179 protein-coding genes, 5 pseudogenes and 2 riboswitches (1 of these 186 running past the window's edge) are annotated in these 230686 nt (G+C 72.3%); of the genes and pseudogenes, 84 read left to right on the top strand and 100 right to left on the bottom strand.

The features are described 5' to 3' along the window. Positions 1 to 27: 27 nt before the first annotated feature. The gene (locus RIU97_RS34685) at positions 28 to 297 is read right to left on the bottom strand and encodes a DUF4190 domain-containing protein (RefSeq protein ID WP_404961453.1); all 270 of its coding nucleotides are present in this window, start codon (positions 295 to 297) and stop codon (positions 28 to 30) included. Positions 298 to 305: 8 nt separating this feature from the next. Next, complete coding sequence (locus tag RIU97_RS34680; protein ID WP_404961452.1) at positions 306 to 497, bottom strand: hypothetical protein; 192 nt, start codon at positions 495 to 497, stop codon at positions 306 to 308. A 98-nt stretch (positions 498 to 595) separates the two neighbouring features. Between RIU97_RS34680 and RIU97_RS34675 the strand changes: the two genes are divergently transcribed. Next, positions 596 to 1219 carry a TetR family transcriptional regulator gene (locus RIU97_RS34675; protein WP_404961451.1) on the top strand — a complete coding sequence of 208 codons (624 nt, stop codon included), beginning with the start codon at positions 596 to 598 and terminating at the stop codon, positions 1217 to 1219. A gap of 24 nt (positions 1220 to 1243) precedes the next feature. On the opposite strand, the gene RIU97_RS34670 is transcribed toward RIU97_RS34675, so the two are convergent. The 4 genes from RIU97_RS34670 to RIU97_RS34655 all read right to left on the bottom strand — a co-directional run bounded on the left by RIU97_RS34670 (position 1244) and on the right by RIU97_RS34655 (position 4541). Beyond that, positions 1244 to 1435 carry a hypothetical protein gene (locus tag RIU97_RS34670; RefSeq protein ID WP_404963047.1) on the bottom strand — a complete coding sequence of 64 codons (192 nt, stop codon included), beginning with the start codon at positions 1433 to 1435 and terminating at the stop codon, positions 1244 to 1246. A 420-nt stretch (positions 1436 to 1855) separates the two neighbouring features. Beyond that, entirely contained in the window at positions 1856 to 2509 is a 654-nt protein-coding gene (locus tag RIU97_RS34665; protein WP_404961450.1) for a DinB family protein, read from the bottom strand. Positions 2510 to 2619: 110 nt separating this feature from the next. After that, complete coding sequence (locus RIU97_RS34660; RefSeq protein WP_404961449.1) at positions 2620 to 3612, bottom strand: 3-oxoacyl-ACP synthase III family protein; 993 nt, start codon at positions 3610 to 3612, stop codon at positions 2620 to 2622. After that, on the bottom strand, positions 3609 to 4541 hold the full coding sequence (locus RIU97_RS34655) for an SDR family oxidoreductase (protein WP_404961448.1): 933 nt from the start codon (positions 4539 to 4541) through the stop codon (positions 3609 to 3611). The genes RIU97_RS34660 and RIU97_RS34655 overlap by 4 nt, the downstream gene beginning before the upstream one ends. A gap of 529 nt (positions 4542 to 5070) precedes the next feature. On the opposite strand from RIU97_RS34655, the gene chvE reads away from it, so the two are divergent. From chvE to RIU97_RS34625, 6 genes are all read left to right on the top strand, one after another. Further along, positions 5071 to 6168: a multiple monosaccharide ABC transporter substrate-binding protein gene (gene chvE, locus RIU97_RS34650; RefSeq protein ID WP_404961447.1), complete on the top strand. Its 1098-nt coding sequence runs from the start codon at positions 5071 to 5073 to the stop codon at positions 6166 to 6168. Between the two features lie 96 nt (positions 6169 to 6264). Then, positions 6265 to 7812: a multiple monosaccharide ABC transporter ATP-binding protein gene (mmsA, locus tag RIU97_RS34645; RefSeq protein WP_404963046.1), complete on the top strand. Its 1548-nt coding sequence runs from the start codon at positions 6265 to 6267 to the stop codon at positions 7810 to 7812. Between the two features lie 3 nt (positions 7813 to 7815). Then, positions 7816 to 9066 (top strand): multiple monosaccharide ABC transporter permease, encoded by a 1251-nt coding sequence (mmsB, locus tag RIU97_RS34640; protein ID WP_404961446.1) that lies wholly within the window; start codon positions 7816 to 7818, stop codon positions 9064 to 9066. Between the two features lie 343 nt (positions 9067 to 9409). Further along, positions 9410 to 10924 (top strand): cellulase family glycosylhydrolase, encoded by a 1515-nt coding sequence (locus tag RIU97_RS34635; protein WP_404961445.1) that lies wholly within the window; start codon positions 9410 to 9412, stop codon positions 10922 to 10924. Beyond that, entirely contained in the window at positions 10921 to 12666 is a 1746-nt protein-coding gene (locus RIU97_RS34630; protein ID WP_404961444.1) for a glycoside hydrolase family 6 protein, read from the top strand. Before RIU97_RS34635 ends, RIU97_RS34630 begins: the two co-directional genes overlap by 4 nt. 156 nt (positions 12667 to 12822) lie before the next feature. Continuing rightward, entirely contained in the window at positions 12823 to 14940 is a 2118-nt protein-coding gene (locus RIU97_RS34625) for a SpoIIE family protein phosphatase (RefSeq protein WP_404961443.1), read from the top strand. 189 nt (positions 14941 to 15129) lie between these two features. Here the strand turns inward: RIU97_RS34625 and RIU97_RS34620 are convergent, their stop codons facing one another. From RIU97_RS34620 to RIU97_RS34580, 9 genes are all read right to left on the bottom strand, one after another. Beyond that, on the bottom strand, positions 15130 to 16662 hold the full coding sequence (locus RIU97_RS34620; RefSeq protein WP_404961442.1) for a family 43 glycosylhydrolase: 1533 nt from the start codon (positions 16660 to 16662) through the stop codon (positions 15130 to 15132). A gap of 42 nt (positions 16663 to 16704) precedes the next feature. Continuing rightward, positions 16705 to 18210, bottom strand: coding sequence for an L-arabinose isomerase (araA, locus tag RIU97_RS34615; RefSeq protein WP_404961441.1), 1506 nt, complete (start codon positions 18208 to 18210; stop codon positions 16705 to 16707). 11 nt (positions 18211 to 18221) lie between these two features. Continuing rightward, complete coding sequence (locus tag RIU97_RS34610; RefSeq protein WP_404961440.1) at positions 18222 to 18890, bottom strand: L-ribulose-5-phosphate 4-epimerase; 669 nt, start codon at positions 18888 to 18890, stop codon at positions 18222 to 18224. Positions 18891 to 18896: 6 nt separating this feature from the next. Next, positions 18897 to 20615 (bottom strand): ribulokinase, encoded by a 1719-nt coding sequence (locus RIU97_RS34605; protein ID WP_404961439.1) that lies wholly within the window; start codon positions 20613 to 20615, stop codon positions 18897 to 18899. A gap of 222 nt (positions 20616 to 20837) precedes the next feature. Continuing rightward, entirely contained in the window at positions 20838 to 21869 is a 1032-nt protein-coding gene (locus RIU97_RS34600) for a LacI family DNA-binding transcriptional regulator (protein WP_404961438.1), read from the bottom strand. A gap of 496 nt (positions 21870 to 22365) precedes the next feature. Further along, complete coding sequence (locus RIU97_RS34595) at positions 22366 to 24423, bottom strand: pectinesterase family protein (RefSeq protein WP_404961437.1); 2058 nt, start codon at positions 24421 to 24423, stop codon at positions 22366 to 22368. 448 nt (positions 24424 to 24871) lie between these two features. Then, positions 24872 to 25057, bottom strand: coding sequence for a hypothetical protein (locus RIU97_RS34590; protein ID WP_404961436.1), 186 nt, complete (start codon positions 25055 to 25057; stop codon positions 24872 to 24874). 525 nt (positions 25058 to 25582) lie between these two features. Further along, positions 25583 to 26842 (bottom strand): DUF6923 family protein, encoded by a 1260-nt coding sequence (locus RIU97_RS34585; RefSeq protein WP_404961435.1) that lies wholly within the window; start codon positions 26840 to 26842, stop codon positions 25583 to 25585. Positions 26843 to 27078: 236 nt separating this feature from the next. Next, positions 27079 to 27384 carry a Scr1 family TA system antitoxin-like transcriptional regulator gene (locus RIU97_RS34580; RefSeq protein ID WP_404961434.1) on the bottom strand — a complete coding sequence of 102 codons (306 nt, stop codon included), beginning with the start codon at positions 27382 to 27384 and terminating at the stop codon, positions 27079 to 27081. Between RIU97_RS34580 and RIU97_RS34575 the strand changes: the two genes are divergently transcribed. Then, positions 27324 to 27665 carry a restriction endonuclease gene (locus tag RIU97_RS34575; protein ID WP_404961433.1) on the top strand — a complete coding sequence of 114 codons (342 nt, stop codon included), beginning with the start codon at positions 27324 to 27326 and terminating at the stop codon, positions 27663 to 27665. The two genes, RIU97_RS34580 and RIU97_RS34575, sit on opposite strands and share 61 nt — an antisense overlap. Before the next feature lie 564 nt (positions 27666 to 28229). On the opposite strand, the gene RIU97_RS34570 is transcribed toward RIU97_RS34575, so the two are convergent. The 4 genes from RIU97_RS34570 to RIU97_RS34555 are packed head-to-tail and all read right to left on the bottom strand — an operon-like array spanning position 28230 to position 30824. Next, on the bottom strand, positions 28230 to 28661 hold the full coding sequence (locus RIU97_RS34570; RefSeq protein WP_404961432.1) for a response regulator transcription factor: 432 nt from the start codon (positions 28659 to 28661) through the stop codon (positions 28230 to 28232). Continuing rightward, positions 28658 to 29800, bottom strand: a complete 1143-nt coding sequence (locus RIU97_RS34565; RefSeq protein WP_404961431.1) for a PAS domain S-box protein — start codon at positions 29798 to 29800, stop codon at positions 28658 to 28660. Before RIU97_RS34565 ends, RIU97_RS34570 begins: the two co-directional genes overlap by 4 nt. Beyond that, complete coding sequence (locus RIU97_RS34560; RefSeq protein ID WP_404961430.1) at positions 29797 to 30480, bottom strand: response regulator transcription factor; 684 nt, start codon at positions 30478 to 30480, stop codon at positions 29797 to 29799. The genes RIU97_RS34565 and RIU97_RS34560 overlap by 4 nt, the downstream gene beginning before the upstream one ends. Further along, on the bottom strand, positions 30480 to 30824 hold the full coding sequence (locus RIU97_RS34555; RefSeq protein WP_404961429.1) for an STAS domain-containing protein: 345 nt from the start codon (positions 30822 to 30824) through the stop codon (positions 30480 to 30482). The genes RIU97_RS34560 and RIU97_RS34555 overlap by 1 nt, the downstream gene beginning before the upstream one ends. A gap of 289 nt (positions 30825 to 31113) precedes the next feature. Between RIU97_RS34555 and RIU97_RS34550 the strand changes: the two genes are divergently transcribed. Continuing rightward, on the top strand, positions 31114 to 31521 hold the full coding sequence (locus tag RIU97_RS34550; protein ID WP_404961428.1) for an ATP-binding protein: 408 nt from the start codon (positions 31114 to 31116) through the stop codon (positions 31519 to 31521). A gap of 131 nt (positions 31522 to 31652) precedes the next feature. Here RIU97_RS34550 and RIU97_RS34545 read toward each other — a convergent pair whose 3' ends face one another. After that, positions 31653 to 32048, bottom strand: a complete 396-nt coding sequence (locus RIU97_RS34545) for a VOC family protein (RefSeq protein WP_404961427.1) — start codon at positions 32046 to 32048, stop codon at positions 31653 to 31655. Positions 32049 to 32153: 105 nt separating this feature from the next. Between RIU97_RS34545 and RIU97_RS34540 the strand changes: the two genes are divergently transcribed. After that, positions 32154 to 33188, top strand: a complete 1035-nt coding sequence (locus tag RIU97_RS34540) for an Lrp/AsnC family transcriptional regulator (RefSeq protein WP_404961426.1) — start codon at positions 32154 to 32156, stop codon at positions 33186 to 33188. Between the two features lie 630 nt (positions 33189 to 33818). Continuing rightward, positions 33819 to 34505: an N-acetylmuramoyl-L-alanine amidase gene (locus tag RIU97_RS34535; protein ID WP_404961425.1), complete on the top strand. Its 687-nt coding sequence runs from the start codon at positions 33819 to 33821 to the stop codon at positions 34503 to 34505. 282 nt (positions 34506 to 34787) lie between these two features. Here the strand turns inward: RIU97_RS34535 and RIU97_RS34530 are convergent, their stop codons facing one another. The 3 genes from RIU97_RS34530 to RIU97_RS34520 form a co-directional block, all read right to left on the bottom strand. Beyond that, a complete protein-coding gene (locus RIU97_RS34530) occupies positions 34788 to 35450 on the bottom strand; it encodes a deoxynucleoside kinase (protein ID WP_404961424.1) in 663 nt (220 codons plus the stop codon). A gap of 359 nt (positions 35451 to 35809) precedes the next feature. Then, positions 35810 to 37426, bottom strand: a complete 1617-nt coding sequence (locus RIU97_RS34525) for an alpha/beta fold hydrolase (protein WP_404961423.1) — start codon at positions 37424 to 37426, stop codon at positions 35810 to 35812. Between the two features lie 12 nt (positions 37427 to 37438). After that, positions 37439 to 38995 (bottom strand): alpha/beta fold hydrolase, encoded by a 1557-nt coding sequence (locus RIU97_RS34520; RefSeq protein ID WP_404961422.1) that lies wholly within the window; start codon positions 38993 to 38995, stop codon positions 37439 to 37441. A gap of 309 nt (positions 38996 to 39304) precedes the next feature. Between RIU97_RS34520 and RIU97_RS34515 the strand changes: the two genes are divergently transcribed. Continuing rightward, positions 39305 to 40264 (top strand): polyphosphate kinase 2 family protein, encoded by a 960-nt coding sequence (locus RIU97_RS34515; protein WP_404961421.1) that lies wholly within the window; start codon positions 39305 to 39307, stop codon positions 40262 to 40264. A 74-nt stretch (positions 40265 to 40338) separates the two neighbouring features. On the opposite strand, the gene RIU97_RS34510 is transcribed toward RIU97_RS34515, so the two are convergent. Further along, the gene (locus RIU97_RS34510; protein WP_404961420.1) at positions 40339 to 41715 is read right to left on the bottom strand and encodes a diacylglycerol/lipid kinase family protein; all 1377 of its coding nucleotides are present in this window, start codon (positions 41713 to 41715) and stop codon (positions 40339 to 40341) included. 109 nt (positions 41716 to 41824) lie between these two features. Next, positions 41825 to 43123 carry a cation:proton antiporter gene (locus RIU97_RS34505; RefSeq protein ID WP_404961419.1) on the bottom strand — a complete coding sequence of 433 codons (1299 nt, stop codon included), beginning with the start codon at positions 43121 to 43123 and terminating at the stop codon, positions 41825 to 41827. A gap of 119 nt (positions 43124 to 43242) precedes the next feature. Here RIU97_RS34505 and RIU97_RS34500 point away from each other — a divergent pair. Both RIU97_RS34500 and RIU97_RS34495 read left to right on the top strand, forming a co-directional pair. Next, a pseudogene (locus RIU97_RS34500) lies at positions 43243 to 43837 on the top strand (alpha/beta-hydrolase N-terminal domain-containing protein); the annotation flags it as partial. Then, positions 43835 to 44521 (top strand): alpha/beta-hydrolase family protein, encoded by a 687-nt coding sequence (locus RIU97_RS34495; protein ID WP_404963045.1) that lies wholly within the window; start codon positions 43835 to 43837, stop codon positions 44519 to 44521. The pseudogene RIU97_RS34500 and the gene RIU97_RS34495, both read left to right, overlap by 3 nt. Before the next feature lie 51 nt (positions 44522 to 44572). On the opposite strand, the gene RIU97_RS34490 is transcribed toward RIU97_RS34495, so the two are convergent. The 4 genes from RIU97_RS34490 to RIU97_RS34475 form a co-directional block, all read right to left on the bottom strand. Then, positions 44573 to 48799 carry a caspase family protein gene (locus tag RIU97_RS34490; protein WP_404961418.1) on the bottom strand — a complete coding sequence of 1409 codons (4227 nt, stop codon included), beginning with the start codon at positions 48797 to 48799 and terminating at the stop codon, positions 44573 to 44575. Further along, positions 48796 to 49749, bottom strand: a complete 954-nt coding sequence (locus RIU97_RS34485) for an antibiotic ABC transporter ATP-binding protein (RefSeq protein WP_404961417.1) — start codon at positions 49747 to 49749, stop codon at positions 48796 to 48798. The genes RIU97_RS34490 and RIU97_RS34485 overlap by 4 nt, the downstream gene beginning before the upstream one ends. A gap of 91 nt (positions 49750 to 49840) precedes the next feature. After that, positions 49841 to 50602, bottom strand: coding sequence for a maleylpyruvate isomerase family mycothiol-dependent enzyme (locus RIU97_RS34480; RefSeq protein ID WP_404961416.1), 762 nt, complete (start codon positions 50600 to 50602; stop codon positions 49841 to 49843). Between the two features lie 109 nt (positions 50603 to 50711). Beyond that, positions 50712 to 51608 (bottom strand): LysR substrate-binding domain-containing protein, encoded by an 897-nt coding sequence (locus tag RIU97_RS34475; protein WP_404961415.1) that lies wholly within the window; start codon positions 51606 to 51608, stop codon positions 50712 to 50714. A gap of 79 nt (positions 51609 to 51687) precedes the next feature. On the opposite strand from RIU97_RS34475, the gene RIU97_RS34470 reads away from it, so the two are divergent. Beyond that, a complete protein-coding gene (locus RIU97_RS34470; RefSeq protein WP_404961414.1) occupies positions 51688 to 52425 on the top strand; it encodes an SCO6745 family protein in 738 nt (245 codons plus the stop codon). 85 nt (positions 52426 to 52510) lie between these two features. Here RIU97_RS34470 and RIU97_RS34465 read toward each other — a convergent pair whose 3' ends face one another. The 5 genes from RIU97_RS34465 to RIU97_RS34445 all read right to left on the bottom strand — a co-directional run bounded on the left by RIU97_RS34465 (position 52511) and on the right by RIU97_RS34445 (position 60122). After that, positions 52511 to 55456 (bottom strand): NHLP bacteriocin export ABC transporter permease/ATPase subunit, encoded by a 2946-nt coding sequence (locus RIU97_RS34465; protein ID WP_404963044.1) that lies wholly within the window; start codon positions 55454 to 55456, stop codon positions 52511 to 52513. 52 nt (positions 55457 to 55508) lie between these two features. Further along, a complete protein-coding gene (locus tag RIU97_RS34460) occupies positions 55509 to 57830 on the bottom strand; it encodes an NHLP family bacteriocin export ABC transporter peptidase/permease/ATPase subunit (RefSeq protein ID WP_404961413.1) in 2322 nt (773 codons plus the stop codon). After that, the gene (locus RIU97_RS34455) at positions 57827 to 58633 is read right to left on the bottom strand and encodes a hypothetical protein (protein ID WP_404961412.1); all 807 of its coding nucleotides are present in this window, start codon (positions 58631 to 58633) and stop codon (positions 57827 to 57829) included. The genes RIU97_RS34460 and RIU97_RS34455 overlap by 4 nt, the downstream gene beginning before the upstream one ends. A gap of 98 nt (positions 58634 to 58731) precedes the next feature. Next, positions 58732 to 58971 carry a hypothetical protein gene (locus RIU97_RS34450; RefSeq protein ID WP_383570534.1) on the bottom strand — a complete coding sequence of 80 codons (240 nt, stop codon included), beginning with the start codon at positions 58969 to 58971 and terminating at the stop codon, positions 58732 to 58734. A 404-nt stretch (positions 58972 to 59375) separates the two neighbouring features. After that, the gene (locus tag RIU97_RS34445; RefSeq protein WP_404961411.1) at positions 59376 to 60122 is read right to left on the bottom strand and encodes an SAM-dependent methyltransferase; all 747 of its coding nucleotides are present in this window, start codon (positions 60120 to 60122) and stop codon (positions 59376 to 59378) included. 121 nt (positions 60123 to 60243) lie between these two features. Here RIU97_RS34445 and RIU97_RS34440 point away from each other — a divergent pair, with 121 nt between their 5' ends. The 3 genes from RIU97_RS34440 to RIU97_RS34430 all read left to right on the top strand — a co-directional run bounded on the left by RIU97_RS34440 (position 60244) and on the right by RIU97_RS34430 (position 64795). Beyond that, complete coding sequence (locus tag RIU97_RS34440) at positions 60244 to 61590, top strand: M20/M25/M40 family metallo-hydrolase (RefSeq protein ID WP_404961410.1); 1347 nt, start codon at positions 60244 to 60246, stop codon at positions 61588 to 61590. Between the two features lie 13 nt (positions 61591 to 61603). Beyond that, on the top strand, positions 61604 to 63184 hold the full coding sequence (locus RIU97_RS34435; RefSeq protein WP_404961409.1) for a carboxylesterase/lipase family protein: 1581 nt from the start codon (positions 61604 to 61606) through the stop codon (positions 63182 to 63184). A 111-nt stretch (positions 63185 to 63295) separates the two neighbouring features. Further along, positions 63296 to 64795 (top strand): carboxylesterase/lipase family protein, encoded by a 1500-nt coding sequence (locus tag RIU97_RS34430; protein ID WP_404961408.1) that lies wholly within the window; start codon positions 63296 to 63298, stop codon positions 64793 to 64795. Positions 64796 to 64844: 49 nt separating this feature from the next. On the opposite strand, the gene RIU97_RS34425 is transcribed toward RIU97_RS34430, so the two are convergent. Together RIU97_RS34425 and RIU97_RS34420 are read right to left on the bottom strand one after the other, a co-directional pair. Then, positions 64845 to 66914, bottom strand: coding sequence for a SpoIIE family protein phosphatase (locus RIU97_RS34425; protein WP_404961407.1), 2070 nt, complete (start codon positions 66912 to 66914; stop codon positions 64845 to 64847). A 115-nt stretch (positions 66915 to 67029) separates the two neighbouring features. Then, positions 67030 to 67863, bottom strand: coding sequence for an ABC transporter ATP-binding protein (locus RIU97_RS34420; RefSeq protein WP_404961406.1), 834 nt, complete (start codon positions 67861 to 67863; stop codon positions 67030 to 67032). A 297-nt stretch (positions 67864 to 68160) separates the two neighbouring features. On the opposite strand from RIU97_RS34420, the pseudogene RIU97_RS34415 reads away from it, so the two are divergent. From RIU97_RS34415 to RIU97_RS34400, 4 genes and pseudogenes are all read left to right on the top strand, one after another. After that, positions 68161 to 68604: pseudogene (locus tag RIU97_RS34415) on the top strand (agmatine deiminase family protein); the annotation flags it as partial. Positions 68605 to 68881: 277 nt separating this feature from the next. After that, positions 68882 to 69108: riboswitch (cobalamin riboswitch) on the top strand. A gap of 375 nt (positions 69109 to 69483) precedes the next feature. Continuing rightward, positions 69484 to 70473 (top strand): ABC transporter substrate-binding protein, encoded by a 990-nt coding sequence (locus RIU97_RS34410; protein WP_404961405.1) that lies wholly within the window; start codon positions 69484 to 69486, stop codon positions 70471 to 70473. A 116-nt stretch (positions 70474 to 70589) separates the two neighbouring features. After that, positions 70590 to 71591, top strand: a complete 1002-nt coding sequence (locus tag RIU97_RS34405) for a FecCD family ABC transporter permease (protein WP_404961404.1) — start codon at positions 70590 to 70592, stop codon at positions 71589 to 71591. Beyond that, positions 71561 to 72436 carry an ABC transporter ATP-binding protein gene (locus tag RIU97_RS34400; RefSeq protein ID WP_404963043.1) on the top strand — a complete coding sequence of 292 codons (876 nt, stop codon included), beginning with the start codon at positions 71561 to 71563 and terminating at the stop codon, positions 72434 to 72436. Before RIU97_RS34405 ends, RIU97_RS34400 begins: the two co-directional genes overlap by 31 nt. Before the next feature lie 12 nt (positions 72437 to 72448). Here the strand turns inward: RIU97_RS34400 and tsaD are convergent, their stop codons facing one another. Further along, complete coding sequence (tsaD, locus tag RIU97_RS34395) at positions 72449 to 73507, bottom strand: tRNA (adenosine(37)-N6)-threonylcarbamoyltransferase complex transferase subunit TsaD (protein WP_404963042.1); 1059 nt, start codon at positions 73505 to 73507, stop codon at positions 72449 to 72451. Between the two features lie 204 nt (positions 73508 to 73711). Between tsaD and RIU97_RS34390 the strand changes: the two genes are divergently transcribed. The 6 genes from RIU97_RS34390 to RIU97_RS34365 all read left to right on the top strand — a co-directional run bounded on the left by RIU97_RS34390 (position 73712) and on the right by RIU97_RS34365 (position 79267). Continuing rightward, positions 73712 to 73951, top strand: a complete 240-nt coding sequence (locus RIU97_RS34390; RefSeq protein WP_404961403.1) for a hypothetical protein — start codon at positions 73712 to 73714, stop codon at positions 73949 to 73951. A 53-nt stretch (positions 73952 to 74004) separates the two neighbouring features. Beyond that, positions 74005 to 76320, top strand: coding sequence for a heavy metal translocating P-type ATPase (locus RIU97_RS34385; protein ID WP_404963041.1), 2316 nt, complete (start codon positions 74005 to 74007; stop codon positions 76318 to 76320). Continuing rightward, entirely contained in the window at positions 76317 to 76841 is a 525-nt protein-coding gene (locus RIU97_RS34380; RefSeq protein WP_404961402.1) for a copper chaperone PCu(A)C, read from the top strand. Before RIU97_RS34385 ends, RIU97_RS34380 begins: the two co-directional genes overlap by 4 nt. Positions 76842 to 76983: 142 nt before the next feature. Then, the gene (locus RIU97_RS34375) at positions 76984 to 77619 is read left to right on the top strand and encodes a metal ABC transporter ATP-binding protein (RefSeq protein WP_404961401.1); all 636 of its coding nucleotides are present in this window, start codon (positions 76984 to 76986) and stop codon (positions 77617 to 77619) included. After that, positions 77616 to 78482, top strand: coding sequence for a metal ABC transporter permease (locus RIU97_RS34370; protein WP_361770708.1), 867 nt, complete (start codon positions 77616 to 77618; stop codon positions 78480 to 78482). Before RIU97_RS34375 ends, RIU97_RS34370 begins: the two co-directional genes overlap by 4 nt. Continuing rightward, positions 78440 to 79267: a metal ABC transporter solute-binding protein, Zn/Mn family gene (locus RIU97_RS34365; protein WP_404961400.1), complete on the top strand. Its 828-nt coding sequence runs from the start codon at positions 78440 to 78442 to the stop codon at positions 79265 to 79267. The genes RIU97_RS34370 and RIU97_RS34365 overlap by 43 nt, the downstream gene beginning before the upstream one ends. A 111-nt stretch (positions 79268 to 79378) precedes the next feature. Here RIU97_RS34365 and RIU97_RS34360 read toward each other — a convergent pair whose 3' ends face one another. Both RIU97_RS34360 and RIU97_RS34355 read right to left on the bottom strand, forming a co-directional pair. Further along, positions 79379 to 81127: a class I adenylate-forming enzyme family protein gene (locus tag RIU97_RS34360; protein WP_404961399.1), complete on the bottom strand. Its 1749-nt coding sequence runs from the start codon at positions 81125 to 81127 to the stop codon at positions 79379 to 79381. After that, complete coding sequence (locus RIU97_RS34355) at positions 81124 to 82911, bottom strand: CoA transferase (RefSeq protein WP_404961398.1); 1788 nt, start codon at positions 82909 to 82911, stop codon at positions 81124 to 81126. Before RIU97_RS34355 ends, RIU97_RS34360 begins: the two co-directional genes overlap by 4 nt. 128 nt (positions 82912 to 83039) lie before the next feature. Between RIU97_RS34355 and RIU97_RS34350 the strand changes: the two genes are divergently transcribed. Continuing rightward, positions 83040 to 84251 carry an acyl-CoA dehydrogenase family protein gene (locus RIU97_RS34350; RefSeq protein ID WP_404961396.1) on the top strand — a complete coding sequence of 404 codons (1212 nt, stop codon included), beginning with the start codon at positions 83040 to 83042 and terminating at the stop codon, positions 84249 to 84251. Here RIU97_RS34350 and RIU97_RS34345 read toward each other — a convergent pair. Both RIU97_RS34345 and RIU97_RS34340 read right to left on the bottom strand, forming a co-directional pair. After that, positions 84238 to 85278 carry a sugar ABC transporter permease gene (locus tag RIU97_RS34345; protein ID WP_404961395.1) on the bottom strand — a complete coding sequence of 347 codons (1041 nt, stop codon included), beginning with the start codon at positions 85276 to 85278 and terminating at the stop codon, positions 84238 to 84240. The genes RIU97_RS34350 and RIU97_RS34345 overlap by 14 nt on opposite strands. A gap of 59 nt (positions 85279 to 85337) precedes the next feature. Then, positions 85338 to 86456 (bottom strand): MFS transporter, encoded by a 1119-nt coding sequence (locus tag RIU97_RS34340; protein WP_404963040.1) that lies wholly within the window; start codon positions 86454 to 86456, stop codon positions 85338 to 85340. 330 nt (positions 86457 to 86786) lie between these two features. Here RIU97_RS34340 and RIU97_RS34335 point away from each other — a divergent pair, with 330 nt between their 5' ends. The 3 genes from RIU97_RS34335 (at position 86787) to RIU97_RS34325 (ending at position 89684) form a co-directional block, all read left to right on the top strand. Next, positions 86787 to 87542 (top strand): hypothetical protein, encoded by a 756-nt coding sequence (locus tag RIU97_RS34335; RefSeq protein ID WP_404961394.1) that lies wholly within the window; start codon positions 86787 to 86789, stop codon positions 87540 to 87542. A 150-nt stretch (positions 87543 to 87692) separates the two neighbouring features. Beyond that, complete coding sequence (locus RIU97_RS34330; protein ID WP_404961393.1) at positions 87693 to 88424, top strand: sigma-70 family RNA polymerase sigma factor; 732 nt, start codon at positions 87693 to 87695, stop codon at positions 88422 to 88424. Between the two features lie 114 nt (positions 88425 to 88538). Continuing rightward, positions 88539 to 89684: a PI-PLC domain-containing protein gene (locus RIU97_RS34325; protein ID WP_404961392.1), complete on the top strand. Its 1146-nt coding sequence runs from the start codon at positions 88539 to 88541 to the stop codon at positions 89682 to 89684. 80 nt (positions 89685 to 89764) lie between these two features. Here RIU97_RS34325 and RIU97_RS34320 read toward each other — a convergent pair whose 3' ends face one another. Then, entirely contained in the window at positions 89765 to 90964 is a 1200-nt protein-coding gene (locus RIU97_RS34320; RefSeq protein ID WP_404961391.1) for a S8 family peptidase, read from the bottom strand. Between the two features lie 288 nt (positions 90965 to 91252). Between RIU97_RS34320 and RIU97_RS34315 the strand changes: the two genes are divergently transcribed. Together RIU97_RS34315 and RIU97_RS34310 are read left to right on the top strand one after the other, a co-directional pair. Beyond that, a complete protein-coding gene (locus RIU97_RS34315) occupies positions 91253 to 91462 on the top strand; it encodes a hypothetical protein (protein WP_404961390.1) in 210 nt (69 codons plus the stop codon). Positions 91463 to 91681: 219 nt separating this feature from the next. Next, a complete protein-coding gene (locus tag RIU97_RS34310) occupies positions 91682 to 92053 on the top strand; it encodes a hypothetical protein (RefSeq protein WP_404961389.1) in 372 nt (123 codons plus the stop codon). Positions 92054 to 92078: 25 nt separating this feature from the next. Here the strand turns inward: RIU97_RS34310 and RIU97_RS34305 are convergent, their stop codons facing one another. Continuing rightward, on the bottom strand, positions 92079 to 93596 hold the full coding sequence (locus RIU97_RS34305; protein WP_404961388.1) for an FAD-dependent monooxygenase: 1518 nt from the start codon (positions 93594 to 93596) through the stop codon (positions 92079 to 92081). 27 nt (positions 93597 to 93623) lie between these two features. On the opposite strand from RIU97_RS34305, the gene RIU97_RS34300 reads away from it, so the two are divergent. The 3 genes from RIU97_RS34300 to RIU97_RS34290 all read left to right on the top strand — a co-directional run bounded on the left by RIU97_RS34300 (position 93624) and on the right by RIU97_RS34290 (position 98108). Further along, positions 93624 to 94274, top strand: a complete 651-nt coding sequence (locus tag RIU97_RS34300) for a TetR/AcrR family transcriptional regulator C-terminal domain-containing protein (protein WP_404961387.1) — start codon at positions 93624 to 93626, stop codon at positions 94272 to 94274. Positions 94275 to 94449: 175 nt separating this feature from the next. Beyond that, positions 94450 to 96537 carry a DUF4139 domain-containing protein gene (locus RIU97_RS34295; RefSeq protein WP_404961386.1) on the top strand — a complete coding sequence of 696 codons (2088 nt, stop codon included), beginning with the start codon at positions 94450 to 94452 and terminating at the stop codon, positions 96535 to 96537. 8 nt (positions 96538 to 96545) lie between these two features. Next, positions 96546 to 98108 (top strand): DUF4139 domain-containing protein, encoded by a 1563-nt coding sequence (locus tag RIU97_RS34290; protein ID WP_404961385.1) that lies wholly within the window; start codon positions 96546 to 96548, stop codon positions 98106 to 98108. Positions 98109 to 98190: 82 nt separating this feature from the next. On the opposite strand, the gene RIU97_RS34285 is transcribed toward RIU97_RS34290, so the two are convergent. Further along, on the bottom strand, positions 98191 to 98619 hold the full coding sequence (locus tag RIU97_RS34285) for a Fur family transcriptional regulator (protein ID WP_404961384.1): 429 nt from the start codon (positions 98617 to 98619) through the stop codon (positions 98191 to 98193). 189 nt (positions 98620 to 98808) lie between these two features. On the opposite strand from RIU97_RS34285, the gene katG reads away from it, so the two are divergent. After that, positions 98809 to 100998 (top strand): catalase/peroxidase HPI, encoded by a 2190-nt coding sequence (gene katG / locus RIU97_RS34280; protein ID WP_404961383.1) that lies wholly within the window; start codon positions 98809 to 98811, stop codon positions 100996 to 100998. Positions 100999 to 101088: 90 nt separating this feature from the next. Further along, complete coding sequence (locus RIU97_RS34275; RefSeq protein WP_404961382.1) at positions 101089 to 101445, top strand: VOC family protein; 357 nt, start codon at positions 101089 to 101091, stop codon at positions 101443 to 101445. Between the two features lie 25 nt (positions 101446 to 101470). Here RIU97_RS34275 and RIU97_RS34270 read toward each other — a convergent pair whose 3' ends face one another. Beyond that, entirely contained in the window at positions 101471 to 103408 is a 1938-nt protein-coding gene (locus RIU97_RS34270) for a hypothetical protein (protein WP_404961381.1), read from the bottom strand. 301 nt (positions 103409 to 103709) lie between these two features. Beyond that, entirely contained in the window at positions 103710 to 105710 is a 2001-nt protein-coding gene (gene recQ / locus RIU97_RS34265) for a DNA helicase RecQ (RefSeq protein ID WP_404961380.1), read from the bottom strand. A 241-nt stretch (positions 105711 to 105951) separates the two neighbouring features. On the opposite strand from recQ, the gene RIU97_RS34260 reads away from it, so the two are divergent. The 11 genes from RIU97_RS34260 (at position 105952) to RIU97_RS34210 (ending at position 124562) form a co-directional block, all read left to right on the top strand. Continuing rightward, positions 105952 to 106137, top strand: coding sequence for a hypothetical protein (locus tag RIU97_RS34260; RefSeq protein WP_404961379.1), 186 nt, complete (start codon positions 105952 to 105954; stop codon positions 106135 to 106137). Further along, positions 106134 to 106223, top strand: coding sequence for a K(+)-transporting ATPase subunit F (kdpF, locus tag RIU97_RS34255; RefSeq protein WP_037807443.1), 90 nt, complete (start codon positions 106134 to 106136; stop codon positions 106221 to 106223). Before RIU97_RS34260 ends, kdpF begins: the two co-directional genes overlap by 4 nt. Positions 106224 to 106230: 7 nt before the next feature. Beyond that, on the top strand, positions 106231 to 107895 hold the full coding sequence (gene kdpA / locus RIU97_RS34250; protein WP_404961378.1) for a potassium-transporting ATPase subunit KdpA: 1665 nt from the start codon (positions 106231 to 106233) through the stop codon (positions 107893 to 107895). Next, complete coding sequence (gene kdpB, locus RIU97_RS34245; RefSeq protein ID WP_404961377.1) at positions 107892 to 109997, top strand: potassium-transporting ATPase subunit KdpB; 2106 nt, start codon at positions 107892 to 107894, stop codon at positions 109995 to 109997. Before kdpA ends, kdpB begins: the two co-directional genes overlap by 4 nt. 6 nt (positions 109998 to 110003) lie before the next feature. Beyond that, the gene (locus RIU97_RS34240; RefSeq protein ID WP_404961376.1) at positions 110004 to 110720 is read left to right on the top strand and encodes a potassium-transporting ATPase subunit C; all 717 of its coding nucleotides are present in this window, start codon (positions 110004 to 110006) and stop codon (positions 110718 to 110720) included. A gap of 127 nt (positions 110721 to 110847) precedes the next feature. Continuing rightward, positions 110848 to 113400, top strand: coding sequence for an ATP-binding protein (locus RIU97_RS34235; protein ID WP_404961375.1), 2553 nt, complete (start codon positions 110848 to 110850; stop codon positions 113398 to 113400). A 449-nt stretch (positions 113401 to 113849) separates the two neighbouring features. Continuing rightward, complete coding sequence (locus RIU97_RS34230; RefSeq protein ID WP_404961374.1) at positions 113850 to 113993, top strand: hypothetical protein; 144 nt, start codon at positions 113850 to 113852, stop codon at positions 113991 to 113993. Positions 113994 to 114167: 174 nt separating this feature from the next. Beyond that, positions 114168 to 116429 carry an MMPL family transporter gene (locus RIU97_RS34225; RefSeq protein WP_404961373.1) on the top strand — a complete coding sequence of 754 codons (2262 nt, stop codon included), beginning with the start codon at positions 114168 to 114170 and terminating at the stop codon, positions 116427 to 116429. 118 nt (positions 116430 to 116547) lie between these two features. Further along, on the top strand, positions 116548 to 121296 hold the full coding sequence (locus RIU97_RS34220) for an aminotransferase class I/II-fold pyridoxal phosphate-dependent enzyme (RefSeq protein WP_404961372.1): 4749 nt from the start codon (positions 116548 to 116550) through the stop codon (positions 121294 to 121296). A gap of 10 nt (positions 121297 to 121306) precedes the next feature. After that, complete coding sequence (locus tag RIU97_RS34215; RefSeq protein WP_404961371.1) at positions 121307 to 121981, top strand: 4'-phosphopantetheinyl transferase family protein; 675 nt, start codon at positions 121307 to 121309, stop codon at positions 121979 to 121981. 130 nt (positions 121982 to 122111) lie between these two features. Beyond that, positions 122112 to 124562 (top strand): SpoIIE family protein phosphatase, encoded by a 2451-nt coding sequence (locus RIU97_RS34210; protein ID WP_404961370.1) that lies wholly within the window; start codon positions 122112 to 122114, stop codon positions 124560 to 124562. A 3-nt stretch (positions 124563 to 124565) separates the two neighbouring features. Here RIU97_RS34210 and RIU97_RS34205 read toward each other — a convergent pair whose 3' ends face one another. From RIU97_RS34205 to RIU97_RS34190, 4 genes are all read right to left on the bottom strand, one after another. Then, complete coding sequence (locus tag RIU97_RS34205) at positions 124566 to 125558, bottom strand: serine/threonine-protein kinase (RefSeq protein WP_404961369.1); 993 nt, start codon at positions 125556 to 125558, stop codon at positions 124566 to 124568. A 296-nt stretch (positions 125559 to 125854) separates the two neighbouring features. Continuing rightward, a complete protein-coding gene (locus tag RIU97_RS34200) occupies positions 125855 to 126463 on the bottom strand; it encodes a hypothetical protein (protein ID WP_404961368.1) in 609 nt (202 codons plus the stop codon). A gap of 215 nt (positions 126464 to 126678) precedes the next feature. After that, on the bottom strand, positions 126679 to 127155 hold the full coding sequence (locus RIU97_RS34195; RefSeq protein WP_404961367.1) for a hypothetical protein: 477 nt from the start codon (positions 127153 to 127155) through the stop codon (positions 126679 to 126681). A 111-nt stretch (positions 127156 to 127266) separates the two neighbouring features. Next, positions 127267 to 127872, bottom strand: coding sequence for a hypothetical protein (locus RIU97_RS34190; protein ID WP_404961366.1), 606 nt, complete (start codon positions 127870 to 127872; stop codon positions 127267 to 127269). Between the two features lie 334 nt (positions 127873 to 128206). Here RIU97_RS34190 and RIU97_RS34185 point away from each other — a divergent pair, with 334 nt between their 5' ends. Further along, complete coding sequence (locus RIU97_RS34185) at positions 128207 to 129175, top strand: zinc-binding dehydrogenase (protein ID WP_404961365.1); 969 nt, start codon at positions 128207 to 128209, stop codon at positions 129173 to 129175. A 410-nt stretch (positions 129176 to 129585) separates the two neighbouring features. On the opposite strand, the gene dacB is transcribed toward RIU97_RS34185, so the two are convergent. After that, a complete protein-coding gene (gene dacB / locus RIU97_RS34180) occupies positions 129586 to 131229 on the bottom strand; it encodes a D-alanyl-D-alanine carboxypeptidase/D-alanyl-D-alanine-endopeptidase (protein ID WP_404961364.1) in 1644 nt (547 codons plus the stop codon). A 192-nt stretch (positions 131230 to 131421) separates the two neighbouring features. Here dacB and RIU97_RS34175 point away from each other — a divergent pair, with 192 nt between their 5' ends. The 4 genes from RIU97_RS34175 to RIU97_RS34160 all read left to right on the top strand — a co-directional run bounded on the left by RIU97_RS34175 (position 131422) and on the right by RIU97_RS34160 (position 134682). Continuing rightward, complete coding sequence (locus RIU97_RS34175; RefSeq protein ID WP_404961363.1) at positions 131422 to 132147, top strand: TetR/AcrR family transcriptional regulator; 726 nt, start codon at positions 131422 to 131424, stop codon at positions 132145 to 132147. Between the two features lie 40 nt (positions 132148 to 132187). Beyond that, positions 132188 to 133348 (top strand): MAB_1171c family putative transporter, encoded by a 1161-nt coding sequence (locus RIU97_RS34170; RefSeq protein WP_404961362.1) that lies wholly within the window; start codon positions 132188 to 132190, stop codon positions 133346 to 133348. 306 nt (positions 133349 to 133654) lie between these two features. Next, a complete protein-coding gene (locus RIU97_RS34165) occupies positions 133655 to 134107 on the top strand; it encodes a helix-turn-helix domain-containing protein (protein WP_361758655.1) in 453 nt (150 codons plus the stop codon). After that, positions 134104 to 134682: a toxin gene (locus tag RIU97_RS34160; RefSeq protein WP_404961361.1), complete on the top strand. Its 579-nt coding sequence runs from the start codon at positions 134104 to 134106 to the stop codon at positions 134680 to 134682. Before RIU97_RS34165 ends, RIU97_RS34160 begins: the two co-directional genes overlap by 4 nt. A 10-nt stretch (positions 134683 to 134692) precedes the next feature. Here the strand turns inward: RIU97_RS34160 and RIU97_RS34155 are convergent, their stop codons facing one another. Both RIU97_RS34155 and RIU97_RS34150 read right to left on the bottom strand, forming a co-directional pair. Continuing rightward, positions 134693 to 138016, bottom strand: coding sequence for an aminotransferase class I/II-fold pyridoxal phosphate-dependent enzyme (locus RIU97_RS34155; RefSeq protein WP_404963039.1), 3324 nt, complete (start codon positions 138014 to 138016; stop codon positions 134693 to 134695). A 71-nt stretch (positions 138017 to 138087) separates the two neighbouring features. Beyond that, a complete protein-coding gene (locus RIU97_RS34150; RefSeq protein ID WP_404961360.1) occupies positions 138088 to 139029 on the bottom strand; it encodes an NAD-dependent epimerase/dehydratase family protein in 942 nt (313 codons plus the stop codon). A 191-nt stretch (positions 139030 to 139220) separates the two neighbouring features. On the opposite strand from RIU97_RS34150, the gene RIU97_RS34145 reads away from it, so the two are divergent. After that, positions 139221 to 141758 carry a CHAT domain-containing protein gene (locus tag RIU97_RS34145; RefSeq protein WP_404961359.1) on the top strand — a complete coding sequence of 846 codons (2538 nt, stop codon included), beginning with the start codon at positions 139221 to 139223 and terminating at the stop codon, positions 141756 to 141758. Positions 141759 to 141779: 21 nt separating this feature from the next. Then, entirely contained in the window at positions 141780 to 142103 is a 324-nt protein-coding gene (locus RIU97_RS34140) for a hypothetical protein (protein WP_404961358.1), read from the top strand. A gap of 66 nt (positions 142104 to 142169) precedes the next feature. On the opposite strand, the gene RIU97_RS34135 is transcribed toward RIU97_RS34140, so the two are convergent. Beyond that, positions 142170 to 148022 (bottom strand): TIR domain-containing protein, encoded by a 5853-nt coding sequence (locus RIU97_RS34135; RefSeq protein WP_404963038.1) that lies wholly within the window; start codon positions 148020 to 148022, stop codon positions 142170 to 142172. A 100-nt stretch (positions 148023 to 148122) separates the two neighbouring features. On the opposite strand from RIU97_RS34135, the gene RIU97_RS34130 reads away from it, so the two are divergent. Further along, positions 148123 to 149310, top strand: coding sequence for an SLC13 family permease (locus RIU97_RS34130; protein WP_404961357.1), 1188 nt, complete (start codon positions 148123 to 148125; stop codon positions 149308 to 149310). Between the two features lie 75 nt (positions 149311 to 149385). Here RIU97_RS34130 and RIU97_RS34125 read toward each other — a convergent pair whose 3' ends face one another. The 3 genes from RIU97_RS34125 to RIU97_RS34115 are packed head-to-tail and all read right to left on the bottom strand — an operon-like array spanning position 149386 to position 151786. Then, positions 149386 to 150219, bottom strand: coding sequence for an inositol monophosphatase family protein (locus RIU97_RS34125; RefSeq protein ID WP_404961356.1), 834 nt, complete (start codon positions 150217 to 150219; stop codon positions 149386 to 149388). Then, positions 150200 to 150823 carry a hypothetical protein gene (locus tag RIU97_RS34120; RefSeq protein WP_404961355.1) on the bottom strand — a complete coding sequence of 208 codons (624 nt, stop codon included), beginning with the start codon at positions 150821 to 150823 and terminating at the stop codon, positions 150200 to 150202. Before RIU97_RS34120 ends, RIU97_RS34125 begins: the two co-directional genes overlap by 20 nt. A gap of 18 nt (positions 150824 to 150841) precedes the next feature. Further along, positions 150842 to 151786 carry a hypothetical protein gene (locus RIU97_RS34115; protein ID WP_404961354.1) on the bottom strand — a complete coding sequence of 315 codons (945 nt, stop codon included), beginning with the start codon at positions 151784 to 151786 and terminating at the stop codon, positions 150842 to 150844. Positions 151787 to 151917: 131 nt separating this feature from the next. Here RIU97_RS34115 and RIU97_RS34110 point away from each other — a divergent pair, with 131 nt between their 5' ends. Next, positions 151918 to 153726: a serine/threonine-protein kinase gene (locus RIU97_RS34110; protein ID WP_404961353.1), complete on the top strand. Its 1809-nt coding sequence runs from the start codon at positions 151918 to 151920 to the stop codon at positions 153724 to 153726. Between the two features lie 12 nt (positions 153727 to 153738). On the opposite strand, the gene RIU97_RS34105 is transcribed toward RIU97_RS34110, so the two are convergent. The 6 genes from RIU97_RS34105 to RIU97_RS34080 all read right to left on the bottom strand — a co-directional run bounded on the left by RIU97_RS34105 (position 153739) and on the right by RIU97_RS34080 (position 159586). After that, positions 153739 to 154956, bottom strand: a complete 1218-nt coding sequence (locus tag RIU97_RS34105) for a glycosyltransferase (RefSeq protein ID WP_404961352.1) — start codon at positions 154954 to 154956, stop codon at positions 153739 to 153741. Between the two features lie 146 nt (positions 154957 to 155102). Continuing rightward, positions 155103 to 155555, bottom strand: a complete 453-nt coding sequence (locus RIU97_RS34100) for a hypothetical protein (RefSeq protein ID WP_404961351.1) — start codon at positions 155553 to 155555, stop codon at positions 155103 to 155105. Between the two features lie 96 nt (positions 155556 to 155651). Beyond that, on the bottom strand, positions 155652 to 156620 hold the full coding sequence (locus RIU97_RS34095; RefSeq protein WP_404961350.1) for an LLM class flavin-dependent oxidoreductase: 969 nt from the start codon (positions 156618 to 156620) through the stop codon (positions 155652 to 155654). A gap of 13 nt (positions 156621 to 156633) precedes the next feature. After that, on the bottom strand, positions 156634 to 157152 hold the full coding sequence (locus RIU97_RS34090) for a hypothetical protein (RefSeq protein ID WP_404961349.1): 519 nt from the start codon (positions 157150 to 157152) through the stop codon (positions 156634 to 156636). 82 nt (positions 157153 to 157234) lie between these two features. Next, a complete protein-coding gene (locus RIU97_RS34085) occupies positions 157235 to 158089 on the bottom strand; it encodes an alpha/beta hydrolase (RefSeq protein ID WP_404961348.1) in 855 nt (284 codons plus the stop codon). A 72-nt stretch (positions 158090 to 158161) separates the two neighbouring features. Then, complete coding sequence (locus RIU97_RS34080; protein WP_404961347.1) at positions 158162 to 159586, bottom strand: MFS transporter; 1425 nt, start codon at positions 159584 to 159586, stop codon at positions 158162 to 158164. A gap of 166 nt (positions 159587 to 159752) precedes the next feature. On the opposite strand from RIU97_RS34080, the gene RIU97_RS34075 reads away from it, so the two are divergent. Then, positions 159753 to 160670, top strand: a complete 918-nt coding sequence (locus RIU97_RS34075) for a helix-turn-helix domain-containing protein (protein ID WP_404961346.1) — start codon at positions 159753 to 159755, stop codon at positions 160668 to 160670. 9 nt (positions 160671 to 160679) lie between these two features. On the opposite strand, the gene RIU97_RS34070 is transcribed toward RIU97_RS34075, so the two are convergent. The 11 genes from RIU97_RS34070 to RIU97_RS34020 all read right to left on the bottom strand — a co-directional run bounded on the left by RIU97_RS34070 (position 160680) and on the right by RIU97_RS34020 (position 173658). Next, positions 160680 to 161900 carry an acyltransferase family protein gene (locus RIU97_RS34070; protein WP_404961345.1) on the bottom strand — a complete coding sequence of 407 codons (1221 nt, stop codon included), beginning with the start codon at positions 161898 to 161900 and terminating at the stop codon, positions 160680 to 160682. Between the two features lie 122 nt (positions 161901 to 162022). Continuing rightward, positions 162023 to 163270 carry an FG-GAP repeat domain-containing protein gene (locus RIU97_RS34065; RefSeq protein ID WP_404961344.1) on the bottom strand — a complete coding sequence of 416 codons (1248 nt, stop codon included), beginning with the start codon at positions 163268 to 163270 and terminating at the stop codon, positions 162023 to 162025. Continuing rightward, positions 163270 to 164034: a hypothetical protein gene (locus tag RIU97_RS34060; protein WP_319727995.1), complete on the bottom strand. Its 765-nt coding sequence runs from the start codon at positions 164032 to 164034 to the stop codon at positions 163270 to 163272. The genes RIU97_RS34065 and RIU97_RS34060 overlap by 1 nt, the downstream gene beginning before the upstream one ends. Before the next feature lie 16 nt (positions 164035 to 164050). After that, on the bottom strand, positions 164051 to 165247 hold the full coding sequence (wecB, locus tag RIU97_RS34055) for a non-hydrolyzing UDP-N-acetylglucosamine 2-epimerase (protein ID WP_404961343.1): 1197 nt from the start codon (positions 165245 to 165247) through the stop codon (positions 164051 to 164053). A 287-nt stretch (positions 165248 to 165534) separates the two neighbouring features. Next, complete coding sequence (locus tag RIU97_RS34050; protein ID WP_404961342.1) at positions 165535 to 167220, bottom strand: FAD-dependent oxidoreductase; 1686 nt, start codon at positions 167218 to 167220, stop codon at positions 165535 to 165537. A 79-nt stretch (positions 167221 to 167299) separates the two neighbouring features. Continuing rightward, positions 167300 to 168499 (bottom strand): MFS transporter, encoded by a 1200-nt coding sequence (locus RIU97_RS34045; protein ID WP_404961341.1) that lies wholly within the window; start codon positions 168497 to 168499, stop codon positions 167300 to 167302. A gap of 8 nt (positions 168500 to 168507) precedes the next feature. Then, positions 168508 to 169293, bottom strand: coding sequence for an SDR family NAD(P)-dependent oxidoreductase (locus RIU97_RS34040; protein ID WP_404961340.1), 786 nt, complete (start codon positions 169291 to 169293; stop codon positions 168508 to 168510). A 112-nt stretch (positions 169294 to 169405) separates the two neighbouring features. Next, on the bottom strand, positions 169406 to 170839 hold the full coding sequence (locus RIU97_RS34035) for an MFS transporter (protein ID WP_404961339.1): 1434 nt from the start codon (positions 170837 to 170839) through the stop codon (positions 169406 to 169408). A gap of 63 nt (positions 170840 to 170902) precedes the next feature. Further along, positions 170903 to 171877 carry a ParB N-terminal domain-containing protein gene (locus tag RIU97_RS34030; RefSeq protein WP_404961338.1) on the bottom strand — a complete coding sequence of 325 codons (975 nt, stop codon included), beginning with the start codon at positions 171875 to 171877 and terminating at the stop codon, positions 170903 to 170905. A 194-nt stretch (positions 171878 to 172071) separates the two neighbouring features. Next, on the bottom strand, positions 172072 to 172977 hold the full coding sequence (galU, locus tag RIU97_RS34025) for a UTP--glucose-1-phosphate uridylyltransferase GalU (protein ID WP_404961337.1): 906 nt from the start codon (positions 172975 to 172977) through the stop codon (positions 172072 to 172074). A 57-nt stretch (positions 172978 to 173034) separates the two neighbouring features. Continuing rightward, positions 173035 to 173658, bottom strand: coding sequence for a TetR family transcriptional regulator (locus RIU97_RS34020; protein ID WP_404961336.1), 624 nt, complete (start codon positions 173656 to 173658; stop codon positions 173035 to 173037). A gap of 311 nt (positions 173659 to 173969) precedes the next feature. Between RIU97_RS34020 and RIU97_RS34015 the strand changes: the two genes are divergently transcribed. Then, positions 173970 to 175193, top strand: a complete 1224-nt coding sequence (locus RIU97_RS34015) for an IS701 family transposase (RefSeq protein WP_404961335.1) — start codon at positions 173970 to 173972, stop codon at positions 175191 to 175193. Between the two features lie 106 nt (positions 175194 to 175299). Here the strand turns inward: RIU97_RS34015 and RIU97_RS34010 are convergent, their stop codons facing one another. The 3 genes from RIU97_RS34010 to RIU97_RS34000 all read right to left on the bottom strand — a co-directional run bounded on the left by RIU97_RS34010 (position 175300) and on the right by RIU97_RS34000 (position 178401). Then, positions 175300 to 176667 (bottom strand): phosphomannomutase/phosphoglucomutase, encoded by a 1368-nt coding sequence (locus RIU97_RS34010; protein ID WP_404961334.1) that lies wholly within the window; start codon positions 176665 to 176667, stop codon positions 175300 to 175302. A gap of 106 nt (positions 176668 to 176773) precedes the next feature. Beyond that, complete coding sequence (locus tag RIU97_RS34005) at positions 176774 to 177727, bottom strand: NAD-dependent epimerase/dehydratase family protein (RefSeq protein ID WP_404961333.1); 954 nt, start codon at positions 177725 to 177727, stop codon at positions 176774 to 176776. Then, complete coding sequence (locus tag RIU97_RS34000; protein WP_404961332.1) at positions 177724 to 178401, bottom strand: ScbR family autoregulator-binding transcription factor; 678 nt, start codon at positions 178399 to 178401, stop codon at positions 177724 to 177726. Before RIU97_RS34000 ends, RIU97_RS34005 begins: the two co-directional genes overlap by 4 nt. 102 nt (positions 178402 to 178503) lie before the next feature. Here RIU97_RS34000 and RIU97_RS33995 point away from each other — a divergent pair, with 102 nt between their 5' ends. Further along, positions 178504 to 179463 (top strand): ScbA/BarX family gamma-butyrolactone biosynthesis protein, encoded by a 960-nt coding sequence (locus tag RIU97_RS33995; RefSeq protein ID WP_404961331.1) that lies wholly within the window; start codon positions 178504 to 178506, stop codon positions 179461 to 179463. Positions 179464 to 179541: 78 nt separating this feature from the next. On the opposite strand, the gene RIU97_RS33990 is transcribed toward RIU97_RS33995, so the two are convergent. Next, entirely contained in the window at positions 179542 to 179898 is a 357-nt protein-coding gene (locus RIU97_RS33990; RefSeq protein ID WP_404961330.1) for a zinc ribbon domain-containing protein YjdM, read from the bottom strand. Positions 179899 to 180233: 335 nt separating this feature from the next. On the opposite strand from RIU97_RS33990, the pseudogene RIU97_RS33985 reads away from it, so the two are divergent. Continuing rightward, positions 180234 to 180700, top strand: a pseudogene (locus tag RIU97_RS33985) (AMP-binding enzyme); the annotation flags it as partial. A 138-nt stretch (positions 180701 to 180838) separates the two neighbouring features. Continuing rightward, a complete protein-coding gene (locus tag RIU97_RS33980) occupies positions 180839 to 182041 on the top strand; it encodes a serine hydrolase domain-containing protein (RefSeq protein WP_404961329.1) in 1203 nt (400 codons plus the stop codon). 25 nt (positions 182042 to 182066) lie between these two features. Here the strand turns inward: RIU97_RS33980 and RIU97_RS33975 are convergent, their stop codons facing one another. Further along, positions 182067 to 182351: a hypothetical protein gene (locus tag RIU97_RS33975; RefSeq protein ID WP_404961328.1), complete on the bottom strand. Its 285-nt coding sequence runs from the start codon at positions 182349 to 182351 to the stop codon at positions 182067 to 182069. A 199-nt stretch (positions 182352 to 182550) separates the two neighbouring features. Here RIU97_RS33975 and RIU97_RS33970 point away from each other — a divergent pair, with 199 nt between their 5' ends. Beyond that, on the top strand, positions 182551 to 182763 hold the full coding sequence (locus tag RIU97_RS33970) for a hypothetical protein (RefSeq protein WP_327417707.1): 213 nt from the start codon (positions 182551 to 182553) through the stop codon (positions 182761 to 182763). 6 nt (positions 182764 to 182769) lie between these two features. Here the strand turns inward: RIU97_RS33970 and RIU97_RS33965 are convergent, their stop codons facing one another. Beyond that, positions 182770 to 187575: a hypothetical protein gene (locus tag RIU97_RS33965; RefSeq protein WP_404961327.1), complete on the bottom strand. Its 4806-nt coding sequence runs from the start codon at positions 187573 to 187575 to the stop codon at positions 182770 to 182772. A gap of 254 nt (positions 187576 to 187829) precedes the next feature. Here RIU97_RS33965 and RIU97_RS33960 point away from each other — a divergent pair, with 254 nt between their 5' ends. Both RIU97_RS33960 and RIU97_RS33955 read left to right on the top strand, forming a co-directional pair. Beyond that, positions 187830 to 189896, top strand: coding sequence for a discoidin domain-containing protein (locus RIU97_RS33960; RefSeq protein ID WP_404961326.1), 2067 nt, complete (start codon positions 187830 to 187832; stop codon positions 189894 to 189896). Positions 189897 to 190074: 178 nt separating this feature from the next. After that, positions 190075 to 190749 (top strand): TetR/AcrR family transcriptional regulator, encoded by a 675-nt coding sequence (locus tag RIU97_RS33955; RefSeq protein ID WP_404961325.1) that lies wholly within the window; start codon positions 190075 to 190077, stop codon positions 190747 to 190749. Positions 190750 to 190767: 18 nt separating this feature from the next. Here RIU97_RS33955 and metE read toward each other — a convergent pair whose 3' ends face one another. Both metE and RIU97_RS33945 read right to left on the bottom strand, forming a co-directional pair. Then, a complete protein-coding gene (gene metE / locus RIU97_RS33950) occupies positions 190768 to 193092 on the bottom strand; it encodes a 5-methyltetrahydropteroyltriglutamate--homocysteine S-methyltransferase (RefSeq protein WP_404961324.1) in 2325 nt (774 codons plus the stop codon). 172 nt (positions 193093 to 193264) lie between these two features. Continuing rightward, positions 193265 to 193491, bottom strand: a riboswitch (cobalamin riboswitch). A 113-nt stretch (positions 193492 to 193604) separates the two neighbouring features. Further along, complete coding sequence (locus RIU97_RS33945; protein WP_404961323.1) at positions 193605 to 195269, bottom strand: FAD-dependent oxidoreductase; 1665 nt, start codon at positions 195267 to 195269, stop codon at positions 193605 to 193607. Positions 195270 to 195416: 147 nt separating this feature from the next. On the opposite strand from RIU97_RS33945, the gene RIU97_RS33940 reads away from it, so the two are divergent. Beyond that, positions 195417 to 196607 carry a SchA/CurD-like domain-containing protein gene (locus tag RIU97_RS33940; protein WP_404961322.1) on the top strand — a complete coding sequence of 397 codons (1191 nt, stop codon included), beginning with the start codon at positions 195417 to 195419 and terminating at the stop codon, positions 196605 to 196607. 13 nt (positions 196608 to 196620) lie between these two features. Then, complete coding sequence (locus tag RIU97_RS33935; RefSeq protein WP_361765685.1) at positions 196621 to 196878, top strand: acyl carrier protein; 258 nt, start codon at positions 196621 to 196623, stop codon at positions 196876 to 196878. A 102-nt stretch (positions 196879 to 196980) separates the two neighbouring features. Here the strand turns inward: RIU97_RS33935 and RIU97_RS33930 are convergent, their stop codons facing one another. After that, entirely contained in the window at positions 196981 to 198045 is a 1065-nt protein-coding gene (locus RIU97_RS33930) for a methyltransferase (RefSeq protein WP_404961321.1), read from the bottom strand. Positions 198046 to 198079: 34 nt separating this feature from the next. After that, positions 198080 to 199237, bottom strand: coding sequence for a nitrous oxide reductase family maturation protein NosD (locus tag RIU97_RS33925; protein ID WP_404961320.1), 1158 nt, complete (start codon positions 199235 to 199237; stop codon positions 198080 to 198082). A gap of 324 nt (positions 199238 to 199561) precedes the next feature. On the opposite strand from RIU97_RS33925, the gene RIU97_RS33920 reads away from it, so the two are divergent. Together RIU97_RS33920 and RIU97_RS33915 are read left to right on the top strand one after the other, a co-directional pair. Further along, positions 199562 to 199924 (top strand): hypothetical protein, encoded by a 363-nt coding sequence (locus RIU97_RS33920; RefSeq protein WP_404961319.1) that lies wholly within the window; start codon positions 199562 to 199564, stop codon positions 199922 to 199924. Between the two features lie 147 nt (positions 199925 to 200071). After that, the gene (locus RIU97_RS33915) at positions 200072 to 203869 is read left to right on the top strand and encodes a helix-turn-helix domain-containing protein (RefSeq protein ID WP_404961318.1); all 3798 of its coding nucleotides are present in this window, start codon (positions 200072 to 200074) and stop codon (positions 203867 to 203869) included. 537 nt (positions 203870 to 204406) lie between these two features. On the opposite strand, the gene RIU97_RS33910 is transcribed toward RIU97_RS33915, so the two are convergent. From RIU97_RS33910 to RIU97_RS33890, 5 genes and pseudogenes are all read right to left on the bottom strand, one after another. Then, entirely contained in the window at positions 204407 to 204673 is a 267-nt protein-coding gene (locus tag RIU97_RS33910) for a hypothetical protein (protein ID WP_404961317.1), read from the bottom strand. An 822-nt stretch (positions 204674 to 205495) separates the two neighbouring features. Next, positions 205496 to 207061, bottom strand: coding sequence for a hypothetical protein (locus RIU97_RS33905; protein WP_404961316.1), 1566 nt, complete (start codon positions 207059 to 207061; stop codon positions 205496 to 205498). Between the two features lie 136 nt (positions 207062 to 207197). Continuing rightward, positions 207198 to 207392, bottom strand: a complete 195-nt coding sequence (locus RIU97_RS33900) for a hypothetical protein (RefSeq protein WP_314251510.1) — start codon at positions 207390 to 207392, stop codon at positions 207198 to 207200. A 98-nt stretch (positions 207393 to 207490) separates the two neighbouring features. Next, a pseudogene (locus RIU97_RS33895) lies at positions 207491 to 208149 on the bottom strand (ABC transporter ATP-binding protein). Beyond that, positions 208142 to 208498 (bottom strand): annotated as a pseudogene (locus RIU97_RS33890) (oligopeptide/dipeptide ABC transporter ATP-binding protein); the annotation flags it as partial. The pseudogenes RIU97_RS33890 and RIU97_RS33895, both read right to left, overlap by 8 nt. A gap of 406 nt (positions 208499 to 208904) precedes the next feature. Between RIU97_RS33890 and RIU97_RS33885 the strand changes: the two are divergent. Together RIU97_RS33885 and RIU97_RS33880 are read left to right on the top strand one after the other, a co-directional pair. Then, complete coding sequence (locus RIU97_RS33885) at positions 208905 to 209882, top strand: fibronectin type III domain-containing protein (protein ID WP_404961315.1); 978 nt, start codon at positions 208905 to 208907, stop codon at positions 209880 to 209882. Positions 209883 to 209945: 63 nt separating this feature from the next. After that, a complete protein-coding gene (locus RIU97_RS33880; protein WP_404961313.1) occupies positions 209946 to 212039 on the top strand; it encodes an ATP-binding protein in 2094 nt (697 codons plus the stop codon). Positions 212040 to 212197: 158 nt separating this feature from the next. On the opposite strand, the gene RIU97_RS33875 is transcribed toward RIU97_RS33880, so the two are convergent. Beyond that, the gene (locus tag RIU97_RS33875; protein ID WP_319730935.1) at positions 212198 to 212383 is read right to left on the bottom strand and encodes a DUF5999 family protein; all 186 of its coding nucleotides are present in this window, start codon (positions 212381 to 212383) and stop codon (positions 212198 to 212200) included. A gap of 156 nt (positions 212384 to 212539) precedes the next feature. On the opposite strand from RIU97_RS33875, the gene RIU97_RS33870 reads away from it, so the two are divergent. Beyond that, positions 212540 to 212977 carry an SRPBCC family protein gene (locus RIU97_RS33870; RefSeq protein ID WP_404961312.1) on the top strand — a complete coding sequence of 146 codons (438 nt, stop codon included), beginning with the start codon at positions 212540 to 212542 and terminating at the stop codon, positions 212975 to 212977. Between the two features lie 63 nt (positions 212978 to 213040). After that, on the top strand, positions 213041 to 213850 hold the full coding sequence (locus RIU97_RS33865; RefSeq protein WP_404961311.1) for a hypothetical protein: 810 nt from the start codon (positions 213041 to 213043) through the stop codon (positions 213848 to 213850). A 64-nt stretch (positions 213851 to 213914) separates the two neighbouring features. Here RIU97_RS33865 and RIU97_RS33860 read toward each other — a convergent pair whose 3' ends face one another. After that, entirely contained in the window at positions 213915 to 215144 is a 1230-nt protein-coding gene (locus RIU97_RS33860) for an acyl-CoA dehydrogenase family protein (protein ID WP_030711563.1), read from the bottom strand. A gap of 215 nt (positions 215145 to 215359) precedes the next feature. Here RIU97_RS33860 and RIU97_RS33855 point away from each other — a divergent pair, with 215 nt between their 5' ends. After that, the gene (locus RIU97_RS33855; protein ID WP_388836749.1) at positions 215360 to 216004 is read left to right on the top strand and encodes a TetR family transcriptional regulator; all 645 of its coding nucleotides are present in this window, start codon (positions 215360 to 215362) and stop codon (positions 216002 to 216004) included. 128 nt (positions 216005 to 216132) lie between these two features. On the opposite strand, the gene def is transcribed toward RIU97_RS33855, so the two are convergent. Then, positions 216133 to 216687, bottom strand: coding sequence for a peptide deformylase (gene def / locus RIU97_RS33850; protein ID WP_404961310.1), 555 nt, complete (start codon positions 216685 to 216687; stop codon positions 216133 to 216135). Positions 216688 to 216810: 123 nt separating this feature from the next. Here def and RIU97_RS33845 point away from each other — a divergent pair, with 123 nt between their 5' ends. From RIU97_RS33845 to RIU97_RS33820, 6 genes are all read left to right on the top strand, one after another. Further along, positions 216811 to 218049 carry a MurT ligase domain-containing protein gene (locus tag RIU97_RS33845; RefSeq protein ID WP_404961309.1) on the top strand — a complete coding sequence of 413 codons (1239 nt, stop codon included), beginning with the start codon at positions 216811 to 216813 and terminating at the stop codon, positions 218047 to 218049. Positions 218050 to 218077: 28 nt separating this feature from the next. Continuing rightward, the gene (locus RIU97_RS33840) at positions 218078 to 218806 is read left to right on the top strand and encodes a type 1 glutamine amidotransferase (RefSeq protein ID WP_404961308.1); all 729 of its coding nucleotides are present in this window, start codon (positions 218078 to 218080) and stop codon (positions 218804 to 218806) included. Between the two features lie 215 nt (positions 218807 to 219021). Further along, the gene (locus RIU97_RS33835; protein WP_404961307.1) at positions 219022 to 220047 is read left to right on the top strand and encodes a 6-phosphofructokinase; all 1026 of its coding nucleotides are present in this window, start codon (positions 219022 to 219024) and stop codon (positions 220045 to 220047) included. Between the two features lie 89 nt (positions 220048 to 220136). Then, positions 220137 to 221093 carry a cytochrome c oxidase assembly protein gene (locus RIU97_RS33830; protein ID WP_404961306.1) on the top strand — a complete coding sequence of 319 codons (957 nt, stop codon included), beginning with the start codon at positions 220137 to 220139 and terminating at the stop codon, positions 221091 to 221093. Between the two features lie 32 nt (positions 221094 to 221125). Next, the gene (locus RIU97_RS33825; protein WP_030711544.1) at positions 221126 to 221284 is read left to right on the top strand and encodes a hypothetical protein; all 159 of its coding nucleotides are present in this window, start codon (positions 221126 to 221128) and stop codon (positions 221282 to 221284) included. A gap of 84 nt (positions 221285 to 221368) precedes the next feature. Then, positions 221369 to 222094 carry a lysophospholipid acyltransferase family protein gene (locus tag RIU97_RS33820; RefSeq protein ID WP_404961305.1) on the top strand — a complete coding sequence of 242 codons (726 nt, stop codon included), beginning with the start codon at positions 221369 to 221371 and terminating at the stop codon, positions 222092 to 222094. Between the two features lie 26 nt (positions 222095 to 222120). On the opposite strand, the gene RIU97_RS33815 is transcribed toward RIU97_RS33820, so the two are convergent. From RIU97_RS33815 to RIU97_RS33785, 7 genes are all read right to left on the bottom strand, one after another. Continuing rightward, entirely contained in the window at positions 222121 to 223782 is a 1662-nt protein-coding gene (locus tag RIU97_RS33815) for an alpha/beta hydrolase (RefSeq protein WP_404961304.1), read from the bottom strand. 181 nt (positions 223783 to 223963) lie between these two features. Beyond that, on the bottom strand, positions 223964 to 224725 hold the full coding sequence (locus RIU97_RS33810; RefSeq protein WP_404963037.1) for an urease accessory protein UreD: 762 nt from the start codon (positions 224723 to 224725) through the stop codon (positions 223964 to 223966). Positions 224726 to 224775: 50 nt separating this feature from the next. Next, positions 224776 to 225471, bottom strand: a complete 696-nt coding sequence (ureG, locus tag RIU97_RS33805; protein ID WP_404961303.1) for an urease accessory protein UreG — start codon at positions 225469 to 225471, stop codon at positions 224776 to 224778. 22 nt (positions 225472 to 225493) lie between these two features. After that, positions 225494 to 226168, bottom strand: coding sequence for an urease accessory protein UreF (locus RIU97_RS33800; protein ID WP_404961301.1), 675 nt, complete (start codon positions 226166 to 226168; stop codon positions 225494 to 225496). Positions 226169 to 226199: 31 nt separating this feature from the next. Next, the gene (locus tag RIU97_RS33795; RefSeq protein WP_404961300.1) at positions 226200 to 227921 is read right to left on the bottom strand and encodes an urease subunit alpha; all 1722 of its coding nucleotides are present in this window, start codon (positions 227919 to 227921) and stop codon (positions 226200 to 226202) included. Then, positions 227914 to 228225 (bottom strand): urease subunit beta, encoded by a 312-nt coding sequence (locus RIU97_RS33790; RefSeq protein ID WP_266578461.1) that lies wholly within the window; start codon positions 228223 to 228225, stop codon positions 227914 to 227916. Before RIU97_RS33790 ends, RIU97_RS33795 begins: the two co-directional genes overlap by 8 nt. 14 nt (positions 228226 to 228239) lie before the next feature. Next, complete coding sequence (locus tag RIU97_RS33785) at positions 228240 to 228542, bottom strand: urease subunit gamma (RefSeq protein WP_327417676.1); 303 nt, start codon at positions 228540 to 228542, stop codon at positions 228240 to 228242. Positions 228543 to 228858: 316 nt separating this feature from the next. On the opposite strand from RIU97_RS33785, the gene RIU97_RS33780 reads away from it, so the two are divergent. Beyond that, the gene (locus tag RIU97_RS33780) at positions 228859 to 229251 is read left to right on the top strand and encodes a VOC family protein (RefSeq protein ID WP_404961299.1); all 393 of its coding nucleotides are present in this window, start codon (positions 228859 to 228861) and stop codon (positions 229249 to 229251) included. A 5-nt stretch (positions 229252 to 229256) separates the two neighbouring features. Here RIU97_RS33780 and RIU97_RS33775 read toward each other — a convergent pair whose 3' ends face one another. Continuing rightward, positions 229257 to 229712: an ATP-binding protein gene (locus RIU97_RS33775; RefSeq protein ID WP_404961298.1), complete on the bottom strand. Its 456-nt coding sequence runs from the start codon at positions 229710 to 229712 to the stop codon at positions 229257 to 229259. 198 nt (positions 229713 to 229910) lie between these two features. Between RIU97_RS33775 and RIU97_RS33770 the strand changes: the two genes are divergently transcribed. After that, positions 229911 to 230686: the 5' portion of a helix-turn-helix domain-containing protein gene (locus RIU97_RS33770; protein WP_404961297.1), read on the top strand. It continues 109 nt past the right edge of the window; only the first 776 of its 885 coding nucleotides appear in the window; it begins with the start codon at positions 229911 to 229913; its stop codon lies off the right edge, out of view.

Here is a 230686-nt window from a genome sequence, read left to right as displayed (position 1 = left end):
CCTCAGGCCGCCTCCGGGCCGGGAGGCTCAGGTCAGGCTCCACGACCAGGTGCCGTCGGCGATGACGAGGCAGACGAGGAGCACCACGTCGGCCAGGCCCAGGCCGATGGCCAGGCGGGCCCGGCCGGGCCTGGTCGTGTGCCGCAGCAGTGCGAGGGCGCCGAGGACGACGGCGGTCGGGCCGAGGATCAGGTTCATCACGAGCAGCCCCACCAGGCCGAGGACGAAGCCGGTGACGGCCATCGCGTCGGCGTCACGGGTACGGGCCGGGATCCGGGCCGCGGTACGGGAATCCACCCGTGGGCTCATCGGACACCTCCGCGGTCGTGGTCGAGCCGCCCGGTCCGGCGGTGGCCGGAGAGGCGCTCGCGTACGGCGAAGAGGGCGAGCCAGAGGGCGATGGCGAGACCGGCGACCACGCTGACGGGCGCGGGTACATGGGCCACGACGCCGAGGACGACGCCGAGCACCAGCAACGCGCCTACGAGGAAGAGCATGAGACGTCCTCCGTTCAGGTAACAGTTGTTCACTGACTACCCAGTCCAGTTTGCATCATGCTGGCGGCGGACAACTGTGACGCGGTTGACTTCGCGTCATGAGTGCAGAGACCGGCCTTCGTGAGACCCAGCGCCGCCGCACCCGACGCGCCCTCCTCGATGCGGCCCTGTCGGAGTTGGCGGAGCGCAGCCTCGGCAGCCTCGGCCTCCGGGAAGTGACCCGGGGCGCCGGAGTCGCCCCCACCGCCTTCTACCGGCACTTCCGGGGCATGGACGAGCTGGGGACCGTACTGGTCGAGGAGGCACTGGCCAGCCTGCACGAGACGGTGCGGGAGATCCTCGCCGCGACCGGCGACGCCGACCGACGCGGCGACGCCGCGGTGCGGCTCATCGCCGAACTGGTGCGCGACCGACCCGCGCACGTCCGTTTCCTGGTCCGCGAACGCCACGGCGGGGTACCGGCGGTGCGCGAGGCCATCGCCGCGCAACTCGACGTCTTCGCCGACGAGGTAGGCGTCGCGCTCGGGTCCGATCGCGTGAGCGCGGGCTGGGAGACCGCCGACGTGACGATGCTGTCGCGGCTGCTGGTGGATCACATGTTCATGACGGCCTCGGCGTTCCTGACCGCATCCCTCCGGGGCGAGGACTGGTCGGCCGCCACCGGAACGGCCCTCGCCCAGCTGCGCCTGATCCATCTCGGGCGCGTGCACTGGGCACGGTGACCGGGCGAGGTGATCGGGGCGGGGCTACGCGGCGTTTCGCATCGTGTCCGCGTCGGGGGCCACGACGAGGAAGGCGTCCCTGTCCAGGTCCATCACGACGGTCGCCCGCTGGCCCCGCTCCCGGCACCGGGCCGCGTACTCCTCGGCGGGCCAACTCCCGTACGGATCACCGGCGGGAAAGGAATCCAGAACCTTCGTACCGCGCACCGCCACCACCTCCTGAGCGACGAACCGTCCCCTCGCCGTGTGCCCCGGGTTCCGGGCCCCAAGCCCCCTGGGGCCGAGCGCCGCGACGGCGGCGACCGTCCGGTCCCAGAACGGGCCGGTCTCCAGGGTCGTCGCCACGCACGCGTTGACCGGGCGGTCGGCGGCCCCGGAGTCGAGGGCCGGCTCCTCACGCACCTCGTTGACGACCAGGGCCAGGAGTACAGCCTGGTCGCGGTCACCGGCGCGGTCGAACCGGCAGAAGTCCGACCAGGACCAGGACATGCTGCTGCACATCGCGGTCGGCTGCGGCGGGAACACCGCCACCTACACCCCCGCCCAGTAGGCCGGCGCCCCGGGCCGCTGCCGTAATCCCTGGCAGCTGCCGGGACACATCCGATGCAACACCCTTGCAATGACGCGTCGTTCGAGTCAGCTGCGGCTGTGCGGCGAGCCGTGCCAGCGCCAGTTGGTCCGGCGGGGGCGATCGGGCGTCTCGATGCGTCCGGTGGCCCACAGCAAGGTCGACCACGGGGTGTCGATGACGGGCACGTCGGGGAACAAGCGCGCGAGGGCCCGCTCGCTCAGGTCCTGCGGGGGTTCCCAACTACGGTCCAGGCCCTGCGTGATGTCGTGGGTGTGGACCAATGTCTCGACGACGCCCATGGCTGCGAAGCCCTCCGGGTCGGAGGCTCCGAAGACGTGTGGGGCCAAGGTGGTTGCGGCCGCGGTGTCCACGACGGTTGCGAGCAGTCCGCCGCAAGCCTCCACGACGGTCAGGAGTCCCTCTGGCCCTGCCTCAGGGTCTCCGAAGATGACGTTGGCCGGGCCATCGGGTCGATCGCGGGAAACGCGCAGCGGGACGCGCGACACGCCCATGGGCTCCGCGAGCCCGAACCGCAGCGCGTAGGTGAGCAGGTCATCCGCGAGGTGCTCAAGGGTCTCCCAGCGCGTCCACTCCAGGCCTCCGGCCCTGTCGTGCCATTGGGCAGCGGGAATGCCTTCGAGGGCGTCGAGGCAATGGGCGACGGCCCGCCGTACGTGTTTCCCCGACACCGACGTGTGCGGTTCTCTGGACTGTGACATGCGAGGAGCCTACAAAGGCGGGCCGACGCGGGCTGCGGTGAACTCCACCTCGGTGCCATGCGGGGCCGTGCCGTGCCGGGGCGTGGCGTCGTGTGGCGTGGCGCGGCGTGTCACCAGCGCAGCAGCATTACCGCGCCGCTGGCTCCACTTGCGAGGCCGAACAGTGCGACGGTGTCGCCGGGGGCCAGGCGGCGGTCGTGGACCGCTTGGGCGAGCTGGAGGGGCAGGGTAGCGGCAGCGGCGTTACCCGTGTGGGGGAAGGTCGGGATGATCTGCGCGGGGTCGATGTCCATGCGGGCGCGGAAGGCGTCCACGAAGGGCTGGGACGGCTGGTGGACGCAGACGAGGTCGAGTTCGCGGACATCGACGTCCTGTTCCTTGAGCCACTGGGCTGCCTGGGCGTCCAAGCCGGCAAAGGACGCCAGGAGTGCGTCGGAGTCGACGTGGAGGCCCTGGGGGCGGTCGGGGGCGTGATGGGGGTCGTAGAGGGTGGCCGCGGGCCAGCTCGCGGAGTTGGCCAGGAACACCGAGCCGGTGATGCCCGGGACAGGTGAGGCCTCCACCAGGAGGGCTGCACCCACATCGGCGCCGGTCAGGGAGGTGAGTCCGGTGCGCAGCTGGGTGCGGGTCAGCTTCCAGCGGGAGAGGCGGGTGAGGGTTTCCCCGCAGGTGATCAGGACACGTCGGTGCTGGCCGGCGCGGATCAGGGCGTCGGCGACCTGGAGGGCGTTGATCACTCCGTTGCAGGCGTTGCCGATGTCGAAGGCGGGACAGGACAGGCCTGTCTTCGCCGCGACGACGTGGGCGTTGGCGGGTTCGCGGACATCGGCGCTGACGGCCGCGAAGAGGAGCAGGTCGATGTCGGCGGGGCGCAGGCGCGCGGTGTTCAGGAGCCTGGTGGCGGCGCGGGCGGCGAGGTCGGACGGCAGGTCCGCGGAGTCGGCGAGAGTGCGCTCGCGCAGGCCGAAGGCGCGCTGCAGCAGGCCGGGAGGGAGTGTGAGTCCGGGGTTGTGGTGGCGGAGGCGCTGTTCGATTTCGGTGGCGCTCTGGCGTCCGGCGGGCATGTGGACTGCGGCGTGGGTGATGCGGCTGTAGGTGTTCACGCCCTCTCCTTCGGACGGGCGGAGGGCCCGCGCGGGTTCTCGCCGGGACGGGGCGCCGGTGGCGAGGCGGCCGCGGGGGTGCGGGGCAGGCCGGTGACGGCGTGCTTGAGACGGTCGGTCAACGCCAGCGGCAGCAGGGTGTGGAGCGGGACCAGGAGACGGGCGTCGCGCCCGACGACGTAACGCGGGCGTGGCCGGCGGGCCGTCAGGCATGCCTCGACGGTGCGCGCCACCGGCTCGGGTCCCGGCACGCGGCGGTCCACGGACGCGAACAGGCGCGTGGTGGTCTCGTATCCGGGGCCGTCGGGGTTGCGTACGGTGTCCAGGTCGGTCAGGGCACGGCCGAGCATGGGGGTGGCGAACGCGCCGGGTTCCACCAGGCAGACGCGGACACCGAGGTGGGCTGCCTCCACGCGCAGGCAGTGGGTGAGGGCCGACAGAGCGTGCTTGCCCGCGCTGTACCAGGCGCCCATCGGCCACGGGACGCGGCCCAGGCCCGAGGAGATGTTGACGATCCGGCCGCCACCGCGGGCAGCCATGCCCGGCAGAACCATCCGGCACAGGCGGGCCGGACCCAGCAGGTTCACCTCCAGCAGATACCGGGCCTGCTCGTCCTCGACGTCGGCCAGCGCACCCGCCTGCGGGATACCCGCGTTGTTCACCAGCGCCCACGGCCCGCCACCGGTCATCTCCGCGGCCTCGCCCAGCGCCGTGCGGCAGGACTGCGCGCAGGCGACGTCCAACTGCACCGTGCGCAGAGCCAGGCCACGCTCGGCGGCGTCCGCCTCCAGTTCCTTGGCCTTGCCCTGGTCGCGTGCTCCGGCGATCACATCCCAGCCCGCGCCCGCGAGACGAAAGACGATCACCCGGCCGATCCCGCCCGTCGCCCCCGTCACCAGCACACTACGCCCACCCGACGGCACGGCCACGCCCCACACCCTTCCCAGCCCGACCCACGCGCCGCAGCCGTCCGGCCACGTCTCTTACAGGACCAACGACACCTCCCCATCGAGGATGCGGCCCCCGAGCGCCGGGGCACACGGCGGGCGCGAGGGTGCTCCTGGACGCCGGCTCGCCTCGACCGGTGAAGGCCGGCCGGGGCGACGGTCCGCTCGACGCCGTAGGGCCACCAGGTGCCGCCGGCAAGGGTGCGGCCGGGTCCGGTCTCCGGGGCTTCGACGGCTTCGGCCATGAGGGCTTCGGGGTGGGGTGTTGCAGCCGCGGACCGGGTTGTCTCAGGTGTTCCAAGGCTCCCGGCGGGTGCGCAAAGGTGATCTCAGAGGCCTTGACGGCGCGGTTGTGAGCGTTAACACTCTTGTCTCGCCAGGCCAGAGCAGTGCGGCAGGGCAGTGCACCCCAGCGGCCGGCACCAGCCCACGCCGCCGACGGGGAACCGCCCGGGCCACGCCGGGCCGGGCCCCTCGTCACGCCGGGTCAAGGCGTATCACTGGAGGAAACGTGCGGAGAATCTCGACAGGCTTCGTTGTGGCGGCCCTCGGCCTGACCTTGGCGGCCTGCGGCCAGAGTGCGAACGGCGTCGGGGACGATGCGGCCGCGGGCGACACCAAGGGGGGCCTGGTCGGGATCGCCATGCCCACCAAGTCCTCCGAGCGGTGGATCAACGACGGCGCCAACATGGTCAAGCAGTTCCAGGCCAAGGGCTACAAGACGGATCTCCAGTTCGGCGACAATGTCGTCGAGAACCAGGTCGCCCAGGTCGAGAACATGATCACCAAGGGTGCGAAGCTCCTGGTGATCGCTCCGATCGACGGCTCCTCGCTCAGTGACGTGCTCCAGAGGGCCGCCGACGCGAAGATCCGGGTCATCTCCTACGACCGCCTGATCCGCGGCACCGGGGACGTCGACTACTACGCCACCTTCGACAACTACAAGGTCGGCGTCCTGCAGGCCACGTACATCGTCGACCGGCTCGGTCTCCAGGACGGCAAGGGCCCCTTCAACATCGAGCTCTTCGCCGGATCACCGGACGACAACAACGCCACCTTCTTCTACCAGGGCGCCATGAGCGTCCTGCAGCCCCACATCGATGCCAAGAGGCTCGTGGTCAGGAGCGGCCAGACCGAGTTCACCCAGGCAGCCACCCTGCGCTGGGACGGCGGCGTGGCCCAGTCCCGGATGGACAACCTGCTCAGCAAGGCCTACTCGTCCGCCACCGTCGACGCGGTGCTCTCGCCCTACGACGGCATCTCGATCGGCGTCGTGTCGTCCCTCAAGGGAGTCGGCTACGGCGGGGCGGGCAAGCCGCTGCCCATCGTCACCGGCCAGGACGCCGAGCTCGCCTCCGTGAAGTCCATCATCGCCGGCGAACAGACCCAGACCGTGTACAAGGACACCCGCGAACTCGCCAAGGTGGCCGTGCAGATGGGTGACGCCCTGCTCAGCGGCCAGAAGCCCGAGGTCAACGACACCAAGCAGTACGACAACGGAGTGAAGGTCGTGCCCTCCTACCTGCTGCAGCCCGTCAGCGTCGACAAGGAGAACTACCGGAAGCTGCTCGTCGACTCCGGGCAGTACACCGCCGACCAGCTGAAGTAGCCGCCACCGGGCCCACCCACCGGGGCCGAAGAGCCGGTGATGCGGCGCCGCCCCGACCGGCCCGCCGCATCACCCCAGTCGAACGGACTCACCACCATGGCCGGACCCGTCCTCGAGATGCGTTCGATCAGCAAGTCCTTCCCCGGCGTCAAGGCGCTGTCGGACGTCAGTCTGACCGTCGCCGCCGGCGAGGTCCACGCCATCTGCGGCGAGAACGGGGCAGGCAAGTCCACCCTGATGAAGGTGCTCAGCGGTGTGTACCCGCACGGTTCCTACGAGGGCGAGATCCGGTTCCAGGGCGAACCGTGCGCCTTCGGCGACATCCGGGCCAGCGAGCGCCGGGGCATTGTGATCATCCATCAGGAACTGGCGCTGATCCCCTACTTGTCCATCGCCGAGAACATCTTCCTCGGCAACGAGCACGCCTCGCGCGGCTTCATCAGCTGGCACCGGACGCTCACCCGGGCCCGGTCCCTGCTGGAACGGGTAGGCCTGCCGGACAACCCGCAGACCCGCGTCGCGGACATCGGCGTGGGCAAGCAGCAGCTGGTCGAGATCGCCAAGGCCCTCGCGAAGGAGGTCAAGCTGCTGATCCTGGACGAGCCGACGGCCGCGCTCAACGACGAGGACAGCCGCAAACTGCTCGACCTCATCCTCGAGCTCAAGGCCCAGGGCATCGCCTGCATCATCATCTCGCACAAGCTCAACGAGATCGCCCGCGTCGCCGACGCCGTCACCATCCTGCGCGACGGCCGGACCATCGAGACCGTGCAGGTCGCCGCCGAGGGCATCTCCGAGGACCGCATCATCCGCGGGATGGTCGGCCGAGACCTGGAGCACCGCTACCCCGAGCGCACCCCGGACATCGGGGAGGTCGCGCTGACGGTCGAGGACTGGACCGTCCTGCACCCGATCGACGTGCACCGCAAGGTGGTCGACGGAGCCTCGATCACGGTCCGCCGCGGCGAGATCGTCGGCATGGCGGGCCTGATGGGCGCAGGTCGGACCGAGCTCGCGATGAGCGTCTTCGGCCGCTCCTACGGCCGCCGCACCAGCGGCCGGGTCCTGCTCGACGGCAAGGAGATCCGTACGCGCACGGTCCCCGAGGCGATCGCCCACGGCCTCGCCTACGTCACCGAGGACCGCAAGCACCTCGGGCTCAACCTCGCGGAGGACATCCGCCGCAACATCTCGCTGAGCGCGCTCGACAAGGTCTCCCGCCGGGGCTGGGTGAACCAGCACGAGGAGACCCGCGTCGCGGAGAGGTACCGCAGGACCATGAACATCAAGGCGCCCTCGGTGTTCGCGGAGACCGGCAAGCTCAGCGGCGGGAACCAGCAGAAGGTCGTCCTCAGCAAGTGGATCTTCTCCGAGCCCGAGGTGCTCATCCTCGACGAGCCCACCCGGGGCATCGACATCGGTGCGAAGGCCGAGATCTACGCGGTGATCGCCGAGCTCGCGGCCCAGGGCAAGGCCGTCCTGGTGATCTCCTCCGAACTGCCCGAGCTGCTCGGCCTGTGCGACCGCATCTACACCATGGCCGAGGGGCGCATCACCGGCGAGACCACTCGAGCGGACGCGACCCAGGAATCCCTCATGCGCCTCATGACCGTGGGCGCCGCAACCCAGAACGAGCAGGTGTGAGGCATGACCCAGATCCAGAGCCCCGCAATCGATGCCGGGGGGACCAGCCCCGGCGGGGACAAGGGCACCAGCACGCCTGAAGGTCCACGCGCCCTCCTCGTGGGCCTCCTTCGCGGCAACATCCGGCAGTACGGCATGCTGGTCGCCCTGGCGCTGATCATCGTGCTGTTCCAGATCTGGACCGACGGAACACTGCTCAAACCGCTCAACGTCACCAATCTGATCCAGCAGAACGGTTACATCCTGATCCTGGCCATCGGCATGATGATCGTCATCATCGCCGGCCACATCGATCTGTCGGTGGGGTCCCTGGCGGCCTTCGTCGGAGCCGCGGCCGCGGTGATGATGGTGCACCACGACATCCCCTGGCCCCTGGCCGCCGCAGCCGCGCTCCTCATCGGGGCCGCGGCCGGAGCATGGCAGGGCTTCTGGATCGCCTACGTGGGCATCCCGTCGTTCATCGTGACGCTTGCGGGGATGCTGCTCTTCCGGGGCGGGACGCAGATCCTGCTCCAGGGCCAGTCGGTGGCCCCCTTCCCCCAGGGTTTCCGTAAGATCAGCAGTGGCTTCCTGCCGGAGGCCGGCCCGCACACGAACTACCACAACCTCACCCTGCTGCTCGGCCTCGGCGTGCTCGCGCTGGCCGTCGTACAGGAGGTGCGAGGCCGCCGCCAGGCCGCCTCCTACGGGCTGCGGCTGCTGCCGATCGGCTTCTTCCTCGTCAAACTGGCGGCGATCACCACCGCGGTGACGGTCTTCACCCTGCTGCTCGCGAGCTACCACGGCTTCCCGATCGTCCTGCTCATCCTCGGTGTACTCCTGGTCGCCTTCGGCTACGTGATGCGCAATTCCATCCTGGGCCGTCACACGTACGCCATCGGCGGCAACGAGCCCGCCGCCAGGCTGTCCGGCGTCAAGAGCAAGCGGATCGTCTTCCTCGCCTTCGTCAACATGGGCGTCCTGGCGGCGCTGGCCGGGCTGGTCTTCGCGGCCCGCCTCAACGCGGGTACGCCACAGGCGGGCATCAACTTCGAGCTGGAGGCCATCGCGGCGGCCTTCATCGGCGGCGCTTCGGCGTCCGGCGGTGTCGGCACCGTACTCGGCGCGATCATCGGCGGTCTCGTGCTGGGCGTGCTGAACAACGGGATGTCGCTCGTGGGCATCGGCACCGACTACCAGCAGGTCATCAAGGGCCTCGTGCTGTTGGCGGCAGTCGGTTTCGACGTGTGGAACAAGCGCAAGGCCGGCTCCTGAGGGTCGCCGCGCGACGACGGTTCGCCCCGGCCCTCGGCCGGGGCGAACCGTCTGCCTTCCTGTGTCAGGGCACGGGAGCTGCCCCCTCCTGGGGGGGGTGGAGGGTCCGTGCGGCGAAAGTACGGGATGAAGCACCAGTGGGAGCGCTCCCACCATGCTCCCGGGGGGAGTATGCGGTCAAGATGCACGACCCGGCGAAGAAAGCAGGGCAGCGCCGGCAACGAAGCCGTGCACGACTCTGTTCGCCGGCCGGGCCGCACGCTATGGTCCAGCCTTACCAGTGGGAGCGATTCCGACAGTTGACGCTGCGTCACGCATGCGTCTGAGCTGCAAGGAGTCGCTCATGCGACACCCTCCGCACCTGCCCGCGTTACTCGTGGGCGCGGCCCTCGCCATGGTGAGCGCCTCGCCCCTCCCCCATCTCCCGGCGGCCGCGGCCGCGCCCGTCTGCGTCGTCGAGTACGCCGTCACCCACACCTGGGACCAGGGCTTCCAGGGCGCGGTCACCCTCACCAACAAGGGGGCTCCGCTGTCCGGGTGGAGGCTCACTTTCGACTTTCCCGGCACCCAGAGCGTCAGCCAGGGATGGAACGCGAAGTGGTCCCAGAGCTCGCGTACCGCGACGGCGGTCAACGAGACGTGGAACGGCGGACTCGGCACCGGATCGAGCGTCACACTCGGCTTCCTGGCCTCTTGGAAGTCGGACAACGCGTCCCCCACGGCCTTCGCTCTCAACGGGAACACCTGCGCCACCGCGCCCGGCGGCCCGACCGAGCCGCCGACACCGACACCGACACCGACACCGACACCGACACCGGTGGAGGATCCACCCGCAGTGCATGTGAGCGATAACAAGCTGGTCGATGCCTCCGGTGAAACCCGCCGCCTGATGGGAGTCAACCGCTCCGGCGGCGAGTTCATGTGCGTCCAGGGCCACGGGATCTTCGACGGTCCCGTGGACGACCACGCCATCGCCGCCATCGCCGACTGGAACGTGAACACGGTCCGCATCCCCCTCAACGAGGAGTGCTGGCTCGGCCTGGACAACATCAGACCCGAGTACGCCGGACCCCGGTACCGAGACGCGGTGACCGCCCTGGTGCGGCGCATCGAGGACCACGGCATGACCCCGGTCGTCGAACTGCACTGGTCCTGGGGCCAGTACACCGGCAACTCCGCGGGCTGCGCGGACATCCACGCCACCTGCCAGAAGCCCATGCCGGACGCCCGCTACGCGCCGGCCTTCTGGACCTCGGTCGCGAACACCTTCAAGGGCGACCCCGCCGTCGTCCTCGACCTGTTCAACGAGCCCTATCCGGACCGCACCGGCTCCACCCCCTCCCAGGCCTGGGCCTGCTGGCGGGACGGCGGCAGCTGTCCCGGCATCGGCTACGAAGTGGCGGGCATGCAGGACCTCGTCGACGCGGTCCGGTCCACCGGCGCGCGGAACCTGATCCTGGCGGCCGGAGTCGCTTACGCCAACGACCTCAGCCAATGGCGGGCGCACCGGCCGCACGACCCGGCCGGCAATCTCGCCGCCGCCTGGCACGTCTACAACTTCAACGCCTGTGCCGACGAAGCCTGCTGGGACTCCACGCTCGGTCCGCTCGCGGCCGAACTGCCGATCGTGGCCGGCGAGATCGGCGAGAACACCTGCTCGCACGCCTTCATCGACCGGGTGATGCGGTGGTTCGACGGCCGCGGACTGTCCTATCTCGGCTGGACCTGGAACACGTGGGACTGCTCCTCCGGCCCCGCACTGATCAACTCCTACGAGGGCGCCCCCACGGCCTTCGGCATCGGGCTCCGCGACCACCTGCGCGCCCTCCCCGCACGCGATGGAAAGGACACACGATGACCTCCACGACTTCACTCCGTCCCCGTACCGCCTTACTGGCGGCCGCGGCCCTCGTCGCCGCGGCCACCGGTACCGCGACCGCCGTGTCCACCGGCGGCGCGGGAACGGCCGCCGCCGGCTGCAGGGTCGAGTACACCGTCCCGAACCAGTGGGGTTCCGGATTCACCGGCGCGGTCACCGTCACGAACACCGGCCCGGCCGTCCAGAGCTGGCAGCTGGAGTGGACCTTCTCCGGAAACCAGCAGGTCACCCAGGGCTGGAACGCCGGCCTGACGCAGAGCGGCGCCGGCGTCACCGCCCGGAACGTCGCCTACAACGGATCGCTCGGCACCGGCGCCTCCGCCTCGTTCGGATTCAACGCCTCGTTCAGCGGGGCCAACGCCCTCCCGGCCGCCTTCAAGCTGAACGGCGTCACCTGCGGCACCGGCCCCGGCCCCACGGACCCGCCCGGCCCGACCGACCCGCCCGGGCCCACCGACCCTCCCGGGACCCGCGTCGACAACCCGTACCAGGGTGCGTCGGTCTACGTGAACCCCGAGTGGTCCGCGAAGGCCGCCGCCGAGCCCGGCGGGAGCAGGATCTCCGGCCAACCGACCGGTGTGTGGCTGGACCGGATCGCCGCCATCGCCGGCACTTCGAGCAGCATGGGACTGCGCGCGCACCTCGACGAGGCCCTGCGGCAGAAGGGGGCGGGCGAGCTGGTCGTCCAGCTCGTCATCTACAACCTCCCCGGCCGCGACTGCGCGGCCCTCGCCTCCAACGGCGAGCTGAAGGCGGACGAGATCGACGCGTACAAGGCGCGGTACATCGACCCGATCGCAGCGATCCTGGGCGACCCCAAGTACGCCGTCCTGCGCATCGTCACCACGGTCGAGATCGACTCCCTGCCCAATCTCGTCACCAACACCGGCGGCCGGCCGACCGCCACCCCGCAGTGCGACACCATGAAGGCCAACGGCAACTACGTGAAGGGCGTCGGGTACGCCCTGAAGAAGCTCGGAGCCGTCCCCAGCGTCTACAACTACGTCGACGCGGGGCACCACGGGTGGATCGGCTGGGACGACAACTTCGGTGCCTCGGCCGACCTGTTCAAGCAGGCCGCCACGGCCGAGGGCAGCACCCTCGCCTCCGTGCACGGATTCATCACCAACACCGCCAACTACAGCGCCCTGAAGGAGGAGCACTTCTCGGTGGGCGACTCGGTCGCCGGCAAGTCCGTCCGCGAGTCGAAGTGGGTGGACTGGAACCGCTACGTGGACGAACTCTCCTTCGCGCAGGCCTTCCGCGCCAAGCTCGTCTCCATCGGGTTCGACCCGGGGATCGGCATGCTCATCGACACCTCCCGCAACGGCTGGGGCGGCGCCGCCAGGCCCAGCGGCCCCGGCTCCCCGGCCGGCGCGGACACGTACGTCGACGGAGGCCGCTTCGACCGCCGCATCCACATCGGCAACTGGTGCAACCAGTCCGGGGCCGGGCTCGGCGAGCGTCCGGCGGCGCATCCCGCTCCAGGGATCGACGCGTACGTGTGGATGAAGCCGCCCGGCGAGTCCGACGGCTCCAGCAGCCAGATCCCCAACGACGAGGGCAAGGGATTCGACCGGATGTGCGACCCGACGTACGGGGGCAACCCCCGGAACGGGTTCAACCCGTCGGGAGCCCTGCCGGGCGCACCCCTGTCGGGCAGGTGGTTCTCCGCCCAGTTCCAGGAACTGATGCGCAACGCCTACCCGCCGCTGCGCTAGCCGGCGCCGCAGGCCGGTGACGCGCGGCCGTCGGCCGCCCCCCGGGGGGCGTCGGCGGCCGCGCCCGCACGCCGTCCGCCACCGGCGCGCGCCCGCCGGGCGCGAGGTGTTCAATGAGATCAGGAGCGCCCTCGATCCTGCCGGAGTGAGACACGCGTGAGCGACAACGGCCCGGGAGAACCCGTCGCAGCAGCGGACTTCCCCACGGCGGTCCTGGTACTTGACGCCGCCGGCAAGGCCTTGACGGGCACACGTGCGGCGGCGACGCTCCTGGGCGCTCCCGAGACCATCGGTGGCCCCGGCGCCGGGAAGCTGGATGTGGGACTGCTCTTTGAAGATCCCGGCCTGTGGGCCCGCCTGGTCGCCGGAGCCGTCGGAGGTGCCAGGCGCAGCGCCCGGGCCCGACTGCTTCGGCCGGACGGCGGACGGCTGGAGGCCGACGTCGACGTCATCACCCTGCTGGAGGGCTCGTCGGCGCGGTTCCTGCTGCGCCTGCGCCCCGCCGACCCGGACCACCCCGTACCGGTCGCCGCCGCCGGTGACGTCCGTCGGGCGCCACCCGTACCGCCGGCGGACCAGCGCGCCGCCGAGCGGCTGGCGCTGCTCAACGCGGCCGCCGCGGAGATCGGCAGCTCCCTCGACATGGTGCGTGACGCCGAGCAGCTGGCCGGGGTGCTCGTCCCCGCGTTCGCCGACCTCGCGGCCGTCGACCTCACCGAACCCGTGCTGCTCGGCGAAGAGCCGGGAGAGCTGGTCACCGGGGCGCCGATGCGGCGCGTCGCCGTACGAGCCGCCGACGGGCGGTGGCCGCCCGAGAGCCACTCCGTGGGCGAGACCATCCGTCTCCGGAACATCGAGAGCATCCACCTGCGTGGGGGCTCGGCGGTCTTCCTTCCCGACCTGACCGAGCTCCGCGCGGTGCTCTCGGGCGAGGAGGAACGCGCACGGCTGATGCTTCCGCCTCAGGCCGCCTCCCTCATGCTGATCCCGTTGCAGGCGCGCGGGGCGGTCCTCGGCGCCCTGGTCCTGTGGCGCACCGCGGAGCGCCACCCGTTCGACCAGGAGGACGCGGTCCTCGCCGAGGAGATCGGCTCCAGGGCCTCGCTCAGCATGGACAACGCGCGCCGCTATACCCGTGAGCGCCGTACCGCGCAGGCCCTGCAGCGCAGCCTCCTGCCCAGGCCGGTCATGGACGTCACCGGTGCGGAGACCTCGGGGGTCCATGTCCCCACCGCCACGCCCCAGGCCATCGGGGGCAGCTGGTTCGACGTCATCCAACTCCCCTCGACACGGCTTGCGTTCGTCATGGGCGCGGTGGCCGGGCACGGCCTCGACGCCACGGCCGCGATGGGGCGTCTGCGGTCGGCCGTGCAGACCCTGGCCGATCTCGACCTCAGTCCGGACGAACTGCTGGCTCATCTCGACGACCTCGTGGTGCGCTTCATCGAGGACGACGACCGCCAGGATCCGGACGCGGACGCGCCGAGCGCGCTGACCGGCGCCACCTGTCTCTACGCCACCTACGACCCGGTGTCCCGCACCTGCGTGCTGGCGGGTGCCGGCCACCCGGCGCCCGTACTGGCCGCCCGGGGACGGACCGGGAGCGGCACGGTGTCGTACCGCCCGGGTCCGGTCCTGGGCACCGGCGGGCAGCCGTTCGAACCGACGGAGTTGTGCCTGGAGGCCGGCGATGTACTGGCCTTCTACGGCGGAGTGCTCGCCGAGGGCGGCGAACGCTCGGAGCGGCAGCTGGAGGCGGTCCGGGCGGGTGTGCGGGACGGCGCCGACAGCGGGCTGCCGGTCACCGAGATCGGGCAGCGGATCCTGGGCGCCCTGTTGCACGAGCCGCCGGACGACGACCGGGCACTGCTCGTGGTGCGGGTCAGGGAGGTGTCCGCCGATGCCACCGCCGTGTGGGAGCTGCCCGCCGACCCCTCCCTGGTCGGGCGGGCCCGGGAGTTCGTCTCGGACCGGCTGACCGCTTGGGGACTGGAGGAGCTGGTCTTCACCACGGAGCTGATCGTCAGCGAGCTGGTCACGAACTCCATCCGGTACGCGGGCGGTCCGGTCGGTCTGCGGCTGATCAAGGACCGTGTGCTGATCTGCGAGGTCTCCGACCCGAGCCAGACGCAGCCGCATCTGCGCCGGGCCCAGCTCACCGACGAGGGTGGCCGCGGCCTGTTCCTCGTCGCACAGCTCACCCACCGCTGGGGCAGCCGGTACACGGCGGCGGGCAAGACCATCTGGACGGAACAGCTCCTGGCGGACGGTTGAGGAGCCGCGCCCGCCGCCCGCCGCTCGGCCAGCGGGTTGGTGTAGGCGGCCGGATCCTGCGGGCCCGCCAGGGCGTGGGCGGGGAGCGGCAGTACGACGAAGGGCAGCAGGGCCGCCACGGCCGTGAGGACATGGGCATGCAGGAGGGTTCCGGTCATCTCTTCCCTCTTCCGTGCGGAGGGGACGTGGTCAGCCGGTCCGGAGCTGCCACTCCTGGCAGGGGTTGGCGAGCCAGGTCCATTGGCGGACTCCCGTGCCGTCGCGGGTGCCGCAGTCGGCGACGTCGGCGGCCTTCCCGCTGTGTGCGTTCTCCAGCCGCAGCAGGCCGCCCGCGCCGGCGATGAGCCGGAAGCGCTGGCAGGCGTTGTCCAGCCAGGTCCACTGGCGCAGCTCCGCGCCATCGTCTTCGGAGCAGCCCGCCACGTCGAGCACCTTGCCGCCGGCCACGTTGACCAGCCGGCTGGTGTCGTCCCCCTGGTCCTCGAAGCGCCATTTCTGAGCCGTGCTGCCGTTGCACGACCACAGCCTGACGTCCGCCCCGTCGGCGGAGGACCCGTTCGCGAGGTCCAGGCATTTGCCGCTGTGGGGGTTCACCAGCGTGTACGCGGTGGGCGTGGCCGCCGTCTCGCCCGCCGGGGCGGGCAGTGGGGTGCCGACAGCCACCGGAGTGCCGAAGTCGGGTGTCCCGTCCGGGCGCCAGGTGAACTTCTGGGCCCGGGTCGTGCGCCTGTTGTCGCAGCCGCCGGCGGTGGTGTCGTTGGCGTGGTAGACGAGCCAGTTCTCCGTGCCGTCCGGGGAGGTGAAGAACCCGTTGTGGCCCGGTCCGTACACCCCTGCCGCGTCGCTGCGCTGGAACACCGGGGAGGGCGACTTGGTCCATGACGCGGCGCTGAGCGGGTCGGCGCCGGTGAGCTCCAGCCGGCCCAGTTCGTAGTCCGGCGTGTTGCAGCTGGAGGCGGAGTAGGTGAGGAAGGTCCGGCCTTCGTGGTACAGCGGCTCGGGGCTTTCGTTGACCGATCCGCCTTGGCTCTCCCAGCTCAGCGTGGGGCTGGAGATGACCCTGAACGGACCGCTGAGGGTGTAGGGGTTGCTGAGCGGTGCGATCACCAGGCTCTGCCGGCTGCCGTTGATGAAGCCGCTGCCGAGCAGGTACAGCCTCTCTCCGACCCGCAACAGGCTCGCGTCGATCAGCCATCCGCCGGGCACGAGGTTGGATCCGGTCAGGATGTTCTTGTAGGTGTACGGGCCCATCGGATCGCTGCCGGCGCTCTGCAGCACGTGAGTGCGCTGCGAGTCGCAGCAGGCGGCCCCTGCCTGCCCGGCGGAGTAGTAGAGGTACCAGCGCCCGTCGGCGAAGTGCATCTCGGGCGCCCAGATGTTGGTGCTGCGCGAGGGGGTGTCGTCGGGCCACACCCGTACGCTCGGAGCGGTGGAAAGGCCTTCCCGAGTCGGTGACTTGCGCATCGTGATCTCGCCGGTGAAGGTTGAGGCGACCAGGTGGTAGTTGCCCTCGTGGTACTGCAGCCAGGGGTCGGCGCCCTTCTGGGCCTTCACCGGGTTGGTGTACGTACGGCTCGCTGCGGCTTCGGCAGGGCCGCCGGTGACGGCCGTGGTCGGGAGCAGCGCCAGCAGGACGACCGACAGGGCGATCCAGAGCGGCGGACGGGGACGTCGGACTGCGGTACGGCGTAACGCGGTGCGGCGCGAGCGGAAGTGGATCACGAGTGTCCCTTCTGAACGGCGGGGGCGCGCTGATGGCGGAGGTCAGAAACTCTGTGCCAGGCGGTGGTAGGCCTGGTTCCAGCGGATCTCCTGCGTGAACCGGCGGATGCCGGTGTCCGCGTCGATGACCAGCAACTCCGTGCCGAGCATGTCGGCGAGGTCACCGAGTTCCTCCGTGCCCACGGCGCTCGACAGCACGGTGTGGTGCGGTGCTCCGGCGATCAGCCAGGCTTCGGTCGAGGTCCGCAGGTCCGGTCGGGGCTGCCACACGGCCCGGGCCACGGGCAGGTTCGGCAGGGGCTCGGCGGGCTCGACCACGTCGATCTCGTTGGCGACCAGGCGGAAGCGATCGCCCATGTCGGCGAGCCCGACGACCACCGCCGGACCGGTGTCCGCGTCGAAGACCAGGCGTACGGGATCCTCCCGGCGGCCGATCCCCAGCGGGTGGATCTCGCAGGAGGGAACCGCGGCCGCGATCGACGGGCAGACCTCCAGCATGTGCGCGCCGAGGATCAGTTCCCTGCCGGGTTCCAGGTGGTAGGTGTAGTCCTCCATGAAGGAGACCCCGCCCGGCAGCCCCTCCGACATCACCTTGAGCGTGCGCAGCAGGACCGAGGTCTTCCAGTCGCCCTCGCCGCCGAAGCCGTACCCGTCGGCCATCAGTCGTTGCACGGCCAGCCCCGGCAGCTGCCGCAGGCCCCCGAGGTCCTCGAAGTTGGTGGTGAAGGCACGGAAGCCGCCCGCGGTGAGGAATGCCCGCATGCCGAGCTCGATGCGCGCGGCGTAACGCAGCGAGGCGTGGCGGTCCCCGCCGGCCCGCAGCTCCGGCGCCACCCGGTAGGTGGCCTCGTACTCCTTGGTGAGTTCGGTGACATCGGCCTCCGGGGTGCCGTCGACGACCTCGACGAGGTCGTTGACCCCGTACGTGTTGACGGAGACGCCGAAGCGCAGTTGCGCCTCCACCTTGTCGCCTTCGGTGACGGCGACGTCCCGCATGTTGTCGCCGAAGCGGGCCAGCCTGAGGCCGCGCAGTTCGGAGCGCCCCGCAGCCGCCCGGGTCCACGAGGCGATGCGGGCGACCACGGACGGGTCGCTCACGTGTCCCGCGACCGTCTTGCGGGTGATGCCGATGCGGGACTGGATGTAGCCGAACTCCCTGTCTCCGTGCGCCGCTTGGTTGAGGTTCATGAAGTCCATGTCTATGGACGACCAGGGCAGGGCGACGTTGGCCTGGGTGTGGAGGTGGAGAAGGGGCTTGCGCAGCGCGTCCAGGCCGGCGATCCACATCTTGGCCGGGGAGAACGTGTGCATCCAGGTGATGAGCCCGGTGCAGGCGTCGTCGGAGTTCGCCGCCAGGCAGATGCGGCGGATCGCGTCGGCGTCGGTGAGGACGGGCTTCCAGACGACCCGGACGGGGACGCCCGGTTCGTCCTGGAGGGTCTCGGCTATTCGCTGGGACTGCCGGGCCACCTGGCGCAGGGTCTCGTCCCCGTAGAGGGACTGGCTGCCGGTCAGGAACCACACTTCGCGGTCTTCGAGTGTCGCCACGGGAAAGCTCCTCACCGGCCGGCCTGCTGGCCGTACACGTTCTGGTAGCGGTGGTTCAGTGCGTCGATGTCGCTCTGCGCGAGGGGCAGCGGATCCCCCAGCTGGCGCGAGATGTGGACCGTGCGGGCGACGTCCTCGCACATCACGGCCGCCTTGACCGCCGCTTTGGCGTCCTTGCCGACGGTGAAGACGCCGTGGCTCTTCATCAGGACGGCGGGCGAGCGGTGTCCGCGCAGCGTCTCGACGATCCCCCGGCCGATGGAGTCGTCCCCGATCAGCGCGAAGGGGCCGACGGGGATCTCGGCTCCGAACTCGTCGGCCATGGCGGTCAGCACGCAGGGGACGGCCTCGCCGCGCGCCGCCCAGGCGCAGGCGTAGGTGGAATGGGTGTGCACCACCCCTGCGACCTGCGGCATGTGGCGGTAGACGTAGGCGTGCGCGGCGGTGTCCGAGGAGGGGGCGTAGTCGCCTTCGACCACTTTCCCGTCCAGGTCGCAGACGATCATGCGCTCGGGGGTCAGGTCCTCGTAGGGGACTCCGCTGGGTTTGATCACCATGAGGTCCTCACCCGGTACCCGGGCGGAGACGTTGCCGGCCGTCCAGACGACGAGGCCGTAGCGGACCAGTTCCTGGTGCAGGTCGCTGACCTCGCGGCGCAACTGCTCGATCGGTGACGTCATGAGCGGTCAGGGCCTCTCGGTCGGGGCGGTCGGGGCGGTCGAGGCCGTGAGGGCCGCGTTGCGCAGGGCGCGCAGCCGGTGCAGCTGCTTGTCGGGGCCGGTGCCGAAGTGGTCGTGCAGGGCGCGGTACTCCGCGTACAGCGCGTCGTAGGCATCGGCCCGGGCGGGGTCCGGCAGGTAGGCGGCCCGCTGCACACGGCCCATGGCCGCCGCGGCGGCGCGTACGTCGGGGTGTGCGCCGGCGGCGACGGCCGCGTGGATGGCGGCGCCGAGGGCCGGGCCCTGGGCGGAGGCCGCGAGGGACACCGGGCGGCGGAGCACGTCGGCGCAGATCTGCATCAGCAGGGCGTTCTTCTTCAGGCCGCCGGTGACGATGAACTCGTGTACCGGTACCCCACCCCGCTCCAGGGCGTCGACGATGGTGCGGGTGCCGAAGGCGGTGGCCTCCAGCAGGGCGCGGTAGACCTCCTCGGGCCGCGTCGACAGGGTGAGCCCCACGATGACACCGGAGAGGTGGTGGTCCACCAGGGTGGAGCGGTTGCCGTTCATCCAGTCGAGTGCGACCAGGCCGTGCCCGCCTACGGGCTGGTCGGCGCACTTGCGGGTCAGCAGCTGGTGCAGGTCCTCGCCGCAGGCCTCGGCCTCCGCCTGGTAGCCGGCCGGGACGCCCTGGGCGAGCCACCAGGCGAAGATGTCGCCGACGGCGCTCTGTCCCGCCTCGTAGCCGTACGCGCCGTCGACGATCCCGCCGTCCACGACCCCGCAGATGCCGGGCACGTCGGCGAGCGCGGCGCCGTTCACCACGTGGCAGGTGGAGGTGCCCATGACGGCGAGCAGCCGGCCGTTCTCGACGGCCTGGGCCGCGGCGGCAGCGACGTGGGCGTCCACGTTGCCGACGGCGACCGCGATGCCCTCGGGGAGGCCCGTCCACGCGGCGGCTTGCGCGGTGAGCGAGCCGGCCCGGGAACCCAGCGGGGAGAGCGGATGCTCCAGGCGGGTACGGGCGAACTCCCCGAAGTCCGGGTGCAGGGCGGCGAGGTAGTCCTCGCTCGGGTACCTGCCGTCCTGGTGGATGCCCTTGTAGCCGGCGGTGCAGGTGTTGCGCGTCTCGGTGCCCGTGAGCTGCCAGACGATCCAGTCGGCCGCCTCGATCCAGCGCTCGGTCGCCGCGTACGTCTGCGGGTCCTCCTCGAGCACCTGCAGCGCTTTCGCGAACTGCCATTCGGCAGAGATCCTGCCGCCGTACCGGGCGATCCACTTCTCGGCACGCAGATGGGCGAGGTCGTTGATCCGGTCGGCCTGGCCCTGGGCGGCGTGGTGCTTCCAGAGCTTGGGCCAGGCGTGCGGGCGGTGGCCCAGCCCGGTCTCGGAGAGCGGCTGCCCGTCGCGCCGTACCGGCAGGACCGTGCAGGCGGTGAAATCGGTCGCGATGCCGATGACGAGACCCGGGTCCACGCCTGCCGAGGCGACGGCGTCCGGGACGGCGGTGCGCAGCACCTCGCGCCAGTCGTCCGGATGCTGGAGTGCCCAGTCGGGCGGCAAGGCGGCCCCGGTGGTGGGCAGTTCACGGTCGATGACGCCGTGGCGGTACGTGTGGACGGCGGAGCCGAGCTCCTCACCGTCGTGTACGCGGACCAACACCGCGCGGCCGGACAGCGAGCCGAAGTCGACACCGACGACGTAGCGCACGGCGTCCGGGGCGGCTGGGGGACGAGACGGGGTCACGTTCACATCCTTCGTACGGAGCCCAGCGCCCCGGGGCGACACCCGGGCGGCGGGGACGGCGGCGCACGGGCCGCCCTAGGGTCAAATTGTTAGCGCTCACAATGAGCTGCACAAGAGTCTCCGCATACAGCGTTACCCAATCTTGACCTCAGGACCACGGGGGCAGCCGCCACCCCTGCGACCCCTCTGACCTGCGTGGATGCCCGCGGCCCTCCGCCGAAACTACCGGGGTGCGCGGCCCGTGCTGCGGCGCAGCACGATCTCCGTGGGTACCAGGACGTGCCTGCTCGCGGACTCCCGCGCTCCACCGCGCTCCCCACCGCCCACGCCAGTCGTGCGGTCGTTTCCGGTCAACTCATCGACCAGCAGTTCCAGCGCCCGTCGGCCCAGCTCGCCGAAGTCCTGTCGGACCGTCGTCAGCGGCGGAGCGAAGTAGGCGGCTTCGGAGATGTCGTCGAAACCGGCCACGCTGATGTCTCCGGGGATCGTCCGGCCCGCTTCGTGCAGCGCGCGCAGCAGGCCCAGTGCCAGCTGATCGTTCGCGCAGAAGACCGCGGAGGCGCTGCGGTCCTCGGCGATCCGAAGGCCGGCCTCGTATCCGGCGCGGGCACTCCAGTCCCCGGCATGGGCCTCGGGCACCGGGGCGCCGACCTCCTGGAGCGCCCTGCGCCATCCGGCCTGCCGGGCCGTGGTCTCCAGCCAGCCCGGCGGGCCGGCGATGTGGTGGACCGTGGCGTGCCCGAGGTCGAGCAGGTGTCGGGTGACGGCATGGGCGCCCGCCTCGTTGTCGACCGAGACCGTGGGCACGCGCGACCCGCTGCCCGACCCGACCGCCACCACGGGCACCGCCGTGGACAGCTGAGCGATGGCGCGCGCCGCCGGGATCTGCGGCGCGATCACCACGATGCCTTCGACGCCCTGGTCCCTGAGCCGGTCCACGGCCTCCTGCACCGCGCGCGAGTCCAGGGACCGGATGCTCGCCACGCTCACGAAGTAGCCGGCACTGCGCGCGGCCTGCTCGATGCCGTCCAGCATGGAGGCCGGCCCGTACAGCGCACTGCCGAAACTCACCACGCCGAGCGTCTGGGACCGGCGGGTGACCAGGGTCCTGGCCGCCACGTTGGGGCGGTAGTCCAGCTCGCGGATGGCGGCGAGCACCCGCTCACGTGTGCCGGGGCGGACGTGGGGTGCGCCGTTGAGTACCCGCGACACCGTCTGGTGCGACACTCCGGCGACGCGCGCGACATCAGCCATCACAGGCTGGCGTGGTTCAGGTTGTTCCGTACTTGCCGTTCCCACTGATAGCCCTCTCGTCGGCGAAGCCCCCGGCGGCCGGCCCGGGCTCCGGTGCGCAGACCGAATCGCGGTGGTGCCTGCACAGGGGCGCCACGAAGGCGAGTGTAATTGTTCACGATCACAAGCCCTCACGCGATCCAGCGGGACGACGACCCGTTTCCGTGCCCCCCTGTCGTGCGGATGCCGCAGCACCGCGGCCGCCGGGCGATGCATGAGGCCAGGCCGCGCAGGGCGCCGCCTGGCTCCGCGGCAGCGACGACGCCCACCTGTGGGGCGGCACCGGCAGCGTCGGCGTCATCACCGGCGACCCCGACCACCTACGGGCGCGTCTACGTCGGCACCAACGGACGCGGATTCCCGTACGGCGACCCGTCCTGACCCCGGCGCCCGAGCGGGGCCGCACCTCGGCGGCGTCGCACCGGCGGCCCTCGAAGCGTCGCTTCGGAGACGGAGTTCAGGAGCCGGGGGTCCAGTCGCCGAGCCAGTCGCCGACCTCCTGGCCGGAGGCCTGGTCGTCGCGCAGTTGCGGGCGGTTGCCGCTCGGCGTGCCGGCGCCCGGGCCGGTGTTCCCGTACTCCGCGAAGCGGTCGCTCTTCCAGGAGAAGCCACCCATATCGGACCACGGGGCGGCGCCTATGCCGCTGCCGAGCGTGGAGTCGCGCACGGTGGTCTGCGGGTCGAGGGACGCGTCGCCGCCCGCGTGCCACGGCCGGCCGAGGGCGAAACTCCCTGGAGCCACGTCGCCGTTGAACGCGCTGTTGGTGATCAGGAAGCCCTTGCGGCCGGCGGGGGTGCTGGGCGCGGTGACGCAGCCTCCCGAGGTTCCGTCCCAGCGCTTCTTGAGGGTGATCACCGAGCGGTCGATCGCGGCGGTGGCACTGCCGAAGATGAAGTCGACGGTACCGACGACGTAGGAGTTCGTCATGTAGACCCGTCCGGGCTTCGCACGCGTGGCGCTGTCCAGGAGCAGGGTGTCCTGGTCGCCGGTGATGATCACACTGTCGAGGAGGATCTTGTCCGCGGCGGTGCGCAGCGCGACCGCCTGGGCGCTCACGTGGGGGTTGGCCTTCTCGTCGAAGTCGTTGGAGACGGTGAGGTTTCGGGCCTGGAAGTCATCGGCCTCGACCGCGACGGTTGCGCTGCCGGCGGTGCCGTAGGTGCCCGAGCCGCCCGGTTTGGGGGTTCCGGAGGCGTTGCCGTGGACGATGACCGTGTCCTTGCGGCTACCGCCGGTGCCCTGCAGGGTGACGTGTGGCTTGTTCGACGGGATCCTGACCGTTTCCCGGTAGGTGCCGGGCTTGACGGTGATGACGACGCGTGAGGCGTTGTCCGCCGGGACGGCGTCGACGGCGGCTTGGACGGTCTCGTACCGGCCGGAGCCGTCCTTGGCCACGGTGAGGGTGGTCGTGGCGGGAGCCTGGGAGGTCGCCGTGCCGATGGCGGGGCGGGGGCCGGCGCCGGACTTCACCTTCGAGGGGACCTCGGCGGTCGGATCGAGGGTGTAGCCGTAGTACGTCTTCGGGTCGAAGGCCGTGCCACCGCTTTCATTGCGGCCGGTGGTGTTGACGAAGACGTTGCCGCGCTGCACGAGGGCGGCGGTGGTGTCCTTGGTGACCGGGTTGTTCATCCCTTCGAAGTAGCTGTTCTCCAGCACCATCTTCGTTCCTCCCCGCGCGTAGTTGCCGTAGGAGGAGGTGATGGACGAGTCCGGGTCGTCCTGCATGAAGTTGTTGTAGAGGTGCGCGTGCGCCACGTTGTCGGTGGACGGATTGCGCTGCTTGGTCTCGTGGAACCAGTTGTGGTGGATCGTGATGTCGGCGGTGACGTGATCGGTCCAGCCGATGCCGAAGGCCTTGTTGTCGTTCTTCAGCTGGTTCCAGGACACCGTGAGGTACGTGGTGTCCTTGCGGCTGTCGATCAGTCCGTCGGCCATGTTCCGCAGGTTGTTGTGGTCGATCCACACGTGGTGGGCGCCGTCCATTTGGATGGCGTCCCAGTCGTGGTCCTTGTCGTTCCACGTGCCGGCGTACGCGTCACGGATCGTCAGGTTCCTGATGATCACGTTGTGTACGCCCTGTCCCAGGAAGAACCCCCCGCCGACGATGTGACCCGAGGTGCCCGCGCCCACGATGGTCTTGTTGGAGGCGACCTTGATCTCCTTGCCCTTGGGGGTCATGGTGATCGTCCCCGCCACGACGATGACGTACGGCTTCGAGGCGGTCGCGTACTTCTCCAGGTCGGCAAGGTTCTTCACGGTGACGACCGCACCGTCCCGGCCGCCGTAGGTGCCGGTCTGCCCGAGCGCGTTGACCGAGGCGAAGCCGTCCGCGGCCTCCCGGGCCCACGCCCGGGCTGCGGTGGCCGCCCCGGCCTCCGGCCGGGCGTCCTCACCGAACGCCCCGAAGGCCCCGCCGTAGGACACGCCCACTGCGGTGGCCGTCGCCAACGGAATGCCCACGGTCAGACCGATTCTGCGCCTGCGGTGCCGCGCCTTGTGCTGAGTGGTTCGCATGACTCACTGTCCTGTAGTGGAGGGTGTGCGTACACCAGCCAGTTGCCACCGCGGGCGAAAAGGTTGCCGCGCTTCCGGGGCCCGGAGCGAGGCCCGGAGCGAGGCCGGCGCCGGCTGCGGATGGCATGACGGGTTCCCCCACTCGCCTGGAGGTCTCGGCCCTTCTGCCGGTCCTTTCGCTCCCTGCCTTGGCCGCTCACGTTTACCTCTCCAGGGTCGGCACCCATCTGCATGCCCACCACGGTGGGGGCGGCGGAACAGATCGCGGCAGGCCGCCTCAGCGAGCCCGCGGTACGCGCAATCGGCTCCACATCACGTCGGCGGCGGTGCGGCACGAGCGGAAGGGTCCAGCGCAGGGCATCCGAAGGCGAAGGTTTTGCCCGGGAATTCCGGAGCATCACACAGCCCTACGCGGTCGGCGTCAGTCAACGCCGGGTGGCATTCGTTTTCAACGGGCAGGGTTGTCGCAGGGTCGGGATGCGTCGGCATGGGCCGCCGGTGTGGACGAGGCCTCGGCAGGGGCTTCCACGGGAGCCTCGGCCGGTGGCAGGAGGTGGTCCTCCCACCAGGACAGGCCCATCACGACGGCGAGCAGGACGAAGGGGAGCGCGGCCGGAACGATCAGCGCGTACATGCGAACCGCCAGTTGTCGGATACGTGCGACGCGGCAGGCAGCGGAAACGGTGCCCGCATGGGGCACATCGAGGCTGCGCCGGATCGCGTAGCGACGGCGACTGCGGGACGGCCACGCTCGTGACGAGGCAGGCTCGGGCATCGATGAGCAAGGTGCCCCCGAGGGAGCGCGATGACTTCTCTGCGCTGATGCGAGGTACGGATGATGCATCGAACGATCACGATCCATGAAGCGCCGCAGACCCTGACGGATGCGGCTTCGCCGGCGGTTGACGCGCTGACCGCCGAGGTCCTCGAGTCGCGTGCCGAGGTTGAGCAGTTGAGCCGTTGAGCCGTTGAGCCGTTGAGCCGTTGAGCCGTTGAGCCGTTGAGCAGGGTGCTGGAGAGCCGTGCGGTGATCGATCAGGCGCGGGGCATGGTGATGGCCCCGGCGCCGTGTTCCGGTGTCGGCTCCACGATCGTCCGCGCTCACCGGCACGCCGCCGGGGCACGCCAGAAGGGGCCCCGGCCGGCGAGCCGAAACGGCCTAGTCGCTGTCCCCCGGCCTGACGTGGGTGGACGCGGTGGCCGTGTTGTTCTCCTCGCGCGGGTCCGCGTCGTCGCCGTACACCGTGGCGGTGTTCTTCAGGGTGGTGGGCTCCAGAACGTTGCCCGCGGTTCCGGTCACCTCGATCTCCACGTGGCGGCCCTTCTGCAGCGGGCCACCCGTGCAGGAGAGGAGGCCGTCGGTGATCTCGCACCCTTCGGTCGGCGTGGCGGGCGAGAGGATCTTCGCCGGAAGGTCGTCGGTCAGCGACCAGCCGGAGGAGCCGCCCTTCCCCTCGTTCTTCACGGTGATGCGGTAGGTCACTTGGGCCCCCGCCTCTACGCTCTTGGGTCCGTGCTTGCGCACCGCCAGGTCGGCGGACGAGTCGAGGAAGCAGGAGGTGGCGTCGAGGTTCGTCGCCGGCGTCGTGGTCTGCGTCGACAGCACGGTGAACCGCGGGTTGGATCCGGTCGCATTCCACACGTGGACGCGGATGAGCTGCCCGGAATTGCGGAAGAATCCGAGATCACCATTGCCGTACGTGAAGACGCCGCCGAAGTCCTCACCCCCCGGAAGAACACCCGGGAAGAAGTCCACGCTCTCATTGGCGATGTCGATCCGCGTGATGGCGCCCGCGTCGGTCGAGCCCCACAGGAATCCGTCACGGAACGCGATGTCGAAGACGTCGAGTGCCGGGTCGGCCAGCTCCGGGACGTTGATGACACGCGTGACCGAGCGGGAGTTGACGTCGATCTGATAGATCTCCCCCGTGTCGTCGGCCAGGACGTAGTAGTTGCCCTGCCTGTCGAACGTTCCCGAGATGTAGAGCGCGGACGGCAGACCGGCAATGACACCGAGGTTGGTGAAGTCTCCGTTGCGGTCGAAGCGGACCAGTTCGTTGTCCGGGCCGCCGAACGTGGTCCCGTAGAGGAAGCGATCGCGCGGGTTCACTCCGATGGCGTTGTAGAGGAACGGCGTCGGGTCGCCCAGCGGCGTGAACTGGACCGTCCCGGGCCCTCGGTCGGCGGTGTAGAGCTGGTTCTCCGGGTTTCCGAACGAGACGTAGACCTTCCCGTTACACGCAACGGAATTCCCAGCGGGGCCCGGCTGGGCGACAGCTGCCGCACGGGCAGGGACGGCACCGGCCGGTGACGCCGGCAGGCTGGAAGCGAGCCCTGCGACGATACCCACGGCGCCCAGCGCGGAAAGCGCGCGCAGCCGCCGCGTTCCCTGGTTCGGCCTGTTTGTTCCTCGGATCACGAACATGCACCTTTCACGGCTCAAGGCGGACAGGGCCCTATGGCGAGAGCCCCTCAGTGTGTGCCGGATGTGACGGACAAAGATCAGCACAAGGGATGCCGGGTCGGATACCACGGCTCGGGCTCCGGAATGGAGTTCGCTCCAATGCACCAGGACAATGCCCGTGTTATTTCTGTAAGATCATCAGAAACTTCGCCCCGTAGTGCCGTTGGATAACGCCTACGGCTACGGCACCATCAGTGCGGCCGGCCGCCTCCGGGGTGGACCAGGAGGCGAGCGCGGGCCGGGATGATCCCCAGGGACAGCCCCGGCAGGTCCGTCGCATCGAGGGATCGGCGAAGCTGGTCTCGCATCACTTCCGTCCCGCCGAGATTGATGCACAGCGCCTGTTCGCCCAGCAGGATGTGACAGGTCCGGCCTTCCTGAGCCGGAGCCCGCCTGTCTGCCTGGGTTGGACGCCGGCGCCCCGGACCACACGGCGGTGGACGCCGACGGCTTCGAGCACACGGTCGCCGCGCTGTGCGCTCGGGATGGCTGCCCACAGGTGGAAGTGGTGGGCGGAACGGGGGCGTTGGGAGCCGATGTGATCGCCACGATGGCGGACGGAGTGCGCGTGGTCATCCAGTGCAAGCCTGCGACATCGTCTGCGTCGACGGCGACGGCCCGGCCGCGAAGACGCCGTGTCCGGCGTGGGCCAGCCGAAGGGCTGCGGCCTGGCCGAGGCCTTCCGTCCCCCGCTTCCGCACCACCGAATGAGCTTCTCGACGCCGTTGAGGCCCTTACGCAAAGGGCGGCGCCCGTACCTGCCGATGCGTCCCCGTGACTGGACCCCGCGGCGCACTCCGTGCTCCCGTTGCAGCGATGCGGCCGGGGGCCGCCTGCCCTGCGTGGCGGGCCCCCCGGTTTGGAGCGTGAGTCCCGGGGCACACGCGCATTGTCACGATGGGCCACACCGGGAGGGCTTATGTCCGGACTATTCGCAAAGATCAAGCAGTTCAGCCGCAGCCCGCAGGGTCAGCGGACGATTGCTTCGGCGCGGCGTGCAGCTTCCGACCCGCGCAAGCGGGAACAGGCCCGAGGACTACTCAGGCGCCTTCGAGGCAGGCACTGACCTCAGCCCCCGAACACCAGCGCCCGCCACGACGTCTTCGACGACCCGCGCACATGACACTGCGCGCCCACGTGAACGCCCCGCCTCGCACCCCGTGGCGGGGCGTTTCTCATCAGCACGAACCGGCCCGCCCCGCGGCCGCCGTCACCGCCGTCGCGCGGCAACCGCGAACGCCCCGGCCAAAGCCGCGGCCAACCCGTTACGGTCGCATCGAGCGTGGTCAGTGCCGGATGCACCAACTCCGAAGGCGTGCCTGACAGCCGGCTTGCGCAGTTGTCATGCGCTGCCCCCTTCGGCGGCGCAGCGAGTGGCCTCAAGGGCTTCGGCTCCCAGGGCCCGGACCTCGTCCAACAGCCGGGCGTTGCTGATGCCCTTGACGAGGTACCCCGCGACGCCGACCGCAGCCATCTCGGTGCGCGGCCCCTGGTAACCGTAGGCGGAGAACGCCAGGATGCGTACGCCGGGGACGGCGCGGAGGATCTGCTCGGCGGTGTACGGGCCGCCGCCGGGGAAGCGCACGTCGAGCACCACGACGTGCGGCCTTTGGGCGGTGGCGAGTCGGATCGCCTCGTCGGCTTGGGCCGCGCTGCCGACCAGGGTGAGGTCGGGCTGGGCCCCGACGACCTGTGCCAGCGCCGCGCGCAGCACGGCGTTGTCGTCGCAGATCAGCACCCGCAGGGGGCCCCTGGGCGTGGCGGGCGGGGTCACGACGGCCCCTGGGTGGCGGTCAGGGAGTCGAAGCTCCTGCCGGGCGCACCGGGCAGCGGTTCGTCCAGCTCGCCGGTCGGCAGGTCGGGCACCCAGAACTCCACGGTCGTGCCGGTACCGGGCTCGGTACGCAGCGTCCACCAGCCGCCGGCGGTCTCGGCCCGCTCCCGCATCTCCATCAGCCCGAAGTGCTCTTGCAACCTGGGTGCGACCGCCGCGTTGCCGATGCCGTCGTCGGCCACTCGGACCTGCAGGCCCTGGTTCTCGGTGGTGACGCTGACCCGTACGGTGCGCGCTCGGGCATGTTTGCGCACGTTCAGCAGTGCCTCCTGCACGATGCGGAAGATGGTGATCGCGGTCTCGGGAGCCGGCTCCTTCTCCAGGTTGTGTTCCAGGGACGGCTCAAGACCCCAGCTCCCGGCCACCACGTCGTTGAGGTGCTGGGACAGCGACTCGACCAGGCCGTGCCGGTCGATGCCGGGCGGCTGGAGCCGGAAGGTGAGGTTGCGCAGGCGGTCCACCGCCTCGCGCACCGTCTCGTCGAGCAGCGAGAGTTCATGCGCGTAGGGCTCGCCAACCTGGTCGGCGAGGAGCTGTATCCGCATGCCGACGGCGACCATGGCCTGGATGGAGTCGTCGTGCACGTCCCAGGCGATGCGACGGCGTTCCAACTCCTGTGCCTGTACCAGGTGGGTGAAGAGGCGACGGCGTTCGGTGAGCGCCTGCTCGGCGGCGCGGCGTTCGGTCATGTCCCGCGTGACCTTGCCGAAGCCGCGCAGTTCGCCGGTCTCGTCGAAGAGGGGGGTGATCACCACGTTGGCCCAGAAGCGGGAGCCGTCCTTGCGGATGCGCCAGCCCTCGTCCTCCAGTCGGCCGTCGACGATGGCCGTTTCAAGCTCCGTGTGGGGCTTGCGGGCAGCGATGTCCTCGGGCGGGTAGAAGACCGAGAAGTGTTGGCCAATGATGTCCGCGGCACGGAAGCCCTTGATCCGCTCCGCGCCGGCGTTCCAGCTGGACACGTGGCCTTCGGGGTCGAGCATGAAGATGCCGTAGTCGAGGACGCTCGTGACCAGCAGGGTGAACGCCGTCTCGGTCGGTGCGAGGCCGCCACGTTGTCCGGCGCGGTTGTCACCGGTCATCGGAGAAGGCCCTCACGACGGGCCACGGCAACCGCCTCCAGTTGGGAGCGGGCACCGAGCTTCTCCAGGACCCGCTGGATGTGGTTCCTGGTCGTGTTGATGGCGACTCCGAGCCGCTGACTGATGTCGGCTGCGCCCAGGCCGTCGCCGAGCAGGCAGAGGGTCTCGCGCTCGCGCGGGGTGAGGGTCGTGCCCAAACCGACGGTTTTGCCGGCCAGCCGGTCCAGCGCTCCGCTGAGCAGTCCCTTGCTGAAGGCCACTTCACCCGCCGCCACCAGGCGTACTCCGTCCTGGAGCTCGCCCAGGTTGCCGACCTTGAGGATGAGCCCCGAGCCACCGGCCTCGGCGACGTGGGCGGCCACCGCCGGTGTCCCTTCGCCGGTCAGCACGAGTACCCGGGTGCCGGGTGCGGCGGCCTTGAGCGCAGTGATGGCGGCGATGCCGTCGCCGTCGGGCAGTCGCCGGTCCAGCACCACCACGGCGGGGCGAAGCCGGGACGCGTCGGCCAGCGCGTCCTTCACGCACAGGCTACGGCCGACCACCTCCAGGTCGTCGGTGCGGTCCAGGGCGATCCGGATCGCCTCGGCCACCATGTCGTGGTCCTCGACGAGCAGGATGGTGATGCGCCCCCCGGCGGTGCGCGGCACGGTATCCGGTGTGTTCTGCGGTGTCGAAGGCATCACAGGGTCCTCGGTGGTAGACGCGGCACGCCTCCGGCGAACAGCTCTTCGACGCCGGTGAGTGCGAACAGTCGGGCCACCTGCGTGCGGGCGCCCTCCACGCGCAGCTCGGTGCCGATCCTATCCGCTGTGGCCTTGACCTCCACCAGCACGTTGAGCCCCGCGCAGTCGCAGAAGCGCAGGCCCCACAGGTCGAGCACGACACGGTCGGGCCGCCGCGCGAAGCAGTCGGCGACGGCGGCGAGCAACTGCGCGGTACCGTCCAGGTCCAACGCGCCGACGAGCCGCAGACCGGCCACGTTGACGTCGAGTGCAGTGCTGACCTGGAACACCGGGCCGGTCACGTTGCGTCTTCTCTCATGCGGCAGCCCCCAGCCTGGGTAATGGGCACCAGCCAAGAGTAGTGAATCTGCACTAGAAAAGAACCCGTTCTCCTGACGGGTCACCACCTCAAGGGCGGATCGGCGCGAAAGCGCACGACGGCAGGAGACGCGAACCCGTGAACATTTCAATCAGGCTGGGTACCCTGCTGTGTGGGGAAGCGCCGAGGGACAGGGCCCCGACAGCGCTACGGGCTCCCAGGCAGCGGTCGGGCGCCCGAACGGCGAGGCACTCAGTGGAAGGGGCGTGGGGATGGAGCTCCCGTCGGCCGTTCCGCACGGCGCCCGTCATGCGGAGGTGCGCATGGACTTCGGCGGCGGGCCCGGCTGCATCGCCGAAGCACGGGAAGCCGCCGTCGCCTTTCTTCGCCACCACTCCCGGCCCGCCCGCCGCACCTTTCACGATGACGTCCTGCTGGTCGTCTCCGAACTGGTGAGCAACGCCGTCCGCCACGCTCCGGGGCCCTTCGTCCTGGAACTCGGTCTGGTTCCTGGCGGGATCGAGATCACCGTGCGGGACACGAGCTCACGCCCCCCGCACTCCCGGCCTCCCGACCGGACCGGCGGACGCGGGTGGAGCATCGTCCGGACCCTCGCACACCGGGTGCGCGTCGTCCCCTGCCACAACGGCAAGACCGTCCACGCGGAGTTGCTCTGGTAGTCCCCGGCCCTGTGATGGATCGGAATGCCGACGAGAGACAGGGTGGCGGTCACACCTGGGGCTGAGCGCTGTAGGTGGACTGTCCGGCAGGGGTCGCACCAGGGGGTGCGGCGCGGCCCCTGCGGGGGTGGTCAGGCGCCGTTGCCGTTGCCGGTCAGGGCCTCGGCCGACCGGCGGACGGTGTCCGGGTCGATCCGCTGGATCTGCACGACGACCCCGTCAGGGTCGGTGACCCGGATGCTGCGGCCGAAGTTCTCCTCGACGAGCTCGTACGGGTAGCCGCGCCGTTGGAGCCGCTGCGCGACCTGCTCCAGCGGCTCGTCCGTTGCGAAGCCCAGTTCGGTGGTGCCGGGCGGCCGCCCCTGCGAGACGGTGCTGGCATGGACGCCGAGGGCGCCCGCGGGTGCTGTCAGCCGGACCCAGACGGCCGCACCGGGCTCCTGCCGGACAGTGAGCCCCAGCCCTGCGTAGAACTCCCGGGACGCCTCGACGTCGGCCACGTACCTGATGGGAAGGACGGTCAACATGGTCTGCCTCTCTCGTTCGGTCACCATCAGCCTCCCGTCCAGCTGCTCCCGGGCGCCTTGTACAGTCGCCGAAATGGACACGATCAGACGTTCGGAGGCGACGTCATGACGCAACCCGTCATGCTCGACGCGCTGGATCGGCGTCTGATCCATGCGCTCCAGGTCGACGGGCGCGCCTCGTTCAGCAGGATCGCCACCGTGCTCGGGGTCCCGGAACGCACCGTCGCACGCCGCTACCACCGGCTGCGGTCAGCCCTGGTGGTCCGTGTGGTCGGGCTCGTCGACAGCCGGCGGATCGGCATGCTCGACTGGTTCGTCCGCATCGACTGCACGCCTGACGCCGCGGACGCGCTCACCACCGCCCTCGCCGTGCGGGACGACACCTCGTGGATCGCCCCGCTCGCCGGCGGAACACGGCTGACGTGCATGGTCCGCACGCCGGCCTCGAGTACCGACGGCGAGCGCCCGTTCTTCGACCATCTGCTCCGAACCCCGGGGATACGGGATGTGGAGGCGGCCTGCGTGCTGCGTCAGGTCGCCGGCGTCGGCGGCTGGGCAGGCCGGACGAGCGCGCTGGACGGGGCCGAGCAGGCTGCCCTCCTCTGCCCCGCGCTGGAGCCGCCGGGCGACCCGGAAGCGCCCGGCTGGGGCGAGGCGGAGGCACGGCTCGCGGGCGAACTGGCCCGGGACGGCCGGGCGGACGTGGTACGACTGACCGCCGTCACCGGTTGGTCGGCCTCGACCGTGCGCCGTCGCATCGCCGGCCTGCGGGCCGCAGGGGTGCTCCACTTCGAGGTGAACGTGGACCCGTCCTCCTTCGGCTTCCCTGTGGAGGCGCTGCTGTGGCTGGAGGTGGCGCCGGCCGCACTGGGCGAGGTGGCGCAGGCGCTGTCTCGACACGACGCGGTCGCCTTCGCCGCCGTCACGACGGGCCGGGCAGCGGTCGTCGCCATGGTGCTGTGCCGCGACACCGGCGCCCTGTACGACTACCTGGCCGGCCAGTTGGCTTCGCTGCCCGGCATCGGCCGGACGGAGACCGCCCTCATCCAGCGCCGCGCCAAACGTGCGGGACCACTCCTCGTGCCGGCGATGGCGGAACGGCTGGAGCGGCGCGCTCCGGGACGGCAGCAAAGGCGCTGATTCGACCCCGACTGGCTGCCTGGGGCAACCGAGTCGGGGACGCACCCGACGCGGCAGGACCGACCAGCTGATCACGGCGCTCTGAGAACACCCGCACGACGTCGGTGTCCGTCCCCTTCGGCCGCAGGCCCGGCTCGCCCGGCGCAGCAGCGCATGCGGGCCGACATGAACGACGGTGAGCAGCGCGATGGGCGCGATGGGCGCCATGACCGCCTTGGCCGCCTTCGCCGGCAGCCCGTTGCGCGGGTAATCGAGCGGCAGGACGGCGGGGTTGGCGGAGGCCTGGCGCCGTCGTACCTCCCTGCGCGACCCGCAGACCGCGCACCCGGCTGTCACCACGTCCCGGCGTCCCGGCGTCCCCGCTCCCCCGCGTCGAGCACCCCGGCCCATCCGGCCGTCACGAAACGGTCATGATCCGGTCTCATTCCGACATCAAAGGTCGGCAAGTATTCCGGCGGAGAACGTCAGCCCAGCAAAGGATCTACCGATGCTCCGTTCCCGGCGGGCCAGGGTCAGGGCCAGGACCAGGGAGCCGTACCGGCCTGTCGGGCCGTGCCGACCGGCGTTCGCGTCCGGGCCGCCTCGCGGCGGGACCTCCGATCCCTGCCCCGTACCTACGGAGCCGCGCACGTGACCCACCGCAAACCGAAGCCACGGCTGGTGTCGCGCCGCACCGCCATGGCCTGCACCGGCGGCGGACTCATCGCCACCGCTCTCGGCGCAGTCGCCGGCTTCAGCGGGGGCCCCGGGCCCGGCCGAACGGAAACGCAGGACGAGAGGGGGGCAGGGCCACCCGCCGAGACGACTCCCGAACGGGGGCAGGCGTGGATGCCGGAAGTCACCCACAAGCCGCTGGCGGTGAACTTCACTCCGGGTGGGATCAGGGAGATGCGGGGGTTGGTCATGCATGTGCAGGAGGGCGAGAACTCGCTCCACGATCGCTTCAGCGACCCGGCGGTGGAGTGTTCCTCGCACTTCTGGGTCTCGCAGTCCGGCGAGATCGAACAGTACGTCTCCGCCCACGACCGGGCCTGGGCGCAGGCCGCCGGCAACCCGTCGTGGCTCTCGGTGGAGACCTCGGGATTCGCACGTCGGCCGCTCACCGCGCAGCAGGTGCACTCCGTCGCCCGGATCTACGCCTGGGGCATGGCACAGCACGAGTGGCCACTCGAGCCCGCCTCCACACCGCTGGGTCGGGGGTTCGGCATCCACAGCATGGGAGGCCGGGACTGGGGCGGCCACGCATGCCCGGGCCTCCTCCGGTCTGCCCAGACGGGGGAGATACTCAGCGCGGTCCGCGAGATGTACCCCCTGTAGGTGTCGGGGTGTTGGCGGTGGGCCCGAGGGACCCTTCGAGGCCCCGCCTGCGCACAGTGGAAGGCGGGAGCCGATGCGAGGACTCGCGGGCGCGCCTGCCGGCCTCCCGGCGGGCACCGACTGGCCGTCGCTTCCCAGGACCGGTTCCGGCCCCGGTGCGCATGACGGCGGTCGTTCCCACTCACCGCTTACGACGCATCCCGCCTGGTGGACGGGGCGAACCGGCTGCGCCGGCCGCCCTGGACCGCTTCACCAGAATGCGCGCACCGGCGTGGAACAGCTTCAGGCCCGGAGCCTGGTCGCCGCCAGGGCGTCCTTGACCTCCCGCACCACGCGGGTGGCGTCCTCGGCGTTGTTCACCACATCCGTGTGGCTCATGTCGATGACAAGGACCTCGCTGGCCGAGTAGTGCTTGTGCACCCAGTCGTCGTAGCCGGACCACAGCGTCCGGTAGTACTCGACGAGGCTCTCGTCCTGTTCGAAACCGCGGCCCCGCAGCCCGATACGGTGCAGCACCGTCTCGAAGTCCGCCTTGAGATAGACCATGAGATCGGGTGCCTTGCGGTACGGCAGGCCGTCGATCTCGCGCATCATCTCGTTGAGCAGTCCCTCGTACACCCGCATCTCGAGGGAGCTGATCCGGCCCAGGTCGTGGTTGACCTTGGCGAAGTACCAGTCCTCGTAGATGGACCGGTCGAGGACGTTGTCGCCCTGCTTGTACGCCTCCTTGATCGAGGCGAACCGCGTCTGCAGGAAGTAGAGCTGGAGCAGGAAGGGGTAGCGGTTCGCCTGGATCTCCTCGGGGCTCGCCGTGTAGAAGAGCGGAAGGATCGGATTGTCTTCCACGCTCTCGTAGAAGACTTCGCTGCCGAGCTCCTTGGCGAGCATTTCGGCCACGCTCGTCTTACCGATCCCGATCATGCCTCCGACGCAGATCACTGCCATTCCTCACTTCTCCCTGGGGGTCTTCTGTTCGCGGGCGGGCGAGCCGGGCACCCCACACCACTGAGACGCGTGTCGGCGGTCACTCGATTCCCCAAGATCTACATGATCAGCGTCATATGGTCTCCGTCCGGACCAAGGCCCGCGACGGAGAACACCATCCTCGACCGGCCGGACCGGCCGTTCTGCAGGTGCCGCGTACAGCAACGCGCCACCGCCCTGCGACCGCCTTGAAGCATAAATGACGCTCCACCCCACGCCGGCCAGAGCCCCGGCGACCGGGAAGGCGGCCTGTGAAACGGGACTGGTCACCCCGGCCACATGGGGGGGCACCGCGGACGCCCGGGGCGACCGAGGCGGTCTCAGGGCGCGATCTCGAACTCAGGTGCCTCGAGGCTCTTCAGGCATTCCGTCTTCGGCGCGGCCGGGTCGTCGAAGAACGAGACGGTGATCTCCTGGGCGCACTTCGAGGTGGCGAACACCACGTGCGGCTCGTACGGGACCGTGACGACCTTGGCGTTGCTCAGCGTACTGGCGACGTACGGCCCGTTGTCCGCCCCGGTCTGGGAGTCGAACCCGCCCGACAGGGCGAGGGTCGGGATGTCCCCGCGCGTGACGTCCCGGATCGAGCTCGCCGCCGCGGGGACGTTCCAGACGTCGCAGTCCGGACGGAGGAAGGTGAGCTGCGGGGCCTGGGCCTGTACCGGACGGGGGAACGACGGGAAGGCTTCCTGTCCGCCGCGGAGCGCCTGCTCCTGGGTCTCGTACGGCGTCCACTCGCTGCAGAAGACGCCGTAGGCGAGTCCGTGCGCAATCCGTCCGATGGCCTGGGGGCTGAGCTTGCCGCCCGCCCACTGCTGGGCGATCCGCTGCGGCTTGCCGTTGGCCAGCTCGTCGAGGGCGGCGGGTACCTGGGGCGCCACGTGGGTGGCGGAGGTCATCCAGTTCACCAGGGCTCCGCCGTCCAGTACGACCTTCACCGGCTTGTCGCTGCCGGGGAGCGTGACGGTGGTGGTGACCGGCTTGGCTTCGAGTTCGCGGACGAGCCGCTCGAAGGTGGCCGACAGGTTCGGATAGCGCTTGTTGCACGCCGGCTGCTCCGCGCAGGCCTTGAACAGGCCGTCGAAGCCCTGCCGGGCGCTGCTCCAGGTCGCGGCCGACCCGGACTTGGACGGCGGCAGTATGCCGTCGATGCCCACCGAGCGGAGCCCCTCGGGGTGCAGGCGCATGGAGGCCAGCGCCAGGTGGGTGCCGTAGGAGATCCCGAACAGGTTCCACTGCTTGACGCCCAGCGCGGTGCGCAGGTCCTCGTAGTCGGCGGCGCTCTCGGTGTCGTTGTAGGCGCTGAGGTCGATCCCGCGGCCCGCCAGCTGGTCGCGGCAGGCCTTCGTGGCCTCAACGTGCAGGCGTTCGGTGGACGGGGCGTCGTAGACGAGGCCGACCGAGCGTGCGTTGAACTCGTCGATGTTGGGGCAGAGGAGCGTCGGGTCGGCCGAGTACGTACCGCGCTGGGACATGAAGATCACGTCACGGTCGCGGTTCAGGCCGCCGTCGATCGCCATCTTCGCCTCCCCCACGGCGTCGTCGCCGGGTCCGCCCGCGAGCCACACGATGGGGTCGGGTTTCGGCTTGTCGGTCGCGGCCGGCACGATCGCGACACCGAGTTCGATCGTCCGACCGCTCGGTTCCGCGCGGTTCTCGGGCACGGTGAGCGTTCCGCAGCGGGCCTCGTCGAGGGCCTCGATCGGTTCCGGCGTCTTCGGGCACGGGCCCGGTTCGAAGCGGGCGTCGCCCACCGTCCGTGCGGTCGTGCCGATCGGCGCTCCGGGGGTGGGAGTGGGGGTGGTGTCGGTGCGGGATTGCCCCTGAGCGGGCGCTGCGAGCAGCCCGGTGACGAGGAGACCGGTCGCCATGGTGGCCGCCGTGGCTCGGAGGCGTCGTACGGTGCGGCGGCGACGGGGCGCTTCGTGGCGTGTCATCTGGCCTCCCGGTCATCTCGGGATGATCGTGAACGGTTCGGGCTCGAGGTCGTTCACGCAAGCGGTGTCCGGGGCGGTCGGGCGGGCGAAGAACGAGGCCAGCACGCGCTGCGCGCAGGGCGACTGCGGGACCACCCAGTGGCCGATTCCCGGGACCTGTACGGCGGTCGAGCGGGACAGGTCGCGGGCCACGCCCTTCGCCCAACTCGCCCCGGTCTTCACGTCGAACGTGCCGGAGACGACGAGCGCCGGTACCGAACTGACCGTGGCCATCCGCTGGACGGACGCGCGGTCCGGGACGTTCCAGATCCGGCACACCGGGTACTGGAAGGGGAGTTGCGGCACCTGGGCCAGGACCGTGTCCGGCCAGCCGGGGAAGGCCTTGCGACCCGCCTTCAGCACGTCGGGCTCCGTGTACCCCGGCGCCCACTCGCTGCACGCCACCGAGTTCGTCAGGCCGTGCGCGAACTCGCCGACCTTCTGGACCGAACCGCCCGCGCGGGCCCGCGCGAAGCGCTCCGGGTTGCCGCGGCTGAGTTCGTCGAGCGCCGCCGGGATGTCCTTGGGCCGGGGGGTGAAGGCGACGATCAGGTTCAGCAGCGCGCCCCCGTCGAGGACGACCTTGACCGGCTTTCCTCCACCCGGCGGCGGGACGTTCAGCGTCAGGGGATGGGCCTCCAGCTTGCGCACCTGCTCCGTCAACAGCTGGGGGAGGTCCGGGTACCGGTCCTTGCAGGCGGGCTGCGCCGCGCACCCCTCGAAGATGTTGCTGACCCCCTCGGCCGTGCTGCCCCATGTCCACAGCAGGGTCACGACCTGGGGAGGTGTGACCGAGTCGATCGCCACCGCGCGGATTCCCTCGGGGTGCAGGCGCAGGTAGGTGAGGGCGAGATTGCTGCCGTAGGAGTACCCGTAGACGTTCCACCTGGGGATGCCCAGCGCCTTGCGCAGGTCCGCGAAGTCGGCGGCGTTCTCCGTGGTGTTGTAGGCGCTCAGGTCGATGCCGTCGGCCGTCAGACGGTCCCGGCACTCCTTCACCGCCTTCAGCATGAGCTGTTCCGCCTGCTGTGAGTCATAGCCCAGGCCCACGGCCCGCTCGTTGAAGCGGTCGACCTCCGGGCAGGCGAGGTTCGGCTGGTCGTAGAGGTTGCCGCGCTGGGCCATGACGATCAGCTCGCGGTCCTTGTTCAGGCCGGAGTCGACGAGGAAGGGGATGTCGTCGAACGTGTCGGCACCGGGACCGCCCGCCATGAACACCACGGGGTCCTGTGCCGGCTTCGCCGGGTTGACGGCCGCGATGACCGCCACGGCCAGCTTGATGGTCCGGCCGCCGGGGCGGGAGCGGTTCTCGGGGACCTCGAGGAAGCCGCACCGTGCGCTGCTGAGCGCTTCGATCGGCTCGGGCGGCTTCGGACAGGGACCGGGCACGAACCGGGACGGGGCTGCGGGACCGGCCCGGCCGGCGGACTGGGCGGGTGGTGACGCGGCGCTGCTCGCTGTGGGGCCGAACGCTGTCAGGCAGACCAGAGCGGCCGCGGTGGTCGCCGCGCGGATGCTGTGCTTGGGCATGTGGTCTCGTTCCTGTGCCGACATCGGCGGCTGCCCCGCCGGGCCGGGCCGCAGGTTGGGACGGAACACTCGCTCTCGACGCTACTGGGTGGACCGTACGCGCGCACGCGGAGCCATCGGCAGTCCGTGGCCCGGGCCACCGGGTGGCGCCGGGCAGGCCGGCGGGTACCCCGTGGCGGCCGTCACGGGGTACCCGGGCCTCGCAGAGCGGTCCCGACCGGGCCGGCAGACAATGAGCATGGCGGGCGGGGCCGTCCTGGGCCCGAGGCGCACCGGGCCCACCCCGGAGCAGCGAGGGACTGACTGGTGATGTCGGACGAGAGAGCCGAACGCATCGCGGATTTCATCGGGCCGCTACGGGTGGAACCGGGGTCCGAGGTTCGTCTGGACCGGGACTTCGATCCCCGCTACAGGGCCGGTCTGAAGAAGCGGGAGGGGGTCGAGCTGCTGCGGACCGGGGTGTCCTTGCTGGCCGAGTACCAGGAGCGGCTGGCCGCCCAGGACACGTACGGCGTCCTGCTCTGTCTCCAGGCGCTCGACGCCGGAGGCAAGGACGGGACGATCCGCCACGTCATGAGCGGCGTCAATCCCCAGGGGGTACGGGTCAGCAGCTTCAAGGTGCCCTCCACCGAGGAACTCGACCACGACTACCTGTGGCGGTACGCCCAGCGGCTGCCCGCGCGCGGCGAGATCGCCATCTTCAACCGCTCGCACTACGAGGAGGTCCTCGTCGTGCGGGTCCACCCCGACAACCTCGTCCGGCAGAGGCTGCCGCAGACCGCGTGCGGGCCGGACCTGTGGGACCGGCGCTACCGGGAGATCAACCGCTGGGAGCACTACCTCACGGACAACGGGTTCAAAGTGGTGAAGATCTTCCTCAACCTGTCCAAGGAGGAGCAGCGCGCCCGCTTCCTGAAGCGGATCGACCGGCCGGACAAGAACTGGAAGTTCTCCGCGGCCGACGTCCGGGAGCGGCGCCGGTGGGACGACTACCAGCACGCGTTCTCCGCGATGCTGTCGGCCACGAGTACGAAGTGGGCGCCGTGGTATGTCGTGCCGGCCGACCGGAAGTGGTTCGCCCGGATCTGCGCGGCGGCGGTCCTCGCGCACACGCTGATGGACATCGATCCTCAGTACCCCGATGTGGGGAAGGAGGCGCGCAGGGCCCTGCTCGTCACCAAACGGGAGCTGGAGCGGGAGGCGCCCGCCGGTGCCCCGGCAGATCCGTACTCCGCCTCCCGGCGGCCGGGTAAGAAGAAGCGCGGCTAGCTCTAGCCGCGGGTCCTCCGCCCGCCGACGAGCGGTGATCGCCCTCCGGGTGGGAGGGACCCGGCAGCCGTGGGTCAGGCGCTCTCGTGTCCTGCCGCGACCCGCCCCATCGTCAGCGCCAGACGTCGCACCCGGCGCCAGTCCATCGGCGGGGCGACGTGCGGTACGCCGGGCCGGTGCCGGGGGACGCGCACGCGCAGCGCGCCGGGGGCGAGACGGCAGCGCACCGGCGTGGGCAGCTGCAGGGCCTCGCCGTCGACACCGACCGGGATGACGGGAGCGTCGGCTTCGACGACGACCTCCCGGGCGGTGGCCTCGGTCAGCCCGCGGCCCTGCCCGCCCCGCAACAGGAGCTCCGTCGCTTCGGCGGCGTTGCCGACCCCGACGCACAGCACCCCCAGCCGGCCGGAATCCAGACGCCCCCGGCGTCCCAGTCCGGCCGGGTCGCCCCTCTCGTAGGGGTTGTTGCTCACGAGTACGGCCTGGGGGCCGTCCTTGGTCAGCGAACCGGCACGGACGCTCAGTCGCGCGCCGCTGTGGTGGGTCAGTAGATCCGGCAGCATCTCCAGGATGGTGCGGGCCTTGTCGTCGCGATAGGCGGGACTCTGCACGACTTCCGCGTACACGCCGAACGAGGCGTTGTTGATGAAGACGCGCCCTCCGCTCGGGCCCGCGGGCTCTCCCGCGGGCTCTCCCGCAGGCCCTCCCGCGGGCTCTCCGGCATGGAGGTAGCCGAGGTCGATGCGCAGTTCGACGCCGTCGGTCAGTGCCTCCAGGCATGTGGAGGGATCCTGCCGGTCCAGGCCCAGGTCCATGGCGAAGTGGTTGCGGGTGCCCGCGCTGATCACCATGAAGGGAAGGTCGTGCTCTGCGGCGATACCGGCGACCAGGGCCTGCGTGCCGTCGCCGCCAGCGACGCCGAGCAGGTCGGCGCCGCCCCGGACGGCGCTCCGCGCCAGCTCGGCCACGTCCTGATGCCGGGCCGGGTCCAGAACGACGACCTCGGCGCCCAGGTCCCTGGCGCGCTCCGCGAGGTGGAACTTCTCGACCTTTCCGCCGCCCGAGAGCGGATTCATGATCAGGAACGGCCGCTCGGCCCGGCCGGCGGAGCGCTCCGCCATGCCGGGCGGGGTGTCTTCGACCAGCGCGGCCCTGCCAGCGGAAACGGCCAGCGCCCACAGGCCGAGCGAGACCAGCACGACCCACAGCAGCCCGGCGGCCGCGTACAGAATCAGGACGCCGAGCGGCGCGGCGACCACCAGCAGCACGGCCAGCACCCTGATCCAGCCGGTGTGGGTCAGCATCCACCACCCACCGGCCGCCGTGAGCACCAGGCCCGCCCACCCCACGCCCATGAGCACGAGGCTGCCGAGCCCGGCGAAGACCACCAGCACCAGAACCGCCGCTACGCCGGCCGCCAAGGCCAGACGCGCGGCCCAGCGCCTGCTCATGGGGCAACCTCCCACCGCTCCACCGGCTGCCGGCCTGGAATCCCGATGCCTGCGTACCCGGTGGGCCGACTAGTCGTGGACATGGACGTCCGCGGGCCTCCACTTCAGGCTAGGGGCGGTCACCACCCCGCGCAGCATGGCCACCGGGTACGGGGGTGCCCTCGCGCAGATCACGGTGGGCGGCCGCGGCCTTCTCGTACCAGCGGCCGTACCGCTCGGCGAGGGGTACGGCGGAGACGCCGTGCAGGAGGACGCTGAGGCCGACGGTGATCGCGACCACCCTGCCGACGAGTTCCACCCCCGGAACGTGTTCCTCCACGACGAGCAGCGCCAGCACCACGGACGCGAGACCGCGGGGCCCGAACCAGCCGATGTACGCCACCGTGCGGGGGCGCAGTCCGCTCCCGGCCAGTGCGAGGACCACCGGCAGCATCCTGACGACGGTGAGGCTCAGCACCGCGTACAGACAGATCCGCCAGCTCAGGTGCTCCAGTGTGGGGCCGAGCAGCACCGCCCCGAAGACGAGGAGGCTGATCGCCGCCAGGAGTCCTCCGAGGGTCTCGGTGAACTCGGCCGTGCGGTCGGCGTCCCCCTGCTCGTCGTCGGCCGGGAAGCGGCGCAGGGCGAACCCGCAGGCGAAGCCGGCCACCCAGGCGGCGATGAACCCGCTGCCGGCCGTCACGACGGCGAGCTCGTACGCCGCTGCCGCGACGGCCAGCGGATAGAGCTGCCACCAGTCCTGCGCGACCCACCCCCGGGCCCGGGACCACTGCAGCAGCCGGCCTCCCAGCCACCCGATCAGCAGGCCGATGGCGGTGCTCAGCGCCAGGGCGCGCCAGAAGACTCCCGCAACGCCCTCCTGCGCGTAGTGCGTGCCGGGAATGGCCGCGAGGAAGAGGATGAAGAAGGGCAGCACCATGCCGTCGTTCAAGCCGCTCTCGACGTTCAGTCCGTCACGTACGAGCGCCGGTACCCGCGGGTGGGACATCGCGGTCTTCCCGAGGGCGGCGTCGGTCGGGGCGAGGATGGCACCGACCAGCGCGAGCTCCCACATCGTCAGCCCCGGCAGCAGGGGCCACGCGAGGAGCCAGCCCGCGCCGATGCTCAGGGGCAGTCCGATGCCCAGCAGACGACCGGGCAGAAAACCGCCGGCCCGGAGGTCCCGGCTGCGCACCGACAGGGCGTCGGTGAACAGCACGAGCGTCAGTGTGGCTTCGAGGAGCGCCACGATCGGCGCGGCGTCCTGCTCCAGGTTGACGATGTCCAACACGGCCGGCCCGAGGAGAACGCCGGCGCCGACGAACACGATCGCCGACGACAAGGGCGTAGAGGACAGCCGCCGCGAGCCCAGCGCGTAGGCGGCCGTGACGGCCGCCACCGCCGCAACGGTCCAGGTGCCACTGCTCACATGCCGGCCCTCCAGATCCACCTGCCGCACCACGCGTGGCCTCGTTCCTACAGGTCGACGGAGCGTGACGGACCGACGTCGGCAAGGACACGCCGCGTGATGCCACACGGGGAACCCGGATGGGAACCGGATGGCACGACCAGCCGGACCTTGGGACGATTGCCCCGGAGGAGAGCCATGAGCCACGCCCCGCCGGTTTCACCGTCGGAAGGGCCGGCACCGCGCACGGCGGACGGCAAGGACTGATCTGCGGCATCACCGCGGCCATCGGGTACGGGCTCGGCGTGATCGCGGCGTACGTGTGGCGCGCCTTCGCCGGCCGGGACGCGCGGAGCGCCTCGCGCAGGTCGTGGCTCGTGCTGCTCGTCAGCGCGATCGTGCTGTTCGGCCTCTCGTTCGGGCTCGGCCAGTACTGGCAGCACGAGATCCGCGTACGCATGGGGGTCACCGACTACAACGTCGTCACCGCCGTGGCCCGCCCCTTAGTCGCCGCTCTCGTCTTCTGGCTCCTGCTGCTGGCCGGGCGGGGGCTCCGGCGCCTTTACCGCTCGGCCGCCGACCTGCTCGGGCCCTGGATCGGGCCGCGAGCGGCACGGGTGGTCGGCTGGTGGCGGTCTGGCGTGGTCCGCGTTCTCCGGTGTCCTGCTGGGCGGCTTCGTGAACGCGGCCAACGAGGCGTTCTCCGTGCGCGACACGGAGACACCGGAAGGCGTGGACCAGCCCACCTCGACGTTGCGCTCGGGCGGGCCGGGCTCTCTCGTGCCGTGGGACTCCGCGTGGTGGAGCCCCGGGCTGGCCTTCTCCGAACCCGATGGGATCGGCGAGGCGCCCGGTTCGGACGTGCTCGAAGGGATGGTCTGGATGCCCCTCGTGCCCTTCTGGCAGGTCACCGCCGACCTCCCGTTCTCCACGGGCGTTCCGGACGGCCACGGCCACACGTACAAGGCCGCGTACGTCGACGGCTGGAACGCCGTCGAGATCGTTCTCAATCTCCTCGCGAAGGAGCAGACGCACCGGCCCAGCAGCGCCCAGGCGGTCGCCCAAGCGCTGGCGTTGGTGGAGTACAGCCCGGCCGCGGCCGTCGGCGGGAGTCCGGCAGAGGCGTCGGACCGGCTCGTGTCCCCGTACGTCAACGCCGACTTCGTTCAGCAGATCCGCGCGGTCGAGCGCCGGGGCATCGAGCTCGACCGCGAACGGGGCCCCTGGGACCAGTCGGTGGTCGACGCGCGCACGGAACTCGCCGAGCTCACCGGAAAGTCCGGTGACGCGCGCGGAGCAGCAGCCCTGTACGACCGCCTCGCTCAGGACTGCCGGCACTACTTCGGCCCCCATGACGTGCGTGTGCTCGACGCCTTCGAGGGTGTCGCGCGGTGGATCGGCAGGCCGGGCGGCCCGTAGGGCCGCAGGATCCGGCTGCCGGCCCTGGCGTACGGGCTGACGCGGCGTACTTCAGCGCTCCAGGACGATCACCTCGTACCCGGCGCCGACGACGAGCTCGCCGCCGGGGGCGAAAGCCACGGCGCGCGGATCGACCGGCAGGTGGAACCGGTGCAGGAGCGTGCCCTTGCCCAGGTCCCAGATTCGTACGGTGTAGTAGTCGGCGGTAACGGCCACCGGCAGCCCGTCCAGCAGGCCGACCTCCACATCGGACACCCAGCCGTGACCGAGCCGGTGACGCAGCTGCCGGCTCCGCAGATCCCACACTTGGGCCCCGTTGCGGGCGGTGGCCACCAGGACCACGGGGGTGCGTCCGTCGGTGCCGCAGACCATGGCGTTGACCTGGTCTGTAAGGCCCTCCAGGTCGCCCACCCAGGTCCGGCCGGTGACGTCCCAGAGCCCCGTCTGCCGCTGGGTGCCCCGGAACAGGTGATGCCCCGCGATCACGGCCAGGGGCCTTCCGTCCACGAGAGTCCAGGCCAAGCCGGTCGGGGTGCCGGCGGCGGCCCCGAAGGTTGCGCCGATCTGCAGGGTTTTCAAGTTCCAGATGCCCGTCCGGGCCCCGTCGGGTCCCACCTGCCCGACCAGGGCGACCGGACCACCGTCGACTTGTCCGCAAACCAGAGCTGACTCGTAACCCACCTCGGTTCGTCCAGTCTCTGACCCGTCCGCGAGGTTCCACATCCGAACGGTGTCGTCGTGTCCGCGGGTCACGGCGACCGGTGTGCCGTCAACCGTTGCGCAGGCCACGCTTTCCACCCAATGGGCGTGCCCTTCGAGGCGGTGCAGCTCCCTTCCGGAGGACAGGTCCCATACGCGTGCCGTGTGGTCGTGGCTCGCCGACACCGCGATGGCAGCGCCGTCCGCAACGGTGCACGCGACCGCCATCACCCGGCTGGAATGGCCGTTGGGCGCGACCTCCTCGACTTGCTCCTCCAGGGTCCACAGGCGGACGGATCCGCCGCTGCCGGAGCTGGCGGCCACCGGCCGGCCCTCCACGCTCGTGATCACGATGGAATGGACCCAGTCCGTATGGCCGTTCAGCCGGGCGAGCAACTGGCCGCCCCCGCCCGGTCCTTCCCGCAGCTCCATCGAGCCGTCCCCGTAGCCCACCACCATGACCGTGCGGCCGTCGAGTTCCGTGAAGGCGACGGCCGTGATCCAACCGTGCCCGACGCGGCAGGAGGAGACGACGGTGTCGGTGGCCGGGTCGCGGAACTGAAGCTTGCCCTCGCGGTAGCCGAGGGACACGAGCTCGCGGCCTTCCAGAGCAAGGCTCGCCACCGCCCGGCAGTCCTTGGAGTCGTGGAAGAGATCCCGCTCCCCGGTCTCCAGGTTCCACCGCCGCAGCGAACCGGAAGGCGAGCCGACCAGAGCGGTGGCGGCCCCTCGCGTCTCCAGACAGAGGACCGAAAGGACATGGTCGCTGTGCCCGGCCCGCCCCAGAAGGGTCGCGCGGACCTTGCCGGACATCAGTTCCCGGGTCCAGGCCGACCCGTTCGGGGCACAGCCGACGATCAGCACCTCGCCGTGGACGCGGGTGCAGGCCAGGCCCGCCACGACGGGGTCCGTGGCCAGTTCGTCGGCGCTGCGGTCGGCCTCGGCCTCGGCCTCGGTCCGCACCACGAACCGACGGAGTTCGGTGCTGCGTGCGAGGTCCCAGACGCGCAGGGTTCCGTCGTCGGATGCGGTGACGACCAGCGTGACACCGTCCACCTCGATGGAGTCCATCGCCGTCACCCGCCCGGTATGCCCGTCCAGGGTGGCGACGCAGCTCTGCTGCGCCGGATCCCAGACCTGCACCGGCCCCTCGTACCGCGCGCTGAGCACCACCGGCATGCCCTGTAGCTCCGCCGCGACCAGCGGATGGGCGGACCAGGAGCTCAGCTCGCCCCGGAACAGGCTGCTCGTCTGGGACCCGGTCGCCCACCGCGGTGTCCACTCCAGGCGCCGCCCCAGCCTGCTCCGGTGCTCCTCCAGCCGGTACCGGGCCGCGTCCACCGCCATCACCTGGGCCCGTTCGTCGACGCCCTGCCCGCGGTAGCGGTGGGCCGAGGTCCGGTACATCGTGCGGACGCGCTGCGCGTCAGCGCCCCGTACGCCGTCCATCGCGGCCAGCAGCCCGTCCGGATCCGCGTGCACCAGGAACCACGGGTCCCGCAGCAGGCGTTCGAGGTCTCCCGAAGCCGCCGCGTGGCCCGCCAGGTGGGCGTGGACGTACGGGTGCGCGCGCTCCCACTCCGGGCCGTCGCCGTCGGCCCGCGGCGGCACCGAGGCGATCAGCTCGGCCGTCATCCGGCGCTGGTCCTCGCGGCTGCGCCGCGGATCGCGCAGGTGCTCGGCCAGCGCCTCGTGGTACAGCCGGAACACCGACCGGTCCTCGCCGGCCGGCACCTCCACCACGTACGCCCCCGCCTGCCGCCACAGCCAGTCCACGTCGTCGTTGGTGCACTTCTCGCCCGACAGGGCCGCCGCCAGCGGGGCCCACAGCGAATCCCACGGCAGGCCGGAGCCCTCCGCGTACGCCAGCGGCCGCAGCAGCCGCCGTACCCGGTCCTCGTTCTCCCCGTACCGGGCGAGGTAGGCGTCGAAGGCCTGCCCGACCTCCGAGGGCAGCTCCTCCTCCCAGCCCGGCCGGGAGGGGTCGGGGTTCAAGTCCCCGTGCAGCAGGGCCCGTACGGTCATCCGGGCGACCAGGAAGGAGCGGCCCGCCCGCCGGGCCACCGCGGCGGCGACGGCCTCACGGTCCGCCTCCGTCAGCCCGCCGGGCATCCCGGCCAGCGTGCGCCGCGCGTACAGCTCGATGTCGTCGCGGCCGGTGTACGCGTCGGTGTCCAGGTCGACGACCTCGACGGCCCGGCCCAGTTCGGGGATCATCGTCCGCCGGGTGCCGACCAGCAGCCGCAGGTTGTGCAGGACGGACATCGGCCGGAGCAACTCACGGGCGATGCGCTGCGGTTCCCGCCCGCCGACGCCCGTGCCCGCCTCCTCCAGTGCGTCGATCAGCACGGTCCGCAGGGGGCCCTCGTACTCGGCGAGCCGGGCCAGCAGCTGCGGCGGGCTGTCCGCCTCCACGTCCAGCGCCGCCGCCAGCCGGGCGGTGAGCCGTTCCAGGGTGGTGCCGTGCGCGTGGACGGAGAGCGTCACCGAACCGGGCGGCGGCAGCAGGTGCGCGGAGGCCTCCGGGTGGTCCGGGCGAGCCAGCGCGAGCAGCCGGCCCAGGACGGCCGACTTGCCGGAGCCGGGGTCCCCGGTCACGACCCGGGCCCTGGCGTCGTGGACGGGATCGCGCAGCCAGCCCGCCAGCGTGGCCAGGGCCTGCCGGCGCCCGGTGAACCAGTCGCCCGGCTCGCTCGCGTACTCCACACCTCGGCCCCGCGGGCCGAAGTGCGCGGTCCACTCCCGCTGCGACTCCACGTCCATCGCCTCGTCGGGCAGGCCGGGCCGGTACTTCGGATTGGGCAGGAACGGCGGGACCGCGTAGCCGGACACCGCGTGATAGCTGGCGCACTGATCCGGCCGGTGCTCCCGGAAATGGCCGTTGACCTGGTCGGTCACCGTGGGGATGTCCAGGTACGGCTGCCGCATCCCGGCCGTGCCCGCGCGCACTGCGGCCTCCAGGGCGGTGACGAAGGCGTGGTCGTACGCGAGCTCGCGGGAGCGGGCCGAGGCCACCAGCCACAGTCCGTCGGACCCCGCGGGCCGGTAGTCCACCAGCTGGCCGGTGACGTTCGCGATCTCGGCCGCGCCCAGTTCGGCGTAACAGGTGTCGAGCAGCAGCAGGACGTGCCCGACCGGGGTGTCGGCCAGCAGGTCCGCGAGCTCGCGGGAGGCGAGGGTGGTGCTCATCCGGTCGTGCCGGCTGTTGCGGCAGGTCAGCCGGTGGGAACGGTCGTCGCGCAGGCCGTGCCCCGCGTAGTACACGACGAGCACGTCCTCCTTGCAGCGCTCGTCCGCCTTGAGCCAGTCCTCCAGACCGGCGCGCACCTGCTGGGCGTCGGGTGCGCCGGCGAGCTGCGGGAGGATCTCCGCGTACCCGAGGGAGGAGAAGAGGGCCTTGACCCGGCTCAGGTCCTCGGACACGCCGGGCAGGTCTTCGAGGTGCGGGTCGGCGGTGAACGTGCCGGTGCCGAAGGCGAAGACGTACCGGTTGAGGCCGTCGGGGGCCGGGCCGTTCGGTGCGTCCGGTCCGTCCGGTCCGTCCGTTGCGGGGGCGCCCGTGTGCGGGCCGTGTGTCACCGGGCCAGCCCGGCGGCGATCGCCGTTCCGGTCTCCACCGCCGTCAGGTAGGCGCGCATGCTGTGCATCTCGGAGCCGTTGTCCACGGGCAGGTCCCGGACCTCCGGCCCGAACCGGGGGGCGAGTTCGCGGACGAGGGCGACCGCGTCACCGCGGTCGGCCAGGTTGGTCCACTCCTTGACGGGGGCCGGCCAGACCCCCGTGCCGTCCTGCCGCGGTGCGGGCTGCAGGCGGTCGTAGACCAGCCCGGCCAGGCCCAGCGGGGAGCCGAGGGTGACCAGGTTCAGCGGCGGCCGGTCGGGTCGGAGGGCGCACAGCGCCTCGTACGCGACCACCGAGCCCAGCGAGTGGCCCACGACCACCCGGGTCTCGGGGGTGATCAGCTCCGCGGCCCGGGCCCGTACGGCGGCACGCAGTTCGGGCTCGGTGAAGTAGCGGCGCACCTGCTTGAGGTCCGAGATGAGCAGCCGGTCGGAGACGGCCCCGAAGAAGCGGGTGCGGGTGAGGGCGTGCAGGGCGCGGCGGACCCGGTCCACGGCGAGGGGGCGGGAGGCGAGCCGGCCGACGGCGCCACGGGGGGCGGGGCCGGGGCCCGTGCTGTGCGGACCGGCCGCGCCGGGACCCGTACGGTCCGGGCCGGCGTTGTCCGGTCCGGGGATACGGGGGTCCAGCCGGGCGGCCTCCCGCCACCAGGCCTCCAGCAGCTCGGTCTCGAAGCCCGGTTCCACGTCCTCGGCCCGGTAGTACGGCTCGCCGCGGGTGCCGGGCTGCCGGTAGAGGTCCCCGTATCCCGCGCAGGCGATGTCGCCGTCCGCGAGCCGTCCGAGCGTGGGATCGCGGCGCAGCGCCAGTCCGACGCCGCCGCGCAGCGCGGGTTCCACCTCCGCCAACAGGGTCTCGGCGGTGTCGAGTTGCCGCCCCACCCCGTGCACCACGACGACCCGGCTCATGCTCCCCCTCATGCCCGTCCTGCACTTCTGTCGCGAGCATAGTCGGGGGCGGGCCCCCGGGGCGGGTCCTTCCCTTCCGCCGGCCTCGTGGTCAGAAGGCCGAGTGGGCGAACCAGTGGGCGAGCAGGTCCGGGTCGCCGAGCAGCCTGAAGGCGTCGCTCCGGTGGTCCAGCCGGCCGTAGAGGAGCAACAGGAGGTCGGAGGCGGTGCCTTGGACCGTGCCGTCCGCCGCGCAGGGCCCGGCCTGGTCGGCCACCAGGGCGAAGCCGTCGGTGCGCAAGGCGACCAGCCAGTCGCCGTCGCCGTCCGTGCAGCTGAAGCGAACGGTCCGGTCAGGGGCGCGCAGTTGGGCGGTCAGCGGCGCGAAGGAGGAGGCGAACGGCAGGTTGGTGAGGAACTCGTCGATGCCGTCGACGGCCAGTGCGCGGTCGACGTGCGGCGCGAGCCCGAGGGCCAGTTGGGCGTCGACCCGGTGGACGAGGGTCTCGAAGAGCATGCGCCGGACCCAGAACCGGGCGTGCTGGTCGACCCCCCAGGCCCACATCGGTGCGTCCAGGTCGGTGGCGGCGAACACCTCTGCGGCCTCCCCCGCGCTCGCGGCCAGCCAGTCCGGGAGGGCGTCGGGGCGCTCCGGCAGGCGCAGGTCGACCTCACGGCTGGTCGGCGGCTGCTGGATGCGCCGTCGGAGCAGCTCGGTGAACCAGCGGTGCACGCTGCCGACGTGCCGCGTGAGGTCCTCGAGCGTCCAGCCGGGGCAGGTCGGCACCGGGGTGGAGAGGTCGGCCGCCCTGACCGTGGCGACGAATCCGGCGGTCTCGGCCGCGACGGCCGCTCCGTGCTGGGCGGGGTTCATGTCTGTGCCCTTCCTCTGATGGTGCTGCCGCGGGCGGCAAGGATGCTTAAGGAAGTAGATGATTCATGTCTTCAAGTAATATGACGGTAATTCGCAACCGTTGACGATGTCAACTTTCGCTCCGCGCGGCTGCGCGCAGCGCCCCGATGACGGCGGTGTGCGTCGGATTCGCGGTCTCCGTGTGACGCGTCGCGGCGAACAGGAGGCGCCGGATCGGGCGGTCCCCGATCGGTGCCGTGCGGATTCCCGGCGTGGCCGGGTCGATGGCCGTCCGGGGGACGAGCGCGGTGGCGAGGCCTGCCCGCGCCAGGGCGAGCTGGGCGGCGATGTCGGCGGTGACGTAGCGCGCCGTGGGCGTGAAGCCGGCTTGGTGGCAGGCCTGCAGGATGGCCTGCCCGCAGTCCGTGCTCGGCGGCGGCACGGCGAGGCTGTGCGTGGCCAGTTCCCGCAGGGCTACGGGCCGCTCGCCGGCCGGGCCGGCCGCGGTGACGACGAGCAGCGGATCGTCGAGCAGGGGCGAGACCTCGATGCCACGGGGCACGGCGTCGGGCAGGTGGTGATAGCGCTGCCCCAGCACCACATCGACGGTGCCGAGCGTGAGTTCCCGCAGTTGCGCCTGGTCGGTGACGAGACAGGTCACGGCGAGTTGCGGGTGGTCGGAGCCCAGCGCGGTCAGCGCGGGCGCCACGATCCTGGCGACGGTCGACGGCAACGCGGCCAGTGTGGCGGTGGCTCCGACCGTGCCCTTGACCGCCGCGAGGGCGCTCTCGGCTTCGTCCACGGCGGCGAGGATCCGGTCGGCGTGCTCGAGGAGCACCCGGCCCGCCTCCGTCAGTGCCACGGTTCGCCCGTCGGGGCGCAGCAGGTCGACGCCCACGTCGTGCCGCAGCGCGGACAGTTGCTGGGACACGGCGCCGGCGGACAGCGCCAGTGACTGGGCGGCCGCGGCGATGGAACCGCGTGCGGCGACGGTCTTGAGCATGTGCAGACGGCGGATATCCAGCATGACTCGATAGATTACCTAAAGGGTTCCGACAGAAAACATCCCCTTGACCTGTTCAGTCAGGGTGGGCGACCTTCAGCGCATGGAAATCTTCGACTGCATCGCCGCAGCTGCCCGGCCCCTCCACGATTTCGGCGACGAGTTCATGTCGGACGAGGCGACCGCCGCCGTCGGTCTGCGCGCGGGGTTCGCCCCGGGGCGCGGCTTCTACTGCCGCGGACGGTTCGGGGTGCTCGGCGAGGCACCCGCCGCGGTGGTCCAAGCGGTGCAGGGCTTCCTCGGCCCCCGCCTGGTCTCCGCGGGCTGGGAGGCGGGACGGGCCGTGATGCCGGCGGAGCGAGCCGCCGCCCGCTACGCACGGGCAGTCCGGAGGTGGGGGCGCGCCCACATCCCCGCCGACGTCGACGTGGAACACTTCAACCGCCTGGCACAGCAGCTCATCGACGCCGCCGACGCGGACGCTCTGCCTCTGTTCGCCGGCTGGCGCGCGCAACCCTGCCCGGGCGACGACCCGGTCGGTGCGGCCATGCAGCGCATCCACGTGCTGCGGGAACACCGCGGCGCCTGCCATCTGGTGGCGGTGCGGCAGAGCGGACTGAGCGCCCGAACGGCCATGGTCGTCAACCTCGGCATCGAGCAGGCCACCCGCTACGGCTGGCAGGATCCGCAGCCTGCCACCGCAGCCCGGATCCTCCGATGGCAGCGTGCCGAGCGGCTCACCGATGAGCTGCAGGCACCGCTCTACGCCACGCTGACCGACGGGCAGCGCGCCGAATTCGCCCGGCTCGTCGACGCGTTGACGGCCCCGCCTGCTCCGTGACGGCCGCCAGGACGGCGTCCGGCGAGCCGGGAAAGCGGGCGTGGCGCACTCGTGGTCGAGGGCATCTGAGCCGCCGGGCGGCCCGTCAGCGCAGTTGGCGGTGGACCAGGGTGTGGAAGAGGCCGGCCGTGTCGGCGAGCAGCTCGGCGGGCGGGCCCTGCTGGACGATGCGGCCCTCCGACATGGCGATCACACGGTCGGCGTCCATGATCGTGGAGAGCCGGTGGGCGATCACGATGCGGGTGGCGTGCAGGGCGCGGGTGGATTCGATGACCACGCGCTGGGCTTCGTTGTCCAGGGCGCTGGTGGCCTCGTCGAAGAACAGGATGCGCGGCTTGCGGATCAGGGCCTGGGCGATCATCAGCCGTTGGCGCTGGCCGCCCGAGACGGTGCCGCCGCCGTCGGACAGCATGGTGTGCATGCCCATCGGCATGGCCTTGATGTCCTCCGCCAGCCCCGCCATCGCGGCGGCCTCCCACGCCTCCTCCGGTGAGAACGTCCCGGCGCCGCAGATGCAGTCGAGGATCGAGCCGGTGAAGGGCTGGGCGTTCTGCAGGACGACACCGCACTGGCGGCGCACGGCCGCCTGGTCGAGCGCCGCCAGGTCCTGGCCGTCGTACAGCACGCTGCCGGAGACGGGCTTGTCGAAGCCGATGAGCAGGCGGAGCAGGGTGGATTTGCCGCAGCCGCTGGCCCCTACGATGGCGACGAACTCGCCGGGCCGTACCCGGAAGTCGACGTCGTCGAGGACCAGCGGACCGTCGTCGGCATAGCGGTAGGACAGGTTCTTGGCCTCGATGGCGCCGGTCAGCTCGCCGGGCCGGGTACTGGAGCGGACCACCTCGGGAATCTCCCGCAGGACCGGCTTGATCTGCTCGAACATCGGCAGCACGGCCGCGGCCGAGATGAGCGCGCCCGTCAGCTGAGTGACCGAGGACAGCAGCATCGTCAGCGCGGTGCTGAAGGTGAGGAACTCGCTGGCGGACATGGCGCCGCGGGCCGGTCCGGCCAGCAGCACGAACATCACCAGCGTGCACAGCGGCAGGTAGACGGCGCCCAGGACCGTGATGACGTTCTGGATCCGGCCGATGCGCTGCTGCAGGTCGCGGGTACGGGCGAACTCGCGTGCCCAGGCCGCGTACGCGAAGCTCTCGGCCGCGGCGACGCGGAGTTTGGGCAGGCCTCGCAGGGTCTGGAAGGCCTGGTTGTCGAGCTGGTGGCCGAGCTTGATCAGCCGGCGCTGGTAGCGCAGCTGCCACAGGCCCAGGCCCAGGAAGACAGCTGCGATGACGACCAGCATGGCGAGCGCCGCCATCGCCAGCGGCACGCTGTAGACGAGCAGCAGCACGAGGTTCATCGTGCCGACCGCGCCCGCCTGTACGCAGACCGGGCCGATGCCGGACAGCACGCGGCGGATGGCGCTGATCCCCATGGCCGCGCCGGCCAGTTCGCCGGTGGAGCGGCCGGCGAAGAACTTCGTCGGCAGCCGCAGCAGCCTGTCCCACACCGCCGGCTGCAGGGTGGCCTCGATGCGGCCCTCCATGCGCAGGAGCGAGGTGTTCTGCAGGAGCATGAAGACGGCCGAGACGATGCCGGTCGCGATCAGTGCCAGCCCGGTCTGCACGATGAGGCCGTTCTCGCCCTGCGGAACGTACCGGCCGAGGACCTGGCCGGTGGCGAGGGGCACCAGGGCGCCCAGGACCACCGCGACCAGCCCGCCCAGGATCAGGCTGCGCAGCTCCGGGAAGGTGCCGCGCACGCTGAACCGGAGCAGCGCCGGCAGGCCCACCCGTCCGTCGGGCAGGGGGCGGTACAGCATGACGGCGCGCGGTTCGAAGGCGGTCTCATTAATCCTGGAGACGCGCTCGCGCGTGCCGGTGGCGGGGTCGACCGCCTCGTAGCCGCCGCGCCGCCACAGCAGGGCGACGGGCGTGCCGTCCTTCTCGCGACGGCCCACCAGGGGACCGCTGTTCTCCCGCCACCAGCGCCCGCCGAGCCTGACCTCGCGGGTGCGGATCCGCGACGCGAGCGCGATGCGTTCGACGGGGTCCGTCTGGCCGGACGCGGGGCCCCCGGCCTCGCCCGGTTCGGACAGCGCGATGCGGGCCGCGTCGGCGACCAGGCGGCACACGGCGAAGGTCGCGTCGGCGCTCCCGCTCCGGTGGGGATGCCGGCCGGAGCGGTCGATGGACGCCAGCAGCGTCCGGTCCGCCTGGGTACGGGCTGCCCGGCCGGCCTCGATGCCGGCGGCCGTGCGGTCCTCGTGCGCGCGCTCCTGCTGTTCGATCCAGCCGTCCAGGGCGTACAGCAGGCGGTGCTGCTGGTCGACCATGCCCTGCCACATCGCCGCGTCGACGAGAAGGGTGCCGACCGCCTCCGCCTCGTACACCGCGCCGTACTGGACGCTGCCGGGGGTGATCTGCATCCACAGGATGTCGTCGTCGGCGCCGCCGTGGCCGGTGGTGGCACTGCCGTCCAGGGGTGCTTGGTAGAGCACGCGCAGGCCGCGGCCGATGCCGCGCGCGAAGGCGTCCTCGAGCGGGCTCAGTCCTCCTGCGGCGGGGGCGCCGTCATGCCCTTGATCGGCGTACCACGGTCCGCCGTGGAACTGGCCGGCATGGAACTGACCGCCGTGGAACTGGTCGCCGTGGAACTGACCGCCGTGGAACTGGTCGCCGTGGAACTGACCGCCGTGGAACTGGTCGCCGTGGAACTGGTCACCGTGCTCCGGGCGGTACAGCTCCCGCAGTTCGATGCGGCGCAGCCGGCACCCCTGCAGGGGCCGGCCGACCAGGGTGTGGTCGGGGCCCTCGGCCGGGCCCAGCAGCAGGGTGCCCGGCTCCAGGCGGCCCAGGAAGTGCCAGTGCCCGGCCTGCGCGGCGTCGACGGCGAACAGGTCCAGCTCGCCCTCGACGACGAGCCACAGGACGAGCGGGCCCTCCAGGGACAGGCTGCGCAGGCCCGTGCAGTCGACGGGCGAGCCCAGGGCGCCCAGGGCCGCGACGACCGGGTCCGGGGCCCCGCCCGGCAGACCGGCGGGGGTGGCGGTTCCGGCGGCGGTGGCGTGGTGCGCGTGCGTCACCTCAGTGCTCCTTGACCAGTGCGGCGTACGGCCCCTGCGCCGCGACCAGGTGCTCGTGCCGCCCGCGTTCCACGACCGTGCCCCGGTCGAGTACGACGATCTCGTCGCTGTCGCGGACCGTGCTCAGCCGGTGGGCGATGACCACACAGGCACAGCCGCGCCGGCGCAGGTTGTCGATGATGACCTGCTCGGTCACCGCGTCCAGGGCACTGGTCACCTCGTCGAGGACCATGACGCTGGGGCGGCGCACCAGCGCGCGTGCGATCTCCAGCCGCTGGCGCTGGCCGCCGGAGAAGTTGCGGCCGTCCTGCTCGACGCGGCTGTGGATGCCGCCGGGGCGGCGGGCGATCACGTCGTGCACGGCGGCATCCTCGAGCGCGGCGATGACGGCCTCGTCGGCGATGGTGGGGTCCCACAGCGTGACGTTGTCGCGGACGGTGCCCTCGAAGAGGAAGACGTCCTGGTCGACGAAGGAGACGGAAGCGGCCAGCGCGCCGCGCGGGATGTCCTCCAGGCGCATCCCGTCGATGCGGATGGCCCCCTCCCAGGGTGTGTAGAGGCCGGAGATCAGCCGGGAGACGGTGGACTTGCCGCTGCCGGAGCCGCCGACGAGCGCGACCTGCTGACCGGGTCCGACCGACAGCGAGAAGCCCTTGAGCAGCGGCGCGTCGAGTGGGCTGTAGCCGAAGGTGACGTGCTCCAGCTCCACCTGGCCCTTGAGGCGCCGGGTGCCGGCCGCGGGCTCGCGCCGCGCGTGGACCGGTGCGACGGGAAAGTTCTCGACGTCCTTGAGGCGGGCGACGTCGGCCGCGAAGTCCTGGATCCGGCCGGCGACGCCGCCCAGCCGGGAGATCGGCGCGGTGAAGCTGGTCACCAGGGCCTGGAAGGCGACGAGCAGACCCACGGTGAGGTGCCCTTCCACCGCCCGCAGGCCGCCGATCATCAGGATCAGCGCGCTGTTGAACGCCGCCAGCGTGGGCGCCACGATCGCCAGCCACGCGCTGGGCACGCCGAGCCGCTGCTGTACGTCGAGGGTGACGGCGTGCTGTCCGGCCCAGCGGCGGAAGAAGCCGTTCTCGCCGCCCGTGGCCTTCATCGTCTCGATGAGCTGGAGACCGCTGTACGAGGTGTTGGTGAGCCGGGCGCTCTCGGCGCGCAGCTTCTGGGTACCGGTGGCCCTCAGCCGGATCACGATCCGCATCGCCAGCACGTTGAGCAGCGCCACGGCCACGCCGACGAGGGTGAGCTGCGGATCGTACGTCCACAGCAGCACCGCGTAGAGCACGACCACCACGGCGTCCACGCCCGCGGCGGCCAGGTCCCGGGCGAGGGTCTCGGCGACCGCGTCGTTGGACTGCAGGCGCTGGACCAGGTCGGCCGGGTTGCGCTGGGAGTAGAAGGCGACCGGAAGTCTGAGCAGGTGCCGGAAGAAGCGGGCGCTGCCGAGGGTCGAGGAGATGATGCGCCCGCGCAGCAGGTTGGCCTGCTGCAGCGCGGTGAGTGCCGCGGTGAGGACGAGGGCGACGGCCATCGAGGCGAACAGCACGCCCAGCAGGGACGTCTGCTCCCCGATGAGGAACATGTCGATGTACGTGCGGCTCAGGGCCGGTACCGTCGCGCCGACGGCGACCAGGAGCAGACTGGAGAGCACGGCGGCGGCCATGGTGCCCGAAGTTCCGCGCAGGCGGGCCGGCATGGCGCCCAGGACGCCCGGCTTCCGGCCGCCGCGGCGGAAGCCGTCACCGGGCTCGAAGGTGAGGACGACACCGGTGAAGCTGGTGTCGAACTCGTCCATGGGGACGAACCGGCGGCCCTTACCGGGGTCGTTGACGTACACGCCCCTGCGGCCGAGCCGCCGGCTCATGCCGTCGTAGACGACGTAGTGGTTGAACTCCCAGAAGAGGACGGCCGGGGCGCTCACTTCGGCGAGCGCGGCCAGGTCCATCTGCATGCCCTTGGCCTTCAGCCCGTAACCGCGGGCGGCCTTGAGGAGGTTGCTGGCGCGGGAGCCGTCGCGGGAGACGCCGCAGGCGATGCGCAGTTCTTCGAGGGGGACGAAGCGGCCGTAGTGGCCGAGCACCATGGCCAGGGCGGCGGCGCCGCACTCCACCGCCTCCATCTGCAGCACGGTGGGGGTGCGTACGGGGCGGGGCGCCTTGCCCCTGGGGGTCCTGGGGACCGTACGGGCGGACGCGGACCTGCGGCGGCCGCCCCCCTTGGGCTCGGGGCGGTGGCGCCGGCGTCCGGGGGGAGGGAGCTGCGGGGCCTGCGGCCGGGCCCCGGTCTGCGGGGAGGTCTGCGGGGAGGTCTGGGGCGCGGTCATGGGAGCAGCCAGTCGACGGGGCGCCGTGCGGCGAGGTGGACGGCGCCGGTGACCGGCGTCCGCGAGTCGACGGCGTACGGGGGCCCGTCCGCGGAGGACCACCGGTAGCCGGACTTGGTGGAGGAGGAGGGTTCCAGCTGGACGAGGACGGCGACCGGGTTGCCGTGGCCGGAGAACTGCTCGGCGAGCCCGCTGTCGCCGAGGAAGCCGCCGATCTGCGCCGGCGTCTGGGGCGCACGGCCGACCGCCTTGACGCGGCCGCGCAGCATGCCGAACTGCTGCTGCGGGACGGACTGGACGCTCAGGTCGACCGGGGCGCCGACGGGGATCGCCGAGCCGCTGCCACCCGGCACGTACAGGACGGCCACCAGGGGCTCCTCCGAGTCCCTCACGCGTTCCACGGTCGCCACGTCCGCGCCCGTGGCGACGACCGAACCCACCTTGGCCACGAGTGTCGTCAGCCGGCCGGCGGTCACCACGCGCACGGGGCGGTCCCCCTGCTCCGTACGGACGTTGAGCAGGGGGGCACCGGCGGCCAGCAGTTGACCCTCCTCGGCGAGGACTCCGGTCACCTGGCCCGCGACCGGGGTCTGCAGCACGTAACTGCCCTCGGCCCGGGTGAGGATGCCGGGGGCGCTCAGTTTGGAGGACACGGTGCCCGTGAAGGCCCAGAAGCCCGCGGCTGCGATGACGACGACCGTGACGGCCAGGACGAGGCGCCCCTGTGGGCGCGCAAAGCGAACGGGCAGGTCGAGTTCTTCGGGCGATTGCAGCTTGGAAAGAGCCTTTTGGCGAAACTGCACGGATCATTCCTTCCACTGCATTTACGTCTGCCGGGCAGGCGGGCAGCCAGGAACCCCGGAGCCGTGGGGGACGCTCCGGGGTTCATGGGATTTCGCGATCAGAGACCGGCGCGGCCGGTGTTCAGCGAAACGCCGGTGATGCCGGTGACGAGACCGGGGACGTGGGAGACGATGCCCTGCGCGGCCTGGACGGTGTGGAGGGAGCCCACGACGCCAACGACGCCGCTGACATCGCTGGTCACGGCGCCGGCCAGGCCGCCGGACACGCTGATGATGCCGCCGGAGACGGCGTCCAGCTCGGTGTCGTCGATCTCACGGGTCTCGATGTCGTTACGCATGACGCGCACCTTTCATTGGGGGGAGGAATTCACAGCCTGCGGCGGCCGGGCGGCCCAAAACTCGGGCGCCATTCCCGACTGCCGCAATGGGCAAGATGAAAGCACGCGAACGGGCTGCCCACCCAATCCCGTTGACCCCCCATCACGGGCGGATGCCCGCCTCTGCGGACCGGCGTGCAGCTTGATTCACGGAATGGTGACGGCTTCTTCACAGGATCGAGTAACAGATATGGGCCGTCCGCTGCTTACACAGAACCAAACAGGACAAGGTCCCACGAATCAGATGGGACATATCCGCCATACCGCCGGGCGAAGGAGGCCGGCGGGAGCGATCGCGGACACGATGTGCAGGTTTCCGGAAGACGCGCGGGGTGACGGGCTCGTTACACCCGGTGTGCGGGCGTTCAGCTCCCCGCTCTCGCTTCGATCAGGAACCGGTGGTCGTGCACGGTGAATCCGCCCGCGCCTGCGATGTGCCGGTGGAGTCGGCGTAGCGCGGGCTCGTGCGCGGACGGCTCGAACCCGGGGAACTGCCAGGGGATCGCACGCAGCTGGAAGATCACCGCTCCGATGTCGCGGAAGGTGTACGGGCTCATCTCCTCACGCGCCGTGGTCACGCGCAGGCCCACACCCTCCAGTGCCCGTACGGCGACGTCCAGGGTCCAGCCGTCGGGATCGGCCGGCGAGGGGATGCCGACGGCTTCGTTCAGTTCCAACTGGTTCCGGCCGCCCACCTGCTGGGTGAGGAGCCGGCCGCCCGGCGCCAGCGCGGCGCGGACGCTCGCCGCATCCAGCAGTCCGTGCCGGTTGAGGATCAGGTCGAAGCGTCCGGAGGGCAGGTTCAGCCCCGATGCCTGGTGGACCTCCACCCCCAGCGGGGTGAGGCGCTGCCGGGCCAGGGGGAGGCTGGGCGCCCAGTTCTCGGTGGCCGCGGAGGCGGGCGGCAGCGGGGCGAGCGAGGCGAGGAACTCACCGCCGCCGGTGTCGATGTCCAGGAGGCTTCGCGCGTGCGAGAGCCGGGCGCGGGCGAGCCGTCCGTAGTCCCAGGTGGGGCCCCCGCCGTCCGCCCGGCCCTTCAGCCAGCTGAAGTCCCAGCCCGTCATGCCGGCCTGCAGGGCTTCCGCGACGCGGGTCTCGCAGTCGTGAGCCATGAGAGAAACCTCCGGGTGATGGGCTGGCGCGGGGCTCGACAGGGTGCTAAACAGAACCACCAGAGATGGTTACACGTGTAACAGCAGATGTCTGCGCCTTTTCAGGAGCTCCGGAGCGTCCATGTGCACCACACCCGAGCCGATGCCGCTGCCGTTCTCCTGGGCCGCACAGGAACGGCACCTCGTCGGCCTGCTCTCGGCACTGATCCGGCTGGACACCTCGAACCCGCCGGGCCACGAGATCGCCGTCGCGCGCCACCTCTCCCGGGAGCTGTCCCCCCTGGGCATCGCGCACACCGTGCTGGAGTCCGCACCGGGCCGGGCCAACCTCGTCGCCCGGCTTCCGGGGTCGGGACAGGAACCGCCGCTCATGCTGCTGGGCCACGCGGACGTGGTCGGCACCCAGCCCGACCAGTGGAGCCGGCCCCCCTTCTCCGGCGAGGTGGCCGACGGCCGTGTGTGGGGCCGGGGGGCGCTGGACATGAAGGGCCAGGTCGCCGCGAGCCTGCTGGTGATGCAGCTCATCGCCGCGCACCGGATACGGCTGCGCCGGGATCTGCTGCTGGCGGTCACCGCCGACGAGGAGGCCGGCAGCCGGCTGGGGGCGTACTGGCTGTGGGAGAACCACCGAAGTCTCGTCGAGGCCGAGTTCGCGTTCAACGAAGGCGGCGGGCAGCGTTTCCTGACGCCCGGCGGCCCCGTCTACACCGTCCAGGTGGCCGAAAAGGGCAGCGCCCGGATGCGGATCACCGCGCGCGGTCAGGGGGGCCACGCTTCCGTCCCGCGCTCGGAGGCGGCGGTCTTCACGCTCGCCGAGGCCCTGCTCCGGCTGCGCGCCTACGCGCCCCCGTCCGTGCTGCATCCGGCCGCCCGCCGCATGCTGAGCACGCTGGCCGAGCTGCACTCCGGGCCGGGCGCGCAGGCGATCGAGCGCCTGCTGGAGGCTCCCACGTGGGCGGGCGCGAGCAGCCTGCCCATCGATCCGGTCCTGCGCGAGTTCGTGGTCGCCGGGCTGCACAACACCGCCACTCCGACGCTGCTGTCCGCGGGGCAGCGGCAGAACGTGGTGCCCGTCGAGGCGAGCGTGGTGCTGGACGGCCGCCTGCTGCCCGGACAGCAGCCCGAGGACTGGGTGGCGGAGGTGCGGAAGGCGGTCGGGGACCGTGTGGAGGTGTCGCTGCTGCACGGCAGGGAGAGCCGCGCCGTCCACGACGACCCGGAGCTCCTGCGGGTTCTCGGCGATACGGTCGCGGCCCACGAACCGGGGGCGCGGGTGCTTCCGTACATCAACCCGGCCTCCACGGACGCCCGCGCCTTCCCCGACACGAAGGTGATCGGCTTCTTCCCCTCCGCGAGTGACGCGGACGTCATGCGGCTCATCCACGCGCCGGACGAGCACGCCCGGATCACCGACCTGATGTTCGGCGGGAAATGCCTGCTGGACGCGGTCCTCAGACTCTCCACCTGAAAGGAACCACCCCATGGGTGTTGTCATCGAGACCCTGACCGGCAAGGTCGAAGGCACGGCCGTAGACGGGCTGTCGGTCTTCAAGGGCATTCCCTACGCCCTCCCCCCGGAAGGGCCCCTCAGGTTCCGGGCCCCGGTCCCGGTCCCCGCCTGGGAAGGGATCCGGCCGGCCACGTCCTTCAGCGCCGTACCGCCGCAGTTGCCGCTGGTCCCCGGCATGCCCCCGGCGTGGCGGCCGGAGGACGGCCTGGACTGTCTCAGCGTGAACGTGTGGACCCCGGGAGGAGCCGGTGACCGGCTGCCGGTCATGGTGTGGATCTACGGCGGCGGGTGGAAGACGGGTCACTCCGCCGATCCCCTGCACGACGGAGAGGTACTGGCCCGGGGCGGCGTCGTACTCGTGACGTTCAACTACCGCGTCGGCTTCGAGGGGTTCGGCCACGTGCCGGGCGCCCCCGCCAACCGGGGCTTCCTCGATCAGGCCGCCGCCCTCACCTGGATACGCGAGAACGTCGCGGCCTTCGGCGGCGATCCGGACAACGTGACGATCTTCGGCGAGTCCGGTGGAGGTGCGTCCGTCGCCGCGCTGATGTCGGCGCCCGCCGCGCGCGGTCTGTTCCGTCGCGCCATCGTCCAGAGCATGGCCGGGCGGTTCCTGCCCGAGGACGAGGCCCGGCGGATCGCCGCGCTGATCGGGGAGGCGGCCGGTGTGGGCCCCGAGAACCTCGCCTCGTTGTCCCCCGAGGCACTGCTGGCCGTGCAGGACGCGCCCCTGCCGGCGATGCGTGCGAAGCCGTCGGACTGGACGACTCCCGAGGCGATCACCGCGTTCTCGCCCGTCATCGACGGCGTCACCGTCGTGGACGAGCCGTGGCGCGCACTTCGGTCGGGGTGTGCCAGCGACGTGGACCTCGTCACGGGCTACACGCACGACGAGTTCACGCTGTTCGCGATGGAGCGCGGCCTCGTCAAGATCAAAGCCTCGGCGATGGTCAGGGCCCTGCCCATGATGCTCGCGGCGGCCCGCGCGGGATTCCGCGAGCGGGCGTCGCGAAAGCCGTCAGGCCCCTCGGCGAAGATCCGCGACCTCGACCTCGGCGTCGTCGCCGAGGAGTTGGGACTGGGCCACCGTGCGGTCACCGAATACCGCGCCGCCCACCCGGGCCTGACCGATCCACAGCTGTACGTGGCCATGTACTCCGACGCCCTGTTCCGGATGCCCTCGACGTGGCTGGCGCAGGCACACGCCGCCGCGGGCGGCCGGGCCTGGCTCTACGACTTCACCTGGAGCAGCCCGGCCTTCGGCGGGGCCCTGGGCGCCTGCCACACCATGGACATCCCGGCGACGTTCGGCCACGCGCGGGGGCCCCTGGCGGAATTCCTCTTCGGCGGCAAGGCCCCTTCCCCGGAGTTCACCCGCCTGTCCGAGCGGCTTCGTGCCTCGTGGATCTCCTTCGCCACCACGGGGGACCCCGGATGGACCCCCTTCACGCAGGAGCGGCCGATGACCCGCATCTGGGACGTCGAGCCGTCGGTCGTCGAGGATCCGCTCCGGGCGTCCGGCCGGATCTGGCAGGAGAAGTCCGGGCTCTGACCACCCCGGCACCGGTCCCTCCCCAGCCCCGTCTCCCCCGCGCGGCCGTGACCCGGCCGCCGCTCAGGCGGGCGTATCCCGCGACACCACCGTCATGGAAGGAAGCACCGCATGGCTCTCGCTCAGGACCGCACCGCGCCCGTCGTGACCACCCGCTCGGGGCGGATCCGGGGCGTCGTCGAAGACGGCCTCGCCGTGTTCAAGGGCGTGCCCTACGCCGCGCCGCCCGTCGGATCCCTCAGGTGGCTCCCCGCTCAGCCGCATCCGGGCTGGAGCGGGGTCCTCGACGCCTCCTCGTACGGGCCCGGTTCCCCGCAAGCCGTGCGCGAGGGCGACCCCGTGCTCGGCAGCCACGGCCTCCCGCCCTTCGACGAGGACTGCCTGACGCTGAACGTGTGGACGCCCGGCACGGACGAGGCGCGCCGGCCGGTCCTGGTCTGGATCCACGGCGGCGCCTTCCTGTCCGGGTCCGGCGCGATGCCGAACTACTCGGGCGAGACCTTCGCGCGGAACGGCGACCTGGTCGTGGTGAACCTCAACTACCGGCTCGGCCCGCTCGGCCTGCTCTACTTCGAGTCGGACGACGGCGCCGAGCACGGCAACCTCTGGCTCACCGATCAACTCGCCGCACTGCACTGGGTCCAGGACAACATCGCCGCGTTCGGCGGAGACCCCGACAACGTCACCGTCGCCGGCCAGTCCGCCGGCGCCCTGTCCACCGCGGCGCTCGCGGGCCACGGGGGCGGCGGTCGTCTCTTCCGGCGTGCCGTGCTGCAGAGCGTCCCGCTCGGGATGCCGCTGTCCACCCCGGCTGCGTCCCTCGCCCGCACCGCCGCCTATCTCGAGATCGCCGGCGCGAAGGACATCGACGAACTGCGCACCGCACCATGGCCGTTGCTGGTCGAGGCCACCGTCGGTCTCCTCAGGGACACCACGGAGTGGGGGCACTGGACCGTGCCGTTCCCGCCGGTTCTGGACGGCTCGACGGCGCGGCGGCAACCGGTCGAGAACCTGCTCGACGGTCCGGGCGCCGACATCGACGTCCTCATCGGCTGGACCAGGGAGGAGTCGGGCTTCAGCTTCGCGCTGGGCGAGGCGTACGCGTCGGCGACCAAGGAGCAGGTGCTCGGCCGGGCACGGGACACCTTCGGCGACGGCGCGGCCGATGCCTACGCGGCGTACGAGGCCGCCCGCCCGGGCGCACGGCCCGTCGACGTCCTCATCGACCTGAGCACCGACGAGCTGTTCAGGAAGCCCACCCTGGCGTTCGCGGAGGCGCGGGCAGCACGGGGCCGCCCGGTCTGGGCGTACGAGTTCGACTTCCCCACCCCCGCGCACGACGGCCGCCTGGGCACCCCGCACTGCCTGGACCTGCCGTTCGTGTTCGACAACTTCGGCGCCTGGTCGCACGCACCGTTCCTGGCGGGAATGGACAGCCGGATCAGGGACGGCCTCGCCAGGACGATGCACCGGGCGTGGATCTCGTTCATACGCACCGGCGACCCCAACCACCCGGACATGCCGCGCTGGGACCGGTACGACCTGCGGTCCCGCACCACCCTGCGCTTCGACACCGTCACCACGGCCGTTTCCCGCCTCACGCCGCACTGACGCGCTGACGCGCTGACGCGCTGACGCGCTGACGCGCTGACGCAGGAACCTAGCCGAGGGACCCGTCTATGGGCTGCTCGGTCCAGATGGTCTTCCCACTGCTGGTGAACCGGCAGCCCCACCGGTCGGTGAGCTGGGCGACGAGGAACAGGCCGCGCCCGCCCTCGTCCGTCTCCCGCGCACGGCGCAGGCGCGGCTGAGTACTGCTGGGGTCGGACACCTCGCACACGAGCACCCGGTCGCGGATCAGCCGGAGCCCGACCGGGCCGCCCGCGTAGCGGATCGCGTTCGTGACGAGTTCGCTGGCGACGAGCTCCGTCACGAAGCTCAGTTCGTCCAGCTGCCAGCCCGACAGCTGGCCCACCACCAGCTCACGGGCGTGCGCGACGAGAGAAAGGTCGGCTTCGAGTTCCCACTCGGCGACCTGATCGGACGAGAGGGCGCGGGTGCGGGCGAGCAGCAGGGCGACGTCGTCGGCTGGCTCCTGGGGCAGCACCTTGTCGAACACGCTCTGGCTGACCTCGCCCAGGGGCCGGCTCGATCCGGCGCCGGCGAGGGAGCTCCGCAGTCTCTCCAGACCCTCCTCGATGTCGCCGCCGCGGCGCGCCACGAGTCCGTCCGTGAAGAACGCCATCGTGCTGCCGGGTGGTACGCCGAACTCGGATACCTCGAAGGGCATTCCGCCGACGCCCAGCGGCGGTCCCGGCGCCATGCCCAGGAAGAACGGCTCCTCCCCCGGGGGCAGCAGGGCCGGCGGCGGATGTCCCGCGGTCGCGGCGACGCATCGACTCGTCACCGGGTCGTAGACGGCGTACAGGCACGTCGCTCCGAGCACGGCGGGCTCCGCGCGGGACGCGCCGCTCATCTGCTCGCTGGAGAAGCCGAGCACCAGGTCGTCCAGGTGCGTGAGCAGCTCGCCCGGATCCAGATCGAGGTCGGCCAGGGTCTGCACCGCGGTCCGCAGTCGCGCCATGGCCGCGGTGGCTTCGAGGCCGTGGCCGACGACGTCCCCGACGACGAACGCGACGCGCAACGACGGCAGGGGGATCACGTCGAACCAGTCCCCGCCGACTCCGACCCCGCCGCACGCCGGCTGGTAGACCCCCGCCGTGTCCGCGGCCGCCGTGTTCACGAGGGAGTGCGGCAGCAGGCTTCGCTGCAGGGCCACCACCGACCGGTGCTCCTTCGTGAAGCGGCGCGCGTTGTCCACGCCGAGCGCGGCCCTGGAGGCGACGTCCAGCAGGAGCGCCGCGTCCTCCTCCCCGAAGGCGGACGGCAGCTGGCTGCGCCAGACCGTGACGCAGCCGAGGATCAGGCCTCGTGCGTACAGGGGCACCGCTACGGAGGAGTGCGCCCCGCTCGGGACGAACAGGCGCAGGGTCTCGGCGTCCACCCCGAGCGCCGCGCGGAGCACGTCGACGTCGGACACCAGCACGGGCCGTCCCGCCATGAGCGGGCGCATCACGTCCGTGTCCGGTACGGGAGGCAGTGACTCGCCGACCGGCAGGAGGTCCTCCGCGGAAACCCCGGGGCTCTGCGCGGCGGCGGTCCGGCGCAGGCGGACCTCGCCGCTGGTGTCGAGGGGCAGCGGCTCGTCGCCGACCAGCACCGGCTCGGCGAGGTCCACGGTCGCCAGGTCGGCGAAGTCGGGGACGAGCAGGTTCACGAGGACCTGGGCCATGTCCGTCACGTCCAGGGAGGCCCCGATGCTCGCGGCGGCCGTGTGGGACAGCCTCTTGCGGCGTCGCTCCGAGTCGGGCTCGGCCGCCTCCGCCGCGGTGTCCTCCAGGGTGACCAGGACGAGCCACTGCGCCTCGGCGTCGCGATGGCCCGGAGTGCGGGCGGCGAGGCGCACGACCGTGCAGACCAGAGGGACGTTTCGACCCGCGCCGTCGCTGCCGGGGATGGCCACCGTGCGCCCGACCGGTCCGGCCTCCGCTCCGGCGCGCGGCAGCAGCCCCAGCAAGGGAGCACAGGGCTGGCCCGGTGAGCATTCCAGCAGCGTCGCGGCCCGTTCCGAACGGGCGACGACCACGCCTGCGTCGTCCAGTACGACGGCTGCCGTTTCGCTGACGGGCACCGCGGCCGGCCTCGGGCCACGCCGCTCCGGTTCACGCATGTCGCCTCCACGCACCGTGACCTTCAGTATCGTCCCGGAGGGAGGACCCGGCGACCCGCGGCAGGCTCCGCCGGGCGGCTCCTGCGGCCACGGCCGGGTCAGCGCGGGTCGAGGGTCAGCGCGCCTCGGCGCCCGGTGACCGCTGCCCGCGGCCGGACCGGGCCGCCCAGCGGCCGTCGTGGCGGCTGACCTCGATGGGGCGGCCGAAGCACGTGGTGAGCAGGTCGCCGGTCAGGACGGCCGCGACCGGGCCCGTCGCATGGACGCGGCCCTCGCGCAGCAGCAGCGCGTGGCTGGTGCTCGGGGCCAGTTCCTCCACGTGGTGGGTGACCGTGACGGTCGCCAGGTCCGGGCGACCGCCGGCGAGTCGGTGCAGGGCGTCGATCAGGTCCTCGCGGGAGGGCAGGTCGAGCGCGTTGAACGGCTCGTCGAGGAGCAGCAGGGACGGGTCGGCGATGAGCGCGCGGGCGATGAGGATGCGGGCGCGTTGGCCGCCCGAGCACACGCCGTACGGCCTGTCGGCCAGGTCCTTGCAGTTCAGCTCGGCGAGCAGGTCGTGGGCGCGCTCCCGGGTCGCGGCGTCGTACGTGCGCCACAGCGGCTGGACGGTCCCGGTGGCTCCGGTCAGGACGATCGTGTGCGCGGTCTCGTTCTCGGGACCGCGCTGCACGCTGGAGACCAGGCCGATGCGCGCCCGCAGTGCGCGCAGGTCCACGCGGCCGAGCCGGTGGCCGAGGATCTCCACGGTGCCGTCGGTGGGGTGCATCAGCGCGCCGACGAGGCGCAGCACGGTCGTCTTGCCCGCGCCGTTCGCGCCGAGCAGCGCCCAGTGCTCGCCGGAGCGTACGGTCCAGTCGATCCGGTCGAGGATCACCAGCCCGGTGGTGAAACGGCGCACGCTCGCGGCGTTGAGCGCAGCGACGGTCCGAGGCTGCGCGGGCGTGTCCATGGGGGCTCCTGCCTGGCGCTGATACGCGCGACGATGATCAGGAGAGATCATATCGCGCTGAAATGTCGATCGCCGATATTGCGCGATATTCGCGCTGGAACAGGGCCTCGTGGCCGCTCGCGTTCACGGGAGGGGCAGGCCGGCGGCCGCGCGGGCGCCGGCCTGCCACCCGTGGCCTACGGCACCGGCTGCTGCTGGGTCACGCAGCGGATGCCGCCGCCACCGGCCCCGAGGCGGTCGATGTTGAGCCGTCCGACGACGCGCCGCGGCATCGGCCTGGGTGTCGCCGAACTGATGGAGGACATCACCGACGCCCACGTGGACAGCCTGGTGCGCTTCACCGCGCCCGGTGCGGTCCTGTTGGACCGCGCGCACCCCAGCACCCCGGCGGACTCCTGGTCACGCTCCGCGGGCCGGGCCAAGTCCGTCCTGTCGAAGGCGGCGGACGCACGCGGGCGGCGCTTCGAGGTCATCGGCCTGCCGCAGCCCGACCTGGACAGGATCACGGGTGAGGGCGACGACTTCGTGTCGACGTACGCCAACTTCTACATCGCCAACGATGCCGTCCTCATGCCCAAGTTCGGGGACCGCAAAGCCGACGACAAGGCCCGCGGGATCCTGCAGGAGCACTTCCCCGAGCGGGACAACGTGCCGGTCGCGGTCGACACGATCGCCTCGGGCGGCGGCGGCATCCACTGCTCGACCCACGACCAGCCCGGGAAGCCCGCCGGCACCTCCTGAACTCCGGCCGGGGGTCCGGCGGTCCGGCGGTCCGGTTGCGGAACGACGAGACGATCCAGGAGCAGAGGGGGAGGAAGAGGGCGGCGCCGAGGCTGCCCAGAATGCGGGCAGGGCAGCACGAAGCAAGGCGTACACGGAGGTGTCCGGGCACGCCGCGGGGCCTCGGCGCGTGACCGTCCTCTGGGCCGGAGGCGGAGTTGTGGCCTCCGGCCCAGCTGCGGTGGTGCGTCCCGCCCCCGGCCGGGCAGGGGCGGCCGGGGGGTGCGGGCCTCGCGGGTAGGCTGTGAGCGCAGCTGGTTCGCACCCGTCAGCCGGACGGGGCGCGTCGTAAGAGGGAACCCGGTGGGAATCCGGGACTGCCCCGCAGCGGTGAGTGGGAACGACCGCCGTCATACGCACTGGGACCGGAACCGGTCCCGGGAAGCGACGGCCAGTAGGTGCCCGCCGGGAGACCGGCAGGCGCGCCCGCGAGTCCGAAGACCTGCCACTGCCCGCATGACGAAGCGTCGTGCGGGGGCCCGGGGCACGCCTCCCCGGGGCCTTTCTGCCGCGACTCGCGAAGGAGAGTTGACGTGGCCGACCAGACCGTCACCACCGCTGGGTGCGTTGAGCACGACACCGGCCTCCCCGATCTCGACGTCGACGTCGACGTCCCGGGGCCGATCCCCTCGTAGACGACGGGCCGCCCGGGCGTCCCGTGCGACGCCCTGCCCCCAGGCGCCGTGGCCGCCGTGCGGGGCCGCCGCCTGCCGTCCCCGCGAGCCGTGGCGCGATTCACCCCGCCCGGCCCCGTGCGCCCGCTCGCTCCTGTGCCCCGTGCCCTGTGCCCCTGACAGGGCGTGAAGAACATCCGATCCATCCGCGGTGAGAGGACCACCCATGCCCCGCAACCACCCGAAGGCCGTGCTGTCCGCGCTCGCCGTCGCCCTGCTGATATCCGGCTGCGGAGGCGGCACCGCGCCCTCCGCCACCCCCTCGCCGGGCACGACCGCCGAGGGCTTTCCCGTCACGGTCACCAACTGCGGGGTGACGAGCACCTATCAGCGTCCGCCGCAGCGCGCGGTGTCGCTGAACCAGCACGCGACCGAGGTGATGCTGGCGCTCGGCCTGGAGAAGTCGATGGTGGGGACGGGCTATCTCGACGACAAGGTCCTCCCCGAGTACCAGGCCGCCTACGACAGCGTGAAGGTCCTCTCCAAGGAGTACCCGTCCTTCGAGGCACTCCTGGAGGCCGAGCCCGACTTCGTCTACGGCGGGTGGACCTCCACCTTCGACGAGAAGGAGGGACGCAGCCGGGCCGCGTTCGCCAAGGCCGGGATCAACACCCGCCTCAACACCGAGGAGTGCCCCACCGGCCCGGTGGACGTGGCCGCCATGGACGAGGAGATCCGCGCGGTCGCCAAGGTCTTCGGCGTGCCCGAGCGGGCCGAGGAGCAGCTGGGGAAGCTGCACGCCACCCTCGACAAGGTCGAGGCCGGGCTCACCGGCGTCACCGCGGTCAAGCTCTTCGTGTACGACAGCGGCGACAAGACGGCCTTCACCGCGGGCGGCAAGGGCATCGGCAACGAGATGATCCGCCGGGCCGGCGGGGTGAACCTCTTCGCCGACCTGGACAAGGCCTTCGGCGACGTCTCGTTCGAGCAGGTGGCGCAGCGCGCTCCCGAGGCCATCGTCATCTACGACTACGGCGACCGGTCGGTCGAGGACAAGAAGAAGTTCCTGCTCGCCCATCCGGCGCTGAAGGACGTGCCCGCGATCAGGAACCAGCGGTTCGCGGTCCTGCCGCTGTCTTCCACCGTGGTCGGCGTGCGGGTGCCGTCGGCCGTCGAGTCGCTGGCGCGTCAGCTCCACCCGGGCCTCGTCCAGTGACCGGGGCGAAGGCTCCGGCACCCGTGGGGGCCGGCCTCCATGAGGAACGCCGGTCCGGCCCTCGCGAGGCAGGCCGGCCAGGGCCCGCGCGGCGCCCCGGGATCCCGTACGCCGTCGTGCTGGCCCTCCTGGGCGCGCTGGTGGTCGGCGCCGCCACGGCCGGCATCGCGGCCGGCTCGATCAGCGTCCCGGCCGACCAGGTGTGGGGCATCCTGCTGCACCGCGTGCACCCGTCCCTCGCCGAGCCGGCGTGGACCCCGGTGCGCGAGACGATCGTCATGGACGTCCGCCTGCCCCGGGTGCTGCTGGCCGGGGTGGTCGGCGCGGGCCTGTCGGTGGCCGGAATGGCGCTTCAGGCACTGGTCCGCAACCCGCTGGCCGATCCGATGCTGCTGGGCGTCTCCTCGGGCGCGTCGGTCGGCGCGGTGCTCGTGCTGGTCCTGAACCTGACGGTGTTCGGGCTGTTCACCCTGCCGGTGGCCGCGTTCTGCGGGGCCCTGGCCGCCCTGGTCGCCGTCTACTTCCTGGCCCGCTCGGGCGGGCGGATGACGACGGTACGGCTGGTCCTGGCGGGTGTGGCCACGGCCGAGGTGCTGTCGGCTCTGGCCAGCTTCCTGATCATCACCTCGAACGACCCGCACAAGACCCAGTCCGCACTGCGCTGGATGCTCGGCGGACTGGCCGGGACCACCTGGACGACGGTGTGGATCCCGGTCGGTGCGGTCCTGCTCGGGACGGCCGTTCTCCTCGGTGTCTGCCGTCCGCTCAACCTCCTGCTGGCCGGGGAGGAGGCCGCCGCGGCCCTCGGTCTGGACGTACACCGGTTCCGCGGCGCCCTGTTCACGCTGGTGGCCCTGATGATCGGCACGATCGTCGCGGTCAGCGGGCAGATCGGCTTCGTCGGACTGATCATGCCGCACGTGGTGCGGCTGCTCGTGGGCGCCGACCACCGCCGTGCGCTGCCCGCCGCGGCCCTCCTGGGGGCGGCGTTCCTGATCTCCGCCGATCTGGCCGCGCGCACGCTCATGAGCCCGGAGGAGATACCCGTGGGCATCCTCACCGCCCTCGTCGGCGGTCCCTTCTTCCTCTGGCTGATGCGACGGAAGGCCGCCCGGTGACCAACCGACCGACCGGAGAGCCCGGATACCTGCGCGCCGAGGACGTCAGCGTCGTGGTGAACGGCAAGGCACTGGTCCACCAGGCGTCCCTGCACGTGTCGGCCGGCGAGGTCGTGGGCCTCGTCGGCCCCAACGGCGCCGGCAAGTCCACCCTGCTGCGCACCTTCTACCGGGCGGTGCGGCCCACATCGGGCCGGGTCCTGCTCGACGGCGAGGACGTCTGGCGGATGCCGGGCAAACGCCTCGCCCAGCACCTCGCGGCCGTACTGCAGGAGACGTCAGGGGACTTCGAACTGACCGTGTACGACGTGGTGGCGATGGGCCGCACCCCGCACAAGCGGGCTTTCGCGGGCGATGACGCGGACGACCGCGAGATCATCACCCGGTCCCTGGCGGAGCTGCGCGTCGGCTCCCTCGCGCACGCGCCGTTCGACCGGCTGTCGGGCGGGGAGAAGCAGCGGGTCCTGATCGCCCGCGCGCTCGCCCAGCGCACGGGGACCATGGTGCTCGACGAACCGACCAACCACCTGGACCTGCGTCACCAGCTGGACGCACTGCGGCTCGTGCGGCGCCTCGGCGTCACCGCCGTCGTCGCGCTGCACGACCTGAACCTCGCCGCGGCGTTCTGCGACCGGATCTGCGTGATGACGGGCGGCCGCGTCGTCGCCACCGGGCAGCCCTCGGAGGTGCTGACGGCGCCGCTGCTGTCCGAGGTGTACGAGGTCGAGGCCGAGGTCATCGAGCATCCGCGCACCGGGGTGCCGTTCGTCAGCGTCCTGCCCGGCTACGAGGGGCCGGCCGACGGGGCACCGGAGGGAGGGGAGCCGGCCGTTCGCCGGGACTGACCGGTACGCCGCTCACGCGGCCCTCGCGGCAGTGCGGGCGACGGGGTGCAGGGCCGCGTACTCCAGCGGCGCCGACGGGTCGATCGAGACGTCGAGCTGCGCCGGAGCCGAGCCCGACCGCACCAGGAGGTCGCCGACGGCGGCGATCATCGCCCCGTTGTCGGTGCACAGGGTCAGCGGAGGCACCCGCAGCTCGACCCCGGCCGCCGCGCACCGTTCCTCCGCCAGTGCGCGCACCCGCGAGTTGGCGGCGACCCCGCCCACCACGACGAGCGTCCGCACTCCGTACTCCCGGCAGGCGGCCAGGGCCTTGCGGGTGAGCACGTCCGCCACGGCCTCCTGGAGGGAGGCGGCGCCGTCGGCCAGCGGGATCTCCTCGCCGCGCAGCCGGTGCTGTTCGGCCCAGCGCGCGGCGGCGGTCTTCAGCCCGGAGAAGGAGAAGGCGTACGGGGCGTCTCCAGGACGCGTGAGCGGGCGCGGGAACGCCACCGCGCGGCCGTTGCCGCCGCGGGCGGCCCGGTCGATGGCCGGCCCGCCCGGATAGGGCAGGCCGAAGACCCGGGCCACCTTGTCGAAGCACTCCCCGGCCGCGTCGTCCACCGTGTCGCCGAGGTGCAGGATCGGATCGCGGACGAGGTCCCGTACGAACAGCAGCGAGGTGTGCCCGCCCGACACGATCAGCACCATGCACGGGTTCGGGAGCGGCCCGTGCTCCAGGGTGTCGGCGGCGACGTGTCCGGCCAGGTGGTGCACGCCGTACAGCGGCACGCCGGCCGCGTAGGCCAGGGACTTGGCACCGGCCAGCCCGGCCTGCAGCGCGCCCGAGAGGCCCGGTCCGGTGGTGACCGCGACGGCGTCGATGTCGGAGATCCGCAGCCCCGCCTGGTCCAGGGCCTCCCGTACGACGGGGTTGAAGGCGTGGAGGTGGGCGCGGGCGGCGATCTCCGGCACCACCCCGCCGAACCGCGCGTGTTCGTCCATGCTCGACGCCACCACGTGCGCGAGCAGCCGGCCGTCGGACACGATCCCGGCACCGGTCTCGTCACACGACGACTCGATGCCCAGCACCACAGGAGAGCCCACCAGATCCTCTTTCGCATCCATAAAGCAGTTGCACATTGGTCGCAATAAGGTACGCCGCCGGAAGGGGTTCGACGCGAACGGGTGCCGGCGGGAACTCGTACCGCACCCCGCACGACTACCTCTCCGGCGGCTCGCGCACGGATGACCGCGACGGGAGCAGCGCCGTACACGTACCCAGGATCTGGAGAGCCGATGACCGGAAGGCAACCCGAGACCCGCCCCCGCCCCGCCTGGCCGCGCTGGGCGCCGCCGCCGGCCCTGGCCGGCTTCGTCGTGCTCCTCGCAGCCGTGTTCGCCCTCTCCTACGGGGTGGGATCGGCCGCCGGGCCGGTCGCTCCCGGCCTGCACCGGACCGGCTCCGATGCGGGATCCGGCGGCGGTACGGGTGACATGGGCGGCATGGGCGGTACGCATCCGGGGAGCGGGCGGTGACCGCGGACGCCGCGGCCGGCACCCTGACCACGACCGATCTGACCGTCGGCGGTATGACGTGCGCGGCCTGCGTGAACCGGGTGGAGAAGCGGCTGGCGCGGCTCGACGGGGTGACCGCGACGGTCAACCTCGCCACCGGGAAGGCGCGGGTGAGCCATCCGCCGGCCGTGACCGTCCAGGACCTGGTCGAGGCGGTGGAGCGCGCGGGTTACACCGCCGAGCCACCCCCGGCGCCCGTACCGCGTGAGGAGTCCCCGCGTGAGGAGTCCCCGCGTGAGGAGTCCCCGCGTGAGGAGTCCCCGCGTGAGGGGTCCCCGCCGGTGGAGCCGCCCGGCGACGGCGAAGGCGAAGGGGAACGCCTGGAGCGCGAACGGCTGTTGATCACCGTACTGCTCTGCGTCCCGGTCCTCGTGCTGTCGATGGTGCCCGCCCTGCAGTTCCGCAACTGGCAGTGGCTGTGCCTCACTCTCGCCGCTCCGGTGGTCGTGTGGAGCGCCCTGCCCTTCCACCTGCGGGCGGTACGCGGACTGCGGCATGCGGCGGCCACCATGGACACCCTGGCCTCCCTCGGGGTCGCCGCCTCGTTCTCCTGGTCCCTGTACGCGCTCTTCCTCGGCGGCGCCGGCGATCCGGACATGCGGATGCCGTTCACCTTCCTCCCCTCGGCGGGAGGGGAGGTCGCGCACGTCTACCTGGAAGCCGCCGTCGGAGTTCCCCTGTTCGTCCTGGCCGGACGCCATCTGGAGGCGCGGGCCCGGCGCGGCACCGGCGCGGCCCTGCGCTCACTGGCCGGGCTCGCCGTCAAGGACGTGACCGTACGGGAGGACGGCACGGAGCGGCGGATCCCCGTGGAACAGCTGCGGGTGGGGCAGGAGTTCCTCGTGCGGCCCGGCGAACGGGTAGCCAGCGACGGCGTGGTGGTCTCCGGCAGCTCTGCCCTGGACCTGTCCCTGGTCACCGGTGAGAGCGATCCCGTGGAGGTGGGGCCCGGCCGGAAGGTGGTGGGCGCCGCCGTCAACGCCGGCGGGCTGCTCCTCGTACGGGCCACCGCGGTCGGCGCGGACACCCAGCTCGCCCGGATCACCCGCATGGTCACCGAGGCCCAGGCGGGCAAGGCGCGGGCCCAGCGGCTGGCCGACCGCGTGGCCGGGGTCTTCGTGCCGGTGATCCTGACCCTGGCGGTCACGGTCCTCGGTTTCTGGCTCGGCGCCGGGGCGGATCCACAGGCGGCCGTGACCGCGGCGGTGGCGATCCTCGTGGTCGCCTGTCCGTGCGCGCTGGGGCTGGCGACCCCCACCGCGCTGCTGGCCGCGACCGGCCGGGGCGCGCAGCTGGGCGTGCTGGTCAGCGGTCCGCAGGCGCTGGAGGCACTGCGGCACGTGGACACCGTAATCCTGGACAAGACGGGCACGCTCACCACCGGACACATGAGCGTCGTCCACGTCACCGCGGTCAGCGGCGGCATCGGGCGCGAGGCGGTCCTGCGCCTGGCCGGGGCCGTGGAGCAGGGCTCGGAGCATCCGCTGGGCCGCGCCCTCGCCGCGTACGCGCAGCGCGCACAGACCGGGGGCACGCTGCCACCGGTCACCGGCTTCCTGGCCACTCCCGGGGCGGGCGTCACCGGGTTCGTGGAGGGGCGGCGCGTCGACGTGCTCTCCCCCGACGACGGCCTGCCGAAGTCGCTGGTGCAGGCGCTGGCCCAGGCGGAAGCGGCCGTTCTCACGCCCGTCCTGGTCCGGGTGGACGGCTTCGACGAGGCCCTGATCGCCCTCGGGGACGTCCTGCGCCCCGGGAGCTACCGGGCCGTGGACGGGCTGCGCCGGCTGGGAGTGGAACCGGTGCTGGCCACGGGTGACCGCGATGCCACGGCTCGTACGGTCGCCGCGCAGCTCGGCATCGCCGCGGTCCATGCGCGCTGCACTCCGGAGGGCAAGGCCGAACTGGTGACCCGCCTGAAGGAGGAGGGGCGCCGGGTGGCGGTGATCGGCGACGGTGTGAACGATGCCGCCGCCCTGGCCCGCGCCGATCTCGGCATCGCCATGGGCAGCGGTACGGACGTGGCGATCGGAGCGGCCGACGTGACGCTGGTGCGCGGTGACATCGAGGCCGTGGCGGACGCCGTCCGGCTGGCCCGTCGCACCCTGGGGACGATCCGCGCCAACCTCGTCTGGGCGTTCGGCTACAACGCGGTCACCGTGCCGCTCGCCGCGGCCGGCTGGCTCAACCCGATGGTCGCCGCGGCCGCGATGTCCGCCAGCTCGCTGCTGGTGGTCGGCAACAGCCTGCGCCTGCGGGCCTGGCAGCCCTCACCGAAGCGCCACGGCGGCGTGGCGGCACCCCGTTCCGGCCGAAAGGACTTCCAGCGATGACCGGTCCCCTTCCCCCCACGTCGCCGGCCGAGGCCTGGTTCCGCAGCCGCCGGCTGCGCGAGGGGCTGATCTCCGTGCTCGCACCGGTGACCGCCTGTCTCACGGCCCTGGTCGGGCTGACCGCCTGGACCACGGCGGGAGCGGCGGGCACTCCGGCCCGCATCGAGGTCGGTCTCGGGCGGGTCTTCCTGCCGTACGCCGACAAGGAGCGCACCGCCGCGTTCTTCCGGATCACGAACACCGGGGGGTCCGGCGACCAGTTGGTCTCCGTCACCTCCCCCGTCGTGGAGGCGGTGATGCTGAGCCGGCACACGAGTGCCGCGGGGGCGGATTCCATGCGCATGGCCCCCTCGGCGGAGATCCCCGCCGGCTCGACGCTGCAGATGTCCCCCAGCACGCTGGACGTGATGATGACGGTCAAGGGCCGCTGGCAGGTGGGTGACGCCGTGCCCTTCGTCCTGCACTTCCGCAACAGCGGGCCCGTCGAGGCCGTGGCGTTCGTCGTGCGGCCCGGCAGCTGAACCGCTCTTCGTCGCACTTCTTCAGGTCTCGTGCGATCTTTCCGTCTTCGGGAACCCGGAGCCCGCGCCGTCCGACTACTGCGGCGTAAGGGGCGGACACCGCGGCGAAGTCATCCTGCCGCGGAGGATCGAGGGACGAGTGATGGGCGGGCTGGACGTCCACATGCGCGAGGTGGCCTGCCGGCACGGCCGGGTGGAGGCCGTCGCCGAGGTGGATCTGGAGATCGCGGCCGGTGAGCGGGTGGCCCTGACCGGAACGAACGGTTCGGGCAAGACCACGCTGCTGCGTGCCGTGCTCGGCCTCCACCGGCAGGTGTCGGGCTCGATCACGGTCGGCGGACGCGGCACCGGTTCGGCCGCGGAGTGGGCCTGGCGGCGCCGGGCCTGCGCCTGGATCCCGCAGAAGCCGGCCGCCGGGCGCTTCCCGCTGCTCGGCGGCGAGCTGCTGGCGAGCAGCGGCGCTCCGGGGGACGCGGCCGAGGCCGCGGACCGGCTCGGGGTGGGTCCGCTGACCGGGCGGCCGCTGCACACCCTCTCCGGGGGGCAGTTGCAGCGCATGTACCTGGCCCGGGCGATCGGCTGTGTCGCCGCCGGGGCACAGGTGCTCCTGGCCGACGAGCCCACCGCCGCCCTCGACTTCGACGGCCAGGAGGAAGCGGCGGACGTCCTCACCTCCCTGCCGGTGACCCTCGTCGTGGTGACGCACGACCGCACGCTGGCGGAGCGCTGCGACCGGGTACTGGAGATGGCCGCGGGCCGGCTGCGGGAGGTCCGGTGACACTCGCCACCGCCGACCTGGGCGAACTCCTGCAGCTCCTGCCCGTGCAACGGGCGGGCATCGCCCTGCTGCTGGCCGCGGTCGGCCTGCCCGTCATCGGGGTGGTCATCGTCGGGCTCGACATCATGCCGGTGCGGTTCGCGATGATGCACGTCGCGTTGCTCGGTATCGCGGTCGGCCTGCTCACCGGCCTCGACCCCATGCTGTGCGCTCTGGTGGCCTGCGCCCTGGCCGGCGCGGGCGTCGCCCCGCTCGCCCGTACCCCGGACGGGCTGTCCGGGGCGATGGGGCTGCTGATGAGCCTGGCCATCGCGGCGGCCCTCCTCCTGCTCGCCGTGTCGGGAGTCAACGCCTCCGGCGCGTTCGCCCTGCTGTGGGGCTCGATCCTGTCGGTGGGCACCGCCGATCTCGTCGTCCTCGGGGTGCTCGCCGTGGTGGTCCCCGGTCTGTTCTGGTGGCGGCGCCGCGAGATCGGCCTGCTCCTCTACGACCGCGAGCTCGCGCAGTGCTCCGGCGTCCCCGTGCGGGCACTGACGGCGGCCCTCCTGGTGCTCGTCGCCATCGCGGTCGCCGGGGCCATCAAGCTCACCGGCGCCCTGCTCGTCGACGCGCTGACCCTGCTGCCCGCGCTCGCGGCCCGCCGCCTCGGCAGTTCGCTGCGGTCGATCACCCTGTGGGCGGTCGGCATCGGCGTCGTCGTCAACCTGACGGGGTTCCTGCTGGCCCTGTGGCTGGACTGGCCGCCCGGCCCGGTCCTCGTCCTGACGGCGGGGGCGCTCGTCCTCGCCGTGCACTTCATACCCGAACGGAGAATCAGCTCATGGCGCGCACCGGCGTCCGTATCTCTTCCTTCCTCGCACTGAGCGCGGCAGTCCTCCTCACGGCCGGTTGCGGAGGCGACGGCGACACCGGCACCAGCGCCGCCGCCGACGGCCCGGCGAAGGCCGGCGCCCCGGCCGGGAAGAACAAGCCCGTGGTGGTCGTGACCACCACCTGGGAGGGCGCGTTCGCCAAGGCCGCGGGGGCCGAGGACGTCAAGGTCATCGTCCCGCAGTCCGTGCACCACGCCCCTGACTACGACCCGAAGCCCTCGGACCTCGCCGCCGTCGCCAAGGCCGACTTCGTGCTCTACGCGCCGTTCGAGCCGTACGCCGCGAAGATCAAGGAAGCCGCCGGCTCCAAGGCGAAGCTGGTCGAGGTCAACCTCGACAACGACCCCGACAAGGTCAAGGCCGAGGTCGACAAGCTGGGTGCTCTCTTCGGCACGGCGGACGCCGCCACTCAGTGGAAGACCGGCTTCGACACCGAGTACGCGAAGCTGAACAAGGACGTCCAGGCGGCCTGGCCCGGCGGCAAGAGCCCCTCCGTCGTCACCCAGGTCTTCACCGCCTGGGCCGCGAAGCTCTCGGGCGCCACCCCCGTGGGCACGTTCGGGCCCGAGGCCGTCACCCCGGCGCAGCTCGCCGATCTTTCCGCGAAGAAGCCTGCGCTCGTCCTGGACAACGCCCACATGTCCACCGGTACGGTCCTGCCCGACTCCGGCGCCAAGCAGGTCAAGATCGTCAACTATCCGGGCGAGGACCTCGACCTACTGCCGGTCTACCGCAACGCGGCGGCCGAGCTGAAGAAGGCCATGGGCGCCTCGTGACCGCGCGCCGCACGGCGTAGCGACGACGGGAGGGCACGCGCTGGGCGCGTGCCCTCCCGTTCCTGCTGGGGCGGGGCCCGGCCGGCGCGGCGCCGGCCGGGCCCCGCCGTCTCATCCGGCCTGGGCGAGCGGGACGCTGCCGGTCGCCAACTGCGGGACGGTGCCGGTCCCCAACTGCGGGACGCCGGTCGCCGGCCGCGGGACGGTGCCGGTCTCCGGCTGCGGGCGGATGTCGGTCAGGCGCGCGCGCAGGGCGCCCCGGTCGGGCTTGCCCGCCGGGGTCAGCGGGAGTTCGGCCACGACCAGGAGCCGCTCGGGGAACTTGCGCTGCTCGAGCCCGCACTCCGTGAGGTGCGCGCAGAGCTCCTTCAGGGACGGCGCGTGCGCCGTGCGGGGAACGACGCAGGCCGCCAGCCTCTCCCCCATCACCGCGTCCGGAACGCCCACGCACACCACGTCGCGCACCGACGGGTGGGAGGCCAGCCGGCGTTCGACCTCGGCGGGGCTGATGTTGGCGCCGCCGCGGATGACGATGTCCTTGAGCCGGCCGACGATGTGGAGGGTGCCCGCCCCGTCGAGGAAGCCGAGGTCTCCGGTGCGGACCCAGCCGTCGGGGGTGCGGTAGCGGGCGTCGAGGTCCGGGGAGGCGACGTAGCAGAGCGGGGTCATCGGGCCGCGCGCGATGATCTCCCCGACGCTGCCGTCCGGCAGCGGCTCGTGCGTTTCGGTGTCGGCGATGCGGATGTCGGCGACCCGGGGGTCGGGGCGCCCGGCCACGACCCCCTGGCCGTCGGCGGGCGGGGTGTCGTTGGCCAGTCCGGTGTGGCAGTTGACGCCGTCGGCCGAGCCGTAGAGGTTGACGACCGGGCAGCCGAACGCGCGGGCGGCGTCCTCGGCCGTGCGCTCGTCGAGCGCGGATCCGCCCAGGACGAGGGCGGTGGGGGCGGGCAGCGCGCCGCCGTCGCCCTCGAGCCGGTCCAGCATCATCCGGACCATCGTGGGCACGCCGAGGATGTGCGTGGGCGCGTGCTCCCGCACCGCCGCGAGGGCCGCTTCCGGGGTGAAGTGGTCGAGGAGGACCAGCGTGCCGCCGTGCCGGGCCAGGGTGACGGCCGTGCCGTTCGAGCCGAAGGCGGAGGCCAGCGGCACCAGGAAGAGGCAGCGCGGCGCGGTCCCGTCGGGCATCAGGGAGGCGAGGAAGTTCCCGCGGCCGCCGGCGAGGGCGTTGTGCGAGTACGCGACCATCTTCGGCTCGGCCTCGGAGCCGGAGGAGACCAGGATGCGGGCCGCGCTGTCCGGGTCGGGCCGGGCCGGTACGAAGGCGCTCGCGTCGGAGCGCAGCAGGGCAGAGAAGGCGACCGTTCCCTCGGGTGCCGTCCCCGCCCCGGCTGCGATCACGTGCCGGAGGGCGGGCAGGGCCGGCGCCAGGGTGTGCAGGTCGGCGGCGTGCCGGCTGCCTCGGTGGTCGATCGCGGCGATGACGGCGACGGCCTCGGCGCGGCGAAGCAGGCATTCCGCTTCCAGGCTGCCGCGGCCGACGGGGAAGGGCAGGGCCACCGCGCCGAGGGCGGCCAGGGCCAGGTCGGCGATGACGGCGTTCCGGTGGTTGGGGAGCTGGACGCCGACCACGTCGCCCGGTCCTATGCCGAGGTCGCGCAGGCCGGTGGCCAGGGCGCGCACCTTGCGGTCCAGTGCGGTGTAACAGAGCGGGCCCTTGGCGTCGATGACGGCGGTGGCGTGCAGGTCGGCGATCTGCCGGGCCCGGAAGAGGCTGTAGAGGTCGAGGTCGGGGCAGGTGCCGTCGACCACCCAGGAGCGGCGGAGGTCGGCGGGCAGCAGGTCGTGCAATTCGACGGTCATCCGAAGCTCCAGGGGTCGGGAACGGCAGGGGCGCCGTGCGCGTCGCGGCTGATCGAGCCGGTGAAGCGCCGGTCGTGGTGCAGGTCGGCCAGTTCGGTGGTGACGGCGGTGGCCGTCAGGCCGTGCTCCCGCAGCTGCTTGAGGGCGTCCGCGGTGGGCAGTTCGCGCAGGTCGTACGCTCCCGCGGCGGCGGCGCCCTCGTCGGTCGGGGCGATCCAGCCGTCGGCCGTGGGCAGGGGGCGCCGGAATCCGGCCGGCCGCCGGGGGTCCTCGCCCCGGACCGCACGTCGCAGCGCGGGCGCGGTCAGCGTGTCGGCGGCGCCGAGCAGGGAGGAGTCCACCCGTACGCCGTGACCGGTGCGTTCGCGCAGCAGGAGTCCGGCGAGGACCGCCTCGGTGCCGTGCAGTCCGCCGAGGACGTCGAGCAGGGTCATCAGCGAGGGGGCCGGGGCCTCGTCCTGGGGGCGGACGGCCTCGCCGACCGCGGTGCGGGCCTGGACCATGAAGTCGGTGCCGATGGGGGCGTCGCCGAGCCGGTCGGCCCAGCCGCTGGTGTACGCGTAGACGAGTGCGGGGTTCACCGCCGCGAGGTCGTCGTGGTCCAGGCCGAGTTCGGCGGCCTTGCCCGGGGCCCAGTTGTGGAGGAAGACGTCGGCCTCCGCGGCCATCTCGCGCAGCCTGCGCCGGTCTGCGTCCGCCTTGATGTCGATCTCCACCGCCTGCTTGCCCCGGTTGAGGGCGAGCCAGCGCGCGGAGATTCCGGAGCAGGCGGGCGGCATGCCGCGCAGCGGGTCCCCGCCCGGCGGCTCGATCCGGATCACCTCGGCGCCGAGCAGGCCCAACAGGTGGGCGGCGAGCGGGGCCTGGATGCGGCGGCCGGCCTCCAGCACGGTCAGTCCGGCCAGCGGCCGGCCCGCGGAGGGGCCGTCGCCCCGCCCGGCCGCCGTTCTCGGACGGCCGGCTTCCGGCTCGAGGAGCCGCAGCGCCCAGGGAGCGGCGCCGTCGTCCTCCAGTGCCCTTTCCGCGAGGGTGCGCAGGACGCAGACTTCGGCGCCGGAGAGCGCGGCGGCCCGCCGGATGCCCGTCATGGGGATGGCCCGGGTGACCTCGTGGAGGGCCGGCGGGAACGGCGCGCAGGCGGTGGCGTACCGGAACTGGAAGGGCCGCCAGCCTGCCCGGATCGCATCGGCGGGCGCCTCCAGTGCCCGCCAGAAGGCGGCCCAGGCACCCGGGTCGAGGGTCTCCAGCTCGAAGAGGACTCCCTCGGCGGAGCGGAAGGGCGGGCCGCCGGCGGCGAGTTCGGCCGCCTCGCCCTCGTCGGCTCCGGCTGCGGCGAGGTACTGGGACACCGTCAGCAGGCCCGCCCGGTCCGCGCGGGTGGTGACCTGGGCGGCGGGCCCGCCCCGGGCCTGGCCTATCAGGCCGGCGAGCAGTCCCTGCACGGTCAGGACGGCGGTGGCCGTGGCCGCGTAGTCGGCGGCCAGTCCGCGCGGGGAGCCGTCCCGGCGGCCGTGTACGGCCATGATGCCGGTGGCGGCCTGGACGGTCGCCTCGTCGACGAGCCCCCTCGCGGGACCCGCCCACGTGGCGGCCGCCCGCGCCGGTGCGAAGCCGCCGCCGGTGAGCGTGATGCGGTCCGGCGGGGCCTGGCCGCCATGGTCCCCGGTCGCGCCGAGCATGCGCAGGTGGCCGGCGACGACCTCCGTGATCTGCGGGGGCCCCGAGGTGTCGAAGCGCAGTGTGTCGAGCGGCCGGACCGTCTGCGTGGTGGCTGGTGACGCCATGCCTCTCCTCTCCCGGCGCGGCGGTGGCCGTCGCCCGGTTCGTGCGATACGCGGGAACCGGGGAGCGTTCGCACCCGACCAGTTCCACGGACAGACAGTCGGACAACCGTTCCCACGAGTTCCCGGGAATGAGGAGGAAAACAGTGATAGATCCAGGCACGGCCGCCCCACACGAGCTCCGAGGAGCCGAGTTGAAAGCCCGGGTCGGCGCGTTCGTCCGCGGCCGGGTGATCCCCCGGGAGGGCGTGCTGGACGCGGGCGGCCCGGCGGCGGCCGCAGCGCTCGCCGAGCTGAGGGGGCAGGCCCGGGAGGAAGGGCTCTGGGCGCTCCCGCTCCCGGCCGAACTGGGCGGCGGCGGACTGTCCTTCGCCGCGTACGCCGCGCTGGCCGAGGCCGAGGGCGCCAGTGACCACGGTCCCGTCGCGCTCGGCTCCGCTCCCCTGCTCGACGTCACCATGCTGGCCCGCCACGGCACGCCCCGGGTCCACGAGGAGTACCTGGAACGGCTGGTCGCCGGGGAGATGCGTACCTGCTACGCGATGACCGAGCCGGACGTGCCGGGCACCGACCCGTTCTCGACCGCCACCGGCGCCGAGCGCCTTGCGGACGGCAGCTGGCGCGTCACCGGCCGCAAGTGGTTCACCTCCGGCGCCGCGGGCGCCGACCTGGTGACCGTGCTGGCCCGCACCGGCGGAACCGCCGGGGACCGCGAAGGCCTCTCCCTGTTCCTGGTGCCCACCGCCTCCCCCGGCTTCCGCGTGGTCCGCGAACTCCCCGTGCTCGGCGCGGCGGGTCAGTACGAGATCGAACTCGACCGGGTCCGCGTGCCCGCCGACCACCTCCTCGGCGAGCCCGGCAACGCCCTCGCCCTCGCGGGTGAGCGGCTGCTGCTGGGCCGTACGCTGCGCTGCCTGCGCTGGCTGGGCCAGGCCCAGCGCGCCTTCGACCTCATGTGCGCACGGGCCGCCACCCGCAGCGGATCCCGTGGGCCCCTCGCCGACCACCAGCTGGTCCAGCAGCACGTCTTCGACGCCCTGCTCGCGCTGCGCACCACGCGTCCCCTCGTCCACGAGGCGGTGGGCCTGATCGCGGCCGGGCAGGACGCCCGTACGGAGGTGGGGCTGGCCAAGGTCGCCGCCGCCCGCATGCTCCAGCAGGTCACGGACTCGGCCATCCAGGTCCACGGCGCCGCCGGGCTCGGTCCGGACACCCCCCTGCCCGCTCTCTTCCGTACGGGGCGCGCCGCCCGCATCCTCGACGGCCCCGACGAGCTCCACATCACCTCCGTGGCCCGCCGCGTCCTGCGCGAGCACGGCACGGGGGGGCCTACACGCGGGTGATGTCGACGAGGCCGTCCAGCGCGGCCAGCCCGAGCGCCAGGAAGAAGTCGCCCCAGATCAGCTCGTGCCGGACCGCCAGTCCCTTCGCGGCGTCGTAGCAGCCGTCCAGCAGCATCCCCGGCGGGCGGCCGGAGCACGCGCCGGTCAGGTGGGCCTGTGCCAGGCGGTTCAGGATGGCCACGGCCCGGTCCGAACACGCTTCCGCCCGGGGGCCGGAGGCCCGTGCGAGCTTCAGCAGGGCCACCGCGGTGATCGCGGCGGCCGACGTGTCCAGGGGGCCGCCGGGCCGGGAGGCGCCGGCCGGCGGTACCAGCCGTCCGGAGAGCACCTCCCCCTGCGACAGCAGCTGTCCGGCCGCCTCGTCGAGCCGGGCGGAGTCACCGCTCACGAGGCCGGGCCGCGTCAGGGCGTCGGCGACGGCCAGGAGCAGCCAGGCCTGCCCCCGGCTCCAGCCCGGCGCGGGTTCGTCGCAGCGCTGCCATCCGGCGCCCTCGTCGAACAGCCGGGCGGGCCACAGCCACGGGCGCCGCTCCCCGCCCGAGCCGAGGCAGAGGTCGAGGTGCCGGTGGAGGTGGCCGGCCGCGGCGGCCGTGCCCTTCGCCCCGGCGCCCGCCAGCAGGGGCACCATGCCCGGTACGCCGTCCACGCGGGCCAGCAGGCGGGGCCCGCCCAGCGCGTCGCCCCAGGGCACCAGGCCGAGTTCGGGGTCGTAGGCCGACAGGCAGGCCCGGGCGGCCCGTTCCCGCAGCCGGGCGGCTTCGGGATCGGTTCCGGCGAGCGAGGTCCCGTACCAGAAGATCAGGCCCCGGGTGGCGGTGTCGGCGTCCGCCCACGGCGCGAGCCGGGCGGTGCACGCGGCGGCGGCCCGCCGGTCGGCGTCGGTGCCGGTGTAGCGGGCGCGCAGCCACAGCAGCCCCGCCCAGAAGCCGCCGGTCCACGAACCTCGGCCGGTGGTCGTCCATCTCCCGTCGTCGGGCTCCGCGTGGAGCGGAAAGCGCTCGCCGACCTGGGCCTCGGTCACGCTCACGCGCCCGATCACGGCTGCGAGGGCGTTTTCGGCCCAATCCACGGGTGCCGTCGCGGTGTTCACGAGGTGACCTTCCGCCGGTCCCGCGCGGCCCAGGCGAAGGCGACGGCTCCCGCCGCCGCGAACTCCACGGCGACCAGCAGCCACCCGTAGCCGTACCGGCCGCTCCCGGCCAGCAGGCCGAACAGGGGCGGCCCCAGGGCGAATCCGCCGAAGAACCCTGCCGCGACGAGCGCCGAGTCCTGCCCGGCCCGGCCCGGGGCGGCCCGCTGCATGACCAGCACCATGGATACGGCGTTCCCGGAGACGGCGAACACGCCGACGGCGACCGCCCCGATCCACACCAGCGGGCCCGCGAAGAGCGCGGCGCCCAGGAGGAGGGCCGCCCCGAGCGCACCGCAGGCGAGCCCTCCCGGCAGCCACTCGGCCCGCCCGGGCCGGGCCGCCTTCGACCAGCCGATCCGGCCGGCGATCCCGGCGACGCCCAGTACGGCGACCAGGGCGCCGGCGGCCGTCGGTCCCATGCCCAGGCGCTGCGCCCCGAAGAGGGCCAGGTAGGTGTTGACCGAAGCGATGCCGGCCCCGAGGAACAGCGAGAAGGCTGCCAGCCAGGCGACCATCCCGCGGGGAACGAGCGAGCCGCCCGGTCCGGCCGGGGGCGGCGGGGCATCGTCGGGCAACGCCCGCAGCGCCCACCCCCCGGCGAGCAGGGCCGCGCCGGCCGCCGTCCACACCGCACCCCGCCAGCCGATCCCGCCCGCCAGCATCACGAGGGGCAGTCCGGCCACGAAGGCGCCCAGCTGGACACCGGACTGCTTGAGTCCCGTCACCGCACCCCGCCGGGCCGCCGGAACGACGCGCATGATGGCCTTGTTGGTGGCGGGGTTGGCCAGCGCCTGCGGTACGCCGCCCAGTGCGACGGCGCCCAGCAGCACACCGGCACCGGGCGCGGCGCCGATCAGGGCGAGGGCCGCGGCCGACAGCAGCAGCAGGACGACCAGCGAGCGGCGCGGGCCGATCCGGTCGACGATCCGGCCGCCGGCCGGGGACAGCAGGGCGGCCGTCCCGAAGCCGAGCGTCGTCGTGAGGCCGAGGACCGCGGGCGACACGCCCAGTTCGTCGACCAGCCGCGGGCTCAGGGCGCCGAGCAGGAACAGCTGCAGCATCGAGAACGCCATGGCGCACGTGAGCAGCGCCGTCAGCCGGTGTTCCGTGGCCTCGTCCGCACGCGTCCGCACGGTCCCGGGTTCCTCCACCGCCACTGATGGCTCCCTTCCCCACGCTGCGCGCACTTCCTTCCGACCGGCCATGCAGTCGGCCGGCGAGGCCCTCCAGTTCCGCCCGCTCGCTGTGTTCCGGCTCACAAGGGGCAGGCGCTCAAGGCGCAGCCGGGCCGGCCACCAGAACTTGTCCAGAAGTGCGCACCCTTCTTCGAACTCCCGGAAGCTGGTGCGAGGATGAGCCCCGCCATGAACCCGGGCCGATGTTCACGAGTCGTACGGGCTGCGATGTTCGCAGCCCTCTGCGTGCTGCTCGCGGCCACCGGCCACATCCTCATGTCGGGCACGGCCGTGCCCTGGTGGGCCCTGTCCGCCGCGTTCGCCGGCACGGCGGGAGCGGCCTGGGCCTTCACCGGCCGGGAACGGGGGCTGCTCGCCGTCACCGGCGCGGCCGTCACCGTCCAGGCCGCGCTCCACGCGGGGTTCTCCCTGGCCCAGTCCCTGGTCCGCCCGTCCCTGCCCACCGGGGCCTCGTTCGCCCGCCAGTGGGCCGAGTACCTGACCTGCGGAGACGGGGCGACCGCCGCCGTCTCCGCGCGTGAGGCGCTGAAGGTGGTCAACGACGCCGGGGTCGGCGGGCTGGTCTTCCGGCCTCCGCCTGGCACCGCGCTCTCCGATGCCGCCGCTCATGGTCACCACGCCGTGCACGAGACGGCCGGCGCCGTGTCCGCCGGGACTGCGATGCCGGGCGGCGGCCACGACATGGGCGGCATGTCGCCGACCGCGATGCTCACCGCCCACCTCGTGGCCGCGGTGGTGTGCGGCCTGTGGCTGGCCTACGGAGAGCGAGCCGCCTTCCGCATCCTGCGCGCCGTCGCCGGATGGCTCTGGACACCGCTGCGCCTGCTGCTCCGCCCGGCCGCGACTCCGCACCCGCCGCGCGTCCTCGTACGCCGTGCGCGCCGGCGCCACGCGCTGCGCCGGCTGCTCCTCGTCCACGCCATCACCTCACGGGGTCCCCCGACGGGAACCGCTGTCCTCTGACAGCCGGCTCCCCGAGTACGCGTCGGCCTCCGCGTTCGCGCACGCCCCTCGCACCTCGGGCATCGGCCCTGCCTCCGGCAGGCCGTACACCCCTCACCGGCCCCGCCTGCGGGCGGCGCCGGACCTCCCTTCCCCGAAGGACCTGTGGCGATGACTCCTGCCCTGCCCACCCAGCACCGTCCCGCCGGCGAACAGACCGACCGGCACACCGCCGACGCGGCGGTGACCCGACTGGCCCTGGACGCCCGCGACGGCGACCCCGCGAAGGCCGACCGCTTCGTGCGTGCGCTGCACCGCGACGTCTGGCGCTACGTCGCCTACCTCAGCGCCGACACCCAGGCCGCCGACGACCTCACCCAGGACGTGTTCCTCCGGGCCCTCGCCGCCCTCCCACGCTTCGAAGGCCGCTCCTCGGCGCGCACCTGGCTGCTGTCCATCGCCCGCCGCACCGTCGTCGACAGCCTCCGCCACGCCGCCGCCCGGCCCAGGCTCTCGGACCGCTACGACTGGCAGACCGCCGCCGAACAGACCCAGCCGTGCGACGTCCCCGGCTTCGACGAGGGCGTCGCACTGGCCGAACTCCTGGCCGCGATCCCGTCGGAGCGCCGGGACGCCTTCGTCCTCACCCAGCTCCTCGGCCTGCCGTACGCGGATGCGGCCGAGGCCATCGGCTGCCCCATCGGCACCGTCCGCTCCCGGGTGGCCCGTGCCCGCACCTCCCTCATCGAGCTGCTGACGGACACCACGGCGGCCGCACCCGCACCGGAGCTTCCGCTCGCGGAGCGGGGACAACGGTTCGCCGCGCCGGCCGTGCCGACCGCGCGGGCCGTGCCGACCGCGCCGGCCGTGCGGAAGGGTGCGCTCGCCCCGTCACCCGCCTGATCCGACCAGGGAGCACGGGAGGGCTCGGTGTCACCGCAGCCCTCCCGTGGCCGGCGGCGGCCGCACGCGTACGAGGGCTCCGCATTCGACGGCGGGCGCGCTACCCTCCACCGCATGATTGACATGGGCATGTTAAAGACCTGGGTGCGCGGGCGCCTTCGCCGGCGTACCGGCCGGCGCGCCTTCGTCGGACTCCTCCTGCTGACCCTGCTCGGTACGACGACCGCCGCGGCCGCCTCGCCCCCGCGCCCGCGCCCGTCTACCCCCGCCTCCGCCTCCGCCGCCGCCTCGCCCCCGGGCCCGCGCCCGTCTACCCCCGCCCCCGCCTCCGCCGCCACCGCGACGGCGGGCACGAGCGCGGCCGGTGCCGCGGCCGCCCGCTGGGGTGACCGGCGCCTCGACGAGGCCGCCTTCCTGACCACCCACAACGCGTTCACCAACTACGAGGACTCCCGCTGGAGTTCGGTGAACCAGGCCGAGTCGGTGCGCGCCCAGCTCGACAACGGGGTCCGCGGCCTGAGCCTGGACACACACTGGTACGAGCGCAGCACCTGGCTGTGCGTCATCAGCTTCGGCAGCGACTGCTACCCCAGCGACGTGTACCTGTGCCACGGCGACTGCAAGACCTTCGCCGGCGCCACGTACGCCCTCCCCCGGCAGTCCTTCCACGGCACGATGCAGACCGTGGTGGACTTCCTGGCCGCCCATCCGCAGGAGGTGGTGACGATCTTCCTCGAGGACTACGTCAGCGCCGAGCAGCTGCAACAGTCCCTCGGCAGGGTCAGAGGGCTGCCCGAGATGGTGTTCCGGCCCGACGAGTGGGGCGTACGCCGGCACGGATGGCCGAAGGTGGCGGACCTCGTGACCGCCGGCAAGCGGCTGCTGATCTTCTCCGACCGGTCCGACCGTGAGCACCTGGGCGTCATGTACGACAAGTCCTGGACGGTGAGCAACTACTGGAGCCTCGGCGACCTGGGCAACGACCTCGCCTGCGTCAGCCGCTGGTCCGACGTACCGCTGGACCGTCAGGAGCCGGGATTCCGGCGCCTGTTCACCATGAGCCACCACCGCAACGTGCCGACCGTCATGACGGCGGCCCTGGACAACGGCACCAAGCTGAGGAACCGCATCGCGGGGCAGTGCCGGACGGCCACCGGAGGCCGTGATCCGAACTTCGTCTCCGTCGACTTCCACCGCCTGTCGGACGGAAGCGGCCACACTCCCGCCTCGATCGTCGCGGAGCTCAACGCGGGCCCCTGAAAGCCCCCCGCACGCACGCCGAAGCGGCCCTCCACGATGTGGAGGGCCGCTCCCGGTCAAGCCGTTACCGCATCACGGGACTACGGCGTTACCTTCAGCAGCTTGTTCGCGGTGCCGGAGGACGGGTTCTTGATGGCACCCTTCGTCGCGGCACCGGTCAGCGCGGTGGCCGTGTCGGCGGGCGTCGCCGACGGGTGGGCCGCCAGGTAGAGCGCGGCAGCGCCCGCCACGTGCGGGGCGGCCATCGACGTCCCGGAGATCGTCTTGACGGCCGTGTCACTGTCCTTCCAGGCCGACGTGATCTCCGAGCCCGGCGCGTACAGGTCCACCACCGAGCCGAAGTTCGAGAAGTCCGACTGCTGGTCGCCCTCGGTGCTGGATGCGACCGTGAGGGCCTCGGGCACCCGGGAGGGCGAGCCCTGACCAGCGTCGGAGGACTCGTTTCCGGCCGCCACGGAGAAGGTCACGCCGGAGGCGACGGCCCGCTTCACGGCTGCGTCCAGCGCCTCGTCCGCGCCGCCGCCGAGGCTCATGTTGGCCACCGACGGCCCGGAGTGGTTCTTCGTCACCCAGTCGATGCCCGCCACGACCTGCTCGGTGGTGCCGGACCCGTTGTCGTCCAGCACCCGCACCGCGACGACCTTGGCCTTCTTGGCGACGCCGTGGGAAGTGCCGGCGATGGTGCCCGCCACGTGGGTGCCGTGGCCGTTGCCGTCGTCAGCGGTGTCGTCGTTGTCGATCGCGTCGAAACCGTGAGCGGCCCGACCGCTGAAGTCCTTGTGCGAAATCCTGACACCCGTGTCGATGACGTACGCCGTCACCCCCTCGCCGCCGCCGTCCGGGTACGTGTACTTGTCGTCGCCGGCCGTGGCGGCCTGGTCGATCCGGTCCAGGCCCCAGGACGGGGGCTTCTCCTGCGTCTCGTTGATGCGGAAGCGCTTGTTCTGCACGACCGTGCCGACGGCCGGGTCCGCGGCGAGCCGCTTCGCCTCCTTCACCGTCATGCCTGATGCGGAGAAGCCGTTGACCTGCGAGCCGTACGAGCGCTCCAGCTTGCCGCCGTACTTCTTCGCCAAGTCCTCCTTGTTCGCGGATGCGTCGAGAATGACGACGAAGCTGCCGTCCACGGCGTCTGCTACGCCGAGTCCGTGCACAGTCCCTTCGGCCGGTGTGGCCGCCCCCGCGAGGGGGCTCGCAAACAGGGCCACCGCGGCCGCAGTTGCGGCGCTCGCGGCTATGGCCGTGTTGCGAAGGGCTTTGGATCGCTTGTGAGTTGCCATGTAGAGGGTTCTCCTCGTGTTGACGTGTGGGGCGTCAAACCGTCTGGAGAACCCTGTTCCGATTGACAGGAGCAAATCAAGAGCGAACCAGGGGTAAGGGCTTCTTCAACAAGGTTTCTTAATGGGCTCTCCGCACCGCCTCCACCTCGCACACATGTTCTCTGGAACCCCTGCACGGAATGGACACATGATCGCTTCGGCGGCGGGAGGCCGGGGCGCGCGTGTTTGGCGGGGCCCTGACGGGTTAGGCGCCGATTATCGGGAATCCCGTGAGGAGCGTGAACCGTCATGGGTGGAGACAAGCGCCGGATGCCGGGCGAGGGCCGCGAGGAGCAGATCCGCGGGCGCTCGCCGGAACCTGACCAGCTGAAGACGGGCGGCCGGCCGCGCAGCCCCGACGAGGTCGCGCACGAGCGCGGCCGCGAAGACGCGACGATGCGTGACGTGATGCACGACCTGCGTGAGGAGGACTTGGACGACATGCGCGACGACCGCTGAGGGTCGTCACGCCCCCTCGGCCGCGAGGCGGCCGAGGGCCCGGACGACCGCCGCAGCCGGTGACCTTGCTGGTCCAACGGGACCGGGAGCACCGCCGGGGTCGCCCGCGGCGCCGGGAATCGCGCAGTCGTGGTCGGTCCGCCCCGGGGAGCGGCCTATGGCGTGGTCGTCCGGCTCACCGGCCGGAGCCCCCCTTTTTTGCGGCCCGGCTGCGTGCTGGTGAGCCCGGACGATCGTGGAATCCACCGAGACGGCCCAGTCGTCTGCGGAGACCAGGACGCGCTGGGGGAGCTGGCGAGAAGCGCGTCGAGCAGCAGCCGGCCGGATTCTCCCCCTGGGACGCCCTCATCCTGGCAGGGGGAACTCGTCCCGGTCGTCCAGGTCCGGCTGGGCGCGGGACCCCGTACCGACCCCCGTACCGCCCCCGATCCGCGCGTCAGGGCGATCGTCGCGACGGCCTTCGCCCGCGTCGACACCGTGACCGAACTCCGGGCCGCGCGCAACGGACGACTCGACCTGGCAGAGCTGTACGACCAGTGCCTCGCGGCGGTGCGGGGCGCCGACAGCCGGGCCGGCGGCGACCCGGGATGACCCACCGCACCGTGGAGCAGTTCGCCTACGCGGCGATCCCGGCCGCGTAGGAGGCCAGGCCCTCCATGCTCGGGCCGGCCCAGCCGACGTGGCCGTCGGGGCGGATGAGGAACAGCCCGTCCCCGTAGGCCTCGTACGAGGGGATCCGGACGGTACGGACGGCCGCGAGCCCGGGGAGTCCGGACAGGTCGGGCAGGTCCGGCAGGCCGGTGCCGGTGCCGGTGCCGGTGCCGGTGCCGGTGCCGACGGTCAGCAGCGTCCAGTGCGTGCCCCGGAATTCCTCGAAGAGCCGGACGCCGCCGCGCACCCCGTCCGGTGCGCGGTCGCCCGCCCGGAGGGCCTCTTCGGCCAGGCCGTCGCGGGTCTCCACCGCGAGGGCCGAATCCCGGTAGCCGATGCCGAGCTGTCGGGTGGCTTCGCCGCGCCGTGCCTCGCCGCGGTGGATGCGCGTGGACAGGCCGAGCATCTCGGCGGCGACCGGCAGCCGCTCCTCCTCGTAGGTGTCGAGCAGCGACGCGCGGGCTCCCTCGCGCAGCACGGCGGCCAGCTTCCAGCCCAGGTTGTACGCGTCCTGGACGCTGGTGTTGAGGCCCTGTCCGCCGGCGGGCGAGTGCACGTGCGCACTGTCACCGGCGAGGAAGATCCGGCCGTCCCGGAAGCGGTCGGCCATCGCGGCCCGCGGCCGGAAGTCCGAGGCCCAGCGCACCTCCTTCACGTCACCGGGCGCGAGGTGGGAGCGGGCGCCGACCACCTTGCGGATCCCTTCGAGCGAGAGGTCCGGCTCGGTGCCCTCCGGGAACTGGGCCACCACCTGGAACTCCTCGGTCGCGGCCAGGGGCCAGATCGCGAGATAGCCCCCGCCCTCGGCCGGCGGGAAGACGTGCATGTGGTCGCGGTCGAGGCCCTCGAGCCGGACGTCCGCGACCAGCATCGGGTTCGGGTCGACCGTCTCGCCGGTCATGCCGATGCCCAGCGCCCGCCGCACGGTGGACCGGCCGCCGTCCGCCGCCACGGCGTACCGCGCCCGGACGGGCGGCCCGGAGACGAAGGCGGCCGTCACTCCCTCCGGGTCCTGCTCGATGCCGGTCAGCTCCCGGCCGAAGGCGATCTCGCCGCCCAGCTCCGCGAGCCGCGCGGCGAGGATCTCCTGCGTACGCCACTGCGGCACCATCCAGGGCTCGGCGTAGGGGGCGCCCTCGTCCGGTACGGCCGCGTCGAACATCCGGTGCTCGCCGGTGCGGACGCCGTCCTCCCAGATCACCCCGACCGGGTACGAGGCTCCGGCCGCCTGGATCGCGTCGTGCACGCCGAGGTCGTCGAGCACCTCCAGCGTGCGGGGCTGCAGCCCCTTGCCGCGCGATCCCGGGAAGAGCGAACCGGAGCGCTCGACGACGAGGGCGGCGACTCCGCGGCGGGCGAGGTCGATGGCGAGAGCGAGCCCGGTGGGGCCGGCTCCGACGATGAGCACGTCGGTGTGGTGTGCGGGGGCGTGCGTGTCCACGGCATTCTCCTTAACGTTGTTAAGTGCTGCGCTCCCCAGCATGCATTTAACGGTGTTAAACTGTCAACCGTGGCAACCCGGAAACCCCCCAAGCTGGACAAGAAGCAGGCCGTCGACACCGCGCTGCGGCTCTTGAACGAGGTCGGCCTCGACGGACTGACGCTGCGCGCGATCGCCAAGGAGCTCGACGTCCAGGCGCCGGCCCTCTACTGGCACTTCAAGAACAAGCAGGAACTCCTCGACGAGATGGCCACCGAGATGTACCGCCGGATGGTCGCCGGGCAGCGGATCGCCCCCGACGCCACGTGGCAGGAACAGCTGATGGCCTTCAACAGGGGGCTGCGGGACGCCCTGCTCGGCTACCGCGACGGCGCCAAGGTCTACAGCGGCTCCCGCTTCACCGGCACCGAGCACGCGGTCCAGCTGGAGGAGAACCTCCGCGCCTTCGGTGCAGCGGGCTTCGAGCCCGCCCAGGCCGTACGCGCCCTCACCACGGCCTACTACTTCACACTGGGCTTCGTCACCGAGGAACAAGGGGTCGAACCCCTGCCGGGTGACCGCCGCGACGGCTACGACGTCGACGAACGCGCCGCGCGCATGGCGGACTTCCCCCTGGCGGCGGCCGCCGGAGCCGAACTCTTCCAGGATTTCGGCACGGGGTTCGAGGAGAGCCTGCGCCTGCTCATCGCGGGCATCGAGGCCCGCTACGGCATCGCTTGAGCTCTCGTCACGGGCAGCCCCGCCCGCACACCGGGGAAGTCCCGGCGCTCACCCGGCCGTCAGCCGTCCAGGTCCGCGTACGAGTGCGGTGCGGAGGCGCCCAGGGTCCGGCGGGCGCCCCACAACAGGTTCCGGCGTAGGCTTTCGCCCAATGGAGCGGCGGGGGGCGGAACACATGACGGCGGAAACGGCACGGACCTGGGGGGCGACCCTCGATTCGGTCGTGGTGTACGCACAGGGCGCGCTCTGCCGCCGCCTGGCCCGGGGCAGCGTGCCGCCCGACGGCCGGGTACGCGTGACGGGGCTGCCCCGCTCGCTGGATCCGGGCTCGCTGCGGGCCCGTGTCCTGGGGGCTCCCGGGGTGCGCGTCACCGAGGCCCGGGTGGAGGTCGAAGCCGAACCGCTCGGCGCGGGCACGCCCGACGAGCTGCGGCGCGAGGTCGAGCGGCTGGGCGACGCGTACACGGCGGCGCGGGCCCGCCGGGACCGACAGCTGAGCCTGATCGAGGAAGTCAAAGCCCTTCACCCGGTGCCGCCTCCCCGCAGGCGCGACGACCCGCACCGCCGCACCCCGGTCGACGCGTGGCTGGATCTGGCCGACTTCGTCGAGGAGCGGCTGACCGGACTGCACGCCCGCCTCGCCGAGCTGGAGGAGACGCTGCGCGGGGCCGAGCACGAACTCACCGTCGCCGCCGACCGGCTCGCCCGCGCCTCCACCGACGCACCGCCGGCACACGTGGAGACCACCGTCTGCGCCGTCCTGACCCTCGACGGCGCCGCCGAGGACGAGGTGGAACTGGAGCTGGAGTACGGGGTGCCGGGCGCCGTCTGGGTGCCGGCCTACCGGCTCACTCACCGTCAGGGCGACGACAGCGGCCACCTGGTGCTGCGCGCGTCGGTCGCCCAGCGGACCGGCGAGGACTGGACCGGCGTGCGCATCGCCCTGGCCACCGCCGATCTCCGGCGCCGCACCGACCTGCCGAAGCTCCGCTCGATCCGGATCGGACGCAGTCAGCCCGCCCCCGCGCCCTCCGGCTGGCGCGAGCCCCCCGCGGGGCTCGCCGGCCTGTTCGCCGGGTACGAGGCGGCCGGCCCCCGACCCGTCACGGCCGCCACCCCTTCGGCTGTCGGGGCCGGTTCCGCTCCCTCGGCCGCCAGGCCTTCCGGGGGCGGCTCCGCGTACGGTCCCGTTCCGCCACCGCCGCCTCCCCCGCCCGCACCACAGGGCTACGGCGGCGCGATGCCCGACTTCGCGCAGGCGGCCCCCGCGCGGCCGGCCCCCGCGCGGCCGGGCGCCAGGCCGCGTACCGCCGCCCGGTCCTTCGCAGGGGCCCCCGCCGCCATGCCACCCGCCGCGATGGCACCCGCGGCTCCCGCGGCTCCGGGCGGAGCCCCGCCGCCGCCTCCGCCGCAACCGGTGGCCGGCCCGCCGCAGCCGAGCGGCGCCGAACTCGACTACGCCGCCCTCACCCTGTGCGGCCCCGACGAGCAGGGCGGTCGCCGGGGCCGGCTGTTCCCCGGCGCTCCCATCGATCCGGTGGCGGCCGAGTGCCGTCGCCGTGCCGAAGCGGTGGCCGCGCTGCCGCTGCCCGGACAGGCCGTGCGGCCCCGCGAGTCGGCGGGCTCCTTCGACCACCGCTTCGATGCCGCCGCCCGCGCCGACGTCCCCTCGGACGGCACCTGGCACACCGTCACCGTCGCCGAGGTCCCGGTCGGCCTGCGCACCGAGTACCTCTGCGTGCCCTCCGTCGAGCAGACCGTGTACGCGACGCTGGTGCTCTCGAACGCCACCGGCCAGGCGCTGCTGGCCGGCCCGGTGGAGGTGGTCGTCGACGACGAGTTCCTGCTGACCGCCGCACTGCCCACGCTCGCCCCCGGCGGTGTCCGCCGGGTCGGGCTGGGGCGCGCCGAGGGCATCCGGGTCACCCGCCGTACGAACGTGCACGAGTCGACCGCGGGCCTGCGGGGCAACACCACCGTGCTCGACCACCGCGTGCACGTGGAGCTGGCCAACGGGCTGGCGAGGCCCGTCACCGTCGAGGTCCGCGAGCGGGTTCCGGTCACCTCCGATCCGGACGTCCGCATCGAGGAACGGGCCGACTGGACGGCGCCCGAGGAGGGCAAGGGGCCCGAACACCATGCCCCGGGCACCCGTCTCTGGCGGCTGGAGCTGCCCGCCGGCGCCACCGCCGCCCTGGGCGGCGGCTACGAGATCCGCATCCCGACCGGCAAGGCCCTGGTCGGCGGCAACCGCAGGAGCTGACGCACCCCATGTCCACGGCCCCGAAGCCGATCGCCCTCCCCGTCACCGCCGTCACCTGTCTCGAGGACCGCGCCCATGTCGAACGCACCGTCGTGCTCGACCTGGAGGCCGGCGTCCAGCGGCTGCGGCTCGGGCCGGTCAGTGCGCTGGCCGTCGACCGGACCCTTCATGCCGAGCTGACCGCCGACGACCCGGCGACGGTGCTCGACGTGCGGATCGTCCGCAGCTGGACGCCGCGCGGGCCGCTGCCCTCCGCCGACGAGGACTCCGCGCTGCGCCTGCGCGTACACGCCCTCGAAGAGGAGCGGACGGCCCTGGAGCAGCGGCGTGACCGGCTGCGTGCCCGCCTCGCCCTGCTGGGCCGCCTCGCCGCCGATCTGCTGCGGGACATCGGCGAGGGCGCCGGCTCGGGGGAGGCCGAACGGCCGCGCTGGACCCGCGAACTGGACCGGCTGGACGCGGAGCGCGACACGCACGGTGAGCGACTGCGCATCGTGGAGGTCCGGCTGGCCGAGCTCGGCACCGAATTCGGCGCCGTCCAGCGGGCCATGGACCTCTCCGAGGAGGAGCCGGCCGAGCTGGTCGGCCATGTGGAGCTGACGGTGGAGGCCGCGGTCGCCGGGCCGGTCGGGCTGCGCCTGAGCCACCTCACCCCGTGTGCGCTGTGGCGGCCCGCCTACCGGGCCGTCCTCGACGGGGACGCCCTGACGCTGGAGACCGACGCGGTGGTCTGGCAGCGCACCGGTGAGGACTGGTCGGACGTACGGCTGACCTTGTCGACCGCCCGCTCGGCGCTGGCCACCGACCCGCCACGGCTGGGCGAGGACCGGCTGACGCTCAAGGACCGCTCCGCGGCGGAGCGCCGCACGGTCGACGTGGAGCTGCGCGAGGAGGAGATCGGCTCCCTCGGGCCGGCCCCGGTGCTCGGCCTGCCCGGGGTGGACGACGGAGGCGAGGCGCGCGTGCTGCACTCCCCCGCGCCGGTCTCCGTGCCCGGGGACGGCCGCGCCCACCGGGTGCCGCTCTCCGTGTTCACCGCGGACGCGAGCAGTGAGTACGCCTGCTCACCGGAGGTGTCGCCGCTGGTCACCCAGGTGGTGCGGTTCGACAACCCGTCCGGCCACGCGCTGCTCGCCGGGCCGGTGGACCTGGTCCGCGGCAGCGGATTCAGTGGCCGCGGCACGCTGGACTTCACGGCCCCCGGCGCCCGCGTCGAGCTCGCCTTCGGCAGTCGCGACGACCACGGGGTGGTCCGGCAGACGGAGGAGTCCCGGGAGTCCGCCGGGATCATGCAGCGGACCGTGGTCACCCGAACGGTCCGGCTGCACCTGTCCCGGTTCTCCGCACCCGGGGAACGCGGTGACCGGGTGGTCGTGCTGCGGGAGCGGATCCCGGTCTCCGAGGTCTCGGCGGTGGAGGTACGCCTGCGCAAGGATGCCTGCTCCCCGCCGCCCGAGGTGGTCGACGCCGACGGGATCGCCCGCTGGGACGTCGCCCTCCCGCCCGGCGGCCGGCGCACGGTCACCCTGGTCTACGAGCTGTCGGCGAGCTCCAAGGTCGCCGGACTCTGAGGCCGCCGGACTCCGAGCTCGCCGGACTCTGAGCTCGGCGGGCTCTGAGCGGCGGCCCCTGATCCCGCCGTGCTCCGGGCACTCACCCGTGCGGCGGACCTGAAGCGCAGGAGGGGCACAGCCCCCGGTAGGTGACCTCGGCCTCGGACACCGTGAAGCCGAAGCGTTCCTCCACCGCGAGGCCCGCCAGTGGATCGCCGGTCGGGTGGACGTCGCGGATGAGGCCGCAGCCGGAGCACACCAGGTGCTGGTGGGGCTGGTGCGCGTTGGGGTCGTAGCGCTTGGCGCGGCCGTGCGCGGAGACCTCCACGACCTCACCGAGCGAGACCAGTTCGCCCAGGGTGTTGTAGACGGTGGCCCGGGAGATCTCGGGCAGCCGCTCGGCCGCGCGGGCGTGCACCTCGTCGGCCGTGAGGTGCACGTGCTCGCCGTCGAGGACCTCCGCCACGACGCGCCGCTGGGACGTCATGCGCCAGCCACGTCCTCGCAGTCGCTCCGTCAGGTCACTCATGCCGGTCCACCTCTCCCTTGCGTGCCGCGCCGGAAAACAATTCCCGTTCCCCTTCCGCTTCCGTCACCCTCTGCGTGTTCTCGCGGCCGCGCGGTCCGCGGTGCGCGACCATACGGACGCCGATACCCGCTCGATTATCGGCGCCGTTCGTGAGCAGAGGGAAACACCGAGACAGGAAGAAGGACTGACGTGTCCGGCAGCGAAAGCGAGAACCCAGTAATCCCCGCCCCGACCCCCACGTCGACCCGCCCCCGGGCGAACCGGGACTGGTGGCCGGATCAGCTGGACCTTCAGGTTCTCCACCAGCACTCGCCCCGTTCGCATCCGATGGGTGAGGACTTCGACTACGCGGAAGAGTTCGCGTCCCTGGACGTCGAGGCGCTGAAGCAGGACGTCTTCGAGGTGATGACGGACTCGCAGGACTGGTGGCCCGCCGACTACGGCCACTACGGGCCGCTCTTCATCCGGATGAGCTGGCACGCCGCGGGCACCTACCGCATCGAGGACGGCCGGGGCGGTGGCGGCTCCGGTGCCCAGCGCTTCGCCCCCCTCAACAGCTGGCCGGACAACGCGAGCCTCGACAAGGCGCGCCGTTTGCTCTGGCCGGTCAAGCAGAAGTACGGGCGGAAGATCTCATGGGCCGATCTTCTGGTTTTCGCCGGTAACTGTGCCATGGAATCGATGGGATTCAAGACGTTCGGATTCGGATTCGGACGAGAGGACATCTGGGAGCCCGAGGAAATCTTCTGGGGGCCCGAGGACACGTGGCTCGGAGACGAGCGGTACAGCGGCGACCGGGAACTCACCGGTCCTTTCGGCGCCGTGCAGATGGGCCTGATCTACGTCAATCCGGAGGGGCCCAACGGCAACCCGGATCCGATCGCCGCCGCCAGGGACATCCGCGAGACGTTCGCGCGGATGGCCATGAACGACGAGGAGACGGTCGCGCTCATCATCGGCGGCCACACGTTCGGCAAGTGCCACGGCGCGGTCGGGCCCGATTACATCGGTCCGGAACCGGAAGCCTGCCCGATCGAGCAGCAGGGCCTCGGGTGGAAGAACTCGTACGGCAGCGGCAAGGGCGTCGACTCGCTCACCAGTGGTCTCGAGGGGGCGTGGACCTCCGAGCCGACGAAGTGGGACAACGGCTACCTGGACAACCTGTTCCGCTACGACTGGGAGCTGACGACGAGCCCGGCCGGCGCACAGCAGTGGACCCCCAAGGATCCCGCGGCCCAGGGCACGGTGCCCGACGCCCACGATCCGTCGAAGCGGCACGCTCCCATGATGCTGACGACGGACCTCGCACTGAAGCTGGATCCGGTCTACGCGCCGATCTCGAAGGCCTTCCACGAGAACCCGGACCGGCTCGCGGACGCGTTCGCCAAGGCCTGGTACAAGCTGCTGCACCGCGACATGGGCCCCCTCTCGCGCTATCTCGGCCCGTGGATCCCCGCGCCGCAGCTGTGGCAGGACCCCGTACCCGAGGTCGATCACGCGCTGGTCGGGGACGCGGAGATCGCCGACCTCAAGGCCCGGATCCTCGCCTCGGGCCGGTCCGTCTCCCAGCTGGTCACCACCGCCTGGGCGGCGGCCGCGAGCTTCCGCGGCACCGACAAGCGCGGCGGGGCCAACGGGGCACGGATCCGGCTCGCGCCGCAGAAGGACTGGGAGGTCAACGCCCTGCCCGAGGTGGCCGAGACGCTGCGGACCCTGGAAGGGATCCAGCGCGACTTCAACGGCGCGCAGGCCGGGCCGGTGAAGGTGTCGCTCGCCGACCTGATCGTCCTGGGGGGGTGCGCCGCCGTCGAGCAGGCCGCGAAGAAGGCCGGGCACGACATCACGGTCCCGTTCGCACCGGGGCGCACGGACGCCTCGCAGGAGCAGACCGACGTCGAGGCGTTCTCCGTACTCGAACCCAAGGCGGACGGGTTCCGCAACTACCTCCCGGCGGGAGAGAAGCTGTCGCCGGAGACCCTGCTGCTGGACCGCGCCAGCCTGCTGACGTTGACCGCGCCCGAGATGACGGTTCTGGTCGGCGGCATGCGGGCCCTGAACACCGGCTTCGGGGGGTCCTCCCACGGCCTCTTCACCCAGCGGCCGGAGACGCTGACCAACGACTTCTTCGTCAACCTGCTCGACATGGGTACGGAGTGGAAGGCGTCGGCCACGGCGGAGAACGTGTTCGAGGGCCAGGACGTCGCCACGGGCAGGGCCAAGTGGACCGCCACCGCCGTCGATCTCGTGTTCGGTTCGCACTCCCAGCTCCGGGCCCTCTCGGAGGTCTACGCGTCCAAGGACGCGGGAGAGAAGTTCGTACGCGATTTCGTGGCGGCCTGGGACAAGGTGATGAACCTCGACCGGTTCGACCTCGCCTGATCCCGGGGTCCCGGCCGGCCCTCGCCGTCCGGCCGGGCACCCGGGATCCGACCGGGTGCGTGCGCCGGCGCCGGGGCCTACGCTCGGCGCATGGCACTGGAGTGGGAGCAGCTCGTCGTCGACGCCGGGAACCCGGCGGTCCTGGGGCACTGGTGGGCGCAGGCCCTGGGATGGGTCGTCGTGAACGACGACCCGGACGAGTACGAGATCCGCCCGGCACCCGAACGGCTGCCGGGGGTGGTCTTCGTGCCGGTGCCGGACGCCAAGACGGTGAAGAACCGCCTGCACCTCGACTTCCGCCCCGACGACCAGGACGCGGAGGTACGCCGCCTCCTGGCGCACGGCGCACGCCCGGCCGACGTGGGGCAGGGCCCCGAGGTGACGTGGGTGGTGCTCGCCGACCCGGAGGGCAACGAGTTCTGCGTCCTGGCCCCGCGCCGCACCTGATCCGGCGGTCACCCCGCCCGGCGGTTCAGCGCCCTCGGCCCCGGAGACGGGCGAGGAGGGACCGGCCCCTGCCGCTCTCCCGCCCGCCCTGCGGAGCCGGCACCGCAGGGGAGCCCGCCTGCCGCGCTTCCATCGCGGCGGTCATCTCCGCGCGGCGCCGCTCGTCCTCGTCCGGAGCCTGTGCGTCGAACTCGGCCACCGCCGTCAGCATCTTCGCGGCCAGGTCGAGGAAGGTGGGCTCCAGCCAGGGGCACGCCTGCACGAGGCGGCACAGCGAAGCGAGGATCGTCGCGTCGCGCTGCTGCCAGGCCTCGCTCACCCCCATCATCCGGTCGGCGAGCTGGTGCCCGACGTCCTCGCGGGCGGCGGGGTCGACCCAGGCGGTGGCGAGCAGCGCGAAGCCCGCGGCCTCGTTGGTCCAGTCCTCGGGGCCGAAGAGCAGGTCGAGCAGCAGGGCCCTGCGCCGGGAGCCTTCCCAGGGCTCGTCCGCGCGGTGGTGGGCCAGGCCCAGGCAGGCGAAGGTCTGCACGGCGCGGACCCACATCTCGGGCTGCCGGCCCAGCAGGTACTGGCCCTGGTCTCCCTCGCGCGGCAGCGGCGGGTGCACGCAGACGGCCAGCAGGTCCTCGGCGCTCAGGTCGGCGAGGCGTACGGCGTGGTCGTACGCGGCCCCCGGCGCGGCCCAGCTCAACGCGGCGACCTGGCGCACGCGTTCGGCGGCCTCGGGCGACGGCGGGGCGACGGCGGGACGGGCGTCGAGTCCCTCGGGGCCGCCGAACTCCCACAGCCGGACGCCGACCTGGCGCTGCGGTTCCCGGGGATCGGGAGCGGCCACTGCCTGGTTGGCGATCCGCGCTCGCGGGAAGCCCATGGTCACGGCGAGCCGCGTACTGGGGGCTTCCAGGTTCGAGATGAGCAGCTCGATCTCGTGGTCGCGGGCGGCGTCGGGCTCGGCGAGCATCTGGTGCAGCACGTTGACGCTCGCCTCGGAGGCGGGGTGCACGTGGCCGAGCCACGGCCGGTCCTCGCACAGCTCGTCCAGGAGCTGTGCGGCGTAGCCGTGTTCGGGGTGGGTGCGCAGGTGGTCGGCGAGGGCCAGCAGGTGCGCGGTGCCGCCGTCGACGGCGTGGCGCAGCGCGAACACGGCCGGGGCGGCCTTGGGGTGGTGCGGTTCGGCGGCGAGGGCGCGTTCGAGCCAGGCCAGGCCGGCGGCGGGGCGGCCGGTCCGCCCGTACAGCTGCGCGACGTCGACGTACAGGTCCCGGTCGGAGGGGTCGCGGGCGATCTCCGCTTCCCAGACGGCGAGGGCCTCGTCGGTCCGCCCGGCGGCGCGCAGCGCGGAGCCCAGCGCGATGGCCTGCCAGTGGCCGGGGTCGGCCCGCCGGGCACGCTCGGCCCAGGCGACGGCGTCGGCCACGTCGCCGAAGCGGCGGGCCAGGGTGGAGGCCAGCGTGTTCAGCAGTACGTGTCCCGGGTGGGCGGCGACGCAGGCCCTGACCAGCGCGTAGAAGGGCTGGACCCCGTCGCGGAGCGGCTGCGGCAGGGGTTCGGGCAGGGTGCGGGAGATCCGGGCGACGGCCTGGGCCACGGCGGACGGTGCGAGCCGGCCGGGCAGGGCCGGGTCGGCCAGCCAGGCGACCTCGGCCCAGGGCCGGGCGGGGTCGGCTCCGATGACCGAGGCGAGGACGCCGACGGCGGGCTCCCAGTCCCCGACGGCGGCGTGGAGCTGGGCGACGCAGGCGACCGCGCCGATGGTGGGCTCGTCGTCGGCGAACAGCCGCAGCGCGGCGGCGTGGCCACCGGCGGCCGCGACGAGTTCGGCGAGCGCCTCGTAGGCGTCGGGGTGGCGGGGGTCTGCGGTGAGTGCGCCTGCGAGGTGTGCCGCCGCGTGCGGCAGATCATCGCTGTCGATGGCGAGCCGTGCCACCGCCACTTCGCCTTCGGCTTCGAGCCGCTCGTCCACAGGTCTCTCTCCCCCACGCCGGTCGTGGCTACGAAAGTAGCCCGTACGAGGGCGGGTTACCCCACCGGGTCCCGCCTCACCGGCCGGTCTCGGGCGGGCGCCGCCACGGGTCAGAAGGCCGACGGGGAGGGAACCCGCGGGTCAGGGACGCAGGCCACCCCATCGAACGGTCCCGGCCGGTCGCAGAGTGCCCGGCCCGGTTCCTGGCCCGGTTCCCGGCCCGTCACCCGATCGCATCCTGACCGCGGCGCCCGGCAGGCAACGTGCCTGCCGGGCGCCGGAACCGGTCACTGCGGACCGGCTACTGCCAGTCGTCCCACGGCGGTTCCTCGTCCAGGTCGAAGGGCGGCTCTTCGTCGGCCGGGCCGGCGGCGGCCGGCCGGCCGGATTCGGCCCGCGGCGCGGCGACGGCAGGCCCGGGCCCGGCGGCAGCAGCGGCAGGCCCGGTGGCGTTGCACTCCGCCAGGGTGTCCAGGACGCCTTGGGCGTACTTGGCGAGCTTGGCCTCGCCGACCCCGCCGATGGTGCCCAACTCCGCCTCGGTGGCCGGGAGTCGCGTCGCGATCTCCCGCAGCGTCGCGTCGTGGAAGACGACGTACGCCGGTACGCCCTGCTCGCGCGCCGTCGCGGCCCGCCAGGCGCGCAGCGCCAGGAAGAACGGCTCGGCCGCGGCCGGCAGGTCGACCGGCACGCGGGCGCCCTTCCCGGAGCGCGACCCGGACTCCTTCTTCGCCGGCCCGGCCGGCGCCTTCTCCTTGCGCATCGGAACGCTGCGGCGCCCGCCCAGCACCTCGCCGCTGTCGTCGGTCAGCACGAGCGTCCCGTAGTCGCCCTCCACCGCCAGCAGCCGCGACGCCAGCAGCTGGCGCACGACCCCGCGCCACTCCGCGGTGCTCAGATCGGCTCCGATGCCGAACACCGAGAGCGCGTCGTGGTCGAACTGGATGACCTTGGCGGTCTTCTTGCCCTGCAGGATGTCGATGATCTGGCCGGCGCCGAATTTCTGGCGCCGTTCCCGCGCGAGCCGCCACACCGTGGACAGCAGTTTCTGCGCCGGGACCGTCCCGTCCCAGGACTCGGCCGGCGTCAGGCAGGTGTCGCAGTTGCCGCAGGGCTCGCCCGACTGCCCGAAGTACTCGAGCAGCCGCGTCCGGCGGCAGTCGACCGTCTCGCAGAGGGACAGCATGGCGTCGAGGTGCATGCCGAGGGAGCGGCGGTGCGCATCGTCGCCCTCGGAGCCGTCGATGAGCTTGCGCTGCTGCACCACGTCCTGCAGGCCGTAGGCCAGCCACGCGGTGGCCGGTTCCCCGTCGCGGCCGGCGCGGCCGGTCTCCTGGTAGTAGCCCTCGACCGACTTCGGCAGGTCCAGGTGTGCCACGAAGCGCACGTCCGGCTTGTCGATGCCCATGCCGAAGGCGATCGTGGCCACCACCACGACCCCGTCCTCCCGCAGGAAGCGCGCCTGGTTCGCCGCGCGCGTACGGGCGTCCATTCCGGCGTGGTACGCCACGGCGTCGATGCCCTGCTCCGCCAGGAAGGCCGCGGTCTTCTCCACCGAGGCCCGCGAGAGGCAGTAGACGACCCCGGCGTCCCCGTCGTGCTCGGTCCGGATCAGGTCCAGCAGCTGCCGCTGCGGGTTGCTCTTCGCGACGATCCGGTACTGGATGTTCGGCCGGTCGAAGCTGGCGACGAAGTGCCGGGCGTCCTCCAGGCCGAGCCGCGCCACGATCTCGGCGTGGGTGGCCTCGGTGGCCGTCGCGGTCAGCGCGATCCGCGGCACCTTCGGCCAGCGCTCGTGCAGCATGGACAGCGCGAGGTAGTCGGGCCGGAAGTCGTGACCCCACTGGGCGACGCAGTGCGCCTCGTCGATCGCGAAGAGCGACACCTTGCCCCGGTCGAGCAGCCGCTGCGTGCCCTCGGTGCGCAGCCGCTCGGGGGCCAGGTAGAGGAGGTCCAGCTCGTCGGCGAGGAAGGCCTGCTCGACGGCCTGCCGCTCGTGGTGGTCCTGCGTGGAGTTCAGGAACCCGGCCCGCACCCCGAGGGCGGTGAGCGCGTTCACCTGGTCCTGCATGAGCGCGATGAGCGGCGAGATCACGACGCCCGTACCGTCTCTGACCAGCGCGGGGATCTGGTAGCAGAGCGATTTGCCGCCGCCGGTCGGCATCAGGACGAGGGCGTCACCGCCACCGACGACCTGGTCGATGATCTCCTGCTGCTCGCCGCGGAAGGAGCTGTAACCGAAGACGCGGTGCAGCACCTGCAGAGCATCGGAGATTTCGTGGGTGGTGTCCGGAGCGGCCATTCGAGAAGCCTAGCGGCACCCGCCGACACCCCTGCTCCGCTCACCGGAACCTGTGGAAAACCTGCTGCGCGTACGGGCTGCGCAAAAGAGCCGCGGAGCGCGTTGCCCCGGCTCGCCGTGGAGGCACGCTCTTCGTGGGCGATCCGCGCCCTGTCAAGATCGGCTGATCCGGACGGGAGGGGCTGACGGCGGCCCGGACGGTCTCACGTCAGGGAGGCGTCAAGAGATCCCGTGGCCCCGTATGGAGGCCGTCAAAGCGCGTCAACACCGGGGTGAAGACCGGGTTATCTGGTCATCGGCCACCTGGCCGATTCACATCACTCACTTCATCCAGGAGCTCACGATGGCCGATCTGGCCTTCGTCGTCACCACGGTTGCGGTCTTCGCACTGGTGGCTCTCATCGCCCGAGGGGTGGCCAAGCTGTGACCGTCGAGAACATCGTCGGCCTTGCCGTGGCCGTCTCCCTGCTGGGTTACCTCGTCCTCGCCCTCGTGTACCCGGAGAGGTTCTGAGCACGATATGAGCCCCGTAACCGCTGGTGTGCTCCAGCTGCTCGCGCTGATCGCCGCACTCGCACTGGCCTACCGCCCGCTCGGCGACCACATGGCCCGCGTCTACTCCTCCGAGAAGCACTACGAACCGGAAAAGTGGATCTACAAGGCCATCGGCGCCAACCCGTCGGCCGAGATGCGCTGGCCCGCCTACCTCCGTGCCGTCCTCGCCTTCTCCGCGGTCAGCGTCCTCTTCCTCTATTTGATGCAGCGCCTGCAGGGCAGCCTGCCCGGCTCGCTCGGCTTCGCCTCGATCGACCCCGACCAGGCCTTCAACACCGCCGCCTCCTTCGTCGCCAACACGAACTGGCAGTCGTACTACGGCGAGCAGGCCATGGGCCACGTCGTGCAGACCGGCGGCCTGGCGGTGCAGAACTTCGTCTCCGCGGCGGTCGGCATGGCCGTCGCCGTCGCCCTCGTACGGGGCTTCGCACGCTCCCGCACCGGGGAGCTCGGCAACTTCTGGTCCGACCTGGTCCGCGGCACCGTCCGCATCCTGGTGCCGATCTCGGTGATCGGCGCGATCGTCCTGGTCGCCTGCGGCGCCATCCAGAACTTCGCCGGCATCCACGAGGTCGGCCGGTTCCTGGGGGGCACCCAGCAGTGGAACGGCGGCGCGGTCGCCTCCCAGGAGGTCATCAAGGAGCTGGGCACGAACGGCGGCGGATACTTCAACGCCAACTCGGCCCACCCCTTCGAGAACCCCACCCCCTTCTCGAACCTCTTCGAGATCTTCCTGATCCTGGTCATCCCGTTCGCGATGACCCGCACCTTCGGCAACATGGTCGGCTCGGTCAAGCAGGGCTACGCGATCCTCGCGACGATGGGTGTCATCTGGATCGGCTTCACCGCGCTGATGATGTGGACCGAGTTCGCCCACCACGGCCCGGCCTTCGACGTCGCGGGCGGCGCGATGGAGGGCAAGGAGACCCGGTACGGCATCGCCGCCTCCTCGATCTTCTCCGTCGCGACCACGCTCACCTCGACCGGTGCGGTCAACTCCTTCCACTCCTCCTACACCGGGCTCGGCGGCGGCATCCAGCTGCTCGGCATGCAGCTCGGCGAGATCGCGCCCGGCGGCGTCGGCTCCGGCCTCTACGGCATGCTGATCATGGCGATCATCGCGGTGTTCATCGCCGGTCTGATGGTCGGCCGCACCCCCGAATACCTGGGCAAGAAGATCGGCATCCGCGAGATCAAGCTCGCCGCCTGCTCCATCCTGATCACCCCCGCCCTGGTGCTGTGCTTCACCGCCGCCGCGATGGCCCTGCCCACCCCCGGCAACTCGATGACAAACTCCGGCGCACACGGTTTCTCGGAGATCCTCTACGCCTACACCTCGGGCGCCAACAACAACGGCTCCGCCTTCGCGGGCCTCAACGCCGACACGCAGTGGTTCAACAGCACCATCGGCATCGCCATGCTGCTGGGCCGCTTCCTGCCCATGGTCTTCGTCCTCGCGCTCGCCGGCTCGCTCGCCGAGCAGAAGCCCGTCCCCGAAACGGCAGGCACCCTCCGGACCGACAAGCCGCTCTACACCGGCCTGCTCGTCGGCACGATCCTCATCATCACCGGTCTGACCTACTTCCCGGCCCTGGCGCTGGGTCCGCTCGCCGAAGGACTCGCAGCATGAGCACCGTCACTCCCACGAGGGCTCCGCACCAGGACGTGCCCAGCGGTCACAAGCCGGGCGCCGGGCGCGTCGGAGGGGGCCTGTTCGACCCCGAGCAGCTGCTGAAGTCCTTCCCGGACGCGGTGCGCAAGCTCGACCCCCGGGTCATGATCAAGTCGCCCGTCATGTTCGTGGTCCTGGTCGGCTCGGTGGTCACCACCGTCCTGGCGGTCAAGAACCCCACGGACTGGTTCGGCTGGGCGATCACCGCCTGGCTGTGGCTGACCACGGTCTTCGCCAACCTCGCCGAAGCCGTCGCCGAGGGCCGCGGCAAGGCGCAGGCCGACACCCTGCGCAAGGCCAAGACCGACTCCGTCGCCCGGCGCCTGACCCCGGACGGCAGGAGCGAGGACCAGGTCCCGGGCACCGAGCTGAAGATCGGTGACCTGGTGGTCTGCGAGGCCGGCGACATCGTCCCCGGCGACGGCGACGTCGTCGAGGGTGTGGCCTCCGTCGACGAGTCCGCCATCACCGGCGAGTCCGCGCCCGTCATCCGCGAGTCCGGCGGCGACCGCTCGGCCGTCACCGGCGGCACGAAGGTCCTCTCCGACCGGATCGTCATCAAGATCACGACGAAGCCCGGCGAGACCTTCATCGACCGCATGATCGCCCTCGTCGAGGGCGCCGCCCGGCAGAGGACCCCCAACGAGATCGCCCTCAACATCCTGCTGGCGTCCCTCACCATCGTGTTCCTGCTCGCGGTCGTCACCCTGCAGCCGTTCGCGATCTACGCGGGCGCCGAGCAGTCGATGATCGTGCTGACGGCCCTGCTGGTCTGCCTGATCCCCACGACGATCGGCGCGCTGCTCTCCGCCATCGGCATCGCGGGCATGGACCGGCTCGTCCAGCGCAACGTCCTCGCGATGAGCGGTCGTGCGGTGGAAGCCGCCGGTGACGTCTCCACGCTGCTGCTCGACAAGACGGGCACCATCACCCTCGGCAACCGCCAGGCCTCCGAGTTCGTCCCGGTCAAGGGCACCACGGAGGCCGAGCTCGCCGACGCCGCCCAGCTCTCCTCCCTCGCCGACGAGACCCCCGAGGGCCGTTCCGTCGTGGTCCTCGCCAAGGAGAAGTACGGCCTGCGCGAGCGCCACCAGGGCGAGCTCGCCCAGGCCGAGTGGATCGCGTTCACCGCCCAGACCCGTATGTCGGGTGTCGACGTGGACGGCAGGAAGACCCGTAAGGGCGCGGCCGGTTCGGTCATGACCTGGGTCAGGGAGCAGGGCGGCCGGGTCTCCGACGACGCCGGCCTCCTCGCCGACGAGATCTCCGAGGCCGGCGGCACGCCGCTCCTGGTCGCCGTCGAGGACGAGAAGGGCGCCCGGGTCCTGGGTGTCATCCACCTGAAGGACGTCGTCAAGGAGGGCATGCGCGAGCGGTTCGACGAGCTGCGCCGCATGGGCATCAAGACGGTCATGATCACGGGTGACAACCCGCTCACCGCGAAGGCCATCGCCGAAGAGGCAGGCGTCGACGACTTCCTCGCGGAAGCGACTCCCGAGGACAAGATGGCCCTCATCAAGCGGGAGCAGGCCGGCGGCAAGCTCGTCGCGATGACCGGCGACGGCACCAACGACGCCCCGGCGCTCGCCCAGGCCGACGTCGGTGTCGCGATGAACACGGGTACCTCGGCCGCCAAGGAGGCCGGGAACATGGTGGACCTGGACTCCAACCCGACCAAGCTCATCGAGATCGTCGAGATCGGCAAGCAGCTGCTGATCACGCGTGGTGCCCTGACCACGTTCTCCATCGCCAACGACGTCGCGAAGTACTTCGCGATCATCCCGGCCATGTTCGCCGTGGTCTACCCGGGCCTCGACAAGCTCAACATCATGGGCCTGTCCTCGCCCGAGTCGGCGATCCTGTCCGCCGTCGTCTTCAACGCGCTGATCATCATCGCGCTGGTCCCGCTCGCCCTGAAGGGCGTCCAGTACCGGCCCACCAGCGCCGACAAGATGCTCCGCCGCAACCTCGGTCTCTACGGGGTGGGCGGTCTGATCGCCCCGTTCATCGGCATCAAGCTCATCGACCTGCTCATCTCCCTCATCCCCGGAATGGGCTGATCGGCTGTGAACTCTTCCGTATCCAGCACGGCACGACTGCTCGGGGCCGGGCTGCGCGCCCTCCTCGTCCTGACCGTGATCTGCGGGGTCATCTACCCGCTCGCCGTCACCGGGATCGCCCAGGCCCTCTTCAACGACAAGGCCAACGGCTCCGAGATCAAGGACAAGAGCGGCCAGGTCGTCGGCTCCTCCCTCATCGGGCAGACCTACGACCTGCCCAAGCAGAACCCCGACGACGCCGAAGAGGCCGCGAAGCCGGACCTCAAGTGGTTCCAGCCGCGCCCCTCCAACGGACTGGGCTCCAACAGCGTCAACACCCAGTACGCGCTGATCCTCTCCGGAGCCACCAACCGTTCCGCCGGCAACGGCGCCGTGGGCGGCCGGTGCACCGAGGACGCGGAGCAAGGCACCCTCTGCGCCCAGGTCGTCGCCGCCAAGGAAGCCGTCATCACCGACAACTCCACCGCCGCCTACCAGGTCAAGCCCGAGGACGTGCCGGCCGACGCCGTCACCTCCTCCGGCTCAGGCCTCGACCCGGACATCTCCCCGGAGTACGCCAGGATCCAGGTCCGCCGCGTCGCCGAGCGGAACAAGCTCGACGTCAAGCAGGTCGAGGAGCTCGTCGCCGACCACGTCCAGGGCCGCACCCTCGGCTTCATGGGCGAACCGCGCGTCAACGTCCTCGAACTCAACATCGCGCTCAGGGCACTGACCAAGAGCTGATGCCCGACGTCGCACGACCTGAGGACCGGCGGGGCGCGCAGCTCGCGCCCCGCCGGTCCGTACGGCTGACCCCCACCGAGCGGCACGTAGATCACCGTCCGAGCACCACACACGAGAAGTCGGCATCATGGGACGCGGAAAGCTTCGGATCTACCTCGGCGCGGCACCGGGCGTCGGCAAGACGTACGCGATGCTCTCCGAGGCGCACCGCCGGATCGAGCGGGGCACCGACTGCGTCGTCGGCTTCGTCGAGCACCACGGCCGTCCGCGCACCGAGGTCATGCTGCACGGCCTCGAACTCGTGGAGCGGCGCGAGATCGAGTACCGCGGCACCACCTTCACCGAGATGGACGTCGACGCGATCCTGGCGCGTCGCCCCGCGGTGGCGCTCGTCGACGAGCTCGCCCACACCAACGTGCCCGGCTCGCGCAACGCCAAGCGCTGGCAGGACGTGGAGGAACTCCTCCAGGCCGGCATCGACGTCGTCTCCACTGTCAACATCCAGCACCTGGAGTCGCTGGGCGACGTGGTCGAGGCGATCACCGGCGTCCGGCAGCGGGAGACGGTCCCCGACGAGGTCGCGCGCCGCGCCGACCAGATCGAGCTCGTCGACATGTCCCCGCAGGCCCTGCGCCGTCGCATGGCGCACGGCAACGTCTACAAGCCCGACAAGGTCGACGCGGCCCTGTCCAACTACTTCCGCCCCGGCAACCTCACCGCCCTGCGCGAGCTCGCGCTGCTCTGGGTCGCCGACCGCGTGGACGAGTACCTGCGGGAGTACCGGGGCGAGCACGACATCCGTTCCACCTGGCAGGCCCGCGAACGCATCGTCGTGGGCCTGACCGGCGGGCCGGAGGGACGTACGCTGATCCGCCGCGCGGCCCGCCTCGCCGAGAAGGGCGCGGGCGGCGAGGTCCTCGCCGTCCACATCGCCGCCAGCGACGGCCTCACCTCCGCCTCGCCCAAGGAGCTGGCCGTCCAGCGCACGCTGGTCGAGGACCTCGGCGGCACATTCCACCACGTCATCGGCGACGACGTCCCCGACGCGCTCCTGGAGTTCGCCCGCGGGGTCAACGCCACCCAGATCGTGATGGGCGTGAGCCGCCGCCGCTCCTGGCAGTACGCCTTCAGTCCCGGGGTCAGCGCCACCGTCGCCCGCGAGTCCGGGCCCGATCTCGACGTCCACATCGTCACCCACGACGAGGCCGCCAAGGGCCGCCGCAGCCTGCCCCTCGCCCGCGGCGCGCGGCTCGGCCGCTCCCGCATCATCTGGGGCTGGCTGGCCGGCATCGCGGGCCCGGCGCTGCTCACCGTCCTGCTCAACCAGGTCGTCCCCGATCTCGGGCTCGCCAACGACATGCTGCTGTTCCTCACCTTCACGGTGGCGGCGGCACTGCTGGGCGGACTGCTCCCCGCCCTCGCCTCGGCGGCCTTCGGCTCGCTGCTCCTGAACTACTGCTTCACCCCGCCGCTGCACGAGTTCACCGTCTCCGACCCGAAGAACATCGTCGCCATCGCGATCTTCGTCGGTGTGGCCGTGTCGGTGGCCTCCGTGGTCGACCTGGCCGCCCGGCGCACCCATCAGGCCGCCCGGCTGCGCGCCGAGTCCGAGATCCTCTCCTTCCTCGCGGGCAGCGTCCTGCGCGGCGAGAACTCCCTCGACGCGCTCCTCGAACGGCTCCGCGAGACCTTCTCCATGCGGTCGGCCGTCCTGCTGGAGCGCACCAGCGAGGTGGATCCGTGGATCACGGCCGCGGCCGTGGGCACCGGTCCGGTGGCCCGCCCCGAGGACGCGGACGTGGACCTGCCCATCGGCGAGAACATGGCCCTCGCCCTGACCGGCCGGGTCCTGCCGGCCGAGGACCGCCGGGTCCTCGGCGCGTTCGCCGCCCAGGCGGCCGTCGTACTCGACCGCCAGCGCCTGGTCGACGAGGCCGAGAGGTCCCGCGAACTCGTGGAGGCCAACCGCATCCGTACCGCCCTGCTCGCCGCCGTCAGCCACGACCTGCGCACGCCGCTCGCCGGGATCAAGGCCTCCGTCTCCTCGTTGCGCTCCGACGACGTGGAGTGGTCCGAGGAGGACGAGAGCGAGCTCCTGGAAGGCATCGAGGACGGCGCCGACCGGCTCGCCGCCCTGATCGGCAACCTCCTCGACATGTCCCGCCTCAACACCGGCACCGTGGTCCCGCTGATCCGCGAGACCGACCTCGACGAGGTGGTCCCGATGGCCCTGGGCGGCGTACCGGAGGACAGCGTGGACCTCGACATCCCGGAGACGCTCCCGATGGTCGCCGTCGACCGGGGGCTGCTGGAGCGCGCGGTCGCCAACATCGTGGAGAACGCGGTGAAGTACAGCCCCGCGGGCGAGTGCGTGCTGGTCGCGGCCAGTGCCCTGCGCGACCGCGTGGAGCTGCGCGTCGTCGACCGGGGACCCGGTGTCCCCGACGAGGCCAAGGACCGCATCTTCGAGCCCTTCCAACGCCTCGGCGACGCCCCGCGCGGCGCCGGAGTCGGCCTGGGCCTCGCCGTCGCCCGCGGCTTCACCGAGGCCATCGGCGGCGCCCTGTCCGCCGAGGACACTCCCGGGGGCGGCCTCACCATGGTCCTCACCCTCCCCGTCGCCCCCGATCCGGCCGCGGGACGGCTCCGAGCACCCTCCGCACCACGCGCCCCATTTTGACGGGACATAGTCAAGGTGTCTTAGTCGTCGGATCAGCAGCGCGTCAAGGCACACGGCCCGCGCCGCCGCCCGCCCTACCGTCGCCCCCATGGACGGACTCGCCGAGGACATCCACTGGGCCGGTGCGCGAGGCTCCGCGATCTGCACGGCCGCGCTGTTCCTCGCGGCCCTGCTCGTGCTGGACGCGGGTGCCGGCGAGCTCGGCGTGCTCCGAAGCGCCCTCTGGGCGGCTCTGGCCGCGCTGCTGTGCGTGATCCTGCTGCCGCCCCGGGTCTCCGTACGCGCGGGCCGGCTGGGCGCCCGCGGCCTCCTGGTCGGCCACAGCGTCCGTACCGACTCCCTGGTCTCCCTGCAGTGGTGCGACGGCGTGGCCCAGCGCCTCGTGCTCCGGGACACCGACGGAAGCAGCGTCGAGATCGATCCGACCGTCCTGACCCGCAACCCCCGCGATGTGGCGCCGCCTGGACGCCGACACCCGTACCTCGGTCGAACGCGGCACGCTGCGGCTCGGCTCCTCCGCGCTGCGCGAGCTGGCCGGGCACATCGACCGGGAGACCGCCCGCACCGTCTTCAGGGTGTCCGGCCTGCGGTGACGGCCTCCGCCGGCCGCGAGAGCGGTCCCGCCGGCTCCTGTCAAGGTACGAACAGCCGGGGCTACGACCCCGTCCCCCCTCCGGGCACGGTGGAAATCGACCGTCCTGCGCCAGTGCAGGACCGATACGCCACCCGGATCGGAGGCATCCGTGTCCCGTCGAGCAGGGGTCTTCGTGACCCGCCGACCCCGACTCGTGCTCTTCGCCGCGCTCGTGTTCCTCGTCGTGTCCGCCGCTTTCGGCGCGGGGGCGACCGGCCGGCTGAAGACCCAGGGATACGACGACCCGCGCTCCGAGTCCAGCCGCGCCGCCCACCTGGCGGCCGAGGGCCAGGGAGCCTCCCCCAACCTCGTCGTCGTCGCGCGGGCCCGTGGCGGTTCCGTCGACGACCCGGCGGCCCGGAGCGAGGGAGAGGCCCTGACCGGCCGCCTCGCCGCCCGGCCCCACGTCAGCGCGGTGACCTCGTACTGGACCGGCGGCGCGGCCGAGCTGCGCAGCCGGGACGGCGACGCGGCCATGCTGGTCGCGCACGTGGACGGCGAAGGGGAGCAGCTCGGAGACCGGGTCGGGGAGCTCAAGCGGGAGCTGACCGCCCCGGGCTCTCCCGGGACGGCCCTGGCCCTGCACGTGGGAGGGACGGCGCTCGTCGACGCCGAGCTCCAGGACCTCTCGGAATCCGACCTCAAGCGCGCCGAGGCCGTCGTCCTGCCGGGAACCCTGATCCTGCTGATCCTGGTGTTCGGCAGTGTGGTGGCCGCTGCTCTGCCCCTGCTGATCGGCGTTCTGGCCATCGCCGGGACACTGCTGGTCCTGAGCGTCCTCGGCTCCGTCACCGACGTGTCCGTGTTCGCGCTGAACCTCACCACCGCGCTCGGCCTGGGGCTGGGCATCGACTACGGGCTGCTGATCGTCTCGCGGTTCCGCGAGGAGCTGGCCGAGGGGTACCGCCCGCGCAACGCCGCCATCCGGACCGTGCGCACGGCGGGCCACACGATCGTCTTCAGTGCCGCCACGGTCTCCGCCGCGCTCGCGACGCTGCTGGTGTTCCCGCCGTACTTCCTGCGCTCCTTCGCCTACGCGGGCATCGCCGTGGTGGTGATCGCGGCGGGGAGCGCGCTGACCGTACTGCCGGCGCTGCTCGCGCTGCTCGGCAAGCGGGTGAACGCCTGGGCCGTACCGTGGCGCCGCCGGGTCCACACCGGCTCGCGGTCCCGTCTCTGGGAGGGGCTGGCGCGGATCGTCGTACGCCGCCCGCTGGTCGCGGCGCTGCCGGTGATCGGCCTGCTGCTGTTGCTCGCGGCGCCGTTCGCGCACGCCGCTTTCGCCACTCCCGACGACCGGGCGCTGCCGGTGAGCGCGTCCAGCCGGCAGACCGGGGACCTGGTGCGCGGCTCCTTCGACATGAAGGGCTCCAGCGCGCTCACGGTCGTCGTCACGGGCAAGGCGTCCCCGTCGGCGCGGGAGGACTACGCCCGCCGGCTGTCCGCGCTCCCGCAGGTCGCCCAGGTCATGGGTGCCGAGGGCAGCTTCCGGTCCGGCGGGAAGGCGGCGGCCTCCGGCTCCGCAGGCTCCGCGGCCGGGTCCGTCGGCGAAGGCCCGGCGCGGCTCTCCGTGGTACCGCTGGCCGACCCCCAGTCGCACGCGGCCCAGCAGCTCGTACGCGACATCCGCAGCGCTCCCGCCCCGGCGGGCGCCGAGGTCCTCGTCGGCGGGCCCAGCGCGGTACTGGTCGACGCCAAGGCCACCGTGGGAGACCGGATCCCGCTGGCGCTCTCCCTGATCACCCTCACCACCTTCGCCCTGCTGTTCGCCTTCACCCGCAGCCTGCTCCTGCCCCTCAAGGCCATCGCGCTGAACGCCCTGGGCCTCGCGGCCGTCCTCGGGGCCATGGTGTGGATCTTCCAGTCGGGCCATCTGCACCACCTGCTCGGTTTCACGCCCGGCCCGCTCAGCACGACCATGCCGGTGCTGCTGTTCTGCATCGTCTTCGGGCTCTCGGTGGACTACGAGGTGTTCGTCCTCGCCCGCATCAAGGAGGCGCACGACGCCGGGCAGGACAACGCGACATCGATCGTCTCGGGCATCGCCCGCACGGGCGGCATCGTCACGACCGCCGGCGCCCTGCTCGCCTTCACCCTCCTCAGCTTCGGCACCTCCCAGGTCTCCCTCCTGCAGTTCTTCGGGATCGGCGCGGGCCTCGGCGTCCTCCTCGACGCCACGCTCGTCCGCGGAGTCCTCGTACCGGCGCTCATGCGTCTGGCGGGCGGCCTGAACTGGTGGGCACCGAAGCTGCCGAGGCGCAAGGTGCCCCGCCCGGCGTCCCGTCCGCCGCCGCTGCGGAGGTGCCCGCCGGGCCGGTGCCCCCCACGGGGCCGGACCGCGGTCCGTACGCCCGTCCGTCCCCACGACCAGGCCCGCGCACCCGCGCGCCGCTGACCACCAGGGCGCAGGCCCCGTCCCCGTACCCCCTGTCCCCGCACACCCCCCGTTCCCGCACACCCCGCCCCCGCACACCCCGCCCCCGTCCAGGGGATCACGACAAGGAAGACCCGTCATGACCGACATCGCCATCACCGGACTCGGCTGCCGCTTCCCCGGCGCCCCCGACATCCGCGCCTACTGGAAGCTCCTCATGAGCGGGGAACGCCAGTTCTCCGCCGTTCCGGCAGAGCGCTGGAACCACGAGGTCTTCCACGAGCCCGGCAACCGCTCGGCCCCCAACGCCGCGTACACCGACCAGGTCGCGTTCCTGGAGGACGTGGACCGCTTCGACGCCCTGCACTACGGGGTACCGCCCGCCCGGGCCCGGTCCATGGACCCGCAGCACCGGCTGATGCTCGACATCGCACGCGAGGCCCTCGACGACGCGGGCATGGGCCGCGGCGACTTCGACCGGGAGAACACCGGGGTCTTCTTCGGAATCTCGGTGTCCGAATACAAGGACCTGATGGCGGCCCCCCTGCGGGCCATCTGCCTGGCCGGGGGAATGCAGGCGGCGGACCGCCCCGGCGGCCTCGACGCCGTCAGGGAGCGGGCGGCCGAGCTCGGCACCATCCACTCCTTCACCCTGCCCGGGAGCCTGCTCAACATGGCGTCCGGCACCGTCAGCCGGCAGTTCGACCTCGGCGGCCCCAGCTTCGCCGTCGACGCCGCCTGCTCCGGCTCGCTGGTCGCCCTCGACCAGGCCGTCGCCCAGCTGCGCCAGGGCACCTGCCGGATCGCCGTCGTCGGCGGCGTGTACCTCAACCTCACTCCGGACAGCCTGGTCGGCTTCTCCCGGCTCCGCGCGCTGTCCGCCACCGGGGTGTGCCGTCCCTTCGACGAGGAGGCCGACGGCTTCGTCCTCGGCGAGGGCGCCGGCGCCGTCGTCATACGCCCGCTCGCCGACGCGCTCGCCGACGGCGACCGCGTCTACGCGGTGATCAAGGGCATCGGCTCCGCCAACGACGGAGCGTCCCCCGGACCGCTGGTCCCCACCGCCGAAGGCCAGCTGCGCGCCATGCGCCGGGCCTACGAAGACGCGGGGGTCGCCCCGTCCTCCGTGAGCTTCATCGAGGCCCACGGCACCGGCACCACCACCGGCGACCGTGCCGAGGTGGAGGCCCTGCGCCGGCTGCGCACCGAGTACCCCGACGACGACCCCTCGCTGTGCTACCTCGGTTCCGGCAAGGCCCTCATCGGACACTCCCTGTCCGCGGCGGGCATGGCCGGTCTGATCAAGACCGCCCTGATCGTCCACCACCGCACGATCGCGCCGCAGCCCGACACCACCCCCCATCCCGACCTGGGCATCTCCGCCGCGGGCCTGCGCTTCGCCGACACCGCACGGCCCTGGCCGAGCGCGGGCGCCCCGCGACGCGCCGCCGTCAGCTCCTTCGGTTTCGGCGGCACGAACGTGCACGTGGTGCTCGAGGAGCAGCCCGCCCCCGCCCACGGCACCTTCCCGGCACGCGCCGAAGGGCCCCGGCCGCAGCTGCTGCTCCTCTCGGCCGGCAGCCCCGAGCTGCTGGAACGGCACATCGACGAGGTACTGGACGTGCTGGACCAGGCCGCCCCCGTGCCGATCGCGGCGCTGGCCCACACCCTGGGCTCGCGCGAGCCCCTGAAGACGCGGCTCGCGATCGTGGCGGCCGACACGGAGGAGTTCACCCGGCGGCTGCGCCACGCCCGCGGGCAGCTGGCCGAAGGCGCCCGGGGCGACCTCGGTGACGGCGCGTTCGCCGCCGACGCTCCCCTGCCGGAGGCGGAGCGCCGCATCGCCTTCCTCTTCCCCGGTCAGGGCAGCCAGCGGCCGGGCATGATGCAGGACCTCTACGAGCGGTTCACCGGTTTCCGTACGGACGTCAACGTCCTCAGCGCCGTGGCCCGCCTGGACGCCGGCTTCGACCTCGCGGACCTGCTGTACGGCGAGGCCTCGGCCGCCCACGGCGACCCCGAGGAGCTCAGTCAGCGGCTGACCGGCACCGATGTGTGCCAGCCGCTGCTCGGCACCGTCCAGATCGCCGCGACCAGGCTCCTCGCCCACTGCGGCATCGCGCCCGACCTCGCCCTCGGCCACAGCGTCGGGGAGTTCGCCGCCGCCGCGGCGGCCGGAGCGCTCACCGACGAGGACACCGTCCGGCTGCTGGTCCACCGGGGCGCGGCCCTCCGCCAGGCCGAGACCGGCCTCGGGGGCGGGATGCTCGCCGTCCAGACCGACAAGGAGACCTGCCGACGGCTGATGACCGGCATCGACGACGTGTGGCTCGCCTGCTTCAACCAGCCGCGGCAGGTCGTGGTCAGCGGTACGCCGCACGGGCTCGCCGCGGTGCGGCAGGTCTGCGCCGAGGCCGGGGTGGTCACGGTGGCGCTGGACGTGTCCAACGCCTTCCACTCGCCGCGGCTGGCCTCCGCGGAGGAGACCGTACGCGCGGACCTCGACGCCCTCCGCATCACCGGGCCCGTCCTGCCGTTCGTCTCCTCCGTGAGCGCGGAGGTCTGCACCGACCCCGATGAGCTGCGCGAGCTGTGGGCCCGTCACGCGTCCGCCCCGGTCCACTTCGGCGACGCCGTCCGGACCGCCTACGACCAGGGGGCCCGTGTCTTCCTCCAGGTGACGGGCGGCAGTTCGCTCCTCGCCTCGGTCCGCCGCAACCTCACCGGCCACGGCGACGTGCACGTCGTGCCCGCCGGTGAGGTGGCGCCGGACGGCGGGCGCGGCTTCGTGCGGGCCCTCGCCCGGCTCGCGGTCCTGGGCGTCCCGGTCGACCCGCGGACCCTCGTGCCCCGGGAGGACCGCCGCCTGCTGGACCTGCCGGTGGCGAAGCTCGCCACCCAGTCCTACTGGGTGCCGGGCGGGCGCCCCGCCAAGAAGAAGGACACCGGCGCCACCGCCCTCCCGCCCGAGCCCGTGTTCCCCGGGGAGACCTCGATGACCGCCCCGGTGAACACCCCTGTGGACGCCGCCGCGAACGACCGGGCGGACGGCCCGATGGGTGAACTGCTCCAGCTGGTCCGGCAGCAGGTGGCGCTGATCGCCCGGCTCGCCGAGGCCCTCCCCGCGCGGAACCCGGCCGCGGAGCACACCAAGCCCGCCGGACCCGCGCCGGTGCCCGCCGAACCCGCCGACCCGCCCGCTTCCCGCGCGCCGGCCGCGGAGGCCGCGGAGGCCGCGGAGGCCGCGGAGGCCGCGGAGGCCGCGGAGGCCGACGAGATCACCGCGGGCGTGCTCGCGCACGTGGCCCGGATCAGCGCCTTCCCGGTGAGTCACCTGCGCGTCGACCAGCTGCTGATCGACGAGCTCGGTTTTGACTCGCTGATGCTGACCGACCTGTTCACCGCCCTCTCCCGGCAGTGGCCGCAGTGGACGTTCGACGAGAGCGCCGCCGACCGGCCGACCGTCGGGAGGATCGCGGCGAAGATCGCGAACGCCTGCGGCGCGGACACGGCTCCGGCCCCCACGGCGGAGCCGGCACCCGCACCCGAGGCCGCACCGGACTCCGTACCCGCGGCCTTCCCCGTACAGCGGGCCGGCCACGGCGAGGAGGACCCGCCGACGCCGCCGGCCGAACCGCCCACCGCCCCGCTGCCCGAGGAGCACACGCGGATCGAGTGCTTCCCCGAGGTCACCGCCCACGGCGAGCGCATCGCCGCGCTCGCCAGGTTGGGAGTCCCCAATCCGTACTTCCTCGTCCACGAACGCGGCATGACGGACACGACCGTCATCGACGGCCGGGAACTCCTCTCGTTCTCCAGCTACAACTACCTGGGCATGGCCACGCACCCCCAGGTGAACGAGGCGGCCCGGGACGCGATCGAGCGCTGCGGCACGTCGGTGTCCGCCAGCCGGCTGCTGTCCGGCAGCCGTCCCCTCCACCTGGAACTCGAGGCGGAACTCGCCGGCCGGCTCTCGTGCGAGGCCGCGGTCACCCTGGCCAACGGGCACGCCACCAACGTCACCGTGATCGGTCACCTCGTCGGACCCGGGGACCTCGTCGTCCACGACTCCCTCGCCCACGACAGCATCCTGCAGGGATGCAAGCTCTCCGGCGCGACCCGGCGGCCCTTCCCGCACAACGACGCGGCCGCCCTGGACGCCATCCTCACGCAGGTACGCCACCAGTACCGGCGGGTCCTCGTCGTCATCGAGGGCGTCTACAGCATGGACGGCGACATCGCCGACCTGCCCGCCCTCGTCGAGGTCAAGCGGCGGCACGGCGCGCTGCTGATGATCGACGAGGCGCACAGCATCGGGACGATCGGTGCGACGGGGCGCGGCATCGGCGAGTACTTCGACATCGACCGCTCGGAGGTCGAACTGTGGTCGGGCACGCTGTCCAAGGCCCTGGCGAGCTGTGGCGGCTACGTCGCCGGGAAGCGCTCGGTCGTCGAGTACCTGCGCTACACCGTTCCGGGCTTCGTCTTCAGCGCGGGCATGACCCCGGCCGACACCGCCGCGTCCCTGACCGCCCTGCGCCTGCTGCGTGCCGAGCCGCAGCGTGTGGCACGGCTGGCGGAGAACGCCGCGCTCTTCGTCCGCCTCGCCCGCGATGCGGGCGTCGACATCGGGGACAGCCACGACACGCCGATCGTCCCGTGCATCGTCGGGGACTCGCTGAAGGCCCTGCGACTGGCGGAGACCCTCTTCCAGCAGGGCGTCAGCGTCAATCCCATCCTCTATCCGGCCGTGCCGGAGGAACTGGCCCGGCTGCGCTTCTTCATCACCTGCGAGCACACGCCCGAACAGATCCGTCACGCGGTGACCGCGCTGGAGCACGGGCTGCGGCACCCGGCCACGACCCCGGCCCCGGCCCGCGCGGCCTGACCCCGCAGCCGTGCACACCACCTCCGTGGAGACCCCCTTCCCGCCGATCGCGCCGGGCCACATCCACCGATGGGGCGGAGCCCGCCTCCTCGTGGCCCGGTTCACCGACCTCCGGCAGGCCCCGTTCCTGTCACCGGCCGAGCAGCAGGTGGTCCACGCACTGCCGGCCCGGCGGCGGGCCGAGTGGACGGCCGGCCGGCTGCTCGCCAAGCGCCTGGCCGGCGAGACCCTCGCCGTGCCGGCGCAGGAGGTGGAAATCCTCCCCCGGGACGACGGCAGCCCCTGTGTCCTCGTCAGCGGCAGTCCGGTGGCGGACGTGCAGGTCTCCATCAGCCACACCGCCCGCCACGTCGCCGCGGCCCTCGCACCGGAAGCGGTCGGAGTGGACCTGTGCGAGACCGTCTCGGCCGCCGCGGTACGCCGGGTCGCGGACCGCGTGTTCTCCCCCGGGGAGCTCTCCCTCATCGGTACGGACCGGCCCGACGCCCTGGCCGGCGCCTGGGCGCTCAAGGAAGCCGCGGTCAAGGCCGACCGGAGCAGCGTCTTCGGCGACGCCCCGCGCCTCGTCGAGATCCTCGGCCTCCGGCCGCCCGTCCTCTCCGGAGGGCGCCGCGCGACGGTGTGGCGGGCGCAGGACGCGGTCCTCGCCCTCGTCCTCGGGCGCTCCCCGGGTCCGGCGGGCTGAGCGCACCCCCATGGCAGCACTGCGTTGGTGCTCCTTGCCCTGCCGGACGATGCTTGTCAGTGGAGCCCCTGGCCGTGCAGGTTGCCGTGGAACCGCGGCGAGGGAACTAGCGAGGGCGAGATGAGCGGCGATGGAGCAACTTCCCACCTCTCCTGGTGAGCGGCCGGAGGAGACGAACGCCTCCGACGGATCGACCTACACGGCCACGGCCACCCTCAGCGAGCAGGGCATCGTGACCGAGTGGAGCGAGGACGCCCGTCGGCTGCTCGGCTACGCGCCCGCCGAGATCGTGGGACAGCCCGCCGCCCGCCTGCTCGCCGACGGAGCCCAGGACGCCCAGGACGTCGACGAGAGCGCGGGGCGGATCCCGTCCGGGCAGGACCGGTGGAGCGGCACCGTGGCGCTGCGGCACCGGGACGGCCGGCGGGTGGAACTGAGACTGCTCGCGCACCGCTGGACGTCCACCGGCGGGAACACCAAGTGGTTCGTGGTGTCCGCCGTGCCGGGCGAGCACGGTACGCCCTGGAGCGACTCCCTGAAGGAATGGACCTTCGCCCAGTCCCCCTGCTTCCTGGCGGTCTTCGACGGGGACCTGCGGCTGGTGCGGGCGAACGCCGGCATGGAGCGCACGCTGTCCCTCACGGAGGGCGAGATGCGCGGGCTGCGGCTGCCGGAGATCACGCCGGATCCCGTGAGCGACGAGACCGAGCGCAGGATGCGCCTGGTGGTGGAGACGGGGGAGCCCCAGCACGTCGACTCCTTCGTCCGCCCCACGGATCCGCGGACGGATCGTGGCCTGGCGGCCTCGCTGGCCCCCTTGCGGGACGCGGACGGCCGGGTGCGCGCCGTGTGCCTGGCCGCGCACGAGAAGACCGGAACCGACGACGAGCGGCCGCAGCTGCTGCTGTCGGACGTCGACACCGCCGGCATCGGCACCAGCATGGACAGCGCCCGCACCGCGGAGGAGCTCGCCGACGCCGCCGTGCCCCGGATCGCCGACTTCGCGGTCGTCGACCTGCTGGAGCCTCCCCCGCGCGCCGACGAGCGCTCCTCCCGGCCGGCGGCGGGGCCCGTCACCGTGTCCCACACCGCCGTCCGCTCGCTCCTCGAAGGAAGCCTGGAGTCCCAGGTCCCGGTCGGCGGGACGGCCGTCTATCCGGCGCTGTCGCCGCCCGTGGAGTGTCTGGCCGCGGGCCGTGGCGCCGTGTACGCGGCCTCGGACCCGGCCGTCGCCCGATGGGTGGCCCAGGACCCCGGAGCCGCCTGGATCAGCCACTCGGGGACCCACTCGATGATGATGGTGCCGTTGCGTGCCGGAGGTACCACGCTCGGCCTGGCCGTCTTCAGCCGTCACCAGCGTCAGGATCCCTTCCACCCGGAGGACCTGTGGCTGGCCGAGGAGCTCACGTCCAGGGCGGCCGTCAGCATCCACAACGCGCGCCGCAACACCCGCGAGCACACCACCACCATGACGCTGCAGCGCAGCCTGCTCCCGCACTCGCTGCCCGATCACCCGGCGCTCGAGATCGCCTCCCGCTACCTGCCCGCCGGTACGGATGCCGGCGTGGGCGGCGACTGGTTCGACGTGATCCCGCTGTCCGGCGCACGGGTGGCCCTCGTGGTGGGCGACGTCGTCGGCCACGGCATCCGTGCCTCCGCCACCATGGGCCGGCTGCGCACCGCCGTTCGTACGCTGGCCGACGTGGACCTGCCGCCCGACGAGCTGCTCACCCACCTCGACGATCTGATCATCCACCTGTCCGCCGACGAGGGTGATCAGGGAGCCGCCGGGGAGGCCGCGGGCGGGATCGGCACCACCTGCCTGTACGTGGTCTACGACCCGGTCACCCGCCGCTGTACCGCCGCCCGGGCCGGCCACCCCCCGCCCGCCGTGGTCAGCCCGGAGGGCTCGGTCTACCTCCTCGACGTCCCGGCCGGGCCGCCGCTGGGCCTGGGTGGCCTGCCCTTCGAGACCCTCGAGACCGAGATTCCCGAGGGCAGCCTCCTCGCCCTGTACACCGATGGCCTGCTGCAACCCCGCGAGCGTGACATCGACGAGTCCCTGGACAGCATGTTCGCGGCCCTCGTGCGTCCCGCCTCCAGTCTGGACACGGTCTGCGACCGCGTCCTGGCGGCTCTGCTGACCCACCGTCCCGACGACGACGTCGCCCTGCTCGTCGCCCGGACCCGGGCCCTGCACGCCGACAAGGTCGTCGTCTGGGAGCTGCCCTCCGACCCGTCCGTCGTCGCGCAGGCCCGCCGGTACACCACCGAGCAGCTGACGGCCTGGGGGCTCGACGAGGCCGCCTTCGTGACCGAGCTCGTGGTCAGCGAACTGGTGACCAATGCCATCCGCTACGGAGCGCCGCCCATCGAGCTGCGGCTGATCCACGACGACAGCACCCTGCTCTGCGAGGTCTCCGACGCGAGCAGCACCGCCCCGCACATGCGGCGTGCCCGGACCTTCGACGAGGGAGGGCGGGGCCTGCTGCTGGTCGCCCAGCTCGCCGAGCGCTGGGGTACCCGGCACTCCACGCTCGGCAAGACCATCTGGGCCGAGCAGTCGCTCGCCGGGTTCTGAGACCTACAGCCCGCCGGTCGGCGCGTGGAAGACGGGCCTGGCCCAGATCGGAGGCTCCGGCGGCGGCTCCTGGGGTTCCACCCGGGAGGACGGACCGTCCTCGCGCCTGGTGGCGTTCCCGGTGGCGGCGCGCAGGGCTCCCACGAACTCCAGGCAGGAGTCGTAGCGGTCCTCCGGCACCTTCGCCAGGGCCTTGGCCAGGACTTCGTCGGCGGCGGGCGCGATCTCCGGCCGCCTCTCCGACAGAGGAGCCGGCTGGTCGTACTGGTGCGCCCACAGCAGCGCCACGTCCTCTTCGCGCACGAAGGGGGGCCCGCCGGTGAGGGTTTCGTAGACGACGCAGGCGAGGCTGTAGAGGTCGCACCTGCCGTCGACCGGCCGGCCGGTGATCTGTTCCGGCGCCATGTAGTCGAGCGTGCCCACGAACTCCCCCGCCGTGGTGAACCCGCTGAGCGACAGGGACTTCTTCGTCAGTCCGAAGTCCGTGAGGTAGATGTGCTCGGGGTGGTCGCTGTCGGTGCCCGCGGCGACCAGGATGTTGCCCGGCTTGACGTCCCGGTGCACGAGATCGTGCTCGTGGGCCGCGTCGAGCGCGGACGCCACCTGGGAGGCGATGCGCAGGGCCGTCGCGACGGGCAGCGGGCCGTCCCGGTCCAGCAGGGCCCGCAGGTCGAGCCCGGAGACGTACCGCATGGCGATGTAGAGGACGCCGTCGGTCTCACCGGCTTCGAAGATCGGCACGATGTGCGGGTGGTCGATCTTCGCGGCCACCCGCGATTCGTGCGTGAACCGGCGCCGGAAGGTGTCGTCGCGGGCGCGCTCGGGGGCGATCAGCTTGAGCGCGACCGTACGGTCCAGGCGCAGGTCCTTCGCGGAGTAGACGACGGCCATGCCGCCGCGGCCGATCAGGCGCTCCACCCGGTAGCCCGCGATCTGCTTGCCGATGAGGCCGGAGGGCCGGCCCGTGTACACGCTCAGGTCGGGTGCCGAGGCCATCAGACGCCCGCCTCACCCGGCCGGCCGGACGACGGCGCGGCGCCGACGCGATGCCCGTGGGCGAAGGTGCCGATCATGCCGACCCCGTCCTCGATGGAGCGCCGTCCGAGGGACGACATGGCTGAACGGGTCGCGCTCGACGCGACGGTGTCGGCCCGGGCGCGAAGGTCACGCGCCAGGCCGCTCTTCCATACCCGAAGTCTATCCAGTGATCCATACGAGTGCCCCTTCGAGACGGAACGGGTCCCCGGCACGTGGTGTGCCGGGGACCCGTGGGGTGGCGCTGGTGGTGGGGGTCAGCCCACGCCGCCGTTGCCGCCGCGGCCGCCGAATCCGCTGGTCTCGCAGCCGATGCCGACGCAGAGGCCGCCGTCGCCGCCGAGGCCGCCTTCACCACCGTCGCCGCCGGGGGACGCCGTCCCGCCGGTGCCGCCGTCGCCGCCGTTGACACTGCCGTGGCACACCCCGGCGCAGATCCCGCCCTTGCCGCCCGTCCCGCCGGTGCCGCCGCCCGGCCGGCCCGTCACGCCGGTGCCGCCGTTGGCGCTGCCGTTGCAGACTCCGGCGCAGATGCCGCCGCTGCCGCCCTCGGTGCCGTTGACCGAGCCGTTGCACTTGCCCGCGCAGACCTTGTCACCGACGCGGACGCTGTCCTTGTCGATCTTGACCTTGCCGGTGAGCTGGTCACCGAACTTGCCGATCGCTCCGTTGCGGCCGAAGCGGTTCCCGCCCGTCTGGGTGTCACCGCCGCCGGGAGCGGGGACCTGCCGCTGTCCGGCGGCCGCCTCGACCGTGTGGCTCGGCAGTGCCGGCGCCGCCGTGGCGACCGGTGCCATGGCACCGGCACCGATGAGGGTGGAAGAGACGAGAAGGCCGAGACGGAACTTCCAAGATCGCACGCGCATGAGATTCTCCCTTGCCTAGAAATTGATTTCCGCTGAGCGGTTCGGTTTGTCGAATTCCGCGCCGTGGACGGTCCCTCCGGCGCAAACACTCGGGGCGCTCCGGCCGCATCGGGCCGGAGCGCCCCGAGGGGGACTCGTCCTTGAGTCGTTTCCCGTCCCCGCCTGCCCGCCCTCGTTCCTCAGGTCCCTCAGGTCCGTCAGGTCCCTCAGCTCCCTCAGGTGGAGGAGGAGAAGCCCTCTCCCATCAGGGCGAACCAGTTGCCCTCGAGGTAGGCCTCCTTCAGGTCGTCGAGCTGCTCCTCCGGCATGTCGTACTTCTTGGCGATCTTTTCCTTCATCTCGTCCGAGTCGTCGACCAGCAGGATCATCACGATGTGGACCTTGTCGACCATCGACAGGTCGGACTTCGACTTGTCGGGCAGGTCATCGAACCGGAAGCAACCGACTCCGCCGGGCTTGCCGGGCTCACCCGGCTCGCCGGGCTTGCCGCCCCTGCCGCCCGCCCCGCCCTTGCCACCCTCGCCGCCCTTGCCACCGAGCGCACAGTGCGTGGGCTGCTCGGCCACGACCGAGGAGCTGGTGCCCGCCGAGGCCTTGAACTCCGACGCTTGCGCGGCGCAGGCCGTGCCGGTGACGAGGGCCAGAGAGGCCGCCGCCAGGATGAGCGGACGCTGCCAGGTGCACGTGAACATGGGGTTCTCCGTTTCCGTAAAACAAGAGGTTGGGGGGTTGGGGAGGTGGGGGTTGGGGGTTGGGGGGTGGAGGCCGGGAGGGCCTCCACCCCGTCGGATCAGGTGCGCCTCTTAGAAGAAGGAGCCACCACCGGCTCCGGCGTCGCCACCGAGGCCACCGATCAGGCCGCCGAAGCCACCGTCACCGGCGTCACCGCCCGCACCACCCTGGAGGAAGCTGAAGCCGCCCTTGCCGCCGTTGCCGCCCTTGCCACCGATGAGCCGGCCGTCACCGCCGCCACCGCCGGCGCCACCGCCGCCGCCTTCGAGGATGCCGAAGCCGCCCTTGCCGCCGTCGCCGCCGGCGCCACCGATGCGGCCCTCGCCGCCACCGCCACCGCCACCGCCGCCACCGCCGACGAGGAACCCGTCCCCACCGTCGCCGCCGAGGCCGCCCTTACCACCGGTACCGTTGACGCTGCCGCCACCGGCACCGCCGGAACCGCCACCGCCTCCGACCAGGCCGCCGCTCCCTCCCTTACCGCCCTTTCCTCCGGCGCCTCCGTCGGTCGGGAGGAGGATGGAGTGCACGGTGTCCGGCATCGGAGCCGCCGTCGCGGCGGACGCCGGCAGGAGGATCCCTCCGACAACCACAGCGGCCGAAGCGGCCAGCGTGGCGAAGCGGAAGCCCTTGCGGGTGGGGCGGACGGTGCTGTTGGTGTGCATCTTGCGGTTCATGACTTTCTCCTACCGATTAAGAGGAATATGGACTCGCCCGGATTTCCGGGACGGTGCGGTGATACTGGCGAGAGGAGGAATCCCTTTGCGAGGTGTTCCGTCTGTGCCTTTCGCTTCGTTTCCTTTCCGCTCCTCAAGTAAGCCCCGGACGGCACACCCGGGTCATGTTCCGGAATCTCGGGACTTGACGCCCACCTAAATGCCGGGTAAAAGTCCGCGCGGCCCCGCCCCGACGGGCCGGACGGCCACCCCTTGACCTCAACCCCGCTTGATGTCCGAGGCTCACGGAACGGGCCCCGGAGAGACCGGAGGCCCTGGTGGAGGGGTGAGTGCCATGCGTGCGACACAGGCGATCGGATTCGGCGGTCCGGAGGTACTGGTCCCCACAGAGGTTCCCGAGCCGGTGGCAGGCCCGGGGCAGGTGCTGATCGCCGTCGCGGCCGTGGACACGATCTTCGTGGAGACCCAGGTGCGCAGCGGGTGGGGCCGCGAGTACTTCCAGGTCACCCCGCCCTACCTGCCGGGCGGCGGCATAGCCGGTACCGTCCGCGCCACCGGCGAGGGCGTGGACCCGGTGTGGAAGGGCCGCCGGGTCGTCGCAGGCATCGACGGCGGTGGCTACGCGGAGCTGGCCCTGGCCCCGGCCGAGGGCCTGGCCGTCGTACCGGACGAGGTGTCCTTCACCGACGCGGCGGCCCTGGTGCACGACGGGGTGACGGCCGCCAGGCTGCTGGAGAGCACGGCTCTGCGGTCCGGCGAGCAGGTGCTGGTCCTGGGGGCCTCGGGCGGCATGGGCACCGTACTGGTCCAGCTGGCGAAGGCCGCGGGCGCCCGGGTCGTCGGCGTGGCCCGCGGTGACCACAAGACCTCCCTGGTACGGGAGTTGGGCGCGGATGCCGTCGTCGACGCGGCTCGCCCCGACTGGGTGGACCGGGCGCGCGAGGCGCTCGGCGGCTCGGGCGCGGACGTCGTATTGGACGGGGTGGGCGGTGAGGTCGGTCTGGCCGCGTTCCCGCTGGTCCGGGCGGGCGGGCGGTTCTCGGCCCACGGCGCTCCGACGGGCGGCTTCGCCCCGGTGGACCCGGCGGACGCGGAGGCACGCGGCGTCCGCCTGCTCGGCATCGCGGACGTCCAGCTGACCACCCCGGAGCGGGCCGCACTCGCGGCGCGGGCCCTGCGGGCGGCGGCCGAGGGCACCCTGCGCCCGGTGATCGGCGCCACCTTCCCCCTGGAGCGCGCGGCGGCGGCGCACGCGGCGATCGAGTCCCGGGAGCTCGTGGGCAAGACCGTGATCACCGTGTGAGGGCGGTTCCACTGCCGGAGGCGCCCTTCACCCCTGCGGGGGGACGCGGTACATGCGGCCGGCGGGCGAGGGGGCTGCCTGTCCTGCGAAGGACAGTGCCGACGGAGTACGGGGAGAGCAACGGTGGCGGTGCCCTCTCCCCCGTGGCCACCCCGGCCCCGGTGTACGCACACCGGGCGCCGCCGGCCTCCTTCGGTTCCCTTGTCGCGGCCCGCCGGGCGAGGTCGCCGATGTCGGGGGCCTGATCGAGACGGCGTACGCGTACATGTGCGGCCTCGCACGGCACCCCGCCTTCGCCGCCTCCCACCGGCGCGAAGGGGCCGGGAAGGGCTGCGAAGGCGGTACGAGGGTCTGCGACGACTGCGGCGGGCCGCTGGCTGGCGGCCGCCTTCGCGGCGGCGCCGCGTCCATCAGGGCGAGGGCGAGGGCGCGGGCGACTCCTGGAGATAGGCGGCGATCATGGCGAGGTCGTTGGCGATGGTCAGTACCCCGGCGGGGTCGGCGGTCGGCGTGGAGGCTCCGTTGACGCCCGCGTAGAAGGTGTCGTAGCGGCCGCCACCCTTGTCCAGGTAGCCGGCGATCGTGATGGCGCCGACGGCCAGCCGGTCGTTGAGCGCGTCGCCTCCGACGGCCGCGCCGGTCTTGGCGAACACCTTCCCGCGTGCGGGGCAGCTGCGGCAGTTGTCGGCCAGCAGCCCGTCGACGCCCAGGATCGGCAGGGCCTCCCGGAAGAGCCTCGCGTCGGGGGTGCGCTGCCAGTACGCCAGCATCTGCACCAGCGCCCGAGGGGTCACCCGGTCGGCGGGGTTGCCTCCCCGGCCGTCCATGAGCTGGGCCTGCTTGCGGTCGACGCCCGCCCGGTCCAGGAAGTCGGCGAGCACCGGGAAGCCGTCCTCGCACTGGTGGCTGCCGGTCGTGACGGCCATCAGGCAGATGCCGAGGTTGGCGCCGAGGTTGTGGCTGACCTTGAGGATCAGCTTGGCGTACTGGGCGTAGGGCGGGGAGGTGTACGCGGCCACCCGCGGCCGCCCCGCGTAGTCGCGCGGCAGCCGGGCGACCGGGTTGGGCCCGGCCGGGTCGGCGGTGACCCGCACGCCGGCCCGTCCGAGCGCCTCGATCAGCGCGGTGCGGCCGAAGGCGGCCGGATCGGTGACCGGTGAGGTGCGCAGCAGCGGCTCGGCGCCCGCCGCGATGGTTCCGGACAGCCGGATCCGGGTGCCGCCGTCGGTGGCCGTCACCGTGACGGCGGTCGGCTTCCCGGCGGCCACGGTCTTCACGGTGGAGGTGACCTGGTACGGAGCGACTTTCGGCCGCCAGTCCAGCCGGGCGTCCGCACCGGCCTTGTCCCCGGGGGTGGTCATCAGGTCGATCAGGTTGTCGTTGATGATCAGCGGCGTCGGGGTGGGGTCGAGGACGGGGTCGGGGAGGAAGAGCCGGCTGTCGACGATCACGTCGCCGTCGAGGCGGGTGATGCCGGATTCCCGGACCTGCCGGGCGAGCTGGTCGATCCCGGCGAGGGGGTTCTCCGGGGTGAGGGTCGCGCCGGGGAAGTCGTTGGCGTAAGTGTGGTCGAGGTCGGTGTACGCGACGGTGCCGTCGGGCCGCGTCCTGCCGCCCATGGTGAGGTCGCCCTGGGCGACGAGGTCGAGGTCGCCGGTGAGCGTGGCGCCGCTGCGCTCGCCGACCGCGTAGAGGGGGGTCACGAAGCGGTGGTCCGCGCCGAGGGTCTGCCACGGGCCCGAGACGCTGATCAGCTTGGCGGTGGACCCGGGGATGAAGAACTGCCCGGGGAACATGCTGTGCACCACGCGCCCGTCGTCCGGTTCGGTCTGCAGCAGGCCCCACTGGGCGTGGCTGTACTGCGGCTTCCGCATGATCTCCGTGATGCGCGGGTCGAGCGGGCCCTGCTCCGCGTCACCCGACGGCGACGGAGCGGGTTCCGCGGCGGCCGCGGTACCGGGGGCCAGTGCCACCACGAAGAGCAGTGCGGCGCAGGCGGCGGCCAGGCCCCGCCGCAGCGATGCGGGGCGGACGGAGTGGATCGGACTGCTCACAGCGCGCTCCGTTCGTCGCGGCTGCCTGGTCCCCGAGGCCGTGTGAACAGGGTGGCACGGCCGGATTCGACCTGCATGTCACACCGTGTCGAAGCCCTCGGAGGCCCGCCGCGTGGCCGGATCCAGTCGCTGGGCCGCGGTGCTCAAGAGGCAACACTGACGGGTGTTGCCGGCGGCGGGTACGGTGCGGCCATGGATTCCGCAACAAGTTCGACCGGCGACGGCGTGACGCCGAAGACGGTGGTCAAGGACGCCGCGCGTCGCCAGTTGGTGAAGCTGGGCGCCGCAGGGCTGTCCCTGGACGGCGTGGCACGTGACTGCGGTCTCGCCCTCACCGATGTCGAGGCCGTGTTCCCGCACCGGGACGACCTGTTGACCGCACTGGTCATCGACGCCTACGACGCGTCGGGCGCCGCGATGGAACAGGCCGACGAGGCCGCCGTCAAGGCCGGTGCCCCGGCGGGTGCGCGGCTCCTCGCGGTGACGCGCGCCCTGCGGCAGTGGTCCTTCGCCAACCCCGGTGAGTTCACGCTGATCTACGGCTCCCCCGTGCCGGGCTACCACGCCCCGCAGGACACGGTCCCGCCCGCCTCGCGCACCCCCGGGGTGCTCGCCGGCATCGTGCGGTCGGCGCTGGTGGGCGGTGAACTCACCCCGCCCCGGCGGGCGGTGCCCGGCCCGCCGCTCCTCCTGCCGGCCGCCGTGGAGGCCTTCGGCGGCGTACCCGAGGCTCCGTTCTCGGACATCGTCGAGCGCGGCATCGTCCTGTGGAGCAATCTGATCGGGCTCCTGGTGTTCCAGGTCTTCAGCCGTACCCACGACAGCGTCAGGGACGAGGCCGCGTTCTTCGACTACTCCATCGCCGTGGCGGCCGAGAGCATCGGGCTCGTGGTCCCCTCAGGCGAGAACACCGACTGAACCGTCCGCCGCATGCGCGGCACGCGCAGAAAACCGGGACGTGAACACCACCAGAACCCTCTGCTTCGTCATAGCAGCGCTGTCGTCGTACGCGGCGCTCGTCTACCGGCTGTGCCAGGCACGCCGCAGTTGGAGGGACAGCGCCTACCGCACGCTGATCGCCACTCTGCTGCTCCAGTGCCTCACCTTCACCATGGGCGCCTTCGCCATGGGCGGCAAGAGCCTCCTGGGCGTCGGCAACCTCGCCATCCTCATCATGCACCTGGCGGCGGTCGCCTTCTGCGTCAGCGCGCAGATCATCCTGCTCCGGTGGGCGGCCGCGGACTTGGCCACGGTGCGCAGGACGCGCTACTGGCTGGTCTCCGGCATCACCCTCGACGTGCTGCTGACGGCCCTGTTCTTCCTCGCCGACGGCCCCGGCCGGCCCACCTCGGACTTCGACGGCACCAGCGAGCCGCTGATGCTCACGTACCTCCTGGTCTTCATCGTCTCCCAGGCGGTTCCGTGCGTCACCATCTACCGGCAGTGCGGCCCCTACGCCCGGATGACCGACAACGCCACGCTGCGGCAGGCCCTGCGGCTGCTCTCGGTGGCCTCCGTGGTCCTCTTCCTCTATTGCGCGGCGCGGACGGTCAACATCCTCACGGCGGCGGGCGGTGTCGACATAGGCGCCTGGAAGGTCGCCGCTTCGGTCTTCAGCGCGGCGGGCATCGTGCTGCTGTCGCTGAGCCTGACGAACTCCTCCTGGGGCCCCTCGGCCACCCGGCTCCTGGAGTGGTCCCGGACCTACCGGACCTACCGGGCGCTGTACCCGCTCTGGCGGGACCTGTACGAGGCCTCCCCGGACATCGCCCTGGAGCCGCCCGGCGCCTCGGTCTCGGACCTCGACTACCGCCTCCACCGGCGGGTCGTCGAAATACGGGACGGATGGCGGGACTTGCGCCCGTACATCGACCGTACGGCCGGCGGCCCGGACGGGGCGGGCGGGCCGGGCGGGGAGGCGAGCGAGGAGCTGCGGCAGGCGTTTACGGAGGCGGCGCAGATCAAGCAGGCCCTGCTCGCCAAGCGGACCGGCACCGTCCCCCACGACAACAAGGACGCGGGCGACTTCGACGACCGCGACACGGACAACTTCAGTGCGGAAGTGGCCTGGCTCACCCAAGTCGCAGCCGCCTACAGTAAGCTCGGCACCGCGAGTTGAGAGCTCCCGCCCGGTTTGCATCCCCCGTCAAACCGGGCGGGCAGCAACCCCGTCTCCCCCGACTTCACGTCGGGCCGGACGGGTGGCTCCCGCCCGGACTGGCCCGGCCCATCCCCCGAGGGCCGGGCCAGTCCGATGTCGCCGGCAGCCGACTCTGTAAAGCCCCCGTGAGTCGACTTAGCTGACAGCTATCGGCGAGACCCCAACGGTGGCGGATTCCCGGCCAATTGTCAACTGACTGCTAATCTGTGAGACTGACAGATAGCCAAGGGCTATGCCGAGGAGGTGACGGGAGGAAGATTCACCATGACCGGGACGGAAAGCGGGTCCGATGACCGGCCCCTGCTCGCAGTGCGCCTCGACGACCTGTTCAAGACGGTCCGCCCCAAGGGCAGGCACTGGACCAATGCCGAAGTGGCGGAGGAGCTGAAGCGCGCCAGCCCCGAACTCAAGGTCGGGGGCGTGTACCTCTCCCAGTTGCGGACGGGGAAGCGCTCCAACCCCTCACCCGACCTCCTCGCCGCCCTGGCCCGGTTCTTCGGCGTCTCGGTCGCCTACTTCTTCGACGACAAGGTCGCCGAGTCGGTGCTCAGCCAGATCGCCGCCATCGAGGCACTGCGCCAGTCCGGGGTCCGTGCGGTGGCGATGCGCGCGGCCGGGATGAAGAAGGAGAACCTCCAGGCCATCACGGCCATCATGGACCAGTACCGGCAGATGCAGGGCCTGCCGCCCGTCACCGACTCCTCCCCACCCGAATGAGGGGCGCCTGGAAGGAGCGGTCGGCCGACCAGGACCGCCGCAGCCAGCTCAAGAAGCTCCGGAAGGCCGGCGCCCGGCGCATCGCCGAACTCGGCCTCCCCGAGGTGACCGACGTGGCCGAACTGTGCCGCCACCTCGGCGAGGCGCGCGACCGTCCGATCACGCTCGTCCCGATGCAGATGCCCTCCACGCATCCGTGCGGCATGTGGGTCGCCGCACGCGACGAGGACCTCATCTTCTACGACGCCAACACCACCAGCGCGCATCAGGAGCACATCATCTTGCACGAGCTGGGCCACATCATCTGCTGCCATCGAGGGGCAGGCGGGCTGGACGAGGCGGCCGCCCGACTCCTCTTCCCCAACCTCGACCCCCAACTCGTACGGGACATGCTCCTGCGCGCGACCTACGACGACGTCCAGGAGCAGGAGGCGGAGATCATCGCCTACCTGCTCTCCCAGCGGATGGGCGGCGCCGAGCAAGGGCACGGCGCGCCCCCGGCGGCGGACGCGGAAGAGGGCGGGGACCCCGGGAAGAGCGCCATGCTCAGCCGGATCGAACGCACCCTGATCTGAGGGGAGTCACTCAGTGCCCGGTGGAGGCCACCTCCTCGGCCAGGACCGAGACGGCACGTCTGATGTCGTCCTCGCGGTGTTCGCTGGTGAGGAAGAACCGCAGCCTCGACAGGCCGTCCTCCACGGCGGGGTGCACGATCGGATCCGCGATGATCCCGCGGTCGAACAGCCCGCCCGCGACGCGCAGGGTCCGCGCCGAGTCGCCGAGGATGCACGGCACGATCGGGGTGTCGGCACTGGAGCCGGTGGCCAGACCGGCGGAGGCGGCCAGGCCCAGGAAGAGCCGGGCGTTGCGCCGCAGCGCGCGGACCCGGTGCGGCTCCGCAGCGATCAGCTCCGTCGCGGCCAGGGCCGCGGCCGCGTTGGCCGGGCTCAGGCCGACGCTGTAGACGAACCCCGGCAGCGTGTGGCGCAGCCAGCGCACCATCCGGGCCGAGCCCCCGAGGTAACCGCCGCAGCTGGCGAAGGCCTTGGAGAGGGTGCCCATCCACAGGTCCACGTCGGACCGGTCGACGCCGAAGAACTCGCCCACGCCCCGGCCGTGTTCGCCGACCGTGCCGATGCTGTGCGCCTCGTCCACCATCAGCAGCGCGCCGTAACGCTTCTTCAGCTCGATCACGGCGGGCAGGTCGACGAGGTCGCCGTCCATGCTGTAGGCGCCCTCGACGGCGATCAGCACCCGCCGGAACCGGGACCGGTTGAGCCGCAGCATGTGTTCCAGCTGCCCGATGTCGTTGTGGGCGAACGGGCGCCGCGCCGCCCCGGACAAGGCGCAGCCCTGCAGGATGCTGTCGTGGGCGAGCGCATCGTGCACCACGAGGTCCTGCGCGCCGACGAGGTGCCCTATCGCGGTGACGTTGGTGGCGTGGCCGCTCACCAGCGTCAGGCAGTCCCCGACGCCGAGGAACTCGGCCAGCGCCCGCTCCAGCCGGACCATCAGCTCCCGTTCGCCCGACAGCACCCGGCTCGCGGAGACCGAGGTCCCGTAGCGGTCGACCGCCCGGTGCGCTGCCTCGTTGACCGCCGGATGTCCGGAGATGCCCAGGTAGTTGTAGCTTCCGAAGGACAGGTACGCACGCCCCCCGATCACCGTGGTGTCGCGGATGTTGCCCTCGTGGACCCGGAAGTACGGGTACTGCGCCCCACCGTCCGCGATCGCGCTCAGGCGTTCCTCGAACCGGCCCACCTCCGGGAACTCCTCGACGCTCGCCGTCCCCGCGCCCCACTCCGGGGGTGCCTCCCGGGGAGGCGGCGGCGCGGGGGGCTCCGGCTCGGCGCGGTCCGGATCGACCAGCGCGATCAGCCGGCCGACGGTGAGGTCGGGCCAGAACAGCTCTTCGGTGCGGAAGCCGGGTATGCGCCTGCCGATGCCGACCGCCAGCTCCTGGAGCATCAGGGAGTCGAAGCCGAGGTCGGTCACCAGGGTCATCCGCTCGCTCAGGTCGGCGAGCGGGAAGACTCCGGTCCGCGACACCTCTTCGAACACGACGGCCGCGGCGGACGCGCCATCGGGCCGTGTCGAGGTCACGGTAGGGACCTCGAACGGGACCGCGGGCGAGACGGCGGGCGAGACGGCAGTCGCCGTCCCGGGCGGCGGGTCCACCGGTCCGGCCGGGTCCTGGACCTCGCGCGCCGACTCGTCCACGACCCAGTGACGGCGCGGGGCGAGCGGACTCGGCGGGAGCGTGCACGGGGGCACGCGCTCGCCCACCGGACGGGGTCCCGGTCCGGCCTCCCCTCCCGGGCCGGCCTCTCCGGTACGGCCCGCCTCGACGGCCTCGGCCGCCGCGGTCAGCCGGGCGACGGCGTCGGCGGCGTCCCGAGCCACGACGTCGAGGCGTTGCGCGAGGGGTGCCCGGCGGGCCAGGGTGTCCGCCACCGCGGCCAGCGGCGGCCGGTCCTCGGTGAGGGTCTGCGCCAGTTCCCGGGCGTATCGGGCCAGCCCGGCCCGGTCGCGAGCGCTGAGGACCAGGTGGTGCGGTCCCCCGGCCGGCGCCGGGCGGTCCGGCGCGGCGCACTCCTCGACCACCACGTGCACGCCCGTACCGCCGAAGCCGAAGGCGCTCACCCCCGCACGGCGCGGCCGGCCGTCGTCCGGCCAGGGGACCGGCTCCGTGGCCACGGTCAGCCGCGCGGCGTCCAGTGCGGCGCGGTCGGCCAGGTCGAACTCCGGCTGCGGCGGTATCACGCCCCGCTGCACGGCCAGGACGGACTTGATGAGCCCGGCCATCCCCGCGGAGTTGAGCGAGTGGCCGATCACCGCCTTCACCGCCCCGAGGTGGGCGGGTGCGGCCCGCTCACCGCGCAGTTCGCGCAGGACGTCGAGCTCGACGGGGTCGCCGACCGTCGTCCCGGTTCCGTGCGCCTCCAGGTAGCCCACCGCGTCCGGGGGCAGGTCCGCGTCCCGGTACGCGCGGCGCAGGGCCCGGAGCTGACCGGCGGCGCGGGGGTACATGCCGCCCTGCACGGTCCCGTCGTTGGCCGTCCCCACACCACGGATCACCGCGTAGACCCGGTCGGCCGCCGCCAGCGCGTCGGCCAGGGGCCGCAGCACCAGGACCCCGGCTCCCTCCCCCAGGACGAAGCCGTCGGCCCGCGCGCCGAAGGGCAGGCACCTGCCGCTGCGCGAGAGGGCGCCGATCCGGCACAGCCCCACCAGCAGGTCGGGGGCGAGTATCAGCTGGGCGCCGCCCGCGAGTGCGATGCGGGAGCGGCCCGCGCGCAGGGCGTGCACGGCGTTGGCCACGGCCATGAGTCCACCCGAGCACGCCGAGTCCAGCGCGTAGCTCTCGCCGTGCAGGTCGAAGACCGAACTGATCGTGTTCGGACCCATGTTGAGCAGCAGCCCGGCCACGGACGTGCCGTGCAGTCCGTCGACCGCGCGGACCGTCTCCGCCCACCGGGGGTCGGCCGCCCGCGCCCCGAACTCGCCGCCGGCCAGCTGCCGCATCCGGATCTGCATGGTGCTGAGCTCGCGGTAGCCGCTCTCGGTGAGCGCCGTGATGACCGAGGTCTCCTCGCGGTCGAAGCCGTCGGCCTCCCACCCCGCGTCCTGGATCGCTTCGCGGGCGAGGTCGATCAGCAGCCGGTGCTGGGGGTCCATCGCCCTGGCCCGCCGCGGCGGGATGCCGTAGTGGGCCGCGTCGAAGTGGCCCACGTCCGGCAGCAGCGCCATGGTGTCCGTGTAGGCCGACGAGGTGTCACGGAGGCTGTCGCCGAGGAAGGCGGCGGTGCGCCAGCGCGAGTCCGGGATGGTGGAGAACTGGGTCCGGGGTGCCGTCAGGAGCCGCCAGTACTGGTTCACATCGCGTGCTCCGGGGAACCTGCACGCCATCCCCACGACAGCGATGTCGTCGCGCCCCACGCCCCTTGGATCCGCTGTGGGATCCGTCCCTCTCGCGCCTGTCACCCCGTGACCGCCACGCGCTCGCGCCACCAGTCCACGGTCTCCTTGACCTGCTGGTCGACGGGGGTGGCCCGGACCGCGAACGCCGCCTCGTAGGCACGCGCGTCGACGGTGAACGGGCGGTCGAACTGGTAGCGGATCTCCTTCAGTTCCCGGATCAGCGGGGAGAAGAGCGAGGCCGCGCCCAGGGCGGCCGGCGGGATCCGGCGCACCGCGACCGGTCCCGTGCCCGCCTGGGCGGCCAGGCGGCCGACCATCTCCCGGACCGACAGCGCGGGCTCCGTCGGAACGTGCCACGGCCGGCCCCAGGCCCGTTCCTCGCCCGCGACCTCGGCCAGGGCCCTGGCCACGTCGGGGAGGTAGGTCCAGCTGTGCGGGGCGTCCGGGTCCCCGAGGGTGGAGACCGGCTTGCCCCGCAGCAGCGGCGGCAGGACCCGCCCGGCCAGGTGGCCGCCGTCGGTGACGCCGGGCCCGAAGAAGTCCGAGGCGCGCACCTCGACCGCCCTGACCCGGCCCTGCTCGTGCAGGTGCCGTGCCTGCTCCCACACGGCGGCGCGCACCCGCCCCTTGGTGCCGGTGGCGGCGAGCGGCAGGTCTTCGGTCAGGGGCCCGTCCACCGGTCCGTAGCCGTAGAGGTTCCCCAGCATCACCAGGACGGCCCCGGTCGCCTCGGCCGCGGCCAGGGCCGACGAGGCCAGGGGCGGCCAGGCGCGCGCCCAGTGATGGTAGGGAGGCGCGGCGCAGTGGTAGATCGCGGCGGCGCCCTGCGCGGTCTCGGTCAGCCGCGCGCTGTCGGTCGCGTCGAACGCGAAGTGCTGGATTCCGGGTTCCGGGCTCCTGCCCGATTTGGTGACCACCCTTACGGTATGGCCCTGTTCGGCCAGAAGTCGAGCGGTGGCAGCGCCTGCAGGTCCAAAACCAATGACGACATGAGAGCTCACATACGCACACTAGCGCGAGCCGCCCGCGCCACAGGGGCCACCTCGGCTTCCTCCGGACGGACAGGGCTGATAGTCGCCTGCGGGCTGCCGGATCACGACGTTCCGCCGGTATGAATATTCCGGTTCGCCGGTATCGGTCACGCGGGCGCGGCACCATGGCTGCTCTCAATGGGCGGGCACGCGGGGGGCACATGAGGTTCACGGCGTACGAACGCGCGCTCGTCGTGGCGGGGCGCATAGCCCGGGAGCGGAGACTTCCCCCGCGGGGGGACCTCTCCACGCGCGGCACCCGGTGGATCGCGTCACGCCTCGACGACCGGCTGGACGGGCGCGACGGCCCGTCCGCGCGCCGGCAGCGCGAGCTCCTCGAACTCGAAGGCTTCCTCGGCGGGCTGAGCATCGCGGACTCGAAGGACTCGGGGAACGCCGGGCACTCCTGGGTACGGGCGATGCTGATCAGGATCACCGACCGTCTTCCGGAGCCGGGCGCACTGCCGCCCAAGGACCGCCATCTCGCCCGCCTCTACGAGCTGTTGGGGCGCGAGTACGTGCGCTACGCGGACTGGTCGACCGCGGCCGAGTGCTTCACCGGGGCCGCCCTCCACTGGGCGGCTCCCCGCCACGTCCGCCGTACGTACGCCCAGATGGTCGTCCTCACGATGAAGGAGGGGGACCACGCCGCCGCCCGGGACGGTCTGGAGATCATCCAGGGGGCGTCCCACGGCCCCTCCGCCGCCTTCCACCGGATCGCGGCCCGGATCCTGGACCCGGCGCCCCTGCTCGACGCGCACGCGGCCGACGGCATCGAGCGGGTCCACGACCTGGGGATCATCCCCTACACCTACCTCGTCTCCTGCCTCGCGCAGCGCCTCGCCGCCGACGCGCAGCCGGAACGCGCCCTCGGCCTCCTCACCACGGCCCGCGCCCGGCTCGCCGCGGACCGGGCCGACGACTGGCTGGCCGGGGAGCTGGAACAAGCGGCCGCGGGCATCTGGACCTCGCTGGAACGGTACGAGGAGGCCCTGGGCCTGGCCCTGTCCGCCTGGGCGAAGCTGGACGCGCAGCGGTACCGCGCGTGTTCGCACACCCAGCGGCTGTCCCTCTGGAAGAACTTCGGACCCACTCGGCGCGCGGCCCTGGTATCGGCGGTCGCCCTGGGGGACGAGCGGACGGTCGCCGAGCTGATCGAGTCGTGCAGGCTGCAGTCCCTGCTCGGCGCCGCCGTCGAGGTCGAGGACGACGAGAAGCTCGCCGGCAGCGGGATCGAGGCCACGGCGGGCCCCGCGGACGCCGATGCGGAGGATCCGGACGGCGGGGGCTCCGGGACCGCCGGGCCGCTCGCGACGCCCGCCCCGGCCCCGGGGGACGAGTCCGCCGCGGCCGACGGCAGCGGCCCGGTCGTGTCGTCGGCGGTCTTCACCGCGCTCAACGACGCCCTGAACTCGACGCTCCTGCACTTTCCGGAGCCCGTCTCCTACCAGGGCACGGCCCTCCTCCTGCCCCACTACCGCACCGCCCTGCCGCCCAAGGAGGCGCAGGGCCTCGCCGCGCGGCCCCTGGACGACGCGCTGCCCGAAGGCGTCTTCTGGTCGACCCACATCGAGGACGGCCTCCTCTTCTGGTTCGTCGCGCGGGACGGACGGCCCGCCGGGTACGGCGCGCAGGACCTCCGGGAGTTCGACCGGATCAAGCCGGTCCTGCTGGGCCTGGCCGGGCATTCCCAGTCCTCCGAACGCAAGACGTGGAGCCTGTTCCCGTACAAGCGCGGCCCCGGGGACTTCTACGAGCCGTTCACCCAGCTGAGGAGCTGGCGGTCGGCGGAGGAGCAGATCATCACGCGCACGATCGGGCAGCTCCTGCCGCCGCCGCTCGTCGACGCGCTGCGGAGGGCCGGCGCGGACCAACCGCTCCGTCTCACGATCTCCGCGGCCCGCGAACTGACCTGTGTGCCGTGGGCGATCACCATGGTCCCCGGCACGGAGGAGCGGCTGATCGAGAAGGCGGTCCTGCGGATGTGGACCTCCACGCCGACCCAGCTCAGGCGCGCGTCACGCGACTCCCGGCTGCCGCCCGGCTCGCCCGTGCCGTTCCTGCTGGCCTGCGACAACCCGGACGGGTCCCTGCGCGCACGGACCGCGGACTCCGTGGTGAACGAGGCGGCCGCGCTCCTGACCGCCTCCGGCCCCGACGGCCCCGGGACCAAGGACGCCCTGCTGGCGGCCCTGCACAAGATCGGCCCCTCCACCCACGGGGTGTTCTTCTACCGCGGTCACGGGGTGCACGACAGCGATCCGGCCTGGTCGGCCCTGCCCCTGGCCGAGGAGACGTACGTACAGTCGGGCGAGCTCTTCGGGGCGTTCGACGACGGCACGCCCTTCCTGCCGATGCCCACGCGGGTGATCCTGTCGTGCTGTTCCAGCTCCACCGCGTCGGCCCTCGGCGGCGAAGGCATGGGGCTCGCGGCGGGCGCGATCCACTCCGGCGCCGATCAGGTGATCGCCACCTCGCTCGACATCCGCGACGCCTCCTTCACCGAGGCCTTCGAGGACCTCCTCGTCCGGGGGATGCTCGACGGTCAGCGGACCGGTGATCACGCGGACCTGCTCCGGCGGCTGCAACTGCGGATGCTCACCGAGTGGAAGGTCTTCTCGGTGCGCGGGGAGGACTTCGACGGTGAGGAGATCCGCGATCCCCACCCCATCATCTGGGCCTCGTTCCAGGCGTACTGACCAACCGAAAGGATCTCCTCCATGATTGCCGTTGCCATGCCGTCGGACATCGCCGATCTGCTGGTGGCAGAGGGTCTGGCCATCCGGCCGGGGGGCCGGGGCAGCACGGCCGAGATCGTCGTCGTGGGCTTCGCGGCCCTCAACGCCACCATCAGCCTCCTCCAGGGCCCCGACACCTTCCTGCGCCTCACGGAGCTCGTCCGCAACAACTTCGGGCGTTCCACGGGGGTCACGGTCGAGATCAAGGCGAACGGCGACAGCGTGACCATCGAGATCCCCGGCGACGCGGACGTCGTGACCGTCGCCCACCGGGTCCGGGAAGTCCTGCTCGGCGACGACGAGTAGCCGCTCCCGGACGCCGGCGGCGTCCTGGACGCCCCGAACGGGGGCGCCCAGGACGGGCAGGGAGGCTCACAACTCCTCACCCAGCGGCAGCCGGTGGATGCCCGGAAGGTACTCGTCCAGCTCCCCCGGGGCGAACCGGGACATCCCCACGACGTGCCAGAACTCACCGGCCACGTCGCCCTCGTACTTGTAGCCGCCGGACGGGGTCAGCGCCGCCCAGCCGCCCGTCATGCCCATCAGCGTCGCGCGCAGCGACGGCGGGCCGCCGTCCGCCGGCAGGTTCCAGAGCCGTACGGTGCCGTCCTCGGCGCCGCTCGCCAGCGTCGTACCGTCCGGGGAGAAGGCCAGGGAGAGCACCCGGCCGGTGTGGCCGACGAGGTCGGTGACGTGCTCCCCGGTCTCCGCGTTCCACAGGCACACCGACCGGTCGTCGCCGCCGACCGCCAGCAGCGGGCGGCTCGGGTGCGCGGCCACGGACCACAGCCGGCCGCCTCGGCCGCGCAGCCGCGGCCCCGCCTCCCCGTTCCGCCAGACGATGGCGCTGCCGTCCCAGCTCGCGCTGGCCAGCCAGGCGCTCCCCGGCCCGTACGCGACGCCGTACACGCGGTCCGCGTGCCCGGTGCTCCCGCCCAGTTCCTCGACGAGCCGGCCGCTCCTGGCGTCCCACACCCGTACGACGCTGTCGTCGCAGCCGGTGGCCAGGACGTCGGCGTCCGGGCGGAAGGCGATCGAGCGGACCCGGCCCCGGTGCCCGGTCAGGTTCGACACGGGGGAACCGGTGGGGCGGAACCAGACGCGCACGGAGTCGTCGTCGTTGGCGGTGGCGAGCAGGGTGCCGTCGGCGTTGAAGGCCTCCGCCCAGACGTGCTCGGTCTCGGCGTCGAGCTCCCTCAGGTATTCGCCGCGCGCCGGGTCCCACAGGTACATGTCCCCGTCGTTGCTGGCCGTGGCCAGGAGGGGCTCGACGGGGCTGAACGCCGCCGAGACCAGCCGGTCTCCGCGGCCGGAGAGCTCGTCCGTACGCCGTCCCGTACGCGTCTCCCAGAGACGTACGACCCCGTCGTTGCCCGCCGTCGCCAGCTGCGCGCCGTCCGCGCTGAAGGCCACGCCGCTGATCCGGCGGCCGTGGCCGCGCAGGATGCGCTTGCCCTGGCCGGTGGCGGAGTCCCAGATCTGCGCCCCGCCGTCGTTGCCGACGGTGAGCAGCTGGCCGTCCCCGGGCCGGAAGGCGCACGCCCAGGCGGTGCCCCGGTGCTCGGCCGGCTGCTGGGGGTGGAGGGCGATCGTGTAGCCGTGCGGCCGCCCGGTGGTGACCGTCCACAGCCTGACCGCGCCGTTGCTGTCGCAGGCGGCGAGGAGCTTGCCCTCGTCTCCGAACAGCACTTGGTAGACGGCGCCCGTGCCCCGTTCGAGGATTCCGGCGGGGGTGCCGACGACGGGGTCCCAGAGCCGTACCTGGCCGTCGGTGCAGCCGCTGGCCAGGAGGTTGCCCTCGGGATGGAAGTCGAGGACGTACACGCGGCCGGTGTGTCCGGTGAACTCGTGCAGCAGCCGTGCGTCCGCGGTCCGCCAGATCCGCACGGTGCCGCCGCGCCCGCCCTCGCCCCGGTCGGCGGTCGCGAAGAGCGTGCCGTCCGGGCTGAACCGGGCGCGGTAGACGGCGCCCTGATGGCCTTCGATCTCCCGGACGCAGTGCCCGGTGGCCAGGTCCCAGAGGCGTACCTTCGCGGTCGCGTCGCCGGTGAGCAGGATGCCGCCCGGGCCGTAGACCGCGGTGTAGACGGGTGCGGTGTGGCCGGGCAGCCGGTGCACGGGCACGCCCGTGGCCACGTCCCACACCGTGACCAGGCCCTCGCGGTCGCCGGTGGCGAGCAGGGCGCCGGCCGCGTCGAACGAGACCGGCCACACCCCGTCGGGGTGGACCCTCAGGCTGTGCCGGCACGCGCCGGTCACCGGGTCCCAGAGCCGCACCGCGCCGTCGGAGCCGCCGGTGGCGATCACGTCGGGCCGGAACTTCACGGCGTACACCCGTCCTTCGTGCCCCTGGAGGGTGCGCACGGCCCGGCCGTCGTCGGCGCCGCAGACCAGGATGGAGCCGTCCTCGCTGCCGACGGCGAGGAGTTCGCCGTCGGTGCTGTACGCGATGGGCTCGGGGAGGCGGCTGGTGCGCATGCCGAAGCCGTACGGGACGCCGACCGCCGACGGCCGGAACCCGGCGTCCACCGGCATCCCTGGGGCGATCGAGGCGGTCCTGAGCTCGGGGGCCGAGCGCACCGCGTCGTCCATCGTCACGTCGATCAGCGCGGACCGGTGCCAGCGGCTGCCGGCCAGCGCGGCGCCCCGCAGATCGGCCCGGGTCAGCCGGGCCCGGCTCAGGTTCGCGCCGGTCAGGTCGGCGCGGCTCAGGTCGGCCCGGTCGAGGCGGGCGCCGGTCAGCCGGGTGCCCCGCAGCCGGGCGCCGGAGAGGTTGGCGCCGACCAGGCGGGCGTCCGTCAGATCTGCGTCGCTGAGGTCGACTCCGGAGAAGTCGCGGTGCGAGAGGTCCTCACCGGCCAGCCGGGCGCCGCGCAGGTCGGCGTTGGCGGGCACCCGGAGCCGGTCGCTGATCCGGACGGCGTTGGCGCGGGCGGCGTCGTTGGTCCCGCGCCCGGGTGAGTCGAGGGCGTCGCGCACCCATCGGGCGCACCGTTCGTGGTCGGCGAGGTCGCAGAAGAACTCGACGGCGAGCTGGCTGAACGGGCGGGCGTGGAGCAGGGTGTGCTGGCCCCGGGCGAGCTGGCGTGCGGCCTCCCGCGCCACGAGCCATTCGACGACGGAGCCGTGGATGAACTGGAACACCCCGTCGTCGCTGCGCACCAGCAGGCTGCCCGCGCCGACGGCCTGGGCCCGTTCGGACGGGGTGAGCGGGGATTCGGTGAGCTCGCTGAGGGTGGTGGCCACGGTCTCGGTGAGCTCGTCGAGCCGCAGGGCGCTGCGGCCGCTCTCCCACAGCCGCCGGGCCAGCGCGGTCACCGCGGCCCACAGCTCGTCGAGGGTGAGTCCGGGCGGGGCGCCGGGACCTCCCTGGCCGCGGAGCTCCTCGTAGCCGAGCCAGGAGGTGAACACGTCCTCGTAGAGCCGGGCCGGGCTGAGGGCGCGGCCCGCTCCGGCGACCGCCCGCAGCTGGTCCTGGCTCAGGTCGGCGACGAAGGAGAGCAGCCGGGGGTTGCGGCAGAGCATCAGCAGGTCGGGGATGTTGCGCAGGAGCTGGAAACGCTGGTCGGCCGCGCGCTCGTCGCCGTAGCTGCGGACCAGGTAGGAGCGGATCTGCGCCGGGGTGAAGCCCTCGACGGAGAGGATGCGGCGCTGCGGCAGCAGGCCGACGCGTTCGCCGAGCGCGGTGAGGACCTGGGCGTGGGACTTGAAGTGCTGGGTGCGGCTGCTGACCACGATCTTGGCGTGGTCGACGGCGGCGTCGAGGAGGACCTGGAGGTGGTCGGCGGCGCGGTCGTAGCTGACCCGGTGGACCAGTTCGTCGAAGCCGTCGAAGAGCAGGACGACGCGGCCCTGGGCGAGCATGTAGCGCAGGGCCCGCAGGTCGATGGTGTCGACCTCGTGCCCGGCCAGGTGGGCGGCGACCAGCCCTTCGAGGCTGTGCGCCCGGTCGAGGGTGTTGAGCGGGATCAGCAGCGGGGTCAGGTGGGGGAGGTGTTCGGGGATGCGGCGGGCCAGCTCGCGCAGGGCGAAGGTCTTGCCGTGTCCGAAGTCGCCGAGGAGCAGGACGAAGCGGCCGTGGTCGGACTCCAGCAGCTCGAGCAGCTCCTCGACCAGCCCGTCACGTTCTTGGCCTGCACGGTCCTGGCCGTCGCTGCGGTCGGCGTCGCGGTAGCGCTGGGGGAGGTAGAGGCCCGGGGGGTACTGATCGCTCCCGGCGAGCCGGACGGTCTGGGCGGCGACGTAGCCGCGCAGGTCGAGAAGGCCCTGGAACTCGATGAAACTGCGCACCCGGACCCGGACGCCGTGGCCGGCGGCCCGCTGCCGCAGCCCGCTCGCGGGGGCGTCGCCCGCGTACACCAGGACGGCCTCGGAACCGGTGTCGGTCGCGTGCACCTGGGCGATGAAGCGGTCGATCTCGTCCTCGGTGGGGGTGCCGGGGTGGACGGCGATGCGCTGCTGCTGGACGACGCCGTCCTCCTGCTCCTGCCAGGTGGCCATGATCTGCGCCATGTCGGCCGGTTCGCGGCGCGGGACGTCCCGCAGCCGTACGCCCTCCCTGCGCACCCGGCAGATCTCCTTCACCCGCTCGATGAGGGAGGCGGCCGGATCCTCCAGGGGAGCCCTGCCCTGTGTGTGCTCGACGGTGATGACGGCGGGCAGTTCGGGGACGGGGAAGACGCGGCGGGTCTGCCTCCAGTCGCCGGGGAAGTGCTCCCCCTCGGCCGTGATCCGGTCGTCCCAGCGGGTGACTCCGTCCGCGGTGACCCGGAGGAGCTGGAAGCGGGCGGGGGCGGCGGAGCCGAAGAGCGGCAGTTCGCCGGCGGGGCCGGGCAGCCGGGTGCGGCTGGGGACGCCGGTGAGGGTGCGCGGCCCGCCGGTCGGGCCGTGCAGCAGCAGGTGCAGCCGCGGGGCGGCCAGCCGGGCGAGGGTGTCGGCGTCCCGCAGACCGCCGGGGCCGCCGATCGCGTCGCCGGGGCGGCGGCCGTCGGTGAGCGGGTGGCGGAGCGCGCCGATGCGCAGCCAGCCCTCCTCCTCGTAGCGGCGCATGGCCTCGGCGAACCAGGCGGCCTGGTCGCGGCCGATGTACCCGTACTGCTCCTCGGGGCGGTGGCTGTAGGCCATGGAGGAGTTGAACCCGGCGACGACCGTGCTCAGTTCCGGCACCGGGAAGAGGGTCCAGGGCTGGTCGCTGTCGAAGACGGTGTCCAGGCCCTGGTAGAGGCCGCGGAAGAGCCGGGTGTAGTGGCGCCACTTGGGCCAGTACGGCGGCTGCGGCGCGACCTCGTCGGCCTCGCAGGTGTGGAAGTAGGCCTGGGACGCGGCCTGGTTCACGTCCTGGGCGCCCGGCACCACCATCACGCGCTGGGGGGACAGGTCGAGCTGGGACCGCAGGGCCGTCAGGAAGCTGAGGGCCTGGTCGCACTCGCGCGGACTGCCGGACGCGGTGAGGTCGCCGGTCACCACCATCAGGTCGGGGGCGGGGGCGCCCGCGTCCCTGAGCATGATCAGGTCGCCGCGGATCTGCCGGCTGAGCGAGTCGGGCTCCCGGCCGCGCCCGAAGTCCGGGCCGGCCAGGTGCAGGACGGTCACGGCGTCCTGGGCCCGGCCGCCGCCGGCGGCGGAGTCCTGCGGGTAGAGCGGTGCCCGGGCCGGCCGTCGGCGCCCCGACCAGCCGGGGCCGGCGAGTGCGCTCGGCTGCGGCTGGGCCGGGTTCGGCTGCTCCGGGTGGCGGACGGGGGCGGGGCCGCTGCCCGGGTAGCCGGGCCGCCTGCCCGGGCGGGCGTGTCCGTCTACGGCTTGCTCGACCCGGGTCAGCAGCAGGGAGCGGGCGGCGTCGATGTCGGCCACGCCCACGAGGTCGACGTAGGTGATGGTGGCGAGCAGTCCCTCGATCGGCATCTCGTCCACCCGCACGGTCAGCAGCCGTCGTTCGGGGGACTCGGGCGATGCGCGGAGCGCGGCCTGCCATTCCATGCGCCCGTAGGTGGAGCGCTCGTAGTGGCGGGACAGTACGGCGATCACGGCGCGGGACTCGCTGACCCCGCGGTCCATGAAGTCTATGAAGTTGGTTCCCGGTACGAAGTCCCAGGCCTGCACGACCGTGCGGTAGCCGGCTTCCTCCAGGGTCCAGGCGATCCAGGCCGCCCACGGCTCGTCGGCCGGCGAGTAGCTGATGAAGAAGTCGAACTCTCTTGCGGGAGCGCCGAATTGCCCATCCGTCATCATGGGAACCATGGTAGGAGTCACCCCGCCCGAGCGGGCCTGTCCGGATCCATCCGGGCCGCCTGACGGCCGACCGCGCGTACGTGCGAATCTGTTCGACGTGTCTCTCCTCAGGCGGCTGCACCCACTGGACTGGCTGGCCGGCGGCCTGCTCACCCTCGGCGTGCTCTGCGTCGCCACGGGCCTGCTGCCCGCCGAGCCCGCCGGCGAGGTGATGGAGCGCATCGGTCCGCTGCTGGTGTTCCTCGCCACGGTCATCGTCCTCGCCGAGCTGACCGGCAAGGCGCAGGTCTTCGACGTGGTCGCCACCTGGGTGGCGCGGGCCGGGCGGGGAAGCTATCCCCTGCTGTTCGTTCTGTGCGTGCTGTTCGCGTCCGTCACCACCATCACCCTCAACCTGGACACCACGGCGGTGCTGCTGACCCCGGTGATGCTCGCGCTGGCGACCCGGGTGGGCATCGCGGCCGTGCCGCTGGCGATGACGACGGTCTGGCTGGCCAATACGGCGAGCCTGCTGCTGCCCGTGTCGAACCTGACGAACCTGCTGGCCGCGGACCGGGTCGCCCTGGCCCCGTCGGAGATGGCGGCCACGATGTGGGCCCCGCAGCTGGCCTCCATCGCGGTCACGATGGCCTGCCTGTGGGGCTTCTACTGGCGCCAGGGGCGCCGCGGCGCGCTCCGCTACGAGCCGCCGTCACCGCCGCGCCCGGCGGACCGGGTCCTGTTCCGGGTGTCCGCGGTGGCGTGCGCCGGCTTCCTGCTGGCGATCCTCGCCGACGTGCCGCTGTGGTCGGCGTCGATGACGGCCGCGCTGATCGTGGTGGTGGCCTTCGCGGTGCGCGGCAGGGAGGCACTGCGCCTCTCCCTGGTCCCCTGGCGGCTGCTCGTCCTCGTTCCGGGGATGTTCCTGGTCGTGGAGACCGTCAACGCACACGGACTGCACGAGATCCTGGCGACGGCGATGGGCTCCGACAACGGCGTCGTCGGAATGCTGAGGTCCGCGGCGGTCGGGGCCGGCTTCTCCAACGCGCTGAACAACCTGCCGGCCTACATGGCGGGCGAGGCGGCCATCCCCGAGGCCAACCACCACCAGCTCCTCGCGCAGCTCATAGGCGTCAACGTGGGCCCGGTCGTCACCCCGTGGGCCTCCCTGGCCACCCTGCTGTGGTTCGAGCGGTGCCGCTGGCACGGCACACGGATCGGGCTGGGCCGCTTCCTCGGTACGGGGCTGGTCCTGGCGGTGACGGGCACGCTGGCGGCGACGCTGGCGCTGGCCGCCACCACGTGAGCACGTCCGGCGCGGGTACGGGCCCGGGCCGTCCCGGGCAGGTCACACCACGTGCCGGGCACGCCGCACACAGGGTCACGCCACGTGCCGGGTCGCCTCGCCCACCTCCCGCAGCAGGTAGGCGAGGGTCTCGCCGCGCGCCGCCACATAGCTGCGCCCGCTGTCGTCCCCGGCGAAACCGGGCCGGAACCGCGCCCCGGACAGCGTGCGCAGCTCCACCCCCGCCTCGGCCGCGAGCAGCGCCCCGGTCGGCAGGTCCACGCCCTCGGCCCGGTAACCGACGAAGGCGTCGATCGTGCCGCGTGCCAGCAGGCTCCAGCCGAGCAGCGGCGCCCACAGCTGCAGCACGCGCCGGCAGCGCAGTTCGAGCACGGCCCGCAGCGCCACCGCCGTCGGGTCACCACGCTCCACGGCGTACCCCTGGGTCCAGGCGACGACGGGCCCGGGGCGCGGCAGTGCGGGGCCGGGGCCGGGCAGTGGGCCGGATGTGCCGTGGGCCCCGTGCCCCCTGACCGCGTGCCAGGTCTCCCCGGTGACCGGCTCGTGCACCACGCCCATCACCGGGGCACCGCCGAGGCACAGCCCGATGCCCACCACGTACGCGGGCAGCCCGATCGCGACGTTGTTGCTGCCGTCCAGCGGGTCGACGAGCCAGGTGCGCTCGCCCGCCGCGTCGAGGAGCCCGGCCTCCTCGGACAGGATCCGGTCGTGCGGGAAGTGGCGCTGGATCCTGCCCAGTACCAGCCGCTCGGCGGCGAGGTCGAGGTCGACCTGCACGTCCCCGGACTCGCCCTTCGTCCGCAGGCAGTACGCCGTACCGAAGCGCCGGCGCAGCAGGCCGCCCGCCTCCTCCGCCGCGGCGACGGCGACCCGCCTCTCGCGGTCGAAATCAGGCCCGCTGTTCGGCATCGATCCTCCTGAGGACGGTATGGACGCTGCGTACGGTCTGCACGGTGTCGCACAGGCGGCGGGTCGTGCGCCGCGGGCGGCCGTCGAGCGGCCCGAGCGAGAGGTCGGCCTGCCCGGGGACGGAGAACCCGTGCACCAGGGTGGCGGCGGGTTCCGGGCCCTCCAGGGCGGTGGCGTGGAACTCTCCCGCGGGCAGGGTGTAGGTCTCCCCGCCGGAGCTGACCTGGGCGGGCCCGGGCTCGCTGCGCACCAGCAGGTCGGTGGGGCGGATCTCGTCCACTCCGTCGCTCCCGCTGTGCACCTCGAACACGCGGTGGGTCGCGCCCTCTTCGCCGTCGCCCACCGCGGTCGTCCGTACGGGAAGGTTGGCCACCCGCCCGTACAGCACGCGGCTGCGCAGCTCCCAGCTGTGGGCGTGCATGGGCGACGCGTCCGGCTCGGCGCGGTTGCCGGCGTCGAAGAGATGGACGCAGATCCCGCGCGGGCCCTCTCTCAGCAGCGGCAGGCAGAGGAATCCGAGCGGATGCCGAACGGCACGCAACTCCCTTTCGCCGCAGGCTATTTCCTCCAGGGTGACAAGGGTCCTTTCCAGCTCGCGGTCCATGGAACGCGCCGCAGCGCATCACCTCCTGTAAGGGTCCTCCGCGTGCAGCGCCTTCTCGATGATCTTGCCGATGTCGCTGTCGGTGAAGACGCGCGGCAGCGGAAGCCGCAGGTCTTCGAAGAGCGTGCGCACCTCGTCGACGGTCGGTTCCTGGCCGAGCGGCGACGCGACGCGCAGGTCGAGCACGGTCGCCTGCTCGCGGCTCTGGTGCAGCTCGGTGACGTAGTAGTCGTAGAGCGGCTGGCCCCGTTCCACGAGCAGGTTCACCCGGGACTGGTCGTCCTGGGTGATGACGAGGCAGGTCTCGGACAGGTCGAAGCGCAGGGTCGGCACGGCGGACGACAGGTGCACGCTGATCTCGAGCGTCGTCAACTGCCGCTGGTACCAGCAGGCGGCGAGGACGGTGGCGTACGACTCCCGGCGGACCCGGTCGGTGGTCCACAGGTCGTCTCCGCGGCGCTGCACGCCGAACATCTGGCGGAAGCGGGCGTACGCGGCGCAGGCCCGCTCGTCGGCCGGGTTCACGATGTCGATCTTCACGTTGAGCTGCGAGCGCTGTTCCTTCGCCGCGCGCACGCACAGCGGCAGGGTGACGGCCCGCAGGTAGGTTCCCGTACCGCCCTTGAAGTACCAGAGGTTGGTGTGCTGGCGGGCCTTGCGCAGCGCTTCGCCGACCTCGTTGCCCGACAGCGAGCGCACCATGGCGAGGTCTTCCAGGGCCCGGCGGGTCCCGCTCATCGCCTCCTGGATGCTCGCGGGCCGGCGCACCCGCTCCACGATCGACCCGGTCGCGAGCAGACCGAGGACGACCAGGGTGGCGCCGGAGGCCACGTCGTCGCTGACGACGTCACCGAAGATGTCCAGGAAACCGACCGCCATGGCGACCAACAGGGCGACGACGACATCGGCGTTGCGCAGCACCCAGGCCACGAAGCGCTCCAGCCGCCCGACATGTGCCGCCATCCACGCACCCCCCTCCCTCACCCGTGTCCGATGGTAGAGACGCTCGGGCGGCGCCACCAGAGCGCACTCGGGCGGGACGGGGCACGGCCGGGGCACGGGGCGGGGGCGGGCGCCCGTTACGATCTCCCCTCGTGATCAACAAGGGGGAATGGATGTCGAACGCCGACCGCGCCGTGCTGGGCCCGCTGGGGCCGAACGATCCGCAGGAGATAGCCGGTTACCGGCTGCTCGCCAAGATCGGTGAAGGCGGCATGGGCTCCGTCTACTTCTCCCGGACCCGGGGGAACCAGCCGGTCGCGCTGAAGGTGATCCGTCGCGAGTTCGCCCAGGAGCAGGACTTCCGGGCCCGGTTCGAGCACGAGGTGCAGGCGGCCCGCCGGGTGCAGGGCTACCACATCGTGCCGGTCCTCGACCACGACACCAGTGGGGAACAGCCCTGGCTGGCCACCGCGTTCGTGCCGGGCCTGCCGCTCGACGAGGCACTCGCCTCCCACGGGCCGCTGCCGCTGCCCGCCGTGTTCCAGCTGATCGGCTGCACCGCGCAGGCGCTGCACTCCGTACACGCCGCCTCGGTGGTGCACCGCGACCTCAAGCCCAGCAACATCCTGCTCGGTTCGAACGGCCCCTGGGTGATCGACTTCGGGATCGCGCGGGCCACCGACACCACCCAGCTGACCCGCAGCGGCGGGTTTATCGGAACCCCGCAGTACATGTCCCCCGAGCACGCGCTCGGCAAGCAGGTCACCCCGGCCACCGACATCTTCGCGCTGGGTCTGATCGCCGCCGTGGTGGCCACCGGCCGGCACCCCTACGGCGACGGCGGGGGCATCTCGATCGCCGCCTCGATAGCCAACACCCCGCAGCAGGCACCGGACCTCAGTGGTTACCCGGACGCGCTGCGGCCCCTGCTGGAGCGGTGCCTGGCCGCCGATGCCGCGCAGCGGCCGCTGCCCGCGGAAATCGCCGAGTGGTGCCGGAAGTCGGCGGGCCGGGAGCTGCGCGATTTCGCGGACTGGCTGCCCGCGCCGGTCACCGCGGAGATCGCGCGGCGCGAGCAGCTGGCGCAGACGCCCCCGCAGCCCGCGCAGCCTGCGCCGCCCGCGTACACGCCGACCCACGCCCCCGAGCCGGCCCGGCCGGCGTACGCGCCCACGCAGGCCTCCGCCCCGGCCCACCCGGCATACGCGCCGACGCAGGGGCCGACGGCCGGCCCGCACTCGCCCATTTACAGCGCCCCCACCGGCCCCGCCTACGCCGCGCCCGCCGGCCCGGCGGCCCCCGCCGTCGCGGCCCCGGGCGGCAAGGGCCGCGGCCGCGTCCCGCTGATCGTCGGCGCGGGGGTCCTGGCTCTGGCGCTGGTCGCGGGCGGCACCTGGTACCTCACGCGCGAGGACGGCGACCCCGGCAAGGCGACCGCGGGCGACGACAAGCAGAAGACGGCGGAGCAGCCGAAGGACGCGGCCCCGGCGGCACAGTCCAGCGGCTCCGCGGCCGCGCCCCGGTCCTCGGCCCCGGCCTACACCGCGGTCTTCAAGGACAAGCCCCTGAAGATGCTGGCGGGCCGGGAGTTCGGCAAGGGCTCCGACGTGGACCTGGACTTCCCCAAGGTGGCTCCGTTCGGGGAGATCGGCTGGAAGGACCAAGAGCTGGCGATCGGCTTCGAGGACGTCAAGAGCAGCACCCCCTTCGGGAAGAGCAAGGGCCCCACCCCCGAACAGTGCGAGACCGGGGCGGCCACCAACCCGATCCCCGACAGGCTGCCACGCTCGGACCTCTCCGGCGCGGACAGTGCCATCGTCCAGGGCGACCTGCTGTGCACGGTCACGTCCAAGGGCAACCTGGCCATGGTCAAGATCGTCACGGTCGAGCCGTCGACCAGCAAGCAGTACACGGTCCCGACGTACCTCACCGAAGTGACGCTCTGGAAGCGCCAGCCGTAGGGGGCCGACGGCTCAGCCGGCCGCGTCGAGCAGCAGCTTCGCGGCCACCGTCGCCCCGTCGGTGCGGAACGCGGCGGCCACGGCGGTCGCCCGGGCGCGGGTCCCCGGCGTCAGGGCCGTCTCGAGGGCGGCCGACAGGGACGCGAAGGCCGGGGTCGGACCGTCGTGGGCCGCGCCGATGCCCAGTTCGGCCACCCGGCCCGCGAAGTACGGCTGGTCCGCCCCCTGCGGTACCACCACCTGGGGCACGCCGGCCCAGGTGGCCGTCGTCGTCGTGCCCGCGCCACCGTGGTGTACGACGGCGGCCGCCCGCCGGAAGAGCGCCTGATGGTTGACCTCGCCGACGACGAAGCAGTCGTCCTGGTCGTCGATCAGGGCCAGGTCGGCCCAGCCGCGGGAGAGGACCGCACGGCGGCCCTGCGCGCGGATCGCCTCGATGGTCGCCCGGGCGACGTCCTCCGGATCGCGCATCGGAATGCTGCCGAAGCCCACGTACACGGGCGGTGTGCCGGCGTCCAGGAAGGCCGTCAGGTCGGCGGGGAGCGGGCGTTCGTCCGGCAGGACCCACGCGCCGGTCTGCACGACGTCGAGGTCGGCCGGCTGCTGCCACGGGGCCAGGACCGGGTCCGCGGCCAGCCACGGGCGGTCGGTGAAGACGAGGTCGCGGACGTTGTCCACCGGCGGCAGGCCGATCGACGTCCGGTGGGTGTTGACCGCCTCGCCGAACACCGCCTGGGCGTCCTGGACGTCCCGGTCCCACAGCTCCCGGTTGTCGGTCACGTCCGCCGGGAGCGGCCGGCCCGGCCTCGGCATCGGCGGGTGGTGCGGCGACGGCAGGCTGACCGGCTGGTAACTCGCGTACACGTAGCGGATGCCCAGCTTCTCGGCGACGGCCTTCACACCGGCCACGGCCGGGACGAGGCCGGTCGCCACCAGGACGTCGCACTCCTCGGCCGCCGCGCTGACGTTGTCGTAGAACGCGGCGACCAGCTCGGCCGCCCGCCGGGGCACACCCCCGGGCGAGGGCGGGACCTTCCCGGTCACCAGTGCGCGCACGGACTGCCCCGTCGGCACCATCTCCACGCCGACCCCGGCCAGCCGCTTCGCGAACTCCTCGTCCGGCGGCGCGCACACCCGGACCTCCGCACCGAGTTCCTGCAACCGCACCGCGAGACCCACCAGCGGCTCGACGCCCCCGCGCGAATCGTAGGCCGACAGCAACACACGCATTTCCGTACTCCCAATTCCGCGGTTTCTGACTACGGTTGGAGATTCTGCGGCACGACCGGGATCTTGTGGCAAGCCCCCCGGTGCGCTATATGTTGAGCGTGGCAAGGAGTGATCACTCTCCTTGCCTTCTTCGTCTGCGGTGCCGCTCACGCCCCGGCGAACAGGGACACCACGATCAGGATCACCAGGGTGGACAGCGCAGGCGCCTGCAGGCGCCGGATGCGGGCCGTGGCGACGAGTGCCGGGCCGATCGCGCAGGTCAGCACGAACGGCCAGGTGAGCTGGACGTTGGGGCTCCCGGGAGCGTTCAGCCAGTCGCCCGAGCACGTGAGGACGTACGCCATCAGCAGGAGGCAGACCGGCACGCTGAGGCCCAGCGGGTGGACCCTGGAGATCCAGAGGCCCACCGGGACGAGGACGACCACGATCGCGACGGCCAGGACGAGCGCGTAGAGCGGGTAGTACGTCAGGCAGACGCCGGGCTCGTCCTTGCACACCTTCGCGTCTTCACCCAGGCCCCAGTTCCATGCGCCGGACACGGCAGTTCCGGTCAGCGCCCCGGTGGCCGCCGCACCGGCTATGCGCACGGGTTCCCACATGCCTCCGCCTTTCCGTGGAAAGGCCTCGGACGACGTCGAACAGGCCTTGACCGCAAGGACTTTACGCGCGCGGCACGTCGCCACGTCAAGGACCGCCTACGAGCGGGACGCGCCCGCCGTGGCCGTCGGGCGGGATGCCGGGAGGGCGAAGGCCTCGGCCAGCAGTTCGTAGGAGCGCTGCCGGTCGGCCGGGTCGGACGTCAGGGTGTTGATGACGAGCTCGTCCACTCCGTGGGTCCCGGCGAGGGCCGTCAGCACGGCGTACACCTGCTCGGGCGCCCCGGAGACGAGGGCCGTACGGTGCACCTCGGCCCGCTCCAGTTCGGCGCCCGTCCACCGGTGGCGGCGCGTGGTCTCGTACGACGGCAGCGGGGCGTCCTGGCCGAGGTCCTTGCGGGCACGCCACAGCAGCAGGCTCTGGGCCAGTTCCTCGGCGCGGCCGGCACTGTCCGCGGTCACCACGCGCACCGCGAGCGCGCCGCCCGCCCGGCGGCCGGTGGCCGCCCGGAACTCGGCGCGGTAGTCCTCGAACGCCTCCCGGCCGCCGGCCGGGGAGAAGAAGTGCCCGAAGGCGAACTCGGTCCCCAGCAGACCGGCCAGCCGCGCCGACTCGCGCCCCGCGCCCAGCAGCCACATCTGTGGCGGGACCGGCGCGTGCGGTACGACTCCGCCCTCGCCCAGCAGCACCCGGAGCTCCGCCAGCCGCTGCGGGAAGTCGCGCGCGGGCCCGCCCGCCCGGCCGATCCCCAGGTCGACCCGCCCGGGGTAGAGGGAGGCCAGTACGCCGAACACCTCGGCGACCTTCGCCGGTTCGTAGCGGGGCAGCAGCACGCCGCCCGTCCCGATCCGCATCCGCGAGGTGTGGGCGAGCAGCGCTCCCGCGAGGATCTCGGGCGCGCTGCTCGCGAAGCCCGGGGAGCCGTGGTGTTCGGCGGCCCAGTACCGGGTGTAGCCGAGGTCCTCCGCGCCGCGGGCCAGGTCCACGGAGGCGCGCAGCGCCTGGTCCGGGGTGTGGTCCTCGCCGACCGGGGTCTGGTCCAGCACCGACAGTCGCAGGTTCGTCATGGGGGATGGCCTTTCAGTGCTGGTGGGCGGGGACACCGGTGGCCCCCGCCATGGTCGCGGGCACGATCCTGAAGTCCCGTTCGAAGACCAGGTTGTGGAGGTCGGCGGCGGCGATGACGCGCAGTGTGGGCAGTTCGGCGGCGGCCTGCGCGTCGTCGAAGACGTTCAGCGGCCACTCGGAGACCGTCGCCCCGCGCAGGTGCGGGTGGTGGAAGGAGGCGCCGTAGTGCGCGTAGAGGGTCACCGGCGGGATGTCGGCGGCCGACTGCTCGTCCCACCACAGGGTCCAGGCGTGGAAGAGGCTGCCGTCGTCGGCTCGTTGGACCCCGCCGCCGTCCACCACGCCCTGCCCGAGGAGCAGTTCGTCATTGAGCTCGCCCAGCGCCTGGCGGGCGTACGGGTCCAGGAGTCGCACGGCGGTGCGGAAGTGCTCCTCCTTGTCCGGGCGGGTCACGGCGCCGCCGTGGATGCCGTCGCGCAGGTCGGCGAAGTGCCGGAGCAGGGCGTCGAGGTTGGGGACGTCGGGGGTCATGTCAGCTCCTTGAGAGGTGAAGGACGGGATGCGGGAGGGGGGAGGAGGGGGGAGGGGGGGAGGAGGAAAGGGCCGGGCGGCCTCAGACGCCGGCGGTGTCCGGTGAGACGAGCTGGTGCAGGGCCACTCCCAGCCAGCCGCGCAGGGAGACCGTCGCGTGCCCGCCCGTGGCCCGGCCGGGCTGCAGGAACGCCCCGTGGCCCGTCTGCCGGAACTCCCGCAGGGCCACCTCCACTCCGGCCGCCCGCAGCAGCCGCCCGTAGCGGTGCACGTCGTCACCGACGGGGTCGAGGTCGCCGGTGGCCATCACGGCCGGCGCGACTCCGCGCAGGTCGGAGGCTTCGAAGGGGGTGCTGTAGAGCCGCGTGCCGTCCGCGGCCGCGGGCCGGCCCGGCTGCCGGTAGTCCTGCCAGGCCGCCGCCAGGTACGAGGCCGTGGGGAACATGTCGGGGAAGCGGTGGTAGGAGGCGGCGGTGCAGCCGGGGTCCAGCGGCGGATAGGCGAGGATCTGGGCGGCCAGGGGAAGGGCGCGGTCGCGGCAGGCGAGCGCGGCGCAGGCGGCCAGGGTGGCTCCCGCACTGTCTCCGCCGACCGCGACGGGTGCGGTTCCCCCGGCCCGCTCCCGGACCCAGTCGAGCGCCGACAGTACGTCCTCGACCATGGCCGGGTGGCGTGCGCCGGGGGCCAGCCGGTAGTCGACGCTCACGACGGCGAAGCCGGAGGACTGGGCGAGTTCGGCGGTCGCGCCGTGCCAGTCCTGGGCGGATCCGGCGCGCCAGCTGCCGCCGTGGGCCCACACCAGCCAGCCCTGCGGGGCTGATGCGCCCGGCCGGTACACCCGGGCGGGGACCGGGCCGGACGGGGAGGGGATCTGGGCCTGCTCCCAGCGGACCGCGACACGGCTGTTTCCGGCGTCCGAGTGGGTGGGTGTTGCCATCGGGGTTCCTTCCCTCCGTGCCTGAGGCCAACGTTCGCTGCCACGGCAGGGCTGTCACAAGGCGGAGTTGCCTTAGTTGCCGGGCTGCTGCTTGTTGCGGAGGAAGAGGGCGGTGGTGAGGGTCCCGAGGACCACGATCGCGGTGTTCACGATCACCGCCGTCGTGATACCGGCGTGGATGTCCGTGTTCGCCGCGGCGATCGCCGACATGATCGGCGTACCCATCGTGATACCGATCTGCTGGGTCATCGTCGCCAGACCGGTGGCCATGCCCTGCTCGTGGTCCGGCAGACCCGTCGTCGCCGTCACCATGAACCCGACGATCACCAGCATGTTGCCGACACCACCCGCGAACGTCGCCACCAGCAACAGCCACATCGACGAAGACGTCTCACCCAGAGCGACCAGACTCAGCGTCGCCACCGCCTGCAGCACACCACCGACGATCAGCGTCGTGCGGGTACTCGTCGCACCGATCACCCGCGGAGCGATCGAACCACCGATCACCGTGCCGATACCCAGCACACCGAACGACAGCCCCGCCGTCAGCGGCGAAAAGTCCAGCACCTCCTGCAGATACAGGGTCATCAGGAAGACCAGGCTGGTCTCCGTCAGGAACGCGATCAGACCCGCGATATTGCCCCACGCAACCGTCTTCTTCTTCAACACCGACACCGGCACCAGAGGAGCAGCACTCTTCGACTCGATCGCATAGAACACCACCAGCAGCACCACACCCGCCGTCAGCCAGCCCAGCGCCGAACCCGAACCCGAACCCCAACCATGCTCACCCGCCTGCGTCAACCCGTAGATCAGCGCGAGCAGACCCAGCGTCACCGCCGTCGCACCCGGCAGATCCAGCTTCGGACGCACCGACGGACGAGACTCCTTGATCACCGCAGGAGCGATGAACAACACGACGAGCGCCACCGGCACATTGATGAAGAACGCCCACCGCCACGACAGCAGATCCGTCAGAACACCACCCAGAATCGCGCCCGTCGTGAACCCGGCCGACATCAGCGCACCGTTCAGACCCAGCGCCTTCTGCCGCAACGGCCCCTCAGGGAACGACGTGGTGAGCAGAGACAGACCAGCCGGCGTCACCGCCGCAGTCGCCAGGCCCTGAAAGACGCGGGCGATCAGCAGCATCTCCGGGCTGGTCGCCAGACCACCCGCCAGCGACGACAGACCCAGCACCGCCAGACCCACCAGGAACAACCGACGACGCCCGAACAGATCCGCCACCCGCCCGAACAACAGCGTGAAACCCGCAGCACACAGAGCGAACGACGTCGCGATCCACTGCAGATTCGACAACGAGAAACCAAGCCCGTCACCGATCACCGGCAACGCCACGTTCAGAATCGAGAAATCAACCGCCAGCATGAACTGCGCCACCAGCAGCACCACCAACACCAACTTCAGGCGCCCGTCCAAACGGACCGGACCCTCCCCCGTCCCCGTATCAACACGCGCACCCTCGACAACCGACATCGCGACACTTCCTCTCGATCACGCAACGAGCTGTTGCGTCATCGACTCTGGACCGGTCGGAGAGGGTTACCCAGCCCCCTGGTTGTGCTGGCGCCGGGCAAGCTAGCACTGCCAGGGCCACCTTCACGGGCGGCGTTCGGCGCCCTCCCCCGGCACACTGGAACGCATGGACACACCCACAGCCCTGGGCGAATTCCTCCGCACCCGTCGCGCCCAGCTCCAGCCCGAGGACGTCGGTCTCCCCTCGCACGGCACCCGCCGTCGCGTACCGGGGCTGCGGCGCGAGGAGCTCGCCCTGCTGGCCGGCGTGAGCATCACGTACTACACGCACCTGGAGCAGGGGCAGAGCACGAACGCCTCGGACAGCGTTCTCGACGCCCTGGCCCGCGCCCTGCGCCTGTCTCCGGACGAGCACGCGCACCTGCTCAACCTCGCCCGTCCGCCGCGTGCCAAGCGGGCCCAGTCGCCCCGGCCCGAGTACGCCCGGGACACCACGCGCCGGCTGATCGGCGCGATGCCGCAGGTGCCCGCCGTGGTCCTGGACGGCCGCAACAACGTGCTCGCGTGGAATCCGCTGGGCCATGCCCTGCTCGCCGGGCACCTCGACTTCGCGAGCCCCGAGGATCCGGCGGTACGCCCCAACCTCACGCGGATGCTGTTCCTCGATCCGCACACCCGGGAGCTCTACACGGACTGGAAGGGCGAGGCCCGGGTCGCCCTGGCAGCGCTGCGCCTGGTCGCCGGGCGCAATCCCGAGGACCGCGCGCTCGCCGAGCTCATCGGGTCGCTCATGCTGCAGAGCCCCGACTTCGCCTCGCTGTGGTCCAAGCACCCCGTACGGGACTGCACCGTCGGCACCAAGACCCTGCACCACCCGGTCGTGGGCCCGCTGACCCTCGACTTCGAGAACCTGCACCTCACCGACGGCACCAACCACCGGATGCTGCTCTACAGCGCCCCCGAGTCCTCCCCCTCCGACGCGGCCCTGCGCATGCTGTCGAGCCTGACGGCCGGTTCCACCGCCCCGGGCCTGGGAACGCCGAAGCCCGCGTCGGCGGATGCCGACGCGGACGGGGGGCGGTAGGGCGGCGGGTCAGTCCCGGGCGGACGCGGTGACCGGGGTCCGGTCCCCGGAAGGCTCGCGGGCCGGGGCCGGGGCAGGGACGGACGGCGTACGGGGCCTGGCGCGGCCGAAGCGGCGCATGGCGGGCATCTCGACGAAGCGGTAGAGGAGCCAGCCGCCGAGCAGCGACGCGGCGAAGAAGCCGGCGATCACGAGGAGGGCGACCGGGACGCTGTAGGTGTTCTCACCCAGCAGCGAGCGGAGGTAGAAGATCGTGACGCCCTGGACGAGGTAGAACCCGAAGGACACCTCGCCGAGCCAGACCATGGGCCGGCTGCGCAGGAAGGTGGCGCGGCCCTCCACGTCGGCGGTGGCGGTGGCCCCGATGAGCGCGGCGACCGGGATGACGGTGGCGACGACGAAGCCGTACTGGAAGGGTGCGACGAGGGCGGCGGCGTAGCCGAGCACGGTCAGGGCCAGGGAGACGCCGAAGCCGACGCGCCGCGGCCAGAGGCCGGCGAGGACGACGCGGGCGAGCAGGATGCCGAGGGCGAACTCGAAGACGCGGCCGACGGGGAGCAGGTAGCCGAACCAGAACTGCAGGTCGGAGACGGGGGTGATGGCCGACTTCGGGGTGTCGGGGACGACGTAGGTCGAGACCAGCTGGACGGCGGCCATGCCGACGATCATGAGGGCGCTCCACACCCACAGGGCCGCGCCCTTGATCTTGCGGATCGGGACGATCAGCAGCGGGAAGAGCACGTAGAAGAGCAGTTCGCTGCCGAGCGACCAGCTCGGCGGGTTCACGCTCAGGTTGACGCTGGCCTGGGGGAACCAGGTGTGGATCAGGAGCAGGTTCGGCAGCCAGTCCGCCACGCTGGTGACCGCGGCGCCGGCGAAGAGGATCATCGCGGCGGCGAAGACGACGATGTGGTTGGGGAAGATCTTCAGGAGTCTTCGGCGCAGGAAGGCGGTGACGCGTTCGCCGGGCCGGGAGGCCCAGGCCAGCACGAAGCCGGAGAGCACGAAGAAGAAGGAGACGCCGAGGTAGCCGGCCTTGCTGAAGGCCGTGGAGAACCCGTCGGCGATCGTGGCGTCGGCGAAGGGGTTGATCGGGGCGTTCGGCGGGATCGGGGAGTCCGTCAAGGACGAGTGGAAGAGGAAGACGAGGAGTGCGGCGAAGAAGCGCAGGCCGGTGAGGGAGGGCAGCTTCGCCCGCTTCGCGGCTTCGGAGGGCGTCGAGGTGGCCACAGGAATCGCTCTTTCGGAAGAGGTTCGTCGGGGACAGCCGTCGGGACCGTGCTGCGCCGTGCGCGGTGTGCACGGTCCCGGTGGCGCGAAGGGGCGTACGGGACTGCCCGGTGGACCTGGGCCTACTGCTCGATCTGGTTGCGGTAGACCATGAGCTTGGCGTCCTTGGCCACGTAGTAGTTCTGCACGGAGTAGGCGATGGTGGCGAAGTCCAGGCGGCCGTCCCCGTTGAAGTCGGCGGTGGCGATGCGGGCGACGGACTCCTCGGAGACGCGCCACTTGGCCCAGACACCGTTGGCCGCGTCGATCGCCTTGTAGTACATGACGCCCTGCCACGGCCACGGGCCGCGCAGTGCGACGAGGAACTCCTCGTCCCCGTCGCCGTCGAAGTCGGCGCAGACGATCTGGTGGCCGGGGCCCTCGCCGTTCTCGTTGGGGTCTCCGTACACGTCCAGCAGGACGCGGTTCCAGCCCTCGCCGTCCGCGGCCTTGGTGTAGACGGCCACGGTGTTGCCGTGGAAGGGCTCGATGGCGGCGACGTAAGCCATCGGGTCGTCGCCGAGCCGGCCCGCGTTGAGGTCGCCGCTGCCGCGGAAGCCGGTCTGCTCGAACTGCGTGAGCTCGCCCGTGCCGATGAGCTCGCGGACCCACTCCCGGCGGTTCTCGTCGAACCAGAGCCAGGTGACGCCCTCGTCAGAGGCCAGGAGGAGCGATTCGAGGTCGGAGCCGGGGATCAGGCCCTGCTTCTTCTCGGCGCCGTGGATCATCCGGAAGTGGCTGTCGTCGATGACGGTCATCGGCCACTCCTCGGCCGTGTGCACGTCGTCGGGCTGGGTGAACAGCACGACCGGCAGGACGGCGTGGACGTCTTCCTTGGCGACGATCGGCAGGCCGATGATCTGGAGCCGGTCGGTGCGGGTGAAGTGGCCGGCGCGCAGGCGGTGCATGCCGGTGGCGCGGCCGATGTAGTGCCGCTTCCAGCGCGACTCGTCCTTGTCGGGGGTGCCCGGGTTCTCCAGCCAGTCGATCTTGCCGCCCTCGGTGTTGGCGTCGTGGATCGTGCCGATCGGGCCGTAGAGGTCGTAGCAGACGATGACGTCGGGGTGGCCGTTGCCGCTGACGTCGGCGAAGTCGGCGCCCACGGGCATCTTGATCCGGTCGGCTATGAGCCGGCGGGTCCAGTCGCCGTCGTTGGCGTACCAGTAGATCTCGCCGAGGCGCAGCCCGTAGCCGAACAGGTCGGGCTTGCCGTCTCCGTCGATGTCGGGCGCCTCCAGCCAGTAGCCGTCGCGGAGCTGGTCGGCGACCACCTCGGCGGTGAACTTCGGGGCGCGCAGGACGGTCTCGTCGTTCTTGCCGGTGGTGGTCATCAGTGGTTCTCCTGGGAGCGTGCGAGGCGGACGGCGCGGGGGACGGGGTGGTACTCGATGGCGAGCCAGATGCAGTCGGTGTCGGCCTTGTACTGGTGGAAGGGGTAGTGGTAGGTGCACTGCGGGCCGGTGGCGCAGAAGGGGTCCTGGGTGGTGTAGCCGGGGCTCATCAGGACGTCCTGGTAGAGGGAGGCCTGGTCGTGGTTGCGGAAGCGCTGCATCCGGCCGAGGCCGTGGACCTGGGTGTGGACCTCGATGAAGTCGTGCTGGTTGTGGATGAAGCAGTTGGTCCCGGCCGGCGCGAACCAGAGGTTGGCGCGGACGGTGAACTCCCGCTGGACCATCGCGGTCTCGCGCTCCCCCAGCACGTGCGCCGGGTCGAAGACCACCGTGGTGATCTCGTCCTGGGGGCTCCGGTAGAGCGGGGTCTCGCGGGGGAAGTCCCCGTCGGGGCCGAGCAGGTCGGCCAGGTGGGCCCAGCCGGGTGCCTCGGCGACGCCGGACACCTCGCCGCCCTCTTCGGCGGGGCGCAGCAGGAGCAGCGCGTCGGCCTTCTCGATGCGGGCGTCGGCGAGCACCGTGGAGGAGAGCGGGGGGATGGCCTTGCGGAGGTCCTCGGCGACGACCACGGGGGTGTTGCCGGGGTTGACCACGATGGTGCGGCCTTCGACGGTGTAGTCCACGGCGTCGCGCACGAGGTCGGCCCTCAGGTACGGGGTGCTGAAGTTCAGCGGGCGTTCGATGGCGGACGGGGTGGCGGTCATGCGGGCTTCCTCTCGGTCAGGTGCGGGCGAAGGCGGCCGTACGGGCGAGCTCGACGCTGAGCTCGTCGGCGGCGCTGTCGGGGACGAAGGGCTCGGGGGCGGGCCCCAGGCCGAAGAAGTGGGCGAGCGCGGCGACCGTGCGGGCGGTGGCCTGTCCGTCGCCGTACGGGTTGGCGGCGTTGGCCATCCGCTCGTACGCTGCCCGGTCGCGCAGGAGCTCCAGGGTGCGGGCGACGATGCCCTCGGTGGCCGTTCCGACGAGGCGGGCGGTGCCGGCGACGATGGCCTCGGACCGCTCGGTCACGTCGCCGAGGACCAGGGTGGGCTTGCCGAGCGCGGGGCCCTCCTCCTGGCTGCCGCTGCTGTCCGAGACGATGAGGTCGGCGCGGGCCATGAGCTTGCAGAAGCTGAGGTAGGGCAGCGGGTCGACAATGGTGATGTGCGGGTGGCCGCCGATGTGCGGGAGGAGCGCCTCGCGGACCACGGGGTTGCGGTGTAGCGGGACGACGACGCGCACGCCGGGCTCGTCGGCGATGCGGGCCAGGGCCTGCCCGATCTGCGGCAGGTGCGGCCAGGCCTCGCGGCGGTGCGCGGAGGCCAGGACGATCCGGCTCGGGTCGGTGTCGAGGTCGGCCAGGGCCGGGTCGCCGTAGCTGTCGGCCCGGCCGCAGGCCCAGCGCAGGGCGTCGATGACGGTGTTGCCGGTGACGGTGACCGTGCCGGCGTCGATGCCCTCGCGCAGCAGGTTCGCCAGGTTTCCGGGGGTGGGTGCCAGGTGCAGGGCGGCGACCTGGGCGACGAGCCGTCTGTTGCCCTCCTCGGGGAAGGGCGAGCCGAGCACGCCGCTGCGCAGTCCGGCCTCGACGTGGACGACGGGGATCCGCTGGTGGAATCCGGCCAGGGCTCCGGTGAGGGTGGTGGCGGTGTCGCCGTGGACCAGGACGGCGTCGGCGGGGGCAGTGGCGAAGTAGTCGTCCAGGCCGCGCAGGGACCGGTAGGTGACCTGGGAGAGGGTCTGCTTGGGGGCCATCACGTTCAGGTCGACGTCGGCGGTGAGGCCGAAGGCGTCGAGGGTCTCGTCCAGCATCTGGCGGTGCTGCCCGGTGGAGATCACGACGGGCTCGAAGCGCGGGTCGTCCTGGAGGGCGCGGATGACGGGCGCGAACTTGATGGCCTCCGGCCGGGTGCCGAGGACTACGGCGACGGAACGCATGGCTTCCTCTTCTTTCTGACGCGTTGGGAATCGAGCCGTGGCATGACGCAGAGGGGCGCGGCACGGCGGTGCCGCAGACCTGTTCGACGGGTGGTGGCCAGGGGATCGGATCTCGCTGCGAGGGGCTTTTCAGCTGCCCTCTTCCGGCCAAGAGACAGCTTTCCCGGAGCCGGCCGGGGAGTCAACGAACGCCCGCGGCCACTCGAACGGTTGAGCGGGAACGTCAGAAGCCCCGCACTCCGGAGACCGGAGTACGGGGCTTCTGACCAGCGGGAACGCGAGGAGTGTCAGCCTCGGGCGGGCTTGATGGACATGGAGTGGCGGAAGAAGTCGGACGGGTCGTACCGCCTCTTCACCTGCTGCAGGCGCGGGTAGTTGTCCTTGTAGTAGAGCGTCTGCCACGGGACGCCGGACCGGTTGCGGCGCGGATCGGTCACGTCACGGTCGGGGTAGTTGATGTAGCAGCCGTCGGTGCTGTCGTCGATCAGGGGCACGCCGCCGGTCGCCGAGAAGAAGTCCTCGTACAGGCCGCGCAGCCAGCCCAGGTAGAACTCGTCCTCGCTCTCCTCCTGCCAGAAGGTCTGGAAGCACATCTTGAAGATGGATGACCGCTGCGCGTTGGCCGTCGCGTCGGGCGCCGCGGCGTTGACCTGGCCGCCGAAGGAGAACAGCACCAGCATGGTGTCCGGATTCTTGAAGTCCGGCCGGCTCATGTACCGGTAGAGCGCCGCGATCTGATGATCCGTGAAGTTCTTTCGCATGTACGCCGACTTGTGCGCGCCGCGTGAGGTGGGATTGGTGATGGTCGGGTTGTTGGTGCCGACCAGTCGCGTCGCCTGGAGCCAGGGCAGGGTTCTGGGCTCCGCGAACTGCGGCATGGCGGGCAGTTCGCCGGTGGCGCGGGTGAGTGCCTTCGGGGTCACCCCGGTGCCGGCCGTGATCGCCGCCAGGTAGTCGTCGAGCAGTCTTCTCGCGTGCGGCACCGTGGCGTCGACCTGGGTGAACATGCCCACGCTGCCGTGCGCCTTGGAGCTGACGTTGAACAGGCTGGACAGGTGGCGGTACGGGGAATCGGGCGCGCTGTTCGCGGCGTGCCAGGCGCCGAAGTTCTTGAGCAGCCGGGTGAACTTCGCCTCCGTCAGCTGCTCCCAGGGGAAGTCGACGGCGCTCACCAGAACCGTCGACGGCGGGGAGATGAGCTGCTCGGAGGGTTCGGAGCCCTTCGCGCCCGGGGAACGGAACCAGTAGCGGGTCACGAGGCCGAAGTTGCCGCCGCCCCCGCCGGTGTGCGCCCACCACAGCTCGCGGTTCGGATCGTTCTTCTCCCGGGTCGCCACGACCGTGCGTACGCCGCCCTTCCCGTCCGTCACGACGACCTCCACGGCGTAGAGGTGGTCGACGACCAGGCCGTGGGCGCGTGAGAGCAGGCCGTAGCCGCCGCCCGCTATGTGGCCGCCGGCTCCGACGCTGTAGCAGATGCCGCCGGGGACGGTGACGCCCCAGCCCTTGTAGAGGGCCTCGTACACGTTGATCAGACGGGCGCCGGCCTCGACGACGAACGCCCGGAACTTCGGGTCGTACCCGACGTGCGTCATCTCCGAGAAGTCGATGATGACCTCGGTGTCGGGGTGCGCGGCGAAGTCGGCGAAGCAGTGGCCGCCGCTGCGTACCGAGACCCGCTTGCCCGCGCGGACGGCGTCTCTCAGGGCGCGTTCGGCGTCCGCGGTGGAGCGGACCATCTTGATGTAGTCCGGGCGGGCCACGAAGCGCTGGTTGTTGCCGGTGGTCAGCATCTCGTAGCGGGGGTCGCCCGGCCGTACGACGGATCCGGCTCCGGCGGCCGCGCCGGGAGCTCCGGAGGCGGCGGGGGCCGTGGCGGCGGCCGCGGGGCCGGCCAGTGCGCCGGCCACCGCAGCGCCTCCGACGACGGCGGCGCTGCGGGTGAGCATGGTCCGGCGATCGACACCGTTCATGTGCGTCTACCTCGACTTCTCTTCGACGATGGAGTGGGTGCCGTACCCGGCACCGGCGGAGGGGTGCTGTGCGGATGGCTCAGGTGCGGAGTGGTTCGGCGGGGAGCTCTGCCGACGGCAGCGGGCGCGGCCCGCGGCCCCTGCGCTCGAGCCGGCCGGAGAGCGCCGCGGTGCCCAGACCGGCGGCGGCGAGACCGGCGCCGATCCAGGTCGGCGCGGTCCATCCGAGGCCGTGGGCGACGGCGAGACCGCCGAGCCAGGCCCCGAGGGCGTTGCCGAGGTTGAAGGCCGCGATGTTCGCCGCGGAGGCGAGGGCCGGGGCTCCGGCGGCCTGCTGCATCACGCGGGCCTGCAGCGGAGGCACCGTCGCGAAGCCGATCGCCCCGAAGGCGGCCAGGGTGATCGCGGCGGGCAGTGCGGCTTGCGAGGTGAAGGTGAAGACCACCAGCACCAGGGAGAGGCAGCCCAGGATGAGGTACAGGCTGGGCATCAGCGCCCGGTCGGCGGCCCGGCCGCCGAGCACGTTGCCGACGCACAGTCCGACACCGAAGAGGACGAGGAGCCAGGCGACCGCGCCGTCGGAGAAGCCGGCCAGTTCCGTCATCATCGGCGCGAGATAGGTGAAGGAGGCGAAGACGCCGCCGAAGCCGAGCACGGTCGTCGTCAGCGCCAGCCACACCTGGGGCTTGCGGAAGACGGCGAGTTCGCCGCGCAGCGCCCCGGGCGCCGGCGCCGGCTGCGCCGGGACCAGGGTGACGAGGCCCAGCAGGCCGACGATCCCGATGCCGGTGACCGCCCAGAAGGTGGAGCGCCAGCCGAACTCCTGGCCCAGGAAGGTGCCCAGCGGTACGCCGAGTACGTTGGCCAGGGTGAGCCCGGTGAACATCAGGGCGATGGCGCTGGCCCGCCGGTCCGGTGCCACCAGGTCGGCGGCGACGACGGACCCGATCCCGAAGAAGGCGCCGTGGGTCAGGGCGGCGATCAGCCGTCCGCCCATGAGAGCGGTGTAGTCGCCGGCGAGGGCGCAGAGCAGGTTGCCCGCGATGAAGACGGCCATGAGCACGGCGAGCATGGTCTTGCGCGGCAGGCGGGCGCCGGCCGCGGTCATCAGCGGTGCGCCGACCACCACGCCGAGGGCGTAGCCGGTGACCAGCATGCCCGCGGAGGGGATGGACACGGACAGGTCGTCGGCGACCTCCGGGAGCAGGCCGACGATGACGAACTCGGTGGTCCCGATGCCGAAGGCACCGATGGCGAGGGCGAGGAGGGAAGCACGCATCGGCCCGGTCAGATCTGCCGCAGGGCGCCGCCGTCGACGCTCCACTCGGCGCCGGTGACCTGGGTTGCGAGGGGCGACAGCAGGTACGCGACGACGCCCGCGACATCGTCGGGCGTACCGATGCGGCCGCTCGGCAGCGCGCGCACCACGCGGATGAAGTGCTCGACGGCCTCGTCGGCCGGGAGGCCGAACCGCTCCCCGAGCTGCTCGGCGAAGCCGCCGGGCGCGTCGAAGAGCGCCGTCCGGGTGGGCCCCGGCGAGACCACGTTGGAGCGCACGCCGCGTACGCCGAACTCCGCGGCGAGGGACTTGGAGACGGACAGCAGCGCCGTCTTGGAGGCGGCGTAGTCGACGATGCCCGGGTCGGGGAAGCGAGCGGCCTCGCTGGCGACGTGCACGAGGGAGCCCGCTCCCGTCTCCAGGAGCGCGGGCAGGGCCGCTCGGGTCATGCGGACCGCGGAGTGGAAGTTGACGTCGAAGGTGCTCCTCCACTGCTCGTCGGTCACCTCGAGGAAGCCGGTACGGGATTCCAGCGCGCCCGCGTTGTTGACGAGACCGTCGAGCCGGCCGTGGCGCTCGATCACGGTGTCGGCCACGTACCGGGCCGCGGTGGGGTCGGTGAGGTCGGCGGCGACGGTGCTGACCCGGTCGCCGAGGGCTTCGGTGTTCCACGGCTTGCGGGCGACGCCGACGACGGTGGCGCCTTCGGCGGCCAGCAGCCGGACGGTCGCCGCGCCGATTCCGGACGACGCGCCGGTGACGAGGTACACGCGGTCTTCGATACGGAGGTCCATCACGTTCCTTGGGAAGAGGAGACCTTGGCGAGAAAAGGGGGAGGCGGCCCCGGCACGGCGGGGGTGGGGTGCCGGGGCCGCCTCCTCGGGGGGAACCCTGAGCCGCGGGGGCTCAGGCGGAGGCGAGGTCCTTCGCCGCCTTGTTGCGGAGGAAGAGGGCGGTGGTGAGGGTCCCGAGGACCACGATCGCGGTGTTCACGATCACCGCGGTCGTGATACCGGCGTGGATGTCCGTGTTCGCCGCCGCGATCGCCGACATGATCGGCGTACCCATCGTGATACCGATCTGCTGGGTCATCGTCGCCAGACCGGTGGCCATGCCCTGCTCGTGGTCCGGCAGACCCGTCGTCGCGGTGACCATGAACCCGACGATCACCAGCATGTTGCCGACACCACCCGCGAACGTCGCCACCAGCAACAGCCACATCGACGAAGACGTCTCACCCAGAGCGACCAGACTCAGCGTCGCCACCGCCTGCAGCACACCACCGACGATCAGCGTCGTGCGGGTACTCGTCGCACCGATCACCCGCGGAGCGATCGAACCACCGATCACCGTGCCGATACCCAGCACACCGAACGACAGCCCCGCCGTCAGCGGCGAAAAGTCCAGCACCTCCTGCAGATACAGGGTCATCAGGAAGACCAGGCTGGTCTCCGTCAGGAACGCGATCAGACCCGCGATATTGCCCCACGCAACCGTCTTCTTCTTCAACACCGACACCGGCACCAGAGGAGCAGCACTCTTCGACTCGATCGCATAGAACACCACCAGCAGCACCACACCCGCCGTCAGCCAGCCCAGCGCCGAACCCGAACCCCAACCATGCTCACCCGCCTGCGTCAACCCGTAGATCAGCGCGAGCAGACCCAGCGTCACCGCCGTCGCACCCGGCAGATCCAGCTTCGGACGCACCGACGGACGAGACTCCTTGATCACCGCAGGAGCGATGAACAACACGACGAGCGCCACCGGCACATTGATGAAGAACGCCCACCGCCACGACAGCAGATCCGTCAGAACACCACCCAAAATCGCGCCCGTCGTGAACCCGGCCGACATCAGCGCACCGTTCAGACCCAGCGCCTTCTGCCGCAACGGCCCCTCAGGGAACGACGTGGTGAGCAGAGACAGACCAGCCGGCGTCACCGCCGCAGTCGCCAGCCCCTGAAAGACGCGGGCGATCAGCAGCATCTCCGGGCTGGTCGCCAGACCACCCGCCAGCGACGACAGACCCAGCACCGCCAGACCCACCAGGAACAACCGACGACGCCCGAACAGATCCGCCACCCGCCCGAACAACAGCGTGAAACCCGCAGCACACAGAGCGAACGACGTCGCGATCCACTGCAGATTCGACAACGAGAAACCAAGCCCGTCACCGATCACCGGCAACGCCACGTTCAGAATCGAGAAATCAACCGCCAGCATGAACTGCGCCACCAGCAGCACCACCAACACCAACTTCAGACGCCCGTCCAAACGGACCGGACCCTCCCCCGTCCCCGTATCAACACGCGCACCCTCGACAACCGACATCGCCATACATCCTTTCCATCACAACGGAGGCCCTCGGCTCGGAGGGCCGGTACTGGCCGGGAAGCCGGCTCAGGCAGGGGTCTGCGCCGAGGCCCGGCGCCGTAGTTCTTCGGACAGCTCCTGCCAGCCGCGCGCGCACTGGGCGGCCGCGGCGGCGGCGGTCTCGGCGCGGTACGGGGGTACCGCGGCGACGATCCGCTCCCACTGGCGCAACCCGCTCACCTGGAGATCGAGCATGCGCAGCAGGAGCCTTCCCGCCTCGCTCAACCTGAGCAGGGGGTCCTTGCAGAGGCCGGTGACCAGTGAGGGCAGTGGCTGCCCCCCGCCCCGGTCCGGCAGCCGGGGCGGGCCCGGGCTGTTGCCCGAGCGCCGCTGGACGGCCGGCACGGGATCCGCTCCCTCGCCGATCCGGCGGCGTACGTCCCGTACGGTCGAGGGCGCGATGCCCGCCTCACGTGCGATCTGCCGCAGGGAAGCCGTGGGACGGCCGGCGAGCAGCCGGGCCGCGACCTCGCGGCCGCGGACCGGATCGGCCGGCCGTACGCGGCCGTCCTGGCCGATGCGCCCGGGCGGGGCGGGCGCCGGCCCTTCGCGGCGGCGCAGCGCCCCGATGGTCTTGGCCGCCAGCCCGGTCCGCTGCGCGATGCCGCGGTCGGACCAGTCCGGGTGGGACCGCAGGATCCGTAACGCCGCGGCGGTCCGCTCCGCGTGCGTCAGTGGGAGCCCGTGACTGATGTTGGCCTCGACCGAGAGCACGAACGCGTCCTCGGCGCTGCCGTCGAAGTACGTCACTCCCACCGTGTGCCGCCCGCGGAGCACGGCGGCCCGCAACCGGTGCGTCCCGTCGATGATCCGCATGGTCGGGCGGTGCACGAGCAGCGGCGGCAGCGCCCGCCCGGAGTGCGCGAGGTCCTGTGCGTGGCTCTCGTTCACGTGGACCGTGCGGGGGGAATCCGCCGCGAGCAGCGCGCCGACCGGCACTTCGAACGCGGCGTCGGGGGTGTTCGCCGCCTTCGCCGCGTTCCTCGTGTTCGGCTTGCCCATGAAGTTCACCTCCTTTCGTGCACTCGATGCTTCGGACGCCGCGCTGTTCGTCGGCCCCGGGAAGAAATTACGTAACTACCGTTCGGTAACCAATCCTGCAGCCGAACCCCGTTGAGATTTGGGCAAGTTGGGGGGGTGCCGGTCCGGCGGGGTGGGCGACCGCGGAAGATCCCCGGTCGCCCATCGGGGGCCGCTCACACCCCTGCGAGCTGCTCGGACCGTACGAACTCCTTGAGCCAGGAGAGGAATTCGGGGCCCAGATCCTCGCGCTCGCAGGCGAGCCGGACCGTCGCGCGCAGGTACTCGCCGCGGTCCCCGGTGTCGTAGCGCCGGCCGGAGAAGACGACCCCGTGCACGGGGCGCCCCGCGTGAACCAGGGTGCGCAGGGCGTCCGTCAGCTGGATCTCGCCGCCGCGTCCGGGGCTCGTACCCCGCAGGACCTCGAAGATCTCGGGGTCGAGGAGGTAACGGCCGATGATCGCGAGGTTGCTGGGCGCGGTTCCCGGCTCCGGCTTCTCCACCAGCTCGGTGATGCGTACACCGTCGCCGCCCGCCGGCCGCTCCACCGCGGCGCATCCGTACTGGTGGATCGCGTCCGGATCCACCTCCATCAGGGCCACGACGCTGCCGCCGAGCCGGGCGCGCACCTCGGCCATCCGGGCCAGCAGGGGGTCGCGCGGGTCGATCAGGTCGTCGGCCAGGAGCACGGCGAACGGCTCCTGACCGACGTGCGGGGCGGCGCACAGAACGGCGTGTCCGAGCCCCTTGGGGTCGCGCTGGCGGACGTAGTGGATGTCGGCGAGCTCGGTGGAGGCGCAGACGCTGTTGAGTTTGTCCTGATCACCCCGGCGCTGGAGGGCCTCCTCCAGCTCGTAGTTGCGGTCGAAGTGGTCCTCGAGCGGTCGCTTGTTGCGTCCGGTGACCATGAGGATGTCGGACATCCCCGCCGCGACCGCCTCTTCCACCACGTACTGGATGGCCGGCTTGTCGACCACCGGAAGCATTTCCTTCGGGGTGGCCTTGGTCAGCGGCAGGAATCGCGTACCGAGTCCTGCCGCGGGGATCACTGCCTTGATTATCTGAGGGGGTGTGGAATTCATGCAGCAGACGCTAGACGGCATGGCGTCGCATCGGCCTGAATTCCCCGGCCTTTACGCCTACTTAGGCATTTCCGTTCCGGCCGGCCCCTCCGCCGGCCCCTCCGGCGGCCCCTGCGCCGGCGTCGCCGCGATGCTCCGCCGGACGAGCCACCACAGTTCTCCGAGTTCGCCGGTGGCCTCACCCGGGCGCCCGCCCCGGCCGCGGCGCGCCCGAGCGACGACGCCGCCCACCAGATGCGCCGTCAGCACGGCGACCGGGCGCGGGTCGACCTCGGGGTCCAGCTGCCCTTGTGCGGCGGCCCGCTCCAGCAGCTCCCTGACCTCGGGAAGCCAGCAGCAGCACCACTCGGGTCCGGCGCCGACGCGCTCCTGGGTCAGCCGGGCGGCGGCGCGTACGGCCACGTCCGTCTCGACGAGGCGCCCCAGGGCGAGGACGAGCGCCGAGAGGGTGTCCAGCGCCGGGCCACCGCGGGCCGTCACACCCTCGACCACTCTGCGGGTGGCGCTCCGGCCGGCGCTCTCCACGGCCGATGCCAGATCTCCCTTCGCCGAGAAATGAAAGGTGACGGCTCCGATCGATATGTCGGCGGAGCGGCTCAGCCGGGAAAGTGATGTCCCGTCATATCCATTGCGGTCGAATTCAGCGGCGGCCACCGAGATCAGATGATTACGGGTGCGCACGGCGCGCTCTTGCTTTACCACTGCACTATCACTGCCATCCAGGTCGTTCCTGACTCGCCCATGCCTCCTCCGCGGAGACGGGCGACCTCCAGCGTCACCCCGGCACCGACCCGACACAACGGCGACTTGACGAAGAAGCACCCCTGTCCCGCCGCTCCGGGACCGCGCCGCGACGGGCGTCGCCGGACCCGTTCACCAACCTGCCGAAGTCGCACCCTGGCTGCCATACGTTCGCTAGAAAAAAAACGAACGTTCTGTATTCTTAACTCATCGACGACGCACGCCGGCGTCCGTAGTGAAGGGGGAGACAGATGACGGCACAGACGAGGACCCGAGCCCTGGTTGCCGGTGACACGGGCCTCGACGAGTTCACGGAACGCCTCTTCGGCCACTTACCGCGCACCGACCAGCGCCGTTGGGCCCGGGTCTACCTGCAGGGACTGCTCGCGACCCCGGGCAAGAAGTCCGTGCGCAGGCTCGCGGCGTCCGTCACCGAGTCGCCCACCGCCTCCCAGTCCCTGCAGCAGTTCATCAACGCGAGCCCCTGGGACTGGGCGCCGGCCCGCGCCGAACTGCTGCGGTGGGCGGAGGAACGGCACACGGTTCGCGCCTGGACGATCGGGCAGGTGTGCTTCCCCAAACGCGGTGAGCACTCGGTGGGCGTGCACCGCCGCTTCGATCCGGCCGCCGGGCGCATGGTCAACTGCCAGTTCGGCTTCGGCCTGTTCCTGTCCCTGGACGGCATCAGCGTGCCGGTCGACTGGCGGCTGGTGCTTCCCGAGACGTGGACGGCGGATCCCGTTCTGCGCCGCCGGGCGCGCATCTCCCCCGAGGCCGTGCACCAGAGCCCCGAGTCCCTCGTGGTGGAGCTCGCCGACGGGGTCGCCGCCCGTACCTCCTCGGCGCGCGTCCCCGTGGTCGCCGACATCAGCCGCCTCGGCAGCGCCGCCGCGGTGATCGGCATGCTCGGCCGCCGGGGCCACGACTTCCTCGTGTCCGTGCCGCCGACCCTCGGCGTCTGCGTCGCCGGTACGGTCCCCGGCGGCGACCCGGCCCGGACGCCCGGGCGCGAGTCCACGGCGGGCGACTTGGCCCGCCTGGGGAACACCAGCCACCCGTACACCGCGCTGCTCACCAGACCCGACGCGGGCCCGCAGCGGCTGCGCATCCACTCGGCGCTGGTCCGCGTACCGGGAGGGGAAACGGGGGCGCCGGGAGCCCTGGGGGCCTCGGGGGCGCACCAGACGTACCGGCTGTTCGGTGAACGGCGACCGGGACCCGGGCAGCGGGGCGGCGGCCCGGTCTGGCTCACCAACATGAGCCGGCACCGGATGGACGACCTGCTGCACCTCGCCCGGCAGTCGGCCCGGGCCACGGCGACGCTCGGCACGCTGGCGGACGGGTTCGGCCTGCTCGACTTCGAGGGCCGGTCCTTTCCGGGGTGGCACCACCACATGACCTTGATGTCAGCCGCGTATGCGTACAAGGCGGTGCCGGTACTTCGCGAGCGGCGGGAGTATGCGCGGCTCGCGTGAGCCGGGCCCTGCCGAGGGCTCCGCTGTGGGGAAACCCGGCTCCGCCGGGCACCGGGCGCCGGCCGCAACCGCGCTGAGCGCGGGCGGCCGGCCTGGCATCACGGCATCAGGCGCGGATGAGGGCCAGGACCTCGTCACGGACCTTCGAGAGGGTCGCCGCGTCGCGGGCCTCCACGTTCAGGCGCAGCAGGGGCTCGGTGTTGGAGGCGCGGACGTTGAACCACCAGTCCTCGCCCGTCACCGTCAGACCGTCGAGCTCGTCCACCGCCACCCCGTCACGACCCGCATACGCGGCCCTCACCGCCGCCAGACGGGCCCCCTGGTCCGCGACCGTCGAATTGATCTCACCCGAACCCGCATACCGGTCATACGAAGCCACCAGAGCCGACAGCGGACCGTCCTGACCACCCAGCGCCGCCAGCACGTGCAACGCAGCCAGCATGCCCGTGTCCGCGTTCCAGAAATCCTTGAAGTAGTAGTGCGCCGAGTGCTCACCACCGAAGATCGCACCCGTCTTCGCCATCTCCTCCTTGATGAAGGAATGACCGACACGGGTACGGACCGGGGTGCCGCCGTTCTCACGGACCACCTCCGGCACCGACCAGGAGGTGATCAGATTGTGGATCACCGTGCCCGTCCCCCCGTTGCGGGCCAGCTCACGCGCCGCCACCAACGCGGTGATCGCCGACGGGGACACACCCTCACCCCGCTCGTCCACGATGAAGCAACGGTCCGCATCACCATCAAACGCGATACCCAGATCCGCACCCTCCGCCAGCACCCGCGCCTGCAGATCCACGATGTTCTTCGGATCCAGCGGGTTGGCCTCGTGGTTGGGGAACGTGCCGTCCAGCTCGAAATACATCGGCACCAGATCCAGCGGCAGACCCTCGAACACCGTCGGAACCGTGTGACCGCCCATGCCGTTGCCCGCGTCCACGACCACCTTCAGCGGACGGACCGACGCCAGGTCCACCAGCCCCCGCAGATGCGCCGAGTAACCGGGAAGGCTGTCCTGCTCCGTGACCGTGCCCGCAACCGTGCCGGCCGCCACCGCCGGGGCGCCTTCGCCGGACCACTTCTCCACCAGCTCACGGATCTGCGACAGACCCGTGTCCTGGCCCACCGGAGCCGCACCCGCCCGGCACAGCTTGATCCCGTTGTACTTCGCCGGATTGTGCGAAGCCGTGAACATCGCACCCGGCAGATCCAGCGAACCCGACGCGTAATACAGCTGATCCGTCGAACACAGACCGATCAGCGTCACATCCACACCCCGCACGGCCGCACCCCGCGCGAACGCCGCCGACAAACCCGGCGACGACGGCCGCATGTCATGACCGATCACGATCGCCGAAGCCCCCGTCACCTCCACGAACGCGGCACCGAACAGCTCCGCCAACGACTCGTCCCACTCGTCCGGCACAACACCACGCACGTCATACGCCTTGACGATGTTCGAAAGATCGGGCATGTCCACTCCTTCGGGGGGTGACCGGCTGTGTTCCGGACGCTACCCGCCGCCCTCCCCGCCACAGCCCGCCCGCCCCCCAACCCGCTGAGGCTTTGGCAGATCGCCTTCAGCCCGGGGCGGCGCCGCCCCTCTCCCGGTACCACTGCGCCGCCTCGCCGAGCCGGCTCAGCGGGCCGGGTCCCGGCGCGACCCCGGCCAGCCGCCATGCCTCGTCGGCGCGGTACCAGTGGTCCCGGGCCAGCAGCGTGAACTGCCGCTCGCTCACCCATCCCGGGGCCGTGGCCAGCGCGTCCAGACACCTGCGCCACGGCCAGTCGGCGGCGGGTCTCGCCGGCAGCACGCGGTGGTCGGCGAGGGCGTCCATGAGGTCGCGGTTGCGCACGGGCACCGGGTGGTGGGCGTGCAGGACGCCCGCGGCCCCGGCCGCCGCGCCGTCCCCGAGCGCGAACGCCGCGATGAGCCGTGCCAGATCGTCGACGTCGACGAACGAGGCCAGCCCCGCACCTCCTCCCCACGCCGCCGGTACGCGCCGGAAGGCGTCGACGAGGGCCGGTACGACCCAGCGGTCACCCCTGCCCAGCACCAGTCCCGCGCGCAGGACCAGTCCCCCCGCGCCGAGCACCGGCTCCTCCCCCGCCAGCCGGCTGCTGCTGGCCGCCGACACCGGGGCGGTCGTCAGCTCGCCGACGTCCTGTCCCGTGTGCGGGCCCGGCCCATAGACGGCGCAGGTCGACAGCTGGACGATGCGCCGTACACCCGCCCGGCGCGCCTCGGCCATCAGGGCAGCGGTTCCCGTGGAGTTGACCGCCGTACAGCGGTCGGCGTCCGGTCCGATGAAGGAGGCCAGCGACAGCAGGACGTCCGCGCCGTCGCACACTCCGTGCAGGGATTCCGCGTCGGCCAGGTCCGCGCCGACCCAGCGCCCGCCGTACGCGATGGGGGGACGCGTACGGGACACCGCGCGCACCACGGCCTGCGGGTCCTGCGCGGCCAGCCGGCGCAGGACCGCCGACCCCACGAACCCCGTCGCCCCGGTGACGACGATGTGACGGGTGCTCAACCCCGCGGCTCCCGCCCGGGTTCCGGCTCCTTGGTGGTCTGCTGCCGCGTCGGACGCAGCGTCAGGCGCAGGTTCTCGCGGGTGGCCTCGGTGGCGACCGCGGGAAGCAGGTAGCGCCACAGGGAGGCGATGCGCTGCGGCAGGTCGGCCCGTCCGGTGGACGCCTGGGAGAAGAGCTGCGCGCCGGTGAAGGAGCTGACCAGCACCCAGGCCAGCTCGTGGTCGTCGACGTCGGGCTGGAGTTCCCCCTTGGCCCGGGCGAAGCGCAGCTGCTGGCGGAACTCCAGCACCCAGGCCTGGTAGGCGACGTCGTCGCGCAGGCCGAACTCTCCCTGTTCCACGGCCAGTCGGACGCCGGCGCGGAGTACCGGATTGTGCCGCAGCTCCTCCGCGAGGTAGAGCGTGATGTCCACCAGGTGCTGCAGGCCGTCCTCCCCTTCGGGGAAGACCAGGCCGTCGCCCTGGCCGACCATCACGGCGTAGGCGAGCTCCTCCTTGGAGCTGAAGTGGAAGTACATCCCGCCCTGGGTGACGTCCGCCCGCTTCATGATCTTGCTGATGCTGGCCCCGCTGAAGCCGAACTCGTCGAAGACCTCGGCGGCAGCACGCAGGATGGCCGCTTTGGTCTGAACTGCCCTGAGTTGAGGCGCGCGTTGCTGCTTCCGCTCTGACATGGACACCTAATCTCTCTCGACAAAAAAAACGAACATCCTTTATTTTAGGACCCAGCGCCACACAAGCACCAGCTCATGTCCGATGTCCAGGGGGGCTCAACCATGACTGTGTCAGCTGATCACTCCGTCTCGTCCGTCGCCGCACTCAGCAGCGCCTTACCGCGGGAGTACGTCCACAAGAGCGCACACTCCGAAGTCCTGCTCACCGGGTGGCGCACCGTCGCACCCGACGAGTACGTCGTCACCGCCCAGTGGCCCCGCACCCACAGCTTCTACACGCCGGACGGGGGCCACCACGACCCGCTCCTCCTCGCGGAAACGGTCCGCCAGGCCATCCCGCTCCTGAGCCACGTCGCCTACGACGTCCCCTTCGGCCACCGTCAGATCTGGGACACGTTCAGCTACTCGGCGAACCCGGAGGCCCTCGTCGTCGGCCCGGTACCGGCCGACATCGTGCTCCGCATCAGCTGCTCCGGCATCACCCGCCGGGGCCGAAGACTGGCGGGCCTCACCATGCACGTCACCGCGACCCGCGACGGGGAGTTCCTCGGCACCGCCCAGGCCGGCTTCACCAACCAGCCGCAGGCCGTCTACCAGCGCCTTCGCGGTACGAACGCGGACCTCGACCAGGTGGCCGCCCGCATCATCCCGCTGCCGCCGCCGTTGACGCCCCGCCGCGTCGGCCGCGACCGCTTCCACGACGTGGTCCTCTCCCCGACCAGCTCGGTCCTCCGCGCCCAGCTCCGGGCCGACATCAACCACCCGATCCTCTTCGACCACCCCGTCGACCACGCCCCGGGCATGCTGCTCCTGGAAGCCGTGCGCCAGGCCGCGTATGCTTCCGCCTTCCCCCGGCGGGGAGTCCTGACCGACATCGAGATGCGGTTCTTCCGCTACGCGGAGCTGAACTCGCCCTGCTGGATCGAGACGGCCCCGGCCTCCGGGGAGACGACCGCGACGGGCCGCCATCCCGTACGCGTCCTGGCCCGCCAGAACGGCGAGGACGTCTTCACCGCCACCGCGACGATCACCACCACGGCGCACGCCCCCCTCCGCGTCTAGGAGAAGCACGAAGGCGCCTGACCGGGTCCCCGCCCGGCAGGCGCCTTTCCCTTCCCCGCGGTGCGCGGGGCGCTGCGGTCAGACCTTCCTGACCACGCTGGACTTGAGCTGCATGGAGCCGAAGCCCTCGATCCTGCAGTCGATGTCGTGGCCGTCGACACCCTCGACGAGACGGATGTTGCGCACCTTGGTGCCGGCCTTGATGCCGGTCGGGCTGCCCTTGACCTTGAGGCCCTTGACGACCGTGACGGTGTCGCCGTCGGCCAGCGCGTTGCCGACCGCGTCCTTGATCACCCGCTCCCCGGTGGCCTCGGCGGGCTCGGCGGACGCGAGCGGCCACTCGTGCCCGCACTCGGGGCAGACGAGGAGCGCGCCCATCTCGTACGCGAACGTGCCGGCGCATTCGGGGCAGGGGGGCAGCGGGGTCTCAGTCACCCCGGCAGTATATTTCAGGCCATTCTTGCAGGTCGGCGCACGCGTCCCCGTTCCGGCGTGTGCGAGAGTCCGGTCGGCGCGGTTCACGAGGGGACGCCGGACCGCCGGGCCCCGCTCTCGCCACCCAGTCCAGGAGGTCCATGTGTCTGCCGCATCGAGCTACGCGTCCGGGGTCTGCGAAGTGCCGCTGCTGGGCGACACGATCGGCGAGAACCTGGACCGCACCGTGCGGAGGTTCCCCGGCCGCGACGCCCTCGTCGACGTGGCCGCCGGGCGCCGGGCGCCGGTGGACGTACGCGGAGCTCGCCGCCGACGTCGACGCCCTCGCGCTCGGACGCGGCTACTCGGTCATGCTCGGCTACTGGGAGGAGCCGGAGCGGACCGCCGAGGCCGTGGACGCCGCCCGCTGGATGCACACCGGCGACCTGGCCGTCATGGACGACGACGGCTACGTGAGCATCACCGGCCGGATCAAGGACATGGTGATCCGCGGCGGTGAGAACCTCTACCCGCGCGAGATCGAGGAGTTCCTCCACACCCACCCGGACGTACTGGACGTCCAGGTCATCGGCGTGCCCGACGCGAAGTACGGGGAGGAGCTGATGGCGTGGGTGCGGATGCGCGAGGGCGCCGAGCCGCTGACCGCGGCCGCCGTGCGGGCGTACTGCGACGGCAGGCTGGCCCACTTCAAGATCCCCCGCTACGTGGACGTCGTGGAGGAGTTCCCATGACCGTCACCGGAAAGATCCGCAAGGTGGAGATGCGCGAGGCTGCCGTGCGGCTGCTGGAACTGCCCTCGTAGAACGGCGCGTTGTCACTGGCACCTCCGCCGGTCCTGTCAGATGATCTTCCCTGGGCCCGTGGACCGGTCGACCGACCGATCCGCGGCGCCCCTTTTTCCGCCCTACCGAACGACCAGAGGAACACAGTGCCCCTGCCCATGAACCGACGTCTGGCCCTCAGCGCAGCCCTGCTGGCGGTGACGGCCGCGGTGGCTCCGGCGACCAACGCCCAGGCCGCCCCCTCCCTCTCCCCCGATCTCGAGGGGGTGAGCCAGGCGCTGCGCAACACGACCGCCGCCGGAGCGCCGGGCGCCATGGCCCGCTTCAGCGGACCCCTCGGCGTCCGGACCAGGACCGAGGGCGTACGCGACAAGACCACGGGATCGGCCATGGACACCCAGGCCCGCTTCCGGATCGGCAGCGTCAGCAAGACGTTCTCCGCCGTCGTGCTGCTGCAGCTGGTGGCCGAGGGCCGGATCGCGCTGGACGCCCCCGTCAACCGCTATCTGCCCGGTCTGCTGCCCGACGACAAGATCACCGTGCGTCATCTGCTCAGCCACCGCAGCGGCCTGGCGGACTACACCGATGCCATGTTCGCGAAGACCGTGCCCGGCTTCGAGTCCGTGCGCAACAAGGTGTTCAGCTACCAGGAACTGGTCGACCTCTCGCTGCGCGAACCGCGGACGACCGTGCCCGGCGCGGCGTACAAGTACTCGAACACCAACTTCGTGGTCGTCGGCATGCTCATCGAGAAGGCCACCGGCAACCAGGTGGCCACGGAGTACGAGCGGCGCATCTTCAAGCCGCTGGGGCTGCGCAACACCTCCTACGTGCACCCCACCACGCAGATCAAGGGACTGCACGCGCGCGGCTACCTGCACCCGGACGAGGCCGGCGCGCCCCTGGTCGACTCCACCGAGCAGACGGTGTCGTGGGCCCAGTCCGCCGGGGCGGTGATCTCCAGCCCGGCCGATCTGAACACCTTCACGTCCGCGCTGCTCGGCGGCCGGCTGCTGTCCGCTCCCATGCTCGACGCCATGATCACCATGACCCCGACCGACACCACGAACACCCGGTTCTACGGGCTCGGTCTGCGCCGCTACGACCTCTCCTGCGGCACGTCGGTCTACGGGCACACGGGTACCGTGCAGGGCTTCTACACGTACGCCTTCTCCACGCGCGACGGCCGGCGCAGCCTCGCCGCCATGGCGAACACCTCGAACAAGGGCTCTGCGAACACCGCCCTCGGCGGAACCCTCGAAGCTGCGTTCTGCGGCAAGCAGCCCGCGGAGCCCACCAAGCGCGGCTTCGGCTTCGCCCCGGCCGAGATGGACCTGCCCGAGCACAACGCGGCGCGCTGACGCGTCCCCAGGGCGTCCTGACCTCTCAGCCGTCACCCGCCGCGTCGTCGCAGGCGGGGCAGACCCGGCTCGCGTACTGCGGGTCGTACCACGCGGAGCCGGGCTGCCCCGGCGGCTGCCACGAGGCCCTCTGCATCGCGAACGTGTCCCGGCCGCAGAAGGTCCGCGGGCCGGGGACGGCCGTCATGCCGGGGGCGGCCGGCGCCGCGTGCACGCGGCGTACGGGCAGCTCGCCGCCCCCTGCCGGTTCGCCGGGGTCCTGCGCCGTCACCGCTTCGCCGAGCTCGTACACGACGACGAATTCGCTCATACCCCGACGGTAGGCCGCCCGCGGGCGTCCCGCAGGACCGACACCGGGAAACCCGCGGCACGAGTCGGTGCACCTCGGTTCACCCGGCGGGGGCGAGCAGCGTGTCGGGCCGCCGGCGCCGGCCGGGTTCGCCATCCTGGGCCGGGGCGCGGTACCGCAGTGGCCGCCGCCCCTCCCCCACGGCGAGAAGGAGCACGGCATGCCGACGGACGCGATCGGGCGTTTCCTCGCGGCTTTGGACCCCGGCCACCGGGAGGCCGTCACCGGCCGGCCGCGCGAGGAGCAGGAGCGGCTCGCGGCCGCCTGGGAACGGGAGCTGGCGTCGGACGACGAGCTCGACACCCTCGACGAACTGTCTCCTCCGGCTGCCGAGGCCGAGGCGGCCCGCCGCGTCATGGACCGCGAACCCTGACCCCGCCTAGGGGGTGTCTCCGGGCCCGCCCGACAGCCGCTCCCAGGCCTCCGCGAACATCTCGTGCAGGGGCGCCGTCGGCAGCACGCGGCCGAACGGGGCGCGGATCTCGCTGCGCCACAGCGGGCGCACCAGGTGGCTCCCCAGCTTCACGGTCTCCAGCGGCAGGTGCGGGGCCTTCAGCTCGCTCCACTCGCCGGGCAGGAACAGGGTCCGGCCGGCCCGCGCCCGCTTGGCCTCCACCACCGTGCCGGTGGCGAGGAGTTCGGTACGGGCCTGGGTGTGCTGCTTGGCCGACCAGCCGTTCCACCGCCGCACGTTCCGGTCGGTGGGCGCGGCCAGGGCCGCCAGCTGGAGGTACAGGGCCGCGGCGTCCGCGCCCGCGCCGATCTGCCGCGTCACCCGCGCGACCAGTTCCGGGCAGGACTGGCGCGGGTCCGCCTCGTACGTCCCGGCCGGCAGCGCTCCCGAGCGGGCCCGGAGCATCATCCGCTCCAGCCCGCCACCGGGCAGCAGCGGCGCCAGCCGGTCGAGTGCCTCGGCGAGGCCGGTGATCCCGCGCAGCCGCTGCCACACCTCGGGGCCGGCGAGCGCCGCGGGCCGCAGGAAGGCGGCGCCGCCGGGCGCGCACACCACCAGCGGCCCGGCGTCGTACGCGGTCACGGTCACCGAGCCCTCCTCCGCGTAACGGCCCTTCACCACCGGCAGCCGCCCCGGCCCGAACTGGTCGGCGATCGGGGTCGAGCTGTCCTGGACCAGCCCGCCGGGCAGCTCCAGCAGCAGCTCCGGGCGGGCCAGTTCGGCCCGCAGCCGCTCGTACAGGGCCATCGCCCCGGCCACCGCCGGATCGCCGACGGGCCGGTCCGTCCACGCCCACACCAGCGCGCTCGCGATCCGCCCGAGGGGGAGGCCCACCGGGGTGCCGTAGGGCAGCTCGGGTCCGGCCGGCGGCACGGCCCTGACCTCCACCTTGTTGCCGTACCGGGTGGCCGCCAGCTCCCAGCCGGCCGCTTCGGCCGTCGTGTCCTCGGCGGCCTCGTAGCCGCCCGCCAGCCGCCGGGCCCACACCTCGCAGAGGCCGAGTTCGGCCTCCAGGGCGTCGGCCGCCTCGTCGTGCACCGCGGGCTGCGCCCCGATCAGCTCGCACCACACCCCGGCCATCCGTTCCACGGCCGCCAGGACCCCGCCCGGCCGCCACAGCTCGGCCGGGTCCTCGGGCAGGGCCGCCGCCAGGACGGCCCGCCGTCCCGCGCCCCCGAGCCGCGCGCGCAGCCGCTCGTACGCCTCGGCGGTCGTCGGGGTCGCCTTGTACGGGGCCTTGCGCGCCAGGGCGCGGTCCTCGTCCCGGCCGGGCCGGCCGACCAGACCGGCCACCACGAGCCGGGCCACGGCCCGTCGTACGCCCGTCAGTTCGGCGAAGCGCGCGGCCGCCGGCTCCGGCAGCGGGACCGGGCCGTGCGCGTCGACCGCTTCGACCAGGGCCCGGAGCCGGGCGGCATCGTTCCGCTCCACCCGGACGAGCCGTGCCTGCGCGAGCGCCGCCGGTACCGGATCGCCGTCGGCGTCTGCGGTGGCACCCTGGGTTGTGTTCTCCGTGGTGTGCTCCGCTGCGGGTGCGACGAACCAGCACTGCGAACCGCCGGGCCGCACGGCGGCGGACGCCACGGCCGTACCGCCCGCACGCAGCCCGTCCAGGGCCCCGGCGTCGGCGCGGCCCACCCACCACCGGCTGCCGACGCGGGCGAACGGCTGGTCGGCCCAGGTGTCCAGGAGCGCCAGCAGCGCGGCCCGGTCGGTGTCCGGGGTCGGTGCCACCGCCGCCCGCCACGCCGCGGCGTCGACCGTGCCCAGCAGTTGCGACCAGTCGTGCGGCGGCGCCGGCGGGGAGAGCCGCCGCACCTCCTCCACGATCGTCCCGGCCAGGCAGGCGCCGTCGGAGGCCAGCGCGCCCAGCGTCGCCGGCAGGGCCACGTCCCGGGCCGGCCGCTCCCCCTTCGAGACCAGTCCGAACAGCGCGGGCAGCAGCTCGGTGTCCGGCGCGGACCGGCGGGGCTGGGCCGGCGCGGCCTCGGCGAGCAGGGTGACACGCCGGTGCAGGGCGCGCCGCCGCTCCTCCACCCGGGCGGCCCGCCCGGCCACGGCCACGACGGCCTCGGCCAGCACCGGGTCGGTGACCTCCGGCAACTCCCGGGCCACGGCCGCGCGCAGCGCCGCCGGGCCGTCGAGGGCGGCCTTGAGCAGGGTGTCCGCGGTCTGCCCTCCCACGGTCCGCAGCGCGCGGGACCCGGACGCGTCCCGGGTCCGCAGCAGGTACCAGAAGGCCGGCGGCAGGGCCACTCCACCCGACACGGTGACCTGCCGGGCCGGCCTCACCCGCGGGTTCCGGGGCGAGTGGTGTCCGTCCAGTTCCCACAGCAGGACGCCGTCGGCGGCGTAGGCACGCACGCCCGTCCAGGTCCGTGCCTCGGCGAGGACCACGTCCTCCACCGCGCCCTCCGGCGGGGCCCACAGGGCCCAGGGCTCCTGCCCGGGCCGGTCGATGTCGAAGCGGGCCGTCCGCCCGTCCACGCTCTCCACCAGGTAGTGGTCGGGCGCGTGGTCGCGGTGCCGGGTGCGGAACAGCACCCGGGTCCCGACCAGCCCGTCCCGGCTGCCCAGCGGGGAGTCGTCCAGTCCGGCGGGCAGCGGCGCCAGCTGCAGTGCCTCCACGGCCGGGCTCATGCCGGTCTCGGACGGCTCCGCGGCCGGATCGGCGCTCGCGGGCCGGCCCGGGAAGTCCGGCAGCGGGCTCGCCCCCTGCCGCTCCCCGGTGACCGGATCCACCACCTCCCACGGCCGCCGTCCGAAGACGGCGTTGGTCCAGATCCGGGAGCCGTCGCCGAGCAGCAGCTCGTCCCCGTCGATGCCCTCGGTGCCGCCGGGCCGCAGCACGCGCGTGCCGCCGTGCCGCCCGCCCCCGTCGGCGGTCTCGAACTGGAAGCCGTAGGCCCCGTCCAGGCTGCCGGCGAACGGCACCAGGCCGCTCAGCTGGTCCGGAGTGAACGGCTCCGCCGGACGGTCGGCCCAGACGGCGGTGTCGCAGTAGTAGGGGCTCTTCTTGAGGGTCCAGCTCACCAGGAAGGAACCGCCCACGTAGTGGACGGCGTACATGGTCGCCCCGTCCGGGACGGTGAACCGGCAGGAGCCCCGCACCCCGTCCGGGGCGACGGCGACCGCCCGGTCGCGCCCGAACACCGTCAGCACCGGCCAGGTGCAGGTCACCCCGGACACCCCGGCGACCCCCGTCACCTCCGTCGCCTCCGGCAGCGCCCCGTCCGTTCCCTCGGGCCCGGCATCCGCCGCGAACTGCGCGTACACCGACTCCAGGGCCGGCCAGGCCAGTTCCTCGGGCAGGCCGGCCGTCAGCGAGCGCCGCAGCGCGCCCGCGGCGCCGGCCCCGGCGAGGGCGTCGGCGATCCCGCCGAGCGCCGTCACCGTCGGCCGGTCCAGCAGGGTCTCCAGCTCGGCCACGGCCTCCTCGGCCCCCGCCATGCCGCCGCCCGCGACCGTGTCGACGAGCTTGCCGACCCGCCCGGCCACCTCGTGGGCGATGCCCTCGTTGCCCGGCAGCAGTGTCACCGCGGACCCGGGCCGGCGGTGGTGCGCGGCAGGCCAGTGGGGCGTCAGACGCGCGTGTACGGTCCCCTCCAGGCGGGGGCCGAACACCGGGTCGGCGGCGAGTGCGACGAGGTCCCGCCGGGACCGCTCGCCCCAGAAGCGCATCCGCGTCTCCGGACCCGGGTCGACGACCGCGACCCCGGCCGCCAGGCAGGCGTCGAGCACGTCCGCGTCGAAGCCCTGGTAGTGGTGCCGGGTGGTGTGCACCGTCACCGGGTCGCCCGCCGCCCGCAGCCGTGGTCCCAGCCGGCCCACGAGGTCGAGGAACTCCGCCGGGAGCGGCTGGCGCGCGACGCCGCCGCCGGACTGCGCCGCGTACTGGTACATGCGGACGAAGTTTCCGGCCCAGTGGTGCAGTCCGCCCTCCGGCACCACCCGTCCGCTCTCCATCGCCTCCGCCGCACCGCAGCCGATCAGCATCCGCAGCCACGCCCCGCCGTCGGTGACCCCGTCCGGGAAGACCTCCACCAGCCCGGCCGCGACCGTGTCCGCGGGCCGATGGGCCGTCAGGACCTGCTCCGCGGCGGTGAGCAGCGCGTCCGGCACCGACTTCTTCCGGGTGACCGACAGGATCGCGCCCACCAGCCGCGCGACCTCCTCGTCCCCGTGCCCGGCCGCCTTCGCGGACGCCCGTACGCGGCGCACCAGATCCGCCGGGAGGTCCGCGGGCGAGCCCGCCCACGCCGTCAGGAACGTGTCCAGGGCCGCGTGCGCCGCGGCCGGCTCCAACGTCTCGGCGAGGAACCGCTGATGGGCCCCGAACTCCTTGGCGGGCATGGCCCCGCCCGTGGCGAACAGCAGCGCGTTGGCCCGGCGGTAGCCCGGGTCCACCGGCAGCCCGTGCCGGGCCTCGGCCTCCCGTGCCGCGGCGTAGGCCCGCCCGCCGGGGCGGCTCCCGTAACCGATCAGCCGGTGGCCCACGGTGTCCCAGAACCACGGCAGGTGCGCCGGCGGCAGCCGTCGCGCCCGCGCCGCCATCGTGTCGACGAACCGGCCGGGCTTGCTCCGGGAGCGGCCCAGTTCGGAGCGCATGTCCTCGATCAGGGCGCGCGCGGTGCCGGCGGCGTCCGGGTCGTGGGCGGCGACCCAGTCGGCGTAGGTGGTCGAGTCGTGGGTACCCGCGGTGGGCAGCAGGGCGGTGAACGAGGCGATCATGCCCGGGATCGTCGCATGCCCCACCGACACCGCCGGCGCCACGGCCCGGGGATCCGATCCAGCCGGGCTGACGAGTCATCAGGTCATCCGTCCCGGACTCTTGACTCTGCTGCCGCCAGTGGCGATTCTCGTCCCACCGCTTGTGCGGGCCATGACAAACAAGCCACAGCCGTGCCCTGCGGCCGTGGCCGTCGTGTGCCCCCGGACGGATCCGGCTCCTCGACCGCGCCATCCACTGACCGAAGACGTGAGTGATGACCATTTCCCGACACACGCACCACAGGCGTAGGCCCCTGGCGGTCCTGTCATTGCTCCTCGCCGTGGTGGCCATGGTGCTCGGCCCCGTGCCCAGTTCCTCCGCCGCCGACCCCGGCTGGTGGAACCCGGTCGCCCGGCCCGCACCCGACTCCGAGATCAACGTCACCGGCGAACCCTTCAAGGGCACCGACTCCCAGGGACGCGTCCGGGGCTTCGTCGACGCGCACGACCACCTGATGTCCAACGAGGGCTTCGGCGGCCGCCTCATCTGCGGCAAGCCGTTCTCCGAGCAGGGGGTGGCCGACGCGCTCAAGGACTGCCCCGAGCACTATCCCGACGGCACGCTCGCCATCTTCGACTTCATCACCAAGGGCGGCGACGGAAAGCACGACCCGAACGGCTGGCCGACCTTCAAGGACTGGCCCGCCCACGACTCGCTGACCCACCAGCAGAACTACTACGCCTGGGTCGAACGCGCCTGGCGCGGCGGCCAGCGGGTGCTCGTCAACGACCTCGTCACCAACGGCGTCATCTGCTCGGTCTACTTCTTCAAGGACCGCGGCTGCGACGAGATGACCGCCATCCGCCTGGAGGCGCAGAAGACGTACGACATGCAGGCGTACGTCGACAAGATGTACGGCGGTCCGGGCAAGGGCTGGTTCCGGATCGTCACCGACTCCGCGCAGGCCCGCGACGTCGTCAAGCAGGGCAAGCTGGCCGTCGTCCTCGGCGTCGAGACTTCCGAGCCGTTCGGCTGCAAGCAGATCCTGGACATCGCGCAGTGCAGCAAGGAGGACATCGACCGCGGCCTGGACGAGCTGCACAAGCTGGGCGTGCGCAGCATGTTCCTGTGCCACAAGTTCGACAACGCCCTCTGCGGGGTCCGGTTCGACCAGGGCGCCCTCGGCACGGCGATCAACGTGGGCCAGTTCCTGTCCACCGGCACCTTCTGGCAGACGGAGAAGTGCAAGGGCCCGCAGCACGACAACCCCATCGGCCTCGCGGCGGCGCCCGAGGCGCAGAAGCAGCTCCCGGCGGGCGTGGCGGTCCCCTCGTACGCCGCTGACGCGCAGTGCAACACCCGAGGTCTCACCGAGCTCGGCGAGTACGCGGTGCGCGGCATGATGAAACGCAAGATGATGCTGGAGATCGACCACATGGGGGTCAAGGCCGCGGGCCGGGCCTTCGACATCCTCGAATCCGAGTCGTACCCCGGCGTGATCTCCTCGCACAGCTGGATGGACCTGGACTGGACGGAGCGGGTGTACCGGCTCGGCGGATTCGTCGCCCAGTACATGAGCGGCTCCGAGGCCTTCAGCGCGGAGGCAAAGCGCACGGACGCGCTGCGCGAGAAGTACAAGGTCGGCTACGGCTACGGCACCGACATGAACGGCGTCGGCGGCTGGCCCGGCCCCCGTGGCGCGGACACCCCGAACCCGGTCCGCTACCCCTTCCGCAGCACCGACGGCGGCTCCGTGATCGACAAGCAGACCACCGGCGTGCGCACCTGGGACCTCAACACCGACGGCGCCTCGCACTACGGTCTGGTCCCGGACTGGATCGAGGACATCCGGATCACCGGCGGCCAGGACGTGGTGGACGACCTGTTCCGGGGCGCCGAGTCCTACCTCACCACCTGGGGTTCGTCCGAGAAGCACAAGGCCGGGGTGAACCTCGCCGCGGGAGCCCCCGCCTCGGCCAGCTCGTCCGAGTGGAACCCGTTCATCAGCTACGCGCCCTCACGGGCCGTGGACGGTAACACGGGCACCCGCTGGGCGAGCGACTGGAGCGACGACCAGTGGCTCCAGATCGACCTCGGGACACCGGGCCTGGTCAAGCGCGTCACCCTCGAGTGGGAACGCGCCCACGGGAAGTCGTACCGGATCGAGCTCTCGGGCGACGGCACGAACTGGCAGTCCGCATGGTCCACGACCACCGGTGACGGCGGGCTGGACACGGCGCAGTTCGCCGGCACCCCGGCCCGGTACGTACGCGTCCACGGACTGCAGCGCGGCACCCAGTGGGGGTACTCGCTCCACGAGGTCGGCGTCTACAGCAGCTGACGCCGCCCGGGCGGCGTCTGGTGCCGGGGCCGGGGCCGGCCGGATCCTCACCGATCCGGCCGGCCCCGGCCCCGGCCGCCTTCCCGCCGCCGCACCGCACTGCCCGTATCGCACCGCCCGCACCACACCGCCCGTAGCGCACCGCACGGCACAGCAGCACGAACCGAAGGGATCGCCCATGGCACGGATGCCGTCGGCCGACCGGCGCCGGCAGCTGACCGAGGCCGCCATCCGGGCGATGACCCGCGACGGGGTCGCCCGGACGACGACCCGGTCGATATCCGCCGAGGCGGGCGTATCACTGAGCGTCTTCCACTACTGCTTCGACTCCAAGCAGGCCCTGCTCGAATCCGTCATGGCGGCGATCACCGAGCACAGCATCAGCGTGGTGAAGGAGGCGATCCAGCCGAAGGCCACCCTGCGCGAGACCGTCCGGGCCGGCTTCCAGGCGTACTGGGACCACGTGTCCGCCCACCCGGGCGAGCACATGCTCACGTACGAACTCACGCAGTACGCCCTGCGCCGGCCCGGCTTCGAGCACCTGGCGCGACGCCAGTACCAGCTGTACGCCGACACCTACACCGAGCTCATCGAACAGCTCCGTCACCACATGGGCTTCGAACTCCGCGTCCCCGTGACGGTACTGGCCCGCTATCTGGCCGTCATGACGGACGGGCTGACGCTCAACCACCTGGTGCTCGGCGACGAAACGATCTCCACGGACATCCTCGACACGTTCACCGACCACGTGGCGGGCCTCGTCGGGGACGACTGCGCCGGAGGCTTCGGCGACCGCGGCGACGGGGCCCGGCCGCCCGTCCGGGAGCGCGTCGCACCACCGCGCTCCGCCTGAGGCGGCCGGGTCCCCGGATCAGGCGCCGTCGGCGGTGACCTCGGCGCGGACCTGGCGGGCGGCCTCGACCAGGTTCTCCAGGGAGGCCCTGGTCTCCGGCCAGGCCCGGGTCTTCAGGCCGCAGTCGGGGTTGACCCACAGCCGTTCCGCCGGGATGGCAGCGAGGCCCTTGCGGAGCAGCGCCGACGCCTCGGCCACCGAGGGGATCCGCGGCGAGTGGATGTCCCAGACGCCGGGGCCGACCTCGCGCGGGTAGTCGGCGCCCGCGAGCTCGTCGGCGACCTGCATGTGCGAGCGGGCCGCTTCCAGGCTGATGACGTCGGCGTCGAGGGCCTCGATGGCGTCGACGATGTCGCCGAACTCGGCGTAGCACATGTGCGTGTGGATCTGGGTGTCCGGACGGACCCCGGCGGTGGTGAGCCGGAAGGACTCGGTGGCCCACGCCAGGTAGGCGGCGTGGTCGGCGGCGCGCAGCGGGAGGGTTTCCCGCAGCGCCGGTTCGTCCACCTGGGTGACGGAAGTGCCCGCCGCCTCCAGGTCGTCCACCTCGTCGCGCAGGGCCAGCGCCACCTGGCGGGCGGTGTCGCCGAGCGGCTGGTCGTCGCGGACGAAGGACCAGGCGAGCATGGTGACGGGGCCGGTGAGCATGCCCTTGACGGGGCGGCCGGTCTGCGCCTGGGCGTACGTGGTCCAGCGCACGGTCATCGGGTCGGGGCGGGAGATGTCGCCGGCCAGGACGGGCGGGCGGACGTAGCGGGTGCCGTAGGACTGCACCCAGCCGTGCTGGGTGGCGAGGTAGCCGGTGAGCTGCTCGGCGAAGTACTGGACCATGTCGTTGCGCTCGGGCTCGCCGTGCACGAGGATGTCGATGCCGGCCTTCTCCTGGAAGGCCAGGACCTCCCGGATCTCCGCCTCGATGCGGTCCTCGTAGCCCGCCGTGTCGATGCGGCCGGCCCGCAGGTCGGCGCGGGCCACGCGCAGTTCGTCGGTCTGCGGGAACGATCCGATGGTCGTCGTGGGCAGCAGCGGCAGGCCCAGGCGGGCGTGCTGGGCGCTCGCGCGCTCCTCGTACGGCTGGGAGCGGCGGCCGTCCGCGTCCGTGATCGCCGCGGTCCGGGCGCGCACCGCGGGGTCGCGGGTGACGGCGGAGCTGGCGCGGGAGGCCAGGTCGGCCCGGTTGGCGGCGAGTTCGGCCGCGATCACGTCGGTGCCGCCGACGAGGCCGCGGGCGAGCGTGGCGATCTCCGCGGTCTTCTGCCGGGCGAAGGCGAGCCAGCGCCGGACCTGCGGGTCGGCGTCCCGTTCGACGGTGGCGTCCAGCGGGACGTGGAGCAGGGAGCAGGAGGCGGCCACGTCGACCCGGTCGGCGAGGCCCAGGAGGGTGCCGAGGGTGGACAGGGACTTCTCGAAGTCGTTGATCCAGATGTTGCGGCCGTTGACGACGCCCGCGACGAGCCGTTTGCCGGGCAGGCCGCCGACGGCGGCGAGGTCGGCGAGGTTCGCGGCGGCGGCATCGGTGAAGTCCAGGGCGAGCCCGTCGACGGGAGCCTTGGCCAGCACCGGCAGAGCCTCGCCGAGCCGGTCGAAGTACGAGGCCACGAGCAGCTTCGGCCGGTCTCCCGGGGCGCCGAGCTCGCGGTACGCGCGGGCGGCGGCGTTCAGTTCGGCGGGGGTCCGGTCCTGCACGAGGGCGGGCTCGTCCAGCTGCACCCACTCGGCTCCGGCCGCCCGCAGGTCGGCCAGGACCCGGGCGTAGACGGGCAGCAGGCGGTCGAGCAGGGTCAGGGGCTCGAAGTCGGCGGCGACACCGGGGGCGGGCTTGGCCAGCAGGAGGTACGTCACGGGCCCGACCAGCACCGGGCGGGCGGTGTGGCCGAGCGCCAGTGCCTCTTCGAGCTCGGCGACCTGCTTCGAGGAGTCCGCCGTGAACACGGTGTCCGGGCCGAGTTCGGGCACCAGGTAGTGGTAGTTGGTGTCGAACCACTTGGTCATCTCCAGCGGCGCCACGTCCTGGGTACCGCGCGCCATGGCGAAGTAGCCGTCGAGGGCGTCGGTCCGCACGGCGGCGCGGTGGCGTTCGGGGACGGCGCCGACCATGACGCTGGTGTCCAGCACGTGGTCGTAGTACGAGAAGTCGCCGGTCGGCACTTCGGTGATGCCGGCGTCGGCCAGCTGCTGCCAGTTGGTCCGGCGCAGGTCACGGGCGGTCTCCCGGAGGGCGTCGGCGGTGACGCGGCCCTTCCAGTAGCCCTCGACGGCCTTCTTCAGTTCGCGGCTGCCGCCCTGGCGGGGGTAGCCGTACACGGTGGCCTGTACTGCCGCGGCTGCGGACTCGGTGGTCACGGAACTCTCCTTCGCGAGCGTGTCTCCATGAACCCGGTGACGGGCCTGGGCTGCGAAGGGGTGCCGGAACGGGCGGACCGCCGGATGCGCGTACGCCTGAGGTACACGCCGGAACGATCCGCCTGAAGCACGCCGACCCACCCACGAGGTCACCGGGAAACCGGGCGCGGTCGTTCGCGCTCGGGCAACGGGCAGGTCTTCGGACTCGCGGGCGCGCCTGCCGGTCTCCCGGCGGGCACCTACTGGCCGTCGCTTCCCAGGACCGGTTCCGGTCCCAGTGCGTATGACGGCGGTCGTTCCCACTCACCGCTGCGGGGCAGTCCCGGATTCCCACCGGGTTCCCTCTTACGACGCGCCCCGTCCGGCTGACGGGTGCGAACCAGCTGCCCGGCCAGAGTAGATGGCGTTCGCCGTCAACGGAGCGGGTTGTCCAATATCCGGATCGCGGCGAGACCGGGACGCGGAGGATCCCCGCGCCGCCGGGCGGAGCGGGGATCCGGGGGGGGGGAAGGTCAGTACCGGTCCAGCAGGGTGGTCAGGACCTTGTAGAGGACCGATTCCTCATCGGCCACGGCCTCCTCCGAGCGCCAGGCCACGAAGCCGTCCGGGCGGACGAGGACCGCCCCGGCCGCGGTCGTGCCGTGCGCCTCGGCCCAGTCGCCGCCGCTCGCAGGGATCAGGTCGGCCTCCGGCCCGTTGCCGATGGCGTAGGCGTCCAGGCGCACGTTCATCCGTTTGGCGACGGATCCCGCCGCCCCGCTCCACGGCGTGCCCTCGGAGCTGAGCAGGACGAAGGACCGCTCGTAGAGGTCCAGGGTGGACTTCTGCCGCTCCTCCCCCGGGGCGTGGAGCCACATGTGCGGCGCGCGCGTGCCCGGTTCGCCGCACAGACGCATCCGTTCGGGCACGACCGGCTGGTCGGGGTCGGTGCCCAGGACCGCGCCCTGGTTGTAGCGGTAGCCCATGGCCACGGACAGGACACCGCCCTGACGTCCGCCCGGGGCGGGCTCGGGCTGGCCCTCGTGGACGGTCTCGGGGTCGGGCTCGTACCCCGGGTGGCTGTGCTCGGCGGACCGGGCCGAGGCGCGCTCGCTCGTCGCCCGCGCCACCGGAAGCCGCTCGGCCTCGTACGTCTCCAGCAGCCCGGGGCCGGCCGCGCCGTCCAGTACGGCTGCGAGCTTCCAGGCCAGGTTGTGCGCGTCCTGGATGCCGGTGTTGGAGCCGAACGCCCCGGTGGGGGACATCTCGTGGGCGGAGTCACCGGCCAGGAAGACCCGGCCGGCCACGTACCGCTGCGCGACCCGCTCGGCCGCGTGCCACGGAGCCTTCCCGGTGATCTCCACGTCCAGGCCGGGTGCGCCCACGGCCCGGCGGATGTGCTCGACGCAGCGCTCGTCCGTGAAGTCCTCCAGGGTCTCGCCGCGGTCGGGGTGCCACGGCGCGTGGAAGACCCACCGCTCGCTGTTGTCCACCGGCAGCAGGGCCCCGTCGGCGTCGGGCTTGGTCAGGTAGCACACGATGAAACGCCGATCGCCGACCACGTCCGCGAGCATGCGGGACCGGAAGGTGATGCTCACGTTGTGGAAGAGGTCGCCGGGACCGCTCTGGCCGATCCGGAGCCCTTCCCGCACCGGGCTGCGCGGCCCGTCGGCGGCGACGAGGTAGTCCGCGCGCACCGTGCTGTGCTCCCCGGTGTCGCGGTTCTTCACGATGGCGGTCACACCGCCCGGGTCCTGTTCGAAGGAGAGGAGTTCGGTGGAGAACCGCAGGTCGGCCCCGAGCCCGGGGGTCACAGACATCAGTACCGGCTCGATGTCGTTCTGGCTGCACAGGCACCATGCCGACGGGCTGAAGCGGGCGAGTGCGCCCCCCGGGTCGATCCGCTCGAACAGCCACTCCTGGTCTTCACCGGTCAGGGAGCCGCCTTGCAGGATGCCGTGGTTGTCCGCCAGGACCGAGGCCGCCTCGCGGATCCGGTCCTCGACACAGGCGACGCGGAACAACTCCATGGTCCGTACGTTGATACCGCGTCCTCGCGGGTGCATCGAGGTACCCGCGTGCTTCTCGACCAGCATGTGGCTGATGCCGTGCCGGCCGAGGAAGAGCGAGGTGCACAGGCCCACCAGCGAGCCGCCCACGATGAGGACAGGGACGCGGTGGTCGACGTTTTCCTTCATGGCTCTTCCATGCCCTGTACGAGGGCGCTTCCCTCGCCCGTTCACCCGCTTGGTTCTCTCCTCTCGCGCCGGGGGGATTACGGGACAACGATCGGTTCGGGTGGCGCCGCCCCGTGGCGACCGTGTGGTCTCGAAGGAGTGTGAACGATGACAACCTTGTCGGAACGGATATCCCAGTCCGCCTTCGACGGCTCGAGGCTTCGGGTCGTGCTGCTGCTGGATCTGTACGACGGTGCGCAGAACCAGTTCCTGGAGGTCTACGAGCATCTCCGCAAGCAGGTGTCCTCCGTCCCCGGACACATCAGCGACGAGTTGTGCCAGTCGATCGAGAATCCCTCGCAGTGGCTCATCACCAGCGAGTGGGAGAGCGCACCGCGGTTCCTGGCCTGGGTCAACAGCGAGGAACACGTCGCGTCGGTGCAGCCGCTCCACGGCTGCGTACGGGACACCCGCTCGCTGCGCTTCAGCGTGCTGCGGGTGACCGGCAAGGACTCCGTCCCCGCCGTCTCCCTCTCCCCCTCGTCCTACGGCTCCGATCCCGGGTTCGGCCCCGACGCCGCTTCCGCGCACTTCGGGGACCGGTCCGGTGACCGCCTCCAGGTCGCCCCGCGGCGCGGGGACGGCGTGGTGCGCCACGCCCTCACCTTCACCGTGAAGCCGGGCAGCGAACCGGTCGTGGCGGAGCTGCTCGCCGGGTACACCTCCCCGCAGGCGCGGGTCGACGAGAACACCCGGCTGCGCCGCACCTCGCTCTTCATGCACGGCAACCGGGTCGTACGGGCGGTCGAGGTGGAGGGCGACCTCCTCGCGGCGTTGCGCCACGTGGCCCTGCAGCCCGAGGTGCAGGCCCTGGAGGAGGCCATCAACCCGTATCTGGAACAGGACCGGGACCTCAGCGACCCCGGATCCGCCCGGATGTTCTTCACCCGTGCGGCGCTCCCTGCGGTGCACCACGTGGCGGGCGCCGGCCGCGAGCACGCGGACGTCCGGCGGCACGCGCTCTTCTACCCCGCCAAGAACGGGTGCGGCATGGCACTCGCCCGGCTGCTCGCCGGCCAGGACGAGGCGGCCGTGGACGACCCGGCCAGCCCCATCGAGGGAAGCACCCTGTTCCAGCGCGACGACATCGTCGTCCGGCTCCTCGACATGCGCGGCCCGCTCGACGCCCGGCCCGCCCTGGCGCTCGGCGTCGAGGGCGGCCACAAGGCGGCCGTGCTGGCCCGGCTGCTCGACAGCGCCAAGGACGGCGTCCCCACCACCGACCAGGAGATCTCACGCTTCCTCGCGCGCTCTGAAATGCGCCTGATCACCGACCGGCGTACGCCGGACCAAGCCTGAGGAGATGGCCGTCATGACCCCTCGACTGACCATGGAAGAACTGGCCGCCCTGATGAAGAAGGGGGCCGGCGTGAACGTCGACCCCGCGGCCATGGCGAGCCGCCCCGACTCGGGCTTCGACGAGTGGGGGCTCGACTCCCTCGGGCTCCTCGGCATCGTCGGCGAGCTGGAGAACCGGCACAGCCGGCCCCTGCCCGCCGACGCGGACCGGTGCAAGTCGCCGCGCGAGTTCCTGGACCTCGTCAACAACGCCCTGGCGACCAAGGCCTGACGCGTTCGGACGGACGGGCACCGCCCGTCCGTCGTGCCGACGCCCCCGAGACCGGCTCATCCCGCCGGTCTCGAGGCGTTGTGGCGCGCGGGGGGCCCGGAATCACTCGGGCACGGTGCACTCGAACGCGTGCAGGTACGGGTTGACCGGACGGATCTCGCCGATCACCAGCCCCGCGTCCCGCATCCGGGTGCAGAGGCTCTCCTTGGTGTGCTTCGCGCCGCCCACGTTGAGGAGCAGCAGCAGGTCCATGGCCGTGGTGAACTTCATCGATGGGGTGTCGTCGACCAGGTTCTCGATGATGACGACCCTGGCCCCGGGCCGGGCCGCGGAGACGACGTTGTGCAGGGTCCTGCGGGTGCTCTCGTCGTCCCATTCCAGGATGTTCTTGATGATGTACATGTCGGCCTCGACCGGGACGGCCTCGCGGCAGTCCCCGGGAACGATGCCGGCCCGCTCGGCGAGCGGACCGCCGTCCCGCAGCCGGGGATCGGCCTTGGCGACCACGCCCGGCAGGTCGAGCAGGACGCCGCGCACCGTCGGGTGCTTCTCCAGCAGGCTCGCCAGTACGTGCCCCTGGCCGCCGCCGATGTCCGCGACCACGGAGACCCCGGTGAGGTCCAGGAGCTCCGCGACGTCCAGCGCCGACTGCATGCTGGAGGTGGTCATGGCCCGGTTGAACACGTGGGCCGACTCGTGCGCGTCCTCGTGCAGGTACTGGAAGAAGCCCTTGCCGTAGAGGTCCTGGAACACGCTCCCGCCGGAGCGCACGGCGTCGTCGAGGCGCGGCCAGGCCTGCCAGGTCCAGGGTTCCGTGCACCACAGGGAGATGTAGCGCAGGCTCTGAGGATCGTCCTCGCGCAGCAGCCGGGACATCTCCGTGTGGACGAACTTTCCGTCCTCGGTCTCCTCGAAGATCCCGTAGCAGGCCAGGGCGCGGAGCAGCCGCTCCAGGGGCCGGGGCTCGGAGTTGACCGCCGCCGCGAGCTCGGCGGCGGTGGCGGGCTCCGACCCGAGGGCGTCGGCCACGCCGAGGCGGGCGGCGGCCCGTACGGCCGCGGCGCAGGCCGCCCCGAAGACGAGCTCCCGCAGGCGCATGCCCGGCTGGGGGGTGTGCGGGGGTACGGGGACGGTGGCCGGGGTGGGGGTGGAACTTACCGTGGTCATACGGCCTCGATTCTTCTGATGAGGTGGAGCACGGTCAGCACATCCCGGCCGGTACGGAGGTCCCGCACCGGTTGCCCACGAACCGGTTGCCCGTTCCGGTCCCCTGGTTGGCCAGGTCGGCCGGCTGGTTGTCCCGCACCACGTTGTCCTGGATGACGTTGTCGGTGTTCGTCGCGCCCACGAAGCTCTTGAACAGCAGGATTCCGCCGGACAGGGGGGAGGCGCCGACGTTGCCGCGGATGGAGTTCCCCCGCACGACCGTCTCCTCGGCCCCGGTCAGGACGATGCCGACGCCCTGGATGTCGGGGAGGCGGCTGTTGCCCTTGCAGAACTTGTTGTTCTCGTGGATCCGGTTGCCCCGGATGGTCATGGCTCCGGCACCCGGCTCGCCCTCGTCGCCGACGACGAACACGCCGCCGCAGTTTCCGGTGAGGAGGTTGCCGCTGACGGAGAGGTTCCTGACGCGCCTGACCGTGACTCCGATCCGGTTCCCGGTCAGCGTGTTGCGCCGGACCACCGCGCCCAGGGTGTCGGTGGCGCCGCCCTCCCGCTCGACGGTGTTGGCGATGAAGATCCCCGATTCGGTGTTGTCGCGGGCGATGTTGCCGCGGAACACCCCGCGGGTGGACCGCTCCTGGGCGATGCCCCAGGTGCCGTTCTTCTCGGAGATCACCCGCTCGACGCTGAGCCGGTCGGTGTAGGAGGCCCAGATGCCGTTGCGCTTGAAGCCCGAGACGGCCAGCGAGCGGATCTTCACCTCGTTCACGCTCTGCTCCGGCGTCCCCATGACGCAGATCCCGGTGTCGGCCTGCGAGCAGGCGGTGGCCGCGCGCACGGGAGCCGCCGGTGCGCCCGGCGCGGCCGCTGCCGCTCCGGCCTGCGCGTCGGGCGCCGCGGGTGCCGCGGGTACGGCGGGTGCTGCCGGCGCGGCCTGGGTGACCGGCGGCCTGATCACCGTGCGGGCACCGAACCCCCGCAGGGTCAGTCGCTTCGTGATCAGCACGTTCTCGTAGTAGGTGCCGGGCATCACGGTGATGATGTCGCCCGGTCGGGCGGCGTTCACCGCGTCCTGGATCGAGTCGCCCGGGTGCACTCGCCGTCCGGCCGCGGCGGCGGGTGGCGCGGCCACGCCGAGGCCTGCGGCCATGACGACTGCGATGCACATGAGGGACTTGATTTGTCGGTTCGTCACGATGCAGAAGTTATGGGCGATGAGAGCAATTCGCCACATTGGGTAAGCGGATGGACACATGCCGTGGGCAAACGGCGCAATTTGACGTCCGGAGGAGTGGATCGCGAAACGCGCCGCGACGGCCTTCCGCCGTTGCGCCGTGACGCCTCGTCACCCGGAGCCGGGGACGCGACGCGGGCCGTTGCCCCCCGCTCCTCGACCGGGCTGGTCGCAGGGGGTTTCCCGGGAGATCCGGCAAGGGGCAACGGGCAACCCGTCGACCGCCGCACCCGGCGGGGGCAGGCTGAAGTCGTCCGCAGGAGACAAGAGCCACCAGGGGAAATCATGCGCAAGATGTTCCGCGGCGCCGCCGCCCTCGCGACCGCCGCCACCGCCGTCCTCGCGCTCAGCGGTGCGGTCGAGGCCAAGCCGGTCGACGCGTGGGCCGGATGCCCGGAGGGGGCGGTCTGCATCTACCCTCAGAACCAGAACCCGGCCGTCAAGCCGACCCACGTCTTCTACTCGTACGGGGCCCACAACCTGAGCAACCAGTTCGGGAACCACTGGGTGCTCAACAATCAGTACGGCGGTGCGACCGCAAACCTGTGCACCGGCTACAACGGCGCGGGCTGCGGCAGCCGCATCGCGGCCAAGACCGGTGTCTACGCCGACCTCACGCCGATCAACTCGATCCGCCTCAACCGGTAGCACCCCCGTGGCAAGGGCTTCCGGAGCCGCCGCGCGGGCGGCTCCCGGGGCTCCTTTTCTCGTCATACCGGCTGGAAGATCCAGTCTTCCGCCGTACCCCCGCGGTAGCCTGGGCCGTGCCATCTCGCTGCCTGGGCGCGCATTGCCATGGGGGATGTTTTGGGGGATCCGGACCGCCGGCGGAAGACCGATCACCAGCACGTATCCGACGACGCGTCGGTGCACTTCCCCGCGCAGCTCAGACGTCTGCGGGTGCAACGCGGCCTGTCCCTCGCGGACCTCGCACGGCAGACGCACTACAGCAAGGGCTATCTCAGCAAGATCGAGACCGGCTCGAAGCCCGTCACCGTCGACGTCGCGCGGCGCTGCGACGACGTACTGCGGGCGGGAGGTGAACTGCTGCGGATGATCCGGGAGACGGGAGCGCCCGACGCCGGCAGCGGGGGCCCGGGTCCCGCCGAGGCCGGGCCGCCGGCGGACGGCGGGTGTCCGTACCCCGGCCTGCCGGCCTTCACCGCGCGGGACGCCGAGTGGTTCTTCGGCCGGGAGCGGGCGACGGCCGAGCTGGTCGAACGGGTCTTCGGGCGGGTCGGCGTCGGCCCGCTGATGCTGGTCGCCCCGTCGGGCGCGGGCAAGTCCTCGCTGCTCAACGCGGGTCTCGTACCGGCGCTGCGGCGCGGCGGCGGCTTCCCGATGCCTGGCGCCGACACGTGGCCGGTGGTGCGGTTCACTCCCACCGCGCATCCGCTGGAGGAGCTGCTGGACTGCGCCGCGAAGGTCCTGGGCAGCGATCTCGGCATCACGGCACGGAAGTTGCGGGACCACCCGCACGTGCTGCTCGAAGCCGTCCACCGGCTGACGGACCGGCCCCCGGCCGGTTCCGGGGACCGGCGGCCGCCTCCGCCCCGGCCGGTGCTGCTCGTCGACCAGTTCGAGGAGCTGTTCACGCTCTGCTCCGACGAGGACGAGCGGCGCGCGTTCGTCCGGGTGCTCTGCTCGCTGGCCGCCTCCGGTCCGGCGCCGCCGGCCGGGCACGACCCCGCCGTCGTGGTGCTCGGCGTACGGGCGGACTTCTCCGGGAACTGTCTGGACCTTCCGGAGCTGGCCCCGGTCTTCACCGGCGGGCTGTTCGTGCTGCCTCCGATGTCCCTGGCGGAGCTGCGGGAATCGATCACCCGGCCCGCCGAACTCGCCGGTCTCACCCTCGAACCGGGCCTGGTCCCGCTGCTGCTGCGCGATGTCGGCCTGCGCGACGATCCGCCGGACCGTACGCCCTCCGGTGCGCTGCCCCTGGTCTCGCACGCGCTGATGGCCACCTGGCGGCAGCGCGAGGGCTCCACCCTGACCGTCGCCGGGTACGAGCGCACCGGCGGAATCCAGGGGGCGATCGCCCGCACGGCCGAGGAGGTCTTCGCCCGCCTCTACCCGGCCGAGCAGAACACGCTGCGCCGCGTCCTGGTACGGCTGGTGCACGTGGCCGACGGCACGGGCGCGGCGCGCCGCAGGATGAGCCGGACCGCACTGATGGACCAACTGGCCGACACGGGCCCCGCCGCGGCCGCGCTCGACACCTTCGTACGCGCCCGCCTGATCACCATGGACAGCGACACCGTCGAGATCACCCACGAGGCCCTGCTGCACGCCTGGCCACGGCTGCGCGGGTGGATCCACGCCGACCGGGCCGGGCTCCTGATCCACCAGCAGCTGGCCCACGCCGCCGCCGAGTGGGAGCGCGAGGGCCGGGACCCCTCGGCGCTCTACCGCGGGACCCGGCTGGACACCGCCCGCTCCTGGGCCGACGAGCTCGACGGCCGGAGCCGGCTCGGCCCCCTGGAGGCCGCCTTCCTCCGGGCCGGCCAGGAGGCGCACGACAGCCGCGAGCGGCAGGCCGGGCGCCAGGTGCGGCTGCGGCAGCGGATGCTGGCCACGCTCGTCGTCCTGCTGGTGCTCGCGGTGGGCGCCGGCGGCCTGGCCTACCAGCAGCGCGCGGGCGCGCTCGGCCAGGAGCGCGTCGCCCGTTCGCGGGCGCTCGCCCTGCAGTCGGCGGCGCTGGCCGCCGGCCAGCCGGAGGCATCGATGCTGCTCGCCGGGGAGGCCTACCGGACCGCGCCGACGAGCGAGGCCCGGGGCGCCCTGCTGAGCACCCAGTCCCAGCCGTTCATCGCCCGCCTTGGCGGGCACGGCGGGCCGGTCAACGCGGTGGCCTTCTCCCCGGGCAACGACTCGCTGGCGACGGCCAGTTCCGACGGCACGGTGACCCTGCGGCGGATGACCGACCGCCGCACCCTCGCGACCTTCACCATGCCCGGGCGGGTCCGCGCGGTGGCCGTCAGCCCGGACGGGCGGACCCTCGCGGCCGCCTCCACGGACGGGCCGGCGCGCCTGTGGGACACCGTGGACCACCGGGCGACGGGGGTGCTTCCCGCGAGTACGGTGGGCGCCCGGACCGTGGCCTTCTCCCCCGACGGTCGGACGCTGGCGGTCGCCGGCGCCGACGGGACGGTCCGGCTGTGGGAGAGCGCCGGGGACCACCGGGCCGTCGCGTCCCTCGCGGGCCACACCGGGCGGGTCAACGCCCTCGCGTACGCCGCGGACGGCCGGACGCTGGTCTCGGCCGGCGCCGACCGGACCGTACGCCTGTGGGATCCGGTGGACGCGCGTGCGCTGGCCGTGCTCACCGGGCACACCGACGAGGTGCTGGGGGCGGCGTTCGCCCCGGACGGCCGCACGGTCGCCACGGGGGGCGTCGACCGGACCGTACGGCTGTGGGACGTGGCCGGCCGGCGGACGGCCGCGACGCTGACCGGGCACAGCGACGACGTCAACGGCGTCGCCTACACCCCGGACGGAACGACGGTCGTCAGCGCGGGCGGGGACGGGACGACCCGGCTGTGGGACGTGGCCGGCGGCCGGCTGACGGCGACGCTCGCCGGGCACACCGACTACGTGCTCGGTGTGGCCGTGGACCAGCGCGGCGCGATGCTGGCCACCGCCGGCTTCGACCAGTCCGTGGTGCTGTGGGACCTGCGGGGCGCGGTGCTGGCCTCGCGGCCGTTCTCGGAGATCTGGCACGCCGCATACAGCCCGGACGGCAAGCTGCTGGCCACCGCGGAGGCGGATCACACGGTCCGACTGTGGGACGTGGCCGAGCGGCGGGTGCTCGCCACCTTCGAGGGGCACAGCGAGACGGTGTTCTCGGTGGCCTTCTCCCCCGACGGGCGGAACCTGGCCTCGGCCGGCTCGGACGGCACCGTACGGCTGTGGGACGTCGTGGCGGGCGGACCGTCCGCCACGCTCGCCGGGCTGGGCGGGACCGTGTTCTCGGTGGCCTTCTCCCCCGACGGGCGGACGCTCGCCTCGGCCGGCTCGGACGGCACCGTACGACTGTGGGACGCCGTGGCGCGCCGCCCGCTCGCCACGCTCCCCGGGCATACGGACTTCGCCAACGACGTGGCGTTCAGCCCCGACGGACGCACTCTGGCGAGCGCCGGCGACGATCTGACGGTCCGTCTCTGGGACGTGGCCGGACGCCGCCAGCTGGCCGCCCTCACCGGCCATACGGGTGCGGTCCGCGGGGTCGCCTTCAGCCCGGACGGGCAGACCCTCGCCAGCAGCGGCAACGACGGCACCGTCCGGCTGTGGGACGTGCGCCACCACCGCTTCCGGGCGGCGCTGTCCGGTCACACCGGCTCCGCGCGGGGCATCGCCTTCTCCCCCGACGGGCGCACGCTGGCGAGCAGCGGCAACGACCGTACGGTGCGGCTGTGGGACGTGGCCGCACGCCGGACGGTGGCCACGCTGTCCGGCCATGCGAGCGCGGTGTGGGGCGTGGTCTTCGCCCCCGACGGGCGGACGGTGGCCAGCAGCAGCACGGACGGCACCGTCCGGCTGTGGAACCTGGACGTCGGGGCGCGGCTGGCGGCGATCGGGCGGCTGCGGGAGTGACCCGCCCGGGCCGCGTCCGGGGACACGGGCGCGGCGCCGGAAGGCCGGAAGGCCGGAAGGCCGGAAGGCACCCCTCGCGCACGGGCTCCGGCAGCGCACGGGCGGGCGCCTCGGCCCCGGAGCTCGCGGCCCGGAAGCCCTCGACAGGACGACCATCGCCAGGGCGACCAGCTCCAGGCACCCGCCCGCCCACGCGAGGGCGGCCGGCGTGAGCCGGTCGAGGACTGCTCCGCCGACGGCACCGCCCAGGGCCACGCCGATGTACGACGCGGAGCTGTTGACGGATGCCGCCGACTCGGAGGCGAAGCAGCTCGCCAGTACCGCCAGCAGCGCCATGGCCGCCGCGCCCGACACCGAGGCGGTGGTGCGTTCCGCCCCGATGCGGTCGCCGGGCCGGCCGCCGATCGCGTTGCCGACCGCGCCCGCGACACCGAACACCGGCAGGACGCTCACGCCGGCGTCGTCCACGCCCGTGGTGGCACGGGTGAAGGCCGCCAGGTGGGTGAAGACGGTGAAGCAGCCCTGCCGCGGCGGTGTTCATGTAGAGGGCACGTTGGCGAGCAGGGAGGCCGGCATCGAGCCGCGCAGCATGACGCGCCGGGACACACCGGCGGTCAGGGTCATCAGGACCGGCGCGCTGATCGCGTAGCTGAGCGCGAAGGCCGTGACGAGCTGTCCGGCCACCGGTTCGGACACGTCCAGTTCACCCGCGATACGCGGAAGAATACCGCTGATGACAAATCCGTCCGCGCCGACGGCAAAGGAGCCGATCGCAAGAAGCGCCAGAATCACCCTGTGGGGCATGACGCCTCCCGGGGGCCCTGAATTTCCGAGCGCCCCTTTCAAGTCGGGCCGCTCTCGTGAACGGCCTTACGAACGGGGTTGTTCCGATCAACGTACCAGCAGGCAAGTCCCCACAATAACGGCATCGGCGTGAGGGCGATCACCGGCCCGATGACCGAAAAACATCGCCCCGCCCAGCGGCTTGATCTGCAAAGAAGGCCGATTTCCAGTCAAAACCCGAGCCTCACAGGCAGATGCGGCTCAAAGACGATGGACCGGCCGTCATATTCGGGTCGCTTGTCAACACCCAATTCCGACGAAATTCTGCCGTCGACAATCCACTCGACATTGCCTCCAGCAGTGGGCTGAGTCACACGAGGAGCACATTCGGCCCGGAATGATTAACATCGAGCGTCGGCCCTTTGAGCATGCCGACGTCCACTCGATTCAGAGCCGTCGATTCACCGACGATTCACCGCCAGGACAAGAATCGGCCGACCGGATCACCGCGCCCGAAAGGGACCGTCCCCGGCCGTGCACCACATGCAGGAGGAACACACGATGCCGCACGGAACATCTCCGACCGACAAGCCGGGCCGCGACGGAGGGGAGCCGTGCCCGGCCGACGCCCTGCCCACGGACACCGGGTGGACCTTCACTTGAGTACGGACGTCCGCGCGGCGCTCGCGAAACGGCGGGACCCGGGCCCGGACATGGGGTGAGCCGCCCACCGCGGAACGGTCCGCGCTGCGGGCGGCTCCCGCGCTCAGTCGACCGCCGGATCGGTCCTGACCGGAAACCGTCGGATTCGCATCGGTCGGGCCCGGCCGCCGGTCCCCCGGGTCAGCTGTCGCGGACCGCGATGATGCCGTTGAAGACGCCGACGTACGCGGTGCCGTCGGGGCCCAGGGTGATCGGGGCCCAGTTGTTGTCGTAGAGCGGTCCGGTACCGGTCAGCTGCCGCCAGCGGCGTTCACCGGTGCGGAAGTCCACGGCCGTGAGGTACCAGCCGTCGATGCCCCAGAAGTTGGGCTCCTTCTCGTAGAAGTAGAGCAGCCCGTTCGCGGTGGAGAGCTTCGGGACCACGGAGGGAGCGCGGATCGCGCTCTCCCACACCGTGTCGCAGCCGCTGCCGTCGGCCCGGACGTCGATGCGGGTCACGCCGCCCACGACCGACTTGCCCAGCAGCAGGGTGGTGGGGTTCTCGTAGCCGTAGTTGTTCTCGACGACGATGCTGTTGCCCCAAGTGATCAGGGAGTTGTCGGTGGTCGAGGCGCCGGAGCCGAACACCGGCACCTTGCAGACCAGCCGCCGGTCGGCCGGGACGTCCGTGCCCCGCTTGTAGACCAGGACGTTCATCCGGTCGTCGGCGTTGTCGGTGATGGCGACGTAGCCGTTGCCGAAGAGGTCCGGGGTGGTTCCCGAACCCTGGTTGACGGAACCGGGCTTGGCGGCGGTCCCGCGGTCGTACGTCTGGCGCCACTGCACCTCGGGGGTGCCGTCGGCGGCGGCGCGGAAGCCGTAGAGCGCGTGGTCGGAGACGATGGAGACGCCGTCCTCGGCGACCGAGAAGGAGTTCTGGATCTCCTCGCCCGGCAGCCGGACGGAGCGGATCCGCGAGGTCGCCGGATCCACGGTGCCGACCCGCCCCTGGCGGGTGACCCACCAGATGCGGCCGTCCCAGTCGGGCATCACGGAGGTGACGGGGTCACAGGTGCCGCTGGGCCGCAGGTTGGTCCAGGTCACGCAGTCGTGCGGGACCCGGCCGGTGAGGTCCCAGTCGTCGTCGACCGTGAACTTCCAGCCGCCGTCGGGGTTCTGGGAGTGGGCGAGGCGCAGGATGTGCTGGCGGGAGTCGGCCAGCACGGCCCGGTCCTGGTCGTCCAGGTAGAAGTAGGCGCCGCCCGAGGTGTCCTTGAAGATCTTCGCGAAGTCGAGCGAGGTGATCGCCTCGACCGTCGAGGAGCGCTGCGGGAGCTGGTACTCGGCGAGCGTGGCGAGCGTACGCGGCTCCAGGAGCTTGACCTTGAAGCCCGAGAAGGTGCCGCACACCGTGACGAGGCGGCCGCCCGCGTCGAAGGTGGCGGTGGCGCATTCGCCGCCCAGTGCCGCGATCTTCTCACTGGTCACCTGCGGGTTCTTGCCGAGCGGCCCCGACCAGGGGACCGTGGCGCTGCCCGCCGCGTCGGAGTGCATGCCGCTGCGGCCGTTGGGCGCGAGGTGGGGGTGCTGCGGCGGCGCCTCGCCGGGCAGCGGTGCGGCGGCCACGGGGCTGCCGTCGTAGTGGCTGATCAGGCGGTGGCCGGGAGCCTTGGGTATCTCCTCGGCCTGGGCCGGCGAGCCGCCGTACATCACCGTGAAGGCGGCGACGACCGGCACCACGGCGCAGTTCAGCGCTCTTCGGAACATCCGGGCTTCCTCCCTGTCCCTTCGGTCTTGTTGACATTGCATCTGACATCGCGCCGCGGCCAGACGCTAGATCGCAGTGCCCGAGGAGTCCATGGATGCGCCGGATGATTCACGAAGGCGCAACAGAAGATCAAGGTCAGGGGTGGAGGCTGGAGACCACGTTCGCGGTGGCCGTCAGCCCGTTGTGGATGGTCGCGGCCATGCTGCTGCTCGCGAGGTAGAAGCCGAGCAGCGCGCAGACCAGCGCGTGCGAGAACTTGAGCCCGCCGCTGCGCAGGAAGATCCAGGCGAGGATGAGGAGCAGGACGACCACGGAGAGGGAAATCACCATCGAAACCTCCTTACTCGCCGTCATGGTGGCGCAGGAGGGGGTGCCTTCGAGCGAAACACGTGTCCGCCGTACGGGTGTTGACCGTCCGTGACGGGCGGTCAGTCCTTGACGATCTCGCTCCAGTGGGTCGTGCGGCCGCACCAGCGACCGAGCAGCACCGGATCGTGGCCGACGGCGAGGAGTCCGGCCCCGCTCTAGGCGCGGTACTCCTCGACGACCGCGACCAGGGCCGCGGCGGTGGAGGCGTCCAGCATCGCGGTCATCTCGTCGCACACCAGCCAGCGCGGCCGCAACACCATCGCCCGCGCCAGGCAGGCGCGTTGCAGCTGGCCGTCGCTGACCTCGTGGGGACGGCGGGCGAGCAGGTCCGCTCCGAGGCCGACCCGCTCCGCCAACTCGGGCACCCGCACCGCCACTCCTCGCGCCGGCCCGTCGCGCGGAGGGGTTCGGCGACGAGGTCGCGCAGTCGGAGGCGGGGGTCCGCGGAGAGCCTGGGCTGCTGGAAGACCACGCCGACCGCCGTGCGCAGGGAGCGCGGGGCCCGGTGGGAGAAACCGGTCACGGCGCGGCCGTCGAACGCCACGGTCCCCCGGTCCGGACGGTGCAGCAGGGCGGCGACCCGGGCCAGGGTGGACTTGCCGCAGCCGCTCGGCCCGAGCAGGCCGAGGGACTCGCCCGGCCGCAGGGTCAGGTGCGCGCCCCGGACCGCGGGGGCGCGGCGGGCGTAGCCCGCGGTGATGTCCTTGAGCTCAAGCATGGTGGCAGGCCACCCCTTCGGTGAGCACGGGCCGCCGACTGCGGCAGACCTGGTCGGCGGCCGCGCACCGGGCGGCGAAGGCGCAGCCCGGCGGGAGCGCGCCCAGCTCGGGCGGCGCCCCGGGGACGGGGATGAAGGCACGTTCCGGGAGGGCGTCGAGGAGGCCCCGGGCGTAGGGGTGACGGGGACCGGGACTGCCGAAGAAGGCTTCGGCCCGGCCGGTTTCGACGATCCGCCCCGCGTACATGACGGCGACGGTGTCGGCGATCCGCTCGGCCGCCGCGAGGTCGTGCGTGATCATCAGCAGGGCGCGGCCGGCGTCACGGGTGTGGGCGCGCAGCTCGTCGACGCGCAGGGTGCGGGTGGAGCGCCGGGCGCGCCCGGCCGGACGCCACGTCAGCTCGGCCGCCTAGGCCGCCGAGGCCGCCGGAGTCGCCGAAGTGTCAGCCATCGAAGCCCACCCTCGGGTCGGCCAGCCCGTACAGCAGGTCGGACAGCAGGTTCCCGGCCAGCACCGCCGCAGTGCGGCGGCCAGGGTCGCCCCGGCCGCTCCCCGTACTGTCCGGGCCGTCATGCTCTGCACATCCCTGTTCAAAATCATCCGTTATTGCAAAGAGCTGGCAATAATGCCAGACAGGACCGGAAGAAGACGAACCGGGGCACATCGCCGACACCCGAGCGCAGGGGTCTTGCCGGGCCCACGCCCGCCGTGCCATATATGTCTAGACCTTTACGGCAGCGGAGGAAGGCACCCCGTGCGACGCAGAGCCGCCCCCACGCTCGCCCTCTGCCTGGCCCTCACCGGCCTCACCGGCCTCACCGGCCTCACGGGCCTGACCGCGTGCACCGCACCCGACGCCGAAGCTCCGCCCGCCCCGGCCGGACTCACCGCTCAGGCGGGCAGCGCCACCACCGTGCACGTCATGTGGAACGCGGCGGCGGACCGGGACGGGGTGACCGGCTACCGGGTCTTCGAGGGCGACCGGCTGGTCCGCGCACTCCCGGCCGGGCAGACCATGGTGGACGTCACCGGCCTCGCCCCGCAGACCGGTTACGCCTTCACGGTCCGGGCCCGGGACGCCGCCGGCAACCTCTCCGAGCCCGCCCCGGCCGCCCGGGCGACCACCCCGGCGGCCAGGGCCGAGGACCGCACGGCGCCCACCGCCCCGGCCACGACCACCGGCCGCGCGACCGGGCCCCGGGCCGCCGCGCTGTCCTGGACGGCGGCGACGGACGACACGGGCGTGACGGCGTACGACGTCTACCAGGGCGGCGTCCGGATCCACACCGCCGGTCCCGGCGAGAGCGGCACCGCGCTCAGCGGCCTCCGGCCCGACACCGTCTACACCTTCACCGTCCGGGCCCGGGACGGGGCCGACAACTCCTCCCCCGACGGGCCGGCCGTGGACGTGACGACCCCGCCCGCCTCCGGAGAAGGGCCGGGCACCGCCCCCGCCGAGTTCGGCGCGGCGGCCTCCCCGGGGGCGGTCACGCTCACCTGGACCGCACCGGACACGGGCCGCGAGACCACCGAGTACGAGCTCTACGTCAACGGACGCGCCACGACCGTCATCCAGTTCGGTGCGGGCGCCGTACCCAGCGGCCGGGTGGAGCACCGGCTCACGGTGGCGGAGCCGGCCGGCACCGAATGGGCCGTGAAACTGCGGGCCAGGCTGCCCGACGGCAACTGGGGCGCCTTCTCCGCGGAGCGGCGGATCACCCTCGTGGCGTGAAATCAAGGCACCGATCCGGCCCGAACGGCACGGTCGGATAAGAAGATCACGCACAATACATCCGTGTTCGGTGAGTACTCGGTCAATGACAATCAGGCAGAATCCGCGGACGACGAGCCCCCTCCGGGTTCCTGCGCGCCGGGAAACCTGCCTCCGGAACCGGCGAGCTTCGTGGGCCGGGAACGCGAACTCGGGCTCCTTGGCGACCTGTTGCACGAGCGGCGGCTGATCACCCTCACGGGGGTGGGCGGGGTCGGCAAGTCCCGGCTCGCCCTGCGGGCCGTCGCCGATCCCCGCCAGTTCCGGCCCGACGGCGTCTGGTGGGTGGAGCTGTCGCCGCTGCGCGATCCCGGCCTGCTCACCGCGACCGTCGCGCACGCGGTCGGCCTCGCCGACCACTCCCCGCGCCCGCTCGACGAGGAGTTGTGCGCGTGGATGGCCGACCGGCGGCTCCTCCTGGTCCTGGACACCTGCGAGCACCTGGTGGCCGCCTGCCGCCACCTGGTCGGCGAACTCCTGCAGTCGGCACCGGGGCTGACGGTCCTGATCACCTCCCGTGAGCCGCTCGGCAGCCCGACCGAGGAGCTCGTCGAGGTGCGGCCGCTGCCCTGCGAGGGACCGGACAGCGACGCCCTCGCCCTCTTCCGGGCCCGCGCCCTCGCCGCGACCCCGCAGGCGGTGGCCGTGTTCGCCGATCCCGTACGGACCGCGCTCGCGGCCGAGGTGTGCCGGCGTCTGGACGGCATCCCGCTCGCGCTGGAACTCGCGGGCGCCCGGCTGCGGTTGTGGACGCTGGAGCAGACGGCCGAGCGGATCGGCGAGCGCTTCGAGGTGCTGTCGGGCGTCCGGGCCGCCCTGCCGACCCGGCACCAGACGATGCGGACCACGATCGGCTGGAGCCACGAACTGTGCGAGCCGCTGGAACGGCTGCTGTGGGCCCGGCTCTCCGTCTTCACCGGCGACTTCGACGTGGCCGCGGCCCGCGCGGTCTGCGCGGGCGGCCCGCTGCCCGCCGCCCGGGTGGAGCGGGTCCTGGCGGGGCTGGCCGCCAAGTCGGTGGTCCTGCGCACCGACGAGCGAGGGGCCGGCGCCCGCTACCGGATGCTCGACACGATCCGCGAGTACGGGCACGACTGGCTGGGCGAGCTCGGCGAGGCGCGGCTCGTGAGCGACCGGCACGCCCACTGGTACGCGGCGCTCTCCGAGGCCGCCGACCGGGGCTGGCTGGGCCCGGGGCAGGTGGACTGGTACCGCAGGATCACCGCCGAGCACGCGCAGCTGCGTACGGCTCTGGAGCACCTGCTCACCGCAGACCCGACGGCGGCCCTGGAGATGGCCGGGGCCCTGTGGTTCTACTGGTTCGCCTGCGGGCACGTGCACGAGGGCCGGGGCTTCCTGGAACGGGCGCTGCGGGCCGCTCCGCCCACGGGGGCCGTGCACAACCAGGCCCAGTGGGCCCTCGGGCTCACGCTGCTGCTCCAGGGCGACATGGACGCGGCCGGGCGGATCGCCGTGGAGTGCACGCGGGACGCGGCCCGGCTCGCGGACCCCGAGCGGGAACTGCGCGCGGCCTATCTGCAGGCGGTGGCGGTCCTCATGCCCGGCGATCCCGTACGGGCGCTGGGGCTGGCCGGCCCACGGGCCAGGGCGGGCCACGGCGGGCGGACGAGCGGTCCGGGCTGGCTGCTGTGCAAGCTGGCCACCGGCTACGCCCTGTGCGACCAGGGGCGGTTCGAGGAGGCGACCGAGGAGGCCCGGGCCCTGCGGGAGGCGTGCGCGGAGCTGGGCGAGCGCTGGCTGCGGGCGTACGCGGACTACATCCTGGCGGTGGCCGCGCTGGGCCTGGGCGACCACGGGGAGGCGGCCCGGCACGTGCGGGCGATGCTCTCCGGCAAACGGCTGCTGGGCGACCGCTTCGGCATCGCGCTGGGCCTGGACCTGCTGGCTGCGGCGGTGGCCGGGCTGGGCGACGGGGAACTGGCGGCGCGGCTGCTGGGCACGGGGCACGCCTGGTGGCGCACGGTGGGCCGGCCGCAGATGGGCTCGCCCTCGCTGACGGCGCTGCGGGACCAGGGCGAGCGGCAGGCCCGGGCCGCGATCGGCGACGCCGCGTACGAGACGGCGTTCCTGGGCGGCGCGGCGACGTCCACCGGCTGAGCAGCGGCCGGTGGACGCTGTGCGTAGTGGATCGGCTTCGTCGGGGCTCCCGTCAGTACGGGAGGGGTCTGCCCGACGGTGTGCGCAGGTCCAGGTCTCGTGGGGCGGGCTTGGGGACGGGCTTGCGGATCAGCTGCTGGCGCATGCTGCCTCCTCGCTCAGACCAGGGCCGGGCGGCGGGGTTCCACCGTGCGGCTGTCGGGGAGCAGTTCACCGGTGTCGTCGAAGATCACGACCCCGTTGCACAGCAGGCTCCAGCCCTGTTCGGGGTGGGAGGCCACGATGCGGGCGGCGTCGTGATCGGCGCTGTCGGCGGATGGGCAGGGTGGCTGGTGGGAGCACATGGCGCACCTCCTCGCAAAGTGGGGCGGGAGGGCCGGTGGTCACCCGGTCGATTCCGCGATCCACGGTGGCTGGTGAGTATTGCTGATCGCCACCCCTGGGCGGAACCCATATTCGCCGCACAGTTCAGGGTGTGTATGCCCGATTACCATGCGCTCATGCCCGGTATCCGGATCGTTCACCGCACGTCCCGGCCGCCCGCCGAGACCTGGCTGCGGCTCACTGACTGGGAGCGCCACGGCGCACAGGTCCCCTTCACGCGGACGATCATCGACACCGCGCTCCCGACGCACGTCGGAACGATCTTCACCGCGCGCACGGGTGTGGGCAGGATCACTTTCGACGATCCCATGGAGGTCGTGCTCTGGCAGCCCCCGGCGGAGGGATCGCCGGGGCTGGTCCGGCTGGAGAAGCGCGGCCGGTCCGTGACGGGCTGGGCGGAGATCGAGATCCGGCCCCTCGCCTCGGGCGGCACGGAGGTCCACTGGCGTGAGGACCTGCGCCTGCGCGGCCTCCCCCGCGCCCTGGACCCCGTGGTCGCGGCGGCGGGCCGGTTCCTCTTCGGCCGGGCCCTCGCCCGGCTGCTGCGCTCCTGAGGACACGGGCTAGGGTGCCGTGATCACCGCGCCGGTGATCACTACGCGACCGAGGAGATCTCCGTGGCCACTCCGCCACCGCCGCAGCAGGGCGCCGGGGGCCCGTACAGCCCGGCGGGCCCCTACGCACCGCAGCAGCCGACCGGGGCCGGCGGCCCCGTGTTCGCCGGACCGCAGCAGCCCGGCCCCGCCTGGCCCGCACACCCGGGAGCCCAGCCGTACGGCGCGTACGGCGCGTACGGCGCCCACCCGCAGCCGGGCCGGTACGGCTGCACCCTGTGCGGGGCCTGGCCGGCCGCGCCCGCGACCGTCCGCGGCCACCAGGGCATGATCGTGCTGATGCGGACCCTGAGCCTGCGCGGGCCGTTGTGCCGCGACTGCGGACTCGCCACCTACCGCCGCATGTCCTCGGACACCCTGTGGCAGGGCTGGTGGGGTCCGCTCTCCTTCTTCATCACGCCGGTGATTCTGCTGATGAACCTCGGCCCGCGCGCGGCCTTCCGCCGGCTCGCGCCCCCGGCGGGCGGCTACCGGCCCGCGCTCGACCCGGGCAGGCCGATGTGGCGCCGGGCGCCGGTCCTGCTCTTCCTCGTCCCGTTGCTGCTGCTCTTCCTCGCGATCCCGACCCTGGTCGTGATCGGCGTGGTGGTCGGGGACGACGCGCCGCACCCGTTGACTTCCGGCCAGTGCGTGCGCAACAAGGGCGACTGGACGGACCAGAAGCTCGTCGTGACGGACTGCGACTCCCCGGCCGCCGAGTACCGGGTGCGCCGGCCCACGGCCGCCACCGGGCCCTGCGCCTCCGGCGACTACCTGGCCCGCCCCGAGTACAGCCCCGACGGCACCCTCAACTGCCTGACACCGCTGCGCTGAGGTGTGGGTGGGGAGGTGCGGGGCACCCGCCCCGCACCCCCCACCCCCGGCCGAGGCCCGGCGCCTAGCGGATCGGCATGCCGGAGATCGTGCGGGCGATCACCAGCCGCTGGATCTCGCTGGTCCCCTCGAAAATCGTGTAGATCGCGCTGTCCCGGTGCATCCGCTCCACCGGGTACTCGCGGGTGAATCCGTTGCCGCCGAGGATCTGGACCGCCTGCGCGGTGACCTTCTTGGCGACCTCGCTCGCGAACAGCTTCGACATCGAGCCCTCGGCCGAGTCGAACGGCCGGCCCGCGACCGCCATCCAGGAGGCCCGCCACACCAGCAGCCGGGCCGCGTCGATCTGCGTCCGCATGTCGGCGAGCTGGAAGGCCACGCCCTGGTTGTCGATGATCGGGCGGCCGAACTGCGTACGGGTCTTCGCGTAGTCGAGGGCGACCTCGTACGCCGCGCGAGCGGTGCCCACGGCCATCGCGCCGACCGCCGGCCGGGAGGCCTCGAAGGTGGCCATGGCCGCGTTCTTCACGCGCTCCCCGCCGCCGCTGCGGGCGCGCTCGTGGGCCCGCGCGAGCCGCTCGTCCAGCTTCTCCTTGCCGCCGAGCAGGCAGGACCCGGGGATCCGTACGTCCTCCAGCACCACCTCGGCGGTGTGCGAGGCGCGGATGCCGTGCTTCTTGAACTTTTGGCCCTGGGACAGCCCCGGGGTGTTCGGCGGCACGATGAAGGAGGCGTGCCCCTTGGTGCCGAGCTCGGGGTCGACGACGGCCACGACGATGTGGACGTTGGCGATGCCGCCGTTGGTCGCCCAGGTCTTGGTGCCGTTGAGCACCCACTCGTCCTTGGCCTGGTCGTAGACCGCGCGGGTGCGCATCGAGCCGACGTCGGAGCCGGCGTCCGGCTCGGAGGAGCAGAAGGCGGCGACCTTCACGTCGTCCGGGGTGCCGTACATCTGCGGGATCCAGGTGCCGATCTGCTCCTCGGTGCCGTTGGCGACGACGCCGATGGCCGCGAGTCCGGTGCCGACGATGGACAGGGCGATGCCGGCGTCGCCCCAGAAGAGCTCCTCCATCGCCATCGGGATGCCGAGGCCCGTCGGGTCGAAGAACTGCTGGGCGTAGAAGTCCAGCGAGTAGATGCCGACCTTGGCGGCCTCCTGGATGACGGGCCAGGGAGTCTCTTCGCGCTCGTCCCATTCGGCGGCCGCGGGGCGCATCACATCGGCGGCGAAGCCGTGGATCCAGTCCCGTACCTGCTTCTGGTCGTCGTTCAGCTCCATGGTGAACTCCGCCATGTCCCCTCCACCTGTCTGTACTCGTCCATGCGGAAGTTACTAGCGGTAACCTACGCGAAGGCCACAGTCTGTTACCGGCGAGTAAGGGCTGTCAAGCACGGAAGATCCGGACAACCGCACCCGGCGGACGGCCGCCGATTCGATCGCCGGGGTGTACCGGGTGTTACGTTGCGTGGGCGTCACGCACATCGCAAGGGCGGGGAGAGAAACACGTCATGGAGACCACTCAGCAGGCCGGCGAACCGGGAGCGGCCGAGCGCCGCCGGCGGGAGCTGCTCGAAGCCGCCGACCGGGTCGTGCTCAGGGACGGCCCGAAGGCCTCCATGAACGCCATCGCGGCGGAGGCCGGCATCACCAAGCCCATCCTGTACCGGCACTTCGGGGACAAGGCGGGCCTCTACCAGGCACTCGCCGTACGCCACACCGACGCCCTGCTCGACTCGCTGCGGGCCGCGCTCGACGCCCCCGCCGAGCGGCGCCGCCGGGTGGAGGCGACGCTCGACACGTACCTCGCCGCCATCGAGGCCCGCCCGCAGGTCTACCGCTTCCTCATGCACCCGGCCGAGGACTCCCACAGCGCGGAGCGCGGCTTCGACGTCGGGCTCCACTCGGCGCCGCTGCTGCGCCGGCTCGGCGAGGAACTGGCCGAGGTGATCGGCGAGCGGGTGGACCTCGGGCCCGGCGGCGAACGGCTGGCCCGGGTCTGGGGCCACGGCATCGTCGGCATGATGCACGCGGCCGGCGACTGGTGGCTGGGCGAGCGGCCCTGCGAGCGCGCGGAGCTCGTCGCCGGCCTCACGGACCTCCTCTGGGGCCGCCTCTCCTCCGCCGGCAACCGCGTGGACGGCCCGGGCTTCTAGCCGATCCGGGCCCACCAGGCCGAACCCAGCCTCACCGGGGTCCCTTTGGGCTTCGCCCGGGCAGGTTTCAGCTCGCCGGAGGGGCTGAAATGGCCCGGCGAAGCCGAAGGGGGCGGAGGATGGAACGCCTAGCCGCGCAAGGAGGGGGTGGACCAGGGGGCCTTGCGGATCGCCCGCCGCAGGCGACGGGCCCGCAGTCCGGTCACGCGGTCCGCGTACACGGTCCCGTCGAGGTGGTCGCACTCGTGCTGCAGACAGCGGGCGAAGAAACCCGTACCGGAGATCCGTACGGCCGCCCCGTCCGAGGTGACCCCCTCGACGACCGCCCGGTCGAAGCGGGCCGTCCCCGCCTCCAGCCCCGGCAGGGACAGACAGCCCTCGGGCCCGAGGAACTCGTCCCCGGCGGCCTCCACCAGCCTCGGGTTGACGATGTGCCCGACGTGGCGGACGTCCTCGTCGTCGGGGCAGTCGTAGACGAAGACCCGCTTCCCGACGCCGATCTGGTTCGCGGCGAGGCCGACGCCCTCCGCGGCGTACATCGTCGCGAACATGTCCTCGATGAGCCGGTCGAGTTCCGGGCCGAATGCGGTGACCTCCGCGCAGGCCGAGTGGAGCACCGGAGCACCCAGCAGGCTCATGGTGCGGACGAGTCCGGTGGTACCGGGAATGGGGCGCTGTCGCATGGCCGTAAGCGTACGACGGGCGACTATATGAGGAGATCCGCGGCGGGGCGGGGGCGCCGCGGTCAAGGCTCCGGCCGGTACTGGATAGGCTGGGGCCGACCGACGCAAGGAGGACAAGGGACGATGGCAGGCAACACGGAGCCGCTTTCGCCGCGGGCCAAGCTGGCCGTGACGGCGGGCAAGGCCGCGGCGGCGGTGTCGCGGGCCGCGGGACGCGGAAGCGGATCGGTGATCGGTGGCAAGGTCGCACTCAGGCTCGACCCCGATCTTCTCGGCGCGCTGGCGCAACACCTCGACGTCGTCCTCGTCTCCGCGACGAACGGCAAGACCACGACGACCCGGCTGATCGCGGAGGCCCTGCGGGCCAGCGGGCCGGTCGTCTCCAACGCCCTCGGCGCCAACATGCCGGCCGGCATCACCTCGGCGCTGGCGGGCGGCTCGGACGCCAAGTACGGCGTCATCGAGGTCGACGAGAAGTACCTGGCCGGAGTGGCCCGGGACGTCACCCCCAAGGTGATCGCCCTGCTCAACCTCTCCCGCGACCAGCTGGACCGCGCCGCCGAGACCCGCATGCTCGCGGAGAAGTGGCGCGAGGGCCTCCAGGGCTCCAAGGCGGTCATCGTCGCGAACTGCGACGACCCGCTGATCGTCTGGTCGGCCTCCTCCTCGCAGAACGTGGTGTGGGTCGCGGCCGGCCAGGAGTGGAAGGACGACGCCTGGTCGTGCCCCTCCTGCGGTGGCGTCATGCAGCGTCCCGGCGACGACTGGTTCTGCGGCGAGTGCGGCTTCCGCCGCCCGACGCCGACCTGGGTGCTCTCCGGAGACCACGTCCTGGACCCGCACGGCAGCGCCTGGCCGATCCACCTCCAGCTGCCGGGCCGCGCCAACAAGGCCAACGCCGCCACCTCGGCCGCCGTTGCCGCCGTCTTCGGCGTCCCGCCGCAGGTCGCGCTGGAGCGGATGTACCAGGTGCAGGCCGTCGCCGGCCGCTACGACGTGGTCACCTTCCAGGGCCGTGAGCTGCGGCTCCTGCTCGCGAAGAACCCGGCGGGCTGGCTCGAAACGTTTTCGCTGATCGACCCGCCGCCGACGCCGGTGATCCTCTCGGTGAACGCGCGCGGCGCCGACGGCACCGACACCTCCTGGCTGTGGGACGTGGACTACCCGCGCCTGGCCGGCCACCCGATCTTCGTGATCGGTGACCGCAAGCTGGACCTCGCGGTCCGCCTCGAGGTCGCGGGCCTGGACTTCCGGGTGTGCGAGACCCTCGACGAGGCCGTGCAGCTGGCGCCGCCCGGCCAGATCGAGCTGATCGCCAACTACACCGCCTTCCAGGACGTCCGCCGCCGCGTCGGCAACTAGGCCCGTCAGAAACGCAGAGGACAAGAGCATGAGCGACAACAGCCTGCGTCTGGTGTGGGTCTACCCCGACCTGCTCAGCACGTACGGAGACCAGGGCAACGCCCTCGTCGTGGAGCGCCGCGCCCGCCAGCGCGGCCTGGACGTGCAGCGCGTGGACGTGCGCAGCGACCAGCCGATCCCCACCTCGGGCGACATCTACCTGATCGGCGGCGGCGAGGACCGGCCGCAGCGCCTGGCCGCGGAGCGGCTGCTGCGCGACGGCGGTCTGGAGCGCGCCGTCTCGAACGGGGCGATCGTCTTCTCCGTCTGCGCCGGGTACCAGATCCTCGGCAAGGAGTTCGTCAACGACCAGGGCCAGCGCCAGGAGGGCCTCGGCCTGCTGGACGTCGTCACCCTGCGCGGTGAGGGCGAGCGGTGCGTCGGCGACGTCCTCGGCGACATCGACCCGCGCCTGGGCCTGCCTCAGCTGACGGGCTTCGAGAACCACCAGGGCGTCACGCACCTCGGTCCGACGGCCAGGCCGTTCGCCCGGGTGACGATGGGCCGCGGCAACGGCACCGGCGACGGCACCGAAGGCGCGTACAACGACACGGTGTTCGGCACGTACATGCACGGCCCCGTGATGGCCCGCAACCCGCAGATCGCGGACCTGCTGCTGAAGCTGGCCCTCGACGTGAACGCGCTGCCGGCCATAGACGACCGGTGGTACGAGGCGCTGCGCGCGGAGCGCATCGCGGCCGCGACGCAGCCCGCGTAGCGCCCGGCGGACCGCTCATCGGGGCGGCCCCGTCATCATGTGTTCGGCCCGGTTTTCCCTAGGGGGAACCGGGCCGACGTGGTTTCGTACGACGAGTGCGACCAGCATGTGGAGGATGGTTCAGCCCACCGCTCCACCGCTTGTAGGGTGGCCGTAGTTCCAACCGGACGACGTGGTCCGGTCGTCGGCCCACGTTGCAAAGGTCTCTCCCTGCCATGCGCATTGGTGTGCTCACTTCCGGTGGCGACTGCCCCGGCCTCAACGCCGTCATCCGCTCCGTCGTGCACCGCGCCGTCGTCGACCACGGCGACGAGGTGATCGGCTTCCTCGACGGCTGGAAGGGCCTGCTGGAGGCGGACTACCGCAAGCTCGACCTCGACGCCGTCGCCGGCATCCTGGCCCGCGGTGGCACCATCCTCGGCTCCTCCCGGGTCCAGCCCGCGCACCTGCGCGACGGCGTGGAGCGTGCCCGCGGGCACGTCGCCGACCTCGGCCTCGACGCGATCATCCCGATCGGCGGCGAGGGCACCCTGAAGGCCGCGAACCTGCTGGCGCAGGCCGGTCTGCCGATCGTCGGTGTCCCCAAGACCATCGACAACGACATCGCCTCCACCGACGTCACCTTCGGCTTCGACACCGCGGTCGGCGTGGCCACGGAGGCCCTGGACCGTCTGAAGACCACCGCCGAGTCCCACCAGCGCGTGATGGTCGTGGAGGTCATGGGCCGCCACACCGGGTGGATCGCCCTGCACTCGGGCATGGCGGCGGGCGCGCACGCGATCGTCGTACCGGAGCGCCCCTTCGACATCGAGGAGCTGACGGCGATCGTCGGCGAGCGCTTCTCCGCGGGCAAGCGGTTCGCGATCGTCGTGGTCGCCGAGGGCGCCAAGCCGCGCCCCGGGTCGATGGACCTGGAGGAGGGCGGCGTCGACATGTACGGTCACGAGCGGTTCGCCGGCATCGGCAACCGGCTCGCCGTGGAGCTGGAGCACCGCCTGGGCAAGGAGGCCCGGCCGGTGATCCTGGGCCACGTCCAGCGCGGCGGCACGCCCACCGCGTACGACCGGGTCCTGGCCACCCGCTTCGGCTGGCACGCCGTGGAGGCCGCGCACCGCGGCGAGTTCGGCATGCTGACCGCGCTGCGCGGCACGGACATCGAGATGGTGCCGCTCGCCGAGGCGACCTCGACCCTCAAGACGGTTCCGGCCCAGCGGTACGACGAGGCCCAGACGGTTCTGTAACCGTATGCCCGTTACGGCCGCCCCCGCGCGCAGGAGCGTCCGGGGGCGGCACTACTGTGGTGGGGCGCCACGGTCAAGGGAGTGAAGAGATGGATCACAGCGGGCACGGCATGGACATGGACATGGACCTGCCGCCCTTCACTCTCGGACGCGGGCTGGAGTTCTCCTTCGACGCGTTCTTCCTGATCGGCTCGCTGGTGGGACTCGCCCTGTACGCGTGGGGCGCACTGAGGCTGCGCCGGCGCGGGGACGCCTGGCCGCTGGGCCGGACCATCGCCTTCACCGTGGGCGTGCTGACCGTGGTCCTGGTGATGTGCACCAAGCTGAACGACTACGGCATGGTCATGTTCAGCGTGCACATGGTCCAGCACATGGTGATCAGCATGGTCACCCCGATCCTGGTGCTGCTGGGCGCCCCGGTGACGCTGGCGCTGCGCGCGCTGCCGCCCGCCGCCCGCGGCCACAAGGGCCCGCGCGAGCTGCTGCTGGCGCTGCTGCACAGCCGGTACATGCGGGTGGTCACCCACCCCGCGTTCACGATCCCCATGTTCATCGCGAGCCTCTACGCCCTGTACTTCACCCCGCTCTTCGACTTCCTGATGGGGAGCCGCACCGGGCACATCGCGATGATGGTCCACTTCCTCGCCGTCGGCCTCATCTTCTTCTGGCCGATCATGGGCATCGACCCGGGTCCGCACCGTCCGGGTTACGTGATGCGGATGCTGGAGCTCTTCGCGGGCATGCCCTTCCACGCCTTCTTCGGCATCGCGCTGATGATGGCGAGCCAGCCGATGATCAAGACGTACGCGAACCCGCCGGCCTCCCTCGGCATCGACCCGCTGCTCGACCAGCAGTGGGGCGGCGGCATCGCCTGGGCGTTCAGCGAGATCCCCTCGGTGCTGGTCCTGATCGCGCTCGTCTACCAGTGGTACCACTCCGAGCAGCGGGCGGCGAAGCGCTCCGACCGGGCCGAGGACCGCAACGGCGACAAGGAGCTGGAGGCGTACAACTCGTATCTCGCCTCGCTCCAAGCGCGTGGCCAGTAGCGGAACGGCACTGTCGCGCGCCACCATGGGGCATGACCGGATCCGTTAAGGCGATGGCTGTCATGACCTTCGCCGCACTGGTGGCCGTCGCCACGTACTCCGTGGCCCTCGGCAGCAACGGCTGGCTGTGGTTCGGCTGGGTGGTGCTGGGGCTGCTGACCGCAGGGATGGCCGCCTCCCGCAATGTCTGAGGAAGGATCCCACCGCCCCCTCCAGCCCGTGGCTCACCGTCCGTAAACTGGCGGTGACAACGGGATATCGACGGGAGCGGCCTGGTGTTCTACCACTTGCTCAAGCACGTGTTGCTCGGTCCTTTGCTGCGGCTGCTGTTCCGGCCGCGGATCGAGGGCCTGGAGAACATCCCGGCGGAGGGTGCCGCGATCGTCGCGGGCAACCACCTGTCCTTCTCCGACCACTTCCTCATGCCCGCCATCCTCAAGCGGCGGATCACCTTCCTCGCGAAGGCCGAGTACTTCACCGGGCCCGGCGTCAAGGGCCGGCTCACGGCCGCCTTCTTCCGCAGCGCGGGGCAGATCCCGGTGGACCGGTCCGGCAAGGACGCCGGGCAGGCGGCGCTGCGCGAGGGGCTGGCGGTGCTGGCCAAGGACGAACTGCTGGGCATCTACCCGGAGGGGACGCGCTCGCACGACGGGCGGCTCTACAAGGGGAAGGTGGGCGTGGCCGCGATGGCGCTGGGCGCCGGGGTGCCCGTGATCCCCTGCGCGATGGTCGGCACCTTCGAGATCCAGCCGCCCGGGCAGAGGATCCCGAACATCCGGCGGGTGACGATCCGCTTCGGCCGGCCGATGGACTTCTCCCGGTACGCCGGGATGGAGGGCGAGCGGGCGATCCTGCGGGCGGTCACCGACGAGATCATGTACGCGATCCTCGAACTGTCCGGCCAGGAGTACGTCGACCGGTACGCGGCCGAGGTGAAGGCCGAACAGGAAGCCGAGCGGAAGAAGGAGCAACGGAAGAAGGCCCGGCGCTCCGCGCGCTGAGCCTTCTCCCGTACGGACGGTCCGGTCTAGCGGACGGCCGGCAGCTCCTCACGGGCCGGCCACTCGCTGCCCGGTCCGTGGTCGAGCGACAGCGCGGCGACCTGGGCCGGGGCGACGGGCGTGGCGTGCGGGGCGCACGTCACGTCCTGCGCGTCGACCTTGCCGGTCAGCAGGTAGGTGTCCACCCGCGTGTTGATGCAGGGGTTCTGCAGGCTGGTGACACCGTGCGAGCCGGCGTTCTGCTCGGTGATCAGACGCGAGCCGGCGAGACGGCGGTGAAGCTCGACCGCGCCCTTGTACGGCGTGGCCGCGTCCCGCTCGGACTGGACGATCAGGATCGGCGGCACGCGCTTGGCGCCGACCGCGATCGGGGTGCTCTGCTTGGCCTTCCAGGTCGCGCAGGGCAGGTTCATCCATGCGTTGGACCAGGTCAGGAACGGGTACTTCTCGTGGAGCTTGGTGTTGTCCCGGTCCCACTTGGCCCAGCTGGTGGGCCACTTGGCGTCGGCGCACTCGACCGCCGTGTAGACGGCGTTGCTGTTCTCCGAGGCCGCGTTGCCCTTGGTGTCCGTCATGTCCGGGGCGATGGCGTCGACGAGCGCCTGCTCGTCACCGGCGGCGTAGGCGGCCCAGGTCTGCGCGACGGGCACCCAGGAGGAGTCGTAGTACGGGGCGCCCTGGAAGAAGCCGATGAGCTCGGCCGGGCCGACGATCCCGCCGATGGGCTGGGCCTTCGCCTTGTTGCGCAGCTCCTGCCACTTGGCCTCGACCTTGGCGCGGGTGTCGCCGAGGTGGAAGACCCCGTCGTTCTTGGCGACCCAGTCCTGCCAGTCGTTCCAGCGCATCTGGAAGGCGACGTCCTGGCCGAGGTTGGCCTCGTACCAGATGTTGTCCTGCGAGGGGTCGACCACGCTGTCGACGATCATGCGGCGCACGTGGGTCGGGAAGAGGCTCGCGTAGACCCCGCCGAGGTAGGTGCCGTAGGAGACGCCGAGGAAGTTCAGCCTCGCCTCGCCGAGGGCGGCGCGGATCACGTCCATGTCGCGGGCGCTGTTCGGCGTGGTCATGTGCGGCAGCATCTCGCCGCTGCGCTCCTTGCAGCCGTCCGCGTACTCGGCGGCGAGCTTGCGCTGGGCGAGCTTGTCGGCCTCGCTGTCCGGGACCGGGTCGGCCTTGGGGGCCTTCACGAACTCCTGCGGGTCGATGCAGGAGATGGGCGCGGAGTGACCGACACCGCGGGGGTCGAAGCCGACGAAGTCGTACGCCTTGGAGGCGTTGACCCACAGCGGGCTCTTGGTGGTGACCCGGCGCGGGAAGCGCATGCCGGAACCGCCGGGGCCGCCGGGATTGTAGACGAGCGCGCCCTGGCGCTCCTGCTGGGTGCCCGTGCTGCCGATCCGGTCGACGGCGATGTCGATGGTCTTGCCGTACGGCTTCGCGTAGTCGAGCGGGACCTTCACCCAGCCGCACTGGATGGGCTTCTCCAGGCCCCAGTCCGCGGGGCAGTCCTTCCAGTCGATCCCGGTACGGGCGGCGCGGGCGGCGGCGATCTGAACCCCCAGCACCTCCGGCAGCTTCGGGCCGTTGTCGGCCTGGGCCGCTGCGGCCGGCGGGGCCAGCAGCAGGCTCGCAGCCAGTGTGCCGGTGATCAGTGTGGCGGCGCTCCCCAGCGTCGCGTTGCGTATCACGTGGTTGTTCCCCCTGCGTCAGGTGCCGCCGTGGGCGGCCGGGTTGGTCGTTTCGGTCGTCGGCGTGCAGGGGGATCTTGTCCTCTGATCCGGGACCGGCGACAGAGCCGGATCGACTTCTTTGCCAACCCGATAACCGGAAAGGCGTGTACCGCTGAGCGGTGTCTGTTTCCTCCCTTGTTCACCCGTGGTACGTGCGGCAGGCCCCGTCGAGCACCTCGCGCAGCCGCAGGGCGTCCGGGGCCAGGGCCGTCACGAGAACGGCCGGCCCGGCCAGCGGCGTCACCACGGCGCACTCCCCCAGCACCCGGGCCGCGGGCGGGTCCTCGGCGAAGGCGGGGTCCACGACGAGGAGCTGGCCGAGCGCCCGGTGGCCGGCCAGGCCCGCCGGGCCGTCCCAGCCACCGGGCGCACCGGGGCCGCAGGTGAGCTCCTGGTCCAGCAGCGGACGGCCGCCGCGGGTGACGGTGAGCCGGCTGCTCAGCAGTCCCGGGGCCTCGCCCGAGCGGCCGAGCACCTGCTCCTCGCGCAGCAGCAGACGGGCGGTGGGGGCCACTGCGACCCGGGTGTGCACCCGCAGTTCGCTGCCGCGCACCGAGACCAGCGGCTCCGGCAGCCACCGCACCGCCGCCCCGTCCTCCAGGGTCAGGCGTACGTCGTACCGTGCGGGCTCGCCGCCACGGCCGGGCAGCGCCAGGGTGGCCGCGGCCGAGGCGAGGGCGAGGCGCGCGCCGGGCCCGGCGGCGGCCTCGACGGTGAGGTGGTCCCCGCCCAACGGCGCGCTCATCGCGCCGACCAGCACGACCCGGGCCTCGGCCCCCGACCCCCGGGTGCGGCGCAGCGCGAGCGGTCCCTCGCCCGCCAGCAGCGGCAGGGCGGTGCCGCCCCGCCCGTCGGCCACGGCGTGGATGCGGGCGGTGGCCCGCAGACCCGACGCGGGCAGGGGGACGGAGTCCGGAGGGACCCGGGGCGGGGAGAGGGGAGGCGCGCTGGTCACCGCACGGTCCAGGCGGCGATCCGCTCCCGCACCCAGGCGGCCACCGGGGCCACCCCTTCGGGGCCGCGCAGCGACTGGAAGGCGACGGGCAGTTCGCCGCGCTGCTCGGCGGCGTCGCGCGCCATCCGGCCGAGGTCGGAGCCGACGTACGGGGCGAGGTCGGTCTTGTTGACGACGAGGAGGTCGGCGGTGGTGACGCCGGGGCCGCCCTTGCGGGGGATGTCGTCCCCGCCGGCCACGTCGATGACGAAGATCTGCGCGTCGACGAGTCCCCGGGAGAAGGTGGCGGTGAGGTTGTCACCGCCGGACTCGACGAGGATCAGGTCGAGCGGTCCGCTCTCCCGGAAGGTGTCCTCCAGTTCCTCGACGGCCTCGAGGTTGGCGGAGATGTCGTCGCGGATGGCGGTGTGCGGGCAGGCCCCGGTCTCGACGGCGGTGATCCGCTCGGGCGGCAGCACGGCCTCGCGGAGCAGGAACTCGGCGTCCTCGCGGGTGTAGATGTCGTTGGTGACGACGGCCATGGACAGTTCGGTGCGCAGCGCGCGGCACAGGGCGGCGACGGTGGCGGTCTTGCCGGAGCCGACGGGTCCGCCGAGTCCGATGCGCAGGGCGCGCCGGTTGCCGTCGGCGCGGAGCGGGTCGGCGCTGCGGGTGTGCCGGTGGGGGTAGGTCACGGCGTGGTCGAGGTGCATGGGGGGTGTCTCCTTCGGGGGGTCAGGAAGCGAACAGCCGTACCGGCCAGTCGGCATGGATCTCGGCCGAGATGTCCAGCAGCGGCGAGGAGGCCGCGGGCAGCGCCTCCGTGCCTTCCGAGCGGGCCCGCAGCGCGGCCCCGGCCGCCTGTGCGGAGACCGCGTCGAGGTCCGGGGCGAGCCGGGCCAGGACCCCGCTCGCCTCGAAGGGGTCGAGGCCGAGCAGCCGTACGGTCGCGGTCGCGGGCCCGCCGACGCTCTCGTACGCCGCCACGTGCGCGGCGTCGAGCGGCCCGAGCCCCGCCGCGCGGGCGGTGACGCCGAGCACCACGGGCTGGTGGGCGCCGCGCGGGAAGGCGGCGGCGAGTTCCTCCAGTCCGGGCGCCGGCCAGGTGGCCCGGGCGGCGCGCATCAGCTGCCGCCCGAGCCTGCGGGCGGCGGTGCGCAGTGCGGGCGAGGGGGTGCGGGCGTCGGCGACGGCGTCGAGCTCCACCGGGTCGAGCCCGAGGGCGGCGGCCGCGGCGAGCGCGGCGGCGGTGAGTCCGGCGGTGTGCAGCCGGCCCCGGCAGAACTCCTCCAGGGTGGCCGCGTCGTGGATCCGGCCCGCCTTGCAGGCGGCCTCGGCCCCGCCGGAGTGGGCGTGCCCCCCGGCGGGGAACCGGCCGTCGGCGAGGACGAGCAGCGCGGCGAGACTCATGGCAGGAGTCCTCTCTTCAGGCTGCGCCCCATCAGAAGAGGAAGTACCGCTGGGCCATGGGCAGTTCCGTCGCGGGCGCCGGTTCCACGGCTTCCCCGTCGATGGTGACCGTGAAGGTGTCGGCGTCGACCTCGACCCTCGGCATGGCGTCGTTGTTGCGCATGTCGGCCTTGCCCACCTTGCGGGTGCTCTCGATGGCCGTGAACTGCTTGCCGAGTCCGAGGCGTTCGGGCAGTCCGTCGTCGAGGGCGGCCTGTGCGGTGAAGTTCAGCGAGTTCAGGGCGGGGGCGCGCCCGTGGCTGCCGAACATGGGGCGTGGCATGACGGGCTGGGGGGTGGGGATGGAGGCGTTGGCGTCGCCCATCTGCGCGTAGGCGATCTGGCCGCCCTTGATGACGAGCTCGGGCTTGACCCCGAAGAAGGCCGGGTTCCACAGGACGAGGTCGGCGAGTTTGCCGGTCTCGACCGAGCCGATCTCGCGGGCGAGTCCCTGGGCCACGGCGGGGTTGATCGTGTACTTCGCGACGTAGCGGCGGGCCCGGTGGTTGTCGGCGGGCCCGTCGCCGGGGAGGAAGCCGCGCCGCTTCTTCATCACGTGGGCGGTCTGCCAGGTGCGCAGGACGACCTCGCCGACCCGGCCCATGGCCTGGGAGTCGGAGGAGATGATGGAGATGGCCCCGAGGTCGTGCAGGACGTCCTCGGCGGCGATGGTCGATGGCCGGATGCGGGATTCGGCGAAGGCGAGGTCCTCGGGGACGGCCGGGTTGAGGTGGTGGCAGACCATCAGCATGTCGAGGTGTTCCTCGACGGTGTTGACGGTGTGCGGCCGGGTGGGGTTGGTGGAGCTCGGCAGGATGTTGGGCTCGGAGACCACGGTGATGATGTCGGGGGCGTGCCCGCCGCCCGCGCCTTCGGTGTGGTACGAGTGGATGGTCCGGCCCGCGATGGCCGCGAGGGTGTCGCCGACGAATCCGGCCTCGTTGAGGGTGTCGGTGTGGATGGCGACCTGGGCGCCGGTCTCCTCGCAGACGCTCAGGCAGGCGTCGATGACGGCCGGGGTGGTTCCCCAGTCCTCGTGGAGCTTGAATCCGAGCGCGCCGCCCCGCAGTTGGGAGTGCATGGCCTCGCGGGACATGGTGTTGCCCTTGCCGAGGAGGCCGATGTTGACGGGGTAGGCATCCAGCGCCGCGAACATCCGGGCCAGGTGCCAGGGTCCGGGCGTGACGGTGGTGGCCTTGGTGCCTTCGGCCGGTCCGGTGCCGCCGCCGACCAGGGTGGTGGTCCCGGAGGCCAGCGCCTCCTCGATGACCGTCGGGGAGATGAAGTGCACGTGGGCGTCGATGGCGCCGGCGGTGACGATCTTCCCGTTGCCCGCGATGATCTCGGTCTCGGGGCCGATGACGAGGGCGGGGTCGACCCCGTCCATGGTGTCGGGGTTGCCGGCCTTGCCGATGCCGCAGATCCGGCCGTCGCGGATGCCGAGGTCGGCCTTGACGATGCCCCAGTGGTCGAGGACGACGATGCCGGTGATCACGGTGTCGGGGGCGCCCTCCGCCCGGGTGGTCCGGGCCTGCCCCATGGATTCGCGGATCACCTTGCCGCCGCCGAATACGGCCTCGTCCCCGGCCCGGCCGGGTCCGCCGCAGAGGTCCTGCTCGATCTCGACGAAGAGGTCGGTGTCGGCGAGCCGGATCCGGTCGCCGGCCGTCGGCCCGAAGAGGTCGGCGTACACCTGGCGGGAGATCTCAGCCATCGAGCGGCCCTCCGGTCTCCCCGCGCAGCCCCGGTACGGTGCGCAGCCCGCCCAGGGGTACGAGTTCCACCGCGACCGGGATGCCCGGCTCGAAGCGGACGGCCGTGCCGGCGGCGATGTTGAGCCGGAGCCCGCGGGCGGCGGCGCGGTCGAAGTCGAGCCCGGGATTGGCCTCGGCGAAGTGGTAGTGGGAGCCGACCTGGACCGGGCGGTCGGCGGCGTTGAGCACGGTGAGGCGGGTGACGGGGCGGCCCTCGTTGAGGCGCACCGGGCCGTCCCCGTAGGCGATCTCGCCGGGGATCATGCGGGTACTCCTCTTCAGACGATGGGGTCGTGGACGGTGACGAGCTTGGTGCCGTCCGGGAAGGTCGCCTCGACCTGGACGTCGTGGATCATCTCGGGGATCCCCTCCATGACTTCCTCGCGGCGCAGGACGGTGCGGCCGGAGGCCATCAGCTCGGCCACGGTCCGGCCGTCGCGGGCCCCTTCGAGGATGTGCGACGTGATCAGCGCGATCGCCTCGGGATGGTTGAGGCGGACCCCGCGCGCCCTTCGCTTTTCGGCCACGTCCGCGGCCACGTGGATGAGCAGTCTCTCCTGCTCGTGCGGTGTCAGATGCACTCGTCATCACCAAGTTTCCGGGACAAGATCAACAACGCGCCGGAGCGACCCTAACGGCCGTCAACACCTTGTTGACCTGCACATATCCGAGCCAAGCGTGTCTTGCCCAACGCAGGGGAAGGCTTTCCGTCCCGACCACCGCCGCTTTACCGGATCATGGGTGATCATTGGCGGTCGAACGTGGCCGCCACGCTAGGGGCCGCGCTTTTCCGCTGCGTTAACCCACGTTTCAGGCAGGCACCCGGTTCAACTCCGTTGCCCCGAGAGCCCGGTTCCGTATACGGATTCGCATACGGATCCCCCATCGAGGAGACACATGTTCGTCAATCCCGTCCGGCACATCACCTTCGACGCCCTCGACCCCTACCGGGTCGCCGAGTTCTGGTCGGCGGTGACCGGCTATCCGATCCACCCCGACGACGTGGAGGGGGACGACGAGATCCTGCTGGAGCCGGCACAGCCGGGTGTGCCCGGACTGCTGTTCATCCGGGTGCCGGACGCCAAGTCCGTCAAGAACCGTGTCCACTTGGACATCCAGCCGCCGACCGGCACCCGGGACGAGACGGTCGAGCGGCTGATCGGGCTCGGCGCGAAGCTCGTGGACGACCGCCGCGACGAGGACGGCGTCATGGGGTGGGTCGTGCTCGCCGACCCCGAGGGCAACGAGCTGTGCATCGAGCGCAGCGCGGTGGAACGCGGCACCGCCTGAGTCCTTCAGCAGCCGGGGACGCTCCGCGCCGCCGCCGGCGCTCCGACGGCCCAGGGCAGCGTGATCCACACCGTCTTGCCGCCCTCCTCGGTCGGGGTGACCGACAGTCGGCCGCCCGCCTCCGCAGCGAGCCAGCGGATGATGACCATGCCCCGGCCGTTGTCCTGCTGGACGGCGGCCGGGAGCCGCTTGGGCCAGCGGGGGTAGCTGTCGGTCACCCCGACGCGCAGCCACTCCTGGCGCTCCAGCCGGATCTCGACCGTGAAGGTGGGCGACTGGCCGAAAGTGTGCTGGACGGCGTTGGTGGCGAGCTCCGAGACGATCAGCCGGACACTGTCAGCGGTCTCGGCGTCTTCGGGGAGTCCCCATTCGCTCAGCACGTCCGCCACGAAGCGGCGGGCGGCGGCGACCGAAGCGGGATCGCTCGGCAGAGTGACGGATGCTTCCTGGTGGTCTGCCATGGCGACGGTCCCTTTCCCACCGGGACGGAACCGCCCCGGATCTGTGCTGGACGCCAGAGTGCCACCCATCGTGGCGCCGCACCTGCCGTTCCCCCAAGATATGCATATATCTGTCGCTCAATGCGGTGAACTCTGCTACGGAAGAGCGTATTTGGACGGCAGACTGGTGCGAGCTGTGCCGGTGGAAGGGAGGCGGGTGTGCAGCACGGTCCCGCGGTGCGTCGGCGCAAGCTCGGCGAGGAACTGCGTGCCCTGCGTGACCGGTCCGGACTCACCAGTGGTGAAGCCGCCCGGATCATGGGATGGCACCAGTCGAAAATCAGCCGCATCGAGACAGGCCGCAGCGGCGTGAAGCCGGAGGACATCCGGCTGCTCCTCGACGTCTACGGGGAGGTCGTGAGCCCGCAGCAACGCGCCCTGCTGGAGGCCCTGTCGGCCTCGGCCGCCGGCCCCGGTCCGGCCGGCGACACCGGGCGGGGCCGCCAGTGGTGGCACGACTACCGGGGGCTGCTGCCGCAGGAGTACCGGGACTTCATCAGCCTGGAGGCGGGCGCCCGGTCGGCCCGCACCGTGGAGCTGTCCGTGGTGCCGGGGCTGCTGCAGACCTCCGGGTACGCGCGGGCGGTGACCCGGGCCGCGCTGGGCGGGCTGCCGGAGCCGAAGGTGGACGCCCTGGTCGACGTACGGCTGGCCCGGCAGTCGGTGCTGCGGGCCGATCCGCCGCTGGAGCTGAGCGCGGTGCTGGACGAGGCGGTACTGCGCCGGCAGATCGGCGGACCCGGGGTGATGGCCGAGCAGCTGCGGCACCTGGCGGAGGTGTCCAGGCTGCCCCAAGTGTGCCTGCAGGTCCTTCCGTTCAGCGTCGGCGGCCATCTCGGCCTGACAGGACCGTTCGTCATTTTTTCATTTCCGGACATCGCTGATCTGGATGTGGTGGTACTCGACCATTTGACGAGTAGCCTCTATCTGGAGCG

It is taken from the genome of Streptomyces sp. 147326 (genome assembly GCF_045000215.1).
Taxonomy (GTDB): Bacteria; Actinomycetota; Actinomycetes; order Streptomycetales; family Streptomycetaceae; genus Streptomyces.
This window is presented reverse-complemented; position numbering and strand designations above follow the sequence as displayed.

Excerpts from the sequence above, each read along its gene's own strand:
- RIU97_RS33905 (WP_404961316.1), bottom strand. The coding sequence starts at position 207,061 with ATGTTCCGAAGAGCGCTGAACTGCGCCGTGGTGCCGGTCGTCGCCGCC.
- RIU97_RS34480 (WP_404961416.1), bottom strand. The coding sequence starts at position 50,602 with ATGAACCCCGCCCAGCACGGAGCGGCCGTCGCGGCCGAGACCGCCGGA.
- RIU97_RS34230 (WP_404961374.1), top strand. The coding sequence starts at position 113,850 with ATGTGGCGCCGCCTGGACGCCGACACCCGTACCTCGGTCGAACGCGGC.
- RIU97_RS34190 (WP_404961366.1), bottom strand. The coding sequence starts at position 127,872 with ATGAACCGCAAGATGCACACCAACAGCACCGTCCGCCCCACCCGCAAG.
- recQ (WP_404961380.1), bottom strand. The coding sequence starts at position 105,710 with ATGGCCGCTCCGGACACCACCCACGAAATCTCCGATGCTCTGCAGGTG.
- RIU97_RS33940 (WP_404961322.1), top strand. The coding sequence starts at position 195,417 with ATGACAACCTTGTCGGAACGGATATCCCAGTCCGCCTTCGACGGCTCG.
- RIU97_RS34665 (WP_404961450.1), bottom strand. The coding sequence starts at position 2,509 with ATGTCACAGTCCAGAGAACCGCACACGTCGGTGTCGGGGAAACACGTA.
- RIU97_RS34185 (WP_404961365.1), top strand. The coding sequence starts at position 128,207 with ATGCGTGCGACACAGGCGATCGGATTCGGCGGTCCGGAGGTACTGGTC.
- RIU97_RS34355 (WP_404961398.1), bottom strand. The coding sequence starts at position 82,911 with ATGGCGTCACCAGCCACCACGCAGACGGTCCGGCCGCTCGACACACTG.
- RIU97_RS34085 (WP_404961348.1), bottom strand. The coding sequence starts at position 158,089 with ATGGCAACACCCACCCACTCGGACGCCGGAAACAGCCGTGTCGCGGTC.
- RIU97_RS33775 (WP_404961298.1), bottom strand. The coding sequence starts at position 229,712 with ATGGCAGACCACCAGGAAGCATCCGTCACTCTGCCGAGCGATCCCGCT.
- RIU97_RS34630 (WP_404961444.1), top strand. The coding sequence starts at position 10,921 with ATGACCTCCACGACTTCACTCCGTCCCCGTACCGCCTTACTGGCGGCC.
- RIU97_RS34335 (WP_404961394.1), top strand. The coding sequence starts at position 86,787 with ATGTTCGCAGCCCTCTGCGTGCTGCTCGCGGCCACCGGCCACATCCTC.
- ureG (WP_404961303.1), bottom strand. The coding sequence starts at position 225,471 with ATGCACCTCGACCACGCCGTGACCTACCCCCACCGGCACACCCGCAGC.
- RIU97_RS33970 (WP_327417707.1), top strand. The coding sequence starts at position 182,551 with ATGCCGACGGACGCGATCGGGCGTTTCCTCGCGGCTTTGGACCCCGGC.
- RIU97_RS34380 (WP_404961402.1), top strand. The coding sequence starts at position 76,317 with ATGACCGGTCCCCTTCCCCCCACGTCGCCGGCCGAGGCCTGGTTCCGC.
- RIU97_RS34430 (WP_404961408.1), top strand. The coding sequence starts at position 63,296 with ATGGCTCTCGCTCAGGACCGCACCGCGCCCGTCGTGACCACCCGCTCG.
- RIU97_RS34565 (WP_404961431.1), bottom strand. The coding sequence starts at position 29,800 with ATGACCGGTGACAACCGCGCCGGACAACGTGGCGGCCTCGCACCGACC.
- kdpA (WP_404961378.1), top strand. The coding sequence starts at position 106,231 with ATGAGCCCCGTAACCGCTGGTGTGCTCCAGCTGCTCGCGCTGATCGCC.
- RIU97_RS34145 (WP_404961359.1), top strand. The coding sequence starts at position 139,221 with ATGAGGTTCACGGCGTACGAACGCGCGCTCGTCGTGGCGGGGCGCATA.
- RIU97_RS34540 (WP_404961426.1), top strand. The coding sequence starts at position 32,154 with ATGACGCAACCCGTCATGCTCGACGCGCTGGATCGGCGTCTGATCCAT.
- RIU97_RS34475 (WP_404961415.1), bottom strand. The coding sequence starts at position 51,608 with ATGCTGGATATCCGCCGTCTGCACATGCTCAAGACCGTCGCCGCACGC.
- RIU97_RS34320 (WP_404961391.1), bottom strand. The coding sequence starts at position 90,964 with ATGGCAACTCACAAGCGATCCAAAGCCCTTCGCAACACGGCCATAGCC.
- RIU97_RS34090 (WP_404961349.1), bottom strand. The coding sequence starts at position 157,152 with ATGACCCCCGACGTCCCCAACCTCGACGCCCTGCTCCGGCACTTCGCC.
- RIU97_RS34435 (WP_404961409.1), top strand. The coding sequence starts at position 61,604 with ATGGGTGTTGTCATCGAGACCCTGACCGGCAAGGTCGAAGGCACGGCC.
- RIU97_RS34680 (WP_404961452.1), bottom strand. The coding sequence starts at position 497 with ATGCTCTTCCTCGTAGGCGCGTTGCTGGTGCTCGGCGTCGTCCTCGGC.
- RIU97_RS34315 (WP_404961390.1), top strand. The coding sequence starts at position 91,253 with ATGGGTGGAGACAAGCGCCGGATGCCGGGCGAGGGCCGCGAGGAGCAG.
- RIU97_RS34385 (WP_404963041.1), top strand. The coding sequence starts at position 74,005 with ATGACGTGCGCGGCCTGCGTGAACCGGGTGGAGAAGCGGCTGGCGCGG.
- RIU97_RS33965 (WP_404961327.1), bottom strand. The coding sequence starts at position 187,575 with ATGATCGCCTCGTTCACCGCCCTGCTGCCCACCGCGGGTACCCACGAC.
- RIU97_RS34080 (WP_404961347.1), bottom strand. The coding sequence starts at position 159,586 with ATGTCGGTTGTCGAGGGTGCGCGTGTTGATACGGGGACGGGGGAGGGT.
- kdpB (WP_404961377.1), top strand. The coding sequence starts at position 107,892 with ATGAGCACCGTCACTCCCACGAGGGCTCCGCACCAGGACGTGCCCAGC.
- RIU97_RS34635 (WP_404961445.1), top strand. The coding sequence starts at position 9,410 with ATGCGACACCCTCCGCACCTGCCCGCGTTACTCGTGGGCGCGGCCCTC.
- RIU97_RS34545 (WP_404961427.1), bottom strand. The coding sequence starts at position 32,048 with ATGTTGACCGTCCTTCCCATCAGGTACGTGGCCGACGTCGAGGCGTCC.
- RIU97_RS34595 (WP_404961437.1), bottom strand. The coding sequence starts at position 24,423 with ATGCGAACCACTCAGCACAAGGCGCGGCACCGCAGGCGCAGAATCGGT.
- RIU97_RS34390 (WP_404961403.1), top strand. The coding sequence starts at position 73,712 with ATGACCGGAAGGCAACCCGAGACCCGCCCCCGCCCCGCCTGGCCGCGC.
- RIU97_RS33845 (WP_404961309.1), top strand. The coding sequence starts at position 216,811 with ATGGCAGGCAACACGGAGCCGCTTTCGCCGCGGGCCAAGCTGGCCGTG.
- RIU97_RS33855 (WP_388836749.1), top strand. The coding sequence starts at position 215,360 with ATGGAGACCACTCAGCAGGCCGGCGAACCGGGAGCGGCCGAGCGCCGC.
- RIU97_RS34445 (WP_404961411.1), bottom strand. The coding sequence starts at position 60,122 with ATGGCTCACGACTGCGAGACCCGCGTCGCGGAAGCCCTGCAGGCCGGC.
- RIU97_RS34485 (WP_404961417.1), bottom strand. The coding sequence starts at position 49,749 with ATGAGCCGGGTCGTCGTGGTGCACGGGGTGGGGCGGCAACTCGACACC.
- def (WP_404961310.1), bottom strand. The coding sequence starts at position 216,687 with ATGCGACAGCGCCCCATTCCCGGTACCACCGGACTCGTCCGCACCATG.
- RIU97_RS34195 (WP_404961367.1), bottom strand. The coding sequence starts at position 127,155 with ATGTTCACGTGCACCTGGCAGCGTCCGCTCATCCTGGCGGCGGCCTCT.
- RIU97_RS33860 (WP_030711563.1), bottom strand. The coding sequence starts at position 215,144 with ATGGCGGAGTTCACCATGGAGCTGAACGACGACCAGAAGCAGGTACGG.
- RIU97_RS34325 (WP_404961392.1), top strand. The coding sequence starts at position 88,539 with ATGATTGACATGGGCATGTTAAAGACCTGGGTGCGCGGGCGCCTTCGC.
- RIU97_RS34510 (WP_404961420.1), bottom strand. The coding sequence starts at position 41,715 with ATGAGCAGGCGCTGGGCCGCGCGTCTGGCCTTGGCGGCCGGCGTAGCG.
- RIU97_RS34350 (WP_404961396.1), top strand. The coding sequence starts at position 83,040 with ATGAGGAGGAAAACAGTGATAGATCCAGGCACGGCCGCCCCACACGAG.
- RIU97_RS34175 (WP_404961363.1), top strand. The coding sequence starts at position 131,422 with ATGGATTCCGCAACAAGTTCGACCGGCGACGGCGTGACGCCGAAGACG.
- RIU97_RS34065 (WP_404961344.1), bottom strand. The coding sequence starts at position 163,270 with ATGACCACCACCGGCAAGAACGACGAGACCGTCCTGCGCGCCCCGAAG.
- RIU97_RS34470 (WP_404961414.1), top strand. The coding sequence starts at position 51,688 with ATGGAAATCTTCGACTGCATCGCCGCAGCTGCCCGGCCCCTCCACGAT.
- RIU97_RS34285 (WP_404961384.1), bottom strand. The coding sequence starts at position 98,619 with ATGAGTGACCTGACGGAGCGACTGCGAGGACGTGGCTGGCGCATGACG.
- RIU97_RS34425 (WP_404961407.1), bottom strand. The coding sequence starts at position 66,914 with ATGCGTGAACCGGAGCGGCGTGGCCCGAGGCCGGCCGCGGTGCCCGTC.
- RIU97_RS33795 (WP_404961300.1), bottom strand. The coding sequence starts at position 227,921 with ATGGCTGAGATCTCCCGCCAGGTGTACGCCGACCTCTTCGGGCCGACG.
- RIU97_RS34060 (WP_319727995.1), bottom strand. The coding sequence starts at position 164,034 with ATGACCGCCACCCCGTCCGCCATCGAACGCCCGCTGAACTTCAGCACC.
- RIU97_RS33900 (WP_314251510.1), bottom strand. The coding sequence starts at position 207,392 with ATGGTGATTTCCCTCTCCGTGGTCGTCCTGCTCCTCATCCTCGCCTGG.
- RIU97_RS34520 (WP_404961422.1), bottom strand. The coding sequence starts at position 38,995 with ATGCCCAAGCACAGCATCCGCGCGGCGACCACCGCGGCCGCTCTGGTC.
- RIU97_RS34140 (WP_404961358.1), top strand. The coding sequence starts at position 141,780 with ATGATTGCCGTTGCCATGCCGTCGGACATCGCCGATCTGCTGGTGGCA.
- RIU97_RS34210 (WP_404961370.1), top strand. The coding sequence starts at position 122,112 with ATGGAGCAACTTCCCACCTCTCCTGGTGAGCGGCCGGAGGAGACGAAC.
- RIU97_RS34550 (WP_404961428.1), top strand. The coding sequence starts at position 31,114 with ATGGAGCTCCCGTCGGCCGTTCCGCACGGCGCCCGTCATGCGGAGGTG.
- RIU97_RS34205 (WP_404961369.1), bottom strand. The coding sequence starts at position 125,558 with ATGGCCTCGGCACCCGACCTGAGCGTGTACACGGGCCGGCCCTCCGGC.
- RIU97_RS34525 (WP_404961423.1), bottom strand. The coding sequence starts at position 37,426 with ATGACACGCCACGAAGCGCCCCGTCGCCGCCGCACCGTACGACGCCTC.
- RIU97_RS33830 (WP_404961306.1), top strand. The coding sequence starts at position 220,137 with ATGGATCACAGCGGGCACGGCATGGACATGGACATGGACCTGCCGCCC.
- RIU97_RS34040 (WP_404961340.1), bottom strand. The coding sequence starts at position 169,293 with ATGGACCTCCGTATCGAAGACCGCGTGTACCTCGTCACCGGCGCGTCG.
- mmsB (WP_404961446.1), top strand. The coding sequence starts at position 7,816 with ATGACCCAGATCCAGAGCCCCGCAATCGATGCCGGGGGGACCAGCCCC.
- RIU97_RS34515 (WP_404961421.1), top strand. The coding sequence starts at position 39,305 with ATGTCGGACGAGAGAGCCGAACGCATCGCGGATTTCATCGGGCCGCTA.
- RIU97_RS34590 (WP_404961436.1), bottom strand. The coding sequence starts at position 25,057 with ATGTACGCGCTGATCGTTCCGGCCGCGCTCCCCTTCGTCCTGCTCGCC.
- wecB (WP_404961343.1), bottom strand. The coding sequence starts at position 165,247 with ATGCGTTCCGTCGCCGTAGTCCTCGGCACCCGGCCGGAGGCCATCAAG.
- RIU97_RS34115 (WP_404961354.1), bottom strand. The coding sequence starts at position 151,786 with ATGGCGGCACATGTCGGGCGGCTGGAGCGCTTCGTGGCCTGGGTGCTG.
- RIU97_RS34410 (WP_404961405.1), top strand. The coding sequence starts at position 69,484 with ATGCCCCGCAACCACCCGAAGGCCGTGCTGTCCGCGCTCGCCGTCGCC.
- RIU97_RS33875 (WP_319730935.1), bottom strand. The coding sequence starts at position 212,383 with ATGTGCTCCCACCAGCCACCCTGCCCATCCGCCGACAGCGCCGATCAC.
- RIU97_RS34105 (WP_404961352.1), bottom strand. The coding sequence starts at position 154,956 with ATGCGTGTGTTGCTGTCGGCCTACGATTCGCGCGGGGGCGTCGAGCCG.
- RIU97_RS34165 (WP_361758655.1), top strand. The coding sequence starts at position 133,655 with ATGACCGGGACGGAAAGCGGGTCCGATGACCGGCCCCTGCTCGCAGTG.
- RIU97_RS34135 (WP_404963038.1), bottom strand. The coding sequence starts at position 148,022 with ATGACGGATGGGCAATTCGGCGCTCCCGCAAGAGAGTTCGACTTCTTC.
- RIU97_RS34365 (WP_404961400.1), top strand. The coding sequence starts at position 78,440 with ATGGCGCGCACCGGCGTCCGTATCTCTTCCTTCCTCGCACTGAGCGCG.
- RIU97_RS34095 (WP_404961350.1), bottom strand. The coding sequence starts at position 156,620 with ATGACGAACCTGCGACTGTCGGTGCTGGACCAGACCCCGGTCGGCGAG.
- RIU97_RS33915 (WP_404961318.1), top strand. The coding sequence starts at position 200,072 with ATGGGGGATGTTTTGGGGGATCCGGACCGCCGGCGGAAGACCGATCAC.
- RIU97_RS34160 (WP_404961361.1), top strand. The coding sequence starts at position 134,104 with ATGAGGGGCGCCTGGAAGGAGCGGTCGGCCGACCAGGACCGCCGCAGC.
- RIU97_RS34035 (WP_404961339.1), bottom strand. The coding sequence starts at position 170,839 with ATGGCGATGTCGGTTGTCGAGGGTGCGCGTGTTGATACGGGGACGGGG.
- RIU97_RS34420 (WP_404961406.1), bottom strand. The coding sequence starts at position 67,863 with ATGGACACGCCCGCGCAGCCTCGGACCGTCGCTGCGCTCAACGCCGCG.
- RIU97_RS34260 (WP_404961379.1), top strand. The coding sequence starts at position 105,952 with ATGGAGGCCGTCAAAGCGCGTCAACACCGGGGTGAAGACCGGGTTATC.
- RIU97_RS34610 (WP_404961440.1), bottom strand. The coding sequence starts at position 18,890 with ATGACGTCACCGATCGAGCAGTTGCGCCGCGAGGTCAGCGACCTGCAC.
- RIU97_RS34530 (WP_404961424.1), bottom strand. The coding sequence starts at position 35,450 with ATGGCAGTGATCTGCGTCGGAGGCATGATCGGGATCGGTAAGACGAGC.
- RIU97_RS34015 (WP_404961335.1), top strand. The coding sequence starts at position 173,970 with ATGACGGCACAGACGAGGACCCGAGCCCTGGTTGCCGGTGACACGGGC.
- RIU97_RS34030 (WP_404961338.1), bottom strand. The coding sequence starts at position 171,877 with ATGGGCAAGCCGAACACGAGGAACGCGGCGAAGGCGGCGAACACCCCC.
- RIU97_RS34120 (WP_404961355.1), bottom strand. The coding sequence starts at position 150,823 with ATGGACCGCGAGCTGGAAAGGACCCTTGTCACCCTGGAGGAAATAGCC.
- RIU97_RS33960 (WP_404961326.1), top strand. The coding sequence starts at position 187,830 with ATGACCATTTCCCGACACACGCACCACAGGCGTAGGCCCCTGGCGGTC.
- RIU97_RS33920 (WP_404961319.1), top strand. The coding sequence starts at position 199,562 with ATGCGCAAGATGTTCCGCGGCGCCGCCGCCCTCGCGACCGCCGCCACC.
- RIU97_RS34100 (WP_404961351.1), bottom strand. The coding sequence starts at position 155,555 with ATGTGGGAACCCGTGCGCATAGCCGGTGCGGCGGCCACCGGGGCGCTG.
- RIU97_RS33935 (WP_361765685.1), top strand. The coding sequence starts at position 196,621 with ATGACCCCTCGACTGACCATGGAAGAACTGGCCGCCCTGATGAAGAAG.
- RIU97_RS34305 (WP_404961388.1), bottom strand. The coding sequence starts at position 93,596 with ATGCTGGGGAGCGCAGCACTTAACAACGTTAAGGAGAATGCCGTGGAC.
- RIU97_RS33790 (WP_266578461.1), bottom strand. The coding sequence starts at position 228,225 with ATGATCCCCGGCGAGATCGCCTACGGGGACGGCCCGGTGCGCCTCAAC.
- RIU97_RS33975 (WP_404961328.1), bottom strand. The coding sequence starts at position 182,351 with ATGAGCGAATTCGTCGTCGTGTACGAGCTCGGCGAAGCGGTGACGGCG.
- RIU97_RS34290 (WP_404961385.1), top strand. The coding sequence starts at position 96,546 with ATGTCCACGGCCCCGAAGCCGATCGCCCTCCCCGTCACCGCCGTCACC.
- RIU97_RS34220 (WP_404961372.1), top strand. The coding sequence starts at position 116,548 with ATGACCGACATCGCCATCACCGGACTCGGCTGCCGCTTCCCCGGCGCC.
- RIU97_RS33995 (WP_404961331.1), top strand. The coding sequence starts at position 178,504 with ATGACTGTGTCAGCTGATCACTCCGTCTCGTCCGTCGCCGCACTCAGC.
- RIU97_RS34560 (WP_404961430.1), bottom strand. The coding sequence starts at position 30,480 with ATGCCTTCGACACCGCAGAACACACCGGATACCGTGCCGCGCACCGCC.
- RIU97_RS34340 (WP_404963040.1), bottom strand. The coding sequence starts at position 86,456 with ATGGCGTTCTCGATGCTGCAGCTGTTCCTGCTCGGCGCCCTGAGCCCG.
- RIU97_RS34330 (WP_404961393.1), top strand. The coding sequence starts at position 87,693 with ATGACTCCTGCCCTGCCCACCCAGCACCGTCCCGCCGGCGAACAGACC.
- RIU97_RS34045 (WP_404961341.1), bottom strand. The coding sequence starts at position 168,499 with ATGCGTGCTTCCCTCCTCGCCCTCGCCATCGGTGCCTTCGGCATCGGG.
- RIU97_RS34360 (WP_404961399.1), bottom strand. The coding sequence starts at position 81,127 with ATGACCGTCGAATTGCACGACCTGCTGCCCGCCGACCTCCGCCGCTCC.
- RIU97_RS34295 (WP_404961386.1), top strand. The coding sequence starts at position 94,450 with ATGACGGCGGAAACGGCACGGACCTGGGGGGCGACCCTCGATTCGGTC.
- RIU97_RS33825 (WP_030711544.1), top strand. The coding sequence starts at position 221,126 with ATGACCGGATCCGTTAAGGCGATGGCTGTCATGACCTTCGCCGCACTG.
- RIU97_RS34000 (WP_404961332.1), bottom strand. The coding sequence starts at position 178,401 with ATGTCAGAGCGGAAGCAGCAACGCGCGCCTCAACTCAGGGCAGTTCAG.
- RIU97_RS33835 (WP_404961307.1), top strand. The coding sequence starts at position 219,022 with ATGCGCATTGGTGTGCTCACTTCCGGTGGCGACTGCCCCGGCCTCAAC.
- RIU97_RS34200 (WP_404961368.1), bottom strand. The coding sequence starts at position 126,463 with ATGCGCGTGCGATCTTGGAAGTTCCGTCTCGGCCTTCTCGTCTCTTCC.
- RIU97_RS33800 (WP_404961301.1), bottom strand. The coding sequence starts at position 226,168 with ATGAGTCTCGCCGCGCTGCTCGTCCTCGCCGACGGCCGGTTCCCCGCC.
- RIU97_RS34600 (WP_404961438.1), bottom strand. The coding sequence starts at position 21,869 with ATGGCTGATGTCGCGCGCGTCGCCGGAGTGTCGCACCAGACGGTGTCG.
- RIU97_RS34440 (WP_404961410.1), top strand. The coding sequence starts at position 60,244 with ATGTGCACCACACCCGAGCCGATGCCGCTGCCGTTCTCCTGGGCCGCA.
- RIU97_RS34155 (WP_404963039.1), bottom strand. The coding sequence starts at position 138,016 with ATGGCGTGCAGGTTCCCCGGAGCACGCGATGTGAACCAGTACTGGCGG.
- RIU97_RS33780 (WP_404961299.1), top strand. The coding sequence starts at position 228,859 with ATGTTCGTCAATCCCGTCCGGCACATCACCTTCGACGCCCTCGACCCC.
- RIU97_RS33930 (WP_404961321.1), bottom strand. The coding sequence starts at position 198,045 with ATGACCACGGTAAGTTCCACCCCCACCCCGGCCACCGTCCCCGTACCC.
- RIU97_RS34010 (WP_404961334.1), bottom strand. The coding sequence starts at position 176,667 with ATGCCCGATCTTTCGAACATCGTCAAGGCGTATGACGTGCGTGGTGTT.
- RIU97_RS33840 (WP_404961308.1), top strand. The coding sequence starts at position 218,078 with ATGAGCGACAACAGCCTGCGTCTGGTGTGGGTCTACCCCGACCTGCTC.
- mmsA (WP_404963046.1), top strand. The coding sequence starts at position 6,265 with ATGGCCGGACCCGTCCTCGAGATGCGTTCGATCAGCAAGTCCTTCCCC.
- RIU97_RS34375 (WP_404961401.1), top strand. The coding sequence starts at position 76,984 with ATGGGCGGGCTGGACGTCCACATGCGCGAGGTGGCCTGCCGGCACGGC.
- RIU97_RS34235 (WP_404961375.1), top strand. The coding sequence starts at position 110,848 with ATGGGACGCGGAAAGCTTCGGATCTACCTCGGCGCGGCACCGGGCGTC.
- RIU97_RS33945 (WP_404961323.1), bottom strand. The coding sequence starts at position 195,269 with ATGAAGGAAAACGTCGACCACCGCGTCCCTGTCCTCATCGTGGGCGGC.
- RIU97_RS34050 (WP_404961342.1), bottom strand. The coding sequence starts at position 167,220 with ATGAACGGTGTCGATCGCCGGACCATGCTCACCCGCAGCGCCGCCGTC.
- RIU97_RS33870 (WP_404961312.1), top strand. The coding sequence starts at position 212,540 with ATGCCCGGTATCCGGATCGTTCACCGCACGTCCCGGCCGCCCGCCGAG.
- RIU97_RS34125 (WP_404961356.1), bottom strand. The coding sequence starts at position 150,219 with ATGCCGAACAGCGGGCCTGATTTCGACCGCGAGAGGCGGGTCGCCGTC.
- galU (WP_404961337.1), bottom strand. The coding sequence starts at position 172,977 with ATGAATTCCACACCCCCTCAGATAATCAAGGCAGTGATCCCCGCGGCA.
- RIU97_RS34675 (WP_404961451.1), top strand. The coding sequence starts at position 596 with ATGAGTGCAGAGACCGGCCTTCGTGAGACCCAGCGCCGCCGCACCCGA.
- RIU97_RS33910 (WP_404961317.1), bottom strand. The coding sequence starts at position 204,673 with ATGCCCCACAGGGTGATTCTGGCGCTTCTTGCGATCGGCTCCTTTGCC.
- RIU97_RS34075 (WP_404961346.1), top strand. The coding sequence starts at position 159,753 with ATGGACACACCCACAGCCCTGGGCGAATTCCTCCGCACCCGTCGCGCC.
- RIU97_RS34275 (WP_404961382.1), top strand. The coding sequence starts at position 101,089 with ATGGCACTGGAGTGGGAGCAGCTCGTCGTCGACGCCGGGAACCCGGCG.
- RIU97_RS34450 (WP_383570534.1), bottom strand. The coding sequence starts at position 58,971 with ATGCGTAACGACATCGAGACCCGTGAGATCGACGACACCGAGCTGGAC.
- RIU97_RS34460 (WP_404961413.1), bottom strand. The coding sequence starts at position 57,830 with ATGACCGCGCCCCAGACCTCCCCGCAGACCTCCCCGCAGACCGGGGCC.
- RIU97_RS33980 (WP_404961329.1), top strand. The coding sequence starts at position 180,839 with ATGAACCGACGTCTGGCCCTCAGCGCAGCCCTGCTGGCGGTGACGGCC.
- RIU97_RS33955 (WP_404961325.1), top strand. The coding sequence starts at position 190,075 with ATGGCACGGATGCCGTCGGCCGACCGGCGCCGGCAGCTGACCGAGGCC.